170 protein-coding genes, 3 tRNA genes and 1 riboswitch (1 of these 174 only partly in view) are annotated in these 168,830 nt (G+C 59.3%); of the genes, 88 read left to right on the top strand and 85 right to left on the bottom strand.

Going from position 1 to position 168,830, the window contains the following annotated elements; all coding sequences use genetic code 11:
• Positions 1–333 precede the first annotated feature (333 nt).
• Complete coding sequence (locus K7A42_RS21830; RefSeq protein ID WP_282455850.1) at positions 334–678, top strand: hypothetical protein; 345 nt, start codon at positions 334–336, stop codon at positions 676–678.
• Positions 679–733: 55 nt separating this feature from the next.
• Here the strand turns inward: K7A42_RS21830 and K7A42_RS21825 are convergent, their stop codons facing one another.
• Genes K7A42_RS21825 through K7A42_RS21815 form a run of 3 tightly spaced genes read right to left on the bottom strand, consistent with a single transcriptional unit; the run spans position 734 to position 4,272 of the window.
• On the bottom strand, positions 734–1,666 hold the full coding sequence (locus tag K7A42_RS21825; RefSeq protein WP_004442314.1) for a DMT family transporter: 933 nt from the start codon (positions 1,664–1,666) through the stop codon (positions 734–736).
• Between the two features lie 50 nt (positions 1,667–1,716).
• Positions 1,717–2,385, bottom strand: coding sequence for a DsbA family oxidoreductase (locus K7A42_RS21820; RefSeq protein WP_113380544.1), 669 nt, complete (start codon positions 2,383–2,385; stop codon positions 1,717–1,719).
• Between the two features lie 39 nt (positions 2,386–2,424).
• Positions 2,425–4,272, bottom strand: a complete 1,848-nt coding sequence (locus K7A42_RS21815; RefSeq protein WP_282455849.1) for an extracellular solute-binding protein — start codon at positions 4,270–4,272, stop codon at positions 2,425–2,427.
• Positions 4,273–4,579: 307 nt separating this feature from the next.
• Between K7A42_RS21815 and K7A42_RS21810 the strand changes: the two genes are divergently transcribed.
• Positions 4,580–5,236: an invasion associated locus B family protein gene (locus tag K7A42_RS21810; protein WP_004442311.1), complete on the top strand. Its 657-nt coding sequence runs from the start codon at positions 4,580–4,582 to the stop codon at positions 5,234–5,236.
• A gap of 101 nt (positions 5,237–5,337) precedes the next feature.
• On the opposite strand, the gene hspQ is transcribed toward K7A42_RS21810, so the two are convergent.
• From hspQ to K7A42_RS21790, 4 genes are all read right to left on the bottom strand, one after another.
• Positions 5,338–5,667, bottom strand: coding sequence for a heat shock protein HspQ (gene hspQ, locus K7A42_RS21805; RefSeq protein ID WP_004442310.1), 330 nt, complete (start codon positions 5,665–5,667; stop codon positions 5,338–5,340).
• An 87-nt stretch (positions 5,668–5,754) separates the two neighbouring features.
• Positions 5,755–6,675, bottom strand: a complete 921-nt coding sequence (locus K7A42_RS21800) for a DMT family transporter (RefSeq protein WP_072494458.1) — start codon at positions 6,673–6,675, stop codon at positions 5,755–5,757.
• Between the two features lie 99 nt (positions 6,676–6,774).
• A complete protein-coding gene (glnA, locus tag K7A42_RS21795; protein ID WP_004442307.1) occupies positions 6,775–8,184 on the bottom strand; it encodes a type I glutamate--ammonia ligase in 1,410 nt (469 codons plus the stop codon).
• Between the two features lie 70 nt (positions 8,185–8,254).
• Positions 8,255–8,593 (bottom strand): P-II family nitrogen regulator, encoded by a 339-nt coding sequence (locus K7A42_RS21790; RefSeq protein ID WP_003515720.1) that lies wholly within the window; start codon positions 8,591–8,593, stop codon positions 8,255–8,257.
• Between the two features lie 357 nt (positions 8,594–8,950).
• Here K7A42_RS21790 and K7A42_RS21785 point away from each other — a divergent pair, with 357 nt between their 5' ends.
• A complete protein-coding gene (locus K7A42_RS21785) occupies positions 8,951–10,426 on the top strand; it encodes an NAD(P)H-hydrate dehydratase (protein ID WP_282455848.1) in 1,476 nt (491 codons plus the stop codon).
• 237 nt (positions 10,427–10,663) lie between these two features.
• Here the strand turns inward: K7A42_RS21785 and K7A42_RS21780 are convergent, their stop codons facing one another.
• Entirely contained in the window at positions 10,664–11,704 is a 1,041-nt protein-coding gene (locus K7A42_RS21780; RefSeq protein WP_004442297.1) for a GlxA family transcriptional regulator, read from the bottom strand.
• 271 nt (positions 11,705–11,975) lie between these two features.
• Positions 11,976–12,194, bottom strand: a complete 219-nt coding sequence (locus K7A42_RS21775) for a DUF1127 domain-containing protein (protein ID WP_004442294.1) — start codon at positions 12,192–12,194, stop codon at positions 11,976–11,978.
• Between the two features lie 70 nt (positions 12,195–12,264).
• Between K7A42_RS21775 and K7A42_RS21770 the strand changes: the two genes are divergently transcribed.
• On the top strand, positions 12,265–13,203 hold the full coding sequence (locus tag K7A42_RS21770; RefSeq protein ID WP_169692031.1) for a LysR family transcriptional regulator: 939 nt from the start codon (positions 12,265–12,267) through the stop codon (positions 13,201–13,203).
• 45 nt (positions 13,204–13,248) lie between these two features.
• Here K7A42_RS21770 and K7A42_RS21765 read toward each other — a convergent pair whose 3' ends face one another.
• Entirely contained in the window at positions 13,249–14,169 is a 921-nt protein-coding gene (locus K7A42_RS21765) for a methylenetetrahydrofolate reductase (protein ID WP_034498988.1), read from the bottom strand.
• Positions 14,170–14,259: 90 nt separating this feature from the next.
• A complete protein-coding gene (locus K7A42_RS21760; RefSeq protein WP_034498985.1) occupies positions 14,260–15,036 on the bottom strand; it encodes a formyl transferase in 777 nt (258 codons plus the stop codon).
• A gap of 188 nt (positions 15,037–15,224) precedes the next feature.
• On the opposite strand from K7A42_RS21760, the gene K7A42_RS21755 reads away from it, so the two are divergent.
• Positions 15,225–15,386, top strand: coding sequence for an entericidin A/B family lipoprotein (locus K7A42_RS21755; RefSeq protein ID WP_004442283.1), 162 nt, complete (start codon positions 15,225–15,227; stop codon positions 15,384–15,386).
• Between the two features lie 109 nt (positions 15,387–15,495).
• Positions 15,496–16,260, top strand: coding sequence for a phosphodiester glycosidase family protein (locus tag K7A42_RS21750; RefSeq protein ID WP_282455847.1), 765 nt, complete (start codon positions 15,496–15,498; stop codon positions 16,258–16,260).
• A gap of 9 nt (positions 16,261–16,269) precedes the next feature.
• Here K7A42_RS21750 and K7A42_RS21745 read toward each other — a convergent pair whose 3' ends face one another.
• Positions 16,270–16,617, bottom strand: a complete 348-nt coding sequence (locus K7A42_RS21745; RefSeq protein ID WP_004442278.1) for a hypothetical protein — start codon at positions 16,615–16,617, stop codon at positions 16,270–16,272.
• A gap of 650 nt (positions 16,618–17,267) precedes the next feature.
• On the opposite strand from K7A42_RS21745, the gene K7A42_RS21740 reads away from it, so the two are divergent.
• Both K7A42_RS21740 and K7A42_RS21735 read left to right on the top strand, forming a co-directional pair.
• Entirely contained in the window at positions 17,268–18,671 is a 1,404-nt protein-coding gene (locus K7A42_RS21740; protein ID WP_037092522.1) for an L-serine ammonia-lyase, read from the top strand.
• A gap of 65 nt (positions 18,672–18,736) precedes the next feature.
• Positions 18,737–19,171 carry a DUF1489 family protein gene (locus K7A42_RS21735; protein ID WP_004442274.1) on the top strand — a complete coding sequence of 145 codons (435 nt, stop codon included), beginning with the start codon at positions 18,737–18,739 and terminating at the stop codon, positions 19,169–19,171.
• Positions 19,172–19,244: 73 nt separating this feature from the next.
• Here the strand turns inward: K7A42_RS21735 and K7A42_RS21730 are convergent, their stop codons facing one another.
• Positions 19,245–19,850, bottom strand: coding sequence for a transglutaminase-like cysteine peptidase (locus K7A42_RS21730; RefSeq protein ID WP_004442271.1), 606 nt, complete (start codon positions 19,848–19,850; stop codon positions 19,245–19,247).
• A gap of 245 nt (positions 19,851–20,095) precedes the next feature.
• On the opposite strand from K7A42_RS21730, the gene K7A42_RS21725 reads away from it, so the two are divergent.
• Positions 20,096–20,356 carry a hypothetical protein gene (locus K7A42_RS21725; protein ID WP_282455846.1) on the top strand — a complete coding sequence of 87 codons (261 nt, stop codon included), beginning with the start codon at positions 20,096–20,098 and terminating at the stop codon, positions 20,354–20,356.
• 195 nt (positions 20,357–20,551) lie between these two features.
• Here K7A42_RS21725 and K7A42_RS21720 read toward each other — a convergent pair whose 3' ends face one another.
• Together K7A42_RS21720 and K7A42_RS21715 are read right to left on the bottom strand one after the other, a co-directional pair.
• Positions 20,552–21,169, bottom strand: coding sequence for a PilZ domain-containing protein (locus K7A42_RS21720; protein ID WP_022556297.1), 618 nt, complete (start codon positions 21,167–21,169; stop codon positions 20,552–20,554).
• A 172-nt stretch (positions 21,170–21,341) separates the two neighbouring features.
• Positions 21,342–21,896 (bottom strand): PAS domain-containing protein, encoded by a 555-nt coding sequence (locus K7A42_RS21715; protein WP_004442267.1) that lies wholly within the window; start codon positions 21,894–21,896, stop codon positions 21,342–21,344.
• 353 nt (positions 21,897–22,249) lie between these two features.
• Here K7A42_RS21715 and K7A42_RS21710 point away from each other — a divergent pair, with 353 nt between their 5' ends.
• Complete coding sequence (locus K7A42_RS21710) at positions 22,250–22,987, top strand: rhomboid family intramembrane serine protease (RefSeq protein ID WP_004442265.1); 738 nt, start codon at positions 22,250–22,252, stop codon at positions 22,985–22,987.
• Positions 22,988–23,141: 154 nt separating this feature from the next.
• The gene (locus tag K7A42_RS21705) at positions 23,142–23,576 is read left to right on the top strand and encodes a CBS domain-containing protein (protein ID WP_006698832.1); all 435 of its coding nucleotides are present in this window, start codon (positions 23,142–23,144) and stop codon (positions 23,574–23,576) included.
• A gap of 144 nt (positions 23,577–23,720) precedes the next feature.
• Here K7A42_RS21705 and K7A42_RS21700 read toward each other — a convergent pair whose 3' ends face one another.
• From K7A42_RS21700 to folE, 3 genes are all read right to left on the bottom strand, one after another.
• A complete protein-coding gene (locus tag K7A42_RS21700) occupies positions 23,721–24,653 on the bottom strand; it encodes a patatin-like phospholipase family protein (protein ID WP_004442259.1) in 933 nt (310 codons plus the stop codon).
• A 94-nt stretch (positions 24,654–24,747) separates the two neighbouring features.
• Positions 24,748–25,200: a phosphoribosyl-AMP cyclohydrolase gene (gene hisI, locus K7A42_RS21695; RefSeq protein ID WP_045533743.1), complete on the bottom strand. Its 453-nt coding sequence runs from the start codon at positions 25,198–25,200 to the stop codon at positions 24,748–24,750.
• A 127-nt stretch (positions 25,201–25,327) separates the two neighbouring features.
• Positions 25,328–25,954 carry a GTP cyclohydrolase I FolE gene (folE, locus tag K7A42_RS21690; protein ID WP_003495569.1) on the bottom strand — a complete coding sequence of 209 codons (627 nt, stop codon included), beginning with the start codon at positions 25,952–25,954 and terminating at the stop codon, positions 25,328–25,330.
• A gap of 281 nt (positions 25,955–26,235) precedes the next feature.
• On the opposite strand from folE, the gene K7A42_RS21685 reads away from it, so the two are divergent.
• The 4 genes from K7A42_RS21685 (at position 26,236) to thrS (ending at position 29,695) form a co-directional block, all read left to right on the top strand.
• Positions 26,236–26,682 (top strand): iron-sulfur cluster assembly scaffold protein, encoded by a 447-nt coding sequence (locus K7A42_RS21685; protein WP_282455845.1) that lies wholly within the window; start codon positions 26,236–26,238, stop codon positions 26,680–26,682.
• A 3-nt stretch (positions 26,683–26,685) separates the two neighbouring features.
• Positions 26,686–27,045 (top strand): membrane protein insertion efficiency factor YidD, encoded by a 360-nt coding sequence (gene yidD, locus K7A42_RS21680; protein ID WP_004442241.1) that lies wholly within the window; start codon positions 26,686–26,688, stop codon positions 27,043–27,045.
• The gene (locus K7A42_RS21675) at positions 27,042–27,566 is read left to right on the top strand and encodes a DUF1697 domain-containing protein (protein WP_282455844.1); all 525 of its coding nucleotides are present in this window, start codon (positions 27,042–27,044) and stop codon (positions 27,564–27,566) included. The genes yidD and K7A42_RS21675 overlap by 4 nt, the downstream gene beginning before the upstream one ends.
• Positions 27,567–27,691: 125 nt before the next feature.
• The gene (thrS, locus tag K7A42_RS21670) at positions 27,692–29,695 is read left to right on the top strand and encodes a threonine--tRNA ligase (RefSeq protein ID WP_282455843.1); all 2,004 of its coding nucleotides are present in this window, start codon (positions 27,692–27,694) and stop codon (positions 29,693–29,695) included.
• Between the two features lie 216 nt (positions 29,696–29,911).
• Here the strand turns inward: thrS and K7A42_RS21665 are convergent, their stop codons facing one another.
• A complete protein-coding gene (locus K7A42_RS21665; RefSeq protein ID WP_022556292.1) occupies positions 29,912–30,892 on the bottom strand; it encodes a hypothetical protein in 981 nt (326 codons plus the stop codon).
• 110 nt (positions 30,893–31,002) lie between these two features.
• On the opposite strand from K7A42_RS21665, the gene K7A42_RS21660 reads away from it, so the two are divergent.
• The 3 genes from K7A42_RS21660 to K7A42_RS21650 all read left to right on the top strand — a co-directional run bounded on the left by K7A42_RS21660 (position 31,003) and on the right by K7A42_RS21650 (position 33,461).
• Positions 31,003–31,584 carry a nitroreductase gene (locus tag K7A42_RS21660; RefSeq protein ID WP_022556291.1) on the top strand — a complete coding sequence of 194 codons (582 nt, stop codon included), beginning with the start codon at positions 31,003–31,005 and terminating at the stop codon, positions 31,582–31,584.
• Positions 31,584–32,195 carry a flavin reductase family protein gene (locus K7A42_RS21655; RefSeq protein ID WP_112554512.1) on the top strand — a complete coding sequence of 204 codons (612 nt, stop codon included), beginning with the start codon at positions 31,584–31,586 and terminating at the stop codon, positions 32,193–32,195. The genes K7A42_RS21660 and K7A42_RS21655 overlap by 1 nt, the downstream gene beginning before the upstream one ends.
• A gap of 111 nt (positions 32,196–32,306) precedes the next feature.
• On the top strand, positions 32,307–33,461 hold the full coding sequence (locus K7A42_RS21650) for a DUF2336 domain-containing protein (protein WP_282455842.1): 1,155 nt from the start codon (positions 32,307–32,309) through the stop codon (positions 33,459–33,461).
• Between the two features lie 206 nt (positions 33,462–33,667).
• Here the strand turns inward: K7A42_RS21650 and K7A42_RS21645 are convergent, their stop codons facing one another.
• The gene (locus tag K7A42_RS21645) at positions 33,668–34,087 is read right to left on the bottom strand and encodes a hypothetical protein (protein ID WP_004442223.1); all 420 of its coding nucleotides are present in this window, start codon (positions 34,085–34,087) and stop codon (positions 33,668–33,670) included.
• A gap of 107 nt (positions 34,088–34,194) precedes the next feature.
• On the opposite strand from K7A42_RS21645, the gene K7A42_RS21640 reads away from it, so the two are divergent.
• Positions 34,195–34,650: a GNAT family N-acetyltransferase gene (locus tag K7A42_RS21640; RefSeq protein WP_035210724.1), complete on the top strand. Its 456-nt coding sequence runs from the start codon at positions 34,195–34,197 to the stop codon at positions 34,648–34,650.
• A gap of 363 nt (positions 34,651–35,013) precedes the next feature.
• On the opposite strand, the gene K7A42_RS21635 is transcribed toward K7A42_RS21640, so the two are convergent.
• Positions 35,014–36,246 carry an AI-2E family transporter gene (locus tag K7A42_RS21635; RefSeq protein ID WP_006698841.1) on the bottom strand — a complete coding sequence of 411 codons (1,233 nt, stop codon included), beginning with the start codon at positions 36,244–36,246 and terminating at the stop codon, positions 35,014–35,016.
• A 229-nt stretch (positions 36,247–36,475) separates the two neighbouring features.
• Between K7A42_RS21635 and K7A42_RS21630 the strand changes: the two genes are divergently transcribed.
• A complete protein-coding gene (locus K7A42_RS21630) occupies positions 36,476–38,209 on the top strand; it encodes an ABC transporter ATP-binding protein (RefSeq protein ID WP_004442215.1) in 1,734 nt (577 codons plus the stop codon).
• Positions 38,210–38,225: 16 nt separating this feature from the next.
• Here the strand turns inward: K7A42_RS21630 and K7A42_RS21625 are convergent, their stop codons facing one another.
• Positions 38,226–38,447, bottom strand: coding sequence for a hypothetical protein (locus K7A42_RS21625; protein ID WP_022556285.1), 222 nt, complete (start codon positions 38,445–38,447; stop codon positions 38,226–38,228).
• A 126-nt stretch (positions 38,448–38,573) separates the two neighbouring features.
• On the bottom strand, positions 38,574–38,939 hold the full coding sequence (locus K7A42_RS21620) for a VOC family protein (RefSeq protein WP_004442206.1): 366 nt from the start codon (positions 38,937–38,939) through the stop codon (positions 38,574–38,576).
• Positions 38,940–39,201: 262 nt separating this feature from the next.
• Between K7A42_RS21620 and K7A42_RS21615 the strand changes: the two genes are divergently transcribed.
• Positions 39,202–40,527 carry an Nramp family divalent metal transporter gene (locus K7A42_RS21615; RefSeq protein WP_282455841.1) on the top strand — a complete coding sequence of 442 codons (1,326 nt, stop codon included), beginning with the start codon at positions 39,202–39,204 and terminating at the stop codon, positions 40,525–40,527.
• A gap of 78 nt (positions 40,528–40,605) precedes the next feature.
• Here K7A42_RS21615 and K7A42_RS21610 read toward each other — a convergent pair whose 3' ends face one another.
• From K7A42_RS21610 to K7A42_RS21590, 5 genes are all read right to left on the bottom strand, one after another.
• Positions 40,606–41,349 (bottom strand): DUF2971 domain-containing protein, encoded by a 744-nt coding sequence (locus K7A42_RS21610; RefSeq protein ID WP_162699381.1) that lies wholly within the window; start codon positions 41,347–41,349, stop codon positions 40,606–40,608.
• Positions 41,350–41,574: 225 nt separating this feature from the next.
• A complete protein-coding gene (locus tag K7A42_RS21605; protein WP_112554499.1) occupies positions 41,575–45,393 on the bottom strand; it encodes a vitamin B12-dependent ribonucleotide reductase in 3,819 nt (1,272 codons plus the stop codon).
• An 825-nt stretch (positions 45,394–46,218) separates the two neighbouring features.
• Positions 46,219–46,716, bottom strand: coding sequence for a xanthine phosphoribosyltransferase (gene gpt, locus K7A42_RS21600; protein WP_006698845.1), 498 nt, complete (start codon positions 46,714–46,716; stop codon positions 46,219–46,221).
• A 306-nt stretch (positions 46,717–47,022) separates the two neighbouring features.
• Positions 47,023–47,868, bottom strand: a complete 846-nt coding sequence (locus K7A42_RS21595) for a universal stress protein (protein WP_282455840.1) — start codon at positions 47,866–47,868, stop codon at positions 47,023–47,025.
• A gap of 105 nt (positions 47,869–47,973) precedes the next feature.
• Positions 47,974–48,765 (bottom strand): competence/damage-inducible protein A, encoded by a 792-nt coding sequence (locus tag K7A42_RS21590; RefSeq protein WP_006698846.1) that lies wholly within the window; start codon positions 48,763–48,765, stop codon positions 47,974–47,976.
• A 277-nt stretch (positions 48,766–49,042) separates the two neighbouring features.
• Between K7A42_RS21590 and wrbA the strand changes: the two genes are divergently transcribed.
• Complete coding sequence (gene wrbA / locus K7A42_RS21585; RefSeq protein WP_282455839.1) at positions 49,043–49,642, top strand: NAD(P)H:quinone oxidoreductase type IV; 600 nt, start codon at positions 49,043–49,045, stop codon at positions 49,640–49,642.
• Between the two features lie 486 nt (positions 49,643–50,128).
• On the opposite strand, the gene K7A42_RS21580 is transcribed toward wrbA, so the two are convergent.
• On the bottom strand, positions 50,129–50,374 hold the full coding sequence (locus K7A42_RS21580) for a DUF982 domain-containing protein (protein ID WP_004442183.1): 246 nt from the start codon (positions 50,372–50,374) through the stop codon (positions 50,129–50,131).
• 81 nt (positions 50,375–50,455) lie between these two features.
• Positions 50,456–50,743, bottom strand: coding sequence for a hypothetical protein (locus K7A42_RS21575; protein ID WP_004442182.1), 288 nt, complete (start codon positions 50,741–50,743; stop codon positions 50,456–50,458).
• A gap of 734 nt (positions 50,744–51,477) precedes the next feature.
• Here K7A42_RS21575 and K7A42_RS21570 point away from each other — a divergent pair.
• The 4 genes from K7A42_RS21570 to K7A42_RS21555 all read left to right on the top strand — a co-directional run bounded on the left by K7A42_RS21570 (position 51,478) and on the right by K7A42_RS21555 (position 52,794).
• Entirely contained in the window at positions 51,478–51,630 is a 153-nt protein-coding gene (locus K7A42_RS21570; RefSeq protein ID WP_004442177.1) for a DUF3309 family protein, read from the top strand.
• Between the two features lie 239 nt (positions 51,631–51,869).
• Positions 51,870–51,943 (top strand) — tRNA-Cys (locus K7A42_RS21565).
• 163 nt (positions 51,944–52,106) lie between these two features.
• Positions 52,107–52,298 (top strand): hypothetical protein, encoded by a 192-nt coding sequence (locus K7A42_RS21560; protein WP_282455838.1) that lies wholly within the window; start codon positions 52,107–52,109, stop codon positions 52,296–52,298.
• A 46-nt stretch (positions 52,299–52,344) separates the two neighbouring features.
• Positions 52,345–52,794: a hypothetical protein gene (locus K7A42_RS21555; protein WP_282455837.1), complete on the top strand. Its 450-nt coding sequence runs from the start codon at positions 52,345–52,347 to the stop codon at positions 52,792–52,794.
• A gap of 10 nt (positions 52,795–52,804) precedes the next feature.
• Here the strand turns inward: K7A42_RS21555 and K7A42_RS21550 are convergent, their stop codons facing one another.
• The 3 genes from K7A42_RS21550 to K7A42_RS21540 are packed head-to-tail and all read right to left on the bottom strand — an operon-like array spanning position 52,805 to position 53,825.
• Positions 52,805–53,116 (bottom strand): hypothetical protein, encoded by a 312-nt coding sequence (locus K7A42_RS21550; RefSeq protein ID WP_282455836.1) that lies wholly within the window; start codon positions 53,114–53,116, stop codon positions 52,805–52,807.
• On the bottom strand, positions 53,113–53,325 hold the full coding sequence (locus K7A42_RS21545) for a hypothetical protein (RefSeq protein ID WP_282455835.1): 213 nt from the start codon (positions 53,323–53,325) through the stop codon (positions 53,113–53,115). Before K7A42_RS21545 ends, K7A42_RS21550 begins: the two co-directional genes overlap by 4 nt.
• On the bottom strand, positions 53,322–53,825 hold the full coding sequence (locus tag K7A42_RS21540) for a hypothetical protein (protein WP_282455834.1): 504 nt from the start codon (positions 53,823–53,825) through the stop codon (positions 53,322–53,324). The genes K7A42_RS21545 and K7A42_RS21540 overlap by 4 nt, the downstream gene beginning before the upstream one ends.
• Before the next feature lie 128 nt (positions 53,826–53,953).
• Here K7A42_RS21540 and K7A42_RS21535 point away from each other — a divergent pair, with 128 nt between their 5' ends.
• The 4 genes from K7A42_RS21535 to K7A42_RS21520 all read left to right on the top strand — a co-directional run bounded on the left by K7A42_RS21535 (position 53,954) and on the right by K7A42_RS21520 (position 56,136).
• Entirely contained in the window at positions 53,954–54,199 is a 246-nt protein-coding gene (locus K7A42_RS21535; RefSeq protein WP_282455833.1) for a helix-turn-helix domain-containing protein, read from the top strand.
• A complete protein-coding gene (locus K7A42_RS21530; protein WP_282455832.1) occupies positions 54,196–54,729 on the top strand; it encodes a hypothetical protein in 534 nt (177 codons plus the stop codon). Before K7A42_RS21535 ends, K7A42_RS21530 begins: the two co-directional genes overlap by 4 nt.
• A gap of 108 nt (positions 54,730–54,837) precedes the next feature.
• Positions 54,838–55,077, top strand: coding sequence for a hypothetical protein (locus tag K7A42_RS21525; protein ID WP_282455831.1), 240 nt, complete (start codon positions 54,838–54,840; stop codon positions 55,075–55,077).
• Between the two features lie 96 nt (positions 55,078–55,173).
• Positions 55,174–56,136, top strand: a complete 963-nt coding sequence (locus K7A42_RS21520; protein ID WP_282455830.1) for a site-specific integrase — start codon at positions 55,174–55,176, stop codon at positions 56,134–56,136.
• Between the two features lie 2 nt (positions 56,137–56,138).
• On the opposite strand, the gene K7A42_RS21515 is transcribed toward K7A42_RS21520, so the two are convergent.
• From K7A42_RS21515 to K7A42_RS21460, 12 genes are all read right to left on the bottom strand, one after another.
• Positions 56,139–56,315: a hypothetical protein gene (locus tag K7A42_RS21515; RefSeq protein ID WP_282455829.1), complete on the bottom strand. Its 177-nt coding sequence runs from the start codon at positions 56,313–56,315 to the stop codon at positions 56,139–56,141.
• A 9-nt stretch (positions 56,316–56,324) separates the two neighbouring features.
• Positions 56,325–57,599, bottom strand: coding sequence for a hypothetical protein (locus tag K7A42_RS21510; RefSeq protein ID WP_282455828.1), 1,275 nt, complete (start codon positions 57,597–57,599; stop codon positions 56,325–56,327).
• A 93-nt stretch (positions 57,600–57,692) separates the two neighbouring features.
• Positions 57,693–58,229 carry a hypothetical protein gene (locus K7A42_RS21505; RefSeq protein WP_282455827.1) on the bottom strand — a complete coding sequence of 179 codons (537 nt, stop codon included), beginning with the start codon at positions 58,227–58,229 and terminating at the stop codon, positions 57,693–57,695.
• An 89-nt stretch (positions 58,230–58,318) separates the two neighbouring features.
• Positions 58,319–58,879, bottom strand: a complete 561-nt coding sequence (locus K7A42_RS21500) for a hypothetical protein (protein ID WP_282455826.1) — start codon at positions 58,877–58,879, stop codon at positions 58,319–58,321.
• Complete coding sequence (locus K7A42_RS21495; RefSeq protein ID WP_282455825.1) at positions 58,876–59,133, bottom strand: hypothetical protein; 258 nt, start codon at positions 59,131–59,133, stop codon at positions 58,876–58,878. Before K7A42_RS21495 ends, K7A42_RS21500 begins: the two co-directional genes overlap by 4 nt.
• 83 nt (positions 59,134–59,216) lie before the next feature.
• Complete coding sequence (locus K7A42_RS21490) at positions 59,217–59,726, bottom strand: hypothetical protein (protein ID WP_282455824.1); 510 nt, start codon at positions 59,724–59,726, stop codon at positions 59,217–59,219.
• A 54-nt stretch (positions 59,727–59,780) separates the two neighbouring features.
• Positions 59,781–60,104, bottom strand: a complete 324-nt coding sequence (locus K7A42_RS21485; RefSeq protein ID WP_282455823.1) for a hypothetical protein — start codon at positions 60,102–60,104, stop codon at positions 59,781–59,783.
• Positions 60,101–60,283, bottom strand: coding sequence for a hypothetical protein (locus K7A42_RS21480; RefSeq protein ID WP_282455822.1), 183 nt, complete (start codon positions 60,281–60,283; stop codon positions 60,101–60,103). Before K7A42_RS21480 ends, K7A42_RS21485 begins: the two co-directional genes overlap by 4 nt.
• Before the next feature lie 20 nt (positions 60,284–60,303).
• The gene (locus K7A42_RS21475; RefSeq protein ID WP_282455821.1) at positions 60,304–60,585 is read right to left on the bottom strand and encodes a hypothetical protein; all 282 of its coding nucleotides are present in this window, start codon (positions 60,583–60,585) and stop codon (positions 60,304–60,306) included.
• Between the two features lie 154 nt (positions 60,586–60,739).
• A complete protein-coding gene (locus tag K7A42_RS21470; RefSeq protein WP_282455820.1) occupies positions 60,740–61,486 on the bottom strand; it encodes a hypothetical protein in 747 nt (248 codons plus the stop codon).
• On the bottom strand, positions 61,483–61,671 hold the full coding sequence (locus tag K7A42_RS21465; protein WP_282455819.1) for a hypothetical protein: 189 nt from the start codon (positions 61,669–61,671) through the stop codon (positions 61,483–61,485). The genes K7A42_RS21470 and K7A42_RS21465 overlap by 4 nt, the downstream gene beginning before the upstream one ends.
• Complete coding sequence (locus K7A42_RS21460) at positions 61,668–61,853, bottom strand: DNA-binding protein (protein WP_416220919.1); 186 nt, start codon at positions 61,851–61,853, stop codon at positions 61,668–61,670. Before K7A42_RS21460 ends, K7A42_RS21465 begins: the two co-directional genes overlap by 4 nt.
• Before the next feature lie 117 nt (positions 61,854–61,970).
• Here K7A42_RS21460 and K7A42_RS21455 point away from each other — a divergent pair, with 117 nt between their 5' ends.
• From K7A42_RS21455 to exoR, 8 genes are all read left to right on the top strand, one after another.
• Positions 61,971–62,408, top strand: a complete 438-nt coding sequence (locus tag K7A42_RS21455) for an Arc family DNA-binding protein (RefSeq protein ID WP_282455817.1) — start codon at positions 61,971–61,973, stop codon at positions 62,406–62,408.
• A 9-nt stretch (positions 62,409–62,417) separates the two neighbouring features.
• Positions 62,418–63,590 carry a tyrosine-type recombinase/integrase gene (locus K7A42_RS21450; RefSeq protein ID WP_282455816.1) on the top strand — a complete coding sequence of 391 codons (1,173 nt, stop codon included), beginning with the start codon at positions 62,418–62,420 and terminating at the stop codon, positions 63,588–63,590.
• A gap of 347 nt (positions 63,591–63,937) precedes the next feature.
• Positions 63,938–64,609 carry a protein-L-isoaspartate O-methyltransferase family protein gene (locus K7A42_RS21445; protein WP_022556281.1) on the top strand — a complete coding sequence of 224 codons (672 nt, stop codon included), beginning with the start codon at positions 63,938–63,940 and terminating at the stop codon, positions 64,607–64,609.
• A gap of 392 nt (positions 64,610–65,001) precedes the next feature.
• Positions 65,002–65,964, top strand: coding sequence for a cell division protein PopZ (gene popZ, locus K7A42_RS21440; protein ID WP_060942367.1), 963 nt, complete (start codon positions 65,002–65,004; stop codon positions 65,962–65,964).
• A 238-nt stretch (positions 65,965–66,202) separates the two neighbouring features.
• Positions 66,203–69,046, top strand: a complete 2,844-nt coding sequence (locus K7A42_RS21435) for a valine--tRNA ligase (RefSeq protein WP_282455815.1) — start codon at positions 66,203–66,205, stop codon at positions 69,044–69,046.
• A 462-nt stretch (positions 69,047–69,508) separates the two neighbouring features.
• Complete coding sequence (locus K7A42_RS21430) at positions 69,509–70,798, top strand: OmpP1/FadL family transporter (RefSeq protein WP_282455814.1); 1,290 nt, start codon at positions 69,509–69,511, stop codon at positions 70,796–70,798.
• Positions 70,799–71,066: 268 nt separating this feature from the next.
• The gene (locus tag K7A42_RS21425) at positions 71,067–71,360 is read left to right on the top strand and encodes a hypothetical protein (RefSeq protein ID WP_234704062.1); all 294 of its coding nucleotides are present in this window, start codon (positions 71,067–71,069) and stop codon (positions 71,358–71,360) included.
• A 1-nt stretch (position 71,361) separates the two neighbouring features.
• On the top strand, positions 71,362–72,156 hold the full coding sequence (exoR, locus tag K7A42_RS21420; RefSeq protein WP_004442165.1) for an exopolysaccharide production regulator ExoR: 795 nt from the start codon (positions 71,362–71,364) through the stop codon (positions 72,154–72,156).
• 35 nt (positions 72,157–72,191) lie between these two features.
• Here exoR and xth read toward each other — a convergent pair whose 3' ends face one another.
• A complete protein-coding gene (gene xth / locus K7A42_RS21415; protein WP_072494442.1) occupies positions 72,192–72,989 on the bottom strand; it encodes an exodeoxyribonuclease III in 798 nt (265 codons plus the stop codon).
• Between the two features lie 277 nt (positions 72,990–73,266).
• Positions 73,267–73,599, bottom strand: a complete 333-nt coding sequence (gene erpA / locus K7A42_RS21410; protein WP_003515615.1) for an iron-sulfur cluster insertion protein ErpA — start codon at positions 73,597–73,599, stop codon at positions 73,267–73,269.
• 225 nt (positions 73,600–73,824) lie between these two features.
• Between erpA and K7A42_RS21405 the strand changes: the two genes are divergently transcribed.
• From K7A42_RS21405 to K7A42_RS21345, 13 genes are all read left to right on the top strand, one after another.
• On the top strand, positions 73,825–75,042 hold the full coding sequence (locus K7A42_RS21405; protein ID WP_174150975.1) for a deoxyguanosinetriphosphate triphosphohydrolase: 1,218 nt from the start codon (positions 73,825–73,827) through the stop codon (positions 75,040–75,042).
• A gap of 74 nt (positions 75,043–75,116) precedes the next feature.
• Positions 75,117–76,874, top strand: a complete 1,758-nt coding sequence (gene argS, locus K7A42_RS21400) for an arginine--tRNA ligase (protein WP_282455813.1) — start codon at positions 75,117–75,119, stop codon at positions 76,872–76,874.
• A gap of 66 nt (positions 76,875–76,940) precedes the next feature.
• Positions 76,941–79,985 (top strand): SPOR domain-containing protein, encoded by a 3,045-nt coding sequence (locus K7A42_RS21395; RefSeq protein ID WP_282455812.1) that lies wholly within the window; start codon positions 76,941–76,943, stop codon positions 79,983–79,985.
• Between the two features lie 242 nt (positions 79,986–80,227).
• On the top strand, positions 80,228–81,244 hold the full coding sequence (gene nagZ, locus K7A42_RS21390; RefSeq protein ID WP_022556274.1) for a beta-N-acetylhexosaminidase: 1,017 nt from the start codon (positions 80,228–80,230) through the stop codon (positions 81,242–81,244).
• 55 nt (positions 81,245–81,299) lie between these two features.
• On the top strand, positions 81,300–82,145 hold the full coding sequence (locus tag K7A42_RS21385; RefSeq protein WP_034498970.1) for a segregation and condensation protein A: 846 nt from the start codon (positions 81,300–81,302) through the stop codon (positions 82,143–82,145).
• Complete coding sequence (gene scpB / locus K7A42_RS21380) at positions 82,138–82,872, top strand: SMC-Scp complex subunit ScpB (protein WP_282455811.1); 735 nt, start codon at positions 82,138–82,140, stop codon at positions 82,870–82,872. The genes K7A42_RS21385 and scpB overlap by 8 nt, the downstream gene beginning before the upstream one ends.
• A gap of 130 nt (positions 82,873–83,002) precedes the next feature.
• Entirely contained in the window at positions 83,003–83,209 is a 207-nt protein-coding gene (locus K7A42_RS21375) for a twin-arginine translocase TatA/TatE family subunit (RefSeq protein WP_003509722.1), read from the top strand.
• A 56-nt stretch (positions 83,210–83,265) separates the two neighbouring features.
• Positions 83,266–84,012, top strand: coding sequence for a Sec-independent protein translocase protein TatB (gene tatB, locus K7A42_RS21370; protein ID WP_282455810.1), 747 nt, complete (start codon positions 83,266–83,268; stop codon positions 84,010–84,012).
• Positions 84,009–84,812 carry a twin-arginine translocase subunit TatC gene (gene tatC, locus K7A42_RS21365; protein ID WP_022556270.1) on the top strand — a complete coding sequence of 268 codons (804 nt, stop codon included), beginning with the start codon at positions 84,009–84,011 and terminating at the stop codon, positions 84,810–84,812. Before tatB ends, tatC begins: the two co-directional genes overlap by 4 nt.
• A 101-nt stretch (positions 84,813–84,913) precedes the next feature.
• Positions 84,914–86,197 (top strand): serine--tRNA ligase, encoded by a 1,284-nt coding sequence (gene serS / locus K7A42_RS21360; protein WP_112765867.1) that lies wholly within the window; start codon positions 84,914–84,916, stop codon positions 86,195–86,197.
• A gap of 173 nt (positions 86,198–86,370) precedes the next feature.
• The gene (gene surE / locus K7A42_RS21355; protein WP_004442133.1) at positions 86,371–87,141 is read left to right on the top strand and encodes a 5'/3'-nucleotidase SurE; all 771 of its coding nucleotides are present in this window, start codon (positions 86,371–86,373) and stop codon (positions 87,139–87,141) included.
• Positions 87,138–87,791, top strand: coding sequence for a protein-L-isoaspartate(D-aspartate) O-methyltransferase (locus tag K7A42_RS21350; protein WP_022556269.1), 654 nt, complete (start codon positions 87,138–87,140; stop codon positions 87,789–87,791). The genes surE and K7A42_RS21350 overlap by 4 nt, the downstream gene beginning before the upstream one ends.
• 345 nt (positions 87,792–88,136) lie before the next feature.
• Entirely contained in the window at positions 88,137–89,702 is a 1,566-nt protein-coding gene (locus K7A42_RS21345; protein ID WP_167497151.1) for a LysM peptidoglycan-binding domain-containing M23 family metallopeptidase, read from the top strand.
• A gap of 289 nt (positions 89,703–89,991) precedes the next feature.
• Here K7A42_RS21345 and mobB read toward each other — a convergent pair whose 3' ends face one another.
• From mobB to moaA, 5 genes are all read right to left on the bottom strand, one after another.
• On the bottom strand, positions 89,992–90,507 hold the full coding sequence (gene mobB / locus K7A42_RS21340) for a molybdopterin-guanine dinucleotide biosynthesis protein B (protein ID WP_035211513.1): 516 nt from the start codon (positions 90,505–90,507) through the stop codon (positions 89,992–89,994).
• Positions 90,504–91,130 carry a molybdenum cofactor guanylyltransferase MobA gene (mobA, locus tag K7A42_RS21335; RefSeq protein WP_282455809.1) on the bottom strand — a complete coding sequence of 209 codons (627 nt, stop codon included), beginning with the start codon at positions 91,128–91,130 and terminating at the stop codon, positions 90,504–90,506. Before mobA ends, mobB begins: the two co-directional genes overlap by 4 nt.
• Complete coding sequence (locus K7A42_RS21330) at positions 91,127–92,326, bottom strand: multidrug effflux MFS transporter (RefSeq protein ID WP_022556265.1); 1,200 nt, start codon at positions 92,324–92,326, stop codon at positions 91,127–91,129. Before K7A42_RS21330 ends, mobA begins: the two co-directional genes overlap by 4 nt.
• 1 nt (position 92,327) lies before the next feature.
• The gene (locus K7A42_RS21325; RefSeq protein WP_112635851.1) at positions 92,328–93,296 is read right to left on the bottom strand and encodes a DMT family transporter; all 969 of its coding nucleotides are present in this window, start codon (positions 93,294–93,296) and stop codon (positions 92,328–92,330) included.
• A gap of 171 nt (positions 93,297–93,467) precedes the next feature.
• Positions 93,468–94,517 carry a GTP 3',8-cyclase MoaA gene (moaA, locus tag K7A42_RS21320; protein ID WP_004442124.1) on the bottom strand — a complete coding sequence of 350 codons (1,050 nt, stop codon included), beginning with the start codon at positions 94,515–94,517 and terminating at the stop codon, positions 93,468–93,470.
• Between the two features lie 107 nt (positions 94,518–94,624).
• Here moaA and K7A42_RS21315 point away from each other — a divergent pair, with 107 nt between their 5' ends.
• From K7A42_RS21315 to K7A42_RS21305, 3 genes are all read left to right on the top strand, one after another.
• Positions 94,625–94,993 carry a gamma-butyrobetaine hydroxylase-like domain-containing protein gene (locus tag K7A42_RS21315; RefSeq protein ID WP_004442123.1) on the top strand — a complete coding sequence of 123 codons (369 nt, stop codon included), beginning with the start codon at positions 94,625–94,627 and terminating at the stop codon, positions 94,991–94,993.
• Between the two features lie 217 nt (positions 94,994–95,210).
• Positions 95,211–97,022 carry a monovalent cation:proton antiporter-2 (CPA2) family protein gene (locus K7A42_RS21310; protein ID WP_034498961.1) on the top strand — a complete coding sequence of 604 codons (1,812 nt, stop codon included), beginning with the start codon at positions 95,211–95,213 and terminating at the stop codon, positions 97,020–97,022.
• A gap of 51 nt (positions 97,023–97,073) precedes the next feature.
• Positions 97,074–97,682 carry a pyridoxamine 5'-phosphate oxidase family protein gene (locus tag K7A42_RS21305; protein WP_004442121.1) on the top strand — a complete coding sequence of 203 codons (609 nt, stop codon included), beginning with the start codon at positions 97,074–97,076 and terminating at the stop codon, positions 97,680–97,682.
• 94 nt (positions 97,683–97,776) lie between these two features.
• On the opposite strand, the gene K7A42_RS21300 is transcribed toward K7A42_RS21305, so the two are convergent.
• The 8 genes from K7A42_RS21300 to K7A42_RS21265 all read right to left on the bottom strand — a co-directional run bounded on the left by K7A42_RS21300 (position 97,777) and on the right by K7A42_RS21265 (position 105,582).
• Complete coding sequence (locus K7A42_RS21300) at positions 97,777–98,847, bottom strand: GGDEF domain-containing protein (protein ID WP_004442120.1); 1,071 nt, start codon at positions 98,845–98,847, stop codon at positions 97,777–97,779.
• Positions 98,848–99,344: 497 nt separating this feature from the next.
• Positions 99,345–100,562, bottom strand: coding sequence for a gephyrin-like molybdotransferase Glp (gene glp / locus K7A42_RS21295; protein WP_282455808.1), 1,218 nt, complete (start codon positions 100,560–100,562; stop codon positions 99,345–99,347).
• Positions 100,563–101,069 (bottom strand): cyclic pyranopterin monophosphate synthase MoaC, encoded by a 507-nt coding sequence (gene moaC / locus K7A42_RS21290; RefSeq protein ID WP_137068739.1) that lies wholly within the window; start codon positions 101,067–101,069, stop codon positions 100,563–100,565.
• A 6-nt stretch (positions 101,070–101,075) separates the two neighbouring features.
• Complete coding sequence (trpC, locus tag K7A42_RS21285; RefSeq protein WP_282455807.1) at positions 101,076–101,891, bottom strand: indole-3-glycerol phosphate synthase TrpC; 816 nt, start codon at positions 101,889–101,891, stop codon at positions 101,076–101,078.
• 10 nt (positions 101,892–101,901) lie between these two features.
• Positions 101,902–102,915 carry an anthranilate phosphoribosyltransferase gene (gene trpD, locus K7A42_RS21280; protein ID WP_006698866.1) on the bottom strand — a complete coding sequence of 338 codons (1,014 nt, stop codon included), beginning with the start codon at positions 102,913–102,915 and terminating at the stop codon, positions 101,902–101,904.
• Between the two features lie 16 nt (positions 102,916–102,931).
• The gene (locus K7A42_RS21275; RefSeq protein ID WP_282455806.1) at positions 102,932–104,824 is read right to left on the bottom strand and encodes a peptidyl-prolyl cis-trans isomerase; all 1,893 of its coding nucleotides are present in this window, start codon (positions 104,822–104,824) and stop codon (positions 102,932–102,934) included.
• A gap of 405 nt (positions 104,825–105,229) precedes the next feature.
• A complete protein-coding gene (locus K7A42_RS21270) occupies positions 105,230–105,364 on the bottom strand; it encodes a hypothetical protein (RefSeq protein ID WP_004442104.1) in 135 nt (44 codons plus the stop codon).
• A gap of 38 nt (positions 105,365–105,402) precedes the next feature.
• Positions 105,403–105,582, bottom strand: coding sequence for a hypothetical protein (locus K7A42_RS21265; RefSeq protein WP_004442101.1), 180 nt, complete (start codon positions 105,580–105,582; stop codon positions 105,403–105,405).
• 436 nt (positions 105,583–106,018) lie between these two features.
• On the opposite strand from K7A42_RS21265, the gene coaD reads away from it, so the two are divergent.
• The 6 genes from coaD to K7A42_RS21235 all read left to right on the top strand — a co-directional run bounded on the left by coaD (position 106,019) and on the right by K7A42_RS21235 (position 111,481).
• Positions 106,019–106,513 (top strand): pantetheine-phosphate adenylyltransferase, encoded by a 495-nt coding sequence (gene coaD / locus K7A42_RS21260; protein WP_004442098.1) that lies wholly within the window; start codon positions 106,019–106,021, stop codon positions 106,511–106,513.
• A 28-nt stretch (positions 106,514–106,541) separates the two neighbouring features.
• The gene (locus K7A42_RS21255) at positions 106,542–107,111 is read left to right on the top strand and encodes a peptidylprolyl isomerase (protein ID WP_004442095.1); all 570 of its coding nucleotides are present in this window, start codon (positions 106,542–106,544) and stop codon (positions 107,109–107,111) included.
• Positions 107,112–107,147: 36 nt separating this feature from the next.
• Entirely contained in the window at positions 107,148–107,657 is a 510-nt protein-coding gene (locus K7A42_RS21250; RefSeq protein WP_037093468.1) for a peptidylprolyl isomerase, read from the top strand.
• 262 nt (positions 107,658–107,919) lie between these two features.
• Positions 107,920–109,002 carry a tRNA preQ1(34) S-adenosylmethionine ribosyltransferase-isomerase QueA gene (gene queA, locus K7A42_RS21245; RefSeq protein WP_022556255.1) on the top strand — a complete coding sequence of 361 codons (1,083 nt, stop codon included), beginning with the start codon at positions 107,920–107,922 and terminating at the stop codon, positions 109,000–109,002.
• A complete protein-coding gene (gene tgt, locus K7A42_RS21240; RefSeq protein ID WP_004442089.1) occupies positions 109,002–110,132 on the top strand; it encodes a tRNA guanosine(34) transglycosylase Tgt in 1,131 nt (376 codons plus the stop codon). The genes queA and tgt overlap by 1 nt, the downstream gene beginning before the upstream one ends.
• 191 nt (positions 110,133–110,323) lie before the next feature.
• Positions 110,324–111,481: an aminodeoxychorismate synthase component I gene (locus tag K7A42_RS21235; protein WP_048902825.1), complete on the top strand. Its 1,158-nt coding sequence runs from the start codon at positions 110,324–110,326 to the stop codon at positions 111,479–111,481.
• On the opposite strand, the gene K7A42_RS21230 is transcribed toward K7A42_RS21235, so the two are convergent.
• The 5 genes from K7A42_RS21230 to K7A42_RS21210 all read right to left on the bottom strand — a co-directional run bounded on the left by K7A42_RS21230 (position 111,482) and on the right by K7A42_RS21210 (position 116,799).
• Positions 111,482–112,759: a type III PLP-dependent enzyme gene (locus tag K7A42_RS21230; protein WP_022556253.1), complete on the bottom strand. Its 1,278-nt coding sequence runs from the start codon at positions 112,757–112,759 to the stop codon at positions 111,482–111,484.
• On the bottom strand, positions 112,743–114,275 hold the full coding sequence (locus K7A42_RS21225; RefSeq protein WP_282455805.1) for an AMP-binding protein: 1,533 nt from the start codon (positions 114,273–114,275) through the stop codon (positions 112,743–112,745). Before K7A42_RS21225 ends, K7A42_RS21230 begins: the two co-directional genes overlap by 17 nt.
• Positions 114,272–114,535 carry an acyl carrier protein gene (locus tag K7A42_RS21220; RefSeq protein ID WP_034499138.1) on the bottom strand — a complete coding sequence of 88 codons (264 nt, stop codon included), beginning with the start codon at positions 114,533–114,535 and terminating at the stop codon, positions 114,272–114,274. Before K7A42_RS21220 ends, K7A42_RS21225 begins: the two co-directional genes overlap by 4 nt.
• 108 nt (positions 114,536–114,643) lie before the next feature.
• A complete protein-coding gene (locus K7A42_RS21215; RefSeq protein WP_322784303.1) occupies positions 114,644–115,534 on the bottom strand; it encodes a hypothetical protein in 891 nt (296 codons plus the stop codon).
• A 137-nt stretch (positions 115,535–115,671) separates the two neighbouring features.
• Positions 115,672–116,799, bottom strand: a complete 1,128-nt coding sequence (locus K7A42_RS21210; protein WP_004442072.1) for an S-(hydroxymethyl)glutathione dehydrogenase/class III alcohol dehydrogenase — start codon at positions 116,797–116,799, stop codon at positions 115,672–115,674.
• A gap of 428 nt (positions 116,800–117,227) precedes the next feature.
• Between K7A42_RS21210 and K7A42_RS21205 the strand changes: the two genes are divergently transcribed.
• The 3 genes from K7A42_RS21205 to K7A42_RS21195 are packed head-to-tail and all read left to right on the top strand — an operon-like array spanning position 117,228 to position 119,624.
• On the top strand, positions 117,228–118,442 hold the full coding sequence (locus K7A42_RS21205) for a TadE/TadG family type IV pilus assembly protein (protein ID WP_282455803.1): 1,215 nt from the start codon (positions 117,228–117,230) through the stop codon (positions 118,440–118,442).
• A gap of 1 nt (position 118,443) precedes the next feature.
• Positions 118,444–119,010 (top strand): TadE/TadG family type IV pilus assembly protein, encoded by a 567-nt coding sequence (locus K7A42_RS21200; RefSeq protein ID WP_035211529.1) that lies wholly within the window; start codon positions 118,444–118,446, stop codon positions 119,008–119,010.
• Positions 119,007–119,624, top strand: coding sequence for a TadE/TadG family type IV pilus assembly protein (locus K7A42_RS21195; RefSeq protein ID WP_107339377.1), 618 nt, complete (start codon positions 119,007–119,009; stop codon positions 119,622–119,624). Before K7A42_RS21200 ends, K7A42_RS21195 begins: the two co-directional genes overlap by 4 nt.
• A gap of 6 nt (positions 119,625–119,630) precedes the next feature.
• On the opposite strand, the gene trmFO is transcribed toward K7A42_RS21195, so the two are convergent.
• From trmFO to K7A42_RS21180, 3 genes are all read right to left on the bottom strand, one after another.
• The gene (gene trmFO / locus K7A42_RS21190) at positions 119,631–121,073 is read right to left on the bottom strand and encodes a methylenetetrahydrofolate--tRNA-(uracil(54)-C(5))-methyltransferase (FADH(2)-oxidizing) TrmFO (RefSeq protein ID WP_282455802.1); all 1,443 of its coding nucleotides are present in this window, start codon (positions 121,071–121,073) and stop codon (positions 119,631–119,633) included.
• Positions 121,074–121,592: 519 nt separating this feature from the next.
• The gene (locus tag K7A42_RS21185; RefSeq protein ID WP_003495735.1) at positions 121,593–121,736 is read right to left on the bottom strand and encodes a DUF1127 domain-containing protein; all 144 of its coding nucleotides are present in this window, start codon (positions 121,734–121,736) and stop codon (positions 121,593–121,595) included.
• 473 nt (positions 121,737–122,209) lie between these two features.
• Positions 122,210–122,356 (bottom strand): DUF1127 domain-containing protein, encoded by a 147-nt coding sequence (locus tag K7A42_RS21180; RefSeq protein WP_004442060.1) that lies wholly within the window; start codon positions 122,354–122,356, stop codon positions 122,210–122,212.
• A gap of 592 nt (positions 122,357–122,948) precedes the next feature.
• On the opposite strand from K7A42_RS21180, the gene K7A42_RS21175 reads away from it, so the two are divergent.
• From K7A42_RS21175 to K7A42_RS21160, 4 genes are all read left to right on the top strand, one after another.
• A tRNA-Leu gene (locus tag K7A42_RS21175) sits at positions 122,949–123,031 on the top strand.
• Positions 123,032–123,271: 240 nt separating this feature from the next.
• Positions 123,272–124,750: a trigger factor gene (gene tig / locus K7A42_RS21170; protein ID WP_004442056.1), complete on the top strand. Its 1,479-nt coding sequence runs from the start codon at positions 123,272–123,274 to the stop codon at positions 124,748–124,750.
• Positions 124,751–124,956: 206 nt separating this feature from the next.
• Complete coding sequence (locus K7A42_RS21165) at positions 124,957–125,481, top strand: AAA family ATPase (RefSeq protein WP_006700411.1); 525 nt, start codon at positions 124,957–124,959, stop codon at positions 125,479–125,481.
• A gap of 257 nt (positions 125,482–125,738) precedes the next feature.
• Positions 125,739–126,386 carry a hypothetical protein gene (locus K7A42_RS21160; RefSeq protein ID WP_004442052.1) on the top strand — a complete coding sequence of 216 codons (648 nt, stop codon included), beginning with the start codon at positions 125,739–125,741 and terminating at the stop codon, positions 126,384–126,386.
• A 257-nt stretch (positions 126,387–126,643) separates the two neighbouring features.
• On the opposite strand, the gene sthA is transcribed toward K7A42_RS21160, so the two are convergent.
• The 3 genes from sthA to K7A42_RS21145 form a co-directional block, all read right to left on the bottom strand.
• The gene (sthA, locus tag K7A42_RS21155; RefSeq protein WP_004442050.1) at positions 126,644–128,047 is read right to left on the bottom strand and encodes a Si-specific NAD(P)(+) transhydrogenase; all 1,404 of its coding nucleotides are present in this window, start codon (positions 128,045–128,047) and stop codon (positions 126,644–126,646) included.
• A 755-nt stretch (positions 128,048–128,802) separates the two neighbouring features.
• Positions 128,803–129,336 carry a DUF1003 domain-containing protein gene (locus K7A42_RS21150; protein WP_035210951.1) on the bottom strand — a complete coding sequence of 178 codons (534 nt, stop codon included), beginning with the start codon at positions 129,334–129,336 and terminating at the stop codon, positions 128,803–128,805.
• A gap of 116 nt (positions 129,337–129,452) precedes the next feature.
• A complete protein-coding gene (locus tag K7A42_RS21145; protein ID WP_282455801.1) occupies positions 129,453–131,393 on the bottom strand; it encodes an LTA synthase family protein in 1,941 nt (646 codons plus the stop codon).
• Between the two features lie 227 nt (positions 131,394–131,620).
• On the opposite strand from K7A42_RS21145, the gene K7A42_RS21140 reads away from it, so the two are divergent.
• Positions 131,621–133,300, top strand: coding sequence for an NAD+ synthase (locus K7A42_RS21140; RefSeq protein ID WP_022556239.1), 1,680 nt, complete (start codon positions 131,621–131,623; stop codon positions 133,298–133,300).
• 272 nt (positions 133,301–133,572) lie between these two features.
• On the opposite strand, the gene K7A42_RS21135 is transcribed toward K7A42_RS21140, so the two are convergent.
• Complete coding sequence (locus K7A42_RS21135) at positions 133,573–133,950, bottom strand: glyoxalase superfamily protein (protein WP_108081893.1); 378 nt, start codon at positions 133,948–133,950, stop codon at positions 133,573–133,575.
• A 192-nt stretch (positions 133,951–134,142) separates the two neighbouring features.
• Between K7A42_RS21135 and K7A42_RS21130 the strand changes: the two genes are divergently transcribed.
• Positions 134,143–134,973 carry a TolB family protein gene (locus K7A42_RS21130; protein WP_045533671.1) on the top strand — a complete coding sequence of 277 codons (831 nt, stop codon included), beginning with the start codon at positions 134,143–134,145 and terminating at the stop codon, positions 134,971–134,973.
• A 70-nt stretch (positions 134,974–135,043) separates the two neighbouring features.
• Positions 135,044–135,227: riboswitch (cobalamin riboswitch) on the top strand.
• 135 nt (positions 135,228–135,362) lie between these two features.
• Positions 135,363–136,055 carry a 5,6-dimethylbenzimidazole synthase gene (gene bluB / locus K7A42_RS21125; RefSeq protein ID WP_107327744.1) on the top strand — a complete coding sequence of 231 codons (693 nt, stop codon included), beginning with the start codon at positions 135,363–135,365 and terminating at the stop codon, positions 136,053–136,055.
• Positions 136,056–136,257: 202 nt separating this feature from the next.
• Here bluB and K7A42_RS21120 read toward each other — a convergent pair whose 3' ends face one another.
• On the bottom strand, positions 136,258–137,358 hold the full coding sequence (locus K7A42_RS21120; RefSeq protein ID WP_278066788.1) for a DUF2865 domain-containing protein: 1,101 nt from the start codon (positions 137,356–137,358) through the stop codon (positions 136,258–136,260).
• 135 nt (positions 137,359–137,493) lie between these two features.
• Positions 137,494–139,809, bottom strand: coding sequence for an NADP-dependent malic enzyme (locus K7A42_RS21115; RefSeq protein ID WP_004442036.1), 2,316 nt, complete (start codon positions 139,807–139,809; stop codon positions 137,494–137,496).
• Between the two features lie 229 nt (positions 139,810–140,038).
• On the opposite strand from K7A42_RS21115, the gene K7A42_RS21110 reads away from it, so the two are divergent.
• On the top strand, positions 140,039–140,878 hold the full coding sequence (locus tag K7A42_RS21110; protein ID WP_282455800.1) for a UDP-2,3-diacylglucosamine diphosphatase: 840 nt from the start codon (positions 140,039–140,041) through the stop codon (positions 140,876–140,878).
• A gap of 297 nt (positions 140,879–141,175) precedes the next feature.
• Here the strand turns inward: K7A42_RS21110 and dgcA are convergent, their stop codons facing one another.
• Positions 141,176–142,159 (bottom strand): N-acetyl-D-Glu racemase DgcA, encoded by a 984-nt coding sequence (gene dgcA, locus K7A42_RS21105; protein WP_282455799.1) that lies wholly within the window; start codon positions 142,157–142,159, stop codon positions 141,176–141,178.
• 143 nt (positions 142,160–142,302) lie between these two features.
• On the opposite strand from dgcA, the gene K7A42_RS21100 reads away from it, so the two are divergent.
• From K7A42_RS21100 to K7A42_RS21085, 4 genes are read left to right on the top strand one after another with little or no spacing between them, the layout of a single operon-like run.
• A complete protein-coding gene (locus tag K7A42_RS21100) occupies positions 142,303–143,463 on the top strand; it encodes an ABC transporter permease (protein WP_006697379.1) in 1,161 nt (386 codons plus the stop codon).
• Between the two features lie 10 nt (positions 143,464–143,473).
• Positions 143,474–144,313, top strand: a complete 840-nt coding sequence (locus K7A42_RS21095) for an ABC transporter ATP-binding protein (RefSeq protein WP_006697380.1) — start codon at positions 143,474–143,476, stop codon at positions 144,311–144,313.
• A gap of 8 nt (positions 144,314–144,321) precedes the next feature.
• Positions 144,322–145,692, top strand: coding sequence for an MlaD family protein (locus K7A42_RS21090; RefSeq protein WP_004442026.1), 1,371 nt, complete (start codon positions 144,322–144,324; stop codon positions 145,690–145,692).
• Positions 145,693–145,707: 15 nt separating this feature from the next.
• Complete coding sequence (locus K7A42_RS21085; RefSeq protein WP_282455798.1) at positions 145,708–146,310, top strand: ABC-type transport auxiliary lipoprotein family protein; 603 nt, start codon at positions 145,708–145,710, stop codon at positions 146,308–146,310.
• A 59-nt stretch (positions 146,311–146,369) separates the two neighbouring features.
• On the opposite strand, the gene K7A42_RS21080 is transcribed toward K7A42_RS21085, so the two are convergent.
• Entirely contained in the window at positions 146,370–146,807 is a 438-nt protein-coding gene (locus tag K7A42_RS21080) for a PACE efflux transporter (protein WP_035210924.1), read from the bottom strand.
• Between the two features lie 259 nt (positions 146,808–147,066).
• Between K7A42_RS21080 and K7A42_RS21075 the strand changes: the two genes are divergently transcribed.
• Positions 147,067–147,225, top strand: a complete 159-nt coding sequence (locus K7A42_RS21075; protein WP_004442022.1) for a hypothetical protein — start codon at positions 147,067–147,069, stop codon at positions 147,223–147,225.
• A 148-nt stretch (positions 147,226–147,373) separates the two neighbouring features.
• Entirely contained in the window at positions 147,374–147,625 is a 252-nt protein-coding gene (locus tag K7A42_RS21070) for a hypothetical protein (RefSeq protein ID WP_004442021.1), read from the top strand.
• 131 nt (positions 147,626–147,756) lie between these two features.
• On the opposite strand, the gene K7A42_RS21065 is transcribed toward K7A42_RS21070, so the two are convergent.
• The 3 genes from K7A42_RS21065 to K7A42_RS21055 form a co-directional block, all read right to left on the bottom strand.
• Positions 147,757–147,945 carry a hypothetical protein gene (locus K7A42_RS21065; protein ID WP_004442020.1) on the bottom strand — a complete coding sequence of 63 codons (189 nt, stop codon included), beginning with the start codon at positions 147,943–147,945 and terminating at the stop codon, positions 147,757–147,759.
• Between the two features lie 261 nt (positions 147,946–148,206).
• Positions 148,207–148,431 (bottom strand): hypothetical protein, encoded by a 225-nt coding sequence (locus tag K7A42_RS21060; protein ID WP_004442019.1) that lies wholly within the window; start codon positions 148,429–148,431, stop codon positions 148,207–148,209.
• 203 nt (positions 148,432–148,634) lie between these two features.
• Complete coding sequence (locus K7A42_RS21055) at positions 148,635–148,886, bottom strand: hypothetical protein (RefSeq protein ID WP_004442017.1); 252 nt, start codon at positions 148,884–148,886, stop codon at positions 148,635–148,637.
• Between the two features lie 399 nt (positions 148,887–149,285).
• Between K7A42_RS21055 and K7A42_RS21050 the strand changes: the two genes are divergently transcribed.
• Positions 149,286–149,729, top strand: coding sequence for an energy transducer TonB (locus tag K7A42_RS21050; RefSeq protein WP_282455797.1), 444 nt, complete (start codon positions 149,286–149,288; stop codon positions 149,727–149,729).
• A 162-nt stretch (positions 149,730–149,891) separates the two neighbouring features.
• On the opposite strand, the gene K7A42_RS21045 is transcribed toward K7A42_RS21050, so the two are convergent.
• Together K7A42_RS21045 and K7A42_RS21040 are read right to left on the bottom strand one after the other, a co-directional pair.
• Positions 149,892–149,967 (bottom strand) — tRNA-Lys (locus K7A42_RS21045).
• A 155-nt stretch (positions 149,968–150,122) separates the two neighbouring features.
• Entirely contained in the window at positions 150,123–150,377 is a 255-nt protein-coding gene (locus tag K7A42_RS21040) for a GlsB/YeaQ/YmgE family stress response membrane protein (RefSeq protein ID WP_004442014.1), read from the bottom strand.
• 137 nt (positions 150,378–150,514) lie between these two features.
• Here K7A42_RS21040 and K7A42_RS21035 point away from each other — a divergent pair, with 137 nt between their 5' ends.
• From K7A42_RS21035 to K7A42_RS21025, 3 genes are all read left to right on the top strand, one after another.
• Positions 150,515–153,133, top strand: coding sequence for a mechanosensitive ion channel family protein (locus tag K7A42_RS21035; protein ID WP_282455796.1), 2,619 nt, complete (start codon positions 150,515–150,517; stop codon positions 153,131–153,133).
• Positions 153,134–153,480: 347 nt separating this feature from the next.
• On the top strand, positions 153,481–155,994 hold the full coding sequence (locus K7A42_RS21030) for a GcvT family protein (RefSeq protein WP_060942363.1): 2,514 nt from the start codon (positions 153,481–153,483) through the stop codon (positions 155,992–155,994).
• Positions 155,995–156,155: 161 nt separating this feature from the next.
• The gene (locus K7A42_RS21025) at positions 156,156–156,989 is read left to right on the top strand and encodes a response regulator (RefSeq protein ID WP_004442009.1); all 834 of its coding nucleotides are present in this window, start codon (positions 156,156–156,158) and stop codon (positions 156,987–156,989) included.
• A gap of 15 nt (positions 156,990–157,004) precedes the next feature.
• On the opposite strand, the gene K7A42_RS21020 is transcribed toward K7A42_RS21025, so the two are convergent.
• Positions 157,005–158,561 carry a phospholipase D family protein gene (locus tag K7A42_RS21020; protein WP_004442008.1) on the bottom strand — a complete coding sequence of 519 codons (1,557 nt, stop codon included), beginning with the start codon at positions 158,559–158,561 and terminating at the stop codon, positions 157,005–157,007.
• A gap of 153 nt (positions 158,562–158,714) precedes the next feature.
• Between K7A42_RS21020 and K7A42_RS21015 the strand changes: the two genes are divergently transcribed.
• Genes K7A42_RS21015 through K7A42_RS21005 form a run of 3 tightly spaced genes read left to right on the top strand, consistent with a single transcriptional unit; the run spans position 158,715 to position 160,033 of the window.
• The gene (locus K7A42_RS21015) at positions 158,715–159,029 is read left to right on the top strand and encodes an ArsR/SmtB family transcription factor (protein WP_006697387.1); all 315 of its coding nucleotides are present in this window, start codon (positions 158,715–158,717) and stop codon (positions 159,027–159,029) included.
• A complete protein-coding gene (locus K7A42_RS21010) occupies positions 159,026–159,382 on the top strand; it encodes an SRPBCC family protein (RefSeq protein WP_282455795.1) in 357 nt (118 codons plus the stop codon). Before K7A42_RS21015 ends, K7A42_RS21010 begins: the two co-directional genes overlap by 4 nt.
• 42 nt (positions 159,383–159,424) lie before the next feature.
• Positions 159,425–160,033: an ATP-dependent Clp protease proteolytic subunit gene (locus K7A42_RS21005; protein WP_282455794.1), complete on the top strand. Its 609-nt coding sequence runs from the start codon at positions 159,425–159,427 to the stop codon at positions 160,031–160,033.
• A gap of 87 nt (positions 160,034–160,120) precedes the next feature.
• On the opposite strand, the gene parE is transcribed toward K7A42_RS21005, so the two are convergent.
• Complete coding sequence (gene parE, locus K7A42_RS21000; RefSeq protein WP_077986281.1) at positions 160,121–162,250, bottom strand: DNA topoisomerase IV subunit B; 2,130 nt, start codon at positions 162,248–162,250, stop codon at positions 160,121–160,123.
• Between the two features lie 225 nt (positions 162,251–162,475).
• Here parE and K7A42_RS20995 point away from each other — a divergent pair, with 225 nt between their 5' ends.
• The 4 genes from K7A42_RS20995 to K7A42_RS20980 all read left to right on the top strand — a co-directional run bounded on the left by K7A42_RS20995 (position 162,476) and on the right by K7A42_RS20980 (position 166,703).
• A complete protein-coding gene (locus tag K7A42_RS20995; protein ID WP_282455793.1) occupies positions 162,476–163,357 on the top strand; it encodes a dienelactone hydrolase family protein in 882 nt (293 codons plus the stop codon).
• 213 nt (positions 163,358–163,570) lie between these two features.
• On the top strand, positions 163,571–164,341 hold the full coding sequence (gene tpiA, locus K7A42_RS20990) for a triose-phosphate isomerase (RefSeq protein WP_035210909.1): 771 nt from the start codon (positions 163,571–163,573) through the stop codon (positions 164,339–164,341).
• A gap of 115 nt (positions 164,342–164,456) precedes the next feature.
• Positions 164,457–164,915 carry a preprotein translocase subunit SecG gene (gene secG / locus K7A42_RS20985; RefSeq protein ID WP_004442000.1) on the top strand — a complete coding sequence of 153 codons (459 nt, stop codon included), beginning with the start codon at positions 164,457–164,459 and terminating at the stop codon, positions 164,913–164,915.
• A gap of 159 nt (positions 164,916–165,074) precedes the next feature.
• The gene (locus K7A42_RS20980) at positions 165,075–166,703 is read left to right on the top strand and encodes a CTP synthase (RefSeq protein WP_006697393.1); all 1,629 of its coding nucleotides are present in this window, start codon (positions 165,075–165,077) and stop codon (positions 166,701–166,703) included.
• A gap of 221 nt (positions 166,704–166,924) precedes the next feature.
• Here K7A42_RS20980 and K7A42_RS20975 read toward each other — a convergent pair whose 3' ends face one another.
• Together K7A42_RS20975 and fumC are read right to left on the bottom strand one after the other, a co-directional pair.
• Positions 166,925–167,860, bottom strand: a complete 936-nt coding sequence (locus K7A42_RS20975; protein ID WP_244404953.1) for an alpha/beta hydrolase — start codon at positions 167,858–167,860, stop codon at positions 166,925–166,927.
• 209 nt (positions 167,861–168,069) lie between these two features.
• Positions 168,070–168,830 carry the 3' portion of a class II fumarate hydratase gene (fumC, locus tag K7A42_RS20970; RefSeq protein ID WP_060942550.1) on the bottom strand. 631 nt of this gene lie beyond the right edge of the window, so only the last 761 of its 1,392 coding nucleotides appear in the window; its start codon lies beyond the right edge, outside the window; the stop codon is at positions 168,070–168,072.

Below are 168,830 nucleotides of genomic sequence, written 5' to 3'. Positions count from 1 at the left end.
CCCTGCCGGGCCTCTCCCCCACCGGTGGGGGGGGCGCTGTGCGGCCGGGGTTGGCCAAGCTCCGCGGGAGGGAAGGGAGGGGCGACAGGGCGGCGTGCCGATCGCCCGGCGTGTGGGGGAGATGCCCGGCAGGGCAGAGGGGGGTAAACCACACCCATCTTTGGCTCATTATCCATTAGCCAATCCCTCGAAAACTCCACTCACTGCCTTCAGCGAAAATTACCGCAATGTAACGAAACGGACATCTACCGGTATTCTTCGCAGGCGTAATCTCATCCTCATACCCGGTGCGGCGGATGAGTGGATGCCGCCGGGTGATGAAGGAGCAGGACGATGTGGACCAATATCAACAGGTTTGCCACCGCTGGTCTGGTTGCCTTGACAATTGCGGGCACCACAATTGCCACCACCAGTCAGGCGGAAGCGCGCAATAATTTCGGCCGCGGCGTTGCCGCCGGTATTGCCGGCACGATCATTGGCGGAGCGCTGATTGCGGGTGCAAGACACCCGGGCTACGCCTACGGCCCCGCCTATTACGCGCCTGCTTATGGTCCGCCCGTCTATGCTGCGCCGGCTTATGGCCCGCCGGTCGTTTATGAACCCGTCTATCCCCGCTGCCATGTAGCCTGGAGGCAGAACGCCTGGGGCGACATGTATCGGGTCAGGGTTTGCGATTGATTGAACGCCGGACCGGCGGTGCCTGAAGCGCCGCCGGTTTTTTCGCTCTCTGGGGCTAGTGACTGTCTTCCGGCGTAATACCGACAGCCACGTTCTGGTCTGTCGCGGCGATGGAGGCGGGCAATGGCACCTTTCTCTGTTTCTCGCGGAGCAGTGTCAGCAGGCCGGATCCGACGATAAGGGCAATGCCGATCAACATCCAGCCGTCGATACGATCGCCAAAAATCAGATAACCGAACAGGATGGCCCAGAGCATCTGGCTATATTGCGTTGGGCCGATCATGGCGGCGGGCGCATATTGGGCGGCGTACATGACCAGAATGTTGCCAAGCGCGCCGAGCAGGCCGTATCCTGCCAGCAGCAGCCATTGTTCGCCACCCGGCATGACGAAGCTCGGCACCATGGCAACGCCGCTGATGACGAGACAGCCCAGCACGCCCGCACCATAAAGCGAAACATTCTTTTCCGATGGGCCCATGGCGCGGAAGATCACGATGCTGAGCGCGCCGCTGAAGCCGGCGATGATGGCGCCCAGATGGCCTATGCCCAGTTCACGGAATCCGGGCCGCAGGATGATGAGCACACCCAGAAAACCGATGATGACGGCCGACCAGCGGCGAATGCCCACCTGTTCCTTGAGAAACATCACCGACATGATGGTGACGAAGGACGGAAGCAGGAAGATCAGCGCGAAAGCTTCCGCCATGGAAAGATGGGTAAAGGCAGTCACGCTGCCGACAGCGCCGGTGCCGGCCGAAAAAAAGCGGATGATCCAGAGCGGCCGGTTGGTTGTTTTCACTACATCCAGCCAGCTGTCATTGCGTTTGCGGATGAAGGGCAGGGCGACGAGGCCGAACAGGGCTCCGAAGAAGGCCGATTCGATCGGCGAAATCTGGCCTTCAATGAGTTTAACGCTGGCATCGCTCCAGGCATAGGCAGCGAAGGCTGCAAAGGCGAGCAGAATGCCTTTCAGGGTCTGGTCGGACACGGAAACACCGGCAAAAATCGAGTTGTTGAAAACCGCCGGTGGTTTGACCGTCAGTTCATCGATCTATGCTCGTCCGCCTTGATTTTTGCAATATCCCGCAATGCAGCAATCAGGACATCGGGTGTTTGTGCACCGCTTATGGCGTATTTCTGGTCGATGATGAAAAAGGGCACGCCGGCGACACCCATCTGCTGGGCGGCATCGATTTCAGCGACGACCGTATCCTTGTCCGCGTCCGAAGCCAGCAGCCGCTCGACGACTTTCGCATCCATGCCGGCCTTTGCGGCAACGTCGACCAGCACGGCATGATCGCCGATATTGCGGCCTTCCTCGAAATTGGCCTTGAACAGGCCGGTCACGACGCGTTCCTGGACGTCGCGGCCTTCGGAATGGGCCCAGAGCGACAGGCGATGGGCATCGAGCGTGTTCGGCCCGATCTTGATCGCGTCGAAATCGTAGGTAATGCCGACTTCCCTGCCGAGCTGAACCAACGTGGCATGGGCCTGTTCCAGACGCTCCTTGCCGAGCTTTTCCTCGAGAGCGGCTTTCTGGTCGACTCCTTCCGGCGGATAGTCCGGGTTGAGGCGGTAGGGACGCCAGTTCACGTCGACGCTGATTTCATCCTGCACCTCGGCAATGGCGAGATCGAGCCGGGCCTTGCCGAGATAACACCACGGGCAGACCATGTCCGATACGACGTCAACAACGATGCGTTCCATGGCTGATGTTCCTTATATGATCGACCTGACGGTGGCAGGTTATTGCGCCCGCGCGTCCCACCAGGTCTGTTTCTGATTGCCCTGTATCGGTGTCATATCCGGGCGGTCGATATATTTCCAGCGGGCGACCCATTGGGCGCCGATATAATAGAGCGGAATGATATAATGTCCGGCCACAAGCAGGCGGTCATAAGCGCGCACGGCCGCCTGGAAATCTTCCGTCGAGCGGGCCTGCAACAGCGCCTCTATCATCCGGTCTATATCGGGATTGGCAACACCTGCATAGTTGAAGCTGCCCTGCGCATCACGCGAGAGTGAGTTCCAGCGGTTCAGCTGCTCCATGCCGGGCGAAAGCGACGAGGGCAGGGAGCGGATGATCATGTCGTAATCGAAGCTGTTCGAGCGCGACTGGTATTGCCCGTCATCAACCGAGCGAATGCCCATGGCGACGCCGATCAGGTTCAGCGAACGCTGATAGGCGAGCGCGATACGCTCCTGCGCCGGGTTCTGCGTCATGATCTCGAAGGCGAGCTGGCGGCCATTGGCATCGGACATCCTGCCGTTCTTGATGCTGTAGCCAGCCTCTTTCAGCTTGTCGACGGCCATTTTCAGAACCTTGCGGTCGGCGCCCGTGCCGTCCGTGGTCGGCAGCGCATAGGTGCCGGCCAGAAGCTCCGGCGGCATGGACTTTGCCGCGTCACCGAGCAGCGCCAGCTCGCGCGCGTCGGCGGCGTTGCCATAGGCGCCGAGCGGCGAGTTCTGCCAGTAGCTCTGCGTCCGCTTGAAGGAGCCGCCGAGGATGTTTTTGTTCATCCACTCGAAATCGAAGGCATAGGTAAGGCCTTCGCGTACCTTTTCGTCAGCGAAGACGGCACGGCGGGTGTTGAAGACGAGACCGAACATGCCGGTCGGCAGGCGCGGCTGGAATACGTCCTTGACGATATCGCCGCGATGCACGGCGGGGAAATTATAGGCCTGCCCCCAGTGAGAGGTATCGGAGGTGCCATTGATGGCATCGCCTTCCGGGTAGATGTCGATATCGCCCTTCTTGAAGGCCTCGAACATGGTCGTGACCTGGAGGAAATAGGTGATGCTGATCTCGTCGTAATTATCGAAACCGACTTTGCCGGGAATGTCCTTGCCCCAGTAGTCGGGGTTTCTCTCCCAGATGATTCGTTCACCCGGGCGCAGCGTCTTGATTCGGTAAGGGCCGGAGCCGACAACCGCACCGAGGCCCGCCTGCTCGAATTTTTCCGGATCGGTCGCGTGTTTCGGCAGGATCGGCGTTGAAGAGGCGAGGATGAGAGGCGTTTCGCGATTCGCCTTTTCGTTGAAGGTGAAGCGCACGCTGCGTTCGCCGGTCTTCTCCATCTTGGCTACGCCGTCGAGACGGCTGTTGAACGGCGGGCGGCCCTTTTCCTTCAGGAGATTGAAGGTGAAGATCACGTCATCAGGCGTTACCGGCTCGCCATCCGACCATTTCGCCTTGGGGTTGATGTTGAACTGAACGAAGCTGCGCTCGTCGTCCCACTCCACGGTTTCGGCGAGCAGCCCGTAGAGGCTGAAGGGCTCGTCGCTGGAGCGAGACATCAGCGGCTCGTAAAGAAGATTGCCGAATTCCGGATCCCAAACACCACGGGCGGTGGTGCGCATTCCCTTGAGAACGAAGGGGTTCAGGCTGTCGAAGGTGCCGACCACGCCATAAGAAATGCGGCCGCCTTTCTTCACGTCCGGATTGACATAAGGAAGGTGTGAAAAATCTGCGGGAAGCGCTGGCGTGCCATGCATCGAGATGGCGTGCAGCGGTTGCGCTACCGCACTCCCGCCGGGAAGCAGGGATGATCCCAAAAGAAACAATGCGGGGATGAGGGCCGCAAGGTTGCGCATGTCACTGTCCTGTCTCAACTGTCCGTCCGATGTGCGTCAGGACCGTTTATCGTCATGATTCTGGCAGATATGTAGCACACGGACATTGCATGACCCATGCAAGCGCGGGAAATCTTGGCTCCGCTCAAGAAAAAGTTAAAGAAGTGCTGGATATCGCCGCGAACGGCATGTAACAGGGGGACCGGAAGAGACGGGTCACGCATTTGCCTCATTTAAACGACAGTTGAACGGGCAGAAGGATACCGCCATCGACGAACAGGACCTTGAGCGGTTCTGTTCTGGCAGACATTCAGGAGACGGAACTCTTATGATGCACAAGGCAAACACATTCACCCGGACGGCTCTGTCCGCTCTGGTCCTCTCTCTCGGCGCTGTGTCCGCTCCGGCCATCTCGCAGGCGCAGGATGCTGCTCCGGCTGCTCAGGGCGCTGGCGCTCCGCCGCTCGGCTGGTTCAAGACCTGCTCCAAGCAGGAAGACAACGATGTCTGCGTTGTGCAGAACGTGGTTCTCGCCCAGAACGGCCAGATGATCACGGCCGTTGGCCTCATTACCGTTGAAGGCAAGGTCAACCGCAAGCTGCTGCAGGTTTCCGTTCCGACCGCGCGTCTCATTCCTCCGGGTGTGATGATGCAGATCGATGGCGGTAAGGGTCAGAAGCTCGATTACGCCGTTTGCCTTCCCGACAAGTGCACGGCTGAAGTGCCGCTGACGGACGCCATGATCGCTTCGCTGAAGAAGGGTAGCGAGGTGGTCTTCACCTCCATCAACTTCCGCCGCGCACCGAACCCCATCAAGATCGCGCTTTCCGGTTTCACCGGCGCTTATGACGGCCCGGCAATCACCCAGTCGCAGCTGGCCGAAAGCCAGCGAAGCCTGCAGGAAGGCATGCAGAAGAAGGCGGAAGAAGCTCGCAAGAAGCTCGAAGCTGCTCAGGACGCTGCCAAGGGCGCGCCGAAGCCCTGATTGCCGCGCAAGCTCGAAAAAACAGAAAACCGGTCTGGCGACAGACCGGTTTTTTTATGCGCGTTCGATATCCCCGGGAGGAGGGAGATGCTTGGCGGGCGTCAGTGCGCCGTGGACATTTTCGGGCGCCATTCGCCGTTCGGCGCCTTGTCAAAGATGCGGCCGATATTGGGATTTCGGAGCGGCGTCTCGTTCTCGTCGTGGACGAGGTTCTGTTCGGAAACATAGGCGACATATTCCGTCTCCTCGTTTTCGGCGAGAAGATGATAGAAGGGCTGGTCGCGTTCCGGCCTGATTTCCGCGGGAATGGCGTTCCACCATTCCTCGGTATTGGCATATTCCGGGTCCACGTCGATTACCACACCGCGGAACGGAAACACCTTGTGGCGAACGATCTCGCCAAGCGTGAATTTTGCGTTTCTTTGTTTCATGGCATGTACTTCCTTTCCCAATACTAGTTGGTATCGGAACGCGAAATATCAAGACCTGGCGCTTTGACGCTGCTCTGCCGTTCGTGTTCAGCGCCCTTTGCCGATCGGCGCGGTGGCGATGATGACGCCGCCGGTGACCAATACGATGCCGATGGCATGATAGGTCTCGAAGGATTCGCCGAGAAACACCGTCGCCATGAGGATCGAGACCGGCGGCATCATGTACAGCGTAATTCCCGCCGTGGCGGGACCGAAAACGCGCACCGTGTGGGTAAAGCAATAAAAGGCCAGAAGTGAGGCGAACAGGATGATGCCGCCGATCTTTGCCCATGCAACAGGCGTGGCAGGCAGCATGCCGCCCTGTGCCAGTTCCAGTGCTGCCGGCGGCAGAAGGACAAGCGCGCCGGAAAATGCAATCAGTCCAAAGAGACTGAAGGACGCCATCTGCCGCGCCGCCGGATCGCGCAGCAGCACGGAATAGATCGCAAAGGCAATGGCCGCGGTCAAAATTGCAAAGTCGCCGATGTTGAAATTCATGTGCCGGAGAGCGGAGATATCGCCCTTGAGCACGATGGCGGCGACGCCGGCGAAGGCGATAATCATGCCCGCCACTTCAAGCTTGCGGATCGGCCGGCCCTGAAAGATGCGCTGGAACAGGATGATGAACAGCGAGGAGGTGGTGTAGATCAGCGTGCCGTTGGCGGCCGTGGTCATGGTGAGGCCCCAATAGACCACGCCGCCGCAGATGCCCATGCCGAGAATGCCGAGGACGAGCCAGAGCAGCGTCTTGTGCCGCACGAAAGCAAGGCAGTTGCGCCAGTCGGCGATCATGAAGGGCGCGATGATGAGCGTCGAGCCGATCCAGCGGATGAAGGCGGCGATGAAAGGCGAGACCTCACCGACGACGCCGCGGCCGAAAACGACGTTGCTGGCGAAAAAGAAGGGAACGGCCAGAAAGATGAGCCAGTCCGTGAGGCGGGTTTGCTGCGTGGCTGGCGTGTTCGGCATTCTTTACGGTCAGGGTTGAACTTCAAAAGAAAACGGCGGCTTTCCGGGGAAAACCGCCGCGATGAATGGAGCGCCCCGGTGGAGCGCCCGCAGGGCCGATCAGGCCGAGTAGTACATGTCGAATTCGACCGGGTGAGGGGTCATTTCGAAACGCATGACTTCCTGCATCTTCAGTTCGATGAAGCTATCGATCTGGTCGTCGTCAAACACGCCACCTGCGGTCAGGAACTTGCGGTCCTTGTCGAGGCTTTCCAGCGCTTCACGCAGCGAACCGCAGACGGTCGGGATCTTCTTCAGTTCCTTGGCAGGAAGGTCGTAAAGGTCCTTGTCCATCGGCTTGCCGGGATGGATCTTGTTCTTGATGCCGTCGAGGCCGGCCATCAGCATGGCCGCAAAACCGAGATAGGGGTTCTGGGTCGGGTCCGGGAAGCGGACTTCGACGCGCTTTGCCTTCGGGTTGGAGCCGAAGGGGATACGGCAGGAGGCGGAACGGTTGCGCGCGGAGTAGGCGAGCAGAACCGGCGCTTCATAACCCGGCACCAGACGCTTGTAGGAGTTGGTGGTGGGGTTGGTGAAAGCGTTGATGGCCTTGGCATGCTTGATGATGCCGCCGATGTAGTACAGGCAGGTTTCGGAAAGACCGGCATATTCATCGCCTGCGAAGGTCGGCTTGCCGCCCTTCCAGATCGACTGGTGAACGTGCATGCCCGAGCCGTTGTCGCCGAAGATCGGCTTCGGCATGAAGGTTGCCGTCTTGCCATAGGCATTGGCGACCTGGTGCACAACGTACTTGTAGATCTGCATCTTGTCGGCGCTGGAGACCAGCGTGTCGAACTTCACGCCCAGCTCGTGCTGTGCGGCAGCCACTTCGTGGTGATGCTTTTCAACGACGACGCCCATTTCGGCGAGAACCGTCAGCATTTCGGAGCGCATGTCCTGCAGGCTGTCGATCGGCGGGACCGGGAAATAACCGCCCTTGACGCGCGGACGGTGGCCGAGGTTGCCGGTCTCGTAGTCGGTGTCGTCATTGGACGGCAGTTCGGACGAATCGAGCTTGAAGCCGGTGTTGTAGGGGTCTGCCTTGTATTTCACGTCGTCGAAGACGAAGAATTCAGGCTCGGGACCGACGAAAACCGTGTCGCCGATACCTGATGCCTTGAGGTAGGCTTCGGCCTTCTTGGCGGTGCCGCGCGGGTCGCGGTTATAGGCTTCGCCCGAGACCGGGTCGAGAATATCGCAAAGGACGACCAGGGTGGACTGGGCGAAGAACGGGTCGACATGGGCGGTGGCCGGATCTGGCATCAGCACCATGTCGGACTCGTTGATGGCCTTCCAGCCGGCGATCGAGGAGCCGTCGAACATGACGCCGTCGGCGAACATGTCTTCGTCGACGCATACCACGTCCATGGTGACGTGCTGCAGCTTGCCCTTGGGGTCGGTAAAGCGCAGGTCCACGAACTTGATGTCGTTATCCTTGATCTGCTTCAAGATATCGTTTGCGGTCGTCATTTAAACTTTTCCTTGAGTGTGATGATGACGAGGTGAAAACCCAAGCCTCCCCGGCTCGGGACTTTTTTAATTATATGGCGTCCACGCCTGTTTCACCGGTACGGATGCGGATGACTTCCTCGACATTGGAAACGAAAATCTTTCCGTCGCCGATGCGTCCGGTCTGCGCCGCATTGCGGATCGCCTCGATGACGGCTTCCGCATTCTCATCCGCCAATACGACTTCGACTTTCACTTTCGGCAAAAAGTCCACGACGTACTCTGCACCGCGGTAGAGTTCCGTGTGGCCTTTCTGACGACCAAAGCCTTTTGCTTCCGTGACCGTGATTCCCTGAAGTCCGACTTCCTGAAGGGCTTCCTTCACTTCGTCGAGCTTGAAAGGCTTAATGATCGCTTCGATCTTTTTCATGAGAAAATATCTCTCCGCTTCTCCCGTTAAAGCAGGTAACTCCCGCTCTGCCACAAGAATGCACGTATTGTGCCAGATCGGAAGCGGGCTTGAAGAAAAAACTTCGCCCCGCGGCCTTTCCCGCACAAAATGCATTCGCTTTTCGCGGTTCTACCGGCAATTCGTCACTAGAATCCGAAAAATCCATCAGCATTTCTGCGGTTTTCTTTAATATTAGAAATTTTTAAAATTCGATTATGCTGTGGTCGCGGGTTGAGCTATTGCACATATTATATGCATTTGAGTATTTTTTGGTCTCCGAATTTTGCTTATTTTTGTATCGATTGCCTTTCCTGCGTTTTGAAGGAATGATGTGGCATGACCTCCATTTCCGAGTTCCTCCTTATCGACCCGGCTGTGATGGCGCGCATCGATGCGGCAGCCGGCCAATCCGGCATCCCGCTTTACGATTTGATGGAGCGTGCGGGGCAGGCGGTGGCTGCTTCGGCGCTTCGGCATTACCCGCAGGCGCTGCGCTTCGTCGTCCTGTGCGGCAGCGGGAATAACGGAGGTGACGGTTATGTTGCGGCGCGGGCGCTGGCGCAAAGCGGCGCTAAAGTCGTTGTCCATCACCTCGGCGATATCGGCCTTCTCAAGGGGGGTGCACGCGTGGCCTTGGAGCGGAGCGGCGTGACGCCGCTGCCGCTTGATGCCTATACACCTCTTTCCGGCGACGTGGTGATCGACGCCGTGTTCGGAGCCGGGCTGTCCCGCGATGTTCCGCCGGAGTTAGTCCGGCTGATGGAGGCGGTCATGCAGGCGAAGGTGCCGGTTCTTGCCGTGGATCTGCCCTCGGGGCTTTGCGGCCGGCGTGGCGTGGCGCTTGGCGCATCGTTCAGGGCGGAGCGCACGATCACCTTCATGGCGCGCAAGCCGGGTCATCTGCTGATGCCGGGGCGGGAGCTTTGCGGAGCGCTGGAGGTTTTCGATATCGGCATACCGTTGCGTATCCTCGATGCTCATAGGGGATCGGTGGCGGAAAATAATCCGTTTGTCTGGCGGGATGCCTTGCCGCGCGCCGGTATGGAGACCCATAAATTCCGCAGGGGGCACCTGACGGTCTTCTCGGGCCCCGCCCATGCGACGGGTGCTAGCCGCATGACCGCGCTTTCAGCGCTGAAGGCGGGGGCGGGGATCGTTACTGTCGCAGCGCCGAAAGCGGCGCTCGACGTGCTGTCTGTCACATTGACGGCCGTGATGAACGTTCCGATGGACAATGCCGACGATCTGCGCGTGTGGCTTGACGATGAGCGTCACGGCGCCTTCGTTCTCGGCCCGGGCTTCGGCGATCTCGAAAAGGCGCGGCAATTCGTGTCGCTGCTTGGCGACAAGTCGGTGGTGCTGGATGCCGATGCGATCACGGCCTTCAGGGATGATACGGATGTCCTGTTCGAGCTTATCACTTCCGGTGCGGGCAAATTCGTGCTGACACCGCATGAGGGCGAGTTCGCCCGGCTGTTTGCCGATCTGGCGGCCGATGGGAGGCTGAGCAAGATCGAGAAGGCGCAGGTCGCTGCGGCGCGCAGCGGCGCGGTTCTGGTCTATAAGGGTGCGGACACGGTGATCGCTTCGCCCGATGGCCGGGCGCTGGTCAATACGAACGCCCCGGCGAGCCTTGCGACGGCGGGATCGGGTGACGTTCTGGCCGGTATCATCGGCGCGCTATTGGCGCAGGGCGTACCTGCCTTCGAAGCGGCTGCAGCCGGGGTCTGGCTGCATGGCGAGGCGGGCGACAGAGCGGGCGCCGGCATGACGGCGGAGGACCTCGCCCATGCGGTTCGGCCGTTTGGGTGAATTGGTCTGATTTGCTGGCTGCTCGCTGAACCTGCGCTCTTACCACAGTTCCATCATCCGCACTTCGTCACCCCGGACTGGATACGGGCTCCAGCGCGATCAGGTCCTTGATCGCGAAATACTCTTCTCACGGCGCAGACGCGCGGTGGCTGGATGCCGGATCTAGTCCGGCATGACGGAGGACAGGTTTTTGCTCTGAGACAAGTCCTGTCGCGCTCGGGACCTTCAACTCCGCCTTCAATGGGCGGCCTTGCCTGCCTGGCTCGCCATTGCCATGCGCGAAGCACTGATCAGCAGCTTGCGCTCGGCGCGCTCCTGCTGCGGGGTGCGATTGTAGATTTCGCGATAACACTTCGAGAAATGCGACGCTGACACGAACCCGCAGGCGACGGCGACTTCCACCACCGGCATGGCCGATTGCACCAGCAGGTGACGGGCGCGGTCAAGGCGGATTTCAAGGTAATAGCGGGCGGGCGAGCGGCCCATTTCCTGGCGGAAGAGGCGTTCCACCTGCCGGCGCGACAGATCGGCGGCGTCGGCGATATCGAGCAGCGACAGCGGCTCGGCAAGATTGCCTTCCATCAATTCGATGATCGACAGAACCTTGCTGTTCTGCACGCCAAGGCGGGCGCGCAGCGGCAGGCGCTGACGGTCGTTGGGGCTGCGCACGCGGTCGGTCAATTGCTGTTCGCAGACGCGGTTGACGAGGTTCTCGCCGAAATCCTGGCCGATCAGGCTCAGCATCATGTCGAGCGAGGCCGTGCCGCCAGCGCAGGTATAGATGTTGCTGTCGACTTCGAAGAGATCTGCGTAGACTTCCACCTGCGGGAAGGCTTCGGAAAAGCCGGGCAGGTTTTCCCAGTGGATCGCGCAACGTTTGCCGTTGAGGAGGCCAGCCTGCGCAAGGATATGGGCGGCGGTACAAAGGCTGCCGATGGCGATACCACGATTATAGGCTTCGCGCAGCCAGGCGTTGACCGATTTGTTGATGTGTTGATCCACATCGATGCCCGAACAGATGATTGCCATTTCCGGGCGGTTTTCGCCGCTGACATAACGCCGCTCATCTGCAAGACAGGTATCGGCCTCAAGACAGATGCCGCTCGATGACATGACCTTCTGGCCATCGAGCGAGGCGATGCGCCATTCATAGGCCTGGTAGCCCAACATTCGGTTGGCGATGCGAAGCGTTTCAACCGCTGCGGCGAAGGGCAGCATGGTAAATTGCGGAATGAGAAAAAAGACGATTGAGCGCTTCTTCTGGGAGTTTCTGCTCATTTGCCCGTGCTCCGTTGCGAATACGCAATTCCTCCCTTGGAATTGGTCTTCTGGATGTCCTGTATGCGACATCTTTAACGAAAAATACGCCGTGGAATCGGGGCTGTCAAAAAATAGCTTTTGAAATATGCAAAACTTGCGACAAGCCTTTTTAAAGGGCGTCGCGTCGCATGTAAAACAGGCAGGCCAATTTACGCCCGGGGGCCGCCATTTACCCGCAGAGGGCGATGGCTCGCGGGCGTAAGAAAGGCTGCGAGCCATCGGCCGGCGGTCATTTGCGAATGACGCTTCTGCCGTAGTTGTCGGTTGTGGGCCATCCGATATCCTTCAATGTTTCAGGCGGGAGCGCTTCCAGCGCGCGGAGCATCCTCGCACGGCGCCATGACGCATAATGGGAGGCGATATTGCCTGACAGGCGCTGCAGCCAGCCGGCGGATGACGGGCGATGCGGGGAGCGGTTCGCCGCGGGAAGGTAATGTATCATGGTCATGTCTTCATCCTTTCCTGAACCACGATTGATGTGAGGATGGTGCGCCGTTGTTGACATTCAATCAAACGAAATGATATCCATCTATAAATCAAAATATTTGAAGGTGCGTGCCATGACCGTGACTTTCCGCCAACCGCTGCCGTTGCTGGATAACGACATATTGAGGACCTTCGTCGCCATTGCGGAAACGGGAAACTTCTCGACCGCCGCCGAAGTCGTGTTCAGAACACCATCGGCCGTTTCGATGCAGATCAAGAAGCTCGAAGAGCAGCTGAAAACGACGCTGTTCCTGCGCGATGCGCGTTCGGTGACATTGACGGCTCATGGGGAGACGCTTCTGACTTATGCGCGCCGCATGATTGCCTTGTCCAACGAGGCCGTGTCGCGTTTCGTCATGCCCGAATTGTCCGGTGTGGTGCGTCTCGGCGCACCGGAGGATATTGGCGAGCGCGGGCTGCTGCCGGGCATTCTCAAGCGTTTCGCCGAGGCTTTCCCCGGCATCATGATCGACGTCACAATCGATGCCAGCTCCAATCTCTATAAGCGGATGGACGAGCAGCGTCTTGATCTCGCCCTCGTCAACTGTGCTTCACATCCGCTGAGGGATACCGGCGAGGTGCTGATGCGCGAACGGCTCGTCTGGGCGGGTGCGAAATGCGGCACGGCCTATCTGCGCGATCCGTTGCCGATCTCGATATGGGAAGAGGGCTGCATCTGGCGTTCGGAGGCGATTCATTCGCTGGAAAAACGTGGGCGCAATTTCCGCGTGGCCTATCTCAGCGGCCACACGATGGCACAGCGTGCGGCGATTGCCGCAGATCTCGCCATCGCGCCGCTGCCACGATCCTATGTGCTGAACGACATGGTCATTCTGGGTGAGAAGGAAGGCCTGCCGGAACTCGGCTATTTCGATATCCGGCTGATTATGGGCGACAAGGCGTCGCGGCCGGTGCTCGCAGTGGCGGAAAGCATTCGCAATGCCTTCGTCGAGGTTGCGAAGGCGGCATGAGGCGAAGGAACGCGTCACGGCCATCATGCGCCGTCGACGCGCCGCTTAGATCGCCACCGAACCCGTCGCTGCGGCGTGATCCGCGTTTTCGGTCCGCCAGCTGCCACGACTGACCAGCCAGTCTGACGACGCCTGCAGCCCGCCGAAGGGAAAGACATGGATCTGCCGGATCGGTCCTTGCGGATTGTCCCGCCAGTGCCGTTCGATCGGCCCGACGATGCTTTCCGGTGAATGGCCCCTGGCAAGCGTCGTCAGGGAAAGCGCGTTTTTCTTGAGATAGGCAATGGAATTGCCGACACCGCAGAGCGCGGCGTATTTCAGGAGCGTGGTGATCTTGGCCGGGCCGGAAACGCCGATATGCACCGGCAGATCGATACCGGATGCGGCAAGCCCCTCTGCCCAGGCGATGAAGCGGGCGGAATCAAAACCGAACTGGGTGACGATGCGCATGGCGGCGTCGGTTCTTTCGCCAAAATCGCGTTTCAGCCGCAACGCGGCCGTCGCCGTTTCGTCGTTGAAATCGGGGCTGCCTTCCGGATGACCGGCAATTGCGATATGCCTGATGCCGCAACGGTCGAAAATGCCCGTGGAAAGCATGTCGATGGTAGACGTGAACGGGCCCTCTGGCTTCTCGACGCCACCGCCGACCGCCAGCACGTCGGTCACGCCGGCGTCGCCGGCAAGCCGCTTCACCTGTTCCTCGAAATCGATGCGAGAGGCGATACGGCGGGCCGCAAGGTGCGGAACGGGCTCATAACCGAGATCACGCAGATGCTTTGCGGCATCGACCAGCTTCACCTGCGAGGCGGCTCCGGTATCTGTCAGATAAACGCGCACGCCCTGCGGAAAAAGACCGGCAAGACTTGCCGGGCCAAGCACCTGCGCGGGTGAGGCCTCGATGGAGGCAGGGATGACGGAAGTGGCGGAGATATCGGGCAATGTGTGCATGATCCTTTTGATTATCATGCACCGTTTTTGAGGCCAAGTCTGTGCCTGTTGCGGCAAGACAGCCCTGCATCTGCGACGAAGCTTGAGCCGAGCGCGGTGCTGGCGGCGCTACCAGACCCGTTTCGTCAGACCGTTCCAGAGCCATGTCCAGATCGTTGGTGGAAAGCGGAGCACCGACTTTCCGGGCGAGGGCGGCTGCGGCGCAAGGCTGCCGGACAAGGCGTCTTCGATGGCATTGATAGCGATATCGACCGAGGCTGCTGTCAAGAGAAGGGGATAGGTGGCGATGGTGTCGGAAGGTGAGGGTTTCAGCCGTTTTTCGTAAAGTGTGGCGCCGGTATCCACACCCTTGTCAACGAGATGCACGGTTGCGCCGAAATTGCCCCGGTCCTTTTCCACCAGCGCCCAGTATCCACCCATCTGGCCGCGATAGGCCGGGTTGATGCCGGCGTGAAAATTGATAATGGGGCAGTGCAGGTCCCTGAGCGTCGCCGGCGTCAGCAGACGGCAGGAAATGGTGAAGATGACAGCCGGTTTCAGGAGATTGGCGGCCTTGCGACATTCTTCATCGTTCAGCGAGGCGAAATGCGTGACCGGAATGGTGCCGCCCAGATCAGGCAGGAGACCATGCTCCGCAATGATCTCTTTGCTTCTTCGTACCGTGAAGCGTTTGCCGAGCCGCGATGCGACCATCGTCGCCAGCTGGCCCACTGCTACAATCCAGCCGAGGCGTCTTGCCCGGCGCTTGAGGATGGCCGATTTGCTTTCGGGCTGTTCCATGAACACATGGATGTCGGGAAATCGCGCTGCCAGCGCATTGATCATGACGTTAGGGTTCACGCCGCCCGCCGTCATCACCAGAAGCCGATTATTGATGTCAGTCATGTCACCCACTGGATTTCTCAAGCCACGATCCACGCGCAGTTTCCCTCGCGAAGCTCAAAACCATGTTAATTTTCATCGACAGGATTTTTTGAAACGCCGCTGGAACCGAATTTTGGGACTCACGTTATTGTGACGCATATCACATCGGCGCTTGCCTCGGACGGCAAGTCATAGGGGAGTAGTTTCAAATGATCACACGCATTCTTTCGACCGTTTTCGTGGCTCTGCTGACCGTCGTGACGCTCAGCTCTTGCGGCAACACCATTCGCGGCATGGGCCGGGATACGGCGAACGCCGTGGATGCGACCCAGGATGCCGGCCGCAGCGTCGACCGCGCCGCCCGTCGCTGACGACATCTCCCCTTCTGAAAGTCCGGCGTCTCCCTGAAGCCAGGGTGACGCCTTTTCTTTGACCGAATTTCCCTGCGAATGTCCCCCTGAAGAGAATCACGGGGTGGGCATGAACAGATCGATGAAAAGACTGGCGAAGCTGCTGTTGCCGTTGCTGCTGCCATTTTCGGCCCAAGCGGGCGGGCAGGTGGATTTCTGCAGAATCGTGGATCATGCGGGCGGCCGCTATACCGTCTGCAGTTTCGATCCGGCGAAAAGCACCATCCGGATTTACGACCGCGACCATGTCTCAGGACAGGGATATCGATCTTTCGCCGATCTATCCTCCGCGCTCTGGCGTCAGCACATGTTCAGTGTCTTCGCCATGAATGGCGGCATGTATCATTCCGATTATTCCCCGGTCGGGCTGTTTATCGAAAACGGCGTGGAACGTTCGCCACTCAGCACCCGCGGTGGCTGGGGCAATTTCCATCTTCTTCCGAATGGCGTGTTTTACCTGAAGGATCACAGGGCGGGCGTGCTGGCGACCGAAGCCTATCTGGCGGCCGACCCGAAGCCCGATTTTGCCACCCAGTCCGGGCCGATGCTTGTTATCGACGGCGGACTGCATCCGCGTTTTCTGCCCGACAGCGACAGCTTGAAGCGCCGCAACGGCGTCGGAATCTCTCGCGATGGCATGGTACATTTTGCTATTTCGGACAATACCGTGCGCTTTTACGATTTCGCCACGCTGTTCAGGGATGTGCTGGATTCACCGAATGCGCTCTATCTCGACGGCACCATTTCCAGCGTCGATATTCCCGCGATGAAGAGGCGAGATTCACTGTTCCCCATGGGGCCGATCATCGCCGTGGTCGACAGGGTGCCGCATTAGTCGAGCCGATCAGATCGGCGCCTTGGGATAGGCTTTTTCAAGGCCGGCGGAAGCCGTCAGCCCCTTGCGGAAGGCGAGATAAGCAGGATGCTGGCTTGCCTTCGCAATTTCCGCGAGGCGGATTTGCAGGCGGGCAGGGGCGTGGCCACCCAGCCATTCACCGGTGGCTTCAAGCTTCAGGCTATTAAGAAAACGGGCGCCGGCCTGCTGGTCGAGATAAAGGTTAAGGCCTGCCAGCAGGTTCTCGTCCTGCAGCGCGTTCTCCATCAGCAACGACACCCAGGCCTTATCCTCACTCGCAAGCGAGGTCAGTTTCGAAGCAACAGTTTCACGGTCGGGGAAAGAGGATGTCTGCATGTGGGACTCGCATCGTTGCTGTTTGACCATGGTCGATAAAGCAGCGGTCGCAGCCATTCAAGATGGGTTTCAGCGGAAGAATTGCGACCGCAACGTGCCCGCGTCCGCCGTTTTCAACAGGTGTTTGTATGAAACCTTTAAAAAACGGTTACACTTTAGCCTAAATTGCGGCGAGGCCAGAAATGGCACTGATTTCAGGATCGCGCTAACGCTTTGTTTTTTAACATACCTATGCAAGGCGCGAATGGCAGCCCGTCGAAAACGCCTTCATTTAGCCGCTTTTTGCATTTGCCTTCCGCGCCGGATTTTAATAAATGCTTCCTCCACGGGCCGGGTCTTGAAGATCCCCCGGAGAGTGAATAGCTGGAGTAATCATGGAAGAAACCGCTCAGAAATCCTGCTGGGGCGTCACGTTGCGCGCACTCGCAGGCTTTGCCGCTTTTCTCGCATTGACGTACATTTTTGGCAGCCCATAAGCATCTCTCCTGATTGACGGGTTTTGAAACGGCGCGGTTTTCCTCTGGAAACCGTGCTGTTTTCGTTTCCGGTAGGCCCATGTCGCAGCTGCAAAAGCCGGTGCCGCTCTTTTGTGGCGATAAGTTCCAGCTTTGGATATGATGTGACGGAATCCATTACGCAGGAAAAACTCAATGTTTCTTTCGGTCTTTGACGTCTTCAAGATCGGTATCGGTCCTTCCAGTTCGCATACGATGGGACCGATGACGGCGGCCAACCGCTTTCTGGCGCTGATCCTCAGCGACGAGTGGCCGCGCCCCGCCGGTGCCGCCGTTGCGCGCCTGAAGGTCAGCCTGCACGGGTCTCTCGCCTTCACCGGCATTGGTCATGGCACCGGCCGGGCAGTCATTCTCGGCCTGACCGGCGAGCGGCCGGACCTTGTCGATCCCGACGCGATGGACGCCATCATAGAGGCGGTGGAGAAGGCCGGTACGGTTACGCCGCCCGGCCATCCGACCTACGAGTTCCGGACGGCCGAAGATCTCGTCTTCGACAAGAAGAACCCGCTGCCGGGCCATGCGAACGGCATGACCTTCTCCGCTTTCGATAACCAGGGCAGGCTGCTGGTCAAGCGCATCTATTATTCCGTCGGCGGTGGCTTTGTCGTCACCGACACGGAACTGGAGGCGATCAAGCAGCGCGGCAAGACCATCGATAACGGCCCGCGCGTGCCCTATCCTTTCGCCACGGCGAAGGAAATGCTGGAAATGGCCGCGCGGTCCGGCCGCACCATCGCCCAGATGAAACGCGCGAACGAGGAGACGGTTGTTTCGCGCGAAGAGCTGAATGAACGGCTGGACCAGATTTGGGACGCGATGAACGGATGTATCGAGCGCGGGCTGAAGGTGGACGGCATCATGCCCGGCGGCCTCAAGGTGCGTCGCCGCGCCCGTTCGATCTATGAAAAACTGAATGCGGAATGGCGTAGCAACCGGTTGAATCCCGTCATGGCGAATGACTGGTTGAGCGTCTATGCCATGGCCGTGAACGAAGAGAACGCTGCCGGCGGCCGTGTCGTCACCGCGCCCACCAATGGCGCTGCGGGCGTGGTGCCGGCGACAGTGCGGTATTTCCGGCATTTCCATGAGGATGCCACCGTCGACGACGTGCGGGACTTTCTCCTCACGGCGGCAGCGATTGGCGGCATCATCAAGCATAACGCGTCGATTTCCGGCGCGGAGGTGGGCTGTCAGGGGGAAGTGGGATCGGCTGCGGCCATGGCGGCGGCAGGTCTCGCGGCGGTGATGGGCGGATCGCCCGAGCAGATCGAGAATGCGGCGGAAATCGCGCTCGAACATCATCTCGGCATGACCTGCGACCCGATCGCCGGATTGGTGCAGGTGCCCTGCATCGAACGCAACGCACTGGGCGCGGTCAAGGCGGTCACGGCGGCGTCGCTGGCGCTGAAAGGCGACGGTCAGCACTTCGTGCCGCTGGATGCCTGTATCGAAACCATGCGCCAGACCGGCAACGACATGAGCGAGAAATACAAGGAAACCTCAACCGGCGGCCTTGCCGTCAACGTTGTGGAGTGTTGAGCGGGCTGGGCGCCCGGCATGTCCGGCATGCTTGACGCCCGCCGCAAAAAGGCATTGATAGAGACATGCCTCTACATCTCATCAAACTTTGCGTCGGCGCGGATTCACTCCAGGACCTGAGGGATTGGGTCGCGCAGCGCTCGCTCACCGCCATGGCTGCGGGCCTTGAGCCGCACAGCGTCCACACCACCCGCATGATCCCCAAACGGGTAGAGGAACTGCTTGAAGGCGGCTCACTCTACTGGGTCATCAAGGGGCAGGTGCAGGCTCGACAGAAGCTGCTCGATATCCGTTCTTTCAAGGGAGACGACGGTATTTCGCGCTGCGATCTCGTTCTCGGACCGGAGGTGATCGAGACCTCACCTGCGCCGAAGCGGCCCTTTCAGGGCTGGCGCTACCTGAAGGATGACGAGGCGCCGCGCGATCTCGGGGGTGGAGGAGGCGGCGAGGACATGCCTTCCGATCTCAGGCGCGAACTGGCCGAACTTGGTCTGCTCTGACGCATGATGGATGAAAATGAAAAAGCCGGCACCTTTTTGGTGGCCGGCTTTTTTATTTGGGGAGACGGGTTGGTCAGTTGATGCCGCCGACTGCATTGGTGGCGCGGCCATCCTGAATTTTCACCCAGCGACCCGGGTTGGCGGTGTCCTGACGCTTCAGATAGGTATATTCGGTTTCCGACCAGTTCATGACTTTGTTGCGCATATTGTCGAGAACGAAGTCGCCACGGTCGGTGCGAACGGTCAGAACGGCATGGCCTTCGCCATTCGGCTGCAGAACGACGGTGATCAGCAGGTTGGAGGCGGAGAAACCCTTGTTCATCAGCATCTTGCGCTTCAACAATACGAAATCTTCGCAATCGCCGACGGTGGTAGGATAGGCCCAGCGTTCTTCGACGCCGTAGATTTCCATGTCGGTCATCGGCGTGATCGTGGTGTTGACGGTGTAGTTGACGTCAAGCATCGTCTTCCAGCGCTCTTCCGTCAGCTTCATCGGGCCATTGTCCAGCGAAGTCGGCTGGCACTCGCTCTGATAGGTCTGGCAGAATTCATAATGACCGATCGGTGGATTGGCCTTGCCGATGACGCGCATGACGGCTGCCGGCGATGCGCTGGCCTGCTGTGCGAAGGCGCCGACGATGAACGCGATCAGGATGAAAACGATACGGTTGTTGTTCATTGCTTGTCTCCCCGTGTTGAGGAGACATTCGCAGGTATTTTTTGACCCGGCGGAAATTTGCGTGGCGCAATTTGAGCTTAAATTTCAGCAAATTAGCCGATGTTTTGAACTGAATTTGAAGTGTTTTTTACACGTGTTTGAAGCAAATTTTATTAGAATTTTACGCATTCCGGCTTTAGGTTTTTGGTAGCCATTTATGCCGCTGTATCGACAGCGATTTTTCGTTCGCAGGTGTTTTCATACCCATGTTCATCGCCGTAGCGGAAGCGGGCGATGTAGGGGATTTCCCGTTTTGGGATGGGTGTTCCTTGCTGGCACGCGTCGAAAAAGCGCCGAAAAAAACTTCAGAAAAACTGCTTTTTTCTCGAAAAAAGTTCGGACGGCGTGTTGCAGGCTATGTCTGTGACCCGGTCGTGCCGCAAATTACCAAGGTGAGCGTTCCTGTCGGGACGTTGTTTGGGCGACAGGTCGAAAGCGGCAAACTGCGTCCGCGGACTTGTTTTTGAACGGGATATCCGCGTCGCGAACACACGCCGACCGGATTTTCGGGCAGGGACGAGGGGGCGAGGCTGCGGTAAAGGTGCGTTGAAAAAGCCGCCCGGTCCCGACTGCCCATCACGGTGCGATGGACTGACTGCAGCCTTGTCCGCTGCCTGACTTCACGCTTTGCGGGGAATGGCGTCGGGCCGTGCGGGGCCTTTTTAAAGAAACTCGATCAATGCGTCGGGTGACTGGACACGATCGAATTCAACGGCGACGCCTTCCATGAAGTGACGCACGATCTTGCCACTCATGTTTTTGCCGAGCTGGACGCGGCTTCCGAGCGGCGGCCGGTGTTCGATCTCGATTGCTGCGCCCGAGAGCGACAGGTCGATCAGGCGGCAGGCGACGAGCATGCCGTCTTCGAGAACCAGCTGCGCCCTGGCATTGCGCGGGGTCAGGCGGTCGTGGCGACGGTCTTCCGGCAGGCCCAGCAACTGACGCTTGGCGATCCATGCGAGCTGGGCGGCGAGCTTTTCGCGTTTGCGCTCCGGCGCATTGATGGCGATGAGGAAACCGGATGCCGTCAGCGACGTCACCGTGCCTTCGATCCGGCCGATATGCTGGAGATAGGCGATGACGCGATCGCCATTGCGGGCGACACCCGGGCAGGTGAATTGCGCTCTCTCGGCGGTCATCTCGGTGGCGGTGCAATCATATTCTTCGTGATCGGGCAACATGAGGCGGCCATTGAAGGACACACGCACGGCGTCGTCGAGGCGAACTTCCTCAACCGGGCGCAGAATTTGGGCGGTGTTGACCGAACGGGACGAAAACATGGGCAGCGCAAATTGTAATGAATGATGATCGTCCGTTTCTACCCTGTGCGAGTTAACAGACTGTATTGCCTAATCTCTACAATTTTTCTAATCGACCAAATCGTTACGTTTCGTTGCCCCGCGCTCCGTGCGGCCATGGGCTTTCAGCATCGCTTCGTCGATCCTGGACGCCTCAGCATCTACCCGTTCGTAATGCGGCTGCGGCATTGGCCGAATATCCGGCCGGGGTGATGTCCATACGCAGCAGCCGGCTGCTTTTCATCGACAGACAGTGTATCGGCACCATCAATGTGTGGTGCCGTGGCTGCTGTGGAAGCAGCGCGCCGAGGAGCCGCGGGGCGACACCTGCTTCCGTGCGCAGTGGCAGCAGCAGCATTTCGAACGCCAGGGGTTCATCGCCGTAGCCGTCGTCAGCATCGATGTCGAAGACCACGGGCAATTGATGTTGCAGGATGCCGAGCGCCACGCGACAGGGAAAGGACGCGCCGGCCGCCGGCCAGAGTTCTGAAAACGGGCGGTCCCGCAATTCGCGGCCGAACAGGTCGCAAAGACGGGTGCCGGCAAGACGGAAGAAGGGTGTTTCCTCTCCTTTGTCTGTCAGGATGAAAAGGTCGCCGAGATGAGTCTTGAGCTTCGAGGGTTCAATGTCCTCGCGGCGTGGAGCGGCGCTCTTGCCGCGCAATTCATCCCAATAGGCGTATATCTCCAGTCCGGCCATGCTCTTCATAGCATCTCTCCATGTTCGTTTTTGGGACATCATGTCCATCCGAACGTCTGTATCTGGAGGTGTAGCGATTTTCGTGCCAACTGGATTTGTTAAGGTTAACAAAGGGTTGATATTGCCTGACGGCATTTGTCGTGGCATCGGTGCGGCCCTGTCGGGGAAAGCTCCTTCAGCACGATTTAATGGCCCCGCCCGTTCTTTTACGGTGGGCCTGCAAGCCGGACCGTTTTTGGCCTGGCGCCTTTTCCGGTTACGGTTCCGGCGTCGCGCGCTTCGAAGGCGGGACGGCTTTTTTTTCTTTCAGGCTTCCTATATTGCTCGGGAAACGCAAAATTCGACCAAGACAGGGATGAACCATGTCCTACGAGGACGGCGAACAGCCGCCGGTTTCGGAAACGCCGGAGCCGAAAGACGATGCGAACAATCCCGTCTTCAATCTGCCATCGCTGCTGGTGGGCATCCTGGTCGCGCTAATCGTTGCTTATGTCGTTCCCGCCTATCTTCTGTCGGAGGAAGGCAATGGCTGGTTCATCTTCACCTTCGGCTTCATTCCGCTGCGTTATGCGGTGCCGTTTTCCCAGCAGGGGCTGGAATGGCTGTGGACGCCGGTGACCTATTCTTTCCTGCATGGCGGTATCGAGCATATCCTCTTTAACGGATTGTGGCTGATGGCCTTCGGCGCGCCGGTTCTGCGCCGGATCGGAACAGTGCGTTTCGTGCTGTTATGGTGCATTTCCGCCGCCGTTTCGGCCTTTGGCCACGCCGTTCTGAACTGGGGGGACGTGACGGTGCTGATCGGAGCGTCCGGTGTCGTTTCGGCGCTGATGGGAGCGGCCTGCCGGTTCGCCTTTCCGGCGCGGGGCGGATATAGCGCGTCTTTCGGCCATCTGATGCCGCGGCAGAGCATTCTTGCGGCGCTCTCCAACCGTACGGTGCTGATCTTCACGCTGATGTGGCTGTTCGGCAATGTGCTGATTGCGGTCGGCGTGCCGCTGTTCGGCGATGTCGGCGGTCAGATCGCCTGGGATGCCCATGTTTTCGGGTTTCTGCTCGGCTTCCTGTTCTTCGGCCTTTTCGATCGCCCGTTACGCTAGGCCGATCACGCTCCTTGTCGGGCGTGGCGCAAATTTGCTTTCGGGCGTCCCATCCGGGATTGCATTCACGCGGGCCTCAGCGCACCATACCTCATGATTTGCAACCGCCGGGGGAGACTGCGGCACTGCGGATCGCTGCAAAGAGGAGGAAGGCATGCCAACATTCGTAAAGGATCTTCTCGACCGCAAGGGCCGGGACGTCGTGACTGTCAATCCTGAGGTCAGCATCGGTGAGGCCGCGGCCACGCTGCACGCACATAAGATCGGTTCCGTCGTCGTGACCGATGGCGATGGTGTCGTTCTCGGCATCTTCACGGAACGCGATCTCGTAAAGGCCGTGGCGGGCCAGGGTGCCGCTTCTCTCCAGCAATCCGTTTCAGTGGCCATGACCAAAAATGTCATCCGCTGTCACCACGATTCCACCACCGATGAGCTGATGGAAATCATGACGGGCGGGCGCTTCAGGCATGTGCCGGTCGAAGAGAATGGCCGCCTTGCCGGCATCATCTCCATCGGCGACGTGGTGAAGGCGCGGATCGGTGAAATCGAGGCCGAAGCGGAGCATATCAAGGCTTATATTGCCGGGTGAGTTAGTGTCCTCTCCCTCATTCCTGTGCTCGTCACAGGAATCTAGTCAGCCCAAGTCCTTGGGCTGAAAGGAGTTCCTACCGCCACGCAGACGCGCATCGGCTGGATTCCCGCGACAGGCACAGGAATGAGCGAGCTTCTCGCCTCACCGCCGGAACGCCTGCTGCATGCGCTCCAGTTCCGGAATGCGCGCGCGCGTTTCCTGATATCCCCTATCGATGGCTTCACTGGCGCGATGGAATTCCGACAGTCCGATATCGTTGATGCGGGGATGAAGCATCAGATCGGGCGGATCACCTGCCAGACGCGAGCGCGAAATCCTGTCCTGAATGATGTTGAAGGCCTGCACCATGACGCCCGGCAGGCCGGGGCGCGGCGCGCTGTCGTGCGGTGCGCCGCCGGGCGGTGCAGCGGCGTGCTTGACGACGGCGGAGCGGCCGAAGAGATCGTAATTGAGGTTTACCGCCACGACCAGCGCCTGCTCATAGGCCCGGCAGACCGAAACCGGCACGGGATTGACGAGGGCGCCATCGATGAGGGTGCGGCCGTTGCATTGCACGGGTTCGAAGATGCCGGGCAGCGCATAGGATGAACGCAAGGCGGTCACGAGATCACCCTGGTGAATCCAGACTTCATGACCCGTGCGCAACTCCGTCGCGACGGCGATGAAGGGATGATCGAGGCTTTCGACGCGCAGCCCTTCCAGATGCTCCTGCATTCGTTTTGTGAGCCGCATTCCGCCGAAGAGCCCGCCGCCGCCGATCGTGAGATCCAGCAGGCCGGCAATGCGGCGCATCGTTAGCGAGCGGGCGAATTCCTCAAGCTCATCGAGCTTGCCGGCGAGATAACATCCGCCAACCAGCGCGCCGATCGAGGTGCCGGCGATCATGCCGATCTTGACGCCCGCTTCATCGAGGGCCCGCAGGACACCGATATGGGCCCAGCCGCGGGCTGCGCCACCGCCAAGCGCGAGCGCTATCCGGTGTTTATCGACGATCTGTGTAACGGGCGGTTCATTGCCGATGACGTCGGTGTTACCCGCCGCAAGGTGGTTCTGACGATTTCCCCATCCCAACATGACCGCACTCCCTGCCAGTTCTTCGGGTTCCGCCCTTGGCCCCGGAACCCGCTATATTGGTAGCAAATTGGTGCGGCCGATGGAAGGCGGCGGTTTATGTGCCTGAATAGGTTGTCGCCGGATCGAAATGGCGCGTATCGTCGGTGATTTTCGTCACCGCCTGGCCATCAGCCAGTTCGACCGTGCGGTAGAAGCAGGAGCGGCGGCCGGTGTGGCAGGTAGCATCGTGGCCGGCGACCGAGACCTTCAGCCACACGGCGTCCTGATCGCAATCGGTGCGGAATTCCTTCACGGTCTGCAGGTTGCCCGACGTTTCGCCCTTCTTCCAGATCTTGTCGCGCGAACGGCTGTAATAGTGGGCGATGCCGGTCTCAAGCGTCAGCGACAGGGCCTGTGCATTCATATGGGCGACCATCAGCAGTTCGCCATCGCGCGCGTCGGTGACTACGGCTGTGACGAGGCCGTGGGCGTCGAATTTCGGCGAAAAGAGACCTGCGTTTTCAAGCGCTTCCTTGTCCACGGGCGCGGACGGAAAGGGAATGGACATGGCAACCTCGGAAAATCATCTGGCGGAACGATGAGAGGGGCGGATGAAACGGAAGAGCGCCCGCCACTCTGAATTTTCTTGCGCATCGGATTTTCCGAAAGCCGCATTACGGCTTTCGGGCCGGTGCTTAACGGTTCCGCACCATGGTCATGAAGCGCACCTGTTCGGCCGGGTCGTTCTTGAACGTGCCGGTAAAGGAGGTGGTGAGGGTGGTCGACCCCTGCTTGTTGACGCCGCGCATGGACATGCACATATGTTCGGCATCGATCATGACGGCCACGCCGCGCGGTTTCAGGGTTTCCTCGATCGATCTTGCGATCTGCGCGGTCATGTTTTCCTGCGTCTGCAGGCGGCGGCCGAAGATTTCGACAACGCGGGCGATCTTCGACAGGCCAAGCACGCGACCGGCCGGAAGATAGGCGACATGCGCCTTGCCGACGATCGGCACCATATGGTGTTCGCAATGGGAGAAGAACGGAATGTCGCGCACCAGCACCACATCGTCATAACCGCCGACTTCCTCGAAGGTCGTGCCGAGCACGTCCTGAACATTCAGCTCGTAACCGGCAAAAAGCTCGCGATAGGCCTTGGCGACGCGCTTCGGCGTATCCAGAAGTCCTTCGCGGGCGGGATTTTCTCCAGCCCAGCGCAAGAGAACGCGCACTGCTTCTTCCGCTTCAGCCTGGCTCGGGCGAGCTTCAGCCACGTCGGGTTTTGCGCCAGCGCCGGGGAAATTCTTCACGATCGCATCCATTCCGTCTCTCCCGATGCGGGTAAAGGCCGCACCTGAATTCGTTTTACATCGCGAACCCATGTTCGCAGTTGCTGCTATCTGGTTGTTTTATAGCATTTTGGCAAGGCCGATGCTGTTTTTTCGGTATCGGAGCCGTTAATTTGATCACGGCTTGATGTCCAGAAAGCTCGTTAGCATATAATGAGAATGAAGGGCAGGAAAGCTTCACTGCGACAAACGCTGTGTTAGAAAAATTTGACCTGTCCTGTTTTGGGCATTCTTGAGCGCGCCGGGCACCAATGATGGACGATATCTACAATAATCGCATTCTGGACTTTGCCGGGAATATCCCGCTCATCGGCGTTCTTGAGGATGCTGACGCCAGCGCCGAGAAACACTCCCGGCTGTGCGGTTCGAAGCTGAAGGTCTATCTGAAAGTCGAAGACGGTATCGTAACGGCGTTTTCGCACGAGGTTCGTGCCTGTGCGCTCGGCCAGGCCTCCGCCTCCATCATGGCGCACCACATCGTCGGGGCCTCCAGCGGCGAAGTCCGGCAGGCGCGGGAAGACATGCTTGCCATGTTGAAACAGGGTGGCGATGGCCCGACGGGCCGTTTCGAGGACATGCGTGTGCTGTCACCGGTCAGGGATTTCAGGGCCCGCCACGCCTCCACCATGCTGACCTTCGAAGCCGTGGTCGATGCGCTCGACCAGATCGAAGGCCGGCAGGCTCTCGACGCCGCGGGTTAGGCCATGTGCGGCGAACCGGGCTGCCGGCACCAGCAGACCGAGGTGAAATCCGGGCGATCACGTAACTGGACGGGCAGCTTTGCCAGGACGCCAGGACGGCTTTTCGGTGTCGGCTTTATCAGGCTTTATCAATTGACGCTTTCCGGCTTCATCGGAAACTCCTGCCGCCATATCCCCACCTGTTCGGAATATGGCTACGAGGCGATTGCCCGCCACGGGCTTTGGGCCGGCGGCTGGATGACGCTGTTTCGTGTGGCGCGCTGCGGACCGGGCGGCACAAGCGGTCTGGATCCGGTGCCGGAAGTACTTGATGGAAGCAGGCGCTGGTGGATGCCGTGGCGCTACTGGAGCCGACATCGATGAATGACTATGTGGCCCTGCTGCACAGCATCGTTCTCGGCGTGGGCAAGCGGCTTGTCATGGCCGATCTCAGGGCCATGGCGGAAGAGCTGGAATTTACCGACTGCAGGACGCTTGTCGCGACCGGAAATCTTGTTTTTCGCGCTGAAGCGGCACCTGTCCGCGAGATAGAGGACAGGCTGGAGCGCGCCTTCGAAGATCGCTTCGGCAAACATGTCGATATTCTCGTTCGTTCCGGCGGCGACTGGCTGAAGCTGGCGGCGGACAATCCCTTCGCCAAGGGCAATCCGCCGGATGTCTGCGTGCGGGTGATGCGTGAACCGCTTGGCGAAGGTATCCTTGGATTTCTCGATAAGTACCGCCGACAGGAGACGATCGCCGTGATCGGCGGTGACTTGTGGATCGATTTCAAGGGCAAACCGAGCGAGAGCAGGCTGCTGTCTGCGCTGACCACAAGAAGGCTCGGTATAGGCACGACCCGCAACGCCAACACGGTCAATGGTCTCGCGGAAATGCTTCGCTGAGCGGCCTTCACCTTTGACTGCAATGGCAAAAGCCTTTATCAGCCTGCGTGCCCGCCTGTCGCGGGCAAATCATTATTCCAACACCACCCGCATTCGTTGGCGGGACTGGACAGGAGCACTAGACGATGTCTGAAGCCGTTTCCCTTACATTTCCCGATGGTTCCGTCCGCAGCTACGCCCCCGGCACGACCGGCCGCGAGGTTGCCGAATCCATCTCCAAATCGCTCGCCAAGAAAGCCGTCGCCATAACGCTTGATGGCACCGTGCGCGATTTGTCCGACACCATCACCGATGGCAAGATCGAGATCGTCACGCGCGAAGACAAGCGTGCACTTGAGCTCATCCGCCACGATGCCGCCCACGTCATGGCCGAGGCCGTGCAGGAACTGTGGCCCGGCACGCAGGTGACGATCGGCCCTGTTATCGAGAACGGCTTTTATTACGACTTCGCCAAGAACGAGCCCTTCACGCCGGAAGATCTGCCGAAGATCGAAAAGCGCATGAAGGAAATCATTCAGCGCAACAAGCCGTTTACCCGTGAAGTCTGGTCGCGTGAAAAGGCCAAGAAAGTCTTCGCCGCCAAGGGCGAGAATTACAAGGTCGAGCTGGTCGATGCGATTCCGGAAGGTCAGGACCTGAAGATCTATTATCAGGGCGACTGGTTCGATCTTTGCCGTGGCCCGCATATGGCTTCCACCGGCCAGATCGGCACTGCCTTCAAACTGATGAAGGTGGCCGGCGCCTATTGGCGCGGCGACAGCAACAATGCAATGCTGTCACGCATCTATGGCACCGCCTGGGCGACGCAGGAGGAGCTCGATAATTACCTTCACGTTCTGGCCGAAGCCGAAAAACGCGACCACCGCCGTCTCGGCCGCGAAATGGACCTGTTCCATTTCCAGGAAGAAGGTCCGGGCGTCGTGTTCTGGCACGGCAAGGGCTGGCGCATGTTCCAGACGCTGACGGCCTATATGCGCCGGCGGCTCGCCAACACCTATCAGGAAGTCAACGCGCCGCAGGTGCTCGACAAGTCGCTGTGGGAAACCTCCGGTCACTGGGGCTGGTATCAGGAAAACATGTTCGCGGTGAAATCCGCCCATGCCTTTACCCATCCCGATGACGAGGAAGCCGATCAGCGCGTCTTTGCGCTCAAGCCGATGAACTGCCCCGGTCACGTGCAGATTTTCAAGCATGGCTTGAAGTCTTACCGCGAAATGCCGGTTCGTCTTGCTGAATTCGGCAATGTGCACCGTTATGAAGCGTCCGGCGCTTTGCACGGCCTGATGCGTGTTCGTGGCTTTACGCAGGATGATGCGCATGTCTTCTGCACGGAAGAGCAGATGGCGGCGGAATGCCTGCGGATCAACGATCTGATCCTTTCCGTCTACGAAGATTTCGGCTTCAGCGAAATTGTCGTCAAGCTCTCCACGCGCCCGGAAAAGCGCGTTGGTTCCGACGATCTGTGGGATCGCGCCGAAAGCGTGATGATGGAGGTTCTGAAGACCATCGAGGAACAGTCGGAGGGACGCATCAAGACCGGCATCCTGCCGGGTGAGGGTGCCTTCTACGGACCGAAGTTCGAATATACCCTGAAGGACGCCATCGGCCGCGAATGGCAGTGCGGCACGACGCAGGTGGACTTCAACCTGCCTGAGCGTTTCGGCGCCTTCTATATCGACCAGAACTCGGAAAAGACGCAGCCGGTGATGATCCATCGCGCCATATGCGGCTCGATGGAGCGCTTCCTGGGTATCCTGATCGAGAACTTCGCCGGTCACATGCCGCTATGGTTCGCACCGCTCCAGGTCGTGGTCGCGACGATCACCTCTGATGCGGATGATTATGGTCGTGAGGTTGCGGAAGCGCTGCGCGAAGCGGGCATGGCGGTCGAGACCGACTTCCGCAACGAAAAGATCAACTACAAGATCCGCGAGCACTCGGTGACCAAGGTTCCTGTCATTATCGTCTGCGGCCGCAAGGAAGCGGAAGAGCGCACCGTCAACATCCGCCGTCTCGGCTCGCAGAACCAGACATCGATGTCGCTTGAGGAGGCAATCACCAGCCTCGTGGACGAAGCGACGCCGCCGGATGTGAAGCGCAAGCTTGCGGCGAAGAAGCAGGTTGCCTAATAACAGTTACGGCCCCTTCGGGGGCCGTTTTGTTTGTGGGGATGTGCGGGTAATTTCACTGCCAAAGGCGACGCATTCAGCTCCGTCATCCCGGACTAGATCCGGGGTCCAGCGCGATCAAGTCCTTGATCGCGAAAGACTCTCTTCACGACGACAGACGCGTCGTCGCTGGATACCGGATCAAGTCCGGCATGACGGATGAGATGTGGGTGACGCCTACTCGAAATCCCCGGACATCTCTTCCGGCGCCTGATCCTTCATCAGCACTTCCACATCCGAATCCCGGCCGGCGGTTACCTTGAAATTGCGCTGGTAGACCTTGTCCTTGTTGCGGGCGATGGCGGTATATTCGCCTTCGGCCAGCACCATGGTCGAAAAGGCGCTGACGCTTTCATTGACAACGTCACCGCCGCCGTTCAGCACCGACCAGGCCGTATCGGCAATGGCTTCGCCGCCCGCTTCGGATACCAGCTTGAGGGTGATCTGTGCCGCCCGGTGTTGAAGGGTCGCTTCGGTCAGCTTGCCGGCTTCCACCTGGATATCGGCGCGCACGGAGGCGTTGGCGTTACCGTATTGGGAAACGACGTGATATGTGCCGGCATTGAGGCGCACGATGGTGTTCGGTTTAATGTCTTCCATAACCAGCCCGCGTTCGCCATCCGGACGGGCGTCGGAGGAATAGATAGAGAATTTCAGCTGGTTGGCGGAAATCTGCTTGTCGGAACCTGCAACGGCGTTCAGCACGAAACCACCGGCATCGAGAATGAGCACCTGTTTCTGGACGCTGCCGGAGGCAGGCACGTTGAGCTTCTTGGTGACACCTGCGCGGCCGAAAGCGACGTTGACGAAATATTCGCCCGGCACCAGATGGAATTCCGCCGAGCCGCCCTCTGAGCTTGCCAGCATCGGCAATTTACCGTCGGTGCCGGGGATGGGGCTGAATACGCGCCAGGACAGGCCTTCCTTCACCGCTTCACCGTCGCCGGTCAGCTTGGCTTCCATGACTATGTCGCGGGCGGTGCTAGTCGGCGCGTTGGGGGCGGAGGGAGCGGTGAAAGCATTGAGTTTCGGCATTTTCGGCGTGCCGCCGAGTTGCTTGAAGTCCTTGAAGGCGTCCTGCGAAAAAGCAGCTTGCGATAACAGGCCAAGCGCGGCACATGCAATGGTCAGACGCGCCGCGATTTTGATTGCCGACATTTTCGATACCGATTGACTTCTTGATTTTCCCGGATCACTTCAAAACCAATGCCGTGGCTATTTCAAGGCCCATGTTTTTGCGATGACAGCAGAATGGAAGATTATTGATCATGACAAGTGATATCAAGCTCCTCGATTACCTCAGGGTTCGCCGTTCCACGCCGGCCCTGCAACTTGCCGAGCCGGGACCTTCGAAGGCGGAAATTGAAGATATCCTGCGGCTCGCCGTGCGCGTGCCTGACCATGGTAAGCTCGCGCCGTGGCGTTTCGTGGTTTTCCGCGGCGAGGAGCGCGTCCGTCTCGGTGAAACGGCGCTTCGGATCGCACTCGAAAAGAGCCCGGACCTCGACCTGCAGCAGCAGGAAGCCGAGCGCACCCGCTTCACCCGCGCACCCGTCGTCATTGCCGTCATTAGCACTGCAAAGCCGCATTTCAAGATTCCGGAGTGGGAACAGATCATGTCGGCCGGCGCGGTGTGCCTCAATCTCATCTTCGCAGCCAATGCCAGCGGTTTCGCAGCGAACTGGCTGACGGAATGGCTCGCTTTCGATCCGGCCTTTCTCGCGGAAATCGACGTCGATGCGGCGGAGAAGGTCGCCGGGTTCATTCATGTCGGTTCGACGACATTCCCGCCGGTGGAACGGCCTCGGCCGGAGCTTGCCGATGTCGTCACCTGGGTTGGGGACGTCTGATGTTCTACACCACGGACACCAACCAGCACGGCCTGCCGCATGATCCGTTCAAGGCCATCGTCGCGCCGCGCCCGATCGGCTGGATCGGCTCGAGGGGCAGGGAAGGTTCCCTCAACCTCTCGCCCTATTCCTTCTTCAACGCGATTTCGGACCGGCCGAAGCTCGTGATGTTCTCCTCCAGCGGCAGGAAGGACAGTCTGCGCAATGTCGAGGAGACCGGCGTCTTTACCGCCAATCTCGTCAGCCGCCATCTGGTAGACCGGATGAATGCGTCTTCTGCACCCGTCGCTTATGATGTCGATGAATTCGCCCTTGCCGGTCTTACCGCTGTCGATGGCCGCGTGGTGGATGCGCCTTTTGTGGGTGAGGCACTGGCGGTTCTCGAATGCCGGGTAACCCAGATTCAGCAGCTCAGGGACATTGACGGCGAGCCAGCGGATTCCTGGATGGTCATCGGTCAGGTCATGGCGATCCACATCGACGAAACGATCATTCGCGACGGGCGCATCGACATGGGACTTGCCCGTCCAGTGGCGCGCATGGGCTATATGGATTACTGCGATGGCGGCAGCGATGTATTCCAGCTGCAGCGCCCCTCTACTGCGCCGTAAATATAGGCCTTCTTCGGCGAGGGTTAATTTTTATGGTGAACCAAACGTAAACCATTTGCGCCTAGAGTTTTATACATGGTGGCGGCGATGATGCCGCCATCCATTGTATGAATGTGTTTCGAGGCTCAGGTGATCGTACAGGCATTTCTTCGCTGGTCTGAAAAGGCTGGATCGACCGAGCGGGCGAATGCCGCCAATGCTCTCGGCCGTGCCTATCTGCATTCCGGCATGGCGCGCGAAAACCGCGATGCTGCCTATATGGCGATGACCTATCTTCTCGACGATCCTTCGCCGCGCGTGCGGCTGGCGCTTGCCGAAGCGCTTGCGGACGCCCATGATGCGCCGCGTGCCATTATCGTTTCCCTTGCCGAAGACCAGCCGGAAATCGCCTGCACGGTAATCGCCCGTTCGCCGGTTCTGGCCGAGGCCGATCTGGTCGATCTGGCGGGGCGTGGTGAAAGCTTGACCCGCGCGCTCATCGCCGCCAGGCCCGGCCTGCCGCGCGGGGTCTGCGCCGCGCTTGCGGAAGTTGGCGACCTGCCCGAAACCACCATCCTGCTAGAAAATGACGAAGCCTTCATCACACCGTTTTCGCTCCGGCGCATCGCCGAACGTCACGGTTGCGACGCCGATATCCGTGATCTCCTGCTCCGCCGCGAGGCCTTGCCTGCCGATGCGCGTCATCTGCTTGTGGGCCGCGTGAGCGAGGCACTTGCGGATTCCGCGCTGGTTCATGCGCTGATCACGCGCAACCGCGCCGACAGTCTTTTCCGCGAAGCGGAAGATTCCGCCACCATCCTGATCGCATCGAGCGTTTCCTCGCCGGAACTGCCGGCACTGGTGGAGCATCTGCGCCAAAGGCTGGAGCTGACGCCCGCATTGCTCATCCATGCCGTCTGTTCGGGCCGGCTTGAGTTCTTCACGGCGGCCATGGTCAATCTCTCCGGTCTTGATGACCGCAAGGTGCGCGCCATTCTGGCCACGGGCCGGCCGCATGCGCTGAAGGCGCTGTTCCAGTCCATTGGTCTGTCGGGCGACGTCGTTGACGTCTTCATCGAAGCGACGCTCATGTGGCGCCGTGCCGCCCGCTCGCAGCTTCCTGAGGCGGCCGCCTCGGTCTCCGCCGAACTGCTGTCGCATTTCCGTGACGTGAGCGGTTCCGAAACGCTGTTCGAACTGTTGCACGCGGTGCGCAAGCTGAGCATTGCGGAAGAACGGCAGAAGGCGAGATATTATGCGCAGGCGCTGGTGGTGGAGGCGGCGTAAGGTCGGGTTAATTTCGGCTGATACAAATCACATGAGTATCATAATTTTCCCGGAGGGGGCATCCTCTCATCCTCATCCCTGTGCTCGTCACAGGGATCCTACCAGCCCAAATCCTTGGGCTGGAAGGACTCTCTCCGCCGTGCAGACGCGCGTCGACTGGATTCCTTTGACAAGCACAGGAATGAGGGAAGATCGGTTGCCCGCAGTCACTTATCGAACCGTTTGGCAATCCATGAATAGCTGTTTTCGACCATCCTCACAGGCGTTCCAAGGAAGTGCTTTATGCCTTCGGTGGAAGGAAGGACGCGGCTGACGCGGCCGATCGCCTGTTTGGTGAGACTTTCCTCTTCTTTCGGCGTCACTTCCGCCGTGGCCTGCTGGGCATCGGCCGGTGCTGGAGTGCCGGACTGCGTGCCGGCCGTTTGCGGGCTCTGTTCACCCGGTGTCTGGCACACGGCCACGACCACCGGATAGGACGCGTTCGCAAAACGCTCCAGCTCCTTTTCCGACACAGCGTCGCACAGTTCGATGCTCGTCCACCGCTGTTGCGAGGTGGCGAGGTAATGGCAATCGGTGGCGCTGTCGTCGCAACCGAGAAAGGTCATGAGAACGAGGGCTGTTTTCATGGTGTGTGTTGCCTCTGTCGGGAATTATGCTCTAGAAACTCATCTATCCCGATTGCAGTGACATTACGACGAAATACGCATTTTTTTGAGAGAAGGCAGGCATCGCATTGGCCATCGAAATCAAGCTTGAGACACCCCGTCAGGACGCGGTTCTGCGCCTCATCGACCTTTCCAATTCCTATATGGCGTCGCTTTACCCCGCAGAAAGCAATCATCTGGTCGATATCGGCGCGCTTGAGAAGGATAATGTCTCTTTTTTCGTGGTGCGGCAGGGTAGCCGCGTGGTCGGCTGCGGGGCGCTGGTGGAAGCGGGCGATGGCACGGCTGAGGTCAAGCGCATGTTCGTCGATCCGGAGGCGCGGGGTCTGCGCATCGGCAAGCTGATCATGGATACGCTCATCGCGCGTGGTGAGGAGCTTGGCCTTTCTGCCATTCGTCTCGAAACCGGCATCAGCCAGCCGGAGGCGATAGGGCTTTACCGCAAGGCGGGTTTCGTGGAGATCGAGGCTTTTGCGCCCTATAAGCCTGATCCGCTCAGCCTCTTCATGGAGAAGGTGCTTTAAGTCGGCGGTAGAGGTTCGCGGCCGCTTTGCGGTGTCCAAAACGAAGGAATTCACGCGACATGAAACGCAGCGCGAGCGACGGATCGCGCCAAACACCCAACGTCATCCTCGGTGTGTCACGAGGATCTGCATCCGAGTGATTTATCTGACGTGAGGATGACGGCGATGGTGCATTTCCCGCTCTCCATCCGTTTCAGACCTGAATGAAAACTTAGAACTAACAATGATCGCAACGCGCCGAGGATCAGGTCCCGTACCGGAGAAGCGATAGTTGCGGATGCGCAACGAGGCCGAGCATGGGCGGATGCGAGGTTTGCGGATATCTGTCGTTACCGCAGCTGCGGCGTCTGGCGCAGGCTTCAATCAGAAAGCGGCCTTCCGAAACGCCGTCGTTTCCTCGCTATTGTCCTCGAGCACGGCGACCTCGTCCAAGGCGTCACCCTGCGCAGGAGGCGGTGTCGGAGCTTCGGCGGCCGCGGAAAGTTCGACCTCACGCACCCATTCGCGCCAGATCGCGACCAGAAGCGCCATCAGCACCGGGCCGATGAAGAGGCCGAGGAAACCCATGGTCTTGACGCCGCCGACGAGGCCGAAAAACGTCGGCAGGAATGGCAGCTTGATGGGCCCGCCGACGAGTTTCGGGCGGATGGTTTTGTCAACGATGAAGAGTTCCACCGAACCCCAGACAAACAGGGCCAACCCGTGGGCGGGCGAGCCGCTGGCGACCAGATAGATCGACACCAGCGTGAATGACAGAGGCGCACCGCCCGGAATGAGGGCCATGACGCCTGTCAGCACGCCGAGCGTGACGGGCGAGGGGACACCGGCGATCCAGTAGGCGATGCCGAGGATGATGCCTTCGCCGATGGCGATCAGCGTCATGCCGGTGACCGTGGAACTGATCGTGGCGGGCACGACGCGGGAAATGCGCTCCCACCGCGTCGGCAGGATGCGCTCGCCGACCAGATCGACCTGACGGGTGAAACCGGCCCCGTTACGATAGACGAAGAACAGCGCGATCAGCATGAACAGCAACGTCAGCACGAGATGGAACGCGCCATTGCCGGCGGCGAGGATCGCCCTGTAGATATTGCCGATATTGGCGCCGCTGACGAGCTGGATCACTTCACCGATGGCGCCCGGCGTGCCGATATATTTCACCCATTGTTCGCCAAGCCATGGGCCGACGGCGGGAAGGGCGGCGATCCAGTCCGGCACGGGGGCGCCGGTCTTGTTGACATGCACTGCCCAGCCGAACCATTCGCGGATTTCGCTGGCCGTGTAGGAAGCGGCGATGAAGATCGGGACGACAAGGAAGGCGAGGATGAGAATGATGGCGATGGTGGCGCCGAGCGTGGTGTTGCCGCCCACCTGCCGAAGAAGCCGTGTATAGACCGGCCAGCTGGCGAAACCGATGACAAGGGCGGCGAGAACCGGAACCAGGAAGCCGTGGAAGAAGTAGATGCCGGCCAGGGCAACGAGAACGAGCAGCCAGCGCGCAGCCGAAATGGGCGGGATCAGGGCGATCCGCGTCGGGCTGGCCGGACCAAGCCATCTCGGTTCGCCACTCTGCTTACGGCTGTCATTCTTACTCACGGCAGGCTCTTTCTCGCATTCTCCCCGAAGGGTGCATTCACTCTGTCACACCGATACATATAAGTGCAATATAATCGGATCACATTAGCGTTGTGTGTTTATTGCTGAACCTATTGAACGATTTTGGTAAAAATAGAACATCGGTCTTGGCGCGCGCATTGAAATATGACAATTGAACTCCGTTTTTCTTGCGGCGTAAGGTTGCCGCGCCCGATCTCCAGGTCACGCCATGCTCCGCCGCTTCTTCGCCTATTATCGCCCCTATCGCGGTCTGTTCATTCTCGATTTTTCCTGCGCTGTCTTGTCGGGCGTACTGGAACTCGGCTTTCCGATGGCGGTGAAGGCCTTTGTCGACGTGCTGCTGCCGGGCGGTGAATGGGCGATCATCCTTGCGGCCTCTGTCGGGCTTCTGCTCATCTATGTGCTGAATACCGGGCTGATGGCGACTGTCACCTACTGGGGACACATGCTTGGGATCAATATCGAAACCGACATGCGCCGTCTGGCCTTCGATCATCTGCAAAAGCTCTCCTTCCGGTATTTCGACAACCAGAAGACCGGCCATCTGGTGGGGCGGCTGACCAAGGATCTGGAAGAGATCGGCGAGGTGGCCCACCATGGGCCCGAAGACCTGTTCATCGCCATCATGACCTTTATCGGCGCGTTCCTGCTGATGCTGTCGGTCAATGTGCCGCTGGCGCTCATCACCGCCGCCGTCGTGCCCGTCACCGCCTGGGTCACCAGCCGGTATGGCGGCCGCATGACGCAGAATTTTCGCGCGCTATACGGCCGTGTAGGGGATTTCAACGCCCGTATCGAGGAAAATGTCGGCGGCATGCGAGTGGTGCAGGCCTTTGCCAATGAGGATCACGAGAGGGCACTGTTCGAAAAAGACAACCAGAAATACCGCCGCACCAAGCTTGACGCCTACAAGATCATGGCGGCCAGCACCTCGCTGAGCTACATGAGCATGCGGCTGACACAGATGATCGTGATGATCTGCGGCGCCTGGTTCGTTCTGAATGGCGACCTGACGGAAGGTGGCTTCGTCGGCTTCCTGCTGCTGGTCGGCGTGTTTTTCCGCCCGGTGGAAAAAATCAATTCGGTCATCGAGACCTATCCCAAGGGCATTGCCGGTTTCCGCCGTTTCACCGAACTTCTCGACACCGCGCCCGATATTGTCGATGCGCCCGATGCGGTGGAAGCGCCGTTGCTGCGCGGCGATATCGAATACCGCCATGTGGGCTTCGGTTACGCCGAGGGCAAGCAGGTTCTCAGCAATATCGACCTGAAGATCAGCGCCGGCGAGACCGTGGCTTTCGTTGGCCCGTCGGGTGCGGGCAAGACGACGCTCTGCTCGCTGCTGCCGCGCTTTTATGACGTCACCAGCGGTGCGATCACCATTGACGGCATCGATATCAGAAAGATGAAGCTCGCCTCGCTGCGCAATCAGATCGGCATCGTGCAGCAGGATGTCTTCCTGTTCGGCGGCACGATCCGTGAGAACATCGAATATGGACGGCTTGGCGCTTCGGATGCGGAGATCATGGAGGCGGCGCGGCGCGCCCGTCTTGATGGCGTCATCGAGGCCATGCCGCTCGGGCTCGATACCGTCATTGGCGAACGTGGCGTCAAGTTGTCCGGTGGGCAGAAGCAGCGTCTTGCGATTGCCCGCATGTTCCTGAAAAATCCGCCGATCCTCATTCTCGATGAGGCCACCTCGGCGCTTGACACGGAAACCGAGCGGGCCATCCAGCAATCGCTGACCGAGCTTGCCAAAGGCCGCACCACCCTTGTCATCGCCCACCGGCTGGCGACGATCCGCGATGCCTCGCGCATCGTGGTGGTCGACCAGAGCGGCATCGCCGAAACCGGCGCTCATGCCGAACTCCTGGCTGCCAAGGGCCATTACAGCCGTCTGCACGAGGCGCAGTTCAGCGGTCATCTCGCGGGCCTCAGCTGACCGGCCCGCACGTCGCTCAGCCTTCTGCTGCCTGTTCTTCTACAATGCCGGGGTTTGCCTCCGGCTTGCCGGGATGGCTGCTGACGAGGTAACCCATGGCGACGGCGGCCGCGACGACGAAGAGCAGCAGGACGCCGCTGATCGTCATCAGCCATTCGCGGGGCTTTCTGTGCCCCATGATATAGTTCGGCCACCGGCCTGGATGGTTCACCACGTCGTTATTCCGGTGCTGTCGCATGAACTTCCCCAGATTTAAGCGTTTTGGTGAAAGATCAACGCCAGCGCTACCGGGACTGTTCCGTTTGTGTGGCGAACAGGTGATGACAAGGACGTGAGTCTGGTCACTCTGTCTTGGGAAGGCCGATCAGGCGGATTGAATGGCGATGCGGTTTCCCTCGCTATCGGAAATCTCCGCGACGAAGAGCGCATCATTCACCGCCGTTTTGGGAAATAGGAGCTCGCTTCCACCGGCAAGAGCTCTGGCAATAACATCATCCACATCAGCGACACTGAAATAGACGATCGCTCCATCTCGCGTCGGTACATAGGCCGGGCCTTCGGCAAGCGCGGCACTGGCGCCATTGCTGTTTTCGTCAAAAGGGAAATAGGCCATTCTGCTATCGTGGATCGCGACGATTTCGGCAAAGGGCACATCAAAAACCGCGCGATAGAAGCGGATCGCCCGATCGAGATCGGTCACGGGAATTTCGACATGGGCGACAATATTCATACGCTTCTCCTCAGCTGGACTGACGCACTTTCAAATTTCTGATGGCACCGATCTTTCTAGCGACGGCTGACATGGCGAGGCAATGGCGCGCGGTGTCAAGTAACCACATTGTCAATCGTCCAGCACCCGCGTGACCGGTCGCAGTGCCGGGAGAGGGCTAAGCGCCACATCGCGGCGTCAAAAGTCAGCTTGCGTCCTGCGTCTCTTTATGCGAATGATTTGCAATTGCATTAATCATATTTCCGTTCAGAAAGCGCATAGTATGGAGAAGCCAGTCTTTGGATGGCGGCGAAACGGCGACGATCTCTCGTTGTCAGACGTTCACAGTTCTATCCGCGTCAAGCCGAATGCCGGCACGTTTCGGCGGGCGATGGCGTTTTTTGGTCCCGGCTATCTCGTTGCCGTCGGTTATATGGATCCCGGAAACTGGGCGACGTCGCTCGCCGGCGGCTCCAGGTTCGGCTATACGCTGCTGACGGTTGCGCTGGTCTCGAACATCATGGCGATCGTGCTGCAATCGCTCTGCGCCCGTCTTGCGATTGCCTCCGGCCGCGATCTCGCCCAGGCCTGCCGTGACGCCTATCCGAAGCCGGTGGCCATGCTGCTGTGGCTGCTCGCCGAGATCGCCATCATCGCCACCGATATTGCCGAGGTGATCGGCACGGCCATCGGCCTCAACCTCATCTTCGGCATTCCGCTCGAAATCGGCGTTCTCATCACCGCGCTCGATGTGTTCCTAATCCTTTATCTGCAGAAGCTCGGCTTCCGCTGGGTGGAGGCGCTGGTCATCACGCTGCTTGGCGTCATCGCGGTGTGCTTTGCCATTCAGGTAGCGCTCGCCGATCCTGACTGGGGGCAGGTGATCCTTGGTTTTGCGCCGACGACTGAAATCGTCACCAATCCTGACATGCTCTATCTGGCGCTCGGCATTCTCGGCGCGACCGTCATGCCGCATAATCTTTATCTGCATTCCGGCATCGTGCAGACTCGCGAAATCGGCGAGACAATTGCCGAAAAGCGCGAGGCGCTGAAATTCGCGACCCTCGATTCCACCATCGCCCTGATGTTTGCGCTTCTCATCAACGCATCGATCCTCATTCTGGCGGCGGCGACCTTCAACAAGGCGGGACAGACTAATGTCGCCGAACTCGGCGAGGCGCATAATCTGCTGGCGCCGCTGCTCGGCCTTGCGATTGCGCCGACGCTGTTCGGCGTGGCGCTTTTGTGCTGCGGCATCAATTCCACCGTCACGGCAACGCTTGCCGGCCAGATCGTGATGGAAGGTTTTCTCAAGATGCGGCTCGCCCCCTGGCTGCGCCGCCTCATCACCCGCGCCATCGCCATCATCCCCGCCGCCGGCGTGACCATCTTCTATGGCGATAGCGGCACGGGCGAACTGCTGATCCTGACGCAGGTGGTCTTAAGCCTTCAACTCTCCTTCGCCGTCTTCCCGCTGGTGATGTTCACCGGTGACAAGGCCAAGATGGGCGAGCTGCGCTCACCGCTCTGGCTCTCAGGCTTCGCATGGCTGATCGCGGTGGTGATTGCGGCGTTGAATGTGAAGCTGCTGGTGGATTTTATCGGGTGAGGCGGGTCAGGCCGCGCCTTTACGGAGCGCGGCGGCCGTTTCGATGAGCGCTATTGCGGCCATGGCCAGAAACTCGACTTAACGAAAAGCGCAAGCCGATCTTCGAATATCGACGCCCGAAAAACCATTCGCCAAGAGAAGTTTACGGATGTCGCCTTCGCTCAGGGTTGCTTTAGGCCCGATTACTATTTCCTTTATCGCTTCTCGATGATCGTTTTGCTCACCAATAAACTTGCCAAACGGCAAGGCATGGTATTTTACCTCGCCGTCGTTCGAGTTCCTTGTTTTATACGGCACCCATGGTTTCTCGCGGCCGTTCAAAGAAACGGATATCGGGATATTATTTGGTGGGGGGTTGTTTCCCGAAGCGTAGGTAAGCCGAATTTCCCCTTCGTACTCCCAAGTCAGGTGTTTTAGGGAATTAACGATGGAAATCAGAGCCGTGCCAATCTCGATCTCTTTTTCAACATCACGAAAAATACTCTCTCCATAGATTTCAATTGGCTTAACGACCTCAGAAATGAGGTTGTATAGGTACTCTTCGCTGGCTTCGTCGACATAACGGACCTTATAAATCCGTCCATGCATGTCGGTTATAGCTCTGGGCCGAAAGCCTATCGCGTATCCGTCACCGGTGCCCCCATATTCTCTCCACATGTTGATGTCGTCTCCGTTAGGAGTGAAACAAGCGGTATAACAACGTGCGTCTTTGAAATACGCCGTCATCTTTGAGGTCATCTGTGCGAGAGCCCTCGCATTTTCACTAGTATATTCTTTTTGGCCTATTTCATAAGTCACACGTTGAAGAGTGTCCAAACCCATTTGGATATCTCTTGGGTCATTGGAGGCTTGGAGATCCGAAAGCCACAACTCGTGAGAGCTTATAATTCCCTTAAGGCCGCTCTCTGGAGTGTAGTGATACATTGTTTTTGTTGGAATGTACTCTAAGTATGCCATATCCTACTTTGTTCCTATTACGAATTCACCCGCCTTAAGGGCGGGTGAATATAAAAACTCTTCTATGTAATAGAATATAAAGCGTAGTTTTTAGCTGCAACCGCTCGTCGCACCACAAGTATCGCACTTCTCGCAAGTGCCGTTCCGCACCATCGTGAAGTTCTGGCATTCCGAGCACATGTTGCCCGTATACCCTTGAGCGATCGAGCGCATGCGGCGTTCGTTTTCGACCTTCTTGGCTTCCGTCTTGGCCGAAGCAGCGTCTGCGGCGGCCTTGTCGGAGAAGAGGGCGGTTGCCGTCTGCTGGGCTTCCTGGACGACCTCGTCGATCACTTCTTCGGCGATTTCTTCGGCCAGTTCCTTGGCGCGCTCTTCATAGTCCCGCTTGAAGGAGACGATTTCGGAGGTTGCGATGGCGACTGTCGGTTCCAGCTTGCGGGCTGCGGAGCCTGCAAACGAGGTCACGTTGGCCGAGGCGCGGGCAGGGGCTGCCGTTGCCGATCCCTTGGGCTCGGAAGCGGTGCGTTCGCCGTCATTGCGGGACACGATGGTCGGCTTGTAACCGCGGGTCCAGCCGGTGGAAACGAGGTTGGTCTTGCCTTCCTGGATACCCTTGCCGAGCGCCGTGTTGGAGAAGTCGGACGTATCGACATGGGCGAGATCGTGGCGGCCGAGATAGGAAACGGCGAGTTCGCGGAACACGTAGTCGAGGATCGACGTGGCGTTCTTGATCGCGTCGTTGCCCTGCACCATGCCGGCCGGTTCGAACTTGGTGAAGGTGAAGGCCTCCACATATTCTTCCAGCGGCACGCCATATTGCAGGCCGAGCGAAATGGCGATGGCGAAGTTGTTCATCATTGCGCGGAAGGCGGCGCCTTCCTTGTGCATGTCGATGAAGATTTCGCCGATGCGGCCATCACCGAATTCACCGGTGCGCAGATAGACCTTGTGACCGCCGACAGTTGCCTTCTGGGTGTAACCCTGACGGCGGTTCGGCAGCTTTTCACGCTCACGCGAGACACGCTCGATAACGCGCTCAACGATCTTTTCGGTGATCGTCACGGCCTGCTGTGCGGCGGGCTGCTGGATCAGCTCTTCGATCAGGTCTTCTTCGTCCTCGTCTTCCACCAGCGACGCGTTGAGCGGCTGGGAAAGCTTGGAACCATCGCGGTAAAGGGCGTTGGCCTTCAGCGCCAGCTTCCAGGAAAGCATGTAGGCTGCGCCGCAATCCTCAACCGTCGCATCGTTCGGCATGTTGATCGTCTTGGAGATCGCGCCCGAGATGAAGGGCTGAGCCGCCGCCATCATGCGGATATGCGATTCGACCGAGAGATAACGCTTGCCGATCTTGCCGCAGGGGTTGGCGCAATCGAAGACGGGCAGGTGCTCGTTCTTCAGGAACGGTGCGCCTTCCAGCGTCATCGCGCCGCAGACGTGAACGTTGGCCGCTTCGATGTCCTTCTTGCCGAAGCCGAGGTGCTCGAGCAGGTTGAAGCTCATGTCGGAGAGCTGCTCGTCGGAAACCTTCAGCGTTTCCTTGAGGAAGTCGGCGCCGAGCGTCCACTGGTTGAAGACGAACTTGATGTCGAAGGCGCTCTTCAGCGCGCCGTTGACGGCTTCGATCTTCTCATCGGTGAAGCCCTTGGCCTTCAGCGTCGAGGGGTTGATGCCGGGAGCCTGGTTGAGATTGCCATGGCCGACGGCATAGGCCTCGATCTCGGCGATCTGGCTTTCGGAGTAACCGAGCGAACGCAGCGCATCCGGAACGGCGCGGTTGATGATCTTGAAGTAACCGCCACCGGCGAGCTTCTTGAACTTCACCAGCGCGAAATCGGGCTCGATACCGGTCGTGTCGCAATCCATCACGAGGCCGATCGTGCCTGTGGGTGCGATGACGGTGGTCTGGGCGTTGCGGTAGCCGTGCTTTTCGCCAAGTTCCAGCGCCTTGTCCCAGGCGGCCGTTGCGTGGGCGATCAGGTCCTGATCCGGGCAGTCGCCATGGATGAGTGCGACCGGGTTGACCGACAGGCCCTCATAACCTTCCGACTGGCCAAGGGCGGCGCGGCGGTGGTTGCGGATGACGCGCAGCATGTTTTCGCGGTTCGGCGCAAAGCCCGGGAAGGGGCCAAGCTCGCCGGCCATTTCGGCCGAGGTGGCATAGGACACGCCGGTCATGATGGCGGTGAGCGCACCGGCAATGGCGCGGCCTTCGGCGCTGTCATAGGGAATGCCGGAGGACATCAGGAGGCCGCCGATATTGGCGTAACCGAGGCCCAGCGTGCGGTACTCATAGGAGAGTTCGGCGATCTGGCGCGACGGGAACTGCGCCATCATGACGGACACTTCGAGCACGACGGTCCACAGGCGAACGGCGTGTTCATAATCGGCGATATCGATGCGCTTCGTCGCCTGATCCTTGAACTGCAGAAGGTTCAGCGAGGCGAGGTTGCAGGCCGTGTCATCGAGGAACATGTATTCCGAGCACGGGTTGGACGCGCGGATCGGTCCGGCCGCCGGCGAGGTGTGCCAGTCGTTCATCGTCGTGTTGAAGTGCAGACCCGGGTCGGCAGACGCCCAGGCGGCGTGGGAAATCTTTTCCCAGAGGTCGCGGGCCTTCAGCGTCTTCATGACCTTGCCGTCCTTGCGGGCGGTCAGGTTCCAGTCACCGTCATTTTCGACAGCGCGCAGGAAATCGTCCTTCAGCGAGACGGAGTTGTTGGAGTTCTGGCCCGACACAGTGAGGTAGGCTTCCGAATCCCAGTCCGTGTCATAGGTCTTGAACTGGATGTCCTTGTAACCCTGCTCGGCGAACTGGATGACGCGCTTGACGTAGTTTTCCGGCACCATGTCCTTCTTGGCAGCGCGGATTTCGCGCTTCAGGGCAGGGTTCTTGGCCGGGTCGAAGCAATCGCCGTTGTCAGCCTCGCAGTTGACGCAGGCCTTCATGATTGCCTTCAGGTGCTTGGCGACGATCTTGGAACCGGTGACGAGAGCGGCAACCTTCTGCTCCTCGTTCACCTTCCAGTCGATATAGGCTTCGATATCCGGGTGGTCCGCATCAACGACGACCATCTTGGCTGCACGACGGGTGGTGCCGCCGGACTTGATGGCGCCGGCTGCGCGGTCACCGATCTTGAGGAAGCTCATCAGGCCTGACGATTTGCCACCGCCGGACAGCTTTTCGCCTTCGCCACGCAGATAGGAGAAGTTGGAACCGGTGCCGGAGCCGTATTTGAACAGGCGCGCTTCACGCACCCACAGGTCCATGATGCCGCCTTCATTGACGAGGTCGTCCTCAACGGACTGGATGAAGCAGGCATGCGGCTGCGGATGTTCGTAAGCGGACTTGGACTTGGTCAGCTTGCCGGTGAAGGGGTCGACATAGAAGTGGCCCTGGCCGGGACCATCAATGCCATAGGCCCAGTGCAGGCCGGTGTTGAACCATTGCGGGGAGTTGGGGGCAACACGCTGGGTGGCGAGCATATAGGCAAGCTCGTCGCGGAAGGCGAGGGCATCTTCTTCGGACGAGAAATATTTGCCCTTCCAGCCCCAATAGGCCCAGGTGCCGGCCAGGCGATCGAAAACCTGGCGTGCATCGGTCTCGGAGCCGTAGCGCTCGGCTTCCGGAACGTCCTTCAGGGCCTTTTCATCGGGCACGGAGCGCCAGAGGAAGGAAGGAACGTCATTTTCCTCAACCTTCTTCAGGAACTTCGGCACGCCGGCCTTGCGGAAATATTTCTGCGCCAGAACGTCGGTGGCAACCTGGCTGAACTGCGCGGGAACGTCGATGTCAGCCAGACGGAACACGATGGATCCATCCGGGTTCTTGATTTCACTGACGGCCTTGCGGAAGTCGATCTCCGCATAAGGCGATTGGCCGGGCTTCGTGAAGCGGCGTTCAATGCGCATGGTTTCTGTCCTCGTCCATTGGGGCGCCCGGTGAAGGGCGCAAAAATTCGTTCCAGCCGTGCGATGCCTTCGCGCAGCCGGTTGTTGCCGATCTGGTAGGGATGTTCATCCTTGGATGTCATCCCTGTATCTCGTGTTTAAGATGGCTGCAAGCCTACTATATATAGTGTTAACACATTCTTGCTGCCAGTCCCCGCTTAATGTTTTTGGCGGTTCCGAAGGCGCAGAAAAGCCATCGGCGAACCGCCCCCTCATGGCCGGGACGCCGTTTGGACATGCGCGCTAAAGATGGAGAAGAACCGGCCTCGTTACTTTCCGGTCCGTTGCCGCCGCAACATATTTGTCACTTTCCTCTCGCGGCACAGATTCGTCAAGCCATAGATTGAAACCCATTTTTAACCACAAGATATTGTGTGGAGTGCCTGTGGAAAACGGGGATAGGAAAAGCTCTCAGAAAAATCAGTGACTTGGCGGAAAAATTTGAAGCTTGCGCGAGGCTGGTTTCCGCAACGGAAAGGCAAAACCCCGCATTTTCGGGGTGAGGCATAATGGCGACACTGCGGTTTTTCCGTGTTTTTCACTGTGGGCAAAAAGGCCTTTTCACACAAAAAAGCCGCCCCGGGTGGGACGGCGAAAGAGTGTATATTGCTGGGGGAAGTCTTGCGCGGTTGGTGCATCCGCACTCCGTCACCCCGGACCAGATCCGGGGTCCAGCGCGATCAATCCTTGATCGGGAGAGAGTCGTCTCACGGCGCAGACGCGCCGTGGCTGGATGCCGGATCTAGTCCGGCATGACGGAAAGAAAAAGCGCCATTCTTCAGGCACTCAGCCGCGCGATCCCTTGGCGATCGGCTCCTGATAGGTGAAGCCCATGTCCCAGGGGAAATAGATCCAGGTGTCCTGGCTCACTTCGGTGACGAAAGTATCGATGGTCGGCACCCCCTTCGGTTTGGCGTAAACGCAGGCAAAATGCGCCTTCGGCAGCATCTCGCGCACTTCCAGCGCCGTCTTGCCGGTATCGGTCAGATCGTCGACGACAAGCACGCCTTCGCCGGCATCAACAGTCAGCTCGGGAGCTACGCCTTTCAAGAGGACCGTATCACCCTGGTTGACGTAGTCATGGCGGGTGGCGATGCAGACCGTGTCGATCATGCGGATGTTCAGTTCGCGGGAAATGATCGCCGCCGGAACGAGGCCGCCGCGGGTGATGCAGACGATTGCCCGGAACTCTTTGTCGAGACCGGCAAGACGCCAGGCAAGCGCACGGGCGTCGCGGTGAAACTGGTCCCAGGAAACGGGAAAGGCTTTATCGGGAAGGGACATGTCGTCTACCATCTGGTCAAAATTGTCGATGGCTTTGGCTAATAGCCGCAAGACCGGCAAAAAGGCAAGCTTTGCGCTTATCCGGCGTGATTTTGGCTGAGAGAATGCCGCTTGTTTCTTCTCCCCTAAGTGGAGAAGGTGGCCCGAAGGGTCGGATGAGGGGACTGGCTCTCGGTCTATCTCTACCCTCGCCCCCTCATCCCGCTGCCGCGGACTTCTCCCCGGCGGGGAGAAGAAACCAGTGGCGGACGCTCCTTTCGAGCGAGATCGCGGGGGCTGGCGGCGCCATTTGCGCCGCATCCATATTCAACGCGACAGCAGCGTCATCGCCGTCATGGAATCGAGCAGCGTGCGGGTAACGCCGCCGAACAGCAGTTCCCACCAGCGGGAATGGCCGTAAGCGCCCATGACCAGAAGGTCGATGCTGTTATCGGAAAGGCGATTTTCGATGGCCGCCTGCGGCGAAAGGCCGGCAATCTTTTCCTGTGAGGTCACCGTCACGTTCACGCCGTGGCGGGCGAGCGTGGCGGCCAGTTCCGTACCGGCAAAACCGGAGGACTGCGTTTCGCTTTCTGCCTGGTCGACGGAGAATATCTCGACGCTGTCGGCGGCTTTCAGAAATGGCAGGGCGTCGAAAGTGGCGCGCGTCGCCTCGCGAGAGCCATTCCAGGCGATCAGGACGCGTTTGATCGGCTTGGCGACGGTGAGCACATGCGGGACGAGGAGAACGGGACGGCCGCTTTCATAGAGAAAGCTGTCAATATCGGTGCGGCTGTCCGACAAAGCCGAGGAACTGCTCTGACGGGCGACGACGAGATCGGCGCAACGGGCGCTGTCGATGGCAGAGGCGGAGGCGTAACCCACCGAGGTAACGAAGCTTCGCCATTCATGCGAGATGCCGTTGGCCGATAGCGCACGCTCGAAAAGCGTGCCGACATCGGTGGTTTCCTTGTGCGCCACATCCTGCAGGGCCTGCACGGTGGCGGGATCGGGAATTTCCATCGGCGCGACGAGGGGAACGGCGGCCAGCGTTTCCATGTGCAGGCCGATGACATGCGAGGAAAACTGGTCTGCAAGGCTCACCACGAATTCGCCGAGCTTCTGTGTGTTCGAAACATTGTCGACCACTGCCAATATCGTTTTGTAACCCATTTATCTCTCCTCGGTGACATCTAATTTCTGTGGGGAGAGTGGCCGCCTTTGCAGGCCGCCACCTTGATTTTGGTCAAAGCCCGTTCGTCAAAGGCCCTTTCTCGCTCAAGCCGTTGCGTCGCCCTTGCCTGCCGCCAGTCTTTTCTCCTGTCCGATGGCTTCGATCATGGCTGCGACCGCATCCGCCGCGGCCTTCAGCACGCCTGCATCCCGGGCGCGCACCACGATTTCCGTCGAAAAGCGTTGCCCGTCATATTTCGGATAGGAACCGATGCTGGTTTCGGGATGGGCTTTCTGGATGGCCGTCAGCGGCGTGCCGATATCGCCTTCGCCATACGGTGAGCGTACGGCCTGCGACATCACCTTGGCGCCGGTGCGGAGCGTCGGCATGACGTTGTCGAGCATAGCCTGGAACACCTGCGGCACGCCGGCCATGACATAGACATTGCCGATGATGAAGCCGGGGGCGACGGAAACGGGGTTGGCGATGTGGGCAGCACCTTTCGGCATGCGCGCCATGCGCTTGCGCGCATCGGTGAATTCCATCTCACGGGCACGATACATGTCGCCAAGTATCCGCAAGGCTTCGGCATCGTGCTCGCAGGGAAGGCCAAACGCCACCGACACCGCATCCGCGGTGATGTCGTCATGGGTCGGGCCTATGCCGCCCGAGGTGAAGACATAATCATAGCGGCTGCGTAGCGCATTCAGCGCTTCGACGATCGCGTCCTCCTCATCGGCAACGATACGCACTTCCTTGAGGTCGATGCCGGACATGGTCAGCACGTCCGCGAGGTGGCCGATATTCTTGTCCTTGGTACGGCCCGAAAGCAACTCGTCGCCAATGGCGAGCATGGCGGCGGTCACGACGGATTGAGCGGAAGAGGGATTGGACATGGGTGTACTCGTCATCTGTTTTATAAGACGTTAGCCCCGCGCCCGATGATTGCAAAGCGGTTTTGAAAAAATGTATTTCGGCAAATAGTTGACGTTTCGCTTTTCCGTTCACTTATGGTGAACAGTGCGTATGCCGATAGGCCGCTGGCGTGGAAGGAGCCTGTGAGCTAGATTTTCATCACATGCTTGTAACGGGTCGCCGATAATCATCATCACGTTTTTGAAAAGGCTTCTGGCCGGAACGCCGGAAACGATAAACCCAAAGGAAACAAAGAAAATGACGAAAGTTCTGGTGCTCTATTACTCTTCCTACGGTCACATCGAAACGATGGCATATGCTGTTGCCGAGGGTGCAAAATCGGCGGGCGCAGACGTCGTCGTCAAGCGCGTTCCGGAACTGGTGCCGGAAGCGGTCGCCAAGTCTTCGCATTTCAAGCTCGACCAGGCGGCGCCGATCGCCACCGTGGACGAACTGGCTGAATACGATGCCATCATCGTCGGCGCCGGCACCCGCTTCGGCACGGTCGCTTCGCAGATGCGCAATTTCTGGGACCAGACGGGCGGCCTGTGGTTCGGCGGCAAGCTCGTCGGCAAGGTAGGTTCCGCCTTCACCTCTTCCGCCACCCAGCACGGCGGCCAGGAATCGACTATTCTCGGTTTCATGCCGACCTTCCTGCACCACGGCATGGCCGTCGTCGGTCTGCCCTATGCCTTCCAGGGCCAGATGGGTGTCGATGAAATCAAGGGCGGCTCCCCTTACGGCGCCTCCACCATTACCGATGGCGACGGCTCCCGCCAGCCCTCCGAAGTCGAACTTGAAGGCGCGCGCTTCCAGGGCGCGCATGTGGCGAAAATCGCCGCCAAGCTTTCTGCCTGATCCTGAAAGTCCAGTGAAAAAGAAATGCGGCCCAAAAGGCCGCATTTTCTGTGCCGGTGGCATCATCACCAGCTTTACCGCGATGCACTCCTGCGAAGCTCGTCCCCCGATCAGATCGGCAGGTTCACCATGAAGAGGCAGCTCGCAACCACGAAGCCGATCATCGAAATTTCAAGAAAACCGTTCAGTCCGTCACGCATTTCAATCCTCCTTGTTCGATCGAAAAGAGAACGGAAAAAGTTTAACGCGGTTCCATAACAGCAGAATGAAATTTAGGGATTCTTAACGCCTGATTTACGGCGTGTCAGCCGGTGACGACGAACGCCACGACGAGGTGGCCGAGAAGGCCGATCGCCAGGCAGGAGAGAAGAAAGATGAACAGGGCTTTTTTCATATATCCGGACGCTTTCCTCTGTATCGATCCATCGAACCATGAACTTGACGTTAGCGTCCCTGGCGCCTCCGTTGCGACGCGTGCCTGGGCCGTTACGCCTTGATGTCGAGCCCCGCTTCGATCGCGGCGGCGATGAAGGCCTTGCGCGCGTCTTCAGGCTTTTTCCTGCCGGCATCCACGGCGGCGCAGACCAGCAGCGCCTTGTCTAGTGCCTCGCCATCCTCCACCGGCCAGTCCTCGATCAGGGCCCAGGAGGCGGCCTGGGTTGTTTCGATGCTCGTATAATCACCCGGCGTTTCGAAGGCGATCAGGACGGGTTTCTGCCAGCGCGTGTTCATCGCTCATCCATGTTGGTTTAGCGCCCGGCTCTAAACGAAGCAGGCGGGATGCGCAATCCGTTTCGGAGCCGACCGGTGCGGTCAGTCGTCGCGTCCGAACAGCCATTCGCGAAGGATGCGCCGGTCAATGAGTTCCAGTGAGCGATCCGGCGCGATGCGATAGGTTTCCACCGCCCTTGTGCTGCTGTCTATGCGGAACTCATGTGTGAAGGTGCTGCCGATCGGTGACTTCGTCAGCTTCGTGCGCGGCTGGCCTTTATAGATGATGCTCCCGGGAATGGGCTCCACATAGGGTGCCGGACCGGCGGTCGTGCATCCCGCAAGCGCGAGCGAAAGGGCTATTGCGGCCGATGATGCGAGCGTTTTCATCCTGTCCTCCGAGGTCCATCTGCAAAAACGATATGGAGGCGCGGAGGTTCCCGGAAGCGGCGGATGCGGCAGTATTATTCCTTCCGACTACTTGCGCTTTGGGTTCTGAATGTCGCGCGCGACCCAGCGAAAGAAAAAATAGACGAGGAAGCCAAAGATGAAAAGCGGGATGAGGTTCGCAAAACCGGACATATGATTCTCGTTTCTCCCTCCCGTCACGGGGGTCTATCCGGAGAGGCTGAGACGAGGCAAGGGGTAGCACGCATGGTCGTCGGTCACATGTACGTGTGCCGACCTGCCTGCGGCAGGAGTGGGACGGAGCGAGGGAGGGGGCGGGAGAGATCCGGCGCACTGCCAGCGAAGCCGGATCTCTCCGTCTCCCGCCGGTTTCAGTGTACGGGGGACTGTCTTCACTATGGCGGACAACCGAAAATAGACATAGAGCGAGAAATTACCTCGAATAAATTGCAGCGATCCAGAACTCGCGATGGATGCGACGCGCGAGACTATGCACAGTTTCTCATCTTCACTGTCCGGGACATTAATCCGCCAGGCGCGGGGGACGGCACGCCCCTTCCGGCCGGACCATCATGTCTGGGCAAAAGCGGTGTAACCTGTTGAAACGGCACGTCTGCCGTCATTCTTTCAGCCTGCTGGAGAGGCCGGAAGAGGGAACTTTTCACGCGCTGCGTCATTGAAGCAGTCGGACACATGCCAATAGTGGAGGGTTAAACATGCTCGGCACCATCCTTGTCATCCTGCTCATTCTGTTCCTCATCGGCGCGCTGCCAAGCTGGGGTTATCATAATTACGGTTACGGCCCTTCGGGCGGTCTCGGACTGGTGCTGGTCATCGTGCTGATCCTGGTTCTGATGGGACGGATTTGATCGACCGTTCCTGAAAATGCACAGGTTGCCCGCAGTCGAAAACGCTTCGGCTGCGGGCAATTTTTCGTCCGGAGCAGCGGGATGACGCGAAAAGCCATGTCATCTTAGTGACTTAGACAAGGTGGGCGGTTGAACTCCACGTACCCGGCTGAAAAAACACGACATTCGGAACGATCCCTCTTGCGCCCCAAATGGATTCGTTCTAAATGCCCGCCATCGCTCCATTGATGAGCGTGTGAGGCCTCGTGGCGGAGTGGTGACGCAGAGGACTGCAAATCCTTGTACCCCGGTTCAATTCCGGGCGAGGCCTCCAAAAATTTCACCAATAAAATCAAATGTTTATTGATGAAAAGCCTTCTCGCTGTGGGTTTTTCATGTCGCGTCGTGTTGCGCTGTGGTTCCCTTGGTTTCCGGGCGATTCCCTGTGGCTCCGGCTAGTCCATGCGACATAAGTTGCAACATGGAGAGGCGTATCGATGAGCGATAGAAGCGAAATATTTCATTGGAACAAGGCGGCGATTCGTCTGGCTGCCGACATTGCGAAAGAGAAGGGCGTCATCGTCAAACTCAATCGCGACGGATCAATCCATGTTGCCCCGGTGCAAGACGACGCAGTAGAAGAGATGCGAAAGTTTATAGCTTCGCAGGAGTTACCCGAGGCGTGGTGACTGTTCTGCGGATGAGCACTTGGCTCAAGTGGGATGGTATCGTGGAATGACAACCAAAGCCTTGGTGACTAAGTCCGAGCTTCTGAGGATGGCCAAAATTGCAAAGCAGTATGGGGTTATCGTAGAGCAAGAGTATAACGGCGTGATCGTTCGTGTTGCGCCACTCGACGCTGGAAGCGTAAAGCCGGCGAAGACGGGGCCGCGCTGGGCACCGGCTGAAGATGCGCCGCCGCCGCCGATACAACCTCCACTAAACAGGTACGAGGAAGCAGTGATGAAGACTCTCACAGCAATCGGACCGAATGCGAAATTGAGATACACCCAGCTACGGTCATTCGGGCCAGCGACCGAAGAAAAACTCTTGGCGCGAGGATACATAGACGTGATCCGGCCAGTCGGTGGAAGATTGAAGGACGAGGTGGTTTGCCTTACCGAGAAAGGTTTTGCTGATTGGCAAAAGCAACGCGATCATATCAGCAGCCATCCTCATCTGTAGGCCGGTGCCATTATCCCTTACTCCGGCGCCGCTCACGCAATATGCCGCGAGCGATGCTGTTGCCCGACCCATCAAATTGCAGATCGCCGCTGAACGGCCGCCACTCGTCCTCAATGTGGCAGCAATCCTGCTCGTCGCCATTTTGGTCAGTTTCTTCTGGCTCTCGCTCGTCGTCATCCTCCCTATCGTCGGCCTCCGGGTCACTGTCCGCCAAATAGGGCTCCAGGTTCTCGTCACCGTCCAGAAGATCCAGCAGCGCAACAAGTTCCTCGATCTTGGCTTCCAAGCGAGCGCGGGTGATTTCGATATCAGTCTGTTTCATGTTGCCGCTCTCCGGGTTTCAGCAGATGGAGCGACCATCGCGAACGCAGCATTGTCTGAATGCTGGATGTGAACGCGCCACGTCATGCCGTGGATTTTCTGCATCGCTTGCGCGAGTTCGGACGCCAGGCGATCAACTTCGGAAAGGAGTTCCATCCCGCCATCCAACTGACGGGAAATGTCGGGGTGAATTGCCGCAGTGGTCTTCATGCCTTTGCCCTCAGGTTAAACATACCGACCTTGGTCAGCATCACTGTGTGACCGGCTGAGACCGAGGGCAGGACGACAGCTTGGAAAGCGCCGTTCTGATAGCCGCTCAAGGCCTCGGACAGTTCCCACGAAAGACGATCGATATGATCTATCGGCAGTTCATCTGGCTTCTGTCCCATCGGATAGGCCCCGAAGGCGTTGAACACCGGCGGTCGCGGAGGCATGACGTGGGCAAACCACGTTGCATCATCGCAATCGTCCAGCGCGGCCGAAAGCTCAGTCATCAGTCGGCGCGCCTTGGTCCATGGATGCTCCTCGGCGCCTGGAATAGTAAGGGTGGTGTAAATGCCGTGTTTGTTGGCGGTTGCGTTGTCGATCATCAGATCGGGATTATCCCGGATGATTTTCACTGCAGCTTCAAGAAGGTCGTCAAGCTGCTTTCTCGGGGATTTCACTTCGACGGGCATAGCTTCGCCGTTGGCCGGAATCGTGTTCGGCATGATATATTTCCCTTTGTTTATGAACATTTTCTGTTTATACGTAAACCATAACAATTAACCATGGTCAACAGTAAATGTTTACTCGTAAGCAAAATTTGTTTATATGAGGAACATGCAATGAGGAACTGATGTTGAGAGCAAATCAAATTCGGGCCGCGCGAGCCCTGTTAAACTGGTCGCAATCGGAGCTTGTCGAGAAGTCTGGCTTATCGCTGACAACGATCCGACGCATGGAAGACGACAAGATCGGGCCAGAGCGTAGCTCTGCCGGAAACGTCGCTGTCGTCACCAAGATCATTGAGGAGGCTGGGGTGACCTTCCTAAGCGACGGAGAGCAAGTTGGTGGCGGGCCTGGTGTGAGGATAAGCAAGTGAACGAAGTATCGCGGGTTCAACAAGAAACCGAGATATGCGCGGTCGTCGGAAGGATGATCTTGATGGCATCTTTGCTGGATAACCAGATGGCGGAGATTCTGATCGATGTTCTGACACTCGACAGGACGCCTAATCTCCTGCCAGTGGTTGCCACTCTAGACCCGGCTCGCAAGGTAGAAATACTCAAGGGGAACCTGCGGCATATGCCAGAAGGCATCTGGCGAAAGGAACTTAAGTCTTATGTCGCAGGGGTGGAAGCCGCCAACCGAGCGCGCAATATCTGCGGTCACAGCATGCTGATTGAGAGAGATGGAAAGATACTTCTAGCATCGAATTCTGCTGCCAAACTCTTCAAGGGGTTGAACAGAGAAACCAAGACGATCGAGCGCGTTGAGATAGACACGATCCGTCTCGACATCCGGAAGGCGGAAGAGACCTTTCAGCATGGAATGACCGTCAGAGAAAACTTCGAACGCTTTGCTGAGGAGTTTCGGTCGCGGCGGCGCTTAAAGCGGGCCAATAAAGAATAGCGAGAAAAACGCTTATCGCTACCATTTCACCTCGGAGGATATTTAATGGGCGTGCGTAGAACGCCGACGTTTCCGCCTGACACGTGGCCGCCAAGGATGATGGCCGACATGGCAGCTGCTTATTGTGGCGAGCGTCATGTCGAAGACTTCCTCGAGCGAGTGGGTAGCTCCTATCCACAGCCGAGAGTGATCGACACTGCGCGGCGGAAGTTCTGGTATCGGGCCGATTTGGACCGAGCAATGGATATTGGTGCCACAGACAGTAGTCCAAGCATGGGTGCAATCTTCCGCGCGAAAATGCAGGAAAAAAAGCGCTCAGCCCAGTCAAAGGATAAACGAGAGGCCTGATTTTTCAGCCCTGAGTTTTCAGGGCTCCGAGAAGATGCCCTCAAATTTGAGGATATCTATTTCGACAGCATGAAAACCTTCATAGGAGAGCTTTGAATGTCCGCATTGACGTCGATCTCCTCGCAGCCGGGAATAGAGGCTGTCTCCGATCTCTCTGACGCTGCACTCGACTACGGCCGCGCTGCGCTGTCCAGCAACACCATGCGGGCTTACAGAGGCGATTGGCAGGATTTTCAGGACTGGTGTGCAGCTCGCGAGCGGTCGCATCTGCCGGCCACACCTTCGACCGTGGCGAACTATGCATCGTCTCTGGCCGAGGCTGGCAAGAAGGTGCCCACAATCGCCCGTAAGCTGGCCGCTATTCGCTTCTTTCACCGCGGCGCTGGTCTGGATAATCCGACCGACAATGCGGGCGTGGCAGCCGTCCTGAAGGGCATACGACGTAAAGTGGGCATAGCAGCCCGCCAGAAGGCTCCAGCCACGGTTGACGTCATTCATGCGATGATGGCTCGGATCAACGCTGAGAGCCTCCAGGGCAAGCGTGACAGGGCATTGCTGTTGCTTGGCTTCGCTGGCGCCTTCCGTCGATCGGAGCTTGTGGCGATCACTGTCGAGGATCTGACGTTCAGCGAAGAAGGCGTGGACGTGTTCTTGCCGAAATCGAAGACCGACCAGGAGGCGAAGGGCCAGTCGGTAGCCATCCTGAACGGCAAGGCTCTGAAACCCGCTGACAGGCTCAAGGAGTGGCTTCAAGCGGCTGGGATAACCTCGGGCCCGATCTTCCGCCGCTTCAATCGTGGTGACCGCCTGACGGAAGAGACGCTGACGGATCAAGCTGTGGCGTTGATCGTGAAGAAGTATGCCGACGCCGCCGGCCTCGATGTGGCGAGTCTATCGGGCCACTCGCTGCGAGCTGGCTTTGTCACCTCGGCTGCTGAGAACCGGGCGAGCATATCGCGCATCATGGAAGTGACCCGCCATCGCGACCCGCGCACCGTAGAAACCTACGTGCGCCGTGCCGACCGGTTCAAGGATCACGCTGGAGACGGATTTCTTTAAAGTCAGGCCTTTATCTTTGCCGACGACAGTGTTTTTAGCAGGTCCTCGCGGAATCGTCCTGCAATGTCGCGTGCATCCCGCTTCGCCTGGTCCTCCGGCGTTTCGACGTTTCGACCTGGAACGACGGACCAAATCGGCAGATCAGATTGAGATGACTTTTCAGCTATCCGCTTTTGCATCTTCGTTTCCTACCTTTCGAAGTGTCTCTTAAAGAAGCGAGCATTGAGCTCTGCAGGGAAATAGTGCTTTCGCTTTACCCAAACGAGTCCCTCAGAGCGCGAAATGACGGCGACGTCAACATCACCACCGACAGTTTCTCTGTCCCGCGTCACTTTTCTCTTAAGAGAAGTGATGTCAACAAGAGATTCCGCGAGTGTCGCCAAATCCTGGCGTGGCATGGAGCGTACCATGCCTTTAATTTCTTGCGTGAACCTTTTGTCGATAAAGCGGTCCATTTTTTCTCCGTGGCCTTCGCTCATCCTGTCGAAGACGCTGCCGGCAGCGCCAATTATTGCTTTGACCTTGTCCGGATCATTGAGGACTGTTGAGAGTACGAGGTTCGAAGACTCCTCGATTACCTCTCTAATCAGTTGCTGAACGTATGCCTTGAATTGCGGGTCGACGCCGTTGACGAAGCTCTGCATCATGTCGTCTTGAGCGAAGCCCAGGATGTCTGCTTCTGGGCCGGTGCGTCCTATGTCCACATAGTTTCGTTCCATCAACTTCAGCTTGCCAGTGATAATCCCATCAATTTCAACATGGCTCAAAGAGGGGCAAAGGTCGTCGTCTCCGAAGCCTGCGAACACGAAACCTGTGAACATGCCCGACAGTTCCGACTTAGATAGAACATATCCGACAAATTCGCGGATTCTCGTCAAGCTGGTCTGATTCAGTTGGACCAACCCGATCTTTTGTTCCGCGATATTGTCCACCACGGACTCAAGCCTCGCCGGAAGCTTCTTTGTCGTGAAGCCTGGTGCGAAGTCGACGGCCTGAAGCCTCTTTATTTCCTGACTTGCCGCCTTCTGAAGGAGGCCATTTAGCTTGCTTTTTAGAAATTTATCGCCTTGAGCAATGTAGCTGCTCAAGTGTGCGTCGAACAGCATATTTAGCCGGCCTATGGCGTCTTGGATGACCACAATCTCATTGCGGCTACGATCTCTGTCGGAGCACGGGATTTCATTCACCAGATAATGAAAAAAATCGTCCTTCCAGTCGCGCACTGTCTTAAAGGATTTTCCTCGGCGCTTCCGACGATATTCCTTTATGACGACCTCAAGCGGAAGGCCCATGAAGTCAAGCCTGTTGAAAATCATGATGCCGACAGGGCATGTTTCACTGAGTTCGAATATTTTGCTGATTGTGTTGTAGATTTTTGCGTTCGACCCACCGCCGATCGTCACAGCGCTGTCTGCCGCCAAGGCGATTGCAGTCTTATTAAGGATGGCGATCTCGGCTGTCATATTCTCTCCCCCGTTGAACACAGAACAACACGATTCTCGTTCCACGGGAAGGACGATGAACTACAATTCCTCTATCGATAAGGGTGATTATCGTTACTGATCGCGGCGCCAGGCACCGTTGATGTTCTCAACAGAATCCAAGTAGGCTTCATCCGCCTTTTCTCGATCAGTAAGCGCGCTCATTGCTCGACCGTCTCGGGCAAATTGCCTATGTCCAGATTTGTTGTCGTTCGTAGGAGAACGATAGGCGTCGTTCAGGCGTTGGACCGAGTGATCATAGGCGGCTTGGGCTTGCATCTGCGCTGTCGAGAGTTCCTCGTTCCCGACGGTCGCCCCATCAAGGATTGCAAAGTAATGCTCAGCGGGCATTCCCGACGTTACGACCCCACGAACATTGTCGTATATTGGCAGTGCGGCTGCCTTTGACAGCGGCATACCTCGCACACTGTCTTTCATTGCCTGTCTTTCGGAATCGGTCATCATTTGGATGTTTTTTCCTTCGGTTGAGATGCTGGCGTTGTCTTTGAAGATCAGCGGAAATGACGCGGCTTTGCCGTCCTGAAGAACGCCATCAACGAACGACCCGCATTTGCAAAGTTGGCCTAGCGGGGCCTTATGATCGCAGTGCATGTGATTCTCCTTTTGTTGATGCGGCGAGCGGTACTGATGACGGCAGTCCGCTCGCCGCATTCGCCCGACGGTTACCAGTCACCAGGCATTCAAAGTGTTGGCCACAAATATCCTTGCTGGCCTTCGCCAGATCGGAACGCGGGAAGTTTGAGGCCTTTGATCAAGTCGGGAAACCACGGGGAAAAATTCGTCCCGCGACGAGCGATGTGCTCGGCAGTGAGTTCTGTCGTCGGCAGTTTGGCATTGTTCTCGACAAGTCGCTTCACTAGGTCGGCGATCGCCTCGGCATGCTGGCGGTACGCCTCAAGGTCTTTCGCGAGTTGATCACGTTCGGCCAGGGCAGCTTTCAGGCGCTCCGCGTTCGCGTCTCTGGCCTCTTGGGCGACTTTGTCACGATGTAGCTGCGAAAGCCGTTCCCGCGCTCGGGCCATACGCTCCCGTCTGAAATTGGCGTCTTCCATCTCCTTGCGGGCTTTCGCAACACCATCTGGCCGCGTGGCGGGGTCGAGTGCGATTTCGCTCGCTTTTTCGCTGTTCACTTTTGCTACAGCGTCAGCCTTCGAAACGTCGTCCAGCAAGACGCTGATTTCTGCGGAAGAAAATTTCGATGCAAAGGCATCAGCGATGCGTGTTTCGATGTCTGGCTTCATGCAATTGCCTCTCCCTGTCTGACATTGTCGTTGAGATCAGGAAGGTCACCGGGTTCGAAAATACCAGAGAACCGGCTGCCAGAAGCACACAGCTTTTCAGCAGCAGCAGTCAGCACGAATTCATTGACGGAGACGCCGGCGCGGCTGGCAGCGGCGAACAGGGCCGTTCTGAAGCCCGAAGTGACCCGGCCGCCATTCAACATGAAGTTGACGATCGGGTCTTTCTGCTTTCGCTGTTTGGCGACGATGGACATAACCGTAACCTCCTGATCTCGTGTTCGAGATGCATTAGGCCACGGTTTTCACCTATTTGGCATTGGAGGGGTGCGGCAACCTTTTACGCTTTGCCAGCAGCCGTCGGTGGGAAGACGAGAAAAGGACTTGCCTTAGGATTTTCTCTGTCCTTAGCGTCGAGCCAGAGGCGCCAGTTTAGCGTGGCGTACGCGTCGTAGGGATGCGATGCAGGTTCGTTGGTCGTCAGATTCAACCATGTTCCGTGAAACCCGTCACGCAGATTTGGTCCCAGTCGCATTAGCGGTCCGTTTTCCGACAAATGAATTGATCCGGAGGCCTCGGCTATATCCTGCGAATAAGAATAATGCCTCAGCGGATCGATTTCGATCAGCCAGCCGACGCCGTACGATATACACTTCGCGTCCTTTCGCACTCTCGTGCCGTGGGGCGAATCCGTCTCTGTTGTTTTCAAGACCGCCAGGAAGGCATAGTCGTAAGCATCCTCACCAAACTTAATCGCCAGATCGCCGCCATGCTCTTCCGCAAACATCACGAGTTCGCCATTAACGGCTTCTCCGATGTTCTTGACTGAAAACGGTGTGAGAACTGCCATTTCAACCCCCTGTTTTAACTTTGACCAATGCAGCATACACAGTTGTATTTCATTTCAAAGGGGCAGGCCGAGATGATCGAATATTCGCTTCACGCGTGGATGTTGACGATTGCCGTCGCGCAGAAGCTCAAGGGCCGCGAAATCGCCATGCTTGACCATCTCAAGGGCTGGCGCTGATATTTGCAGCGGCGACCCTGGGCACGCCTTCACACCAATTCCGAAGTCTCTGCACCAGTCCCTGATCGTGCGCTCGCTCCGGCCGGTCACATGGACGGCCATCTTCAGGTTGATGATCTCGTCGTGGCGCATGAGAATTGGAGCGAGGCCTAAACCCTCGCAACCGTTGAGATCGGTCTGTGTGAAAAGCTCTTCGCTCAAAAGGCATCCCCGATGATGTTCTCTTGCGCCCATGCCACATATCGATCGAGGACAGGGCCGGCATCCTCACCAGTGCATTTCCGATATGCTTCCTGTGTCGGCTTGTCGGTCACCGCCCATCCGAGAATGTCGATCGTGCTATAATCCACCGCCGGCGGTTCATCAGCGATAATTGGCATTCTCGTTACCTGTGTCGTGCTCATGCTGCACCTCTCGGATCTGTTGGCGTGGTCACCACCTGATCAATGACAGGCCCGAACTCAGGTCCAAGCTCGTGCGCCTGACGAATGGCTTCCTCGTAGCTGCCGCCTGCCCACATGACCAGGCGAGAGTCAGGCTCGATGGCTTCGACGAAGAACTGATGCGGCCCATCATGCTGCAACGAGCGTGTTCCGTTCTGGTCGATCGTGAAAGACTTCACCCATCGGCCATATGATATCTCGACGCGACGAGGCGACGGGAAGTTTACAACGTTGCTCATGCCACCTTCCTCCTGGACTGCAGCGAGACAAGTTCACCGTCTTTCCGCGGAAACGGGTGAGGCTGAGCGCATATGCGTTTGATGACCGCCGGCATAATGTCGATGATCTTCGCGCTCGGTCGGCTGTCAGCCCACTGGAACAGATCAAGCTGGTTCACGCTGCGCTCCTTGCTTCTTCCAAAATACCTTCGAGATCGTAAGGACTGAGATTGCCACCCATCAGCAGGCGCACGCATTCATCTAGCCGATTATGGGGGACGCCTTCATTAAGGAGAAACGTTTTCGCTTCCGCTACTGATGATGGCACCGGGTAGGGCGTCGTCATCCTAAAGCGATCAGGCTGAGAGATTTTTTCGTTTCCTAAGCCAATTGATCCTGTTCCTGGTCCTAGGTCCTGTTCCTGGTCCTTCTCCTGTTCCTTGCTTCGGAGGGGCTTCGAAGGGGCTTCCTCGACGTCACCGGCCGCAAGTTCAAAATCCACCAGATTTCGTTCTCCGTGAAGGTGGAAAGCAACGCGGTACTTTGCGTAAAAGCCCAGCGTTATTGGGCAGATAGGCAGCATTGCAAGCTGATCCGCTATACCCTTCACGCGCTTGTCCTTCTCCGAGAGTTGGGGTGCTATCTGGTCAGATGCCATGTCATGCACCCAGACAATCTCGCGCTTGAAGTCGTAGGAGCAGATATCCGCTTCAACAAGTGCAAGAAGCCCCTTCGAAGCCCCTTCCTGAGAGCAACCGACCTCGTGAGCGATGTAGGCGACTGGCACATAGTAAAGGCCAAGCATGTTGGCATGGCCGCTGGTGGTGAGGTGATAGTGAACGGCGATTGCTTCGAGGTCGCCGCGCACGGCCTTCAGATCGGATTGCCATATCCTGGGCGGAATTGATGCGAACTTTCTCATCCGTGCGCCCTCCGCCAAACCTTGTATTTGTTCGATAGGGCGGCCGCCTCGCAGGCCTCCAATGCGGAGAGCCCGAAGCGCTCGCGCAGGTTAGGAACGATAGGCGTAGGTGCTGGCTTCTGCTCTGCCAGCCATTGAGCCGCCTGGATGACTGTTTCGCTGTGTTGGTGATCGACGCCTGTCATGCTGCCTCCATAAAGAACGCGATCAGCTTGCTTCGCTCAGCAACCCACCGACCGCCGACCTTTTTCGCTGGCAGTTCACCTTTCTCAAGGAGCGCGAAAGTAATTCGAGGCGTCCTTCCGATCACCTTCGAAATTTCCTCTCCACCCCAGATGAGGTCGATCTCAGTTTTTTCACCGTTCATCATCTGGTCCCTTTTGTAACCACTGTTAACCACGGTGGTTACATAACGCCTAACGTGACTTGCTGTCAAGGGTTCGGTGGTGCTATGTGGTTACAAATGGTGAAATGTGGGGATGCTATGAGCAGGGAAGATCCGCAGCTAAAATTGCGCGTCACTGAAGAGATGAAGGCGTGGCTGACTGAAACGGCGAAAGCGAATGGACGCTCGGTAAACGCAGAAATAGTTGCGCGCTTGGAGGCCGCACAATCAGGCGGAACAGGGGACGCTGGTGAGTGGCAGAGGAGGTTCGAAGAGGAGCACCATGCCTTTCTCCGTATGGATGACATGTTCACCAAGCAAATGGAGATGGTTGACCACTTCCGTAGGCTTCTATCGAGAGCAAACCGAGAAGTGTTTCAGCAAGCTGGCGCGATCGAGACGCTGGCGACCATCATTCTTGAACTTGATGATGCTCCGTCGTCAGAAATCAAAGAAAGCGTCGAACGCATTCTTGCTTCGGCGAAGCAGGTCAAGGCCGAATTCGGAAAAACCTTTCATACGGATGATTCAAACTGAGGTCTTGCCATGTCAGTACGGAAGCGTGAATGGGTAACGCCGAAAGGCGAGGCGAAAAGTGCTTGGGTGGTCGATTATTTCGACACGGCAGGTAAACGCCGGCTGAAAACATTCAAGCTTAAGAAGGAAGCGGATCGGTTTGCCGCTACGGCTTCTGTAGAGGTCAGGGAAGGCGTCCACGTCGCTGACAGCGCCAGTGTGACAGTCGAGAAGGCCGGCTCCCTGTGGATCGCCTCGGGCGAAAGTGCGGGGCTTGAGCGGTCATCTATGGATCAGCGCAAAAGCCACCTGAAACACCACATCAATCCTCTGATCGGGCAGACGCTGCTATCGCGGCTTACTGTGCCGGCCGTCAGGGACTTTGAGGACACGATGCGCCAGAATGGCCGATCGCCAGCTATGGTGAAAAAGGTTCTCACCTCACTCGGCTCTATTCTGTCTGATGCCAATGAGCGAGGGCTGACAACGCGCAATCCAGTGCGGGACATCCGGTCCAGCCGCAAGGGTCGAGATCGGCGCCAGGAGAAGCGCCAAAAGGGTAAGCTTGTTGTCGGGGTGGATATACCCACCAGAAACGAGATAAAGGCGCTGGTGGCGGCTCTGGATGGCAATTGGAGGCCATTGCTTGTCACGGCCATCTTCACCGGCATGCGGTCGTCGGAAATCCGGGGCCTTCGCTGGCGTGACGTGAATTTCAAGAAGGCCGAGATCCACGTCAATCAGCGCGCCGACCAGTTCAAGGAAATCGGCCCGACGAAATCAGAGGCCGGCGTCAGAACGATCCCGGTTCCTCCTGTCGTCATCGCAGCGCTGAAAGAACACAAGCTCCGGCAGCCGCCTGGTTTCGATCTCGTCTTTGCCAATCCAGACGGAGAACCGCGGTCACACGCGAACATCGTCAACAAGGGCCTCAAGCCGGCGATGATTCGAGCTGGCGTGACCGTGGGCGAGGGAGATGACGTCGAGGCGAAATACACCGGCCTTCACGCGCTGCGCCACTTCTACGCCTCATGGCTCATCAACCGCAAGGAGGACGGCGGCTTAGGTCTGCCGGTCAAAATGGTTCAGGAGCGCATGGGCCATTCCTCGATCGTCATGACCATGGACACCTACGGACACCTGTTCCCGCGGCTGGATGATGGGACAGAACTAGCACAAGCCGCGAACATTCTGCTCGATTGACTGCAACATGACTGCGACAAATGGCGAAAACGCGTTGTGAAATCAATGGCGGGTGAAAGCCTGCAAATCCTTGTACCCCGGTTCAATTCCGGGCGAGGCCTCCAAAATTCTCCCACGGTACGATGATTCTTCCTGTTCCGCGTCACGATTGGCGACGTCTCGCCGTTTGTTCCGTGAAGAAAGCCACTGCCATTCTGCTTTTTACCCCACATCCGTCTTACCGCGCTTGAAAGCGCGCTCTTGGCCAATTATGAGATTACTCAAAGGCGAGGGGAGGCCCACGCCGTTTTGAGCTTTTGGAGCCGGGACTTCCCGACCGGCATCCGTGAAATTGAGGCGATAACGACATGATGGATTTCGAAACCGCGCGCGCCAATATGGTCGACAGCCAGCTGCGTACGACCGACGTGACTTCGCATTCGGTGCTGAAGGCGTTTTTGAGTGTGCCGCGCGAGGCATTCGTGCCGACGGGTGCACGGCAGATTGCCTATGTGGATGAGGATTTGCAGATCTGTCCCGCCCGGGATGGCCGCCCGGCCCGTTATGTCATGAAGGCCTCGCCGCTCGCGAAGCTGCTGCAGCTCGCGGCCGTTTCGAGGGAGGACGTGGTCTTGGAAGTCGGCGGTGGTTCCGGTTATGCGGCCGCCATCCTGTCCCAGCTTGCCGGCTCCGTCGTTTCGCTCGAATGCGATGAAGCGCTCGCCGCACAGGCGACCGAAACGCTCGCTTCGCTTGGCTATGACAACGTCGCTGTCGTCACCGGCGATCTCGAAAAGGGTTATGCGAGCGAAGCGCCTTACGATCTGATTTTCGTGAACGGCGCTGTCGAGGAAGTGCCGGCGGCACTTACCGAACAGTTGCGTGACGGCGGGCGTCTCGTCGTCGTTGTCGGATACGGCAATGCCGCAAAGGCCACCGTCTATCGCCGCGATGGCGCCAGCACGTCGGCCGCGACCTTCTTCAATGCTTCGGTCAAGCCGCTGCCGGGTTTCGCCAAGGCAGCCGAATTCGTTTTCTGATCACCGTACCATCATTCTGTTCTTGACGCCGGGGTGGAATTTCCACCCCGGCGTTTTTGTGAAGATTGGAAATTCATCCAGTGTGCGTCTTCGAGAACATCGCGCCCACAAAGCTGTGTATCATCACGAAACTTGTCGAATCAGTGATTTAGTTCGTGGCTATGCTACCCTAAACTAAGGTGATTCGGGGTGTGCGTATTTCTGCCCCGCATGACCCCTGCAGCGGGTTGCGAAGATGCGGAGCGTCTTTCTCAGGCCTGTTGCAGAGTGTCGGCGCGGCGGTTGTTTTCGGCTGCCGCTGCCGTGATGTGCAGATTGAACAGGTGCGAAGTGCCCCTGGCATCCGAAGGGATGCGAGGCCGGGTGCTAGAGAGTGGAAACCGGGGATTGATATGGCTCAGCCAAGCGTAGCGCGTGAACCGTCCATGGAAGAGATTCTGGCGTCGATACGCCGGATCATCGAAAGCAACGAGCCAGGGCCCGCCGGCGCATTTTCCGGCCAGTTACCGCCGGTTTATGACGATGAGGACGAGGCGGCAGGCGACGCAACTTACATGACGGAGCCAGCCAGCCCGCCGGCCCGCGTCCCTCCGCCGGCAAACCAGGCCTTTGGCGCGCGGCCTGCACAGGATTTTTCACCGGCTTATGAAAAGTCTCTGGCCGAGCCCCAGGAAATCCCCGTCGAAAAGACGATGTCGCTCGCCGATGTTGCCGCGCGCGTTCGCGCTGCCGCAGACCGCAACGCCGCCATGGGGCCGCAGGCCTTCGCCTCGCAGGGCCAGCGCGCGGCGATGCAGGCTTCTCCAGCTTCCTCTTCTCCCGCCGTGCCGCAGACCGAACGGCCCGCGGCACAGCGTCCGACGGATGTACGGCCGCTGATGGTGGCGGCTGCGGCAACTGCTGCTGAACAGCAGGCGCCCGCCGCTTCCGAGGACCGGGCCGCTGCCGCTGCCATTGAAAGTGCGCCTGTACCGGAAAACCATTTTGATCATATGGCGCTGCGCGGTGCGATTGAAACCGCCGTCGCCGAGGAAGTTTTCGACATCGACGTGCAGGAACCCATTGCCGAGGCGCCGTCACTCGATCTGGTTGCGCCGCAGCCGGAAGACAAAGCACAGGCCGGCTCTGACCTGTCGCTCAACCTCATCTCGGCCGCCGCGGGCGCGCAGATCGCGCGTTCCTTCAGTGAGCTGGCCGAGGTTTTCGACGGCGTCGAACGTCGTTCGATCGAGGACATGGCGGCCGAGATGCTGCGTCCGATGCTGCAGGAATGGCTGGAAGACAATCTGCCAACCCTGGTTGAACGTCTCGTGCGCGAAGAAATCGAGCGCGTGGCGCGCGGCTCGCGCCGCTGATTTTACGCTGGCCGCAGGGCCGGGTGCCTCCCGCCCGCGTCGGGAGGCGTGGCATTGGCGTTAAACAGGGGCCGCCCGGCACAGGGGCGGCTTTTTTATTGAAGATGAAAGCGTTATCGGGGCATAGTCGGCCATCGGGTCGCTCACGGAGCGTCCTGAGGGTCGGTTTCTGTTGACTCTCGACTGTCCATCCTTATTTAAAAAATCCACACAAGAACTCTAAAATTCAGGTCAGGAAATGCTCGAAAAGACCTACGATTCCGCCACCGTCGAACCGAAGATCGCCAAAGCCTGGGACGAGGCTAACGCTTTTCGTGCCGGCGCCAACGCCAAGCCGGGCGCGGAAACCTTCACCATCGTCATCCCGCCGCCGAATGTGACGGGATCCCTGCACATGGGCCATGCGCTCAACAACACGCTGCAGGATATTCTGGTCCGCTTCGAGCGCATGCGCGGCAAGGATGTGCTGTGGCAGCCGGGCATGGACCATGCCGGCATCGCCACGCAGATGGTCGTCGAGCGCAAGCTGATGGAGCAGCAGCTTCCAGGCCGTCGCGACATGGGCCGCGAGGCCTTCGTGGAGAAGGTGTGGGAATGGAAGGCCGAATCCGGCGGCCTGATCTTCAACCAGCTGAAACGTCTCGGCGCGTCCTGCGACTGGTCGCGCGAACGCTTCACCATGGATGAAGGTCTCTCCGAGGCTGTTCTCGAAGTTTTCGTCACGCTCTACAAGCAGGGCCTGATCTACAAGGACAAGCGCCTCGTCAACTGGGATCCCAAGCTGCTGACTGCGATTTCCGACATGGAAGTCGAGCAGATCGAGGTCAAGGGTAATCTCTGGCACCTGCGCTATCCGCTCGAAAAGGGCGTTACCTATCAGTACCCGACCGCATTCGACGAGGAGGGCAAGCCCACCGAGTTCGAGACCCGCGACTATATCGTTGTCGCCACGACGCGTCCGGAAACCATGCTTGGTGATACCGGTATTGCCGTGAACCCGGAAGACGAGCGGTATAAGGGCATCGTCGGCAAACACGTCATCCTGCCCATTGTCGGTCGCAGGATTCCCATCGTCGCCGATGATTACGCCGACCCGACCGCCGGTACGGGTGCGGTCAAGATCACGCCCGCGCATGATTTCAACGACTTCGAAGTCGGCAAGCGCTGTGGTCTGCGCGCCATCAATGTCATGAATATCGACGGTACCATCTCCATCAAGGAGAACGAGGATTTCCTCGAAGGCCTCGACCATCCGGCGGCGCTGCATGGCGCATGGGACCGTCTGGAAGGTCAGGACCGTTTTGCCGCCCGCAAGATCATCGTCGAAATTTTTGAGGAAGCCGGCCTGCTCGAGAGGATCGAGCCGCACAAGCATGTGGTGCCGCATGGCGACCGCGGCGGCGTGCCGATCGAGCCGCGCCTGACGGACCAGTGGTGGGTCGACAACAAGACGCTGGCGCAGCCGGCGATTGCCTCGGTTCGCGAAGGCCGCACCAATTTCGTGCCGAAGAACTGGGAAAACACCTATTTCCAATGGATGGAGAACATCCAGCCCTGGTGCATCTCGCGGCAATTGTGGTGGGGACACCAGATTCCGGCATGGTACGGCCCGGACGGGCAGGTGTTCGTCGAGAAGACCGAGGAAGAGGCGCTGCAGGCGGCCATCCAGCATTACATCGCCCATGAAGGCCCGTGGAAGGCCTGGGTCGAGGAAAAGCTTGAGAACTTTGCTCCGGGCGAAATCCTGACGCGCGACGAAGATGTGCTCGACACCTGGTTCTCTTCCGCGCTCTGGCCGTTTTCGACGCTCGGATGGCCGGAACAGACGCCGGAACTGGCGCGCTATTATCCGACAAACGTGCTTGTCACCGGCTTCGACATCATCCCCTTCTGGGTGGTGCGGATGATGCAGATGGGCCTGCATTTCATGAAGGACGACGCCGGTAACCCGGTTGAGCCGTTCAGCACGGTCTATATTCATGCGCTGGTTCGCGACAAGAACGGCCAGAAGATGTCGAAATCCAAGGGCAACGTCATCGACCCGCTGGAACTGATCGATGAATATGGTGCCGATGCGCTGCGTTTCACGCTTGCCATCATGGCGGCGCAGGGTCGCGACGTGAAACTCGATCCGGCACGTATTGCGGGTTACCGCAATTTCGGCACGAAGCTCTGGAATGCGACGCGCTTTGCCGAGATGAATGGCGTGAAGCGTGACCCGCATTTCCTGCCGGAAACCGCCTCGCTGACGATCAACCGCTGGATCCTGACCGAGCTTGCCAACACGGCCCGCGATGTGACGGCGGCACTTGAGAACTTCCGCTTCAACGATGCGTCAGGCATTCTCTACCGTTTCGTCTGGAACCAGTTCTGCGACTGGTATCTGGAACTGCTGAAGCCGGTCTTCGGCGGCGACGATGAAAAGGCCAAGTCGGAATCGCAGGCCTGCGCGGCTTATGTTCTGGATGAGATCTACAAGCTGCTGCATCCTTTCATGCCGTTCATGACGGAAGAGCTTTGGGCGCATACGGCCGGTGAGGGCAAGGAGCGCGACGATCTGCTTTGCCTTACCGACTGGCCGGAGCCGGAGTTCCGCGACGACGCCGCGGCTGCGGAAATCAACTGGCTGATCGATCTCGTGTCCGGCATTCGTTCGACGCGCGCCGAGATGAACGTGCCGCCGGGTGCCACTGCCTCGCTGGTGGTCGTTGGCGCCAATACCTCCACGGAAGCACGGCTCGATCGCCACGCCGCCGCTATCCGCCGTCTGGCGCGGGCCGATGAAATCCGTGCCGCCGATGTCGCGCCGAAGGGATCGGCCCAGATCATCGTCGGTGAGGCGACCATCTGCCTGCCGCTTGGCAATCTGGTCGATCTTGCGGCCGAAAAGGCTCGTCTCGAGAAGGCGATCGGCAAGGTGGACGCGGAAATGGAACGCATCGACAAGAAGTTGTCGAACGAGAAATTCGTGGCCAATGCCGATCCGGAAGTCGTTGCCGCCGAACGCGAGCGCAAGGCTGAGCTTGAAATTCAGCTCACAAGCCTGAGAACGGCGCTCACGCGGGTAAGCGAAGCGGGGTAACATGCCGCTTGCGGCTTTGCATGAACAAAAACGCCCCGCTAAAAACGGGGCGTTTTTGCTATGGAGCGACAGGTCGCCGTCTATCGATTGCTGCGTTGCAACGACGAATCATGTTGCTCGCTGGAGGGCGATCATTTCTCGCCATCTCGCGCTCGAAAATCTCCCGATCAGTCAAAAAAGCCAACAAAAACGGCGTGATAAGCGGCTTTCTTCGGGAAACGCGCGTGTGTGGTTATTTGGCGACAATTCCCGTCACGCGTGGGAAATTGTTTCATTTTGTGTCGTGTCGCTTCCGTTTAATTAGAAAAATAACCTAAAATGATTATGCAAGGGGATGGACATGAAATTCTTACGTAAAAAATGGAGAAGTGTCGCAGAACTGTGCCAGTGTGCGGCAGATTGTCATTTTCCGCGAAGCGCTTCACTCTTTTGATGATCACATTGCCTTGATTGGGGAGAGAGATGGCAAAAACTGCAATTTTTCGCGGCGCGGTATGTTTCGCAGTCAGCATCGCGGCGGTAACGCCTTCACTGGCCGGCGGTCTCGAGCGCGGCGGTTATAATATCGATCTGTTGTTCGATCCGTCCGATTACGTTCTCGACAGCTCCGCGACCTTCGTCGCACCGCAGCGCAAGGTAGAGAATGCGCGGGACAATCCGCTGAAAAGTGGTCCCTTGCCTGCATCCTGGTCCAAGACGGCAGATGATTCCGAAAACTTCTGGTCGACCCGCATCGGGGCCAAGGCATCGATCGGCGATTTCGGCGACTGCATGTTCGACTATTCACAGCCCTGGGGCGCGCATCTCAATCCCGGTATCTGGCAGGGATCGAGCTACAATATCGAAACCAAGGTCAAGTCGCACAATTACGCGACCACCTGCCGGGTGAAGTTCGATCTTGGCAAGGGTGACTTCTCGATTATCGGCGGCGGCTTCTATCAGGAATTGAGCGGCTATAAGTATCGTCAGGTTCTCGGGCCGGCCGTTCTGGGCCTCAATCCGGCCTGGTCCAGCTTCAGCGGCGTCGGCAAACTTGAGATGGAAGGTGACGGCTGGGGCTGGCGCGCCGGCATGGCCTACGAGATTCCCGAGATCGCGTTCCGCGCCAGCCTTGTTTATAACAGCGCTGTCGATCACGATTTGACCGGCTTCGCCGATGTTAGAGGGATCCCACAGACACCGCCATCCATATCTCCGACGCTTGCAAAATATGGCGGCAAGCTCGTGCCGATCTATGGCTCTGTTTCCATGCCAGACAGCATCGAACTAAAAGTTCAATCCGGCATAGCGCCCGACTGGCTTGCTTTCGGTTCCGTGAAGTGGACAGACTGGAGCCAGATTCAGGTCATTCCTTTCTGCGCGGTCGGCACATCTCCCTGCGTCCCAAGTGGCGCAGACACCCTGAACACGCTTGACCTGTTCTATCGCGACGGCTGGACGATCTCCGGCGGCGTTGGTCACAAGTTCAACGAACAGTGGAGCGGAGCCGTCAGCCTGACCTGGGATCGCGGTACGTCAACGGTCATCGGCACCCAGACAGATACGTGGACGCTCGGCACGCAGATTGTCTATTCGCCCAACAAGAACATCGAGTTCAAGATTGCCGGCGCTCTCGGCCTCCTGACCTCGGGCAGCTCCTCCATCAATGGCGGACCCTGCGGCGCTGGTTTCACCTGCGGCAACGAGGCAGGCTACGATTTCGGCAACGACCTCGTGGCAGCCATCTCGACGGGTGTGAAGGTCAAGTTCTGATCTGATCCTTTCGCTGATGCTAAAATAAAGGTCCGGTTTACCAACCGGGCCTTTTTTCATGTCCGACTATGATTCCTTCTCGATAAAATTTTCTGGCCCGAAAGTTTTGTGACGATTTGGCAACACTTTTCTGCAAGCGTGGGGTCGCGTTGGAATGTGAGCATATCTGTCCATTTCCCGCCACAAACAGGGTGCTTGGCTTATGTTTAGGGCAGCGGGATCGGAAGAACATGCAGGCGTTTGATGTGGGCCCGCGGGGTTGCAGAAAGTGAAAACAGGTTTGGATTCAGGGTTTAAGCAAGTAATACGGGAATTTCATCCGGATTTCTTGTTTGGCGCTGACCGGTGGATGGCGGAACGCCGTTATATTGCCGGAAATTATGCCTATATCTGTCTAACTGGAAAATTTGGGCAATTGCCGCAGGAGACCACCGGTGGTGCGCTGGAAAGTGCTGCCGGAAAGACGCAGTGTGTTCGAAAAATCGCGACCCGGCGGGGTTCGGCTTTGCAGTATTCCGCAAGTATTGGCTATATGCCGGGAAGAGTGAGAGAAGTTCGCTGAAATGCTGAAATGTGAAGCCAACGTTTTAAAGCCGCTCCTCATGGGCATGTTGCTTGCGTCGCTCGCAATGCCTGCCGCGGCTTTTGACATCAATGCGGGCGTGACCAAGGAATCCGGCCCCTTCGACCTGTTCAAGTTCGGCTTCAAGGCCTACAAGAACGGCAACAAGGGTGAAGCTGTCGAGGCCTATCGCTACGCGGCCGAAAAGGGCCATACAGGCTCGCGCTGGGCGCTTGCCAACATGTATGCCTATGGCGATGGCGTCGCCAAGAACGACTTCGAAGCTTTCAAGATCTACAGCGAAATCGCCAATCAGGGTGTCGAACCGGGATCGGAGGATACCGGCTTTTTCGTCAATGCGCTGCTGTCTCTCGCTGATTATTACCGCCACGGCATTCCCGGAAGCCCCGTCAAAATGGACCTTTCACAGGCCCGGCAGCTTTATTTCCAGGTTGCTTCCACCTTCGGTGTGGCTGAGGCCCAGTTCCGTCTGGCAGAGATGATTCTTGCCGGCGAGGGTGGCCGCGCGGATGTGCAGCAGGCAAAGAAATGGCTCAACCAGGCCCGCAAACACGGCCATGCCGGCGCCATGTCGATTTTCGGCAACCTGATCTTCCAGGAGGGCCAGACGACGCAGGGCCTCGCCTTCATGACGGCGGCGCTGGATAAATGCACGGCGGCGGACTGTACCTGGATTCAGAACCTGCAGGAGCAGGCCTTTTCGCTGGCGGGTGAGAACGATCGCCGTGCGGCAATCGCAATGGCGCAGACCATGCGGATTGACGATCCGGATTGAAAATTGCCGCGCCAGAGCTCGGTAAAGATGGCCTGTCAGCCAGCGGGGCTGAAATCGAAGTAACCGCAGACCGGCACGTGGTCGGATGGTTTTTCCCACGCACGCACATGTTTTTCGATGCTGACCGATTCCAGCCTGTCGGCCGCTTCGGCTGACAGCATCAGATGGTCGATGCGGATGCCGTTATTTTTCGGCCATGCGCCGGCCTGATAATCCCAGAAGGAATATAGTCCTGCTTCATCCGTCGTCGCACGTGCGGCATCGGTAAAGCCAAGGTTCTCCAGCTTGCGGAAGGCTGCGCGGGTCTTCGGCAGAAACAGCGCGTCACCTTCCCACACGCGGGGGTCGTGACAATCGAACGGTTCCGGAATGACGTTGTAGTCCCCCGCGAGGATCAGCGGCTCCTCGAACGCGAGGCGATCTTCGGCAAAGCGCCGCAGCCGCTCCATCCAGGCGAGCTTGTAGGGATATTTGACCGGATCGTCAGGCGGATTGCCATTCGGCAGGTAAAGCGAGCAGACGCGGATGGCGCCACCGTCGACGGAAAACACGCCTTCGATGAAACGCGCCTGCTCATCGGCATCATCACCCGGCAGGCCACGATTGACCTCATCGGGCTTCACCTTAGAGAGCAGGGCGACGCCGTTGAAGCCTTTCTGGCCGTGGGTCTCGATGTGATAACCAAGCGCCTCAATCTCCAGCCGCGGAAACCCCTCATCGACCGACTTGATCTCCTGAAGGCAGACGATATCAGGCGAAGAATCCTTCAGCCACTGGCAGAGGTTTTCGATGCGCGCCTTGACGCCGTTGATGTTCCAGGTGGCAATCTTCATCGGAGTTTCCCTTTTGTGAGGGTACTTTTACCCGATGCAAAAGCGATTGCCACCGTTTTTGGAAGGTGGTGGCGAGGATGTGGTGGATAGAGGCGAGGTTGGTAGAGTGAACTAGGCCGCGAAGTCAGCGTCATGTCTCTACCCCCTCATTCCTGTGCTTGTTACAGGAATCCAGCCGACGCGCGTCTGCGCGGCGGGGAGACAGGGATGAGGCAGGAGAGGGACGCGGATCACCTCAAAGCTGAGAGCATTGAGGCAGAGCCGCAGACCGTTTCACTCAGATCGAGAAGCTGGTGCCGCAGCCGCAGCTTGCCACGGCATTGGGGTTCTTGATCTGGAAGGACTGGCCGAGCAGATTATCGACGAAGTCGATTTCAGAGCCCGCCATATAGACGACCGAAAGGCTGTCGATCAGCACCTTGGCATCACCGCGCGCAATCACGATGTCGTCATCGGCGGGGTCTTCGGCCAGATCGAACTTGTAGGAGAAGCCAGAGCAGCCGCCGCCTTCGACGGAGACGCGCAGCGCCTGTTTGCCGGCGTCGGCGGCGACGATCTGGGCGATTCGCTTTGCCGCTGCTTCCGAAAGGGTAATGTCGCTGTTTTCCATGTCGTTCCTCCTGCCGGGGTCAAGAACCGGAGAGCAATAATCTCGTTATCACTATTATAAACCGGTCAAATTAACGGTCTATAGCCTGTGTGAGGGCGTCTGCGCGGCGATGATGCTTTGCGCTGACCTCTGCGATAGGTATGAAGGGTGAATGAAAAGGTCAATGGCCGAGACCAAAAGGAAGTCACAGTCAAGGTCATGGCCGACAAGACAACAGGTGGATGCATGATCATAGACCAGCGCGCATTGGGTTTCGGAAGTGGGGAGAGGGCGGTTTTCGCCTCGGATCCATGGACGACGCGCGGGCGTTTGTTTCCGGAAGAAGGAAGCCTGACGCGTTCCGAATTCCAGCGTGACCGGGACCGCATCGTCCACACGACAGCCTTTCGTCGCCTGAAGCACAAGACGCAGGTCTTCATCAGCCCTGACGGCGATCATTACCGCACGCGGCTTACCCACACCATTGAGGTCGCGCAGATCGCCCGGGCGCTCGCCCGCGCGCTGAGGCTGGACGAGGATCTGGCCGAGGGCGTGGCGCTGGTGCATGATTTCGGCCACACGCCTTTCGGCCATACCGGCGAAGACGCGCTCGATGCGGTGCTGCTGCCCTATGGCGGGTTTGACCACAATGCACAGTCGCTGCGTATCGTCACCAAGCTGGAGCGCCGCTACGCCGAATATGACGGCATCAACCTGACCTGGGAAACGCTGGAAGGTCTCGTCAAGCATAATGGCCCCCTGGTGAACGCGAAGGGTGAGGGGATCAAGGGGCCGGTTCCGCTGCCCATCCTCGAATATTGCGAGTTGCAGGATCTCGAGATCGGCAGCTATGCCAGCCTTGAGGCGCAGGTGGCGGCGATTGCCGATGACATCGCTTACAATACCCACGATATCGATGACGGTCTGCGCGCCGGTTATCTCACCTTCGAGATGCTGGAGGAGGTGCCATTCCTCAGCGGCCTGATGGCGCAGGTGCGGGCGAAATATCCCGTGCTCGACAAGGAACGTTTCGCCAACGAGATCATGCGCCGCCAGATCACTCACATGGTTGAGGATGTGATCGGCGTGGCGCAGCAAAATCTTGCCCGGCTGAAGCCGCAGCGGGCTGCCGACATCAGGGCCGCCGATTTTACCGTCGCGACGTTCTCGCCCGAGATGGCCGAGACCGACCGGCAGATCAAGAAGCTGCTGTTTGCCCATATCTACCGGCACCCGGACATCATGCGCATCCGCGCCGGCGCGACGCAGATCGTCACCGATCTTTTCCACCGATATATGGAAACGCCAGCGGAAATGCAGAGCCACTACTGGGTAGACAGCATTTCCGGCATGAGCGTGGCCGCAAAAGCCCGGCATGTGGGCGACTATCTGGCCGGCATGACCGACAGTTATGCACTGCGCGCCCACCAGCGGCTGTTTGACCACACCCCCGATTTGAGATAGGGCAGCGGGCGATCGCGAAGCCGACCGGCTAAAATACCGGACATGAACAGAAGCCCTTCGCGCAGGTTGGAACGATGAACATTTTTGCCGATTTCGATACCAGGATCAAAAACGCGCTCGAGACCCTCGACCTCGTGAAAGAGAACCGCGAAAAGGTCGATTTCAGTCGAATTACCGTCGAATCCCCGCGTGATCTCAGCCACGGCGATGTCGCAACCAATGCCGCCATGGTGCTGGCGAAACCGCTCGGCACCAATCCGCGCGCCCTGGCCGAACTCATCGTGCCGGCGCTTCAGGCGGATGGCGATGTCGATAGCGTCAATGTCGCGGGTCCCGGCTTTATCAATCTCAAGGTGTCGGTTGGTTACTGGCAGCGTCTGCTGGCAGATATGATCAACCAGGGTATCGATTTCGGCCGCTCCACCATCGGTGCGGGCCAGAAGATCAACGTCGAATATGTCTCGGCCAACCCGACCGGCCCGATGCATGTCGGCCATTGCCGTGGCGCCGTGGTCGGCGACACGTTGGCGAACCTGCTCGCATTTGCTGGTTACGGCGTCACAAAGGAATATTACATCAACGATGCCGGCTCGCAGATCGATGTGCTGGCACGTTCGGTGTTCCTGCGGTATCGCGAGGCGCTCGGCGAAGATATCGGCACCATCCCGTCCGGTCTCTATCCAGGTGACTACCTCGTTCCCGTCGGCCAGGCGCTGGCCGATGAATATGGCATCAAGCTGCGCGCCATGCCTGAAGAGAAGTGGATGCCTATCGTCAAGGACAAGGCGATCGACGCGATGATGGCGATGATCCGCGAGGATCTGGCGCTTCTCAACGTCCGGCACGACGTGTTCTTCTCGGAGCGCACGCTGCATGAGGGCAATGGCGGGCCGATCCTCTCGGCCATCAACGACCTCACCTTCAAGGGCCATGTCTACAAGGGCACGCTGCCGCCGCCGAAGGGCGAATTGCCTGATGACTGGGAAGACCGCGAACAGACGCTGTTCCGCTCCACCGAAGTGGGCGACGATATGGACCGCGCGCTGATGAAGTCGGACGGTTCCTACACCTATTTCGCCGCCGACGTCGCCTATTTCAAGAACAAGTTCGACCGTGGTTTTTCCGAGATGATCTATGTGCTCGGCGCCGACCATGGCGGTTACGTCAAGCGTCTGGAAGCCGTCGCGCGCGCCGTCTCCGAGGGCAAGTCGAAGCTGACGGTTCTTCTGTGCCAGCTCGTCAAGCTGTTCCGCGACGGTGAGCCGGTGAAGATGTCGAAGCGCTCCGGCGACTTCGTGACCCTGCGCGACGTTGTCGACGAAGTGGGTCGCGATCCGGTGCGATTCATGATGCTTTATCGGAAGAATTCCGAGCCGCTGGACTTCGATTTTGCAAAAGTGACCGAACAATCGAAGGATAATCCGGTCTTTTACGTGCAATATGCGCATGCCCGCTCAATGTCGATCTTCCGGCAGGCGCAGGAAGCGTTTCCGGGGCTTTCTCCTTCGGCTGAGGAGATGGCGGCATCTGTATATTTGATCAGCGATATCAATGAGTTGCAGGTGGTTGCAAAACTCGCGGAATATCCGCGCCTGATCGAATCCGCGGCCCTTTCGCATGAGCCGCACCGGCTTGCTTTTTACCTCTATGATCTCGCCAGTTCCTTCCATGGACACTGGAACAAGGGTAAAGACCATCAGGAATTACGTTTTATTAACGATAAAAACCGAGAATTGAGCATTGCCAGACTTGGGCTGGTGAATGCTGTCGCGAATGTTCTGAGGTCTGGACTGACGCTTTTAGGAGCGGACGCACCTGACGAAATGCGATAACATCTCACCATTATTTGCTCACAATACGCTGGCAAGAGCTGCAATGCGTAGATGGTGGAACACGTAATGGTCGAAAAAAATGTCGCGTATAACCGGGACGCCCGGTCCGAAGGCTTCGCTGACAACGATCCTCTGGCAGAACTGGCGCGTATCGTCGGCTTCGAAGATCGTCCTTCGCATGCGGGTTCCGAAGCTGCGCCACGCGCTGTCTCACCGGTTGCCCGCCGCGAACCCGAATTTAATCTCGAGGACGAGCTGCTTCGGGAATTCGAGGTTTACGATGCGCCGCATGCCGATCCGATCGTTCTTGATCCGGCAAACGATGTTCGTGCAGGCATCCATCCAAGCGATTTCATGCAGCGGGTCGAATCCGTTTTCGCTCGCCGCGAGCCCGAACTTGCGCCGGCAGCTGAACCGGAACCAGAGGTGACATTCGCTCCCGAAGCAGCGGAAGAGCTGCTTCCAGAGGTCAATGAGGCCTATATCCACAATTACGTCGAAACCCCCACGCAGGATATCCGGGCGGATTTCCGCGATGATGCCGGCGCGGTGGCTGAAGTTTTCGATGTGCATTCGCGCCAGGCGCGTCCTGCCGAGCCGATGGTCTACGAGCAGGCTGCCTCACAGGTGGCATGGGAGGAGCCGCAGGCCGCGGAACCCGTCCAGCCGGAATGGCACGCCATGCCGGAGCTTCCGGCAGATGTCTCCAGCAATATTGCTGCCGCCGCTTATGCTGCTACACCGGAGTCACAGAGCCTCGATCTCGCCGATGAAGTGGAAATCGCCGTCGCCGAACAGGCGCCTGCTCCGATTTCCGTTCGTCCGCCATCGCATGGCGGCCGGTCTTCGCTGGAATTTTCGAGCCTGCGGTTGCCGCTTGCCAATTTCGGCGCCCGCCGCGATGTTTCGGCTGCCGACCCGAAGCGGGTTGAGCCGCGCTCCGAACGGCAGCCTGCCGCGGCCCGGGTAGAGCCGCAGGTCGAAGCCGCTCCCGTGCCTGCCGTCGTCCAGGCGGAAGAGACCGCGCCATCCTTCACGCCTTCGGTCGCCGAGGTCTTTACGCCTGCCGCAGAGCCTCTGACGGTTGAGGCTGCCGAGAAGCCGGCGGCGAAACATCTCTCGCCGATGGACGAGTTGATTTACGACGTCGCGAAATATTCCATTCCCGGTCGCGGTGAGGCGCCGCTCGTGCAGGCGGTCCCCGCAGCGCAGGCTGCCAAGGTTGAACCGCCCGTGGTTACTGCCGCTCCGGTCAAGGCAGCGCCGGTTGCCGATGCAGCGCCCGCAGCACCCGCCGAGGAGCTTGATTTCGCCGGCTTCAACGATGATGATTTCGAGCTTGCGCTTGACGATCTCGATCTCGATCTGGATCTGTCCGACATCGCTGAAGCGGAGGTCGCGCCAGCGCCTGCACCGCAGCCGGTTCGCCAGCATCCGGCCGCGCCGGTGGCCGTTCAGGCACCCGCACCGCAGCCGGTGAAGGTGCAGCCCGCACCGCAGCCCCGGCCTGCGCCCGTTGTCGCACCTGTTGCTGCCGTTGCCGCCGCACCCGTTGCTGCCGCTCCCGTTCAGCCGCGCCCGGCCGCTCCCCATCCTGTCGCGCCACAGACGCTGGAAAGCCTGCCTTTCGATCCCTCGCAGATCGGTGAGACGGAAGAGCATCCGGAAACCATCGTCGAGATGGATGTACCGGAACTGCCGGTTGGCGTTTTCGAGCCGAAGCCGGCTCCCCGCCGTCATGAGGAAGACCTCGACATCGACACCGAGCTTGCGACGCTGTTTGCTCCTGCTGTTGCCGGTGGTCTCGACCGCCACAAGCACGCGGAAAACCGCGGAGCTGCCCAGGCTCGTCCTGTTCAGGCTCCGGAAGAGGCCGACGAGTTCGAACGGGCGCTGGAAGAGGATTTCCGCCGCTCCATGCAGGAGGCTGCCGCTTCCCGTGGCAATGCGCCTCGCGAGCCCGAAAATACGTACGTCGACAATCAGGCTGCTTATCGTGACGAGGATGAACGCGGCGGTCGCCGCTGGATCATGCCGGTTGCGGCTGCCATCGGCCTGGTGCTGATCGGCGGCGGTGTTTACGCGCTGGTTTCCGGCGGTTCGTCGAGCACCGGTTCCAATGGCGCGCCGGTCATCATCTCCGCCGATAACGATCCGATGAAGGTCGTGCCGGAAAATCCGGGCGGTCGTGTCGTGCCCAATCAGGACAAGGCGGTTTATGATCGCGTTGCCGGCGGCAGTGCTGCCGATCCGAAGCAGCCGGCGCTGATTTCCAGCAACGAACAGCCCGTGGACGTGGTTCAGCGGACTCTGATCCCCGAACAATTGCCACTGGAAGGCGAAAACGACGCCGATATGGAAGCCGCTGGCACGCCGGTTGGCGAGACCGAGGATCCGCGCCTGCTTTCGCCGGAAGAAAAGGCCGCACAGAACGAAGGTTCGGCCGCGACCGGCGTTTCCCCGCGCAAGGTCCGCACCATGATCGTCAAGCCTGACGGCACGCTTGTCGCACAGGAAGTCGAGGTGCCGGCAGCCCAGCCGCCGAAGGCTGACAAGGTCGAGGAACTTGCTGCGCCGCAGACCGCCAAGCCGGGTGAGGGCGCTCCCGCCGTCATCGCCGCATCGCGGGTTCCGGTCGCGCCGGAACAGGCTCAGCCGCAGGCCAACACGCCTGCCGCCACCAAGCCGGCTGCGCAGTCCGCCGCGCCGCTTCCGGCAACACGTCCGTCCTCGCAGCCCGCAAACGTCGTGGCGACGGTGACCAATCAGGGCAATGTTCGTCCGACGACGACTGCGCCTGCTCAGCCGCAGGCTGCGCAGCAGCAGACCGCAGCCGCTACACCGGCTGCGACCGGCACGCCGTCCGCCGGTGGCTACTATATCCAGATCGCGTCGCTGCCGAGCCAGGCGGAAGCGCAGAAGTCCTACCAGAACATGTCGGCCAAGTTCGGCTCGGTCATCGGTGGACGCGGCGTCGACATCAAGGCTGCCGAAATCGTCGGCAAGGGCACCTTCTACCGCGTCCGTATCCCGGCCGGTGACAAGAACGAAGCCGTGGCGCTGTGCGAAAAGTTCCGTTCGGCCGGTGGCAGCTGCCTGGTGGCGCGGTGATAGCGGGCAATAAGGCTTCGTAACGATCAGGGCTGCCGAGTGGGGCAGCCCTTGGCATATTCGGACCTTCCGGCAAACTCTACGTCATCCTCGGGCTTGACCCGAGGATACACGGCCGCCGGAATGGATCCTCGGGTCAAGCCCGAGGATGACGCGGAGAAATTACCGGACCTCTCCGCAGTCTCGGTGGCTAAAGGCCATTCTTCCCTTACCCCTTTTTGTTCTCAGACAGGCGTGACACCATGACCGATTGCAAAGCTATGATCCTCGGATGCAGCGGGCTTTCGCTGACTGCCGACGAGATTGCCCTTTACCGCGATGAGCAGCCCTGGGGTTTCATCCTGTTCGGGCGCAATATTGGCGAGCCGCAGCAGATCACCGATCTCGTCGCCGCCATGCGCGATGCCGTCGGGCGGGCAGATGCGCCGGTGCTGATCGATCAGGAGGGCGGACGGGTTCAGCGTATCAAGCCGCCGATCCTGCAGGCTTATCCGAATGCCCGCATTCTCGGTGAAATCTATGAGCGCGACCGGGGTGCCGGTCTGCGTGCCGCCTGGCTGATGTCGCGACTGCACGCGTTTGACCTGATGAAATTCGGCATCAATGTCGATTGCCTGCCGGTGCTCGACGTGCCGGTGGAAGGCGCCAGCAATGTCATCGGCAACCGTGCCTATGGCTATACGCCGACCATGGTGGCCGAGATGGGGCAGGCGGCGGCCGACGGGCTGAAGGCGGGTGGCATGCTGCCTGTCATGAAACATATGCCGGGTCATGGTCGCGGCATGGTGGATTCGCATCATGAACTGCCGGTGGTCGACGTGCCGCTCGATGAGCTGGATGCGCATGACTTCGTGCCCTTCCGGGCACTGAACCGCGAATTGATGGCGATGAGCGCGCATCTGGTGTTCAACGCCGTCGACCGCGAACGGCCGGCGACGACATCACCGAAGGTGATCGAGGAGATTATTCGCGGGCGGATCGGATTTGACGGCCTGCTGATGTCCGACGACAGTTCGATGAACGCGTTGAAGGGCACGCTGGGTGAAAGAGCTGCGAATATTGTTGCTGGCGGCTGCGATATAGTCTTGCATTGCAACGGCGTGATGGGTGAAATGCTCGAGGTTGTGAAAGAGGTTCCCGTTCTTTCCGGCCGGTCGCTGGAGCGGGTGCGGGCAGTTGAAGCGGGTTTCCCGACTGCGGACCCATCCGACGAAGCGGAACTGAGAGCCGAATTCAACGCCATGTGGGCCGTTTCCTGACAGTCGGGCGGCCGCTCACTCGGGATCAAGGCCGGAAGCTCCGGCGGATGGAACGATGGCCGCAGACAAATCTCGCAATTCGACACCGATGGACAAGCTCTGGCAGGATGTGACGCCGGAGCGGCTGACGGGCGAGGCCGGACTGGTCATCGATGTCGCGGGTTTCGAAGGCCCGCTTGATCTCCTGCTGCATCTTGCCCGCACGCAGAAGGTGGACCTGTCGCGCATTTCAGTGCTGGCGCTTGCCGAGCAATATCTGCAATTCGTGGAAAGCGCGCGGCGCGTGCGTATCGAGTTGGCGGCCGATTATCTGGTCATGGCCGCGTGGCTCGCCTTCCTCAAGTCCAAGCTTCTCATTCCGCAGCAATCCAAGGATGACGGCCCCTCGGGTGAGGAAATGGCCGCAACCCTTGCCTTCCGGCTGAAGCGGCTGGAAGCGATGCGCGAGGCGGCGGAACGCCTCGTCAACCGCGCCCAGCTCGGCCGCGATGTATTTGCCCGCGGCGCGCCGGAGCATATTCCGCACATCAACCGCTCTGCCTACGAGGCGAGCCTTTATGACCTGCTCAGCGCCTACGCCAATCTGCGGCAGAGACAGGCGATCACCCAGGTCACCATTGAAAAACGGCAGGTCTGGTCGCTGGTCGAGGCGCGGGAGCTTTTAACCGGTCTCCTCGGCGATGTCGGAGAATGGACCGCGCTCGATCAATATCTGCTGCAATATGTCCCCGATCCCGCGATGCGGGTGACGGCGATCGCCAGCGCCTTTGCCGCGTCACTGGAACTTGTGCGCGAGGGTACGCTGCAAATCCGGCAGGAGGGCGCTTTCCAGCCCATCTATATGCGCCGTGGCACGAGGGATGATCGTGCGGCGGTCGCCGAGAGGACTGACAATGACTGACAATGATGAGACAGCCGAGGCGACGATCGCGACGGATGGGGTGGGACTAGAACCCACGGTATTTTCCGAGCGCCAGTTGAAAGAGGCCGAGCGGATCGCCGAGGCTTTGGTTTTCGCCTCGGCCGAGCCCGTCTCTCCGGGTTTCATTGCGGAGCGCCTGCCGCGCGGCATGGATGTCGACGCCGTTCTTCAGCATCTGAAAGCCGCCTATGCGGGCCGGGGCGTCAATCTCGTGCAGGTGGGCGGGCAATGGGCTTTCCGCACTGCCGGCGATCTTTCTTTCGTCATCCGCGCCGAGGAAAAGGAACCCAAGAAGCTCTCTCGCGCGGCGCTGGAAGTCCTGGCGATCATCGCATATCATCAGCCGGTGACACGCGCTGAAATCGAGGAAATCCGCGGTGTTCAGACCTCACGCGGCACGCTTGACGTCTTGATGGAGGCGGGCTGGGTCCGGTTCCGTGGCCGCAGGCGCACACCCGGCAGGCCGGTGACGATCGGTACCACGGTTGAGTTTCTCGACCATTTCGGCCTCGAGGAATTGCGCGACCTGCCGGGGCTCGAGGAGCTGAAGGGAGCAGGGCTGCTTTCCGGCCGCATACCTTCCAATTTCGGCGTGCCCCTGCCGATGATGAGTGACGAATTGCGTGAGGATGAAGACCCGATCACGCAACTTGATCTGGAAGAGCTGGGCCTGCTTGCGCCTAGTGGTGGCGACGGCGACGATTGAGATCGTTATCGCGCGGGCGACACGACGCAAAAACTTTATGCTCACACCCTGTTGAAGCGGCAATTTGTTGTTTGAAAAAGCCTTTCAAACGTCTTACATCGTCTGAAAGCGAAATTCAGGAGTTTCAGTTATGGGTTCTTTTAGTGTGTGGCATTGGCTCATCGTGCTGGTGATTGTTCTCGTCCTTTTCGGACGCGGCAAGATCCCGGAATTGATGGGCGATGTCGCCAAGGGCATCAAGAGCTTCAAGAAGGGCATGGCTGACGAAGACCAGACGCCGCCGCCGGCCGATGCCAACACGAAGACCGTCGACCACAAGGCTGACGAGATCAAGTAAGCGGCCCTGCCGTTTGGTTTGAGACTGACGCGCGTTAGGGTCTCGGGAGCATATTGATGTTTGATATCGGCTGGAGCGAGCTGCTGGTGATTGCGGTCGTACTGATCGTGGTTGTCGGGCCGAAAGACTTGCCGCCCATGATCCGCGCCTTTGGCAAGACCATGGCTGGCCTTCGCAAGATGGCGGGGGATTTCCGTACCCAGTTCGATGAGGCTCTCAAAGAGGCCGACATGGACGATGTGCGCCAGACCATATCGGATGTCCGCAATCTCAACCCGACCAACTCGCTGCGTGATGCGATGAACCCGCTTCGCCAGCTCGGCAACGAGATCAAGTCCGATCTTCAGAAGGCGACCACGCCGCCTGAGGGCCTGTCATCCTCGCCTGCTACGTCGACCGCCGCACCGGCGACCAGTGAGCCGGTTGCACCGCTCGTCAGCATTCCCGAGCCTGAGATGAAGCTGCCGAATACCCCGCCCGTGACTGCCAGCGCCCCCGTTGCGGCACCGGTCGCGCCGGCGGAAAAGCCGAAGCGTGCCCGGGCTAAATCGATTGCGACCGTCGAGGCGGAAGCGGTTGCCGCCAGGCCGAAACGCGCCAGCCGCGCCAAAGCGGTCGCGGCGTCCGAACCCGTTGCTGTCAATTCCACGGAGACTTCAGCAGCAAAGCCGACCGTAAAAGCCGTCGCGAGAAAAGCGGCCGCCAGGAAGGTCGCGGCTGAAAAGCCTGTCGTGGCCGCCGATGCCAAGCCGGTGAAGCCGGCGAGAACCAAGGCTGCAAAGCCCAAAAAGGATGAAGCATGAGCGGGGACATCGAGGACAAGCCGCAGCCGCTTATCGAACATCTGATGGAACTGCGCACACGGCTGATTTGGTCGCTGGGTGCGTTCTTCGTTGCCTTCATCGCCTGTTTTGCCGTTGCCAAGCATCTCTTCAACCTGCTTGTCATTCCCTATAAGTGGGCGGTTCTCTGGGCTGGCCTTGATGTGACGAAGTCGTCGCTGATCTATACCGCGCCGCAGGAATTCTTCTTCACGCAGATCAAGGTCGCCATGTTTGGCGCGATGGTCATCTCCTTTCCGGTGATCGCCTCGCAGCTTTATAAATTCGTGGCACCCGGCCTCTACAAGAACGAGCGCGCCGCTTTCCTGCCCTTCCTCGTCGCATCGCCGATCCTGTTCCTCATCGGAGCAGCGCTCGTCTATTTCTTCTTCACGCCCATGGTCATGTGGTTCTTCCTTGCCATGCAGCAATTGCCAGAAGATGGCGAGGTTGCGATTTCGCTGATGCCGAAGGTGTCGGAATATCTGAGCCTCATCATGACGCTGGTGCTGTCCTTCGGCCTGGTGTTCCAGCTGCCCGTTGTCACGACGCTTCTGGCGCGCGTGGGCCTTCTGACCAGCGACTGGCTGCGTGAGAAGCGCAAGTTCGCGATTGTCATGGCCTTTGTGGTCGCCGCCGTGCTGACCCCGCCGGACCCGATGTCCCAGATCGGTCTTGCACTGCCTGCGATCATTCTCTACGAGATTTCCATCTACATGGCTCGACTCGTGGAGAGGAAGCGCGCTGCGGAATCCGCAAGCACGGAGCTGGAGGAGACCTGAGTTTTCGAAGGTCTCGCCGCTCAAGACATCTCCTCGCGCCGGGCTTCTGCCCGGCGTTTTGCTGTAAAACATCGGTGATGCAACAACGGTCTGGAACGACGATGCACGACATTAAATGGATACGTGAAAACCCCGAAGCTTTTGACGCGGCGCTCGCACGCCGTGGCGCGGAGCCTGCGGCCGCAGGTCTGATCGCGCTCGATGAAAAGCGCCGTTCCGTCATCCAGTCCCTGCAGGACATGCAGTCCCGCCGCAATGCCGCCTCCAAGGAAATCGGCGCCGCCATGGCGCAGAAGAACATGGAGCTTGCGGAAAAACTTAAAGCCGAGGTCGCCGACCTCAAGGACAAGATGCCGCGCGCCGAGGAGGAAGACCGTCAGGTCACCGCCGAGTTGAACGACGCCCTGTCGCGCCTGCCAAACATGCCCTTCGACGATGTGCCCGATGGCAAGGACGAGCATGACAATGTGGTGACCCGCGTCGTCGGCCAGAAGCCCGGCTGGAACCATGAGGCCAAGGAACATTTCGAAATCGGCGAAGCGCTTGGTTATATGGATTTCGAGCGGGCCGCCAAACTTTCGGGTTCGCGTTTCACCGTTCTCACCAGCCAGCTCGCGCGGCTGGAGCGGGCGCTCGGCCAGTTCATGATCGACCTGCACACCTCGGAACATGGCTATACCGAAGTTTCCTCGCCGCTGATGGTGCGCGACGAGGCGATGTTCGGCACCGGGCAATTGCCGAAATTCTCCGAGGACCTGTTCAAGACCACCGATGGCCGCTGGCTGATCCCGACGGCGGAGGTGACCCTGACCAACCTCGTGGCCGGCGAAATCCTCGAGCAGGAAAAGCTGCCCCTGCGTTTCACCGCACTCACACCGTCCTTCCGCTCGGAAGCGGGTTCGGCAGGCCGTGACACGCGCGGCATGTTGCGCCAGCACCAGTTCTGGAAGTGCGAGCTCGTCTCCATCACCGACGCGGAAAGCGCTGTCGCCGAGCATGAGCGCATGACGGCATGCGCCGAGGAGGTGCTGAAGCGGCTGGGCCTGCATTTCCGCACCATGACGCTCTGCACCGGTGACATGGGCTTTGGCGCGCGCAAGACCTACGATCTGGAAGTGTGGCTGCCCGGTCAGAATACCTATCGCGAAATCTCGTCCTGCTCGGTCTGCGGCGATTTCCAGGCGCGCCGCATGAATGCGCGCTATCGCGGCAAGGACGACAAGGCGACGAAGTTCGTGCACACGCTGAACGGTTCCGGCACGGCTGTCGGCCGTTGCCTGATCGCCGTACTCGAAAATTACCTGAACGACGATGGCTCTGTCACAATTCCTGATGTGCTGCTGCCCTATATGGGCGGTCTGACGCGGATCGAAAAGGCGGCTTGATTTCAAAGATGCCGACATGCCGGACTTGATCCGGCATCCATCCAGCCCAAGTCGTTGGGCTGAAAAGGACTATTCCCGTGGCGCAGACACGCGTCGACTGGATCCCGGCTCAAGGCCGGGATGACGGTTCGGGGAGTGTTCTGCCTGAGCAAAATGAAGAGCGGGAGGAAAACATGCGGATTTTGCTGACAAACGACGACGGTATCCACGCCGAAGGGCTGGCCGTGCTGGAGCGTATCGCTCGCACGCTCTCCGACGACGTCTGGATCGTCGCGCCGGAGACAGACCAGAGCGGGCTTGCTCACTCCCTGACGCTGTCCGAGCCGTTGCGTCTTCGCAAGGTTTCCGACAAGCATTTCGCTCTGCGCGGCACGCCGACTGATTGCGTTATCATGGGCATTCGCGAGGTTCTGCCGGAAAAGCCGGATCTCGTACTGTCAGGTGTCAATGCCGGCGCCAACATGGCCGATGACGTGACCTATTCCGGTACGATTGCCGGGGCCATTGAAGGCACGCTGCAGGGCGTGCGGTCTTTTGCGCTCAGCCAGGCCTTCAGCCATGCCGAAGGCCGCGTCGTGCCGTGGGAGGTGGCCGAGACCTATGCGCCCGATCTCATTCGCAAGCTCATCGATGTCGATCTGCCTGACGGCACCTTCCTCAATCTCAATTTTCCCAATTGCGCGCCAAAGGATGTGCAGGGCGTGTCCGTCACGGGGCAGGGCAAGCTCGATTTCGGCCTGACGGTGGAAGAACGCCAGGATGGCCGCGGTTTTCCCTATTACTGGCTGCGTTTCGGCGAACGCATGGGCACCTTCCGCGAAGGCACCGATATCCACGCCTTAAAGCATGGCAAGATTTCCGTCACGCCGCTGAAGCTTGACCTGACGGATTACACGGTGAAGGATCGGGTTGCGCAAGCGCTTGGATTCGGAGTCGCCGATTGAAATCTGCCATGGTCGAAAAGGAAGGTTTTGCAGCTCTCGTTCTGCGCTTGCGGGGCGAGGGGATTTCCGATCTCGACCTGCTGACGGCGGTTGAGCAGACGCCACGATCCAAATTCGTGCCGCCGCAATTTGCCGCCGACGCCTATTCCAGCCGCACCATCCCGATCGACTGCGGTTCCTTCATGGAAGGGGCCGACATGGCGGTGAAAATCCTTGCCCGCCTGCAGCTGAAACCCGGCCAGCGCGTGCTGGAAATCGGTACCGGCAGCGGTTTCATGACGGCGATCATTGCCCGCCGGGTGGAGCGCGTCTTTTCGCTGGAGCGGTACAAGACGCTGGTGCAGCAGGCGCAGAACTGTCTCGATGATCTTGCAATCCGCAACGTCGTCATCCGCCAGGCGGATGGCAGCAACGGCCTGGTGGGTGAGGGCACTTTTGACCGAATCGTTTCCACGGCGGCCTTCACCACCATGCCCCGTTTCTTTGCCGAGCAGATCGTTTCCGGCGGCATGATGATCGCGCCGATCATCGTTGAAGGTGATCGCTGCGTGATGACGCGCTTTTCCAAGACCGGCAGCCGCTTCGAGAAGGAAGAACTGTTCGAGGCGCCCTACCTGCCGCTCAGCACCCATATTGCGCGTCATTTGTGACAAAATGAAAATTTTCGAGACATTGTATTTTGGTCTCCTAATGTTCTGAATTTTCGCAAACATCTGATTTTAAGAGATTTTATTGTTTCGTCATGGCGCATCCTGTCTTCGTCATGGTTATCGAAGTGTCAAAAAAGCGCCAAACGGCTTAACGTTTTAACGGCGTGGTAACACTAACGCGCTTTAATCATAAACATCGACGCATGGTTTTCCCCACCTCGGGAAATGGGCCTTGCAAGAATTGAAATTTGTGCCGGATCGATCTCGATGCGGCGGGTTGGCGTCAGTGTAGATCGAGTCATGCGTATGAGACATTCGTCTAAAATCGGAAAATCAGTCGCAAAAATGTTCGCAGCGGCATTGCTGGCAAGCGTCGCAACGGGCTGTAGCTCGGATGCAACGCGGTTCAGCGGCCTCTTTTCCAGTGGACCGGATCAGATGACCACGGCGTCAATTCCTGCCCGTCAGGGCGGCGGTGCTTACGGGCAGGCCCCGGTTCCGCAGGGCGACATGAATGGCGGTTACGCCTCTGCCGCGCCACAGGGAGGTTATGCCAACCAGAACACGGCCGGCAATTCCTATCCGCAGCAATCGGGTGGTTACGGTGGCGTTCAGCCGTCCACGGCCCGTGCCTCGGCCTCGCCGGTGCAGCGTTCCGAGCTGTCCGCGCCGACAGCCGTGGCAAGCCGCGATCCGTCGACCCGCAACGAAGCCATGGCCCAGCCTTTCCCGTCCGCCCAGCCCAAGGCCGCGCCGTCTCTGGCAGCGCCCGCACGGCAGGCTGCCGCACCCGCCGCTGACAACCTGACCACCGCGACCGTTCGTTCCGACAAAAACGGCTGGCACACCGATGGCGCCGCCTCCGTGACCCTGCGTCCCGGCGAAAGCATCGCGACCCTCTCCAACCGCTACGGCGTTCCGGAAAAGGAACTGCTGCGGGTCAACGGCCTGAAGACCGCTTCCGCCGCGCAGGCCGGCCAGTCGATCCTCATTCCGAAGTTCGGCCAGGTCCGCAACGCCGCCAAGGATGCCGCCGGAGACATTGCGCTCAACCGCAATGGCGACCAGCCGACACCGCTGCGTGCGCCGGATGGAAACGTGGCCGTGCTGCCGTCGCAGGCCGCCGCCCGTGACAAGGTTTCTGCTGAAGCTGGCAAACTGACGCCTCCGGGCGGCAAGCCGCTGCCGCCTTCTGGTGGCTACAAGGTTCAGCCGGGCGACAGCCTCGCCAAGATCGCCCGTGCAAACGGCGTGTCGGTGGCTGCTCTCAAGGCGGCAAACGGTCTCGGCAACGAAAGCATCCGCGTCGGCCAGACGCTCAACATGCCGGGTGCTTCGACGGATGCCATCAAGACCGCTTCCGTTCCCGCCAAGGAAGCCGCAAAGCCCGTCGAAACCGCATCCGTCAAGCCGGAGCCCTATAAGGCGCCGGCAGCAGCCGCCGCTCCGGCTGCGCCCGCAACTCCGGCCACCGCCAGTGTCAGCGATATCGAGAAAAAGGCCGACATGGCGTCCGTCGCACCGGAATCCACCGGCATCGGCAAATATCGCTGGCCGGTGCGCGGCGCGGTCATCAATAATTTCGGTGACAATGTCGAAGGCAGCCGCAACGACGGCATCAACATTTCGGTTCCCGAGGGCACGCCGATCAAGGCCGCTGAAAACGGTGTCGTCATCTATGCCGGCAATGGCCTGAAGCAGCTCGGCAACACAGTTCTTGTCCGCCATGACGACGGCAAGGTCACGGTATATGGCAACGCTGCCAATCTCGACGTGCAGCGTGGCCAGAAGGTTCAGCGCGGCCAGACCATCGCCACCTCGGGCATGACCGGCAGCGCCAAACGTCCGCAGGTTCACTTCGAAGTTCGCAAGGATGCGACGCCGGTGAACCCATCCACTTTCCTTGAATAGGTATTGCGTCTCAAGGAATGATGAAGCCGGGTGATGAGCCCGGCTTTTTCATTTTATGGGGTGATGCGTGCGGAAAAAGTTCTGGAATGGGTGCTTCGGGCTTAGTGGGTATTGGTTTCTCGCGGTTTTCTCCTCCGTCATGCCGGACCGATCCGGCATCCAGTCGACGCGCGTCTGCGCGGCGGAATGAGTCTCCTCAGCCCAAGGACTTGGGCTGGCTGGATACCGGCTCAAGGCCCGTATGACGGATTTGGGGATGCAGCCCAAGTCAGGTCGAGCCGCTACGTGTCTAACCCCTGACCAGACCCACCGTCGTCTCGATGAAGTCGGCAATCGCGCCGGTATCGTCGAGATCGAAAACCGGAAGCGCCGTGTCCGTCACCGCGTGATCGGCGGCAATGGCGACGATATGCGGATCGAGCGGCGCCAGCGGTTCCGTTTTCGCCGCCTCAACCCGGCGCGCTTCGATTTTCGGCACCGGCTCGTATTTATAACCTTCGATCAGCACCAGGTCGCACGGCGCGAGGCGGGAGAGGATGTCTTCGAAGGAGGGCTCCGGTTCGCCGCGCAATTCATGCATGATGGCAAAGCGGGTGCCGGAAACGATGGTGACCTCGTGCGCGCCGGCCTGCCGGTGACGCCAGCTATCGGCGCCGACCTTGTCAATATCGAAATCGTGATGGGCGTGCTTGATGGTGGAGACACGGTAGCCGCGCGCCGTCAGTTCGGTGACGATGCGCACGGCAAGACCAGTTTTGCCCGAGTTCTTCCAGCCGGCGATGCCGAAGACCTTTTGTGCCGTCATGCTTCCATGCTCTCCAGATAGCTGCGCGCCAGTGCAAGCTCATCCGGCGTGTTGATGTTGAAGAACGGATCGAGGCTGCCCTTTGCCGTTTCCAGCGGCGCAAAAGCAACCCCAATGGTGACATGCCGGGCAAGATAAGCGCGGATGCGCCGGTTGGCATCGTTCTTCAGCCATGCCTCGAGATCATCGGCGAGAGCGACCGGCCACAACGCAAAGACCGGATGAAGCTGGCCGCTTGAGGCGGCAATTACGATTGCATTGTCCGACAGGTGTTCGCAAAGCCGCACCACAAGATCGTCAGGGAAAAACGGGCTGTCGGCGGGCGCAGTCAGGAAGTGGCTGACCGCGTCGCCGCGGTGCTGGAAATGGCGCATGCCGGCCAGAACGCCCGCGAGCGGACCGGCATGGCCGTTCAGCGTATCGGGCAGCAGCGGCAGGCCGAAACTTTCCGCCCAGCCATTGGCCGCATTGATGGTGACGTCGCAGACCTGCGGCGTGATGCTGCTGATGACATGGGACATGAGAGGCGCATCGCCCAATTGCACCATCGCCTTGTTGCTGCCCATACGCCGCGAAAGCCCGCCGGCGAGTACCAGGCCGGGTATTTCAAAAGGGGCCGTCATTCCCGCTTTTCCTGCAGCCTTACGATATAGGTGGTGAGGAGGGCGACAAGGCCGGTCGCCAGCATCACCAGAAGAAGCGGCCAGGTTCCATCCTCTTTTGAAAGAACCGAGGAGGCGAGAACCGAGAGTGCCGCGCCGCCGCCAATGGTCATGGCGCCGCCGAGACCGGATGCTGAGCCAGCCAGATGCGGCTGGACGCTGACCATGCCGGCATTGGCGCTGGGCAGCGTCACGCCGTTGCCGACGCCGATCAGGGCGAGCGGCACAAAAAACGCATAGGCGCTTTCCGCCCCGACCGAGATCAGCGCGATGGCGGCGATGATGCCGGCAATGCCGATGACATTGCCCGACAGCATCATGCGGGTGATGCCGATTTCGCTGGCATAACGACCGGAGATGAAGTTGCCGAGCATGTATCCGCTGGCCATGAAGAAGAATTGCAGGCCGAGCATGGCCGGCGAAAGCCCATAAAGCACGCTGCCGACAAAAGGCGCGCCGCCGAGAAAGGAGAAGAACATGCCCGATGAGAAGGTCGAGGTCAGAGCGTAACCCCAGAACAGCGGCGAGCGCAGAAGTTCCGGCCAGGCATGGAACTGCTGCGAGAAGCTTGCCGATCTGTTGTGGTTGGTTTCGCCGAGATCGAGCCAGGCGAGCGCCAGGATGCCGAGGCCAAGCAGGCAGAGGAGGGCGAAGCTCGATTGCCAGCCCGAGATGTCATTGAGCAGGCCGCCAACCGTTGGCCCCACCATCGGCACCACGGACATGCCCATCGTCACATAGCCGATCATCGAGGCCGCCTGTTCCATGGGCACCATGTCGCGCACGATCGCGCGGGCGAGCACGAAGCCGGAAACGACGGCCGCCTGCGCCACGCGCCCGATCATGAAGACAGTGATATTGGGCGCCAGCATGCACACAAGCGTCGCAACGATCATGACGGCGATGCTGGCGAGCATGACGGGGCGGCGCCCGAAGAGGTCGGAGAGCGGGCCGATGACGAGCTGCAGGCAGGCGGTGGCGGCGAGATAACCCGAGACGGCGAATTGCATCACCGCGTAATCGGTCTCGAAATACACTGCCATCGTCGCAAGCGAGGGCAGGAACACATTCATGCACAGCGCCGCGACACCGGCGATGACGACCAGCGTGATGATGTGGGGTGGGGTGGTTCTGTCCAGAAAACGGCCGCCGTTCATGTCATTCTCCCGCCTCTTCCGTTACGGCAGCTTTCGTTACGGAAGCCGGCCGTACGGTGGTCACGGCAGTGGGGGTGGCGGCCGCGCGCTTGGCCATCTGCGAGCGCTTGCGCAGGCTTTCCCGGTAGAAGGTATAAAGGCCCGAACTGATGATGATCATGGCGCCGATGATGGTGTAATTGTCGATTTTCTCGTTGAAGAAGAATATGCCGATCATGAAACCCCAGAGCAGGCCGGTATAACGGAACGGCGCGACGAAGGAAATTTCACCCGATCTCATCGACAATATGATCGCCTGGTAGCCGACCAGCACCAGAATGGCCGAGGCGGCCAGATGCGAGACGATCGTGACGTTCATAGGCTGCCAGCCGCCGAAGGGCAGGATCAAGAGGCCGCCCACTGCCATGTTGACGAAGGCGGTGATGACGGTGATCGCAAGCGAAGGCACATCGGCATACATTTTCCGCGTCAGCAGATCACGCGCGGCGGTAACGGCCAGCGATGCGACAACCAGCAGCGCGCCCGGCGTAAAGCCTTCCGGGCCGGGCCGGATGATGACGAGCACGCCGATGAAACCGACGATGATCGCCACCCAGCGCCGCCAGCCCACAGGTTCGCGCAGGAACAACGCCGCACCCAGCGTCACCACCAGCGGCAGGGACTGCAATATGGCCGAAGCATTGGAAAATTCGATGAGGCCGAGCGCCGTCAGATAAAGAACGGCGGCGGTCACCTCGCAGAGACAGCGCAGGATGATGATGGGGCGCAAAAGGGTTTTCAGGGGCCGGAGCGCGCCGAAATGCCGGGCCGCGATATAGATCAGCACCACGGTCATGATGCCGCGGACGAACATGATCTGACCGGTGTTGATGTAGGGGGTGACGGACTTCGTCAGCGCGTCGTTGGCCGTGAAGCTTGCCATTGCGAGCGCCATGAAAAGCGCGCCGCGCGTATTGTCCGTCAATGCCATTCCCAAATATCCCAGACCATGCGCGGTTTACTCCGTCCGCCCCTCCGGGCGATCTGGAGCCGCCGTTACGGCGCAACCACGCATTCCTCCATATAAAGAGACGTGGCACGGCAGAGCTGGCAATTCAACCGTTTATATGGGTGGGTGGATGAGAAAGACGTTCAGCCAGCCTCAGCCGCCTGTCACGCTCATATGGCGGGAGACTGCGGGTCGGTTGTGGGTGCGGTCGATGATGAAATCGTGTCCTTTCGGCTTGCGCAGAAGGGCTTCATCGATGGCGCTGGAAAGATAGGCGTCGCTGTCGGACGCGCGCAGCGCCGTGCGCAGATCGGCAGCGTCGTCCTGGCCGAGACACATATAAAGCGTGCCGGTGCAGGTGAGACGGACACGATTGCAGCTTTCGCAGAAATTATGGGTCATGGGCGTGATGAAGCCCAGCCGGCCGCCGGTTTCCTTCACCGTCACGTAACGGGCCGGGCCGCCGGTCTGGTAATCGCTGTCGATGAGCGTGAAGCTCTGCTCGAGATCGCTGCGCAATTTTGAAAGCGGCAGATAACGGTCGGTGCGGTCTTCCTCGATCTCGCCCATCGGCATGGTCTCGATGACCGTCAGGTCCATGCCGCGGCCGTGGGCGAAGCGCATCAGCTCCGGCATTTCGGCATCGTTGAAGTCCTTCAGCGCAACGGCGTTGAGTTTCACCTTGATACCTGCCGCCTGTGCGGCATCGAGCCCCTCCATCACCCGGTCGATATCCCCCCAGCGAGTGATATGGCGGAATTTATCGCTGTCGAGCGTATCGAGGGAGACATTGATGCGGCGCACGCGGCAATCGGCGAGTTCGGCTGCGAATTTCGCCAGCTGTGAGCCGTTGGTGGTCAGCGTCAATTCCTCGAGCGCACCGCTCTCGACATGCCGCCCGAGGTTCCTCACCAGGGACATGATGTTCTTGCGCACCAGCGGCTCACCGCCGGTCAGCCTCAGCTTGCGCACGCCGCGCGTTATGAAGACGGAACAGAGCCGGTCGAGTTCTTCGAGCGTCAGAAGGTCCTTCTTCGGCAGGAAGGTCATGTGTTCGGACATGCAATAGGTACAGCGAAAATCGCAGCGGTCGGTCACGGAAACGCGCAGATAGGTGATGGCGCGGCCGAAAGGGTCCACCATCGGTGCGTTGTTTTCCGTCAGGAACTGCGCTTTTCCAAGCGATCCGGGGAAACTGTTCACGTCTCCATCCTCATTGCGCGATGCGCCCCTCAAATGATGTAGTGGCTTGCCTATCCTGAGGCAAGTCCGTAATTCTGACGCATGTGATGAGCTTGCGGAAGTGAAAAATGAGTGATGCCTGGCCGACAGAGCTGCTTGTGTCGAAAGACCGGCGCGAATTGACCGTTTCCTTCGACGATGGAAGCGTTTACCGGCTGAAGGCCGAGATGCTGCGCGTGCTTTCGCCCTCGGCCGAAGTGCAGGGCCACGGGCCGGGACAAAAGGTCACGGTGCCGGGCAAACGCGATGTCGCCATCCGCTCCATGGTCGCGACAGGCAACTATGCGGTGCGCATCGTTTTTGACGATGGCCATGACAGTGGCATTTACACCTGGAAATACCTGAAGGAACTGGGTGAGACCGGGGACAGGCTGTTTGCGGATTATGAACGGGAGCTCGCCGAAAAGGGCTTGAGCAGGGAGCCACGGTACCGTTAGGCGGACGCAAGGCCTGCGGCCCCCCTCATTCCTGTGACAAGCACAGGAATGAGGGGGAGAAGGATAGCTGCCTCTGAAGCCCGCATGCCTGAAGGACAAGTAACCCGTTGAATCTGCGCATCGTCCTTCAGTAAAATCGTTTTCGCTTTTCACGCCGATGCGCTAGGAAGTGAGGGAGGGAACACCCTCGTCTTATTGATTTTCAGCGGGGTGGCGTGTGGCTGTAGAAGCGAACGGAAATGATCTGGCCCAGGTGGTCGTATTGCTGACGGCAGGCGTTGTCGCCGCGCCGATCTTCAAGCGCATCGGCCTCGGCTCTGTGCTGGGTTATCTCGCAGCCGGCCTGGTGATCGGGCCTTACGGTCTTGGTTTCTTTTCCGATTCGCAGGCCATTCTCCACATAGCGGAACTCGGCGTGGTGATGTTCCTGTTCATCATCGGCCTTGAAATGCAGCCGTCGCGGCTGTGGTCCATGCGGCAGGATATTTTCGGGCTCGGCGCATTGCAGGTGCTGGTCTGCATGGGCGGCCTGACGTTGATCGGGGTCGGTCTCGGCTTTCCTGTCATCATGTCCTTCGTCGCTGGCACGGGCTTCGTGCTGACGTCGACGGCGATCGTCATGCAGATGCTGCAGGAGCGCAACAGCATGTCGAGCCTGAAGGGCCAGCGCATCATCGCCATCCTGCTGTTCGAGGATCTGGCCATCGTGCCGCTGCTGGCGCTCGTCGCCTTCCTCGGTTCGGGCGGGGAAGATGTCACGGCGTCGGAGCGCTGGGTTTCCGTCGGCATTGCGCTTGCCGCCGTCGGTGCGCTCATCCTTGCCGGACGTTATCTGCTCAACCCGTTCTTCCGCCTGCTGGCGGCCTCCGGTGCGCGCGAGGTGATGACGGCTGCGGCGCTGCTGGTGGTGCTGGGTTCGGCGCTTCTGATGCAGGTCAGCGGCCTTTCCATGGCGATGGGCGCTTTCCTGGCCGGCGTGCTGCTGTCGGAATCCTCCTTCCGCCATCAGCTGGAGGCGGATATCGAGCCGTTTCGCGGCATTCTGCTCGGCCTGTTCTTCCTCGGCGTCGGCATGGCGATCGATCTTGCCGTCATTGCCTCCAACTGGCAATTGGTGCTGGTCAGTGTCGCCGGATACATGCTGCTCAAGGCCTTCCTCATCTATGGCGTGGCGCGGGCGCTCGGCACCACCAGGCGTGAAAGCCTGGAACGGGCGGTGCTGATGGCGCAGGGCGGGGAATTCGCCTTCGTGCTCTATTCGGCGGCTGTCAGCGCCGGCATTCTCGACCGGGAGGCCAATGCCATCCTGACGGCGACGATCATCATCTCCATGGTCCTGACGCCACTGATGGTCATCCTGCATGACCGGCTGGTGCCGGCGGCGGTTCCCAATACCGACGATCTCGACGTGCCTGAAAATGTCGAGGGCAGCATTCTCCTGATCGGTTTCGGACGTTTCGGCCAGATCGTCAGCCAGCCGCTTCTGGCGCGCGGTTACACGCTGTCTTTGATCGACAAGGATGCCGACTTCGTGCGCGATGCGGCGGAATTCGGTTTCAAGGTCTATTATGGCGATGGCTCGCGGGCGGAAATCCTCCATGCCGCCGGCGCCAGCACGGCGCGTGCTGTTCTCATCTGCGTCGACGACAAGGAAGCAGCGGTCCGGATCGCGGAGATCGTCAAGCATGAATTCCCGCTGGTTCCGGTTCTCGCCCGCGCCTATGACCGTGGCCATGCCATCGATCTGCTGAAGGCCGGCGTGGATTACCAGATTCGCGAGACGCTGGAATCGGCGCTGAATTTCAGCGAGGAGGTTCTGGGCGCCATGGGCGAGGAGCGGGAAGACGCCGCCCGTCTGGTGGAGGAATTCCGCGACCGCGACGAGGAGCGTTTCGCCATGGAGGTCGTCGGCGGCATTTATGCCGGCCGTTCGCTGATCCGCGGCAACGCCCAGCCAGCCGATCTCGTCGCCGCGCGCACGGCGCGTGAGCGGGCGGAGCGGGAAAAGGCGGAAGCGGCGGAAGATTAAGGGATTGCGCCCGGTGGTGTCGCAGGGTGATTTCGAGGGATAGGAACTGACATGACGATCATTCGCACGGTCGAGGAATTGAAGGCCATCTATGACGGCACGAGCGAGGCATCCATCGCCAAGGTGACAGCCGCGCTGACGGCCGAATACAGGCTGATGATCGAAACGTCACCGTTTCTCGCTCTGGCGACGGTAGGGCCGGAGGGCATGGACTGTTCACCGCGCGGCGACAAGGGCGGTGTGGTGCGCGTGGACGATGACAAGACCGTGCTGCTACCGGACTGGCGCGGCAATAACCGCGTGGATTCGCTTCTCAACATCGTGCGGGATCCGCGCGTGGCGCTGATGTTCCTGATCCCCGGCTCGAATACGACCATGCGCATCAATGGCCGCGCCTTGGTTTCCGTTGACCCAACGTTGTTGCAGAGCTTCGAGATGGATGGCAAACATCCGCGCACCGTCATCGTGGTCACGATCGACGAAGTCTATTTCCAGTGTGCACGGGCGCTGATGCGGTCTGAATTGTGGAATCCCGACAATTTTGTCGACCCGTCGTCGCTTCCGACGCCGGGTCTGCTGCTCAAGGCGGCCAAGGCGGAATTCGATCAGGAGACCTATGATCGCGAATGGGCGGCGCGCGCGGCGAAGACGATGTGGTGAGGCTTCCCCCTCTCGCCCTCATTCCTATGCTTGTCAGGAATGAGGGCGGGGACAGCGCTGTGTTTTTAATGCGCCCAAATCGGCGCAATTTGCTTCAAGTCCGATAAATCAGCCAGTTTTTGCCGGTATAGTTCTTCTGCATACCGTCCTCGTAGAAGACCGAGCGGTTCCGGCCGGTTTCCTTGGCGTGGTAGAGCGCCGTATCCGCATGGGCGTAAAGTTCGGTCGGATTGGTGGCCTGCGCGGCAGCGGCAAAACCGATCGAGATCGTTACCGTGCCGTAATCCGCGCCTGATCTCGAATTGCGGAAGGGTGTGCTCTCCAGCGACAGGCGGATGCGCTCGCACATCACCATGACTTCCTCCGGCGTATTGCCGTCGAGAATGATGGCGAATTCCTCGCCGCCGCTTCTGGCGACGAAGCCGTCCTTGCGGACATTCGCCCGAATGACCGAAGCGACGGTAGCCAGAATCTTGTCGCCTACCGGATGGCCGAACGTGTCGTTGATCCGCTTGAAGTGATCGATATCGAGCAGGACGAGCGACGTATATTGCAGGCCGATGGAGGTATCATAAACGGTTGCCAGCCGGTCGTCGAAAGCCCGCCGGTTGGAAAGGCGGGTCAGCGAATCGGTATTGGCGATGCGCTTGTATTCATCCAGCTCCAGGCGCACCTGGTGCATTTCCTCGGCATGGCGGTTGACGTCGTTGAACGCCTTTTCGCCGTCGATGATCTTCGAGCCGGTGGCCTCGGCCAGCAACGCAATTGCGTTTCTCAGAATATTGCTGCTGGCGGCATTCTTGTCATCGATACGCTGCCGCGTCTCGCCGAGGATCCTGTTGTAGTTCTCGATGGAGGATTGTTCCCGCCGTAAGGTCCCCAGAAGGGCTTCCAGTTCGCGTCGCAGCTTTTCATGCGCATCGTCGATGAAGCGCGCGGGACCGCCATCACCGTAACGCGCGGATAGCTCGTCCAGATCGTCCTGCGTCACCCGGTTTCCCAGCGCCGCCAGATCCTTGGTCAGCGCAGGGTTCGAACCGATATAGGCTTCGTAGAAAAGGCTGTAGTTGCGCGGGATCGGCGAAACACCCATGCTCCGCATGGCGTGGGCAATCTGCCCGGCAATGTCGGGTCCCGTGGTCTTGGGCGTGGATGCCGTGTTCATCAAGAAACTCCAGTGAGTCTGCTTATAGACTATGATTATTATTATGGAGGCTGTTTTGGAAAGCTTAATTTATGGAGAACTAATTTTTATTGCAGGAAATTCTATTTTGTACGATTTTTATCTTATTTAATTGATAATTATAAGTAATTTTCATTTTTTGGAATTTCCGGAATTTTTGACCTCTACTATCCGCCTTGGTGACAGTTTCGCATTTATTCTGTCAATCCCGATAACGCTTTGCAGCTGATTTATTTTGGCACAGCAACGTGATTCGTGGAGAGGAAAAAAGCTCAAGGGGCGGGGAATTTCCATTCGCCAAGACATGGTTTTGGGGAAGCCGATATTTGTCGGCCGTCTCCAAAGGCGCAACGTTACAGTTTGTCTGGCGAACCGGAAGGGATTGAACGCGGCGCCGTTCCGGGCGATGTCAGCAGGCGGGTGTACAAATGCCTCATCCGAGTGCCGTGAAAGCGTGTTGTCTACGTTTGGCTGCGGGTTCAGGCCCTGAGTTTGATGACCGGGCATTCGGCCCCGGCGTCAGCCTGCGGCGCATGGGGAGGGCGTATGATGAGGACGTCGGAATGGGCGAGGATGTTCATCATGGATGAATCCTGTCTGGCGTAAGGCTCCGCCACGACCACGCCGCCTTGACCGCTAACCAGGCGGGCGCGAAGATAATCCTGGCGGTGGTCGTTGGCTTTCAGCGCCGTCGCGGTTCTTGCGGTCGCGATGCGTTGCGGCGGCACACGCCGGCCAATCCGGCTGACCAGGGGTTCGAGGAAAAGCAGACCACAAACGAGACTGGCCACGGGGTTTCCGGGCAGGCCAAGAACCTGCATGCTGCCGATGGAGCCCACCATCAGCGGTTTTCCCGGGCGCATGGCGATGCGCCAGAAATCGAGCTGCATGCCCTCCGCCTTCAATGCAGCCTGCACCAGATCGTGGTCTCCGACGGAGGCGCCGCCGAGTGTCACCAGCACATCAACCTTCGCCGCAACGGCCTCGCCGATGGCGGCGCGGATCAGCGCGTCATCATCGGGGATAATGCCGAGATCCAGTACCTCTGCACCGGCTTTGCGGGCCAGCGCGGCGACGCCGAAGGTGTTGGACGCGATGATCTGCGCCGGCTGCGGAACGCTTCCGGGCGGCAGCAACTCATCGCCGGTGGCAAGGATGGCGATGCGTGGCCTGCGATAGACGGTAAGCGTGGCGTGGTTTGTCGCCGCCGCCAGCGTGAGATCGGCAAAGCCGAGTTCCCTTCCAACCTCCAGCACCGTTTCGCCTTTGGTGAAATCCTGCCCGCGCGGTCGGATATGTCGCCCAGCGGTGACATCGAAGGCCGTGCGGATCTTTCCGCCTTCCAGGACTTCGGCATCCTCCTGAATGAGGATCGTATCCGCACCCTGCGGCACGGGCGCGCCGGTGAAGATGCGCACCGCCTGTCCTTCACCCACCGTACCGGCAAAAGCATGACCGGCGGCGGCCTGGCCGATGACGGTGAGGACCGAGCCGATGGCCGGTGCATCGGCGCTGCGCAATGCATAACCGTCCATGGCTGAGGCATCGAAGGGGGGCTGGGTCAGGCTTGCGATGAGATCGACCGAGAGAACGCGGCCGTCGCATTCGGCGAGCGGCAGCGTTTCGGTGTCGGTGGCCGGAACCGCTGCGTCCAGAAGGCGCGCGATGGCCTCATCCACGGGCAGCAGCGGCTTCATTCAGTTCTCCTGTCGCCCGAAATCGCTGGCTTTGAAATCACCGGATTTGCCGCCGCTCTTTTCAAGCAGGCGGATATTGACGATCTCCATCGCCTTGTCGGCGGCCTTCGCCATGTCATAGATCGTCAGGCAGGCGATGGAGACGGCGGTCAGCGCTTCCATTTCCACGCCGGTCTTGCCCGACAGTTTCACCCTGGCCTCAACGCGGAGGCCGGGCAGGGTGGCATCTTCGGTGATGTCCACCGCCACCTTGGTCAGCATCAGCGGGTGGCAGAGCGGAATGAGATTGGCGGTCTGCTTCGCGGCCATGATGCCGGCCAGCCGTGCGGTGCCGATGACATCGCCCTTCTTGGCGTTGCCGTCGTGGATAAGCGCCAGCGTTTCCGGCTTCATTTTCACGAAGCCTTCGGCCACCGCAACACGCACGGTTTCCGCCTTGTCGCCAACATCGACCATATGCGCTTCACCGGCCGCATCGATATGGGTGAGCTTCGGGGCGTCGCTCATCCGGGTTTATTCCGCTGCCAGAATGCCGGACTGGCCCGTCAGCAGCGCCTTGGTGGCCGCCGTCACATCGTCCTTGCGCATCAGGCTTTCACCGACGAGGAAGGTGCTGATGCCGCTTTTTTTCAGGCGCTGGCAATCCTCGAAGGTGAAGATGCCGCTTTCGCCCACCAGCAGCCTGTCGGCGGGCACCAGTCCCGCCAGCCTTTCGCTGGTTTCGAGGCCAACCTCGAAAGTGCGAAGATTACGATTGTTGATGCCGAAAAGCGGCGAGTCGAGCTTCAGCGCCCGTTCCGTTTCCTCTTCGTCGTGCACTTCGATCAGCACATCCATGCCAAGCGCGAAAGCCTCGCCTTCCAGCCGTTTCGCGTCGTCATCCGACAGCGAGGCCATGATGAGGAGAATGCAGTCCGCGCCCCAGGCGCGGGCTTCGTGCACCTGATAGGTGTCGAACATGAAATCCTTGCGCAGCGCGGGCAGGGCGCAGGCATTGCGGGCGGCGGTCAGGAATTCCGGAGCGCCTTGAAAGCTCGGCCTGTCTGTCAGGACAGAAAGACATGCAGCGCCGCCAGCCTCATAGGCCGCAGCCAGCGCCGGCGGATCGAAATCGGGGCGGATGAGGCCCTTGGAGGGGCTGGCCTTCTTGATTTCGGCGATAAGGCCGAACTTGCCCTCGGCCTGCTTTGTTTTCAGCGCCCTGTAAAAACCGCGGGGTGCGCTCTGGTCGGCAGCCATGGCCTTCAGATCGGCCAGTGAAACCTTCGCCTTGGCGGCGGCGATTTCTTCGAGCTTGTAAGTCTCGATCTTCTTGAGAATGTCGCTCATGGTTTCGCTCTCATTCCTCGTTCGATACGGCGACCAGACGCTCCAGCGCGGCGGCGGCCTTGCCGCTGTCGAGGGCATCGCTGGCAATCGTCATGGCCTGGCCAAGCGTTTCCGCCTTGCCGGCGATGACAAGCGCTGCGGCTGCGTTGCAAAGCGATACGTCGCGATAGGCATTGCGCTTGCCTGAAAGAACCTCGCGCAGCGCCGCCGCATTGGCAATGCCGTCGCCGCCCTTGAGGTCGTCCATCCGCGCCGGCTCAACGCCGAAATCTTTTGGGGTCAGCTCGAAGGTGCGGATATTGCCGCCTTCGAGCGCCGCCACATGGGTGACGCCCGTGGTGGTGACTTCATCCATGCCGTCGCCATGCACGACCCAGATGCTTTCCGAACCCAGATCACGCAGCACTTCGGCAAGCGGCACCAGCCAGCGTGGCGAAAACACGCCGAGCAATTGCCGTTTTGCGCCGGCCGGGTTGGAGAGGGGGCCGAGCAGGTTGAAGATCGTGCGCGTACCGAGTTCGACGCGGCTCGGGCCAACGTGGCGCATGGCGGAATGGTGCATCTGCGCGAACATGAAGCCGAGACCCGCCTCGCTGATGCAGCGGGCGATGAGATCGGGACCGATATCGAGCTTCACGCCGAGTGCGGAAAGCGCATCTGCCGTGCCGGATTTGGAACTCAATGCCCGGTTGCCGTGCTTGGCGACCGGCAGGCCCGTGCCGGCGACGATGATCGAGGCGAGTGTCGAGATGTTGTAGGTCCCGATGCCGTCACCGCCGGTGCCGACGATATCGATGGCATTGGCGGGGGCGGAAACCGGCAACATCCGGGAACGCATGGAGGAGACTGCGCCGACGATTTCGTCGACCGTTTCACCGCGCACGCGCAGCGCCATCAGGAAACCGCCGATCTGCGACGGCGTGGCTTCGCCCGACATCAGAATGTCGAAAGCCGTGCGCGCATCCTCGCGGTTCAGGCTTTCTCCATTCGCAACCCTGGCGATCAGCGGCTTCAGTTCGGCCATCTCGTCGCCTCCCGGGTTAGAAGCCGACCATCGCCTGGTCGGCGAGGGCCTGGTTGATCGTCACACCATAGTCATTCTGCAGGCGGTTGACCATCTGGTCCAGCATGTCGTCGCCGGCCGCGCGGGCAATGGCGGCAAACTGCTGGTCGTCATTGGCGAGCGCGTCCGGCGTCGCGTTGGTGTCGACAGAGGTGACCTTGAAGAGGATGCGGCTGGAACCATTGGCATCGGCCGCCGTGCCGACCACGCCTTCGGCGCCCGAGAAGACGGCGGCGATGGTCTGGCGACCGAAAATCGCATCTTCGCTGGTGCGGCGCAGGCCGGATTTCTGTTCGACTGCAAGGCTCAGCTCACCCGCGACAGCCTCCAGCGTCTCGCCCTTTTCAACGCGGGCCTTCAGCTCGTCGGCCTTGGCGGCAAGTGCGGTGCGCTGCTGCTCGGCCGTCCAGTCGGCAACGACATCGTCGCGGACTTCGGCAAGCGTGCGGTCGCGGGCAGGGATGATCTGCTCGACGTCGAACCAGATGTAACCTTCGCGGCCGAGATTGATCGGCAGGGCCTCGGTTCCGGGTTCGGTCTTGAACACGTCCTGGGCGAGCTGCGGGGAGGGCAGGCCTTCGACCGCATCGCCCTTTTCGTCGAGACCGGCTGCGTCGATGGCGGCAATGGTGACCGGTTTCAGGTTCAGCTGCTGTGCGGCGTCCGCAAGCGAAGAACCGCCGGCGCGCAGATCCTCGTAACGGTCGTGCACATTGGTGATTTCTTCCGCGGCGGCAGCGGTGGCGAGATCCTTGCGGATGTCTTCCTTTGCCTCTTCCAGCGTGCGGGTGGTTTCCGGCTTGATGCCCGTGACGCGCAGAAGTACCGGGCCGAACGAACCTTCAACCACTGGCGAAACGCCCCCATCCTTCTGGATCGCAAAAGCGGCATCGGCAATCGACTGGTCGGGGATGGTATCCTTTGTGAATTCGCCAAGCGTGACGTCGGACGGCGTCTTGCCCTGATCCTTCACCACCTGGTCATAGGTGGTGTTGCCGAGCCTGATCTGCTCGGCGGCGGCAGCGGCCATTTCCTTGTCCGGGAAGGTCAGCTGCTCGACCGTGCGGCGGCCGGCGGTGCGGAAGCTGTCCTTGTGGCTGTTATAATAATCGGCGATCTGGGCGTCCGTTACCGAGGCTGGCTCCGCGATGTCGGAAGGTTCCAGCTTCACATAGGTGAATTTGCGGAATTCCGGCGCGCGATATTTCGTCTTGTTCGTCTCGAACCAGGGGGCGAGCACGTCGTCGCCGGGGGCCTTGACCGGCGGGATGACGGCGTTCGAAAGAATGACATAATCAACGGCGCGCTGCTCGTTGCGATATTGCTTCAGGGCATCCACGAGAACCTGCGGTGCGGCAAAACCGTCCGAGACGGCTTCAACGATCTGGCTGCGCACGGCGACCTTGCTGCGTTCCTTGATGTAGTCGTCCTCGCGGAAACCGGAATTGCGCAGGCGCTCCGTAAAGAGGTTGCGGTCGAACTGGCCATTGACCGATTTAAAGGCGGGGTCTTCGGCAATGAGTTTGGCAAGACGGTCTTCCGAAAGACCGAGGTTCATCTTCGAAGCGAGTTCGTCAAGCGATGCCCCGGCTGCAAGCTGGCTGAAGACCTGGCGGTCGATGCCGAAGGCCTTGGCTTGTTCGGTCGTCAGCCTTGTGCCGAACTGGCGGCTGAGATCGGAAATCTGCCGCTGATAGGCGAGGCGGAATTCCTCCGGGCTGACCGTCTGGTCACCTACCGTCATGACGGCGTGGGAATTGGCGGTGACAAGCGATGCGGAAACGCCCCAGATGCCAAAAGAAACAACAAGCAGGAGAAGCAGCAGCTTGGCTGCCATGGTTCGAGAAGCATTTCTCAGGGAATCGAGCATCGTTATGCAAACCTCACAGGAACGTCATCGCGGTCGCCGGCTGTCCGGCCCGCAACGTATCGGCGTTCCTTAAATCAATCCATTCGGAAATTGAAGGGAATTTCCCTTGGAAAAACGGGGTTTTGAAAACGGTTGTGTGATTGGAGGCGCCGAAATGGAGGCAACGGATGGATATCAGCGGCATCCACACCGTCATTCCTGTGCTTGTGACAGGAATCGAGCCCGCCCAAGTCCTTGGGCTGAAAAGAGTCTTTCCGTCGCACAGACGTGTGTTGACTGGATTCCCGTGAAAAGCACAGGAACGAGGGCGGCCATCGCAGGCCTTTCAAAACAAAACCGCCCGGAGGCTCCAGGGCGGCTGAGAACAATCATTTTTAAAAGCGGATTTATGCCAGCCTGCCGCACTCAGAAAGCGCGGTCGCGCCGGATCATCGCCTTGAACTCCTCGTCCTCGCGTCGCATCTCGGCGACGACAGAGATCATTGACATCACGAACATTACGCTGATCAGGGCAAGAAGCATCGTCAGAAATGTGAACATGATGTCGTCTCCGGAGTTTCGAGAGTTTCTCCCCGTTATCAGTAATAATTCATATACTGGTAGCGGGCGGTCAGTTGCGGATAGTCAGGTCCAAGCTTTTCAGGCTTCTGTTCATAAAGGCTAAACGTCGTTGCTACCATTGCGATAACCAGAACTGTCCAGGCGGTGCTGATGACGCTGATTTTCGCCGAAGTAGACTGTTTTTCTCTTACAAACATTTGTCTGTTCCTTTGGTTTCTTGTTAACGCACCATGTCCGATCATGTTCCGCGTCAATCATAAAAATCGATTAGCATCGCCCCGGTGAAACTTCCTTGAATGGCTCGTTCATCTGGCGTTCAGGAAACTGGCTGAGGCCGTCATTCGAGGAAAAGATACTCGGCTGCGAATGACGAGATGACCGAAACGACGATCATGAAGGCCAGCATTTTCGATTCTCCGGTTGCTTAACGGGCGAAAGGCGTTTCGGTTTCCCGATGCTGTGCATTTAAACAAAATGGCTCTGAAACCGCACTGAACGGCCCGTTCATCGGGGGTTCACGGCACGGCCGCGCTTGTGAGGGGTGGTTATAAAGTCTTGCGCCGCGTGCTTCTCCATGACAAAAGGCGGCACATATGCTGAAGCGTCGAGACGCGCCCACCATCTGAGAGCGATATGACGATTGCCTTTTATCCAGGATCCTTCGATCCGATGACCAACGGACATCTGGATGTGCTTCTCCAGGCGCTGAACGTGGCGTCAAAGGTCATTGTCGCGGTTGGCATTCATCCCGGAAAAGCGCCGATGTTCAGTTTCGAGGAACGGGCAGGGCTGATAAAGCAGGCGCTTGCGGAGCAGCTGCCGGGCGAAGCGGCGCGCATGGACGTCGTTTCCTTCGATAATCTGGTTGTCGATGCGGCCCGTCAGCATGGCGCGCGACTTCTGCTGCGCGGCCTGCGTGACGGCACCGATCTCGATTATGAAATGCAGATGGCGGGCATGAACCGCCAGATGGCGCCCGATATCCAGACCGTGTTCCTGCCCGCCGGCACCTCGTCGCGACCCATTACAGCCACATTGGTTCGGCAGATCGCCGCCATGGGCGGCAATGTCGAAGCCTTTGTGCCGAAAGCCGTGCTTGAAGCCCTTAACGCCAAGCTGAAGCGCTGACTTCAGCCTTACATTTGGAGCCAATCCGATGAAACTCGTTCGATTTGCCTTTGCCGGCGCCATGTTTGCGGGCGCGCTTGCCGCCAGCACCTTTGCGTCTGCCGCCGAACTTCTCACCGTCCAGCTGAAGGACGGCCCCGTTGTCATCGAGCTTATGCCCGACGTCGCGCCGAAGCACGTGGCGCAGATCGAGGCGCTGGCCAAGAAGGGCGCTTACGACAACGTCGCCTTCCACCGCGTCATCGACGGCTTCATGGCGCAGACCGGCGACGTGCAGTATGGCAACATGGAGAAGGGCTTCAGCGCCCAGCGCGCAGGTACTGGTGGCTCCGACCTGCCGGATATTCCGGCCGAATTCTCCAAGGTTCCGTTCACGCGCGGCGTGGTCGGCATGGCCCGTTCGCAGGATCCGAATTCCGCCAATTCGCAGTTCTTCATCATGTTTGCCGACGGTCCGTTCCTGAACGGCCAGTACACCGTGGTCGGCAAGGTCGTGTCCGGCATGGAAGCCGTGGACAAGATCAAGCGCGGGCAGGGCAGCAACGGCGAAGTTTCCAACCCCGACCGGATGATCAAGGTCACTGTCGGCAAGAAGTAAGACAGGGCAATAGAGCCCGAACAGAGGAGAATAATCATGGCCGAGATCAAGGATCCGGAAAACACCATCATCATGGAAACGACGACCGGCAAGGTCTTGATCCAGCTGCTTCCGGAAGTTGCTCCGGGCCACGTTGCCCGCATCAAGGAACTGGTATCGGAAGGTGCTTATGACGGCGTCGTTTTCCACCGCGTTATCGAAGACTTCATGGCCCAGACCGGCGACGTGAAATTCGGCAAGAAGGGTTCCGAAAGCTTCAACCCGGCCCGCGCCGGCATGGGCGGCTCCGAAAAGCCGGACCTGAAGGCAGAATTCTCCGCCATCCCGCATGTGCGCGGCACCTGCTCCATGGCCCGTTCGCAGAACCCGAACTCCGCCAACTCGCAGTTCTTCATCTGCTTCACGGATTCCCCGTGGCTCAACAAGCAGTACACCGTCTGGGGCCAGGTCATCGAGGGCATGGAAGCCATCGACAAGGTCAAGCGCGGCGAGCCGGTGAAGGACCCCGATTCGATCGTGTCCATGAAGCTCGCTTCGGCGGCTTGAGAATAGCTTATAAAGTGTTTACCCGCTCCGCAGGAAACTGCGGGGCGTTTCACATTGATGACAAGGGTGCCAACCTCTCAGCCGTCATCCTCGGTCCCCGGATCAAGCCCGAGGATGTCCCGAGGATCTAACGATCCCCAACGGCAACGTGGTTAGATCCTCGGGACAAGCCCGAGGATGACGTCTCGTTAGACGAAGCCTTGTCACTACACACCGCCCGCCCCATTGAGGGCGGGTTTTGATATTTTCGAGAGCCCTTGCAATGCGTGTAGACCTGTTCGATTTCGACCTGCCCGAGGAGAATATCGCCCTTCGCCCGGCGAACCCGCGTGATAGCGCGCGCCTGCTGGTGGTCGATCCGAATGAAAATCGCATGGAAGACCATCGCGTTTTCGACCTGCCGTCCTTCCTGCGGGCCGGCGATGCGCTCGTTTTCAACGACACCCGCGTCATTCCCGCCCAGCTTGAAGGTGTCAGGCTGCGCGAAGGCGCGCCGGAGACGGCCGTTTCGGCCACGCTGCACATGCGCGCCGATCAGTCCCGCTGGAAGGCTTTCGCGCGTCCCGGCAAGCGCATCAAGCAGGGCGACCGCATCCGTTTCGGTTATGAGCGCGATAATGCCTGCGGCCTTGCCCATCTGGAGGCCACCGTCGAGCAGAAGGGCGAGGAGGGCGAGATCACGCTGCTGTTCGACGTCTCCGGTCCCGTTCTGGACGAGGCCATTGCCTCCGTCGGCCATATTCCCCTGCCGCCCTATATCGCGGCCAAACGGCCGGAAGATGCGCAGGACCAGACCGACTACCAGACCATCTACGCCCGCGAGAAGGGCGCCGTTGCCGCGCCTACCGCCGGGCTGCATTTCACGCCTGAGCTATTTGCGGCGCTCGACAAGGCCGGTATCGAGCGGCATTTCGTGACGCTTCACGTTGGGGCAGGCACCTTCCTGCCGGTCAAGGCCGATGATACCGACGATCACAAGATGCATTTCGAAATCGGCCACGTCTCGCAGGAAACAGCCGACAGGCTGAATGCGGTCAAGGCGCGGGGCGGGCGCATTGTCTGCGTGGGTACGACGTCGCTGCGTCTGATCGAAAGCGCGGCTGCGGAGGATGGCACCATTCACCCGTGGTCCGATGCGACCGGCATTTTCATCACGCCCGGTTATCGTTTCCGCGCGGTCGATATGCTGATGACCAATTTCCACCTGCCGAAATCGACGCTGTTCATGCTGGTTTCGGCTTTCTGCGGTCTCGAAACGATGCGTGACGCATATAAGCACGCCATCGAAACCGGATACCGTTTCTATTCCTATGGCGATTCCAGCCTGTTGTTCCGGAAAAACTGATGCACGACAAATTCACCTTCACCCTGAAAGCCACGAGCGGCGGCGCGCGCCTCGGCGAAGTCGCCATGCCGCGTGGCGTCATCCGCACGCCCGCCTTCATGCCCGTCGGCACTGTCGGCACCGTCAAGGCCATGTATCTTGATCAGGTGCGCGAGCTGGGGGCGGATATCATTCTCGGCAATACCTATCACCTGATGCTCCGGCCCGGCCCCGAGCGTGTCGCCCGCCTTGGCGGCCTGCATGAGCTGATCCGCTGGCCACACCCGATCCTCACCGATAGCGGCGGTTTTCAGGTCATGTCGCTGTCCGGCCTGCGCAAGCTGGATGAGAAGGGCGTGACCTTCAAGAGCCATGTGGACGGTTCGCTGCATCACATGTCACCGGAACGCTCGATCGAAATTCAGGGCCTGCTCGATTCGGACATCCAGATGCAGCTCGATGAGTGCATCGCGCTGCCGGCCGAGCGCAAGGAAATCGAGCGCGCCATGGAAATGTCGCTGCGCTGGGCCGAGCGCTGCCGCGTCGCCTTTGGCGACCAGCCCGGCAAGGCCATGTTCGGCATCGTGCAGGGCGGCGACCAGCCGGACCTGCGCATTCGCTCCGCCGAAGGGCTGAAGCAGCTCGATCTCAAGGGTTATGCGGTCGGCGGCCTTGCCGTCGGTGAGCCGCAGGATGTGATGCTGGGCATGCTCGATATTACCCTGCCGGTGCTGCCCACTGAAAAGCCGCGTTACCTGATGGGCGTCGGCACGCCTGACGATATCCTGAAATCGGTGGCGCGCGGCATCGACATGTTCGACTGCGTGATGCCGACGCGTTCCGGCCGTCATGGTCTGGCCTTTACGCGCCGCGGCAAGGTCAATATCCGCAATGCCCGCCATGCCGAGGATATGCGCCCGCTCGACGAACAATCCAACTGCCCGGCCTCGCGCGATTACTCCCGCGCCTATCTGCATCACCTCGTACGCGCCAACGAGGCGCTGGGCGGCATGCTGCTCTCCTGGCACAATCTTGCCTATTATCAGGAGCTGATGCAGGGTATCCGCAAGTCGATCGAGGAAGGCCGTTTCGCCGATTTTTATGCGGAAACCATCGAAATGTGGGCGCGGGGCGATATAGACCCGGTTTAATGCCTCGTGACCTGTCTCCACACTCGACGTCATCCTCGGTCTCGTGCCGAGGATCTGCCGAGATCGCTAAAGTCAACGGGTGGTAGATCCTCGGGACATCCTCGGATTTGATCCGGGAACCGGGGATGACGATGGAAAGGTATCTTTCCGACGCCCTGCAGTCTCTAGATTTACCTTCTACGGATTTTTCCTTGGCACATGCGCCTTACGTTCTTTTCCGGGATGACACGACCGGCACGGTGACAGCCTTCACCGAGCCGGAGGAAATCATCGTCGCGGATGAGCGAGAAGCATTTTTTGCAGCGCTGAAGCGCATGGAAGAACTGCGCCGTGCCGGAAAATATTTAGCTGGCTATGTGTCTTATGAGGCCGGTTTCCTGTTCGAGCCGAAGCTTGCGTCTTTTGCGGCCGAACCGCGCAACGTGCCGTTCCTGAATTTCGGGGTCTTTTCCGGCCCGCAGCCGGATGACGGCCGCTTTGCGCGGCCTGACGAAGTTCCGGGCGCGGATGCGTTTCTTGCCGATCCGGTCCCGGCATGGACACTTCCCGAGTATCGGCGGCGTTTCGAGCTGTTGCACGACCATATACGCCGGGGCGACTGTTATCAGGGCAATCTGACCATGCCCGTCCATGCCCGCTGGAGCGGCGATCCGCTGACGGCATTCTGGTCATTGATCGAGCGCCAGCCGGTGAAATATGGCGCGCTGGTCGATCTCGGCGGCCCGGTCATCCTGTCACGCTCGCCGGAACTGTTTTTCTCGGTTGACGGGCAGGGGTTCATCGAAACCCATCCCATGAAGGGAACGACGCCGCGCGGAGCGGATGCGGAGGAGGACAGGGCGATCATCGCGGCAATGCTTGCGGATGAAAAGACGCTCGCCGAAAACCGGATGATCGTTGATCTCTTGCGCAACGATATTTCCCGCATCACCGAGGTCGGCAGCCTCGATGTGCCACGGCTTTTCGATATCGAGACCTATCCGACCGTGCACCAAATGGTCAGCCATATCAGGGCGAAACTGTTGCCTGGCATGACGGTGGAAGACATTTTCGCCGCGTTGTTTCCCTGCGGATCGGTTACCGGTGCGCCCAAAATGTGGGCGATGAAAATCCTGCGCGAACTGGAAGCGACGCCCCGCGACGCCTATTGCGGCGCCATCGGCCTCATGTCTCCTGGTGGTGAAATGCGCTTTTCGGTGGCGATCCGTACGATGACACTGTTCGATGACGGTCGCGCCGTCTTTAATGTCGGCGGCGGCATCGTCTTCGATTCCATGGCTGAGGCGGAATATGACGAGTGCCTGCTGAAATCGAAATTCGCTGTGGGGGACAGGCTGCTGCGAAGGTGATTATCGCCCGATCATCTCAAACGCCCCATTTTCCACCAGCACTTCCTTCGCCACCGCGTGGCTTAGAAAACCCCCGGGACTGGCGCTTGCGCCATAGGCGCCTGACTGCAGGATGGCGATGAGGTCACCGGCCTGGAGCCTCGGCAATGCCGCATTGCGAGCCAGCGTATCGAGTGGCGTGCAGAGCGGGCCGACGATGGTTGCAGTCTCCGCGTGGTCGGCCTGCATCATGGCGGGCGCAACGATGGGGTAGTTGCGCTTGACGATCTGACCGAGATTGCCCGAAGCGGCCAGGTGATGGTGCATGCCGCCATCCGTCACAACGAAGGTGGTTCCGCGCGAGGTCTTCACGGAATTGACTTCGGCCGTATAGATGCCGCCCGGACCGGCGAGGAAGCGGCCGGGCTCGACGATGACATGGGCGTCGGCGATCAGCGGATGCGCTTTCAGCAGTGCCTTCAGATCGGGGACGGCGGCTTTTACCTTCGCGAGATCGAGCGGTGCTTCGCCGGCGAAGTAAGGGATGCCGAGGCCGCCGCCGAGATCGATGGTTTCAAGCGGCTTGCCGAGCATTTCCGCCATGCGGGCGGCAATTGAGATGGCATGTCGCCATTGCGAGACAAGCATGTCCGCATCGAGGATCTGAGTGCCGCCATAGATATGGATGCCGACGAGATCGATAACGCCCGCGCGCCGGAAAAGCGGCAGGATATTTTCCAGTTCTTCCTCATCGAAACCAAAAGCGGTGGCCTTGCCGCCCATACGCATGGCGCCGGCTTGCGCATCCGGCACCGGATTGATGCGGACAGAGGCCTTGACGGGTTTGCCGATTGCCTCGATGCGGGCAATTTCCTCGGCGCTTTCGATATGGATTTCGCCGATGCCGCCCGTGATCACTTCGTGCAATTCGGCTCTGCTTTTGCCGGGCCCGGCAAAGATGATGTTTTCCGGCGCGACACCAGCCTTTATAGCGGCGCGATATTCGCCAGCGGAAGCGATTTCCGCGCCGGCGCCTTCCTGCCGGAAGAGTGCGATGATGGCGGGCAGGGGATTGGCCTTCACCGAATAATAGATATCGGCAAAACCGGAGAGCGTCGCCTGGAGATCGCGGTAGGCGCGGCGCATCGCGCCAGCATCATAGAGAAAGCATGGAGTTCCGGTTTCGGCGACGATATCGCGCACGGCAAGCCCGCCGATCACAAGATCGTTTTCACTGATATCGAATGACGCGGCCGCAAGGGCGGGACCGTGGCTCTGGGGTTTATCCGTGGGCGCCATTGTCCGTCCGTTCGCGCACAAGCGCGCGGTAGTCCACCTTGCCATTGGCGGTGACGGGCAACCGGTCGACCAGCTCGATGGCGCGCGGGATCATGAAGGGGGCGAGCATTTCAGCGGCCTTCTTCAGTGCCGCGGAAACATCGATATTTTCATTGGCGGCAGTCGCCACGGCATGCACCTTTTCCCCCGCAAAGGGGTCCGGAAGGCCGATGACGGCGACCTGCTGGAACAAGCCTGTCGACATCAGGCTTTCTTCGACTTCGGTCGGGCTGATGCGATAACCCGAAGACTTGATCATCGCATCGTTACGGGCAACGAAGCTGAAGAACCCGTCTTCGTCTTCCACCGCCAGATCGCCGGAGTAACATACGGTTTCTCCGCCCAGTGCCGCCGGAATGAAGGGATGCGGGCGCAGGACTTTCGCCGTGTCTTCCGGCCGGTTCCAGTAGCCCAGCGAAACGGTCGGGCCTCGATGCACGAGAATGCCGGGTTCGCCGGGCTTTGCCCGCTGTCCCTCAGCGGTGACGATGAATATCTCACATTCGGGAATGGCCTTGCCGATGGAGGTCGGGCGGCGATCGATTTCATCCGGCGGCAGGAAGGTGGAGCGGAAGGCTTCGGTCAGGCCGTACATCAGGTAGATTTTCGTGTCCGGCAGCTTTTCGCGCAGTGCCTTCACAGTTTCCTGCGGCACGCGCCCGCCAGAATTGGTGATGTAACGCAGATGCGGAAGCGGCGTCCTGGCAAGCGACGGCGCCGCCCTCGTCAGGATCGCCCAGACTGTCGGCACCCCGGCAAGCCCGGTCACGGCATGGTCGCGCAGGTCGCGGACGATATCGTCACCGAGCCTAAAGGTGGAGATGATTGTTGTCGCGCCCTGTTCCACTGCCGTCAGCAGCTGGTTGAGGCCATAGTCAAAGCTGAAGGGCAGAAGGGAAAGAATGCGATCCTTGCCGGTAATCTCCAGATAGGTGCGCACGATGCGCGCGCCGGCCAGGAGATTGCGATGCGACAGCATCACGCCCTTGGGTGAGCCGGTAGAACCGGATGTATAGAGGATCGCCGCGAGGTCTTCGCCGATTGCCGCCGGGCTTTTGACTGACGTCTTGCCGCCTTCGGCGATATCGTTCGCCAGAAGCACGCGGACACCGGCCAGACCTTCCAGCGCCGCGCTCAGCTCGTCGCGCATGGTCGCATTGCTGATGACAAGTTCGGCGCCGCAATCCACGATGATATGGCGTATCTGCTGCGCCTTCAGCAGCGCATTGACCGGCACGAAGACGCATCCGGCCATGCTGACGCCGAAGATCGACCAGCATTCTTCCGTGCCTCGCGGCAGAAAAATGACGACTCGGTCGCCGCGTTGCGCCCCGGCCTGCTGCAAGGCAGCCGCGCATCGTTCCGCCGCTTCGGCAAATTGCCGGTAGCTCAGGGATGTGTCTTTATAAACGATCGCCTGCCCGTCGCTTGCCGCGCGCGCGCCCAGCAGGTGGTGCAGCAGGAAAGGAGGTGTCATCGCCTCCGTTCCCTGAGGACGAAGGCGACGAGATCGGCGGGCGTGCCAAGGTTGTCGGGGGTGAAATGTTCGTCGTCGAGAATGATGCCGAAGCCTTCACCAAGAAAGATCATCAGCTCCAGAAAGCCGAGCGAATCGATGACGCCTCCCTCGAGAAGCGGCGTGTCGGCCGAAAAAGGTGCATAGGCAGGGAAACGGTCCGAAAGATAGGAGTGAATGGTATCAGCAATCTCTATTTCGCTCGTTTTTGCTGCAAGCATGTTCATTCCCCGATCTCCCCGTATATTTTCCATGGCTGCCGCCCCGGAACCCCGTTTATCTGTAAAGGCCAGGTTTCGGTCAGGACAACCCCAGCACCACTAAAATACCTAGGGTGGCAATAACACCAACTCTGAGTATGTTTCGTTAATAAATTGTGGGTTCCATGCGCCTTTTACTTGTATCGGCGCAGATTTATGTGCAGCGAAGCCGCCCGCGTTTCGTTCACCCTCGAGTGCAGCCATCGTCATGGCAAATCTGCCGTGGCGAAGGAGATGGCGGGCGATCGCGGCAATGTGTCTTTGTACGACTGCGCGGTCCTCGCAATAGATGAGGCGCGCGGAGGGCGCCCTTTTGGTCGCCGTTTTCAGAAAGACCAGCGGGTAATGACGGCCATCCGCCTGCATGATGGCGACGATGCAGCCGAGGCGCGCGTGATCTTCAAGCATCTCACGCGTCTCGCTGGTCAGCGTACCGGGTTGAGCGGAGGCAAGCGTTATGAGGCGGGCGCTCGAGGGGCGCAACGCCTTCAACGGCAGGGGATAAAAAAGCGTGCAATCCGTCACCGTGTGAAAGCCCAGCCTCTCATTCAGCCTGCAGGCTTCGGCCGAGGGGGTGAGGTCGGTGAAGACCTCATCCTCTGAAGACGACGCCATTTGCAGCATGCGCGGCGCGAACCATCTGCAAGCCGGCTCGACATACCAGCTGGACAGATTGACGACGACAGTGCCGGTATCCGGCAGGCGGCTTTTGATTGTCAGCAATACACCGGCGGTGGCGTCACCTTTCATCAGCAATTGCCCGACGGGACCGAGTTGCCGGCGTTCGTGATGTTCGGCGATCAGCGCAAGCCCGCGGGACCAGAAGGCCTCGCTCTTTTCAGGGAAACCTTTCGTCAGAAGACTGATGGCGGCGGCGCGGTTTCCGTTATCGATCGATACGATTTTCAGGGGCGCTCTCCGCTGTCTGGCGTCACTCGGCCTGAGGAAGAGATTTTTCAACCCCACCGCGCGTTATGGGATTACAACGATAGATTTACCGTCCCGTTAATCGCGCTGGCTGTAAGGCCGAAGGAGCGATCACATTTGCATGAATGGGCAGGCGCGCGTGCTGCGCGCCTGCTGATGTTGCCGGCCGATCAGTACACGACGACGCCGCGGATGCTTTCGCCCCTGTGCATCAGGTCGAAGCCCTTGTTGATGTCTTCGAGCGGCATGGTGTGGGTGATCATCGGGTCGATCTGGATCTTGCCTTCCATGTACCAGTCGACGATCTTCGGCACATCCGTGCGGCCGCGCGCGCCGCCGAATGCGGTGCCCATCCAGTTGCGGCCGGTGACGAGCTGGAACGGACGGGTGGAGATTTCCTGGCCAGCACCCGCAACGCCGATGATGACCGACTTGCCCCAGCCGCGATGGGAGGCTTCCAGCGCCTGGCGCATGACCCTGGTATTGCCGGTGCAGTCGAAGGTGTAATCCGCGCCGCCGATCAGGTCGCCGTTGCGCTTGGTCATGTTGACAAGATAGGGGACGATATCGTCGCCGACTTCCTTCGGGTTGACGAAATGCGTCATGCCGAATTTTTCGCCCCAGGCCTTGCGGTCGGGGTTGATGTCAACGCCGATGATCATGTCCGCACCGGCAAGGCGCAGGCCCTGCAGCACGTTGAGGCCGATGCCGCCGAGGCCGAAGACGATGGCCGTGGAGCCGATCTCCACCTTGGCGGTGTTGATGACAGCGCCAATGCCTGTCGTCACGCCGCAGCCGATGTAGCAGACCTTGTCGAAGGGCGCGTCGGGATTGATCTTGGCGAGCGCGATTTCCGGCAGAACCGTGTAGTTCGAGAAGGTCGAGCAGCCCATGTAGTGATGGATCTTGTCCTTGCCGATCGAGAATCGCGAGGTGCCGTCCGGCATCACGCCCTGGCCCTGCGTGGCGCGGATGGAGGTGCAGAGATTGGTCTTGCGCGAGGTGCACGAATAGCACTCGCGGCATTCCGGCGTGTAGAGCGGAATGACATGATCGCCCTTCTTGACGGAGGTAACGCCCGGTCCGACATCCACGACGATGCCGGCGCCTTCATGGCCGAGAATGGCCGGAAACAGGCCTTCCGGATCGGCGCCGGAAAGGGTGAAGTCATCGGTGTGGCAGATGCCGGTCGCCTTGACCTCGATCAGCACTTCGCCGGCCCGGGGACCTTCGAGCTGAACGGTCATGACCTCGAGCGGTTTTCCTGCCTGAATGGCAACGGCGGCGCGGACGTCCATATCTTATCTCCTGGCATTGTCTTGTGGTTGGATGGGGCTGTTTTGCCCGAGCTTGGCTGGAGGGACAAGGGGCAAGCCCAAGTTTGTGTTTACGCACGTGGCGGTGAATGCACCCCATTCACTACCGCGACGCGGTCATACGCTTCTCATTTATTTAGCTAATTTATTAATTAATGAATTAAGCATATGAATTCGCTTCATATTTTGTGGTTCCGGTTGAGTTTTGATTTACGGTTTGTGTGTTAATTGACCCCTGTATTTCCAGGGATCAGGCGAGGGTGCTCGAAAACCAACCCCACCGGGGACCAACGAGCAATTTTCAGGAAACCGGTGCGAGCCGGATATTTTTAGCGTCGCAGAAAGCCAGGCCCGTCGCTTTTCACAGCGCGCCTTCCCCATGGCCATGAGCGACATGAGACGGTGTTTTGATGACGAGCAGGTGGATAAAAAAAGCAGCATGGAAAAGGGCGCCGTTTTCGTCGCTCCTCAAAGACCGCAAAGGCACCTTCGCCATTATGACAGCGCTGCTGCTGCCGGTCTTTATCATTTTGCTGGGGCTGCTTTTTGAGGGTGGCAGGGCGCTGGCCTATTACAACCAGTCAAAGCGGGTCATGGCCATGGCGTGTGAAAGAGCCACCAAGCCGACTCGCACCTACACATTGTCCGACGAAGTCCGGCGCGACAATGTGGCCGCAGCCTTCGATGCGATGATTCAATCCACCAAGCAGAAGGTCCTCTCGCGCGAGGTGAAGGTGGACTGGACCACGACGAATATCAAGGCTGAGTTCAGTTACAGTTTGATTTTCTCGGAGATGTTCAATCTCGATAAGCTGAAATATCGCCTCAATGAGTCCTGCGAAGGTATCCCGCCTTACCCCGAGGACGATGCGGTCATCATTGACAATATGTTCGAGAGCAACGCTCTCGGCGTCGAGCGGATCTTGAAAAACGGCGTCACCAAGGAAACACCCGGCGGTTGCTGGGGTGTCTATCCCTTTTCTGAAATTGGATGGGATGGCGGCACCGGGCCCGGTGTCGAGTTGCAGGACTGGAGCAGCCCCTGCTGCCGCCGTAACCACAATTGGCAGGGTTATCCGGCCGGAATGCAGAGCAAGAAACTCAACGAGGCCCCTACCGCCAACGACAAAGCCTGCACTCTGAAGGAAGTCGATAAGGCAAAGACCACCGACAAGATCGAAATCGAAAAGAAGGTGGGCACCGAGCTCTCATTGCCAACCCGTTATGTCATGGAACTCGACAGCGACTGGGGGCCGCCTGCGCCCGGCAAGAAAAAAAATAATGAAGCCAATAGCTCGATCTACAAGGATGTCGAGCTTCACCCCGGAATATATAAGATCATGGTTTGGTATAATGGGCGCCGGGCCGTCGAGGACGTGGAAAAAACCAACGGCATCAAGATTTCGCTACAGCAGCGGCTCCCCACCCTGAGACCTCAGCAGAAGGTGTGGGAGTTGACTCAAGATAAAAACAGCATTGCCTGGACACCGAGGGATTACAGTTTCAGGGTCAAAGCCTACTCCATCTATCGGGTGACTATCGAGGCTACCGGACTGAGCGACAGTTTCGGCGGCATCATCACGGGCTTCCAGCTCATCTATGTGGATCGAGTGGAAGAAGACTGAGATGAAGTCTTTTCTTTCCCTGCTTCAGGACAAAAGCTGCGGCGGCCCGCGCGGATGCCGGTTCACGCATGCGGCATGTTACCGGTTGTTTGGCGACCGAAAGGCGGCAACGGCGGTGGAGACGGCGCTGCTGTTGCCGCTGTTTTTTGCGCTGATTTTCGGGACGCTCGAAATCGGCCTGCTGATGCTCTATTACCTCTATCTCTCTTTTGCGTCCAATGCGGGCATCGAGTATCTCCGCAAGGCGGCGGCGGACGGTCGGCCGGCGACCGAGATTGCGTTGCGCAAGGCAATTGCCTCTCATTTCATTGGCGGGACGGACGAAACCAACCTCAAGATCGCTCTCTTGCCGATCCCGGACGACGATATTGCCGAAGCCAAAGTGCCCACACCGATCGTGAACGATTTTCGCCCGCCCGCCGATACCGCCGGGCAGTACATTCTGGCAATCGGTTACAAGTGGAATTTTTTGATGCCGACGACGCGGCTCCTCGTGCCGGACACGGGTGGCATTCATCAGTTGCGCAACATTTCCCTGGCCATCACTGCCGTACGGGTGACCGAATGAAAAAGACGAGATGGTTTTTTCGTCTTGGCAGTTTCGGTCGTTGCCGTTCTGGCGCTGCGGCGGTGGAAATGGGGCTTCTGGCACCGCTGCTCGTCCTTATGCTTGCCGTGGTCATTGAGGTAGGGCGAGGGTGGCTGAGTTATGACCGGTTCATGACGGTCGTTGATAATTCGGCACGCTGGGCGGCAAGATTTCCCGAATTCGAGAAACGGGTGCGCACGGGGGTTCCGAGTTTCGTCGTCCTTTCCGGCAGCGGCATTCTCCAGACGGGCAAACTTGACCTGACGCTGAGAAGCGTCAAACTGGTGGACAAGGTCGCCCGGCTGCAATTTCCCGCCCACAATTTTATGGGTTCTGCCGAAGATGTGCCATGGGAGAAAACCGTGATTGCCAACGGTTTCGTTGCCCAGGAAGCTATCATCGTCGTCTCCGGGCGGTACAGCTATAAGCCGCTGATCGCGGTCCTCGCCGATATCACGCTCAAATTCGAATATGTTGCGGCTGTTAACCCGTTCTTTTCCCAGCGATATCCATACCAGAGCGGCAAATCGGATTTCGCAAAATGGAACCTCACGCGCACGCCCAAACCCAAATCTGTACCCAAACCGGACTGAGCAGCCTCATTGCGCTTCTGTGGCGGTCTGGCCTTCGCCGAGCCACGCTGCACAATCCTTCAACGCCCGCGCCGCGATCAGCTGACGTTTCATGATCGTCTTGTCCTTGCCGCGAAAACGCTTGACGCTTTCTGGCTTGACGATCGAGCCCGGCTCCAGTTCGGGGAAGAGGCCGAAATTGATGTTCATCGGCTGGAAGGAGCGTTTGCCCGGTTCATCATCGGAAGACAGGTGGCCGCCGGTGATGTGGTTGAGCAGCGAACCGAGCGCGGTGGTGGCCGGCGGCAGGCTCGGGGTTTCGCGCTTTTGCTCGGCGGCGGCGAAGCGGCCGGCGAGGAGGCCGACGGAGGCGCTTTCCACATAACCCTCACAACCGGTGATCTGGCCGGCGAAACGCAGGTCCGGCCGGGATTTCAGCTTCAGCGAGCGGTCAAGCAGGGTGGGGGAATCGATATAGGTGTTGCGGTGCAGGCCGCCGAGGCGCGCGAATTCCGCATTTTCGAGGCCGGGTATCATGCGGAACACATCCGCCTGAACCCCGTATTTCAGCTTCGTCTGGAAACCGACCATGTTGTAGAGCGTGCCGAGCGCATTGTCCTGGCGCAGCTGGACGACGGCATAGGCCTTGACGGTAGGGTTATGCGCGTTAGTCAGGCCCATCGGCTTCATGGGGCCATGGCGCAGCGTTTCGCGTCCGCGCTCGGCCATGATTTCGATCGGCAGGCAGCCATCGAAATAGGGCGTGCCTTCCCATTCCTTGAAACCGACCGTGTCTCCCGCGATCAGCGCGTCGATGAAGGCGTTATATTGCTGCTCATCCAGGGGGCAGTTGATGTAGTCCTTGCCCGTGCCGCCAGGGCCGACCTTGTCGTAACGCGACTGGTACCAGCAGATATCCATGTTGATGCTGTCGCGGTGGACGATCGGGGCGATGGCGTCGAAAAAGGCGAGCGCATCCTCACCCGTCTCGGCCTGGATGGCGGCGGCAAGATCCGGCGAGGTCAGAGGCCCGGTCGCGATGATCGTGTTGCCCCATTCCTTCGGCGGCAGGCCGTTCACCTCTTCGCGGAGGATCGTCACCAGTGGGTGACCCTCCAGCGTTTTCGTCACGGCCTCGGAAAATCCGTCGCGGTCAACGGCAAGCGCGCCGCCGGCCGGCACCTGGTGCTTATCGGCGCAGGCCATGATCAGCGAGCCGGCAAGCCGCATTTCCGCATGGATGACACCAACCGCATTGGCCGTCGCATCGTCGGAGCGGAAGGAGTTGGAACAGACCAGTTCCGCCAGCGTATCGCCCTTATGCGCATCCGTGCCACGCACGCCGCGCATTTCGTGCAGAATGACGGGCACGCCGCTCTCCGCAATCTGCCATGCGGCTTCCGAACCGGCCAGCCCGCCGCCGACGACGTGAATGGGAGAAATGGTCTTGTCTTGCATTTCGGTGTCCATGGGCAGCCGCGGGGCCAAGGCTCCCGTCCGGCGGCCGTCCTTCGAGTGAGAGTTCCGCGCGGGTCCTAAAAGGACGCGGCATTGTTTGCCGATGCACTAGCATGCATGGCGGGGGCAGCCAAATGGTTTTGGCGGATGGAGGCTAGTGGGCTACGAAGCTCCCGCCGGGATCGAGGAGCAGACGCGCATTTTGAAGCAGGCAGCGGGATGAGGGGGCGAGGTTGGAGATATCAGGGGAGCTAGCCCCCTCATCCCACCCTTCGGGCCACCTTCTCCCCGGCGGGGAGAAGAAACAAGCGGCGATCTCGAACCCGATGTATTTGGCGTAGCGCCCGTATCCGAAATGCCGGTCGGCCCTGTAAAACCGAATGGTGGCGGAAGCCAGGAGTGCATCTTCGAAAAATAGCTGCTTGCAGCGGAAACTCCAGAATCAAAAACGGCGCCAGAGGCGCCGCTTTCTTAACCTGTCGCTCAATCGTCGCGCCCTGGAGGTCGGGCAGCGGGACGATCGTTTACGCCTTAGCGGAACGAACGGGCTGCTACGTTACGGATGTCGTAACGGGTCAGGCCGATGTCGCTCAGAGCCTGGTTGGAGAGGCTGCCGAGTTCGTTGATCGTGCGGCGGTAGGAGATCCAGTTCTTTGCGATGCGGATAGGGTTCATGGTCGTTTCCTCAATCTATCTCTGTTGATTTCGTCTGCCGGCTCAGCGGTTTCTCTGTGCTCTCGGCTGTTGAGGTTTATATATAGACATGAAGCCATGTTGTGCAGTGCAGAATTTAGGCTACTGCCATGCATTTGTGCAGTATGTCGTCTAAATTTGCGGCTTTGGGTATCATATGGGCAAAATATGAGCGGAAATGCCTGCCTTTGAGGCGGCTTTGAAGGATATGGCGGCCTTAGACGGCTTTCGAAGGGGCTCTGCGGCGTGAGAGGGCAATCGGAGCAGGCTCGGACATCATCCTCGCGTACGCCCACACTCGGCATCAATGCATTTATCCGTCGGCCCAGCAGGCGGTACAGAAGAATTGCTTCGAGGTGGGGCGCCGCCCAAAACGAAAAAAGGCCAGAGGCGGAAGCCTCAGGCCTTTTTGGGTAGGTCGTCTCGCATCCGCCGCAGAGCGGCGGGGCGTCTAATTAGAAGCCGACGGCGGTCTTGGCGACGCGGCGGATGTCCTGACGGCCAATGCCGAGGTCATTCAGTTCGCGGTCGGTCATGCGGCCGAGTTCGGTTACGGTCTGACGATACTTGCGCCAGTTGGTGAGCGAGCGTGCAATGTTCATTTTCATCTTCCTCTTCGTGCTGTTCAGTCGCCGCGGCCAGTCTTGGGAGGCTTTGGTCCGGGGCTGAACTCGATGTCTGTATGACCATAAATATAATCGGTTTAATCAAAACAAAAACAGACAAAGCAAGATGCCACCTATGCATTAAACGCAATGCAATCCGGTAAAATGCCCCGATTGCGGCGATTCATGCATAATTTGTGACCAATTTGTGTGCTTTTGATGGAGTTATCCGCCTGCAGCCTTGCGGCGGTGCGTCATGCGGCGGCTGCGTGCGGCGGTACCGGCGCCATCATGTGCCCGCCATGCCATATTATATATAATGTCAGTGCAGCCGCGTGTTAGCGTGAAGCGGCCATATGATGGGGGGTCGGTAATCGGGGAGGACGATGGCGCGCTACGCCGCTTTCGTCCCTGTATCCGGAAGGCTTGCCGGTCTTTCGTGTTCCGAAAATCCGTTGGCCGGTCGCGAAAGCGGGTCGGGCCTCCTTCTGCCCAGCCCGGCCGGCAAGAAAAGTCCGGGCGAAACGAAAGGCAGCGGAACGGCGTGCTTGACCCTTTCTGAACATTGTGACATACCGCCGCCCAACGTGCGGGTATGGCGGAATTGGTAGACGCATTGGTTTTAGGTACCAACGCTTCGGCGTGGGAGTTCGAGTCTCTCTACCCGCACCACAAGCAAGGCATGGCTGTGCCACGCTTGCGCCAGAGTGCATCCTTACAGGATGCGGGGAGCTTCGGGGTTCATTTCTCCCCTTTGGTCTTTATTCTCCGGTGCAGGCGTAACGGTGTCCGGCAGGCGCTTGTGTAAGAAATAAGGGAAGCCACGGCCGGGGAACGATGTTTCCGGCGCAGTGCTCGAAAGTAAACCAACGGCTGTCTGAGCACCGCCGCCATGATGTGAAGGTTAGGAAAATGCAGGTTATCGAAACGCTCGCTGAAGGGCTGAAGCGCGAACTCAAGGTCGTTATTCCGGCTGCCGACATGAAGGCCCGTCTGGACGAGCGCCTGGTCGACGCCAAGGACAAGGTTCGCATCAACGGTTTCCGTCCCGGCAAGGTGCCGGTTGGCCACCTGAAGAAGATGTACGGCAAGTCCATCATGGCCGACCTCGTCAACGAGCTGGTTCGTGAAAAGCCGTCCGAAATCCTCTCCAGCCGTGGCGAGAAGTCTGCAACGCAGCCTGCGATCTCCATGACCGAAGACGAGCAGGAAGCTGAAAAGATCCTGTCGGCCGAATCCGACTTCGAATTCACCGTTGCCTACGAAATCATTCCGGCCATCGAACTGAAGGCCAATGACGGCATCAAGGTTACCCGCGAAGTTGTGGAAGTGACCGAAGACGAAATCAACGAGCAGATCCTCAAGATCGCCGAAAGCGCCCGCACCTACGAGACCAAGAAGGGCAAGGCCGCTGAAGGCGACCGTGTCACCATGAACTACCTCGGCAAGGTTGACGGCGTTGCTTTCGACGGCGGCGCTGCTGAAGACGCTGAACTGGTTCTCGGTTCGGGCCGCTTCATCCCCGGCTTCGAAGACCAGCTGGTTGGCGTCAAGGCCGGCGACGAAAAGACCATCACAGTGACGTTCCCGGCCGATTACCCGGCGGCGAACCTTGCCGGCAAGGAAGCCAACTTCGACATCACCGTCAAGGAAGTTGCTGCCGCCGCTCCGGTTGAAATCAACGACGAACTGGCCGAAAAGCTTGGCCTCGAATCGGCTGAAAAGCTGAAGGAAATCGTCAAGGGTCAGATCGAAAGCCAGTACGGCAACGTCACCCGTCAGAAGGTCAAGCGCCAGATCCTCGACCAGCTGGACGAGATGTACAAGTTCGACACGCCGGCTGGCCTGGTTGACGCCGAGTTCGACAACATCTGGCGCCAGATCAACACCGATCTCGCCCAGTCCGGCAAGACCTTCGCTGACGAAGACACGACCGAAGAAGAAGCCCGCGAAGAATATCGCAAGCTGGCTGAACGCCGCGTCCGTCTTGGCCTCGTTCTCTCCGAAATCGGCGAAAAGGCCGGGGTCGAAGTGACCGAAGAGGAAATGCAGCGCGCGCTGTTCCAGCAGCTGCAGCAGTTCCCGGGCCAGCAGAAGGAAATCCTCGATTTCTTCCGCAACACCCCCGGCGCTTCCGCTTCGCTGCGCGCTCCGATCTTCGAAGAAAAGGTCATCGACAAGCTGCTCACCGAAATCTCGGTAACGGACAAGACCGTTTCCAAGGAAGAGCTGCTGGCTGACGACGGCGAAGAAGCCACGGAAACCAAGAAGAAGGCGCCTGCCAAGAAAAAGGCTGCTGCCAAGGCTGACGACGCCGCTGAAGGCGAAGAAGCCGCCCCGAAGAAGAAGGCTCCGGCCAAGAAGAAGGCTGCTGAAGGCGACGCCGAATAATCTTCTTCAGTGCAAGCTGATTTGAATGGAAGGGCCGTGGCGAAAGCTGCGGCCTTTTTGTTTGGCCGTCTTTTTTGGTGGGGTGCGACAGTCACCCGATCCACAGTCTTCCGACATGGTTATGTCATCCCTGGTTATTATGTTTCCAATCCATGGCCACCAGTTCATGCGTCACCGGCCAAAGCGGGGGAGTCAATGGAAGCGCCATGGGTGTCAGAAACTACCTGATCGAGGGTGTCTCCGGTGTCGGCAAGACATCGGTTGCAACAGAACTTCAGCGACGCGGCCATCATGTGATCCATGGCGACCGCGAACTTGCATATAAGGGCGACCCTGAAACGGGCGCGGCCCTTGATCCAGCTCTGGAGGGCGATGCGGCGGATATGCGTTTCCGTCACCGGCATCATATATGGGATGTCGAAAAGGTTCGGGGGATTGCCGCCGATCACAGCCAGACGCTCACATTCTTCTGCGGTGGCTCAAGGAATTTTCAGCGTTTTATCGATGTGTTCGCTGAGGTCTTCGTTCTCGATCTCGATAGCGAGACCCTGCGAAGACGGTTGATCGAGAGACCCCGGGACGAGTTTGGCGGAGAGCCGGAGGAGCGGGAATTTGTTCTGCAGCTCCATGCGACGAAAGAAGACATTCCCGCTTACGCCACGGTCATCGATTCATCCCGATCTCTAAATGCTGTCGTGGATGATATTCTCGCGCGTTGCGCCAACGATTGAAAAAGAGTAGCGACCGGGCGTCCCGCATCCTTGTTCCGATCACAATGCAGTGCAGCATGATTTTTTGCTGCATATGCTCTTGTTCATCTCCCGTTCATCTGGCACCCTGCGCAGCATGATTTGCCTGGTCGTATCAAGCGGCCGTTCGGGCATTGCGCCGCTTGAATGTGGCTTCATCGCAGCCAAACCATTGGCCTTAGCTTTTACCGTGCTTGCCGGGTTCTCCCGGTGCGCCCTTAATTTGCCAGGGGACAAGTATGTCGCTTCGAACGGGTTCTGCCCTTGTATTATTGTTCTTCACCGCAGCCGCGGCCGCCCATGCCGATGAGGCGGGGCTGATCTGGAAGCCGGTCAAGAATTCCGATCGGTCCTATACGGCGCGCATCGGCGCGAAACTGCCGGTCGATACCCCGATCCGGGCCGGGCTGGAAATGGGCATGAATGCCTCAAAGACGGGGCAGGTGGTGGATACGCCGGTGCGGCTGTGGGGTAATGTCACGTTGCTGGCCGAACAGCTGCCGGGCGTCTCGCTTGCGCGGGATGTCGGCGTCATGTTCAACGCCCTGACAGGGTCGAGCAGCGTTTCCATGACCTCGCAGCAGAAGCGCATCGTTACGCCGGAGCTGGATATCGAGGCGAACCGCAATTTCACCGTGCGGTATGACGGCACGGCGCAGCAATGGAACGGGCTTGATGTCTCACAATCGCTGCGCCTGTCCCGCTCGGAAACCGGCACGGCCTTCGTGCTGACGGGGGCGAGCCGCAACAGTTTCAACGAGTTCAGCAGCGGTGTCGCGGTGGAACAGAAGCTGGGCGATCACCTGACGGTGCGCGGGACGCTGGATCAGGGTTATGCGGATCATTTCCGGCCGGGGGTAAGTGCGCGGTACAGTATTCGGTGGTGAGGGGGCGGGCTGGCTGTATACGGTTAGTTCGCAGGTGAGAAAGTCTCTTTAGGGGCGAAAACCTTTCCTCCGTCATGCCGGGCTTGACCCGGCATCCAGTGACGGCGAGTCGGCGCTGTGAAAGAGCCTTTCGCTATCAAAGACTTGATCGCGCTGGATCCCGGCTCAAGGCCGGGATGACGGGATGGGGATGCTGTGCTTTCTCAGAAGGCCGATTACGGCAACTCCGCCGTCTCAAAAGCCGCCCCCGCGCAACCTCAATCCTTCTTGATCTCACCCATGCGGTTCCACGCATCAAGCCCGGCAATCTTGTAGGCTTCCGCCAGTGTCGGGTAGTTGAACGTATTCTCGACGAAATATTCCACCGTGCCTTTGAGGTTCAGCACCGCCTGGCCGATATGCACCAGTTCGGTGGCGCCTTCGCCGACGATATGGACGCCGAGCAGGCGGCGGGTTTTCAGCGAGAAGATCATCTTCAGGAGGCCGCTGTCGAGACCCATGATGTGGCCGCGGGAGGTCTCGCGAAAATGGGCGATACCGCATTCATAGGGAATGTTGCGTTCGATGACTTCCTCTTCCGTCAGGCCGCAGGTGGAGATCTCCGGCACGGCATAGATGCCATAAGGGAAGAACTGCGGCGGTTCGCCGGCCGGTGCCCCAACGGCATGGCGGGCGGCGATGCGGCCCTGTTCCATGGACGTGGAGGCAAGGCTCGGGAAACCGATGATATCGCCGGCGGCATAGATGTTCGGCACGGACGTCTGGAAGGTTTCAGGATCGACTTTCAGGCGGCCGCGGCTGTCGGCTTCCAGCCCGCAGGCCGAAAGGTTGAGCGTATCGGTGGCGCCGACACGGCCGGCGGCGAAGAGGACGGTCTCGGCCTTCAGAACGCGGCCATTGCCGAGCGAGACGAGGCACTTGCCGCTCTCGTCGCGCTCCACCTTTTCCGCCTTCTGCCCGAAGATCAGCTTCATGTTGCGGTCGCGCAGCTGATAGGCGAAATCCTCGACGATTTCCTTGTCGATGAATTCGAGCATGGTTTCGCGCGGTTCCACCACCGTCACCTGCGTATCGAGCGCGCTGAAGATGGTGGCATATTCGATGCCGATGACGCCGGCGCCAACCACGATCATGGAGCGCGGCAGTTCCTTGATTTCGAGAATCTCGTCCGAATCGAGCACCGCTTCGCCATCGAAGGGAATATGCGGCGGCCGGTAGGGGCGGGTGCCGATGGTCAACAGAATGGAAGTGCCGGTGACATTCATGATCTCACCGTCGTTCTTCACCACCTTCATGGTGTTGGCGTCAACGAAGCTTGCCGTGCCGCGAATGTGCTGCACGCGGTTGCGGGCGAACTGGTGTTCCAGCACTTCCACTTCGTGATCCAGGGTGATGAGCAGGCGGCGGCGAAGATCCTCGGCGTCGATCTCCTGCTTGACGCGATAGGAGCGACCGTAAAAACCGCGCTCGCGCCAGCCGGTGAGGTTGAGCGCGGTTTCGCGCAGGGTCTTGGATGGAATGGTGCCGGTATGCACCGAAACGCCGCCGACGCGGCTGCCTTTCTCGATGACCAGAACCTTCTTTTCGAGCTTGGCGGCCTGAATGGCGGCCCGTCTTCCCGCCGGACCGCTGCCGACAACAATCAGATCGAACTGGTGCATGAAAAACCCCGGAATAGAATGCATTTCGATACCGGATGTCGCATCCGGCATGGCGTCACTGCGAAATGGGCGTGATGCCATTTTGACGATGGGGAGTGATTCCCCCGTTTGCCTTGCCCGCTAGAGTGCAATGCAACAAACGCCTGCGTCAATCTGTAGCGTAAGAATCTGACGGATTCGTAACTGGGTGAGGATTTTCGGAGGGTCGCGCGATTCACATCGGAGGGAGGTGGGCGTGGCTTACCCCCCTCTGCCCTGCTGGGCATCTCCCCCTCAAGGGGGGAGATCGATATGCGGCAAGGTTCCGACTATCTCAACGTCGAGGATGAAGTGGCGAAAGGGCCTCTGGCCGATCTCCCCCCTTGAGGGGGAGATGCCCGGCAGGGCAGAGGGGGGTAAGCCACATCCACCTCCGTCCACTTTTCCTGAACATGCCCCTAAAACCCCAACAGCTTCATCCCGCACGGCACTGCCGAACGGGTGATCGCGAGAGAGGTCGGGCGATTGCCCGGCTGCGCCTTGGTTGGGGTTGGTGTGGGTCGGATGCGTTGCGCAGCCGGGTCTTTCACCATGCCGTATCTCGCAAGGGCCGTGCACTGCACCCTGCGACATGGTCCTTTCCACGAACGTTGCCAGCGTTCCACCACCAGGACCGTCCCTTGGTTTCCGCCACGTCTGGCGTCCACCCGGCAGGACTGCGACCAATATAACAGCCTGTCGCGGAGCGGGGAAAGCGAGGGTGAATTTTTCCGGTGTCAGTCTTCCTTGCGGGTGACGTGGCGGTGAAGTGCTGCAAGGTCCTGCCGCAGCGCAGCCAGTTCGGCCAGCACTTTCACATCGATCTTTTCATGCAGTGAAAGCACTTCCAGTTCTGCCTTCAGATTCACCTCATAATCCTTGGCGGCCTCGAAGCGGTCGCGGGCGGCCTGACGATTCTGCGACATCATGATGATCGGCGCCTGAATGGCCGCCAGCATGGAGAGCAGCAGGTTGAGGAAGATGAAGGGATAGGGATCGAAAGCGCGGGTGGTCAGTACGATGGTGTTGATGATAGCCCAGAAAATCAGGAAAAAGCAGAAGCCGAGGATGAAACTCCAGGAACCGCCGACCCTGGCAATCTTGTCTGCCAGCCTGTCGCCGAAACTGGCGCCGGCGGAAAATTCCGCATTAATATCGCTTGAAACCAGCTTTTTCTGGTGCGCCAGCTCGAGAATGCGCCGTTCCACCTCGCCGATTTCACGAGAGGAGCGCTTGAAATGAGAGACGATATAGTCGGAGATATCTGACACGGGCGTGTCTCCGGTTCTGATTGGCGGTGCGGAGCTTTCCCGAGATAAACCCGCATGATGGCGGAATTCAAACGTTTTCCGCCACCATGCGTTCAGGCGTCCCTCGCCGAAATTCATTACACCGACGGCGCGCCCTCGTGCAGCCAATTGAAGCCGGGGAAAAAGCGCTCTTTTCCATATTGCTTGCCGAACATCATGTCGAATTGCAGCAGGCGATAATTGCGCACCACGTCAGGGACCGCGTTCGGCGCGATCGACCAGTCGGGCAGGGCATCGCCACCGGCCGTCACCAGCATGTGCCGGTCGATCACGGAAAAGGCCTGCTGAACTTCACCCAGCGTGCCGGTATAGAATGGATCGGAAAAGCCTGCGGTCTTCAGCACGTGATAGGGCAAGAGCGCCGGGCTGATGGTGCCGATATTCTTACGCACGCCCTTCTTCGAAGACCACACGACGAGCGGCGTCTCGTGCTCCTTCTTCATTACCTCGAGCGGTGCGCGGCGGCTTGCCACCATGCCCGGCATATAGCCGCTTTCCACGAAGGTCTGGCCGAGCGGCGGCAGATGATCGCCGAAGAGGACGATGATGGTCTCACGATCACGCTTCTTTGCCCAGCGCATCAGCTTCAGCAGCGCTTCGTCCGCTTCCACCACCCCTTGAGAATAGGTGGCGAGCGCCTGCGAGGCCGAAGCCGAAAGTTCGCCCTCAATGCCGATGGTGTTTTCGGCGTAACGGTTTGTCTCATAGGGGCCATGTCCCTGCAGGGTGACGGCAAAGAGGAAGAGCGGGTTCTGCGTCCGGTCCGCCGTCTCCATGATCTCTTCCATCAGCGCGTCGTCGGAGGCAAAATTGCCGCGTTTTTCCATGGCCGGCAGCGTCTCTTCGGAGCGGAATTCCTCGAAGCCGAAATTTTTATAGACCTGCTTGCGGTTCCAGAACCATTCCTGGAACGGATGAACTGCGATGGCGGAATAACCTTCGCCGCGGAAGAAGCTGGCGAGCGAGGGCACCGGGCGGCGGATATATTGCTGGTAGGGAATGCTGCCATAGGGCAGGAAGGCGTTCGAAAAGCCGGTCAAGGCCTCGAATTCCACATTTGCCGTCATGCCGCCGAACTCGGGCGAAAACACGTTGCCGGACTGTTTGGCGCGGATGGTCGGCATGGGATCGGCCGAGAGATTCACGTTTTCAAGCCGGGTCGGATCCCAGAGCGATTCGCTCATCAGCATGATGACATCAGGGTAATCACCCTTGTTGGCGGCGAAAGATGCCGGTTCCGAGGTGAGATCGGCGATGCTGTTTTCGCCGTAACCCTCCGGCGCCGAGACATTGGCCATGGGAATATTGAAGGCGAAGGCCATCAGGAAGCCGTTGTGACGGTAGTTTTCCTGCTGATCCCACATCATGGGGATGATGTTGAGGCGATCGCGCACCCAGGAATAATGCGAATAGTCCATCAGCGAGGCGAGGCTGGCGAGAAGCGGCAGCGCCAGCGCAAGGCCGGCGGCGCGCTCACGCCAGCGCAACACCGGCGAATGACGGTGCGCCAGCAGCCAGAGAGCCGCGAGAGAGGCAATTGCGGCGCTGAGGCCGAGACCCACCAGCATCGCCGTAAACGGCTGCGCCTTCAGCATGGTTGGCAAAAGTTCGAGAATCTGCCGCCCGAACAACAGGTCTGAGGGATAAAGCGGATCGGAGAGATAGGTCTGTTTCTGCGCTGAGATCAGCCCCACCAGTGCGCAGAGCGGCGCGACCGCAATCAGCGAAAGATAACGCCGGCCGAGGATCGAATCCAGCGCGACGAGAAGGGCGAGCACGGCGGCAATGGTTGTCATGCCCGGACGCGCGGAGGAGCTGATGAAAGTGCCGACATCCTGAAGCGAGCCGCGGACGACCCATTCCAACGCCACGACCAACACGACGGACGCGACCGTCAGGTTGGCAAGCGTGTAGGCCGTGCCAGAAAGCTTCGAAAGGCTCCTTGTCCATGCAGGCGAAAAGACAAAACCAGCCTTTTCGGAAGCCGTTGTTTTTGGCGCCGAATCTCTCAAACCCATACTCCGGTATTTCAGGCGCCAGCACCGATCCGGGGAGGTGAATCGGGTGTCGCAAAAGTGTCATGTAACTGTCACATAAGCGCGATGAACGCGACATGAACTTTATGAGATGTGCATATAAGCGCGATAACCTTCGCGTGAGGGCGGCTGTGTCGAGAAGCGCACGAATGAATGCAAGTGGGAATTGCTGCGTTGCGGAGCGATCACGGGCGCGGTATTGAAGGGTTATGAGCGACAGACACGATATAGAGAACCATCTCCGGATTGCCGTCGGGCAGTTCAATCCCACCGTTGGCGACGTGGCGGGCAATCTCGCCAAGGCGCGTGAAGCAAGGGCCGATGCGGCAACGCAGGGCGCCGATCTTCTGCTTCTCACCGAACTCTTCATTTCAGGCTATCCGCCAGAGGATCTGGTACTGAAACCTGCTTTTTTGAAAGCATGTCTGAAAGCGGTGGAAGAACTGGCGGCGGAAACCGCCGATGGCGGGCCGGGTATCGTTATCGGTTTTCCGCGACAGGGCGAGACGGGTCGGCACAATTCCGTGGCGCTTCTCGATGGCGGCAAGATCATTGCGCTGCGCGACAAGATCGACCTGCCGAATTACGGCGAGTTTGACGAAAAGCGTGTTTTCTCCGAAGGGTCGATTTCCGGGCCCTATAATTTCCGCGGCGTGAGGATCGGCATTCCGATCTGCGAGGAAATCTGGAACGACATGGGCGTCTGCGAGACGCTGGCCGAAAGCGGCGCGGAAATCCTGCTGGTGCCGAACGGCTCGCCCTATTACCGCGGCAAGCTGGATGTGCGCCATCAGGTGGCACTCCGGCAGGTGATCGAAAGCGGCCTGCCGCTGGTTTTCGCCAACCAGCTGGGCGGGCAGGACGAGCTGGTGTTCGATGGTGCGAGCTTTGGCTTCAATGCCGACAAGACGCTCGCCTTCCAGATGAGCCAGTTCGAAGCCACGCTTGCTGTAACCGACTGGAAACGCACAGCGGATGGCTGGCGCTGCGAAAGCGGGCCATTTTCCAAGATTCCCGAGGGTGAGGAGGCGGATTACCGCGCCTGCATGCTGGGCTTTCGCGATTACGTCAACAAGAACGGTTTCAAGAGCGTGGTTCTCGGCCTTTCCGGCGGGATCGATTCGGCGATCTGCGCCGCCCTTGCCGTCGATGCGCTGGGTGAGGAGCGGGTACGCTGCATCATGCTGCCTTACCGCTATACCTCGGAAGAATCGCTGAAGGACGCCGCCGATTGCGCCAAGGCGCTCGGCTGCCGTTACGATATCGTGCCGATCGTGGAGCCGGTGGAAGGTTTCCTGTCTGCGCTGTCAGAACTTTTCGAGGGCACGGAAGAGGGCATTACCGAAGAAAACCTGCAGAGCCGCACGCGCGGCACCATCCTGATGGCCGTTTCGAACAAGTTCGGCTCAATGGTGGTGACGACGGGCAACAAGTCGGAGATGTCGGTGGGTTACGCGACGCTTTATGGCGACATGAATGGCGGTTTCAACCCCATCAAGGACCTCTACAAGATGCAGGTCTATGCCATTTCCAGCTGGCGCAACGCCCATGTGCCGCCGGGCGCGCTCGGCCCTTCCGGCGAAGTGATCCCCGCCAACATTATCGCCAAGGCTCCATCGGCCGAATTGCGCCCCAACCAGACCGACCAGGATTCGCTGCCGCCTTATCCGGTGCTGGACGATATTCTCGAATGCCTTGTCGAGAAGGAAATGTCGGTCGAGGAAATTCTGGCGCGCGGCCATGATGTGGCGACCGTGCACCGGGTCGAACATCTGCTTTACCTCGCCGAATATAAACGCCGGCAATCGGCGCCGGGTGTGAAGATCACCAAGAAGAACTTTGGGCGGGACCGGCGTTATCCGATCACCAACCGGTTCCGTGATCGGTAGGGCGTTTTGGGAAGGCGCGTTTAACGCCGTCCCTGCTTAATGAATTGGGCAAACGCATTGTGAGACGGTGCGGCATATTTCTTCTCCCCGCCGGGGAGAAGGTGGCCCAAAGGGTCGGATGAGGGGGCAACCCCTCCGTATATCACGAAGCTTGCTTGCCCCCTTATCCCGCTGCCGCGGACTTCTCCCCCTCGGGGAGAAGAAACAAGTGTCATGCGCTCGATCCACAGCGGAGCGTCTTGATTGGCGCGGAAAACTCCGCGCCGCTCACCTCAAATAACCTGCCCCACATCGATACGATTGCCGTCAGGGTCTTCAAACACAAAGGCCCTTAGACCGTAATCCTTGTCCTGCAGGCCCTTGATGATGCGCAAGCCCTGGCTCTTGCAGAGCGCATGCAGCGCGTCCACATCGCTCACCATCATATGCGCCACATTGAAGGGCGCTGCCTTGTGGCTGGGCTGCAATGTCAGGTGCAGCTCGGCATTGCCCTGTTTGAGGATCATGAAGCCCACAGGGTTGCCGTTTGCGAAGGTCTTTTCGAAGCCGAGCACGCCGACATAAAAATCATGGGCCTTTTCGATATTCTTGACAGGAAGCATGGCGGCAATCCGCCCGAAGCGGATGCCGTGATCGGCGATGGTATTCATCGCGGAACCTCTGATCTGGGAGAAACGGGGCGGGCCGCGGACGGTGCCGGGGCGCTGGCGTTTTTTCCGGTTTGAATTTGCAGGACGGTGCCTGCCGCCCTAGGATCATAATCGAGGCGATGGTGGATGCAAACGGAATGTCTGCGTCACCAAGCGCTATGAATGAGAACACGGACCCGCCCGGGAGGCAGAATGCGCAGCTCCATCGAAATCTTCAACATCCGCACCCGGCAGATGCGGGTGGTGTGGCAGACGCCCGATCTTTTCGAAGCGCCGAACTGGTCGCCGGATGGACAATATCTGCTGTTGAACAGCGATGGGCTGCTTTATCGCCTGTCCCTTTCCGGTGATGCGTCGCCACAAAAGGTCGATACGGGTTTCGCAATCCAGTGCAACAATGACCACGGCATTTCGCCTGACGGTTCGCTTTATGCCATTTCCGACAAGGTGGAATTCGGCAAGAGTGCGATTTATCTGCTGCCAGCGGCGGGCGGCACGCCGAAGCTGATGACGGAGAACCTTCCTTCCTACTGGCACGGCTGGTCACCGGATGGGAAAAGCTTCGCCTATTGCGGCATTCGCGATCAGATTTTCGATATCTATTCCATGGACATAGACAGCGGCGTTGAGACACGCCTTACCCATGGTGAGGGCCGCAATGACGGGCCGGATTATTCGCCTGACGGTGCGTGGATCTATTTCAATTCCAGCCGCACCGGACGGATGCAAATCTGGCGGGTGCGGGTGGATGGCTCAGTGGTGGAGCGCATCACCGACAGCTCCTATGGCGACTGGTTTCCGCACCCGTCACCAAGGGGGGACAAGGTTGTCTTCATTTCCTATGACGGCGACGTGTTCGATCATCCCCGCGATCTCGACGTGCGGGTGCGGCTTATGGATATGGATGGCGGCAATGTCGAAACGCTTTTCGAGCTGTTTGGCGGGCAGGGCACGATGAACTCTCCTAACTGGTCACCTGATGGCGACGAGTTCGCTTATGTCAGATATTTCCCGGCGGAATGATGAAGGTAAGGTGCGGCAGGCCACATTGCCGCACCACCTGCACGGCACTTGTGTTCGCAAGCTTTTTTGCCCATAGCTTCACCCGTCAGGTGCCCGCCCTTCGGCGGGAGAATCGGGAATCCGGTGAAAAACCGGAACGTGCCCAACGCTGTGAGGCGGATGCTCTTTTTCTCATGCCACTGGAGCAATTCGGGAAGGCGAAACGGGGCGGATGAAGCTTAGTCAGAAGACCGGCCTGGCAGGATGGACCGAACCGCGCGGACGGCGGCAGGTCGCTGGAAAAGCGCGTCGTCGCTGCAAACCTCCCATGGTTTCGGCACCGGCCCGCCCCGCATTGTTAGGGATAAACGATGCCGACCGAACCGCCCGTCACCATGTCGCCCGTCACCATGCCGCCCGACTCCAACCCGTTCGATCACGCGCTTTCGCCCGCCCGCCCGTTTTCCGGCGAGGAGCGTGAGGCCGTCTATCGTGCCATCGAAACCCGCCGCGATGTGCGCGACCAGTTCCTGCCGGACCCGCTGCCGGATGATCTCATCGAGCGCCTTTTGAGGGCGGCGCATTCGGCGCCCTCGGTCGGTTTCATGCAGCCGTGGAACTTCACCCTCGTCACCGATGGCGCCGTGCGCCAGGCGGCATGGTTGGCCTTCAGCCGCGCCAATGAAGAGGCGGCGGCGATGTTTGCGGGCGAGCAGCAGGCGCTTTATCGCAGCCTGAAGCTCGAAGGCATCCGCAAGGCGCCGCTCAGCATCTGCGTCACCTGCGATCCGACACGGGGTGGCAAGGTGGTGCTGGGTCGCACCCATAATGCACGCACGGATGTCTATTCCACCGTCTGCGCCATCCAGAACCTCTGGCTCGCGGCCCGCGCCGAAGGCGTCGGCGTCGGCTGGGTCAGTATTTTCCATGACAGCGATATCAGGGCCATTCTGGATATCCCCGATCATATCGAGATTGTCGCCTGGCTATGTCTCGGCCGGGTCGATACGCTTTATACCGAACCGGAACTGGCGGTGAAGGGCTGGCGGCAGCGCGTGCCGCTGGAGGAGCTTGTGTTTCGTAACCGCTGGGGTGGGGTGTAGACCCGGAGGCCTGCGAATAGGGCGGGACGTTGCCCATTTCTTCTCCCCGCCGGGGAGAAGGTGGCCCGAAGGGTCGGATGAGGGGGTAACGGCGGAGATTTTCGGAGAGCTTGCCCCCTCATCCCGCTGCCGCGGACTTCTCCCCGGCGGGGAGAAGAAACAAGGGGCACGCGCTCGCACCATTCCGCGTGCAGAAGAGATTTCACTGCTGTGGCTGGATACCCTTCAGCGCCGGGTTCTTCAGGTCGATCTTGCCGGTCTGGTCCGGCAGGAATTTGGGCCCGATGACGCGCACTTTTGTGTCGTTCGGGTCATAGTCGCGCTCAGGAACAGGTTGTTCCGGCGGCTTTGCGGCCTGCTGCTCGGCGGGCTTTGGGGCCTTGTCACCTTGCGGCGATGGAATGGTGGTGATGCTGGAATAGGGCTTTTCGGCTTCCGGCCGCGACGCCTGTTCCTGCTTTTGCATCTCCTCGTGATAGGCGGCCATGTTGCAGGCGCAGCCGGGCGCTTTCGTTGAGGCATTGCGATAGGCGAAGGCGGTCGGCAGATCCTTGTAGGGTTTGCCGGTTTCAGCGGACACCATGTCTGCTGTTTCCTGATCCGTCATGGAGTGGAAATAGAGCTCCGTCTCGGTTCCCGGGCACATTTTCTGGCACTGCTCGGCCTGGGCGCGAAAATCGAGTGGCGAGGCGTTGGAGGCGATCGGGAAGAATGAGCCGTCGCAGGTGCGCACGCAGAGTGTGCGAAGCCCGCCCTCCGCGGCGGCGTTGGGGTAAGGGGAAAGGCCCGCCTGTCCCGGCTCACCGCCATTCTGCCTGAAGGCATCGGGATAACGCGTCACATCGGGTGCAGGCGATGCTTGACGGTTCATCTCCTCAGCGGGGGTGCAGCCATTGGCATCGAGGGCGGCAAGAATGCGCTCGCGCCTGGTATCGCCGTCGTCGCTCCTCGCCGCCGCCATGGCGTCGTCGCGATCGCGGATGATCGCGTCGCGTTCGGCCTCGGCATCCACAAGCGCATCGCCGATCTCGGCGCAGAGCCCGGCATTGGGATTGCCATAAACGATAACGCTGCCGGACGAGCAGCCATAGCTGCGCATGTCGTTCCTGATCTTGCGGATGACGATGTTCTGGTGGGCAAGCGCATTGGCGTAACGCCGCACCTCGGCCGTGTTGCCGATGACACGGGGTGGTTCTCGCAACTGTTGATAAAGCGTATCGCACACCTGATCCGCAAGAGCGGCGGCAGGAGCAATGAAAACAAGGGGAAGCAGAAGGCCGATGATGCGGCTGCGCCGGGTCAATTGTGCGATCCGTTTGATGTCCCCGGCCGGTGGCAGGGGTGTTATGCTTCAGGAAATCCGTGTTTCAGGAAGATAACATAAGCTGTTGCCGCATTGCGGCAACAGCATGTTCAAAACTGCGTTAATGCGCCTTCATTACACCGAAGGGTGAGAGGCCTGCACCACGGCAAAGGCCGCCATGTTGACGACGCCACGCGAGGTGACGCTGGGCGACAGGATATGGGCGGGCAGGGCCGTGCCGAGCAGGATCGGGCCGACATGCAGGCCTTCCGTCAAGGTGCGGGTGACGCCCAGCGTGATGTTGGCGGCATCGAGGTTCGGGAAGACCAGAAGGTTTGCTTCGCCGGTCAAAACGCTGTTGGGCATGGCGCGTTTGCGCAGGGCTTCCGACAGGGCCGAGCCGCCCTGCATTTCGCCGTCCACTTCCAGTTCGGGTGCAGCCTCCTGCACGATCTTCAGCGCGCGGCGCATCTTGCGGGCGCTTTCGGAATCGCGCGAGCCGAAATTGGAATGGCTGGCGAGCGCGATTTTCGGCGTGATGCCGAAGCGGCGGATTTCCTTCGCGGCAAGAATGGCCATTTCGGCCACTTCTTCCGATGTAGGGTCGTTGTTGACGAAGGTATCGGTGAGGAACAGCGCACCCTGCTGGGTGATGAGCAGGCTGAGGCCGGCGAAGGAGCGGACGCCGTCCTGCTTGCCGATGATCTGGTTCACGTCGCGCAGATGGCGGTCGTAACGGCCTTCGAGGCCGCAGATCAGCGCATCGGCTTCGCCACGCTTGACCGACAGCGCACCGATGACAGTCGTGTTGGTGCGCACGATGGTGCGTGCCGCTTCCGGGTTGATGCCGGCGCGGCCGACCAGGGCGAAATAATCATCCACGTAGTCGCGGTAGCGCGGATCGTCTTCCGGGTTCACCACGGCGAAATCCGTATGCGGGCGGATGCGCAGACCGAAACGCTTGAGGCGCGTTTCGATGATCTGCGGACGGCCGATGAGGATCGGGATGCCGGTGCCTTCTTCCAAGAGCACCTGGGCGGCGCGCAGCACGCGCTCGTCTTCGCCTTCGGCAAAGATGATGCGCTTCTTTTCGGCGGCCTTTGCGGCGTTGAAGACAGGCTTCATGATGAAACCCGAGCGCCAGACGAAGCGGTTCAGCTGGTCGAGATAGGCTTCGAAATCGGTGATCGGCCGGGCGGCAACGCCGCTTGCGGCGGCAGCACGGGCAACGGCCGGGGCAATGCGCAGGATAAGGCGCGGATCGAAGGGCGAGGGGATGAGGTAGGTCGGGCCGAAGATCGGCGTTTCGCCGCTGTAAGCCTTGGCGGCCACTTCGGAGACTTCCTCACGCGCGAGTTCCGCGATGGCCTGCACGGCGGCCATCTTCATTTCCTCGTTGATCGTCGTCGCGCCGCAATCGAGCGCGCCGCGGAAGATATAGGGGAAGCAGAGCACGTTGTTGACCTGGTTCGGGAAATCCGAACGGCCGGTGCAGATCATCGCGTCCGGGCGGGCGGCACGCGCCTCTTCCGGCATGATTTCTGGCTTGGGGTTGGCAAGCGCGAGGATCAGCGGGTTCTCCGCCATGCGCTCCAGCAGTTCCGGCTTCAGAACGCCTGCCGCCGACAGGCCGAGGAAGACATCGGCGCCGTCGATCGTTTCGGCCAGCACGCGCTTGTCGGTCTTCTGGGCGTAAACTTCCTTCCACTCGTCCATCAGCGTATTGCGGCCGTCATAAACGAGGCCCTCGATGTCGTGGACCCAGATGTTTTCTTTCTTCGCGCCCATCGCAACGAGGAGGTTGAGGCAGGCAAGGGCTGCCGCACCGGCGCCCGAGGCAACGATCTTGACGCTGGACAGGGACTTTCCGGCCAGTTCCAGAGCGTTGGTGACAGCAGCGGCGACGATGATCGCGGTGCCGTGCTGGTCGTCGTGGAAGACGGGAATGTTCATCTTCTCGCGCAGCTGGCGCTCCACCTCGAAACACTCCGGCGCCTTGATGTCTTCAAGGTTGATGCCGCCGAAGGTGGGTTCCAGCGCCGCGATGGTGGAAACCATGTCGTTAATGCCGGGCGCGTCGATCTCGATATCGAACACGTCGATACCGGCGAATTTCTTGAAAAGGACGGCCTTGCCTTCCATCACAGGCTTGGAGGCAAGCGGGCCGATATTGCCGAGGCCAAGCACGGCCGTGCCGTTGGAGATGACGGCGACGAGATTGGCGCGGGCGGTGTAATCCGCCGCCATTTCCGGATTTTCATGGATGGCGAGGCAGGGTGCGGCGACACCCGGCGAATAGGCGAGCGCCAGATCGCGCTGGTTGCCGAGCGGCTTGGTGGCCTGGATCTCCAGCTTGCCGGGGCGCGGATAGCGGTGGAAAAAGAGCGCCTGTTCTTCGATGTCGGCCTTTGCCGTGTTGGCGGGCGTGTTGTTCTTATCGTGAGAGGTCATGTCTTCCACCGTCGTATCTGGTTTTATTTCGGACCCCTGAATACAACAAACTTCCCCGTGGTACAGCCGTTATTTACGGGCGTCTCATGCAAATGCGGCCACGGCTTATTCGCGTTTTCGTGAAGCGTTTCGTCATATTCCCTGCAAAAAACGGTCGCTGTCATGTTGCTGAAACACGAGTCTGGTTCTGAGAGGGAAGAAAGCCGCAGGGACGCAACCGAACAGGGGGATGAAATCCGTGGCCGGTCAAACCGAAACCAGACAGTTCAGAACGCTTTTCATTTCGGATGTTCATCTTGGTTCCAAGGCGGCCAAGACTGACTATCTGCTGGACTTCCTCAGACATCACGAGGCCGAAACGATCATTCTCGTCGGTGACATCGTCGACGGCTGGCGCCTGCGCCGCAGCTGGTACTGGCCGCAGGGTTGCAACGACGTGGTGCAAAAGCTGCTGCGCAAGGCCCGCAAGGGAACCCGCATCGTGTATATTCCCGGCAATCACGATGAATTCCTGCGGGAGTTCCCCGGCATGCATTTCGGCGGCATCGAAGTGGCCGAGCGCATGATCCATGAGGCGGCCGACGGCAGGAAATATCTCATCATCCATGGCGACGAGTTCGACGTGGTGGTGCGCAACGCCCGCCTGCTCGCCTATCTCGGCGACTGGGCCTATGACGCAGCAATCGCCATCAATATCGCCATCGCCGCCGTACGCCGCCGCATCGGCCTGCCTTACTGGTCGTTTTCGGCCTGGGCCAAGCTGCAGGTGAAACACGCCGTCAACTTCATCGGTGAATTCCAGCGTGTGGTGGCGGATGAAGCCCGGCGCAACAATGTCGACGGCGTGATCTGTGGCCATATTCACCACGCCGTCATGGAAGACATGGACGGCATACGTTACATCAACACCGGCGACTGGGTGGAAAGCTGCACGGCGATTGCCGAGAACGCCGATGGCAGCTTCGAGCTGATCACCTGGATGCAGACGAGCGAAGTGGTTGCCGAGCAGACATCGGACGAAATGGAGCCGGTGAATATTCCGGGGCTGATTGGCAAGCACGCGGCGTGATTGGAGCGTTTGACGGGCGCTGATGGTAGGCTCACCTGTAAACGAGTGTTGGTTGAAATTGTAGCATCCGCATACCGTCATCCCGGCCCTGAGCCGGGATCCAGTGCGATCAAGTCTTTGATCGCGTAAGACTTATTTCTCACGGCGCAGACGCGCCGTGGCTGGATGCCGGATCAGGTCCGGCATGACGGAGGTGAGGCTTTAGAGGCTTCTCAGTAACCTTCCGGTGACGCACCGGAGAGAGGGTGCGAATGCAGCCTCTAGGCACCAACCCAGTCCGGACCCTTAGCGAGAGCTCTATCCCCACAATTCCGGCCGCGCCGGATAAACAAGTGACCCTTCATAAACCAGCCCAGGCTCCCGATCCTCGGCCAAAAGCAGCGGGCCGTCGAGATCGGCAAAGGCCGTGCCCTGCGCGGCAAGCACGGCAGGTGCCATGCCCAGCGAGGTGCCGAGCATGCAGCCGACCATGATGGTGAAACCGAGCCTTTCGGCCTCCGCCTTCATGACAAGCGCCTCCGTCAGGCCGCCGGTCTTGTCGAGCTTGATGTTGATCGCGTCGTAGCGGTCGCGCAGGCCGTTGAGGTCCTTGGTGGAATGCACGCTTTCATCGGCGCAGATCAGCACCGGATGGTCGATACGGGAGAGAATGGCGTCCTTGCCGGCGGGCAGGGGCTGTTCGATCAGCGATATCTTCAGCTCTGCCGCAAGCCTCAGATAATATTCGATATTATCGTCATTCCAGCCTTCGTTGGCATCGATGATGATGCGCGCCTCGGGTGCGGCTGCGCGGACGGCCCGCAGGCGGGCTTCATCGTCGGCTGTGCCGGTCTTGATCTTCAGAAGCGGACGTCCGGCGTTCTCTGCGGTCTTTGCGGCCATGGTCTCCGGGTCTGCAAGCGAAATCGTATAGGCTGTGACGAGCGGCTCTGCCTCCTGTCCGAGGACCTGCTCGGCGACGCTCTGGCCGCTCATCTTCGCCTCGATATCCCAAAGCGCGCAATCCACCGCATTACGGGCCGCACCCGGTTTCATCGCCTGCTGCAACTCCTGCCGCGTCAGGCCTGCGGCGATCCGCTCCGCCATCGCCTCGATATCGGCAATGACGCCTTCGATGCTTTCGCCATATCGCGGATAGGGCACACATTCACCTCTGCCGGTGAAGGAACCATCGCGGATGGTGCACGTTACGACATCCGCATGCGTCCGGGTGCCGCGTGAAATGGTGAAGCTGCCAGCAACGGCGAAACGTTCTGTTGTGGCTTGAAGGTAACGGGGCATGTTTTTTCACTTCCGATTGGGCGTCAAATGACACATGACGCCAAATTTATCACGAATTGTCGGCTGCCACTGTGGCTTGCCGGAGGCCGAAACGTTATGAAACCTTTAAGAATCTCGTGACGGCTGCATTCGCTCGGAGCATTATGCAAGAACAGGACACACGGCAACAGGCGACCCCAGCCGCAATCACCGAAGACGGCGCCGTCTCCGGCGGCGGCCTGCGCTATGTCATGAGCGGCTCCTGGCGCAACAGTAATCTCTCCGCCGTTTTACCTGATCTCGATAAGATCGAAAAAAGCAGACCCGCCGGCCCGGTGGAGATCGAGCTTTCCTCCGTCGAGTCCATCGATACAACCGGCGCCTGGATCATCCAGCGCCTGCGCAAGGACCTCGAGGCGAATGGTGCGACAGTCACGCTCAGCGGCAACGACCGTATCGAGCAGGTGATCGGGCAGCTGCCCGACAAGGCGGAGATGGAGGCGGAGCCGGTCGCGCGCGAGGGACTGGTGGAGCGCATCTTTTCTCCGATCGGCAAGGCCGTGGTCCAGAATGGCGCGGATTTCCTGGCGGGCATGTATATTCTGGGTTCGGCAGTACGCGGTGCGCAGATGAAGCTCGGACGCGGGCGCGGCGTCTCGCCGGCGGCAATCGTCAACCAGATCGACCATATGGGCGTGCGCGCCGTGCCGATCATCATGCTGATGTCGTTCCTGATCGGTGCCATCATCGCCCAGCAAGGCGCGTTCCAGCTCAGATATTTCGGGGCTGAGGTCTTCGTCGTCGATCTGGTCGGCATTCTCCAGCTGCGTGAAATCGGTGTTCTGCTGACTGCGATCATGATCGCCGGCCGCTCCGGCAGCGCCATCACCGCCGAAATCGGCTCCATGAAGATGCGCGAGGAAATCGACGCGCTGAAGGTGATTGGCCTCAATCCCGTGGGCGTGCTGGTGTTCCCGCGGCTGGTGGCGCTCACCATTGCGCTGCCGCTTCTGACCATTCTCGCCAATTTTGCCGCGCTTTTTGGTGCTGCCATCGTGGCGCTGCTTTATTCCGGCATCACTTTTGAGGTGTTCCTCTCGCGTCTGCATGGCGCGGTGGAGGAATCGACCATCGCAGCGGGCATGATCAAGGCGCCGTTCATGGCGCTCATCATCGGCATCGTCGCGGCGGTGGAGGGCATGAAAGTGGGCGGCTCGGCGGAATCGCTCGGCCAGCACGTCACCTCCTCGGTGGTGAAGTCGATCTTCGTCGTCATTCTGGTGGATGGTCTTTTTGCCATCTTCTACGCAGCCATCGATTTCTAGGGAGGGCGCGTTGGAAACACTGGACCAGAAACCGCAGCAGCAGGCAAAGACCGGAAAAGACGGCCGCGAGGTGGTGCTTTCCGTCGAGGGCGTGACAGTCGGCTTTAACGGCCGGAACGTGCTGGAAGATCTCAATCTCGATGTCTATCGCGGCGAAATCCTGGGTTTCATCGGTCCCTCCGGGGCCGGAAAATCCGTGTTGATGCGCACGGTCCTGCGGCTTTTGCCACGGCAGGCGGGCACGATCAGCATTCTCGGCTCTGATTATGACAAGGCGGGCGAGGACGAGCGCATGAGGCTCGACCAGCGGCTTGGGGTGCTGTTCCAGCAGGGCGCGCTGTTTTCCGGCCTGACGGTGAAGGAAAACATCCAACTGCCGATGCGCGAATATCTCGATCTGCCGAAGAAACTGATGGACGAGCTTGCCTATCTCAAGATCGAGATGGTGGGGCTGAAGCCCGATGCGGGCGACAAATACCCGTCCGAACTGTCAGGCGGCATGATCAAGCGTGCTGCCCTTGCCCGGGCGCTGTCGCTCGATCCCGACCTCGTTTTCCTCGATGAGCCGACATCCGGCCTCGATCCCATCGGGGCGGCGGAATTTGATATGCTGATCGCGCGGCTGCGCGATTCGCTCGGCCTGACCGTTTATATGGTGACGCACGATCTCGACAGCCTGTTCTCCGTCTGTGACCGCATTGCGGTTCTCGGCCAGAAGAAGGTGCTGGTGGAAGGGACGCTGCAGGACATGTTTGCCTGCGACGACCCGTGGGTGCAGTCCTATTTCCGCGGTAAACGGGCGCGCTCTGTCGTTCTTCCGGACGACAGGCAGGAACATCCGGTGGAGTAACGAGAAGCATGGAAACCAAGGCGAACTACACCATAGTCGGAATTTTCACGCTGATCGTGATCGCCGCTGCATTCGGCTTCGTTTACTGGATGGCGGAATTCGGCCGCGGTGGCCCGACAGCACAGCTTGTGGTGCGTATTCCGGGCTCCGCCAATGGCCTTTCGGTCGGCTCTCCGGTGCGCTTCAACGGTATTCCCGTCGGCACGGTGCGCGGGCTTGCAATCGACCGCGACGACCCGGCCTATTCCATCGCCTTTACAGAGGTACAGGCGGATGCGCCGGTTTTCCCTTCCACACGCGCCGTGCTTGAAATTCAAGGCCTGACCGGAGCGGCGTATATCGAGCTTTCCGGCGGCAACAAGGATGGCGAGCGCATTCTGCAGAAAGCTGTCGAAAGCGGTGTTCCGGCCGAGCTGACGGCCGATCTTTCCAGCGTCACCAACCTGCTTGCCACCGCCGACAAGATACTGAAGCGCGCCGATGGCGCCATCGGCGAATTGCAGGGCTTCGTGCAGGATGCGCGCGGCCCGCTGACGCAGACGGTTCGCAATGCCGAAAAATTCTCCGATGCGCTGGCGGCAAACTCCGATGGCATCAAGAATTTCATTGCCAGCCTCAGCTCGCTTTCCACCACCGTACAGTCGGTCTCGGTGCGCCTCGACGGCACGCTGAGCGCCATCGAAGATCTGGTGAAGGCAGTGGATGCTGGCAAGATCGATTCCATCCTGTCCAATGTCGACAAGGTGACGAAGGATGTCGCGTCGGCTTCGAGCGATATTCAGGGCATCATGGAAACGGTGCAGAGCACGGCGCGCAATTTCGAGGCGGCAAGCACGGAAGTGCAGACGGTCGTCAAGCGCGCGGATGAGCTTCTCGCCTCCGTCGATCCCGCCAAGGTGGGCACCGTGGTTGACGACGTTTCCTCTGCGACCGCCGATGCGCGCGATGCTGTCGCGAACTTCAAGCGGATCGCCGATGATGTGGGCGCACGGCGCGCCGATATCGATCAGGCGGTTTCCGATTTCACCGAGATGGGCCGCAAGCTGAACCTGGCCTCCAGCCGCGTTGATGGGATTCTCGCCAAGGTGGACGGCATGCTCGGCACTGACGACGCCAATTCGCTGTTTGCCAAGGCGCGTGAGACGCTCACCTCCTTCAAGGCGGTGGCCGACAATCTCAATGCCCGCATCGGGCCGATCGCCGACAATCTGACCCGCTTCTCAAGCTCGGGCCTGAAAGATTTCCAGGCATTGATCGGCAGCACGCGACAGACGGTGGACAATCTCAACAATGCCATCACCAATATCGACCGCGATCCGCAACGGTTGATTTTCGGCGGCGAAACCGTGAAACAATATGACGGCAGAACAAGGCGCTAAGAGGGGTATGGGCCAATGAGACTATCGATGAACGGCCAACGCCGCGCCCTCGTTCTGGCTCCGCTGCTTGCTGCAATGATGGCGGGCTGCGCGGGCGCGCCGAAGAACGATACCTTCGATCTCTCCGTCTCGCCGGCGGCGGTGACGCAGGGGCCGTCGCTGAAAAGCCGTCAGCTGCTGATTGCCGATCCGACCGCCCTGAAGGCGTTGGACAGCGAAAACATCGTGGTGCGGCTTTCGGGCTCGGAAGTGCAATATCTCGGCAATTCGCAGTGGAGCGACCGCCTGCCGCGTATGGTGCAATCCAAGCTCGTGGAAGCGTTCGAGGATACCGGCAAACTCGGCGGCGTCGGCAGGCCGGGGCAGGGGCTGGCGATCGATTATCAGGTCGTGAGCGATATCCGTGCCTTCGAAATCGATACGGCGAAGAACCTCGCCAATATCGAAATCTCGGTGAAGCTCCTCAACGACCGAAACGGCACGGTGAAGGCGCAGGAGGTGTTCCGTTCCAGCGCCCGCGTCGGCGGCTCAGGCAACGCCAATTTCGTGAAAGCACTCGACCGGGCCTTTGCCGCCGCGACGCGCGAGATTGTGGCCTGGACGCTGAAGTCTCTCTGACGGTTGGTCCGTGCAGGCGCGGTGCCGGCACGGACGCTATCGGTATTTTCCCGATCGTTTCAGGCGGCGTCCTGCTGCGACTTCCATTCCGGCAGGGGGAAGACGCGGTCGTAGCTCCAGTTGAAGACAAAAGCATAGACCACGTAAAAAAGCGCGAAGGAGATATCCATCACCAGCGCGTGGGCAAGGCTGATATTCAGATACCAGGCGATGAAGGGCATCAGGACGATCAGCAGGCCGAGTTCGAACAGCACCGCGTGCCCGATCCGAATGGCGGGTGTCTTGAGCGTGGTGCCCTTCAGGCGCTGCATGGCGTGGTCGAAGCCGAGATTATAGACGTAATTCCAGATGGTCGCGAGCGTGGCGCTGACGAGGCCCACGACGCCGATATCCTCCATGGGCATGCCAAACAGCAATGCGCCGAGTGGAATGACCAGCAGAAGCCCGATGATCTCGAAACTGAGGGCGTGGCGGATACGATCTTGCAGGGAGCGCATTCTATTCTCCGGTTTGTGACCGGGCCGTCCCGCATGCTGTCGCCGATGTGGCCGAGGTCGTCCTCGCGCCTGGTCATATATAGCTTTCGGGCGGATTTTTCAAGCATGGGGGACTTGGGGAGTGTTCCGCCTGCTTCGTCTCGCCGCCGCGGAAGAAAAAACAGGCGGCGACACGTTCATTCTTTCGACTGCACCAACGAAACCGTGATCGGAACAAGACCAGTGCATTTTCGTTATCGCTTACGGAAGGAGTCGTGCAATGCAGCAGAATTCCCTCGAAGGAAGAACGATCAAGGCCGCCAACCAGGCTAAGGTTTCGACTTACACGCCAAGCCTGATTTCCCTCAAGGGAAGTTACGTGGCGATGATATTTCGCAGACCGCTTTGCGGAAATCCGCTGGATCTGCGGAAGAAATAACAAAGCACGGCCAGTTCTGGCGCACCATTCGCATATCGAAACGACGACTACCGACGTTAAGTTTATAAGGTGTCTCTAAAGTGTGATTTTCAATCCGGTTCGTCTCCACCTAGACTGGAGATTGCCATAAAAGCGAAGGGAGAATGACATGAAATCAGTTCTCATTATCGCCGCTGTCTTTGGTTTTTCCGCCAGCGCAGCGCTTGCGGAATGCGCGGGTCATGAAAAGATCAACGCTTCCGTCCCTGCCGTCGACCGCGAATTCAAAACCGCAAGCATCGTTCCGCCGACGGAACCGGCTGACAAGCCCGTCGTCATCCTGAAAAAGACGGATCGCCTTCCCGCCGCGGCGGTTGCCACGACCGGCGAGCCCGAAGCCGCAATGCAACGCATGCAATAAGACAGGACCATGATCTCTTCATTCTGAAAATCCCGTGCGCGATGTGATCCGCACGGGATTTTTCATTGTCTGGCTGCGTCGCGCCGCCGCCGTTTTGCAGCGTTTGAACGTCACCAGAAAGGCAGACAGCCTCAGCTGTCGAGCTTCAGCGACAATTGCCGCGGTCCTTCGCTCTTCTTCAGCACGTAAAGCGGCCGGGTGATGATGACCTCGGTGCGCCGCTGCAATTCGCGCCGGCGTTCCAGCGCGCGCTCGCGCATGTCACGGGAACGGGCCACGACGGTGAGGGCATTTTCTATGGTTGCGTCTGCTGTGTTCATCGCTGACCTCCATAATGTTCACTATATGTTCTCATTATTGGCCGCTTGTGTCAACACTAAGGCAGGCTGTCAGCGCCATTCCGACATTGCTGGGTAAACAGGGCGTATCACGTGGCAGCGGGCGTGGGGCCCGGCACGGCTCCGCAAGGCGCATCATGCGCCTGCGGTGAGGCGTTTAGCCTACGCCAGCCTGGGGATCGGTGTGTGGGGATGGATATCAAGATTGCCCGGGCGTTGATCCGCCCCGGCGGCAGGGTGCATTCAGGAGTGGGGGCGTTGGTCCGGCGCTGCGAGCGTCGATAACATATCGGTGAGATGTTCGCTGGCGAGCGCCACGATGGCGAGTGCGGCCTGCTGGCGGTTCCAGCCGGCATGTTCGGCTTTTTCAATGAGCCCCTGAATGGAGGGTTCCAGTGCGAACTGGCACTCGGCCTGATAGTCCATGGTGTCGATCGAAAGCGACGGGGAATTGATTGCGGCCCGCATCGTTTGGTCTCCCTGTTTTCCGTCATGTCCTTCAAACGCGAAACGCAAATTGGAACATGCACATTCAGAGGCCGGTGATACCGCATATACCCCGCAGGGCCCGATATCACTGGCAGCGAATCCCCCAGCAGGCGGGAGTTAACGGCAAGTACCTGTCGCTGTCAACGAATGCCCGGTAGCGATGAGGCGGGGGATGCGCTTTTTCAGAGGCTTCGGTTGCGGAAGGGTTTTCGTCTCCAGATCAGCAGAGCCATGACATAAAGCGCGAAAAGGACGAACCATGTGACCGGAAGCACCATGAAAAGCGCCGCAAAAGCACAGCTTCCCTCGAAACAGGAGCCGAGGAGCCCGGAATCGGCAAGGGCTGCCGATAATAAAAACGCACATACCCCGCTCCCGACCGCGCCGAGGACGAACAGCAATATGGTGATGAGTAATCTCATAATCTCGATCATAGGGATGATTGAGACAGCTTTGCGGAAGTAACGTCACCGCAACGCCGAGAATCGCGCTTTCGTCCGCTTCATCGCAAGAATTTGAAGAGGCATTCCGGGATCGTTGGTTGCCTCGACGCAGCATGACTGAAAACGCCCAAAGATTATGCCAATTTTCCTTCCGAAGCGCAGTTTTAATGTATATATTGATTTTTGACGGTATATTGTGAAATATATTGTGTAATATAAATATTCTTGCGAGAGATTTTAGAAAGTTCATGAGTACTTTTGCTTCATTGTTTTGTATCTAGGTTATCGATAACTCCTATTTTTATTTCGTTGATATTTTAGCCATCACTTACTGACAAGCGGCACGGATTCACCATCCTGCGGCTGTGTCGCGAGGAAAGGATAGCAGATTTGTTCATTCTTTCATTCCCGGCTTGCCCGACCGGCAAGCTCTCGGGCCTTGTGGCCTGCGCCATCGTGCTGACAGGTTTCCTGACGCAGGCTTCCGCTCAGTCGCGCGCCTGCAACGACCCTACGCCTGTCGGCAATCTCGACGAAATGTTCGATGCCATCTTCGCCTGCTGGGTGCCGCCGGAGGACGCGGAGGGACTGGTGGTGACGCTGCAGTTCATTTTGCACAAGGACGGAAGGATAAGGGACAAGGTGGTGGTGATTGCCGGGCGCCCGCAGGAGGATAGTCCAAGACGCAGGGCCTTCATCGAATCCGCCATCGAGGCGGTAAGGCGGGCGGCACCTGTTCCCTTTACCGAGCAGTTTGGAAGCCGTATCGCCGGCCGGCCGCTGGCGCCGCGCTTCGTCGGTGTAAAAGAGCCTGTGCCGACGCTGGAACTTTAGAGGAGGCCAGGCCAAAACACGCGACGCTTCGAGCGCTGGCGTCGTGACTGCCGGCAGCAAATTTACTGCGATCGCGCGGAGTGCCAGACCTAAGACGAGGCTTCCGAAGCTCACGCGATGCTTCAATCCGGCATCGCAACGTCTTGTCATTATGGAGGAATTTGGTGGGTGATGTAGGGCTCGAACCTACGACCCGCTGATTAAGAGTCAGCTGCTCTACCAACTGAGCTAATCACCCGACCGGCACCGTGTGGCGGTGTGAGGGGGCGTATAAAGGGGAAGTTTGGGCTTGTCCAGCGCGTAAATGAAATTTCTTCGATTTTTGTGACGAAAAAATTTCGGCCGCGCTGGAAAAGCCTGGAAATCCGGTGTTTTACGGATTTTTTCTTTTCGTCATCCGCGCCTGAACGCCCGCCCGATAAAGATGAGGATGCAAGCGCCGATGAAGCCGGCGATCAAATATCCCAGCCAGCCGGTCAAAACGATTCCGAAGACCGAAAGGATGGCGTTGGCGATGATGGCGCCGACGATTCCGAGAAGGATGTTCATGAAAACACCCATATTGCTTTTCATGAATTGTTCGGCGAGCCACCCCGCGACGCCACCGATGATGATGGCTGCAATCCAGCCAATGCCAGCAGATTCCATGATTTCCTCCCATGTTTGCTGCACGATCAAAGGTGATGATTCGCGCGGGGAAAAGCAAGGTAAACTCCTGAAAACCTCGCTTCATGCGGGTGGTTTTCCGCGCTGCAGGCGCTAAATAGCCTGATGCGGTGCAAGAGATGAAAGGCGTGGATGTGCGGTTGATGTTTGGCGGATGGATGAGCGGCAGGCGAGTGCTTCACAAGCGGGCGGGCCGTGGCCGGCGGAGCGGCGGACTTGCCGCCTTTCTGGTCGCGATTTTTGCGCTTTTCAGCGTCTTGAGCGTTGCGCCTGTCTCGGCGCAGGAGGCGACGACGCCCACGGCGCCGGGCGCCATCCAGCCCTCGACCATCGAGCAGGCAAAAGCCGATCTGGAAAAATGGAAATCGGATCTGGCGTTTATTTCGGGACAGGTGGAGGCAGGCGGACGCGATGACGCCCAGCTTGTCGATCTCAAGGGGCGGGCGGACGGTATCGCCGCCGATGCTGCCGCAACCAACACCAAGCTTCGAGCGCGGCTGGACCAGATCAAAACCCGGCTGGATGCACTGGGTGCCGCGCCCGGCGAAGGGCAGCCTCCGGAAGCCGACATGGTGACGGACGAGCGTAACCGGCTGACGGCGGAACGCGGCGAAGTGAATGCCATGGCCGGCGAGGTGGAGGCCACGGCCAATAATGCCGCACAAATTTCCAACAATATAACAGCCGTCCGCCGGGCGCTGTTTGCCGCAACGCTGTTCAAGCGAACGGAAGTCTCCGCCGAGACGCTCGGTGATGCCTCGTCCGCCTTCCTGACGGAACTCACCAACCTCAACAATGCCTTCAGCAGCTGGGCAGCCTATGTATGGAATTACAAGCGGCTGCCGATGTTCGGGGCGGTGACGCTGTCGATCATGGCCGCATTGCTGTTTTTGGTTGGCGGCTACCGTCTTTTCGGCAGTCGTATGGAGCGGCGTGCCTTTACGGGGGCACCATCCTATTTGAGACGGCTATCGGTGGCCTTCTGGTCCACCATGGTGCAGTCGCTGTCGCTGTTCCTGTTTCTGCTGACGTCGGCGTTTTTCCTTGATAATTTCAACGTGTTGCGGTCCGACATCGCGCCGATCCTGTTCGGCGCCATGGCGGTCACGGGCTTCGTTTATTTCGTGTCGCGGCTGAGCTATGCGATCTTTGCGCCGACGCAGCCGGAATGGCGCCTGCTGAAGGTTTCCAATCGCGGCGCACATCAGCTGTCCTCGGCCGTGCTTTTGATGGCGCTGGTGAATGGTCTCGATTATCTGTTCGGCACCATCAGCGAGACGCTTTATTCGCCGCTTATCGTCACCGTTGCCAAGAGTTTCGTCGCCTCGATCATCATCGGTCTCATTCTGCTCGCCGTATCGTTCCTGAGGCCGGTGATCGGCGAGGGGCAGGATTATGAGACCGGCAACCAGCGCCTGCCGCGCTGGCTCGTCATTCTGCTGCGCATCGGCGGCCTCGTTCTCATCGGCGCGTGCCTGACGGGTTATGTCGGTCTTGCGCGCTTCCTCGCCACGCAGATCGTTGCGACAGGCGCGGTGCTGGCCACCATGTATATCGGCATTCTCTCAGGCAAGGCCATTTCCCGGCAGGGCGCCTTCGCCGAATCGCTCGTCGGCCGTTACCTTGCCCGCCGTTATGGCCTTGGACCCGTGCCGCTCGATCAGGCCGGGCTCGTGGCGGGGCTTGGCATCTATGCCGTGGCCTTGACCTTCGGTGTGCCGCTCATCCTGTTTTCCTGGGGCTTCCAGCCCGGCGATATAGAAAGCTGGGCCTATCGCCTGCTGACGGGTATCACCGTCGGCAATGCCTCGATCTCGCTGATCGGCATTTTCGGCGGCATTCTCGTCTTCGCCATCGGTTACATCATCACGCGCTGGTTCCAGAAGTGGCTGGACAGCAACGTCATGGCGCGCGGCCAGGTGGATGCCGGCGTACGCAACTCCGTCAAAACAGGCATCGGATATCTCGGCATTGCGGTTGCGGCCATTTTCGGCGTGTCTTCCGCCGGCCTCAACCTCTCCAGCCTGGCGCTGGTCGCTTCCGCCCTTTCGGTCGGTATCGGTTTCGGCTTGCAGAATATCGTGTCGAACTTCGTCTCCGGCCTCATCCTGCTGGTGGAGCGCCCCTTCAAGGTTGGCGACTGGGTGGTGACGGGAACGACCGAAGGCACGGTCAAGCGGCTTTCGGTGCGCGCCACGGAAATCGAGACCTTCCGCGGCCAATCGATCATCGTGCCGAATTCCGAATTCATCAATTCCTCCGTCGGTAACTGGACGCACCGCAACCGCATCATGCGCGCTGAAATCCCGGTCTCCGTTGCCTATGATTCCGACCCGCAGCGGGTCATGGACATTCTGCTTGAGCTGGTGCGCGCCCAGCCGCCGGTATTGCGCAATCCCGAGCCGCATGTGGAATTCCTCCGTTTCGGCGACTTTTCGCTGGATTTCGAACTGCGCTTCCATCTCGCAGACCTCTCGAATGGGCTTGCCGTGAAGAACTCCCTGAGGATCTCCATTCTCCAGCGCTTCCGCGAGGAGGGCATCGCCATCCCGTTCCCGCAACGCAACCTCAACATCCACGTGGAAGGCGACGCCAATCCGCAGATGCTGGCAGCCCTGCTTTCGGAGGAGGGCGACAAGGCGGTGGTGGCCCATACGGGGGCAGCTGCGCCGGAGAAAGAGGTCTTGAAGAGTGAGAAGTCGACGGAGCCGAAGGATCAACCCCGCGCGAAAGCGTAGATTGCTGTTGCTTGTGAACGTTGAGGTCCGGGCAGGGACTTAACGCTTGTCGCCTTCTCCCCGCCGGGGAGAAGGTCGCGGCAGCGGGATGAGGGGGCAAGCTCTCCGCATATCTCCGCGCTTGCCCCCTCATCCGATCCTTCGGGCCAGCTTCTCTCCGGCGGGAGAAGAAAAGAGCGGCAAAGCTGTGCAACGTTCGTCCGGCACCCTCCGCAATTTCTTCCCTGTCGCAGCACCCTATGGCCATGTCGCAATCAGGCGGCTGAACGACCCGCAAGCGCTTCATATTCCTCCCATCCAAAGCTGGCGGAATAAGGCAAGGCCGGCGCTTTTCAGGGGTTCTGTAAATGAAGACACATGCACGGGCGGTGGTGATCGGTGGCGGCGTCGTCGGCGTCTCGACGCTTTATCATCTGGCCAAGAAGGGCTGGAGCGACAGCGTGCTCATCGAGCGCAAGGAGCTAACCTCCGGTTCCACCTGGCACGCGGCCGGGCTTCTGCCGCTGTTCAACATGAGCTACTCGGTTGGCCAGATCCACAAATATTCCGTGAAGTTCTACGAGGAACTGCAGGAAGAGACCGGCATGAATGTCGGTTTCTCCAAGGTCTCCAACATCCGTCTCGCCCGCACCAAGGATCGCTGGGACGAATATATGTATTACGCCGGCATTGCCGAGACCATCGGCGTGCGCGTCAACATGCTGACGCCGGAGCAGGTGAAGGAGATCTGGCCGCTTTGCGAGACGGACGGCCTGCTCGGCGCCATCCAGCATCCTGATGACGGTTATATTCAGCCCGCCGATCTGACGCAGGCGCTGGCCAAGGGCGCGCGTGACCGCGGCGCGACCATCTATCGCAACACGACAGTCACCGCCATCGAGCAGCTTGAAGACGGTCACTGGAAGGTGACGACAGACAAGGGCGAGATCATCGCCGAACACATCATCTCCTGCACGGGCTCCTTTGCCCGCAAGACCGGCGAGATGGTCGGCATCAACATTCCGGTCATTCCGGTCGAGCATCAGTACATCGTCACCGAGCCGCATCCGGCCATTCAGGAACGCCGCCGCCAGGGCTTGCCGGAAATGGGCGTGCTGCGCGAATCCGACTCGGCCTGGTACATGCGTGAAGAGGCGGGCGGGCTGATCCTCGGTCCTTATGAAGTTGGCGCGCCGGTCTGTTATGTCGACGGTCCATCCGATGACAGCGAATATGAGCTGTTCCAGGAAGAACTCGATCGACTGATGCCGCATATCGAAACAGCCATGGTGCGCGTTCCGGCCTTCGGCGAAGTCGGCATCAAGAAGGTCTATAATGGCGCGATTGCCTATACGCCTGATGGCAATCCGATTGTCGGTCCTGCGCCGGGCCTGAAGAATTTCTGGCTGAACGAAGGCCACTCCTTCGGCATCACCGCCGCTGGTGGTGCAGGCTGGCAGCTGGCCGAATGGATCGTCGATGGCGAGCCGACGCTCGACCTGATGGGTGTCGATCCGCGCCGCTTCGGCCCTTACGCAACGGAAGGTTACCTCATCGCCAAGAACGAGGAAGCCTATGCCAACGTCTTCACCATGCATTACCCGGATGAAGAGCGCTCTGCCGCCCGTCCGCTGAAGACGACGCCGGTTTATGACCGTCTGAAGAAGCTCGGCGGCGTGTTCGGCTCCGTCTATGGCTGGGAGCGCGCCAACTGGTATGCGCCCGAAGGTTACGCGCTGCGTGAGGAAGACCTCGGCGTTGGCGCCGATGTCATCACCAGTCATAACCATGCACCGGCTCTGGATGACGGCCGTATCGTTGAGAAGTGGTCGTTCCGCCGCTCGAACTACTTCGAGCATGTCGGCAACGAAGTGAAGAACGTGCATCAGAATGTCGGCGTGCTCGATATGTCGGCCTTCGCGAAGATGGAGGTTTCCGGCCCTGGCGCGCGTGCCTGGCTCGACAGCATTCTCGCCAATGCGGTGCCGAAGAAGCGCGGCCGCATCGCGCTCACCCATCTTCTGACGCCGAATGGCGGCGTGAAGGCGGAGTTCACGGTCTATGAATGGGCGCCGGGCCGCTTCTACATGGTTTCGGCCGGTGGTCTCGAAGCGCATGACCATGACGTGCTGTTCCGCCTGGCGCCGACCGATGGCTCGGTCGTGCTGCAGCCGATCACCCAGAAATACGGCGTGCTGGTTCTGGCCGGTCCGAAATCGCGTGATCTCCTGAAGAAGCTGACCCGCACCAGCCTTGAGAACAAGGACTTCCCCTGGCTCACCGGCAAGCAGATTTCCGTCGGCGTTGCGACGGCGCATGCGCTGCGCGTCAACTTCGTGGGTGAACTTGGCTGGGAGTTGCATCACCCGATCGAGATGCAGAACTACATCTTCGACCGGCTGATGGAAGCCGGTGCCGAATTCGGCATCAAGCCTTTCGGTATCCGCGCCATGGTTTCCATGTCGCTCGAAAAGTCCTATCGCAATATGGGCCGCGAGCTTTCGGTGGAATACAATGCCTATGAATCGGGTCTCGACCGTTTCCTGCGCCCGGAGAAGAGCTTCATCGGCCGCGACGCACTGGTGGCCTACAAGGAGGCGGGCCTGAAGTCGGTCTTCTCGACGCTCACCGTGTCGGGCAATACGGATGTCGATGCGCGCGGTTCGGAAGCGATCTTCGATGAAAACGGCGCACTTGCAGGGCGCGCGACGAGCGGCGGTTTCGGCTGGCGTCTTGGCAAGTCGATCGCGCTCGCCATGCTCAAGCCGGAATATGCCGCAGTCGGCACCAAGCTGAAGATCCGCATTCTCGGCACGTCCTATGACGCCGAAGTGGTGGAAGAAAGCCCGTTCGATACCGACAATGCGCTTCTGCGCGCATAAGACCAAAATCCCCTCCCAAAGTCGGAATACGGCCCCTCGCGGGCCGTATTTCCGTTTAGGTAAGCATATGCTCAACTGATGCTTCAGGAAAAGTGCTATTAATCATTCTGAAAAATGAACCTGCTATCTTCCGCTGACATACGATGGGGGATCGGGGCAGAATGAATTTCCTGGGCATCACGGGCATGCAATATTCGGGCGTGCCTTTTACCAATAACCGCATTTTACTGGCGGAAGACAGCAACGTGTTTACCCAGATGGTGAGCAGGCGGCTCAACGAGATGCTGGGCGTTACCGTGGAAGTATGCCGCTCCTTCGAGGAATTGCAGGCCTGCTACGAACATTCTTCCGAGCCGGTGACGCTCGCCATTTCCAACATCAACCTGCCGGGCGCGGAAAAGGGCGAAGCGCTGGAATATCTGATCGATCTATCGATCCCGACCATCGTTTTCACCAGCACCTTTCACGAGGCGACGCGTGAAACGCTGATCGCCAAGGACGTGGTGGATTATATTCTGAAAGACAATATCTTCGCCGTGGATATGCTGACGGAATCCGTCTGCCGCTTCCTCACCAACCACCGCCATCATGTGCTGATCGTTGACGACAGCCCGACGGCGCGGGCGCTGCTTTCGAGCCGTCTCAAGCGTTATAATTTCCGCGTCAGCCTGGCAGACAGCGGTGCGAAGGCGCTCGATATTCTAAGGGCCAATCCCGATATCGGCCTCGTCGTCACCGACTATAACATGCCCGACATTGACGGTTTCGAGCTGACGCGGCGCATCCGCACCGTGCGCGGCTCCCATGAACTGCGCATCATCGGTGTTTCCTCCTCCACCAACCGGCTGCTGTCGGCGCGTTTCCTGAAGGCTGGCGGCAATGATTTCATGCTGCGGCCCTTCATTGATGAAGAGTTCTATTGCCGCGTCAACCAGAACCTCGATACGCTGGTGCAGATACAGCTGGCGAAGTCCGGGGTGCGGCCGGCTGCGTAAGCCGGACGCTCGTCTTCAAAGCTGAGATTCAAGCGGCAGGAAACGCATGATGCCGGCGATGAGGCGGCGGCCGATAGCGGCGTCTGGCTCGCGCCGGTAGGTCTTGGTACGGCCCTGTTCCTCCGTCGTCCAGACGATGCGGTTGCTGCTGTCGATCTCCAGTTCAAAGCTCATCGTGCGGCGGATTTCCTCGGCGAATATTTCGTCCATGCAAGCTACCAGCGGCGGCGATGTGAAGACCACGCCCATCTCCGTATTGAGGGAGGCCGAGCGCGGATCGAAATTCAGCGAGCCGATATAACCTGTCATGCCGTCTCGCGTGAAAGCCTTGGTGTGCAGGCTCGCCTGTCCGGAACCGCGCAGGGTGAAGTTCGGCTGGTCCACCTGCGAACGCAGCTCGTGCAGGCGTACGCCGCCCGAGAGAAGCGGCTTGCGATAACGGGCATATCCGGCGTGAACGGCGGCCACATCCGTTGCCGCCAGCGAATTGGTGAGGATGGCCAGCGATACGCCCCGTTCGGCAATATCAAGGAAAATCTCAACGCCCTGTTTGCCGGGAATGAAATAGGGGGATGTGACGTGCAGGCTGTCGCTTGCCGCCTGCAGCAGGGGCAGCAGGCTTTCCATCAGGAAGTTGTGGCCCTTCCGCCGTTTGCCTGCCGCTTTTTCCGGAGGATCGGCAAGCACATCCACGGAATCCACCCAGTGCATGCGGTCCGACATCAGGAAATGATCTCGGTCATACTGGCTTTCAACGCGCTCAAGATAAGGTTTTGCGGCTTCGCTTTTTGGCAGGGCGTCCAGCTCGCGCCGTAATCTTGCGAGTTTGCTCGGCCTGCGCGCTAGAAGCGAGCGAACGGGGACGGAAACGGCGCTGTTCCAGTAATCATCGAAGATTTCCGTTGCGTCGGCCACGACGTCACCGAAGCCGAGAATATCGAAATCGTGGAAATTCGCCCGTTCGGCCGCATCGAAATAGGCGTCGCCGATATTTCGACCGCCAACGATCACCGCGCGGCCATCGGCAATCCAGGCCTTGTTATGCATGCGGCGATTGACACTGCGAAAGCGCAGCAAAAGTTCCATGCCGCGATGGAGCATGTTCTCCCGCGCCCGGGTGGGGTTGAACAGGCGAAGTTCGATGTTGGGATGGCTGTCGATGGCGTGGAAAATTCGGTCTGACATGGAGACGCCGAGATCATCGAGCAGCAGCCGTACCCGCACGCCGCGATCGGCCGCCGTGATGACCTCGCGCATCATCAGCCGTCCCGTCAGGTCCGCATTCCACATGTAATACATGAGATCGAGGCTACGCCCGGCCGCGCGCGCCGCCGCGACGCGCACCGCAAATGCATCGAGATTGGAATGTAGCAGGCACAGCGCATTCTTTTCGCTCCAGCCGTTCTTTATGGTCTGCCAGTGCCGATCAAGCACGGTTTCGTCCTCAGTGACGGGCAGGGCGGCGGAGGGGCGTTTGGGAATGGATTTTTCCCGCTGTTTACCGATGACGACAAACAGGCTCGGCCCGACGAGCAGCAGAAGAATGATGATGAAGACCGTAAATGCAGTCACTTTTTTTGATCGCTCCCGGCCTGGAGAGTATCAGGCGGGATGGAAACGCGCGAGGGAATAAAGCGTTCATTTCGGTTCGGCGGCAGTACGAAAAACCGGTACAGGCGCGACAACGGGCTTGCGAAACACATAAGTGCGTGCTTATGTGTGTTTATGACAGAGAACGATATATTCCGGGCACTGGCCGATCCCACGCGCCGTGCCATTTTCGAAAAGCTGGCGGATGGTGCCATGAATGCCTCTGCCCTGCGCGAAGGGATCGAGATCAGTCAGCCGGCCATGTCGCAGCATCTTTCGGTTCTTCGCGGCGCCGGGCTAGTGGTTGAAAGACGGCAGGGCCGTTTCGTCAATTACGAGGTCGATCCGGAGGGGCTGACACGCATTGCTGCGTGGCTCGGCAAATATCGCGCCTACTGGCCACAGCGCATTGAGGCTCTCAAACTCCTGCTGAAGGATATGGACCAATGAACAGGGATGCAGCGGAAGCGCCGAAAAACGGCATCGAACTTGAATATGATCTGGACGAGCCGCCGCAAAAGGTCTGGCGCGCCATCAGCATTGCAGCGTTCCGTAAAAACTGGCTGCCGAACGAGGCTCTGGCGGAACCTGACGCGATCGACATCAAACCCGGCGAGGAAGTGCGCTACCGGCTGCGCGAAGACATTCCACCATTTCTGGAAAGCACCGTAACCTTCAGGATCGCGGCCAATGCCGAGGGCGGCACCAGTCTTCGCATCATTCATGAACTGCCCACAAATACCGGCCGGACGATGAAGGCCGCCGCAAACCACAACGGCCCGCTTATCAAGCTCGCCGCCTGATCCCACTCGTTTCCCGACATTTTCAAACACAGGAGTTCGCCGATGCGCGAAGTGATGCAACTCGTCCCTATGGTCGTCGAACAATCATCAAGGGGAGAAAGATCTTTCGACATTTATTCGCGCCTGCTGCGGGAAAGGATCATCTTTCTCAATGGCGAGGTCAACGATGCAGTTTCAGCGCTCGTCTGCGCGCAATTGCTGTTTCTCGAAGCGGAAAACCCGAAGAAGCCGATCCATCTTTATATCAATTCTCCGGGTGGCGTCGTGACGAGCGGTCTGGCGATGTATGATACGATGCATTACATCCGCGCCCCGGTTCACACACTCTGTATGGGCACCGCCCGTTCCATGGGATCGTTCCTGCTAATGGCAGGCGAACCGGGCGAGCGCACAGCACTTCCCAATGCCAGCATCCACATTCATCAACCGCTGGGCGGTTTCCAGGGACAGGCATCGGACATGCTGATCCACGCCGAGGAGATGCAGCAGACCAAGCACCGCATGACGCGGCTTTACGCCGAACATTGCAAACAGAGTTATGAGAAATTCAAAGCGGCCATGGATAGGGATTTTTTCATGACGGCGGAGCAAGCGTTGGAATGGGGTCTGATCGACCGCGTTCTGGGCGTTCGTGAGGATATCGCGGCGTAGTGCCGGCTACTATCCGCAAGATGTCGTTTCCATATCAACACAAAAGGCAGCGCCAATGCGCTGCCTTTCAAAGGTCTATCCGGATGATCAAATATCCAGATTATCTGCAAAAGCCGCCCGCTCCTGAATGAAGCGGAAACGGGCATCGGCCTTGGTGCCCATCAGATTGTCGACAGCCTCGCGCGTGCCCTCGAAGTCCACGTCATCGATCTCGACACGCAGCAGGGTGCGCTTTTCGGGGTCCATGGTGGTTTCCTTGAGCTGGGCGGCCATCATTTCACCGAGGCCTTTAAAGCGGCCCACTTCGACCTTTTTGCCCTTGAAGACGGTTTCCATCAACTCGGCGCGGTGGGCGTCGTCGCGGGCATAGGCGGATTTCGCGCCCTGACGGATGACGTAGAGCGGCGGCACTGCCAGATAGAGGTGGTTGCCGCGAATGAGTTCCGGCATTTCCTGATAGAAGAAGGTGATGAGCAACGAGGCGATATGGGCGCCGTCGACGTCGGCATCGGTCATGATGATGATGCGCTCATAACGCAAATCTTCTTCGCGGTACTTGGTGCGGGTGCCACAGCCGAGCGCCTGGATGAGATCGGCGATCTGCTGGTTGGCGGAAAGCTTTTCGCGGCTGGCACTGCCGACGTTGAGGATTTTACCACGCAGCGGCAGAATGGCCTGATTGGCGCGGTTGCGCGCCTGTTTGGCCGAGCCGCCAGCCGAGTCACCCTCGACAATGAAAAGTTCGGCGCCTTCGGCCGTGTTCTGGGAGCAATCCGCCAGTTTGCCGGGCAGGCGCAGCTTGCGCACGGCGGTCTTGCGGTTGACTTCCTTTTCCTTGCGGCGGCGCATACGCTCTTCCGAGCGCTCGATGACCCAGTCGAGCAGCTTTGCCGCCTCGGCCGGGTTGCCGGTCAGATAATGGTCAAATGGATCGCGCAGCGCGTTTTCGACGATGCGCTGGGCTTCGACGGTGGCGAGCTTGTCCTTGGTCTGGCCGACGAATTCCGGCTCGCGGATAAAGACGGAGAGCATGCCGGCCGCCGAAATCATCACGTCATCGGTGGTGATGTCCTTGGCGCGCTTGTTCTGCGTCAGGTCGGCATAGTTCTTCAGGCCCTTGGTGAGCGCGATGCGCAGGCCCGCTTCGTGCGTGCCGCCCTCGGGGGTTGGGATGGTGTTGCAATAGGAATGGATCTGCGTGTCGCCGCCATACCAGGTGACTGCCCATTCCAGCGCGCCGTGGCCGCCGGTCTTTTCGGTGCGGCCAGAAAAAATCTCGCGCGTGACGGTGAATTCCTTGCCGAGCGTGGCGGCCAGATAATCCTTCAGGCCGCCCGGGAAATGGAACACCGCCTTTTCGGGGATTTCTCCATCGGCCGGCACCATGCCGGGATCGCAGCTCCAGCGGATTTCGACGCCGCCGAAGAGATAGGCTTTGGAGCGGGCCATGCGGAAGATGCGGGCCGGTTCGAATTTCGCGTGATCGCCGAAGATTTGCGGATCGGGATGGAAACGCACGCGGGTACCGCGGCGATTATGCACGTCGCCAAGCTCTTCCAGCGGACCGATCGGCAGGCCGCGCGAAAAACGCTGGCGGTAAAGCTTGCGGTTTCGCGCCACTTCCACTTCGAGAAGATCGGAGAGCGCATTCACCACGGAGACGCCGACGCCGTGCAGGCCGCCAGAGGTCTCGTAGGCCTTGCCGTCGAACTTGCCGCCGGCATGCAGCTTGGTCATGATGACTTCGAGCGTCGATTTGCCCGGAACCTGCGGGTGGTTCTCCACGGGAATGCCGCGGCCGTTATCGGTGACCGTCAGGAAGCCTTCGGCATCGAGATGAACCTCGATGAAATTGGCGTGACCGGCGACGGCCTCGTCCATGGAGTTGTCGATGACTTCGGCGAAGAGGTGGTGCAGCGCCTTCTCGTCCGTGCCGCCGATATACATTCCGGGACGCATGCGCACCGGCTCGAGGCCCTCAAGCACGCGGATCGATGATGCGCCGTAGTCGTCACCGGCTGGAGACGCGGGCGGCGGAGGGGCAGACGACGCGACGGGGGCCGCGGCTGCAACGGCTGCGGGTTTCTGCTGCACGTTCACATTGGCAGCAGCGGTCGCCGGGGCCTTCACGGGCTTCGCCGCGTCCTCGTTCGTGTCCGTGTCGCTGTTTCGTGCCGCCGGAAGACCGGAGAAGAGATCGTTGCTGTCGTCCATCATGTCCAAAGTTCAAAAGCGTGTGTCAGAATTTCGCCATGCGAATCATTTTGCCATCAGCGTCAATATACCGCCAAACGTGGTTCCCGTCCGATTGAACCGGGGTCCGCCTGGGCAAGCGCGGCGCATCCTATGTCACGATTGTGTCAGGGTTTCGCAACAGGAGGATTGCGCTGCCGGCCTTGCGATGGCAAGTCTCGCAGCCACGAATGAACGGTTAGCCAAGGCATGTCCACAGCTCATTTCACGTTTTGTACTCTTTTCAGCCTGACTGTGGCGGCAATGCCGGTTACGGCCTTTGCGGCTGACGGGCCGCTGCGGCCTTTCAAGGACGAGTTGTTTTCCGCGCAGACGGTGCTTTCCACGGGCGATGGCGGCGCATCCGAAGTCATCGACTACAAGGAGATGCGCGACATCAACGGCCGCGACGAGGTGCCGGAGCGGCGGGTGAAGCGGCAATATGTGGATATGGCGCCGAAGAAGGTGCAGGCACTGGAAACCGTGACGTTCGCGGGCAGGGCGCTTGAGGTCGGTCGCGTCGGCCCGGCCAGCGGGCAGGCGTTCACCATCATCTTCATCCATGGGCGCGGCGGTGACCGGCGGCTTGGCATGAACGACTATACGTTCGGCGGTAATTTCAACCGGCTGAAGAATCTGGCCGTCGCCAATGGCGGCACCTATTACGTGCCGAGTGTTCGTTCCTTCGATGAGAACGGCGTTGCCGACATTGCGGCGCTGATTGCGGATGCGGCCAAAAAATCCGACGGCAAGCCTGTCATATTGACCTGCGCCTCAATGGGCAGTTTCATCTGCTATGGCATTAGCCGCGACAAGGCAGCCGTTGCCAATCTCAAGGGAATGGCGATCCTGGGTGGCGCGGTCGATCCCGATTTTCCGAAAAGCGCTTTCGCGAAGGCGAAGAAGCCGGTCTGGTTTACCCATGGCAGCGCCGACAAGGTTTATTCGGCCGATCAGCAGGCGACGATCTTCCGCACGTTGTTGAAGGCTGGGGAGCCCGCGCGGTTCACGCGTTACGAGACAGGAAGCCACGGCACGCCGGTGCGAATGACCGACTGGCGGGCGGTTCTGAACTGGATTTTGAGCCGATAAGGGATCGCGGCGGGCTCGGTCACGACAAATTTTGCCAGATTTGCCGCTGGTTTTAACCCTTGGGCCGCTTTTTTGTACCAATTGCTGCCCGCTGCGGTTAAAGGAATATCCGGGAAATTGCGGCAGAGCTTCTGTCGTGATCAAGGGCCGTCAGCGGCTGAGGGATGGGGCGCCGCTAGGGCTGCGCCCCGAGACAAAGGGAATGGGATACGCATGACGCCGAATGTTCGACCGCTTGTTGCCGGAAACTGGAAGATGAACGGCACGCGTGCCTCGCTCGACCAGATCAAGGCCATGGCAGAGGGTGTCAAGGGCGCGCTGTCCGAGAAGGTGGATGCGCTGATCTGCCCGCCTTCAACGCTGCTTTATGTCGCGACCGCGCTCTGTGACGACAGCCCGCTGATGATCGGCGCGCAGGATTGCCACCAGAACGCCTCCGGTGCCCATACTGGCGATATTTCCGCCGAGATGATTGCCGACTGCTTCGGCACCCACGTCATCGTTGGCCACTCCGAGCGCCGCACCGACCATGCCGAGACTGACCATCTGGTTCGCGCCAAGGCATCTGCCGCCCATGCGGCCGATCTCATCGCCATCGTCTGCATTGGCGAAACGGCCGATGAGCGCAAGGCGGGCCAGACGCTCGATATTTTGAAGCGCCAGCTTGCCGGCTCGCTGCCGGATGAGGCAACGGCGGAAAATACCGTTATCGCTTATGAACCCGTCTGGGCGATTGGCACCGGCCTTACGCCGACGGTGGACGATGTGCGCGAGGCTCATGCCTTCATGCGTGACGAGCTCGTCAAGCGCTTCGGCGATGCCGGAAAGACCATGCGCATCCTTTATGGTGGATCGGTAAAGCCGGCCAATGCGCTGGAACTGATGGGCGTTGAAAACGTCGATGGCGCGCTGATTGGTGGCGCGAGCTTGAAAGCGTCGGACTTCCTGTCCATCTATGCGGCATATGAGCGACTGACGGCCTGAATGAGGCTTTCCTGAAAGAGTATCGGGAAAGGGGCTTGGAATAAGCCTTCGCCTCATGTAAAGAGCCGCAAAACCTTCTTTATGGTGCTCCGCGCGGGGCATGGAATGGATTGTCATGCAGACCGTTTTGATTGTTATTCACCTCATGATCGTGCTGGCGCTTGTCGGCGTGGTCCTGATCCAGCGTTCCGAAGGCGGCGGCCTCGGTATCGGCGGCGGTTCGGGCTTCATGTCCGCGCGCGGAACGGCCAATGCCCTGACGCGCACCACCGCGATCCTTGCGGCGCTGTTCTTCGCAACGTCGCTCGGCCTTGGTCTTCTGACCCGTTACGAATCGCGTCCGACCGATATCCTGAACCGTATTCCGGCCACGCAGGGCCAGGGTAACGGCATTCTCGACACGCTCGGCCCGTCGACGACGCCTTCGACGCCGGCTCCGGCTGAAAATGGTGTTCCGACCAATAACGGCGCTGCTGCTCCCGCACAGACCACACCGGCTCCGGCTGCTTCCGGCACGGCCGCTCCGGCCCCGGCGCAGCCCGCCGATCCGAACGCAGTTCCGACCGGTCAATAAGCCCGGTTCTGATTTAACGCTCCGGCAGGCCAAAAGCCTGCCGGTTTTCTTTTGTTCGCATTCCGGCCAGTTGAATTGTGAATTCGTCAACAGCGAATTTGCAACAGCATGAAATTTGGGCTGGCGGAATCAGAGGTAAAAAGGTATCCGGTGAATCCCATGGCGCGATATGTATTCATCACAGGCGGCGTGGTCTCCTCTCTCGGTAAGGGCATCGCAGCTGCTGCACTCGGAGCTTTGCTGCAATCCCGTGGTTATCGGGTGCGGCTTCGCAAACTCGACCCCTATCTGAACGTCGATCCCGGCACCATGAGCCCGACACAGCACGGCGAAGTGTTCGTGACTGACGACGGTGCCGAGACGGACCTCGACCTTGGCCACTATGAACGCTTTACTGGGCGTTCGGCCACCAAGACCGACAACATCACCACCGGTCGCATTTACAAGAACATCATCGACAAGGAACGGCGCGGCGATTATCTCGGCGCAACGGTTCAGGTCATTCCGCATGTCACCAACGAGATCAAGGATTTCGTGATCGAAGGCAATGACGATTACGACTTCGTCATCTGCGAGATCGGCGGCACGGTGGGTGACATCGAGGCGATGCCGTTCATGGAAGCGATCCGTCAGCTCGGCAACGACCTGCCGCGCGGCACGGCGATCTATCTTCACCTGACGCTGATGCCCTATATTCCGGCGGCAGGCGAATTGAAGACCAAGCCGACCCAGCATTCCGTGAAGGAGTTGCAGGCTCTCGGCATTCACCCCGACATCCTTTTGGTGCGCGCCGACCGGGAAATCCCGGAAGCGGAACGACGCAAGCTTTCGCTGTTCTGCAACGTGCGTCCCTCCGCCGTCATCCAGGCGCTGGATGTGGCGAATATCTATGACGTTCCGATTGCCTACCACAAGGAAGGCCTCGATTCGGAAGTGCTGGCCGCTTTCGGCATCGAGCCGGCGCCTAAGCCGCGTCTGGAGCAGTGGGAAGAGGTCTGCAACCGTATCCGCACGCCGGAAGGCGAAGTGACGATTGCGATCGTCGGCAAATATACCGGCCTCAAGGACGCGTATAAGTCGCTGATCGAGGCGCTGCATCACGGCGGCTTTGCCAACCGCGTCAAGGTCAAGCTCGAGTGGATCGAGTCTGAAGTCTTCGAAAAGGAAGATCCAACGCCATACCTTGAAAAGGTCAACGGCATTCTGGTGCCGGGCGGTTTCGGCGAGCGCGGTTCGGAAGGCAAGATCATGGCGGCGCAGTTTGCGCGTGAGCGCAACGTGCCCTATTTCGGCATCTGCTTCGGCATGCAGATGGCGGTCGTGGAAGCGGCCCGTCATCTGGCTGGCATCGAAAATGCCTCTTCGACCGAATTCGGTCCGACGTCCGAGCCGGTTGTCGGCCTCATGACCGAATGGGTGAAGGGCAACGAGCTGGAGAAGCGCTCCTCCAAGGGTGATCTCGGCGGCACGATGCGCCTCGGCGCCTATAAGGCGGCGCTGAAGAAGGATACCAAGATCGCCGAGATTTATGGCTCCACGGATATTTCCGAGCGCCACCGTCACCGCTACGAGGTGAACGTGGACTACAAGGACCGGCTGGAAGAATGCGGCCTCGTCTTCTCCGGCATGTCTCCGGACGGTGTGCTGCCGGAAACGGTGGAATATCCTGATCATCCGTGGTTCATCGGTGTTCAGTACCATCCGGAATTGAAGAGCCGCCCGCTCGACCCGCATCCACTTTTCGCCAGCTTCATAGAAGCGGCGGTGGAGCAGAGCCGGCTGGTTTGACGGTTTGAAGGATTATGAAGAGGGTCGCGAAAGCGGCCCTTTTTGTTTGCGGTATGCGCACTTTCGGCTGAGCATTCGTCGATGCGTATTGCTCTGTCATCCTCGGGCTTGACTCCCGAGGATCCATCGTTCGGCGGTTACGGATCCTCGGGTCAAGCCCGAGGATGACGGAAGAAGGGCGACCGTCCGAAGATGCACGTTGCTATCGTTCGCTAACGGCCTCACGCGAGAAAATTATGCTTCCGCAACCACACTTCGTACCAGTTTGGCCACTCTTCCGATGGGGTGCCGGCCTTGCCCATGCCAAAGCCGTGACCGCCCGACGCGATCGGATGAAATTCGACATCCACGCCAGCCCTTTCACAGGCGTCTCGCATGAGCCGGCTGTTGGCTGGATTGGAGATCCGGTCGTCATCCGCCTGTGCCAGGAAAATTGGCGGGCAATCCTTGCGCACATGGCTTTCCACCGACCATTCGCGTGTGGCCTTATCTGTCGGGTGTCTGCCGACAAGCGATCTGCGGGTCGAGGTATCGTCATAGGGAGCGGCAAGCGTGATGACTGGGTAGATCAGCGCTGCGATATCCGGGCGGGCTGATTGCCCGTCAATGTCGTCGATACGATCATAAGACGTAAAAGCCGAGCGGGCGGCGGCAAGCCCCATGAGGTGGCCGCCCGCTGAAAAACCGAGCGCGCCGACCCTGTGCGGATCGATCTGCCAGTCCGAGGCGTGTGCACGCACCAGACGAAACGCGCGTTGCACATCCTGAAGCGGTGCGAGCGGCCCGGCAGCCCAACCTTCAATCGGCAGGCGGTAGCTGAGGACAAAGGTATGAATGCCTCTGGCCGCGAGCCAGCGGGCGGCGGGATTGGATTCCTTGCCCTCCTCGATGCGTTTATATCCACCGCCTCCAGCGATTATCATTGCGGACCCATTGGGCCTGTCAGGGGCAAATATCTCAAGGCCTGGTATGGCGATGTTGGTGACGGCGCCTTTTTTGCTGATATCCGTAGGGCCGTTTGGACCGCCACCACCGGGCGGGCTGCCGGCCCAAAGGGCAAGACGGCGCGGATTGTCTTTAGCAAGCAGATTTGGGATTTTTTTCACTGATGTGGCGAGGAATGCCCCGGCAAAAAGAAGGCTGCGGCGGCAGATCATGATGTCTTCCTCCATCAGGCACTTGGATCCGGTATTCTCCCGGTAGAGCAGTTTATGAGGCCTATATAAAAACCAACAGGACAATATGGTTGCAACAAGATATTCCGGTTCGGTTCAGCGATGTCGCGGTCTCTCTGCGGCGTGTCAATCAAGCAAACAAAAACGGGCCCGAAGGCCCGTTTTAACTCCAGTGACAAATCCCGACCGTCTTACTTCGGCCCGATCATGTTCTCCGGACGCACATACTGGTCGAATTCCTCGTTGGTGAGGTATCCGCCACCAACGGCTTCTTCGCGCAGGGTCGTGCCGTTCTTGTGGGCGGTCTTGGCGATCTTGGCGCAGATGTCGTAGCCGAGCTTGCCGTTCAGTGCAGTGACGAGCATCAGAGAGTTTTCGACCCCCTTCTTGATGTTGTCTTCGCGGGCCTCGATGCCGACGACGCAATTGTCGGTGAAGGAGACGGCCGCGTCGCCCAGAAGCTGGACGGACTGCAGGAAGTTATAGGCCATCATCGGGTTATAGACGTTGAGCTCGAAGTGGCCCTGCGAACCGGCGAAGGAGAGCGCTGCATTGTTGCCGAAGATGTGGGCGCAAACCTGCGTCAGTGCTTCCGACTGGGTAGGGTTGACCTTGCCCGGCATGATGGACGAGCCGGGCTCGTTTTCCGGCAGCGAGAGTTCGCCGAGACCGGCGCGGGGGCCGGAGCCGAGGAAGCGGATGTCGTTGGCGATCTTGAAGAGTGCCGCTGCTGCCGCGTTGATCGCGCCATGCGAGAAGACCATGGAATCATGCGAGGCAAGCGCTTCGAACTTGTTCGGCGCGGTGACGAAGGAAAGGCCGGTGATCTTCGAAATTTCCTCGGCCACCTTTTCGGCAAAACCAACAGGGGCATTGAGGCCCGTGCCGACGGCCGTGCCGCCCTGGGCGAGCTTGGAAAGCGCAGGCAGGGTGGTTTCGATGTTGGCGATGG

The organism is Agrobacterium sp. InxBP2 (assembly GCF_026191755.1).
GTDB classification, from domain to species: Bacteria; Pseudomonadota; Alphaproteobacteria; order Rhizobiales; family Rhizobiaceae; genus Agrobacterium; species Agrobacterium pusense.
Note: the sequence above shows the minus strand (reverse complement) of the source record. Positions and strands in the feature narration are given on the sequence as shown.

Coding starts and splice junctions, on each gene's coding strand:
- K7A42_RS21830 (WP_282455850.1), top strand. CDS start 334: ATGTGGACCAATATCAACAGGTTTGCCACCGCTGGTCTGGTTGCCTTG.
- K7A42_RS21820 (WP_113380544.1), bottom strand. CDS start 2,385: ATGGAACGCATCGTTGTTGACGTCGTATCGGACATGGTCTGCCCGTGG.
- K7A42_RS21815 (WP_282455849.1), bottom strand. CDS start 4,272: ATGCGCAACCTTGCGGCCCTCATCCCCGCATTGTTTCTTTTGGGATCA.
- K7A42_RS21810 (WP_004442311.1), top strand. CDS start 4,580: ATGATGCACAAGGCAAACACATTCACCCGGACGGCTCTGTCCGCTCTG.
- hspQ (WP_004442310.1), bottom strand. CDS start 5,667: ATGAAACAAAGAAACGCAAAATTCACGCTTGGCGAGATCGTTCGCCAC.
- K7A42_RS21800 (WP_072494458.1), bottom strand. CDS start 6,675: ATGCCGAACACGCCAGCCACGCAGCAAACCCGCCTCACGGACTGGCTC.
- glnA (WP_004442307.1), bottom strand. CDS start 8,184: ATGACGACCGCAAACGATATCTTGAAGCAGATCAAGGATAACGACATC.
- K7A42_RS21790 (WP_003515720.1), bottom strand. CDS start 8,593: ATGAAAAAGATCGAAGCGATCATTAAGCCTTTCAAGCTCGACGAAGTG.
- K7A42_RS21785 (WP_282455848.1), top strand. CDS start 8,951: ATGACCTCCATTTCCGAGTTCCTCCTTATCGACCCGGCTGTGATGGCG.
- K7A42_RS21780 (WP_004442297.1), bottom strand. CDS start 11,704: ATGAGCAGAAACTCCCAGAAGAAGCGCTCAATCGTCTTTTTTCTCATT.
- K7A42_RS21775 (WP_004442294.1), bottom strand. CDS start 12,194: ATGACCATGATACATTACCTTCCCGCGGCGAACCGCTCCCCGCATCGC.
- K7A42_RS21770 (WP_169692031.1), top strand. CDS start 12,265: ATGATATCCATCTATAAATCAAAATATTTGAAGGTGCGTGCCATGACC.
- K7A42_RS21765 (WP_034498988.1), bottom strand. CDS start 14,169: ATGATAATCAAAAGGATCATGCACACATTGCCCGATATCTCCGCCACT.
- K7A42_RS21760 (WP_034498985.1), bottom strand. CDS start 15,036: ATGACTGACATCAATAATCGGCTTCTGGTGATGACGGCGGGCGGCGTG.
- K7A42_RS21755 (WP_004442283.1), top strand. CDS start 15,225: ATGATCACACGCATTCTTTCGACCGTTTTCGTGGCTCTGCTGACCGTC.
- K7A42_RS21750 (WP_282455847.1), top strand. CDS start 15,496: ATGAACAGATCGATGAAAAGACTGGCGAAGCTGCTGTTGCCGTTGCTG.
- K7A42_RS21745 (WP_004442278.1), bottom strand. CDS start 16,617: ATGCAGACATCCTCTTTCCCCGACCGTGAAACTGTTGCTTCGAAACTG.
- K7A42_RS21740 (WP_037092522.1), top strand. CDS start 17,268: ATGTTTCTTTCGGTCTTTGACGTCTTCAAGATCGGTATCGGTCCTTCC.
- K7A42_RS21735 (WP_004442274.1), top strand. CDS start 18,737: ATGCCTCTACATCTCATCAAACTTTGCGTCGGCGCGGATTCACTCCAG.
- K7A42_RS21730 (WP_004442271.1), bottom strand. CDS start 19,850: ATGAACAACAACCGTATCGTTTTCATCCTGATCGCGTTCATCGTCGGC.
- K7A42_RS21725 (WP_282455846.1), top strand. CDS start 20,096: ATGTTCATCGCCGTAGCGGAAGCGGGCGATGTAGGGGATTTCCCGTTT.
- K7A42_RS21720 (WP_022556297.1), bottom strand. CDS start 21,169: ATGTTTTCGTCCCGTTCGGTCAACACCGCCCAAATTCTGCGCCCGGTT.
- K7A42_RS21715 (WP_004442267.1), bottom strand. CDS start 21,896: ATGAAGAGCATGGCCGGACTGGAGATATACGCCTATTGGGATGAATTG.
- K7A42_RS21710 (WP_004442265.1), top strand. CDS start 22,250: ATGTCCTACGAGGACGGCGAACAGCCGCCGGTTTCGGAAACGCCGGAG.
- K7A42_RS21705 (WP_006698832.1), top strand. CDS start 23,142: ATGCCAACATTCGTAAAGGATCTTCTCGACCGCAAGGGCCGGGACGTC.
- K7A42_RS21700 (WP_004442259.1), bottom strand. CDS start 24,653: ATGTTGGGATGGGGAAATCGTCAGAACCACCTTGCGGCGGGTAACACC.
- hisI (WP_045533743.1), bottom strand. CDS start 25,200: ATGTCCATTCCCTTTCCGTCCGCGCCCGTGGACAAGGAAGCGCTTGAA.
- folE (WP_003495569.1), bottom strand. CDS start 25,954: ATGGATGCGATCGTGAAGAATTTCCCCGGCGCTGGCGCAAAACCCGAC.
- K7A42_RS21685 (WP_282455845.1), top strand. CDS start 26,236: ATGGACGATATCTACAATAATCGCATTCTGGACTTTGCCGGGAATATC.
- yidD (WP_004442241.1), top strand. CDS start 26,686: ATGTGCGGCGAACCGGGCTGCCGGCACCAGCAGACCGAGGTGAAATCC.
- K7A42_RS21675 (WP_282455844.1), top strand. CDS start 27,042: ATGAATGACTATGTGGCCCTGCTGCACAGCATCGTTCTCGGCGTGGGC.
- thrS (WP_282455843.1), top strand. CDS start 27,692: ATGTCTGAAGCCGTTTCCCTTACATTTCCCGATGGTTCCGTCCGCAGC.
- K7A42_RS21665 (WP_022556292.1), bottom strand. CDS start 30,892: ATGTCGGCAATCAAAATCGCGGCGCGTCTGACCATTGCATGTGCCGCG.
- K7A42_RS21660 (WP_022556291.1), top strand. CDS start 31,003: ATGACAAGTGATATCAAGCTCCTCGATTACCTCAGGGTTCGCCGTTCC.
- K7A42_RS21655 (WP_112554512.1), top strand. CDS start 31,584: ATGTTCTACACCACGGACACCAACCAGCACGGCCTGCCGCATGATCCG.
- K7A42_RS21650 (WP_282455842.1), top strand. CDS start 32,307: ATGTGTTTCGAGGCTCAGGTGATCGTACAGGCATTTCTTCGCTGGTCT.
- K7A42_RS21645 (WP_004442223.1), bottom strand. CDS start 34,087: ATGAAAACAGCCCTCGTTCTCATGACCTTTCTCGGTTGCGACGACAGC.
- K7A42_RS21630 (WP_004442215.1), top strand. CDS start 36,476: ATGCTCCGCCGCTTCTTCGCCTATTATCGCCCCTATCGCGGTCTGTTC.
- K7A42_RS21625 (WP_022556285.1), bottom strand. CDS start 38,447: ATGCGACAGCACCGGAATAACGACGTGGTGAACCATCCAGGCCGGTGG.
- K7A42_RS21620 (WP_004442206.1), bottom strand. CDS start 38,939: ATGAATATTGTCGCCCATGTCGAAATTCCCGTGACCGATCTCGATCGG.
- K7A42_RS21615 (WP_282455841.1), top strand. CDS start 39,202: ATGGAGAAGCCAGTCTTTGGATGGCGGCGAAACGGCGACGATCTCTCG.
- K7A42_RS21610 (WP_162699381.1), bottom strand. CDS start 41,349: ATGGGTTTGGACACTCTTCAACGTGTGACTTATGAAATAGGCCAAAAA.
- K7A42_RS21605 (WP_112554499.1), bottom strand. CDS start 45,393: ATGCGCATTGAACGCCGCTTCACGAAGCCCGGCCAATCGCCTTATGCG.
- gpt (WP_006698845.1), bottom strand. CDS start 46,716: ATGTCCCTTCCCGATAAAGCCTTTCCCGTTTCCTGGGACCAGTTTCAC.
- K7A42_RS21595 (WP_282455840.1), bottom strand. CDS start 47,868: ATGGGTTACAAAACGATATTGGCAGTGGTCGACAATGTTTCGAACACA.
- K7A42_RS21590 (WP_006698846.1), bottom strand. CDS start 48,765: ATGTCCAATCCCTCTTCCGCTCAATCCGTCGTGACCGCCGCCATGCTC.
- wrbA (WP_282455839.1), top strand. CDS start 49,043: ATGACGAAAGTTCTGGTGCTCTATTACTCTTCCTACGGTCACATCGAA.
- K7A42_RS21580 (WP_004442183.1), bottom strand. CDS start 50,374: ATGAACACGCGCTGGCAGAAACCCGTCCTGATCGCCTTCGAAACGCCG.
- K7A42_RS21575 (WP_004442182.1), bottom strand. CDS start 50,743: ATGAAAACGCTCGCATCATCGGCCGCAATAGCCCTTTCGCTCGCGCTT.
- K7A42_RS21570 (WP_004442177.1), top strand. CDS start 51,478: ATGCTCGGCACCATCCTTGTCATCCTGCTCATTCTGTTCCTCATCGGC.
- K7A42_RS21560 (WP_282455838.1), top strand. CDS start 52,107: ATGAGCGATAGAAGCGAAATATTTCATTGGAACAAGGCGGCGATTCGT.
- K7A42_RS21555 (WP_282455837.1), top strand. CDS start 52,345: ATGACAACCAAAGCCTTGGTGACTAAGTCCGAGCTTCTGAGGATGGCC.
- K7A42_RS21550 (WP_282455836.1), bottom strand. CDS start 53,116: ATGAAACAGACTGATATCGAAATCACCCGCGCTCGCTTGGAAGCCAAG.
- K7A42_RS21545 (WP_282455835.1), bottom strand. CDS start 53,325: ATGAAGACCACTGCGGCAATTCACCCCGACATTTCCCGTCAGTTGGAT.
- K7A42_RS21540 (WP_282455834.1), bottom strand. CDS start 53,825: ATGCCGAACACGATTCCGGCCAACGGCGAAGCTATGCCCGTCGAAGTG.
- K7A42_RS21535 (WP_282455833.1), top strand. CDS start 53,954: ATGTTGAGAGCAAATCAAATTCGGGCCGCGCGAGCCCTGTTAAACTGG.
- K7A42_RS21525 (WP_282455831.1), top strand. CDS start 54,838: ATGGCAGCTGCTTATTGTGGCGAGCGTCATGTCGAAGACTTCCTCGAG.
- K7A42_RS21520 (WP_282455830.1), top strand. CDS start 55,174: ATGTCCGCATTGACGTCGATCTCCTCGCAGCCGGGAATAGAGGCTGTC.
- K7A42_RS21515 (WP_282455829.1), bottom strand. CDS start 56,315: ATGCAAAAGCGGATAGCTGAAAAGTCATCTCAATCTGATCTGCCGATT.
- K7A42_RS21510 (WP_282455828.1), bottom strand. CDS start 57,599: ATGACAGCCGAGATCGCCATCCTTAATAAGACTGCAATCGCCTTGGCG.
- K7A42_RS21505 (WP_282455827.1), bottom strand. CDS start 58,229: ATGCACTGCGATCATAAGGCCCCGCTAGGCCAACTTTGCAAATGCGGG.
- K7A42_RS21500 (WP_282455826.1), bottom strand. CDS start 58,879: ATGAAGCCAGACATCGAAACACGCATCGCTGATGCCTTTGCATCGAAA.
- K7A42_RS21495 (WP_282455825.1), bottom strand. CDS start 59,133: ATGTCCATCGTCGCCAAACAGCGAAAGCAGAAAGACCCGATCGTCAAC.
- K7A42_RS21490 (WP_282455824.1), bottom strand. CDS start 59,726: ATGGCAGTTCTCACACCGTTTTCAGTCAAGAACATCGGAGAAGCCGTT.
- K7A42_RS21480 (WP_282455822.1), bottom strand. CDS start 60,283: ATGCCAATTATCGCTGATGAACCGCCGGCGGTGGATTATAGCACGATC.
- K7A42_RS21475 (WP_282455821.1), bottom strand. CDS start 60,585: ATGAGCAACGTTGTAAACTTCCCGTCGCCTCGTCGCGTCGAGATATCA.
- K7A42_RS21470 (WP_282455820.1), bottom strand. CDS start 61,486: ATGAGAAAGTTCGCATCAATTCCGCCCAGGATATGGCAATCCGATCTG.
- K7A42_RS21465 (WP_282455819.1), bottom strand. CDS start 61,671: ATGACAGGCGTCGATCACCAACACAGCGAAACAGTCATCCAGGCGGCT.
- K7A42_RS21460 (WP_416220919.1), bottom strand. CDS start 61,853: ATGAACGGTGAAAAAACTGAGATCGACCTCATCTGGGGTGGAGAGGAA.
- K7A42_RS21455 (WP_282455817.1), top strand. CDS start 61,971: ATGAGCAGGGAAGATCCGCAGCTAAAATTGCGCGTCACTGAAGAGATG.
- K7A42_RS21450 (WP_282455816.1), top strand. CDS start 62,418: ATGTCAGTACGGAAGCGTGAATGGGTAACGCCGAAAGGCGAGGCGAAA.
- K7A42_RS21445 (WP_022556281.1), top strand. CDS start 63,938: ATGATGGATTTCGAAACCGCGCGCGCCAATATGGTCGACAGCCAGCTG.
- popZ (WP_060942367.1), top strand. CDS start 65,002: ATGGCTCAGCCAAGCGTAGCGCGTGAACCGTCCATGGAAGAGATTCTG.
- K7A42_RS21435 (WP_282455815.1), top strand. CDS start 66,203: ATGCTCGAAAAGACCTACGATTCCGCCACCGTCGAACCGAAGATCGCC.
- K7A42_RS21430 (WP_282455814.1), top strand. CDS start 69,509: ATGGCAAAAACTGCAATTTTTCGCGGCGCGGTATGTTTCGCAGTCAGC.
- exoR (WP_004442165.1), top strand. CDS start 71,362: ATGCTGAAATGTGAAGCCAACGTTTTAAAGCCGCTCCTCATGGGCATG.
- xth (WP_072494442.1), bottom strand. CDS start 72,989: ATGAAGATTGCCACCTGGAACATCAACGGCGTCAAGGCGCGCATCGAA.
- erpA (WP_003515615.1), bottom strand. CDS start 73,599: ATGGAAAACAGCGACATTACCCTTTCGGAAGCAGCGGCAAAGCGAATC.
- K7A42_RS21405 (WP_174150975.1), top strand. CDS start 73,825: ATGATCATAGACCAGCGCGCATTGGGTTTCGGAAGTGGGGAGAGGGCG.
- argS (WP_282455813.1), top strand. CDS start 75,117: ATGAACATTTTTGCCGATTTCGATACCAGGATCAAAAACGCGCTCGAG.
- K7A42_RS21395 (WP_282455812.1), top strand. CDS start 76,941: ATGGTCGAAAAAAATGTCGCGTATAACCGGGACGCCCGGTCCGAAGGC.
- nagZ (WP_022556274.1), top strand. CDS start 80,228: ATGACCGATTGCAAAGCTATGATCCTCGGATGCAGCGGGCTTTCGCTG.
- K7A42_RS21385 (WP_034498970.1), top strand. CDS start 81,300: ATGGCCGCAGACAAATCTCGCAATTCGACACCGATGGACAAGCTCTGG.
- scpB (WP_282455811.1), top strand. CDS start 82,138: ATGACTGACAATGATGAGACAGCCGAGGCGACGATCGCGACGGATGGG.
- K7A42_RS21375 (WP_003509722.1), top strand. CDS start 83,003: ATGGGTTCTTTTAGTGTGTGGCATTGGCTCATCGTGCTGGTGATTGTT.
- tatB (WP_282455810.1), top strand. CDS start 83,266: ATGTTTGATATCGGCTGGAGCGAGCTGCTGGTGATTGCGGTCGTACTG.
- tatC (WP_022556270.1), top strand. CDS start 84,009: ATGAGCGGGGACATCGAGGACAAGCCGCAGCCGCTTATCGAACATCTG.
- serS (WP_112765867.1), top strand. CDS start 84,914: ATGCACGACATTAAATGGATACGTGAAAACCCCGAAGCTTTTGACGCG.
- surE (WP_004442133.1), top strand. CDS start 86,371: ATGCGGATTTTGCTGACAAACGACGACGGTATCCACGCCGAAGGGCTG.
- K7A42_RS21345 (WP_167497151.1), top strand. CDS start 88,137: ATGTTCGCAGCGGCATTGCTGGCAAGCGTCGCAACGGGCTGTAGCTCG.
- mobB (WP_035211513.1), bottom strand. CDS start 90,507: ATGACGGCACAAAAGGTCTTCGGCATCGCCGGCTGGAAGAACTCGGGC.
- mobA (WP_282455809.1), bottom strand. CDS start 91,130: ATGACGGCCCCTTTTGAAATACCCGGCCTGGTACTCGCCGGCGGGCTT.
- K7A42_RS21330 (WP_022556265.1), bottom strand. CDS start 92,326: ATGAACGGCGGCCGTTTTCTGGACAGAACCACCCCACCCCACATCATC.
- K7A42_RS21325 (WP_112635851.1), bottom strand. CDS start 93,296: ATGGCATTGACGGACAATACGCGCGGCGCGCTTTTCATGGCGCTCGCA.
- K7A42_RS21315 (WP_004442123.1), top strand. CDS start 94,625: ATGAGTGATGCCTGGCCGACAGAGCTGCTTGTGTCGAAAGACCGGCGC.
- K7A42_RS21305 (WP_004442121.1), top strand. CDS start 97,074: ATGACGATCATTCGCACGGTCGAGGAATTGAAGGCCATCTATGACGGC.
- K7A42_RS21300 (WP_004442120.1), bottom strand. CDS start 98,847: ATGAACACGGCATCCACGCCCAAGACCACGGGACCCGACATTGCCGGG.
- glp (WP_282455808.1), bottom strand. CDS start 100,562: ATGAAGCCGCTGCTGCCCGTGGATGAGGCCATCGCGCGCCTTCTGGAC.
- moaC (WP_137068739.1), bottom strand. CDS start 101,069: ATGAGCGACGCCCCGAAGCTCACCCATATCGATGCGGCCGGTGAAGCG.
- trpC (WP_282455807.1), bottom strand. CDS start 101,891: ATGAGCGACATTCTCAAGAAGATCGAGACTTACAAGCTCGAAGAAATC.
- trpD (WP_006698866.1), bottom strand. CDS start 102,915: ATGGCCGAACTGAAGCCGCTGATCGCCAGGGTTGCGAATGGAGAAAGC.
- K7A42_RS21275 (WP_282455806.1), bottom strand. CDS start 104,824: ATGCTCGATTCCCTGAGAAATGCTTCTCGAACCATGGCAGCCAAGCTG.
- K7A42_RS21270 (WP_004442104.1), bottom strand. CDS start 105,364: ATGTTCACATTTCTGACGATGCTTCTTGCCCTGATCAGCGTAATGTTC.
- K7A42_RS21265 (WP_004442101.1), bottom strand. CDS start 105,582: ATGTTTGTAAGAGAAAAACAGTCTACTTCGGCGAAAATCAGCGTCATC.
- coaD (WP_004442098.1), top strand. CDS start 106,019: ATGACGATTGCCTTTTATCCAGGATCCTTCGATCCGATGACCAACGGA.
- K7A42_RS21255 (WP_004442095.1), top strand. CDS start 106,542: ATGAAACTCGTTCGATTTGCCTTTGCCGGCGCCATGTTTGCGGGCGCG.
- K7A42_RS21250 (WP_037093468.1), top strand. CDS start 107,148: ATGGCCGAGATCAAGGATCCGGAAAACACCATCATCATGGAAACGACG.
- queA (WP_022556255.1), top strand. CDS start 107,920: ATGCGTGTAGACCTGTTCGATTTCGACCTGCCCGAGGAGAATATCGCC.
- tgt (WP_004442089.1), top strand. CDS start 109,002: ATGCACGACAAATTCACCTTCACCCTGAAAGCCACGAGCGGCGGCGCG.
- K7A42_RS21230 (WP_022556253.1), bottom strand. CDS start 112,759: ATGGCGCCCACGGATAAACCCCAGAGCCACGGTCCCGCCCTTGCGGCC.
- K7A42_RS21225 (WP_282455805.1), bottom strand. CDS start 114,275: ATGACACCTCCTTTCCTGCTGCACCACCTGCTGGGCGCGCGCGCGGCA.
- K7A42_RS21220 (WP_034499138.1), bottom strand. CDS start 114,535: ATGCTTGCAGCAAAAACGAGCGAAATAGAGATTGCTGATACCATTCAC.
- K7A42_RS21210 (WP_004442072.1), bottom strand. CDS start 116,799: ATGGACGTCCGCGCCGCCGTTGCCATTCAGGCAGGAAAACCGCTCGAG.
- K7A42_RS21205 (WP_282455803.1), top strand. CDS start 117,228: ATGACGAGCAGGTGGATAAAAAAAGCAGCATGGAAAAGGGCGCCGTTT.
- K7A42_RS21200 (WP_035211529.1), top strand. CDS start 118,444: ATGAAGTCTTTTCTTTCCCTGCTTCAGGACAAAAGCTGCGGCGGCCCG.
- K7A42_RS21195 (WP_107339377.1), top strand. CDS start 119,007: ATGAAAAAGACGAGATGGTTTTTTCGTCTTGGCAGTTTCGGTCGTTGC.
- trmFO (WP_282455802.1), bottom strand. CDS start 121,073: ATGGACACCGAAATGCAAGACAAGACCATTTCTCCCATTCACGTCGTC.
- K7A42_RS21185 (WP_003495735.1), bottom strand. CDS start 121,736: ATGAACCCTATCCGCATCGCAAAGAACTGGATCTCCTACCGCCGCACG.
- K7A42_RS21180 (WP_004442060.1), bottom strand. CDS start 122,356: ATGAACATTGCACGCTCGCTCACCAACTGGCGCAAGTATCGTCAGACC.
- tig (WP_004442056.1), top strand. CDS start 123,272: ATGCAGGTTATCGAAACGCTCGCTGAAGGGCTGAAGCGCGAACTCAAG.
- K7A42_RS21165 (WP_006700411.1), top strand. CDS start 124,957: ATGGGTGTCAGAAACTACCTGATCGAGGGTGTCTCCGGTGTCGGCAAG.
- K7A42_RS21160 (WP_004442052.1), top strand. CDS start 125,739: ATGTCGCTTCGAACGGGTTCTGCCCTTGTATTATTGTTCTTCACCGCA.
- sthA (WP_004442050.1), bottom strand. CDS start 128,047: ATGCACCAGTTCGATCTGATTGTTGTCGGCAGCGGTCCGGCGGGAAGA.
- K7A42_RS21145 (WP_282455801.1), bottom strand. CDS start 131,393: ATGGGTTTGAGAGATTCGGCGCCAAAAACAACGGCTTCCGAAAAGGCT.
- K7A42_RS21140 (WP_022556239.1), top strand. CDS start 131,621: ATGAGCGACAGACACGATATAGAGAACCATCTCCGGATTGCCGTCGGG.
- K7A42_RS21135 (WP_108081893.1), bottom strand. CDS start 133,950: ATGAATACCATCGCCGATCACGGCATCCGCTTCGGGCGGATTGCCGCC.
- K7A42_RS21130 (WP_045533671.1), top strand. CDS start 134,143: ATGCGCAGCTCCATCGAAATCTTCAACATCCGCACCCGGCAGATGCGG.
- bluB (WP_107327744.1), top strand. CDS start 135,363: ATGCCGCCCGACTCCAACCCGTTCGATCACGCGCTTTCGCCCGCCCGC.
- K7A42_RS21115 (WP_004442036.1), bottom strand. CDS start 139,809: ATGACCTCTCACGATAAGAACAACACGCCCGCCAACACGGCAAAGGCC.
- K7A42_RS21110 (WP_282455800.1), top strand. CDS start 140,039: ATGAAATCCGTGGCCGGTCAAACCGAAACCAGACAGTTCAGAACGCTT.
- dgcA (WP_282455799.1), bottom strand. CDS start 142,159: ATGCCCCGTTACCTTCAAGCCACAACAGAACGTTTCGCCGTTGCTGGC.
- K7A42_RS21100 (WP_006697379.1), top strand. CDS start 142,303: ATGCAAGAACAGGACACACGGCAACAGGCGACCCCAGCCGCAATCACC.
- K7A42_RS21090 (WP_004442026.1), top strand. CDS start 144,322: ATGGAAACCAAGGCGAACTACACCATAGTCGGAATTTTCACGCTGATC.
- K7A42_RS21085 (WP_282455798.1), top strand. CDS start 145,708: ATGAGACTATCGATGAACGGCCAACGCCGCGCCCTCGTTCTGGCTCCG.
- K7A42_RS21080 (WP_035210924.1), bottom strand. CDS start 146,807: ATGCGCTCCCTGCAAGATCGTATCCGCCACGCCCTCAGTTTCGAGATC.
- K7A42_RS21075 (WP_004442022.1), top strand. CDS start 147,067: ATGCAGCAGAATTCCCTCGAAGGAAGAACGATCAAGGCCGCCAACCAG.
- K7A42_RS21070 (WP_004442021.1), top strand. CDS start 147,374: ATGAAATCAGTTCTCATTATCGCCGCTGTCTTTGGTTTTTCCGCCAGC.
- K7A42_RS21065 (WP_004442020.1), bottom strand. CDS start 147,945: ATGAACACAGCAGACGCAACCATAGAAAATGCCCTCACCGTCGTGGCC.
- K7A42_RS21060 (WP_004442019.1), bottom strand. CDS start 148,431: ATGCGGGCCGCAATCAATTCCCCGTCGCTTTCGATCGACACCATGGAC.
- K7A42_RS21055 (WP_004442017.1), bottom strand. CDS start 148,886: ATGATCGAGATTATGAGATTACTCATCACCATATTGCTGTTCGTCCTC.
- K7A42_RS21040 (WP_004442014.1), bottom strand. CDS start 150,377: ATGGAATCTGCTGGCATTGGCTGGATTGCAGCCATCATCATCGGTGGC.
- K7A42_RS21035 (WP_282455796.1), top strand. CDS start 150,515: ATGAAAGGCGTGGATGTGCGGTTGATGTTTGGCGGATGGATGAGCGGC.
- K7A42_RS21030 (WP_060942363.1), top strand. CDS start 153,481: ATGAAGACACATGCACGGGCGGTGGTGATCGGTGGCGGCGTCGTCGGC.
- K7A42_RS21025 (WP_004442009.1), top strand. CDS start 156,156: ATGAATTTCCTGGGCATCACGGGCATGCAATATTCGGGCGTGCCTTTT.
- K7A42_RS21015 (WP_006697387.1), top strand. CDS start 158,715: ATGACAGAGAACGATATATTCCGGGCACTGGCCGATCCCACGCGCCGT.
- K7A42_RS21010 (WP_282455795.1), top strand. CDS start 159,026: ATGAACAGGGATGCAGCGGAAGCGCCGAAAAACGGCATCGAACTTGAA.
- K7A42_RS21005 (WP_282455794.1), top strand. CDS start 159,425: ATGCGCGAAGTGATGCAACTCGTCCCTATGGTCGTCGAACAATCATCA.
- parE (WP_077986281.1), bottom strand. CDS start 162,250: ATGATGGACGACAGCAACGATCTCTTCTCCGGTCTTCCGGCGGCACGA.
- K7A42_RS20995 (WP_282455793.1), top strand. CDS start 162,476: ATGTCCACAGCTCATTTCACGTTTTGTACTCTTTTCAGCCTGACTGTG.
- tpiA (WP_035210909.1), top strand. CDS start 163,571: ATGACGCCGAATGTTCGACCGCTTGTTGCCGGAAACTGGAAGATGAAC.
- secG (WP_004442000.1), top strand. CDS start 164,457: ATGCAGACCGTTTTGATTGTTATTCACCTCATGATCGTGCTGGCGCTT.
- K7A42_RS20980 (WP_006697393.1), top strand. CDS start 165,075: ATGGCGCGATATGTATTCATCACAGGCGGCGTGGTCTCCTCTCTCGGT.
- K7A42_RS20975 (WP_244404953.1), bottom strand. CDS start 167,860: ATGATCTGCCGCCGCAGCCTTCTTTTTGCCGGGGCATTCCTCGCCACA.